General features: G+C 70.0%; 221 protein-coding genes, 7 tRNA genes, 1 other RNA gene and 3 pseudogenes (2 of these 232 cut by a window edge). 127 read left to right on the top strand and 105 right to left on the bottom strand.

The features are described from left to right. On the bottom strand, positions 1-551 hold the 5' end (the start) of the coding sequence (gene phoA, locus ABIE44_RS08855) for an alkaline phosphatase (RefSeq protein WP_209719321.1). The gene continues 898 nt to the left of window position 1, outside the view; only the first 551 of its 1,449 coding nucleotides appear in the window; the start codon lies at positions 549-551; its stop codon lies beyond the left edge, outside the window. A gap of 78 nt (positions 552-629) precedes the next feature. Next, positions 630-1,619, bottom strand: a complete 990-nt coding sequence (locus tag ABIE44_RS08850) for a GTP pyrophosphokinase (protein WP_354437945.1) — start codon at positions 1,617-1,619, stop codon at positions 630-632. A 49-nt stretch (positions 1,620-1,668) separates the two neighbouring features. On the opposite strand from ABIE44_RS08850, the gene ABIE44_RS08845 reads away from it, so the two are divergent. After that, positions 1,669-2,457 carry a maleylpyruvate isomerase family mycothiol-dependent enzyme gene (locus tag ABIE44_RS08845; RefSeq protein WP_209719324.1) on the top strand — a complete coding sequence of 263 codons (789 nt, stop codon included), beginning with the start codon at positions 1,669-1,671 and terminating at the stop codon, positions 2,455-2,457. Positions 2,458-2,460: 3 nt separating this feature from the next. Here ABIE44_RS08845 and ABIE44_RS08840 read toward each other — a convergent pair whose 3' ends face one another. Genes ABIE44_RS08840 through ABIE44_RS08820 form a run of 5 tightly spaced genes read right to left on the bottom strand, consistent with a single transcriptional unit; the run spans position 2,461 to position 7,111 of the window. Further along, positions 2,461-3,126 (bottom strand): response regulator, encoded by a 666-nt coding sequence (locus ABIE44_RS08840; RefSeq protein ID WP_209719327.1) that lies wholly within the window; start codon positions 3,124-3,126, stop codon positions 2,461-2,463. Continuing rightward, a complete protein-coding gene (locus tag ABIE44_RS08835) occupies positions 3,126-4,382 on the bottom strand; it encodes a sensor histidine kinase (protein ID WP_209719330.1) in 1,257 nt (418 codons plus the stop codon). The genes ABIE44_RS08840 and ABIE44_RS08835 overlap by 1 nt, the downstream gene beginning before the upstream one ends. A gap of 7 nt (positions 4,383-4,389) precedes the next feature. Then, positions 4,390-5,337, bottom strand: a complete 948-nt coding sequence (locus ABIE44_RS08830) for a D-alanine--D-alanine ligase family protein (RefSeq protein ID WP_209719335.1) — start codon at positions 5,335-5,337, stop codon at positions 4,390-4,392. Beyond that, positions 5,334-6,482, bottom strand: a complete 1,149-nt coding sequence (gene alr, locus ABIE44_RS08825) for an alanine racemase (RefSeq protein WP_354437944.1) — start codon at positions 6,480-6,482, stop codon at positions 5,334-5,336. The genes ABIE44_RS08830 and alr overlap by 4 nt, the downstream gene beginning before the upstream one ends. Next, positions 6,479-7,111 (bottom strand): M15 family metallopeptidase, encoded by a 633-nt coding sequence (locus tag ABIE44_RS08820; RefSeq protein ID WP_209719339.1) that lies wholly within the window; start codon positions 7,109-7,111, stop codon positions 6,479-6,481. Before ABIE44_RS08820 ends, alr begins: the two co-directional genes overlap by 4 nt. Positions 7,112-7,207: 96 nt before the next feature. Here ABIE44_RS08820 and ABIE44_RS08815 point away from each other — a divergent pair, with 96 nt between their 5' ends. The 4 genes from ABIE44_RS08815 to ABIE44_RS08800 all read left to right on the top strand — a co-directional run bounded on the left by ABIE44_RS08815 (position 7,208) and on the right by ABIE44_RS08800 (position 12,166). Further along, positions 7,208-8,146 carry an oxidoreductase gene (locus tag ABIE44_RS08815; protein ID WP_209719341.1) on the top strand — a complete coding sequence of 313 codons (939 nt, stop codon included), beginning with the start codon at positions 7,208-7,210 and terminating at the stop codon, positions 8,144-8,146. A gap of 69 nt (positions 8,147-8,215) precedes the next feature. Continuing rightward, positions 8,216-10,933, top strand: coding sequence for a DEAD/DEAH box helicase (locus ABIE44_RS08810; protein WP_209719344.1), 2,718 nt, complete (start codon positions 8,216-8,218; stop codon positions 10,931-10,933). After that, entirely contained in the window at positions 10,926-11,627 is a 702-nt protein-coding gene (locus ABIE44_RS08805; RefSeq protein ID WP_209719347.1) for an SWIM zinc finger family protein, read from the top strand. Before ABIE44_RS08810 ends, ABIE44_RS08805 begins: the two co-directional genes overlap by 8 nt. A 62-nt stretch (positions 11,628-11,689) precedes the next feature. Then, on the top strand, positions 11,690-12,166 hold the full coding sequence (locus tag ABIE44_RS08800) for an SHOCT domain-containing protein (protein ID WP_209719350.1): 477 nt from the start codon (positions 11,690-11,692) through the stop codon (positions 12,164-12,166). A gap of 148 nt (positions 12,167-12,314) precedes the next feature. On the opposite strand, the gene ABIE44_RS08795 is transcribed toward ABIE44_RS08800, so the two are convergent. Together ABIE44_RS08795 and ABIE44_RS08790 are read right to left on the bottom strand one after the other, a co-directional pair. After that, positions 12,315-15,110 (bottom strand): carboxypeptidase regulatory-like domain-containing protein, encoded by a 2,796-nt coding sequence (locus ABIE44_RS08795; RefSeq protein WP_209719353.1) that lies wholly within the window; start codon positions 15,108-15,110, stop codon positions 12,315-12,317. A gap of 163 nt (positions 15,111-15,273) precedes the next feature. Then, positions 15,274-15,822 carry an SACE_7040 family transcriptional regulator gene (locus tag ABIE44_RS08790; protein ID WP_209719357.1) on the bottom strand — a complete coding sequence of 183 codons (549 nt, stop codon included), beginning with the start codon at positions 15,820-15,822 and terminating at the stop codon, positions 15,274-15,276. A gap of 123 nt (positions 15,823-15,945) precedes the next feature. Here ABIE44_RS08790 and ABIE44_RS08785 point away from each other — a divergent pair, with 123 nt between their 5' ends. The 3 genes from ABIE44_RS08785 to ABIE44_RS08775 are packed head-to-tail and all read left to right on the top strand — an operon-like array spanning position 15,946 to position 20,419. Next, positions 15,946-17,517: a carboxyl transferase domain-containing protein gene (locus ABIE44_RS08785; protein WP_502912726.1), complete on the top strand. Its 1,572-nt coding sequence runs from the start codon at positions 15,946-15,948 to the stop codon at positions 17,515-17,517. Positions 17,518-17,522: 5 nt separating this feature from the next. Further along, a complete protein-coding gene (locus tag ABIE44_RS08780) occupies positions 17,523-19,523 on the top strand; it encodes an ATP-binding protein (protein WP_209719360.1) in 2,001 nt (666 codons plus the stop codon). Then, complete coding sequence (locus ABIE44_RS08775; RefSeq protein WP_209719363.1) at positions 19,520-20,419, top strand: hydroxymethylglutaryl-CoA lyase; 900 nt, start codon at positions 19,520-19,522, stop codon at positions 20,417-20,419. Before ABIE44_RS08780 ends, ABIE44_RS08775 begins: the two co-directional genes overlap by 4 nt. A gap of 19 nt (positions 20,420-20,438) precedes the next feature. Here the strand turns inward: ABIE44_RS08775 and ABIE44_RS08770 are convergent, their stop codons facing one another. Beyond that, positions 20,439-21,140, bottom strand: coding sequence for an EcsC family protein (locus tag ABIE44_RS08770; protein WP_209719366.1), 702 nt, complete (start codon positions 21,138-21,140; stop codon positions 20,439-20,441). A gap of 29 nt (positions 21,141-21,169) precedes the next feature. Here ABIE44_RS08770 and aat point away from each other — a divergent pair, with 29 nt between their 5' ends. Next, entirely contained in the window at positions 21,170-21,841 is a 672-nt protein-coding gene (gene aat, locus ABIE44_RS08765; protein ID WP_209719369.1) for a leucyl/phenylalanyl-tRNA--protein transferase, read from the top strand. Here the strand turns inward: aat and ABIE44_RS08760 are convergent. Further along, entirely contained in the window at positions 21,828-22,565 is a 738-nt protein-coding gene (locus ABIE44_RS08760) for a hypothetical protein (protein ID WP_209719372.1), read from the bottom strand. The genes aat and ABIE44_RS08760 overlap by 14 nt on opposite strands. A 7-nt stretch (positions 22,566-22,572) precedes the next feature. Continuing rightward, the gene (locus ABIE44_RS08755; RefSeq protein ID WP_209719374.1) at positions 22,573-22,941 is read right to left on the bottom strand and encodes a hypothetical protein; all 369 of its coding nucleotides are present in this window, start codon (positions 22,939-22,941) and stop codon (positions 22,573-22,575) included. 46 nt (positions 22,942-22,987) lie between these two features. Between ABIE44_RS08755 and ABIE44_RS08750 the strand changes: the two genes are divergently transcribed. Next, the gene (locus tag ABIE44_RS08750) at positions 22,988-23,449 is read left to right on the top strand and encodes a MarR family winged helix-turn-helix transcriptional regulator (protein ID WP_209719377.1); all 462 of its coding nucleotides are present in this window, start codon (positions 22,988-22,990) and stop codon (positions 23,447-23,449) included. Position 23,450: 1 nt separating this feature from the next. Here the strand turns inward: ABIE44_RS08750 and ABIE44_RS08745 are convergent, their stop codons facing one another. Genes ABIE44_RS08745 through ABIE44_RS08730 form a run of 4 tightly spaced genes read right to left on the bottom strand, consistent with a single transcriptional unit; the run spans position 23,451 to position 27,060 of the window. Next, positions 23,451-24,476: an NADP-dependent oxidoreductase gene (locus ABIE44_RS08745; RefSeq protein WP_209719380.1), complete on the bottom strand. Its 1,026-nt coding sequence runs from the start codon at positions 24,474-24,476 to the stop codon at positions 23,451-23,453. Continuing rightward, the gene (locus ABIE44_RS08740) at positions 24,476-24,808 is read right to left on the bottom strand and encodes a rhodanese-like domain-containing protein (protein WP_209719383.1); all 333 of its coding nucleotides are present in this window, start codon (positions 24,806-24,808) and stop codon (positions 24,476-24,478) included. Before ABIE44_RS08740 ends, ABIE44_RS08745 begins: the two co-directional genes overlap by 1 nt. Positions 24,809-24,829: 21 nt before the next feature. Continuing rightward, on the bottom strand, positions 24,830-25,696 hold the full coding sequence (locus tag ABIE44_RS08735) for an Fpg/Nei family DNA glycosylase (protein ID WP_209719386.1): 867 nt from the start codon (positions 25,694-25,696) through the stop codon (positions 24,830-24,832). A gap of 41 nt (positions 25,697-25,737) precedes the next feature. Continuing rightward, positions 25,738-27,060: a hypothetical protein gene (locus ABIE44_RS08730; RefSeq protein ID WP_209719389.1), complete on the bottom strand. Its 1,323-nt coding sequence runs from the start codon at positions 27,058-27,060 to the stop codon at positions 25,738-25,740. Between the two features lie 400 nt (positions 27,061-27,460). Here ABIE44_RS08730 and ABIE44_RS08725 point away from each other — a divergent pair, with 400 nt between their 5' ends. Genes ABIE44_RS08725 through ABIE44_RS08710 form a run of 4 tightly spaced genes read left to right on the top strand, consistent with a single transcriptional unit; the run spans position 27,461 to position 30,194 of the window. Beyond that, positions 27,461-28,675 (top strand): ATP-binding protein, encoded by a 1,215-nt coding sequence (locus ABIE44_RS08725; RefSeq protein WP_209719393.1) that lies wholly within the window; start codon positions 27,461-27,463, stop codon positions 28,673-28,675. Between the two features lie 45 nt (positions 28,676-28,720). Further along, entirely contained in the window at positions 28,721-29,278 is a 558-nt protein-coding gene (locus tag ABIE44_RS08720) for a hypothetical protein (RefSeq protein WP_209719396.1), read from the top strand. A gap of 13 nt (positions 29,279-29,291) precedes the next feature. After that, positions 29,292-29,576, top strand: coding sequence for a transcriptional regulator (locus ABIE44_RS08715; RefSeq protein ID WP_209719399.1), 285 nt, complete (start codon positions 29,292-29,294; stop codon positions 29,574-29,576). A 36-nt stretch (positions 29,577-29,612) separates the two neighbouring features. Beyond that, a complete protein-coding gene (locus tag ABIE44_RS08710) occupies positions 29,613-30,194 on the top strand; it encodes a 1-acyl-sn-glycerol-3-phosphate acyltransferase (RefSeq protein ID WP_209719403.1) in 582 nt (193 codons plus the stop codon). 45 nt (positions 30,195-30,239) lie between these two features. Here ABIE44_RS08710 and ABIE44_RS08705 read toward each other — a convergent pair whose 3' ends face one another. After that, on the bottom strand, positions 30,240-31,730 hold the full coding sequence (locus tag ABIE44_RS08705; protein WP_209719406.1) for an SDR family NAD(P)-dependent oxidoreductase: 1,491 nt from the start codon (positions 31,728-31,730) through the stop codon (positions 30,240-30,242). Positions 31,731-31,766: 36 nt separating this feature from the next. On the opposite strand from ABIE44_RS08705, the gene ABIE44_RS08700 reads away from it, so the two are divergent. The 3 genes from ABIE44_RS08700 (at position 31,767) to ABIE44_RS08690 (ending at position 34,054) form a co-directional block, all read left to right on the top strand. Continuing rightward, positions 31,767-32,552 (top strand): glycerophosphodiester phosphodiesterase family protein, encoded by a 786-nt coding sequence (locus ABIE44_RS08700; protein ID WP_209719409.1) that lies wholly within the window; start codon positions 31,767-31,769, stop codon positions 32,550-32,552. 84 nt (positions 32,553-32,636) lie between these two features. Further along, positions 32,637-33,086 (top strand): ATP-binding protein, encoded by a 450-nt coding sequence (locus tag ABIE44_RS08695; protein ID WP_209719412.1) that lies wholly within the window; start codon positions 32,637-32,639, stop codon positions 33,084-33,086. A 20-nt stretch (positions 33,087-33,106) separates the two neighbouring features. Continuing rightward, positions 33,107-34,054, top strand: coding sequence for a DUF5926 family protein (locus tag ABIE44_RS08690; RefSeq protein WP_209719415.1), 948 nt, complete (start codon positions 33,107-33,109; stop codon positions 34,052-34,054). A gap of 140 nt (positions 34,055-34,194) precedes the next feature. On the opposite strand, the gene ABIE44_RS08685 is transcribed toward ABIE44_RS08690, so the two are convergent. The 3 genes from ABIE44_RS08685 to ABIE44_RS08675 form a co-directional block, all read right to left on the bottom strand. Continuing rightward, positions 34,195-35,397 (bottom strand): arginine deiminase, encoded by a 1,203-nt coding sequence (locus tag ABIE44_RS08685; protein WP_209719418.1) that lies wholly within the window; start codon positions 35,395-35,397, stop codon positions 34,195-34,197. Between the two features lie 65 nt (positions 35,398-35,462). Beyond that, positions 35,463-36,074: a TMEM165/GDT1 family protein gene (locus ABIE44_RS08680; protein WP_209719421.1), complete on the bottom strand. Its 612-nt coding sequence runs from the start codon at positions 36,072-36,074 to the stop codon at positions 35,463-35,465. Positions 36,075-36,096: 22 nt separating this feature from the next. Further along, positions 36,097-36,957 (bottom strand): prephenate dehydratase, encoded by an 861-nt coding sequence (locus ABIE44_RS08675; protein WP_209719424.1) that lies wholly within the window; start codon positions 36,955-36,957, stop codon positions 36,097-36,099. A gap of 64 nt (positions 36,958-37,021) precedes the next feature. Between ABIE44_RS08675 and ABIE44_RS08670 the strand changes: the two genes are divergently transcribed. After that, positions 37,022-37,423, top strand: coding sequence for a DUF4446 family protein (locus ABIE44_RS08670; protein ID WP_354437943.1), 402 nt, complete (start codon positions 37,022-37,024; stop codon positions 37,421-37,423). Positions 37,424-37,436: 13 nt separating this feature from the next. Here the strand turns inward: ABIE44_RS08670 and ABIE44_RS08665 are convergent, their stop codons facing one another. The 4 genes from ABIE44_RS08665 to ABIE44_RS08650 are packed head-to-tail and all read right to left on the bottom strand — an operon-like array spanning position 37,437 to position 42,476. Further along, a complete protein-coding gene (locus tag ABIE44_RS08665; protein ID WP_209719432.1) occupies positions 37,437-37,907 on the bottom strand; it encodes a nitroreductase family deazaflavin-dependent oxidoreductase in 471 nt (156 codons plus the stop codon). 10 nt (positions 37,908-37,917) lie between these two features. Beyond that, on the bottom strand, positions 37,918-39,504 hold the full coding sequence (locus tag ABIE44_RS08660; RefSeq protein WP_354437942.1) for a bifunctional phosphatase PAP2/diacylglycerol kinase family protein: 1,587 nt from the start codon (positions 39,502-39,504) through the stop codon (positions 37,918-37,920). A 9-nt stretch (positions 39,505-39,513) separates the two neighbouring features. Then, a complete protein-coding gene (locus ABIE44_RS08655; RefSeq protein ID WP_209719435.1) occupies positions 39,514-40,188 on the bottom strand; it encodes a phosphatase PAP2 family protein in 675 nt (224 codons plus the stop codon). A 2-nt stretch (positions 40,189-40,190) separates the two neighbouring features. Next, positions 40,191-42,476, bottom strand: coding sequence for an FdhF/YdeP family oxidoreductase (locus ABIE44_RS08650; protein ID WP_209719438.1), 2,286 nt, complete (start codon positions 42,474-42,476; stop codon positions 40,191-40,193). Between the two features lie 46 nt (positions 42,477-42,522). On the opposite strand from ABIE44_RS08650, the gene serS reads away from it, so the two are divergent. Genes serS through ABIE44_RS08635 form a run of 3 tightly spaced genes read left to right on the top strand, consistent with a single transcriptional unit; the run spans position 42,523 to position 45,160 of the window. Next, the gene (gene serS, locus ABIE44_RS08645; protein ID WP_209719441.1) at positions 42,523-43,827 is read left to right on the top strand and encodes a serine--tRNA ligase; all 1,305 of its coding nucleotides are present in this window, start codon (positions 42,523-42,525) and stop codon (positions 43,825-43,827) included. An 8-nt stretch (positions 43,828-43,835) separates the two neighbouring features. Beyond that, positions 43,836-44,669: an HAD family hydrolase gene (locus tag ABIE44_RS08640; protein ID WP_209719444.1), complete on the top strand. Its 834-nt coding sequence runs from the start codon at positions 43,836-43,838 to the stop codon at positions 44,667-44,669. Further along, positions 44,657-45,160, top strand: a complete 504-nt coding sequence (locus ABIE44_RS08635) for a GNAT family N-acetyltransferase (protein WP_354437941.1) — start codon at positions 44,657-44,659, stop codon at positions 45,158-45,160. The genes ABIE44_RS08640 and ABIE44_RS08635 overlap by 13 nt, the downstream gene beginning before the upstream one ends. Positions 45,161-45,214: 54 nt before the next feature. Here ABIE44_RS08635 and ABIE44_RS08630 read toward each other — a convergent pair whose 3' ends face one another. Beyond that, positions 45,215-45,790 carry a TIGR03086 family metal-binding protein gene (locus tag ABIE44_RS08630; protein WP_209719447.1) on the bottom strand — a complete coding sequence of 192 codons (576 nt, stop codon included), beginning with the start codon at positions 45,788-45,790 and terminating at the stop codon, positions 45,215-45,217. Between the two features lie 60 nt (positions 45,791-45,850). On the opposite strand from ABIE44_RS08630, the gene ABIE44_RS08625 reads away from it, so the two are divergent. From ABIE44_RS08625 to ABIE44_RS08615, 3 genes are read left to right on the top strand one after another with little or no spacing between them, the layout of a single operon-like run. Continuing rightward, positions 45,851-46,678 carry an HAD family hydrolase gene (locus ABIE44_RS08625; protein WP_209719451.1) on the top strand — a complete coding sequence of 276 codons (828 nt, stop codon included), beginning with the start codon at positions 45,851-45,853 and terminating at the stop codon, positions 46,676-46,678. 10 nt (positions 46,679-46,688) lie between these two features. Next, positions 46,689-46,964, top strand: a complete 276-nt coding sequence (locus tag ABIE44_RS08620) for a 4a-hydroxytetrahydrobiopterin dehydratase (protein WP_209719454.1) — start codon at positions 46,689-46,691, stop codon at positions 46,962-46,964. Next, on the top strand, positions 46,964-47,515 hold the full coding sequence (locus ABIE44_RS08615) for a hypothetical protein (protein WP_209719457.1): 552 nt from the start codon (positions 46,964-46,966) through the stop codon (positions 47,513-47,515). The genes ABIE44_RS08620 and ABIE44_RS08615 overlap by 1 nt, the downstream gene beginning before the upstream one ends. Before the next feature lie 2 nt (positions 47,516-47,517). Here ABIE44_RS08615 and ABIE44_RS08610 read toward each other — a convergent pair whose 3' ends face one another. After that, positions 47,518-48,078: a bacterial proteasome activator family protein gene (locus ABIE44_RS08610; RefSeq protein WP_354437940.1), complete on the bottom strand. Its 561-nt coding sequence runs from the start codon at positions 48,076-48,078 to the stop codon at positions 47,518-47,520. A 62-nt stretch (positions 48,079-48,140) separates the two neighbouring features. On the opposite strand from ABIE44_RS08610, the gene ABIE44_RS08605 reads away from it, so the two are divergent. Then, positions 48,141-48,677, top strand: a complete 537-nt coding sequence (locus ABIE44_RS08605) for a hypothetical protein (protein ID WP_209719460.1) — start codon at positions 48,141-48,143, stop codon at positions 48,675-48,677. On the opposite strand, the gene ABIE44_RS08600 is transcribed toward ABIE44_RS08605, so the two are convergent. Genes ABIE44_RS08600 through mobA form a run of 3 tightly spaced genes read right to left on the bottom strand, consistent with a single transcriptional unit; the run spans position 48,674 to position 50,642 of the window. Then, positions 48,674-49,651: an NAD(P)H-quinone oxidoreductase gene (locus tag ABIE44_RS08600; protein WP_209719463.1), complete on the bottom strand. Its 978-nt coding sequence runs from the start codon at positions 49,649-49,651 to the stop codon at positions 48,674-48,676. The two genes, ABIE44_RS08605 and ABIE44_RS08600, sit on opposite strands and share 4 nt — an antisense overlap. A 28-nt stretch (positions 49,652-49,679) precedes the next feature. Beyond that, on the bottom strand, positions 49,680-50,009 hold the full coding sequence (locus tag ABIE44_RS08595; protein ID WP_209719466.1) for a DUF6457 domain-containing protein: 330 nt from the start codon (positions 50,007-50,009) through the stop codon (positions 49,680-49,682). 45 nt (positions 50,010-50,054) lie between these two features. Then, positions 50,055-50,642 (bottom strand): molybdenum cofactor guanylyltransferase, encoded by a 588-nt coding sequence (gene mobA / locus ABIE44_RS08590; RefSeq protein ID WP_209719469.1) that lies wholly within the window; start codon positions 50,640-50,642, stop codon positions 50,055-50,057. 26 nt (positions 50,643-50,668) lie between these two features. Between mobA and ABIE44_RS08585 the strand changes: the two genes are divergently transcribed. The 6 genes from ABIE44_RS08585 to ABIE44_RS08560 all read left to right on the top strand — a co-directional run bounded on the left by ABIE44_RS08585 (position 50,669) and on the right by ABIE44_RS08560 (position 56,734). Next, on the top strand, positions 50,669-51,442 hold the full coding sequence (locus ABIE44_RS08585; protein WP_354437939.1) for a carbon-nitrogen hydrolase family protein: 774 nt from the start codon (positions 50,669-50,671) through the stop codon (positions 51,440-51,442). A 56-nt stretch (positions 51,443-51,498) separates the two neighbouring features. Next, the gene (locus tag ABIE44_RS08580; RefSeq protein ID WP_209719472.1) at positions 51,499-53,646 is read left to right on the top strand and encodes a hypothetical protein; all 2,148 of its coding nucleotides are present in this window, start codon (positions 51,499-51,501) and stop codon (positions 53,644-53,646) included. Between the two features lie 39 nt (positions 53,647-53,685). Continuing rightward, positions 53,686-53,910: a biotin/lipoyl-binding carrier protein gene (locus ABIE44_RS08575; protein WP_209719475.1), complete on the top strand. Its 225-nt coding sequence runs from the start codon at positions 53,686-53,688 to the stop codon at positions 53,908-53,910. A 92-nt stretch (positions 53,911-54,002) separates the two neighbouring features. Further along, the gene (locus tag ABIE44_RS08570; protein ID WP_209719478.1) at positions 54,003-54,851 is read left to right on the top strand and encodes an SCO6745 family protein; all 849 of its coding nucleotides are present in this window, start codon (positions 54,003-54,005) and stop codon (positions 54,849-54,851) included. Between the two features lie 33 nt (positions 54,852-54,884). Continuing rightward, positions 54,885-54,972, top strand: a tRNA-Ser gene (locus tag ABIE44_RS08565). Between the two features lie 199 nt (positions 54,973-55,171). After that, positions 55,172-56,734: an ATP-binding cassette domain-containing protein gene (locus ABIE44_RS08560; protein WP_209719482.1), complete on the top strand. Its 1,563-nt coding sequence runs from the start codon at positions 55,172-55,174 to the stop codon at positions 56,732-56,734. Positions 56,735-56,737: 3 nt separating this feature from the next. Here the strand turns inward: ABIE44_RS08560 and ABIE44_RS08555 are convergent, their stop codons facing one another. Continuing rightward, the gene (locus ABIE44_RS08555) at positions 56,738-57,094 is read right to left on the bottom strand and encodes a hypothetical protein (RefSeq protein WP_209719485.1); all 357 of its coding nucleotides are present in this window, start codon (positions 57,092-57,094) and stop codon (positions 56,738-56,740) included. Between the two features lie 148 nt (positions 57,095-57,242). Here ABIE44_RS08555 and ABIE44_RS08550 point away from each other — a divergent pair, with 148 nt between their 5' ends. From ABIE44_RS08550 to ABIE44_RS08540, 3 genes are all read left to right on the top strand, one after another. Further along, positions 57,243-57,704: a hypothetical protein gene (locus ABIE44_RS08550; RefSeq protein WP_209719488.1), complete on the top strand. Its 462-nt coding sequence runs from the start codon at positions 57,243-57,245 to the stop codon at positions 57,702-57,704. Between the two features lie 65 nt (positions 57,705-57,769). Further along, positions 57,770-57,860 (top strand) — tRNA-Ser (locus tag ABIE44_RS08545). 234 nt (positions 57,861-58,094) lie between these two features. Beyond that, complete coding sequence (locus tag ABIE44_RS08540; protein ID WP_209719493.1) at positions 58,095-58,304, top strand: hypothetical protein; 210 nt, start codon at positions 58,095-58,097, stop codon at positions 58,302-58,304. Positions 58,305-58,427: 123 nt separating this feature from the next. Here the strand turns inward: ABIE44_RS08540 and ABIE44_RS08535 are convergent, their stop codons facing one another. The 3 genes and pseudogenes from ABIE44_RS08535 to ABIE44_RS19625 all read right to left on the bottom strand — a co-directional run. Next, positions 58,428-59,441 (bottom strand): TrmB family transcriptional regulator, encoded by a 1,014-nt coding sequence (locus ABIE44_RS08535; RefSeq protein WP_209719496.1) that lies wholly within the window; start codon positions 59,439-59,441, stop codon positions 58,428-58,430. Positions 59,442-59,516: 75 nt separating this feature from the next. Next, a complete protein-coding gene (locus tag ABIE44_RS08530; RefSeq protein WP_502912725.1) occupies positions 59,517-60,857 on the bottom strand; it encodes a phosphoenolpyruvate carboxykinase (GTP) in 1,341 nt (446 codons plus the stop codon). Between the two features lie 64 nt (positions 60,858-60,921). Beyond that, a pseudogene (locus tag ABIE44_RS19625) lies at positions 60,922-61,338 on the bottom strand (phosphoenolpyruvate carboxykinase (GTP)); the annotation flags it as partial. A gap of 270 nt (positions 61,339-61,608) precedes the next feature. Here ABIE44_RS19625 and ABIE44_RS08525 point away from each other — a divergent pair. The 4 genes from ABIE44_RS08525 (at position 61,609) to ABIE44_RS08510 (ending at position 65,644) form a co-directional block, all read left to right on the top strand. Beyond that, positions 61,609-61,681 (top strand) — tRNA-Arg (locus tag ABIE44_RS08525). Between the two features lie 160 nt (positions 61,682-61,841). After that, positions 61,842-64,289, top strand: a complete 2,448-nt coding sequence (locus ABIE44_RS08520; RefSeq protein WP_209719503.1) for an excinuclease ABC subunit UvrA — start codon at positions 61,842-61,844, stop codon at positions 64,287-64,289. A gap of 63 nt (positions 64,290-64,352) precedes the next feature. Further along, positions 64,353-65,015: a TetR/AcrR family transcriptional regulator gene (locus tag ABIE44_RS08515; RefSeq protein ID WP_209719506.1), complete on the top strand. Its 663-nt coding sequence runs from the start codon at positions 64,353-64,355 to the stop codon at positions 65,013-65,015. Positions 65,016-65,131: 116 nt separating this feature from the next. Beyond that, the gene (locus tag ABIE44_RS08510; protein WP_209719509.1) at positions 65,132-65,644 is read left to right on the top strand and encodes a hypothetical protein; all 513 of its coding nucleotides are present in this window, start codon (positions 65,132-65,134) and stop codon (positions 65,642-65,644) included. Here the strand turns inward: ABIE44_RS08510 and ABIE44_RS08505 are convergent. Next, entirely contained in the window at positions 65,631-66,506 is an 876-nt protein-coding gene (locus tag ABIE44_RS08505) for a bile acid:sodium symporter family protein (protein WP_209719512.1), read from the bottom strand. The two genes, ABIE44_RS08510 and ABIE44_RS08505, sit on opposite strands and share 14 nt — an antisense overlap. Before the next feature lie 135 nt (positions 66,507-66,641). On the opposite strand from ABIE44_RS08505, the gene ABIE44_RS08500 reads away from it, so the two are divergent. The 6 genes from ABIE44_RS08500 (at position 66,642) to ABIE44_RS08475 (ending at position 69,252) form a co-directional block, all read left to right on the top strand. Further along, entirely contained in the window at positions 66,642-66,764 is a 123-nt protein-coding gene (locus tag ABIE44_RS08500) for a hypothetical protein (RefSeq protein ID WP_354437938.1), read from the top strand. Between the two features lie 127 nt (positions 66,765-66,891). Continuing rightward, positions 66,892-66,964: transfer RNA gene (locus ABIE44_RS08495), tRNA-Pro, on the top strand. Positions 66,965-67,022: 58 nt separating this feature from the next. After that, positions 67,023-67,343: a WhiB family transcriptional regulator gene (locus tag ABIE44_RS08490; protein ID WP_209719514.1), complete on the top strand. Its 321-nt coding sequence runs from the start codon at positions 67,023-67,025 to the stop codon at positions 67,341-67,343. A gap of 51 nt (positions 67,344-67,394) precedes the next feature. Beyond that, positions 67,395-67,466: transfer RNA gene (locus ABIE44_RS08485), tRNA-Arg, on the top strand. Positions 67,467-67,518: 52 nt separating this feature from the next. Next, on the top strand, positions 67,519-68,745 hold the full coding sequence (locus ABIE44_RS08480; RefSeq protein WP_354437937.1) for an RtcB family protein: 1,227 nt from the start codon (positions 67,519-67,521) through the stop codon (positions 68,743-68,745). A 54-nt stretch (positions 68,746-68,799) separates the two neighbouring features. Beyond that, on the top strand, positions 68,800-69,252 hold the full coding sequence (locus ABIE44_RS08475) for an HNH endonuclease (protein WP_209719517.1): 453 nt from the start codon (positions 68,800-68,802) through the stop codon (positions 69,250-69,252). Between the two features lie 62 nt (positions 69,253-69,314). Here the strand turns inward: ABIE44_RS08475 and ABIE44_RS08470 are convergent, their stop codons facing one another. The 3 genes from ABIE44_RS08470 to ABIE44_RS08460 form a co-directional block, all read right to left on the bottom strand. Then, positions 69,315-70,136, bottom strand: coding sequence for a hypothetical protein (locus ABIE44_RS08470; RefSeq protein ID WP_209719520.1), 822 nt, complete (start codon positions 70,134-70,136; stop codon positions 69,315-69,317). A 101-nt stretch (positions 70,137-70,237) separates the two neighbouring features. Continuing rightward, the gene (locus ABIE44_RS08465; RefSeq protein ID WP_209719522.1) at positions 70,238-71,059 is read right to left on the bottom strand and encodes a hypothetical protein; all 822 of its coding nucleotides are present in this window, start codon (positions 71,057-71,059) and stop codon (positions 70,238-70,240) included. 10 nt (positions 71,060-71,069) lie between these two features. Continuing rightward, positions 71,070-71,882: a hypothetical protein gene (locus tag ABIE44_RS08460; RefSeq protein ID WP_209719525.1), complete on the bottom strand. Its 813-nt coding sequence runs from the start codon at positions 71,880-71,882 to the stop codon at positions 71,070-71,072. A gap of 161 nt (positions 71,883-72,043) precedes the next feature. Between ABIE44_RS08460 and ABIE44_RS08455 the strand changes: the two genes are divergently transcribed. Then, a complete protein-coding gene (locus tag ABIE44_RS08455) occupies positions 72,044-74,407 on the top strand; it encodes a beta-glucosidase family protein (RefSeq protein ID WP_209719528.1) in 2,364 nt (787 codons plus the stop codon). Positions 74,408-74,431: 24 nt separating this feature from the next. After that, a complete protein-coding gene (locus ABIE44_RS08450) occupies positions 74,432-74,839 on the top strand; it encodes a hypothetical protein (RefSeq protein ID WP_354437936.1) in 408 nt (135 codons plus the stop codon). 3 nt (positions 74,840-74,842) lie between these two features. Here the strand turns inward: ABIE44_RS08450 and ABIE44_RS08445 are convergent, their stop codons facing one another. After that, the gene (locus tag ABIE44_RS08445; protein WP_209719530.1) at positions 74,843-75,397 is read right to left on the bottom strand and encodes a hypothetical protein; all 555 of its coding nucleotides are present in this window, start codon (positions 75,395-75,397) and stop codon (positions 74,843-74,845) included. A gap of 154 nt (positions 75,398-75,551) precedes the next feature. Beyond that, positions 75,552-76,217: a hypothetical protein gene (locus ABIE44_RS08440; protein ID WP_209719533.1), complete on the bottom strand. Its 666-nt coding sequence runs from the start codon at positions 76,215-76,217 to the stop codon at positions 75,552-75,554. Between the two features lie 147 nt (positions 76,218-76,364). Here ABIE44_RS08440 and ABIE44_RS08435 point away from each other — a divergent pair, with 147 nt between their 5' ends. The 4 genes from ABIE44_RS08435 to ABIE44_RS08420 all read left to right on the top strand — a co-directional run bounded on the left by ABIE44_RS08435 (position 76,365) and on the right by ABIE44_RS08420 (position 80,919). Next, a complete protein-coding gene (locus ABIE44_RS08435) occupies positions 76,365-77,426 on the top strand; it encodes a tetratricopeptide repeat protein (protein ID WP_209719534.1) in 1,062 nt (353 codons plus the stop codon). Positions 77,427-77,820: 394 nt separating this feature from the next. After that, positions 77,821-78,501, top strand: coding sequence for an AfsR/SARP family transcriptional regulator (locus ABIE44_RS08430; RefSeq protein WP_354437935.1), 681 nt, complete (start codon positions 77,821-77,823; stop codon positions 78,499-78,501). Positions 78,502-78,538: 37 nt separating this feature from the next. Then, complete coding sequence (locus tag ABIE44_RS08425; RefSeq protein ID WP_209719540.1) at positions 78,539-80,305, top strand: N-acyl-D-amino-acid deacylase family protein; 1,767 nt, start codon at positions 78,539-78,541, stop codon at positions 80,303-80,305. Continuing rightward, positions 80,302-80,919 carry a TetR/AcrR family transcriptional regulator gene (locus ABIE44_RS08420; protein WP_209719543.1) on the top strand — a complete coding sequence of 206 codons (618 nt, stop codon included), beginning with the start codon at positions 80,302-80,304 and terminating at the stop codon, positions 80,917-80,919. The genes ABIE44_RS08425 and ABIE44_RS08420 overlap by 4 nt, the downstream gene beginning before the upstream one ends. 141 nt (positions 80,920-81,060) lie before the next feature. Here ABIE44_RS08420 and ABIE44_RS08415 read toward each other — a convergent pair whose 3' ends face one another. The 5 genes from ABIE44_RS08415 to ABIE44_RS08395 form a co-directional block, all read right to left on the bottom strand. Continuing rightward, a complete protein-coding gene (locus ABIE44_RS08415; protein ID WP_209719545.1) occupies positions 81,061-81,477 on the bottom strand; it encodes a hypothetical protein in 417 nt (138 codons plus the stop codon). Between the two features lie 137 nt (positions 81,478-81,614). Further along, on the bottom strand, positions 81,615-83,810 hold the full coding sequence (locus ABIE44_RS08410; RefSeq protein WP_209719546.1) for an Ig-like domain-containing protein: 2,196 nt from the start codon (positions 83,808-83,810) through the stop codon (positions 81,615-81,617). 38 nt (positions 83,811-83,848) lie between these two features. Continuing rightward, positions 83,849-84,382 (bottom strand): hypothetical protein, encoded by a 534-nt coding sequence (locus tag ABIE44_RS08405; RefSeq protein WP_209719550.1) that lies wholly within the window; start codon positions 84,380-84,382, stop codon positions 83,849-83,851. Between the two features lie 47 nt (positions 84,383-84,429). Continuing rightward, positions 84,430-84,744 (bottom strand): AzlD domain-containing protein, encoded by a 315-nt coding sequence (locus tag ABIE44_RS08400; RefSeq protein WP_209719554.1) that lies wholly within the window; start codon positions 84,742-84,744, stop codon positions 84,430-84,432. Further along, positions 84,741-85,448, bottom strand: coding sequence for an AzlC family ABC transporter permease (locus tag ABIE44_RS08395; protein WP_209719556.1), 708 nt, complete (start codon positions 85,446-85,448; stop codon positions 84,741-84,743). Before ABIE44_RS08395 ends, ABIE44_RS08400 begins: the two co-directional genes overlap by 4 nt. A gap of 93 nt (positions 85,449-85,541) precedes the next feature. On the opposite strand from ABIE44_RS08395, the gene ABIE44_RS08390 reads away from it, so the two are divergent. Beyond that, positions 85,542-87,146: an alpha/beta hydrolase gene (locus ABIE44_RS08390; protein ID WP_209719559.1), complete on the top strand. Its 1,605-nt coding sequence runs from the start codon at positions 85,542-85,544 to the stop codon at positions 87,144-87,146. 55 nt (positions 87,147-87,201) lie between these two features. On the opposite strand, the gene ABIE44_RS08385 is transcribed toward ABIE44_RS08390, so the two are convergent. The 5 genes from ABIE44_RS08385 to ABIE44_RS08365 form a co-directional block, all read right to left on the bottom strand. Then, the gene (locus tag ABIE44_RS08385; RefSeq protein ID WP_209719562.1) at positions 87,202-89,040 is read right to left on the bottom strand and encodes a phosphoenolpyruvate carboxykinase (GTP); all 1,839 of its coding nucleotides are present in this window, start codon (positions 89,038-89,040) and stop codon (positions 87,202-87,204) included. Between the two features lie 108 nt (positions 89,041-89,148). Next, on the bottom strand, positions 89,149-89,499 hold the full coding sequence (locus ABIE44_RS08380) for an MmcQ/YjbR family DNA-binding protein (RefSeq protein ID WP_209719565.1): 351 nt from the start codon (positions 89,497-89,499) through the stop codon (positions 89,149-89,151). A gap of 36 nt (positions 89,500-89,535) precedes the next feature. Next, the gene (locus ABIE44_RS08375) at positions 89,536-89,922 is read right to left on the bottom strand and encodes a type II toxin-antitoxin system VapC family toxin (RefSeq protein ID WP_209719568.1); all 387 of its coding nucleotides are present in this window, start codon (positions 89,920-89,922) and stop codon (positions 89,536-89,538) included. Next, positions 89,919-90,164 (bottom strand): type II toxin-antitoxin system Phd/YefM family antitoxin, encoded by a 246-nt coding sequence (locus tag ABIE44_RS08370; protein ID WP_209719570.1) that lies wholly within the window; start codon positions 90,162-90,164, stop codon positions 89,919-89,921. The genes ABIE44_RS08375 and ABIE44_RS08370 overlap by 4 nt, the downstream gene beginning before the upstream one ends. Before the next feature lie 70 nt (positions 90,165-90,234). Next, positions 90,235-91,482, bottom strand: coding sequence for a cytochrome P450 (locus tag ABIE44_RS08365; RefSeq protein WP_209719574.1), 1,248 nt, complete (start codon positions 91,480-91,482; stop codon positions 90,235-90,237). Between the two features lie 86 nt (positions 91,483-91,568). Here ABIE44_RS08365 and ABIE44_RS08360 point away from each other — a divergent pair, with 86 nt between their 5' ends. After that, on the top strand, positions 91,569-92,174 hold the full coding sequence (locus ABIE44_RS08360) for a TetR/AcrR family transcriptional regulator (RefSeq protein ID WP_209719577.1): 606 nt from the start codon (positions 91,569-91,571) through the stop codon (positions 92,172-92,174). Between the two features lie 3 nt (positions 92,175-92,177). Here ABIE44_RS08360 and ABIE44_RS08355 read toward each other — a convergent pair whose 3' ends face one another. Together ABIE44_RS08355 and ABIE44_RS08350 are read right to left on the bottom strand one after the other, a co-directional pair. Continuing rightward, the gene (locus ABIE44_RS08355) at positions 92,178-93,023 is read right to left on the bottom strand and encodes an SCO6745 family protein (RefSeq protein WP_209719580.1); all 846 of its coding nucleotides are present in this window, start codon (positions 93,021-93,023) and stop codon (positions 92,178-92,180) included. Continuing rightward, complete coding sequence (locus tag ABIE44_RS08350) at positions 93,020-93,802, bottom strand: carboxymuconolactone decarboxylase family protein (protein WP_209719584.1); 783 nt, start codon at positions 93,800-93,802, stop codon at positions 93,020-93,022. The genes ABIE44_RS08355 and ABIE44_RS08350 overlap by 4 nt, the downstream gene beginning before the upstream one ends. 49 nt (positions 93,803-93,851) lie before the next feature. Between ABIE44_RS08350 and ABIE44_RS08345 the strand changes: the two genes are divergently transcribed. Then, positions 93,852-94,076, top strand: a complete 225-nt coding sequence (locus tag ABIE44_RS08345) for a hypothetical protein (protein ID WP_209719588.1) — start codon at positions 93,852-93,854, stop codon at positions 94,074-94,076. A gap of 117 nt (positions 94,077-94,193) precedes the next feature. Then, positions 94,194-98,780 (top strand): lamin tail domain-containing protein, encoded by a 4,587-nt coding sequence (locus ABIE44_RS08340; protein ID WP_209719591.1) that lies wholly within the window; start codon positions 94,194-94,196, stop codon positions 98,778-98,780. Between the two features lie 70 nt (positions 98,781-98,850). Here the strand turns inward: ABIE44_RS08340 and ABIE44_RS08335 are convergent, their stop codons facing one another. From ABIE44_RS08335 to ABIE44_RS08325, 3 genes are all read right to left on the bottom strand, one after another. Next, positions 98,851-100,317: a phosphoinositide-specific phospholipase C-related protein gene (locus ABIE44_RS08335; protein WP_209719594.1), complete on the bottom strand. Its 1,467-nt coding sequence runs from the start codon at positions 100,315-100,317 to the stop codon at positions 98,851-98,853. A gap of 70 nt (positions 100,318-100,387) precedes the next feature. Further along, a complete protein-coding gene (locus ABIE44_RS08330) occupies positions 100,388-100,714 on the bottom strand; it encodes a DUF3817 domain-containing protein (RefSeq protein WP_209719598.1) in 327 nt (108 codons plus the stop codon). Between the two features lie 236 nt (positions 100,715-100,950). Beyond that, positions 100,951-102,258, bottom strand: coding sequence for a PucR family transcriptional regulator (locus ABIE44_RS08325; protein ID WP_354437934.1), 1,308 nt, complete (start codon positions 102,256-102,258; stop codon positions 100,951-100,953). 119 nt (positions 102,259-102,377) lie between these two features. On the opposite strand from ABIE44_RS08325, the gene ABIE44_RS08320 reads away from it, so the two are divergent. Both ABIE44_RS08320 and ABIE44_RS08315 read left to right on the top strand, forming a co-directional pair. Continuing rightward, positions 102,378-104,225 (top strand): DUF3556 domain-containing protein, encoded by a 1,848-nt coding sequence (locus ABIE44_RS08320; protein ID WP_209719601.1) that lies wholly within the window; start codon positions 102,378-102,380, stop codon positions 104,223-104,225. 25 nt (positions 104,226-104,250) lie between these two features. Next, positions 104,251-105,675: a phytoene desaturase family protein gene (locus ABIE44_RS08315; RefSeq protein WP_209719604.1), complete on the top strand. Its 1,425-nt coding sequence runs from the start codon at positions 104,251-104,253 to the stop codon at positions 105,673-105,675. Between the two features lie 51 nt (positions 105,676-105,726). Here the strand turns inward: ABIE44_RS08315 and ABIE44_RS08310 are convergent, their stop codons facing one another. From ABIE44_RS08310 to ABIE44_RS08295, 4 genes are all read right to left on the bottom strand, one after another. Further along, entirely contained in the window at positions 105,727-106,254 is a 528-nt protein-coding gene (locus ABIE44_RS08310) for a gamma carbonic anhydrase family protein (RefSeq protein ID WP_209719607.1), read from the bottom strand. A gap of 10 nt (positions 106,255-106,264) precedes the next feature. Next, on the bottom strand, positions 106,265-107,725 hold the full coding sequence (locus ABIE44_RS08305; RefSeq protein ID WP_209719609.1) for an adenylate/guanylate cyclase domain-containing protein: 1,461 nt from the start codon (positions 107,723-107,725) through the stop codon (positions 106,265-106,267). Between the two features lie 14 nt (positions 107,726-107,739). Continuing rightward, positions 107,740-108,168 carry a Crp/Fnr family transcriptional regulator gene (locus tag ABIE44_RS08300; protein ID WP_209719612.1) on the bottom strand — a complete coding sequence of 143 codons (429 nt, stop codon included), beginning with the start codon at positions 108,166-108,168 and terminating at the stop codon, positions 107,740-107,742. A 202-nt stretch (positions 108,169-108,370) separates the two neighbouring features. After that, positions 108,371-108,958 carry a hypothetical protein gene (locus ABIE44_RS08295; RefSeq protein WP_209719615.1) on the bottom strand — a complete coding sequence of 196 codons (588 nt, stop codon included), beginning with the start codon at positions 108,956-108,958 and terminating at the stop codon, positions 108,371-108,373. Positions 108,959-109,126: 168 nt separating this feature from the next. Here ABIE44_RS08295 and ABIE44_RS08290 point away from each other — a divergent pair, with 168 nt between their 5' ends. Continuing rightward, the gene (locus ABIE44_RS08290; protein ID WP_209719617.1) at positions 109,127-112,261 is read left to right on the top strand and encodes an AfsR/SARP family transcriptional regulator; all 3,135 of its coding nucleotides are present in this window, start codon (positions 109,127-109,129) and stop codon (positions 112,259-112,261) included. Here ABIE44_RS08290 and ABIE44_RS08285 read toward each other — a convergent pair. Both ABIE44_RS08285 and ABIE44_RS08280 read right to left on the bottom strand, forming a co-directional pair. Beyond that, positions 112,258-113,109, bottom strand: coding sequence for an ABC transporter permease (locus tag ABIE44_RS08285; protein ID WP_209719620.1), 852 nt, complete (start codon positions 113,107-113,109; stop codon positions 112,258-112,260). The genes ABIE44_RS08290 and ABIE44_RS08285 overlap by 4 nt on opposite strands. Beyond that, positions 113,106-114,134, bottom strand: a complete 1,029-nt coding sequence (locus tag ABIE44_RS08280) for an ATP-binding cassette domain-containing protein (RefSeq protein WP_209719623.1) — start codon at positions 114,132-114,134, stop codon at positions 113,106-113,108. Before ABIE44_RS08280 ends, ABIE44_RS08285 begins: the two co-directional genes overlap by 4 nt. A gap of 304 nt (positions 114,135-114,438) precedes the next feature. Here ABIE44_RS08280 and ABIE44_RS08275 point away from each other — a divergent pair, with 304 nt between their 5' ends. From ABIE44_RS08275 to ABIE44_RS08230, 10 genes are all read left to right on the top strand, one after another. After that, a complete protein-coding gene (locus tag ABIE44_RS08275; protein ID WP_209719625.1) occupies positions 114,439-116,196 on the top strand; it encodes an Ig-like domain-containing protein in 1,758 nt (585 codons plus the stop codon). A 190-nt stretch (positions 116,197-116,386) separates the two neighbouring features. Then, on the top strand, positions 116,387-117,289 hold the full coding sequence (locus ABIE44_RS08270) for a DUF4344 domain-containing metallopeptidase (protein ID WP_209719628.1): 903 nt from the start codon (positions 116,387-116,389) through the stop codon (positions 117,287-117,289). Between the two features lie 117 nt (positions 117,290-117,406). Then, positions 117,407-118,021 carry a TetR/AcrR family transcriptional regulator gene (locus ABIE44_RS08265; RefSeq protein WP_354437933.1) on the top strand — a complete coding sequence of 205 codons (615 nt, stop codon included), beginning with the start codon at positions 117,407-117,409 and terminating at the stop codon, positions 118,019-118,021. Next, positions 118,021-118,809 (top strand): TIGR03084 family metal-binding protein, encoded by a 789-nt coding sequence (locus ABIE44_RS08260; RefSeq protein WP_209719631.1) that lies wholly within the window; start codon positions 118,021-118,023, stop codon positions 118,807-118,809. The genes ABIE44_RS08265 and ABIE44_RS08260 overlap by 1 nt, the downstream gene beginning before the upstream one ends. Beyond that, positions 118,806-120,560, top strand: a complete 1,755-nt coding sequence (locus ABIE44_RS08255) for an acyclic terpene utilization AtuA family protein (RefSeq protein ID WP_209719634.1) — start codon at positions 118,806-118,808, stop codon at positions 120,558-120,560. Before ABIE44_RS08260 ends, ABIE44_RS08255 begins: the two co-directional genes overlap by 4 nt. A 106-nt stretch (positions 120,561-120,666) precedes the next feature. Continuing rightward, the gene (locus ABIE44_RS08250; RefSeq protein WP_209719637.1) at positions 120,667-121,809 is read left to right on the top strand and encodes an acyl-CoA dehydrogenase family protein; all 1,143 of its coding nucleotides are present in this window, start codon (positions 120,667-120,669) and stop codon (positions 121,807-121,809) included. Between the two features lie 59 nt (positions 121,810-121,868). Beyond that, entirely contained in the window at positions 121,869-123,446 is a 1,578-nt protein-coding gene (locus ABIE44_RS08245; protein WP_209723491.1) for an acyl-CoA carboxylase subunit beta, read from the top strand. Between the two features lie 8 nt (positions 123,447-123,454). Beyond that, a complete protein-coding gene (locus ABIE44_RS08240; RefSeq protein WP_209719640.1) occupies positions 123,455-125,440 on the top strand; it encodes an ATP-binding protein in 1,986 nt (661 codons plus the stop codon). Continuing rightward, positions 125,437-126,603, top strand: a complete 1,167-nt coding sequence (locus tag ABIE44_RS08235) for an acyl-CoA dehydrogenase family protein (protein WP_209719642.1) — start codon at positions 125,437-125,439, stop codon at positions 126,601-126,603. The genes ABIE44_RS08240 and ABIE44_RS08235 overlap by 4 nt, the downstream gene beginning before the upstream one ends. 92 nt (positions 126,604-126,695) lie before the next feature. Then, on the top strand, positions 126,696-127,448 hold the full coding sequence (locus tag ABIE44_RS08230; protein ID WP_209719645.1) for an enoyl-CoA hydratase family protein: 753 nt from the start codon (positions 126,696-126,698) through the stop codon (positions 127,446-127,448). A 3-nt stretch (positions 127,449-127,451) separates the two neighbouring features. On the opposite strand, the gene ABIE44_RS08225 is transcribed toward ABIE44_RS08230, so the two are convergent. The 4 genes from ABIE44_RS08225 to ABIE44_RS08210 all read right to left on the bottom strand — a co-directional run bounded on the left by ABIE44_RS08225 (position 127,452) and on the right by ABIE44_RS08210 (position 130,688). After that, a complete protein-coding gene (locus tag ABIE44_RS08225; protein WP_209719648.1) occupies positions 127,452-128,045 on the bottom strand; it encodes a hypothetical protein in 594 nt (197 codons plus the stop codon). A 7-nt stretch (positions 128,046-128,052) separates the two neighbouring features. Further along, positions 128,053-128,664, bottom strand: a complete 612-nt coding sequence (locus ABIE44_RS08220; RefSeq protein WP_209719651.1) for a hypothetical protein — start codon at positions 128,662-128,664, stop codon at positions 128,053-128,055. A gap of 38 nt (positions 128,665-128,702) precedes the next feature. After that, a complete protein-coding gene (locus ABIE44_RS08215; RefSeq protein ID WP_209719654.1) occupies positions 128,703-129,374 on the bottom strand; it encodes a hypothetical protein in 672 nt (223 codons plus the stop codon). Between the two features lie 75 nt (positions 129,375-129,449). Further along, a complete protein-coding gene (locus ABIE44_RS08210; RefSeq protein ID WP_209719656.1) occupies positions 129,450-130,688 on the bottom strand; it encodes a cytochrome P450 in 1,239 nt (412 codons plus the stop codon). Positions 130,689-130,741: 53 nt separating this feature from the next. On the opposite strand from ABIE44_RS08210, the gene ABIE44_RS08205 reads away from it, so the two are divergent. Together ABIE44_RS08205 and ABIE44_RS08200 are read left to right on the top strand one after the other, a co-directional pair. Then, entirely contained in the window at positions 130,742-131,341 is a 600-nt protein-coding gene (locus ABIE44_RS08205; RefSeq protein ID WP_209719660.1) for a TetR/AcrR family transcriptional regulator, read from the top strand. A gap of 12 nt (positions 131,342-131,353) precedes the next feature. Further along, on the top strand, positions 131,354-132,415 hold the full coding sequence (locus tag ABIE44_RS08200; RefSeq protein ID WP_354437932.1) for a polysaccharide deacetylase family protein: 1,062 nt from the start codon (positions 131,354-131,356) through the stop codon (positions 132,413-132,415). Between the two features lie 60 nt (positions 132,416-132,475). On the opposite strand, the gene ABIE44_RS08195 is transcribed toward ABIE44_RS08200, so the two are convergent. The 5 genes from ABIE44_RS08195 to ABIE44_RS08175 form a co-directional block, all read right to left on the bottom strand. Then, positions 132,476-133,318, bottom strand: a complete 843-nt coding sequence (locus ABIE44_RS08195; protein WP_209719667.1) for an MOSC domain-containing protein — start codon at positions 133,316-133,318, stop codon at positions 132,476-132,478. After that, complete coding sequence (locus ABIE44_RS08190; RefSeq protein ID WP_354437931.1) at positions 133,315-134,502, bottom strand: pyridoxal phosphate-dependent aminotransferase; 1,188 nt, start codon at positions 134,500-134,502, stop codon at positions 133,315-133,317. The genes ABIE44_RS08195 and ABIE44_RS08190 overlap by 4 nt, the downstream gene beginning before the upstream one ends. Positions 134,503-134,544: 42 nt before the next feature. Further along, entirely contained in the window at positions 134,545-135,186 is a 642-nt protein-coding gene (locus tag ABIE44_RS08185) for an SCO family protein (protein WP_209719671.1), read from the bottom strand. Continuing rightward, the gene (locus ABIE44_RS08180) at positions 135,183-135,737 is read right to left on the bottom strand and encodes a TlpA family protein disulfide reductase (RefSeq protein WP_209719674.1); all 555 of its coding nucleotides are present in this window, start codon (positions 135,735-135,737) and stop codon (positions 135,183-135,185) included. Before ABIE44_RS08180 ends, ABIE44_RS08185 begins: the two co-directional genes overlap by 4 nt. Before the next feature lie 68 nt (positions 135,738-135,805). Then, on the bottom strand, positions 135,806-137,263 hold the full coding sequence (locus ABIE44_RS08175; RefSeq protein ID WP_209719677.1) for an FAD-binding protein: 1,458 nt from the start codon (positions 137,261-137,263) through the stop codon (positions 135,806-135,808). Positions 137,264-137,376: 113 nt separating this feature from the next. Here ABIE44_RS08175 and ABIE44_RS08170 point away from each other — a divergent pair, with 113 nt between their 5' ends. Next, positions 137,377-138,864: a potassium/proton antiporter gene (locus ABIE44_RS08170; RefSeq protein WP_209719680.1), complete on the top strand. Its 1,488-nt coding sequence runs from the start codon at positions 137,377-137,379 to the stop codon at positions 138,862-138,864. Positions 138,865-138,930: 66 nt separating this feature from the next. Here ABIE44_RS08170 and ABIE44_RS08165 read toward each other — a convergent pair whose 3' ends face one another. The 4 genes from ABIE44_RS08165 to ABIE44_RS08150 all read right to left on the bottom strand — a co-directional run bounded on the left by ABIE44_RS08165 (position 138,931) and on the right by ABIE44_RS08150 (position 144,049). Next, positions 138,931-140,859: a hypothetical protein gene (locus ABIE44_RS08165; protein ID WP_209719683.1), complete on the bottom strand. Its 1,929-nt coding sequence runs from the start codon at positions 140,857-140,859 to the stop codon at positions 138,931-138,933. Positions 140,860-140,955: 96 nt separating this feature from the next. Then, complete coding sequence (locus ABIE44_RS08160) at positions 140,956-141,945, bottom strand: oxidoreductase (RefSeq protein WP_209719687.1); 990 nt, start codon at positions 141,943-141,945, stop codon at positions 140,956-140,958. Continuing rightward, positions 141,945-142,781 carry an oxidoreductase gene (locus tag ABIE44_RS08155; protein ID WP_209719691.1) on the bottom strand — a complete coding sequence of 279 codons (837 nt, stop codon included), beginning with the start codon at positions 142,779-142,781 and terminating at the stop codon, positions 141,945-141,947. The genes ABIE44_RS08160 and ABIE44_RS08155 overlap by 1 nt, the downstream gene beginning before the upstream one ends. Next, positions 142,778-144,049 (bottom strand): hypothetical protein, encoded by a 1,272-nt coding sequence (locus ABIE44_RS08150; RefSeq protein ID WP_209719693.1) that lies wholly within the window; start codon positions 144,047-144,049, stop codon positions 142,778-142,780. The genes ABIE44_RS08155 and ABIE44_RS08150 overlap by 4 nt, the downstream gene beginning before the upstream one ends. A 63-nt stretch (positions 144,050-144,112) precedes the next feature. On the opposite strand from ABIE44_RS08150, the gene ABIE44_RS08145 reads away from it, so the two are divergent. Beyond that, entirely contained in the window at positions 144,113-144,664 is a 552-nt protein-coding gene (locus tag ABIE44_RS08145; RefSeq protein WP_209719695.1) for a TetR/AcrR family transcriptional regulator, read from the top strand. 27 nt (positions 144,665-144,691) lie between these two features. On the opposite strand, the gene ABIE44_RS08140 is transcribed toward ABIE44_RS08145, so the two are convergent. Next, positions 144,692-145,870 (bottom strand): sulfotransferase family protein, encoded by a 1,179-nt coding sequence (locus ABIE44_RS08140; protein WP_209719697.1) that lies wholly within the window; start codon positions 145,868-145,870, stop codon positions 144,692-144,694. A 23-nt stretch (positions 145,871-145,893) separates the two neighbouring features. On the opposite strand from ABIE44_RS08140, the gene ABIE44_RS08135 reads away from it, so the two are divergent. Continuing rightward, positions 145,894-146,337 (top strand): nuclear transport factor 2 family protein, encoded by a 444-nt coding sequence (locus ABIE44_RS08135; protein WP_209719699.1) that lies wholly within the window; start codon positions 145,894-145,896, stop codon positions 146,335-146,337. A gap of 4 nt (positions 146,338-146,341) precedes the next feature. Here the strand turns inward: ABIE44_RS08135 and ABIE44_RS08130 are convergent, their stop codons facing one another. After that, positions 146,342-146,881: a LytR C-terminal domain-containing protein gene (locus tag ABIE44_RS08130; protein ID WP_209719701.1), complete on the bottom strand. Its 540-nt coding sequence runs from the start codon at positions 146,879-146,881 to the stop codon at positions 146,342-146,344. Next, positions 146,878-147,174 carry a type II toxin-antitoxin system VapB family antitoxin gene (locus ABIE44_RS08125; protein WP_209719704.1) on the bottom strand — a complete coding sequence of 99 codons (297 nt, stop codon included), beginning with the start codon at positions 147,172-147,174 and terminating at the stop codon, positions 146,878-146,880. The genes ABIE44_RS08130 and ABIE44_RS08125 overlap by 4 nt, the downstream gene beginning before the upstream one ends. 159 nt (positions 147,175-147,333) lie before the next feature. Here ABIE44_RS08125 and ABIE44_RS08120 point away from each other — a divergent pair, with 159 nt between their 5' ends. Together ABIE44_RS08120 and ABIE44_RS08115 are read left to right on the top strand one after the other, a co-directional pair. After that, on the top strand, positions 147,334-148,920 hold the full coding sequence (locus ABIE44_RS08120; RefSeq protein WP_209719706.1) for a helicase HerA-like domain-containing protein: 1,587 nt from the start codon (positions 147,334-147,336) through the stop codon (positions 148,918-148,920). Positions 148,921-148,995: 75 nt separating this feature from the next. Beyond that, positions 148,996-149,889 carry an alpha/beta fold hydrolase gene (locus tag ABIE44_RS08115; RefSeq protein WP_209719709.1) on the top strand — a complete coding sequence of 298 codons (894 nt, stop codon included), beginning with the start codon at positions 148,996-148,998 and terminating at the stop codon, positions 149,887-149,889. 84 nt (positions 149,890-149,973) lie between these two features. On the opposite strand, the gene ABIE44_RS08110 is transcribed toward ABIE44_RS08115, so the two are convergent. Further along, complete coding sequence (locus ABIE44_RS08110; RefSeq protein WP_209719711.1) at positions 149,974-150,267, bottom strand: hypothetical protein; 294 nt, start codon at positions 150,265-150,267, stop codon at positions 149,974-149,976. 482 nt (positions 150,268-150,749) lie between these two features. On the opposite strand from ABIE44_RS08110, the gene ABIE44_RS08105 reads away from it, so the two are divergent. After that, positions 150,750-151,067: a GIY-YIG nuclease family protein gene (locus ABIE44_RS08105; protein WP_209719712.1), complete on the top strand. Its 318-nt coding sequence runs from the start codon at positions 150,750-150,752 to the stop codon at positions 151,065-151,067. Positions 151,068-151,282: 215 nt separating this feature from the next. Here the strand turns inward: ABIE44_RS08105 and ABIE44_RS08100 are convergent, their stop codons facing one another. Next, positions 151,283-152,014 carry an SDR family oxidoreductase gene (locus tag ABIE44_RS08100; protein ID WP_209719714.1) on the bottom strand — a complete coding sequence of 244 codons (732 nt, stop codon included), beginning with the start codon at positions 152,012-152,014 and terminating at the stop codon, positions 151,283-151,285. A 95-nt stretch (positions 152,015-152,109) separates the two neighbouring features. On the opposite strand from ABIE44_RS08100, the gene ABIE44_RS08095 reads away from it, so the two are divergent. Further along, entirely contained in the window at positions 152,110-152,580 is a 471-nt protein-coding gene (locus ABIE44_RS08095; RefSeq protein WP_354438378.1) for an RrF2 family transcriptional regulator, read from the top strand. Between the two features lie 13 nt (positions 152,581-152,593). Here the strand turns inward: ABIE44_RS08095 and ABIE44_RS08090 are convergent, their stop codons facing one another. Next, complete coding sequence (locus tag ABIE44_RS08090) at positions 152,594-153,184, bottom strand: hypothetical protein (RefSeq protein WP_209719718.1); 591 nt, start codon at positions 153,182-153,184, stop codon at positions 152,594-152,596. A gap of 213 nt (positions 153,185-153,397) precedes the next feature. On the opposite strand from ABIE44_RS08090, the gene ABIE44_RS08085 reads away from it, so the two are divergent. From ABIE44_RS08085 to ABIE44_RS08045, 9 genes are read left to right on the top strand one after another with little or no spacing between them, the layout of a single operon-like run. Next, entirely contained in the window at positions 153,398-154,186 is a 789-nt protein-coding gene (locus ABIE44_RS08085; RefSeq protein ID WP_209719720.1) for an MlaE family ABC transporter permease, read from the top strand. Further along, a complete protein-coding gene (locus ABIE44_RS08080) occupies positions 154,186-155,043 on the top strand; it encodes an MlaE family ABC transporter permease (protein ID WP_209719722.1) in 858 nt (285 codons plus the stop codon). The genes ABIE44_RS08085 and ABIE44_RS08080 overlap by 1 nt, the downstream gene beginning before the upstream one ends. After that, positions 155,043-156,350 carry an MCE family protein gene (locus tag ABIE44_RS08075; RefSeq protein ID WP_209719725.1) on the top strand — a complete coding sequence of 436 codons (1,308 nt, stop codon included), beginning with the start codon at positions 155,043-155,045 and terminating at the stop codon, positions 156,348-156,350. Before ABIE44_RS08080 ends, ABIE44_RS08075 begins: the two co-directional genes overlap by 1 nt. Then, positions 156,347-157,456: an MCE family protein gene (locus tag ABIE44_RS08070; RefSeq protein WP_209719727.1), complete on the top strand. Its 1,110-nt coding sequence runs from the start codon at positions 156,347-156,349 to the stop codon at positions 157,454-157,456. The genes ABIE44_RS08075 and ABIE44_RS08070 overlap by 4 nt, the downstream gene beginning before the upstream one ends. Continuing rightward, positions 157,453-158,544, top strand: coding sequence for an MCE family protein (locus ABIE44_RS08065; RefSeq protein WP_209719730.1), 1,092 nt, complete (start codon positions 157,453-157,455; stop codon positions 158,542-158,544). Before ABIE44_RS08070 ends, ABIE44_RS08065 begins: the two co-directional genes overlap by 4 nt. Next, on the top strand, positions 158,541-159,764 hold the full coding sequence (locus ABIE44_RS08060; RefSeq protein WP_209719733.1) for an MCE family protein: 1,224 nt from the start codon (positions 158,541-158,543) through the stop codon (positions 159,762-159,764). Before ABIE44_RS08065 ends, ABIE44_RS08060 begins: the two co-directional genes overlap by 4 nt. Beyond that, positions 159,761-160,915, top strand: a complete 1,155-nt coding sequence (locus tag ABIE44_RS08055; RefSeq protein ID WP_209719736.1) for an MCE family protein — start codon at positions 159,761-159,763, stop codon at positions 160,913-160,915. Before ABIE44_RS08060 ends, ABIE44_RS08055 begins: the two co-directional genes overlap by 4 nt. Further along, positions 160,912-162,132, top strand: a complete 1,221-nt coding sequence (locus ABIE44_RS08050; protein ID WP_209719740.1) for an MCE family protein — start codon at positions 160,912-160,914, stop codon at positions 162,130-162,132. The genes ABIE44_RS08055 and ABIE44_RS08050 overlap by 4 nt, the downstream gene beginning before the upstream one ends. Continuing rightward, on the top strand, positions 162,129-163,028 hold the full coding sequence (locus ABIE44_RS08045) for an Rv1363c family protein (protein ID WP_209719743.1): 900 nt from the start codon (positions 162,129-162,131) through the stop codon (positions 163,026-163,028). The genes ABIE44_RS08050 and ABIE44_RS08045 overlap by 4 nt, the downstream gene beginning before the upstream one ends. On the opposite strand, the gene ABIE44_RS08040 is transcribed toward ABIE44_RS08045, so the two are convergent. Next, positions 163,029-164,729: an alpha/beta fold hydrolase gene (locus tag ABIE44_RS08040; protein ID WP_209719746.1), complete on the bottom strand. Its 1,701-nt coding sequence runs from the start codon at positions 164,727-164,729 to the stop codon at positions 163,029-163,031. Positions 164,730-164,735: 6 nt separating this feature from the next. Here ABIE44_RS08040 and thpR point away from each other — a divergent pair, with 6 nt between their 5' ends. Further along, positions 164,736-165,389, top strand: a complete 654-nt coding sequence (gene thpR / locus ABIE44_RS08035; protein ID WP_354437930.1) for an RNA 2',3'-cyclic phosphodiesterase — start codon at positions 164,736-164,738, stop codon at positions 165,387-165,389. A gap of 150 nt (positions 165,390-165,539) precedes the next feature. Here the strand turns inward: thpR and ABIE44_RS08030 are convergent. Then, a tRNA-Ser gene (locus tag ABIE44_RS08030) sits at positions 165,540-165,624 on the bottom strand. 60 nt (positions 165,625-165,684) lie between these two features. Here ABIE44_RS08030 and ffs point away from each other — a divergent pair. The 7 genes from ffs to ABIE44_RS07995 all read left to right on the top strand — a co-directional run bounded on the left by ffs (position 165,685) and on the right by ABIE44_RS07995 (position 171,548). Continuing rightward, an RNA gene (gene ffs / locus ABIE44_RS08025) (signal recognition particle sRNA small type) lies at positions 165,685-165,775 on the top strand. A gap of 23 nt (positions 165,776-165,798) precedes the next feature. Next, positions 165,799-166,761 carry a glycoside hydrolase family 25 domain-containing protein gene (locus ABIE44_RS08020; protein ID WP_209719749.1) on the top strand — a complete coding sequence of 321 codons (963 nt, stop codon included), beginning with the start codon at positions 165,799-165,801 and terminating at the stop codon, positions 166,759-166,761. A gap of 104 nt (positions 166,762-166,865) precedes the next feature. Next, positions 166,866-167,711 (top strand): esterase/lipase family protein, encoded by an 846-nt coding sequence (locus tag ABIE44_RS08015; RefSeq protein ID WP_209719752.1) that lies wholly within the window; start codon positions 166,866-166,868, stop codon positions 167,709-167,711. An 88-nt stretch (positions 167,712-167,799) separates the two neighbouring features. After that, positions 167,800-169,947, top strand: a complete 2,148-nt coding sequence (locus ABIE44_RS08010) for a DNA polymerase III subunit gamma and tau (protein WP_209719755.1) — start codon at positions 167,800-167,802, stop codon at positions 169,945-169,947. A 9-nt stretch (positions 169,948-169,956) separates the two neighbouring features. Further along, positions 169,957-170,340, top strand: coding sequence for a YbaB/EbfC family nucleoid-associated protein (locus ABIE44_RS08005; RefSeq protein WP_209719758.1), 384 nt, complete (start codon positions 169,957-169,959; stop codon positions 170,338-170,340). 1 nt (position 170,341) lies between these two features. Then, positions 170,342-170,941, top strand: a complete 600-nt coding sequence (recR, locus tag ABIE44_RS08000) for a recombination mediator RecR (RefSeq protein ID WP_209719761.1) — start codon at positions 170,342-170,344, stop codon at positions 170,939-170,941. A gap of 34 nt (positions 170,942-170,975) precedes the next feature. Then, a complete protein-coding gene (locus ABIE44_RS07995) occupies positions 170,976-171,548 on the top strand; it encodes a DUF5063 domain-containing protein (protein ID WP_209719764.1) in 573 nt (190 codons plus the stop codon). Here ABIE44_RS07995 and ppnP read toward each other — a convergent pair. Next, the gene (ppnP, locus tag ABIE44_RS07990; protein ID WP_209719767.1) at positions 171,539-171,850 is read right to left on the bottom strand and encodes a pyrimidine/purine nucleoside phosphorylase; all 312 of its coding nucleotides are present in this window, start codon (positions 171,848-171,850) and stop codon (positions 171,539-171,541) included. The two genes, ABIE44_RS07995 and ppnP, sit on opposite strands and share 10 nt — an antisense overlap. 127 nt (positions 171,851-171,977) lie before the next feature. Here ppnP and ABIE44_RS07985 point away from each other — a divergent pair, with 127 nt between their 5' ends. Continuing rightward, entirely contained in the window at positions 171,978-173,255 is a 1,278-nt protein-coding gene (locus ABIE44_RS07985; protein ID WP_209719770.1) for an aspartate kinase, read from the top strand. Beyond that, positions 173,252-174,301: an aspartate-semialdehyde dehydrogenase gene (locus tag ABIE44_RS07980; protein WP_354437929.1), complete on the top strand. Its 1,050-nt coding sequence runs from the start codon at positions 173,252-173,254 to the stop codon at positions 174,299-174,301. The genes ABIE44_RS07985 and ABIE44_RS07980 overlap by 4 nt, the downstream gene beginning before the upstream one ends. A gap of 37 nt (positions 174,302-174,338) precedes the next feature. On the opposite strand, the gene ABIE44_RS07975 is transcribed toward ABIE44_RS07980, so the two are convergent. The 4 genes from ABIE44_RS07975 to ABIE44_RS07960 all read right to left on the bottom strand — a co-directional run bounded on the left by ABIE44_RS07975 (position 174,339) and on the right by ABIE44_RS07960 (position 177,071). Continuing rightward, complete coding sequence (locus ABIE44_RS07975) at positions 174,339-175,361, bottom strand: hypothetical protein (RefSeq protein ID WP_354437928.1); 1,023 nt, start codon at positions 175,359-175,361, stop codon at positions 174,339-174,341. Then, positions 175,352-175,501, bottom strand: a complete 150-nt coding sequence (locus ABIE44_RS07970) for a hypothetical protein (protein ID WP_354437927.1) — start codon at positions 175,499-175,501, stop codon at positions 175,352-175,354. The genes ABIE44_RS07975 and ABIE44_RS07970 overlap by 10 nt, the downstream gene beginning before the upstream one ends. A gap of 481 nt (positions 175,502-175,982) precedes the next feature. Next, a tRNA-Pro gene (locus ABIE44_RS07965) sits at positions 175,983-176,059 on the bottom strand. Positions 176,060-176,108: 49 nt separating this feature from the next. Then, positions 176,109-177,071 (bottom strand): metallophosphoesterase, encoded by a 963-nt coding sequence (locus ABIE44_RS07960; protein ID WP_209719776.1) that lies wholly within the window; start codon positions 177,069-177,071, stop codon positions 176,109-176,111. 106 nt (positions 177,072-177,177) lie between these two features. On the opposite strand from ABIE44_RS07960, the gene ABIE44_RS07955 reads away from it, so the two are divergent. Beyond that, complete coding sequence (locus tag ABIE44_RS07955) at positions 177,178-177,636, top strand: GatB/YqeY domain-containing protein (protein WP_209719779.1); 459 nt, start codon at positions 177,178-177,180, stop codon at positions 177,634-177,636. Between the two features lie 4 nt (positions 177,637-177,640). Here ABIE44_RS07955 and ABIE44_RS07950 read toward each other — a convergent pair whose 3' ends face one another. Continuing rightward, the gene (locus ABIE44_RS07950; protein WP_209719783.1) at positions 177,641-180,010 is read right to left on the bottom strand and encodes a transglycosylase domain-containing protein; all 2,370 of its coding nucleotides are present in this window, start codon (positions 180,008-180,010) and stop codon (positions 177,641-177,643) included. Between the two features lie 225 nt (positions 180,011-180,235). Here ABIE44_RS07950 and ABIE44_RS07945 point away from each other — a divergent pair, with 225 nt between their 5' ends. Then, positions 180,236-180,535, top strand: a complete 300-nt coding sequence (locus tag ABIE44_RS07945) for a WhiB family transcriptional regulator (protein WP_209723503.1) — start codon at positions 180,236-180,238, stop codon at positions 180,533-180,535. A 42-nt stretch (positions 180,536-180,577) separates the two neighbouring features. Here ABIE44_RS07945 and bagB read toward each other — a convergent pair whose 3' ends face one another. From bagB to ABIE44_RS07925, 4 genes are read right to left on the bottom strand one after another with little or no spacing between them, the layout of a single operon-like run. Further along, entirely contained in the window at positions 180,578-181,747 is a 1,170-nt protein-coding gene (bagB, locus tag ABIE44_RS07940) for an ArsA family ATPase (protein WP_209723505.1), read from the bottom strand. A gap of 38 nt (positions 181,748-181,785) precedes the next feature. Continuing rightward, positions 181,786-182,775 (bottom strand): ATPase BagA, encoded by a 990-nt coding sequence (gene bagA, locus ABIE44_RS07935; RefSeq protein WP_209719786.1) that lies wholly within the window; start codon positions 182,773-182,775, stop codon positions 181,786-181,788. A 39-nt stretch (positions 182,776-182,814) separates the two neighbouring features. Further along, a complete protein-coding gene (locus ABIE44_RS07930; RefSeq protein WP_209719789.1) occupies positions 182,815-184,806 on the bottom strand; it encodes an acetoacetate--CoA ligase in 1,992 nt (663 codons plus the stop codon). Beyond that, positions 184,803-185,537 carry an alpha/beta hydrolase gene (locus ABIE44_RS07925; protein ID WP_209719792.1) on the bottom strand — a complete coding sequence of 245 codons (735 nt, stop codon included), beginning with the start codon at positions 185,535-185,537 and terminating at the stop codon, positions 184,803-184,805. Before ABIE44_RS07925 ends, ABIE44_RS07930 begins: the two co-directional genes overlap by 4 nt. A 94-nt stretch (positions 185,538-185,631) precedes the next feature. Here ABIE44_RS07925 and sp36 point away from each other — a divergent pair, with 94 nt between their 5' ends. The 5 genes from sp36 to ABIE44_RS07900 all read left to right on the top strand — a co-directional run bounded on the left by sp36 (position 185,632) and on the right by ABIE44_RS07900 (position 192,616). Continuing rightward, positions 185,632-185,787, top strand: coding sequence for a Sp36 family protein (gene sp36, locus ABIE44_RS07920; protein ID WP_209719795.1), 156 nt, complete (start codon positions 185,632-185,634; stop codon positions 185,785-185,787). After that, positions 185,787-186,254 (top strand): RidA family protein, encoded by a 468-nt coding sequence (locus tag ABIE44_RS07915; RefSeq protein WP_209719798.1) that lies wholly within the window; start codon positions 185,787-185,789, stop codon positions 186,252-186,254. Before sp36 ends, ABIE44_RS07915 begins: the two co-directional genes overlap by 1 nt. A 1-nt stretch (position 186,255) precedes the next feature. Next, a complete protein-coding gene (locus ABIE44_RS07910) occupies positions 186,256-187,134 on the top strand; it encodes an NUDIX hydrolase (protein ID WP_209719800.1) in 879 nt (292 codons plus the stop codon). A gap of 4 nt (positions 187,135-187,138) precedes the next feature. After that, positions 187,139-187,960 (top strand): MBL fold metallo-hydrolase, encoded by an 822-nt coding sequence (locus tag ABIE44_RS07905; protein ID WP_354437926.1) that lies wholly within the window; start codon positions 187,139-187,141, stop codon positions 187,958-187,960. A 153-nt stretch (positions 187,961-188,113) separates the two neighbouring features. Beyond that, positions 188,114-192,616: a beta strand repeat-containing protein gene (locus ABIE44_RS07900; RefSeq protein ID WP_209719803.1), complete on the top strand. Its 4,503-nt coding sequence runs from the start codon at positions 188,114-188,116 to the stop codon at positions 192,614-192,616. 69 nt (positions 192,617-192,685) lie between these two features. Here ABIE44_RS07900 and ABIE44_RS07895 read toward each other — a convergent pair whose 3' ends face one another. Next, positions 192,686-193,363, bottom strand: coding sequence for a Crp/Fnr family transcriptional regulator (locus ABIE44_RS07895; protein ID WP_502912724.1), 678 nt, complete (start codon positions 193,361-193,363; stop codon positions 192,686-192,688). A gap of 168 nt (positions 193,364-193,531) precedes the next feature. Here ABIE44_RS07895 and nth point away from each other — a divergent pair, with 168 nt between their 5' ends. Genes nth through ABIE44_RS07880 form a run of 3 tightly spaced genes read left to right on the top strand, consistent with a single transcriptional unit; the run spans position 193,532 to position 196,110 of the window. After that, on the top strand, positions 193,532-194,215 hold the full coding sequence (gene nth, locus ABIE44_RS07890; protein WP_209723511.1) for an endonuclease III: 684 nt from the start codon (positions 193,532-193,534) through the stop codon (positions 194,213-194,215). 24 nt (positions 194,216-194,239) lie between these two features. Further along, complete coding sequence (locus ABIE44_RS07885; RefSeq protein WP_209719809.1) at positions 194,240-194,899, top strand: NUDIX hydrolase; 660 nt, start codon at positions 194,240-194,242, stop codon at positions 194,897-194,899. Between the two features lie 38 nt (positions 194,900-194,937). Further along, positions 194,938-196,110: a MarP family serine protease gene (locus tag ABIE44_RS07880; RefSeq protein WP_209719812.1), complete on the top strand. Its 1,173-nt coding sequence runs from the start codon at positions 194,938-194,940 to the stop codon at positions 196,108-196,110. A 9-nt stretch (positions 196,111-196,119) separates the two neighbouring features. Here ABIE44_RS07880 and ABIE44_RS07875 read toward each other — a convergent pair whose 3' ends face one another. The 3 genes from ABIE44_RS07875 to nhaA all read right to left on the bottom strand — a co-directional run bounded on the left by ABIE44_RS07875 (position 196,120) and on the right by nhaA (position 198,113). After that, positions 196,120-196,428, bottom strand: coding sequence for a hypothetical protein (locus tag ABIE44_RS07875; protein ID WP_209719815.1), 309 nt, complete (start codon positions 196,426-196,428; stop codon positions 196,120-196,122). 107 nt (positions 196,429-196,535) lie between these two features. Further along, positions 196,536-196,934, bottom strand: coding sequence for a phage holin family protein (locus ABIE44_RS07870; protein ID WP_209719818.1), 399 nt, complete (start codon positions 196,932-196,934; stop codon positions 196,536-196,538). Positions 196,935-196,985: 51 nt separating this feature from the next. Next, the gene (nhaA, locus tag ABIE44_RS07865) at positions 196,986-198,113 is read right to left on the bottom strand and encodes a Na+/H+ antiporter NhaA (RefSeq protein ID WP_354437925.1); all 1,128 of its coding nucleotides are present in this window, start codon (positions 198,111-198,113) and stop codon (positions 196,986-196,988) included. Positions 198,114-198,446: 333 nt separating this feature from the next. Here nhaA and ABIE44_RS07860 point away from each other — a divergent pair, with 333 nt between their 5' ends. Continuing rightward, a complete protein-coding gene (locus tag ABIE44_RS07860) occupies positions 198,447-199,457 on the top strand; it encodes a TerC family protein (RefSeq protein ID WP_209719821.1) in 1,011 nt (336 codons plus the stop codon). A 101-nt stretch (positions 199,458-199,558) separates the two neighbouring features. Further along, positions 199,559-200,203 carry an MmpS family transport accessory protein gene (locus ABIE44_RS07855; RefSeq protein WP_209719823.1) on the top strand — a complete coding sequence of 215 codons (645 nt, stop codon included), beginning with the start codon at positions 199,559-199,561 and terminating at the stop codon, positions 200,201-200,203. A 116-nt stretch (positions 200,204-200,319) separates the two neighbouring features. On the opposite strand, the gene ABIE44_RS07850 is transcribed toward ABIE44_RS07855, so the two are convergent. Further along, positions 200,320-200,661, bottom strand: a complete 342-nt coding sequence (locus ABIE44_RS07850) for a hypothetical protein (RefSeq protein WP_354437924.1) — start codon at positions 200,659-200,661, stop codon at positions 200,320-200,322. Between the two features lie 227 nt (positions 200,662-200,888). Between ABIE44_RS07850 and ABIE44_RS07845 the strand changes: the two genes are divergently transcribed. Next, complete coding sequence (locus ABIE44_RS07845) at positions 200,889-201,407, top strand: hypothetical protein (protein WP_354437923.1); 519 nt, start codon at positions 200,889-200,891, stop codon at positions 201,405-201,407. Positions 201,408-201,484: 77 nt separating this feature from the next. After that, positions 201,485-201,820, top strand: a complete 336-nt coding sequence (locus ABIE44_RS07840) for a hypothetical protein (protein ID WP_209719829.1) — start codon at positions 201,485-201,487, stop codon at positions 201,818-201,820. Between the two features lie 9 nt (positions 201,821-201,829). Here the strand turns inward: ABIE44_RS07840 and acs are convergent, their stop codons facing one another. The 4 genes from acs to ABIE44_RS07820 form a co-directional block, all read right to left on the bottom strand. Continuing rightward, on the bottom strand, positions 201,830-203,809 hold the full coding sequence (gene acs, locus ABIE44_RS07835; RefSeq protein ID WP_209719832.1) for an acetate--CoA ligase: 1,980 nt from the start codon (positions 203,807-203,809) through the stop codon (positions 201,830-201,832). A 263-nt stretch (positions 203,810-204,072) separates the two neighbouring features. Continuing rightward, positions 204,073-205,707: a monocarboxylic acid transporter gene (locus ABIE44_RS07830; protein ID WP_209719835.1), complete on the bottom strand. Its 1,635-nt coding sequence runs from the start codon at positions 205,705-205,707 to the stop codon at positions 204,073-204,075. A 1-nt stretch (position 205,708) separates the two neighbouring features. Then, positions 205,709-206,059: a DUF485 domain-containing protein gene (locus ABIE44_RS07825; protein WP_209719837.1), complete on the bottom strand. Its 351-nt coding sequence runs from the start codon at positions 206,057-206,059 to the stop codon at positions 205,709-205,711. 113 nt (positions 206,060-206,172) lie between these two features. After that, positions 206,173-207,111 (bottom strand): class I SAM-dependent methyltransferase, encoded by a 939-nt coding sequence (locus ABIE44_RS07820; protein WP_209719841.1) that lies wholly within the window; start codon positions 207,109-207,111, stop codon positions 206,173-206,175. Positions 207,112-207,145: 34 nt separating this feature from the next. Between ABIE44_RS07820 and ABIE44_RS07815 the strand changes: the two genes are divergently transcribed. From ABIE44_RS07815 to ABIE44_RS07790, 6 genes and pseudogenes are all read left to right on the top strand, one after another. After that, positions 207,146-207,889, top strand: a complete 744-nt coding sequence (locus tag ABIE44_RS07815) for a Fic family protein (RefSeq protein ID WP_354437922.1) — start codon at positions 207,146-207,148, stop codon at positions 207,887-207,889. 461 nt (positions 207,890-208,350) lie between these two features. After that, the gene (locus tag ABIE44_RS07810; protein ID WP_209719844.1) at positions 208,351-209,514 is read left to right on the top strand and encodes a sensor histidine kinase; all 1,164 of its coding nucleotides are present in this window, start codon (positions 208,351-208,353) and stop codon (positions 209,512-209,514) included. After that, positions 209,511-209,795 (top strand): annotated as a pseudogene (locus ABIE44_RS07805) (response regulator); the annotation flags it as partial. The gene ABIE44_RS07810 and the pseudogene ABIE44_RS07805, both read left to right, overlap by 4 nt. A 223-nt stretch (positions 209,796-210,018) precedes the next feature. Continuing rightward, positions 210,019-210,159 carry a response regulator transcription factor gene (locus ABIE44_RS07800; protein WP_354438376.1) on the top strand — a complete coding sequence of 47 codons (141 nt, stop codon included), beginning with the start codon at positions 210,019-210,021 and terminating at the stop codon, positions 210,157-210,159. Positions 210,160-210,539: 380 nt separating this feature from the next. Further along, the gene (locus tag ABIE44_RS07795; RefSeq protein WP_209719850.1) at positions 210,540-211,295 is read left to right on the top strand and encodes an ABC transporter ATP-binding protein; all 756 of its coding nucleotides are present in this window, start codon (positions 210,540-210,542) and stop codon (positions 211,293-211,295) included. Next, a complete protein-coding gene (locus tag ABIE44_RS07790) occupies positions 211,292-212,680 on the top strand; it encodes an ABC transporter permease (RefSeq protein ID WP_209719853.1) in 1,389 nt (462 codons plus the stop codon). The genes ABIE44_RS07795 and ABIE44_RS07790 overlap by 4 nt, the downstream gene beginning before the upstream one ends. Positions 212,681-212,731: 51 nt before the next feature. Here ABIE44_RS07790 and ABIE44_RS07785 read toward each other — a convergent pair whose 3' ends face one another. Together ABIE44_RS07785 and ABIE44_RS07780 are read right to left on the bottom strand one after the other, a co-directional pair. Then, entirely contained in the window at positions 212,732-213,181 is a 450-nt protein-coding gene (locus tag ABIE44_RS07785; protein ID WP_209719856.1) for a YdeI/OmpD-associated family protein, read from the bottom strand. After that, positions 213,178-214,005: an HAD family hydrolase gene (locus tag ABIE44_RS07780; protein WP_209719859.1), complete on the bottom strand. Its 828-nt coding sequence runs from the start codon at positions 214,003-214,005 to the stop codon at positions 213,178-213,180. Before ABIE44_RS07780 ends, ABIE44_RS07785 begins: the two co-directional genes overlap by 4 nt. Before the next feature lie 133 nt (positions 214,006-214,138). Between ABIE44_RS07780 and ssd the strand changes: the two genes are divergently transcribed. From ssd to ABIE44_RS07730, 10 genes are all read left to right on the top strand, one after another. Beyond that, entirely contained in the window at positions 214,139-215,194 is a 1,056-nt protein-coding gene (ssd, locus tag ABIE44_RS07775; RefSeq protein ID WP_209719863.1) for a septum site-determining protein Ssd, read from the top strand. Continuing rightward, entirely contained in the window at positions 215,191-216,345 is a 1,155-nt protein-coding gene (locus ABIE44_RS07770) for a TadA family conjugal transfer-associated ATPase (RefSeq protein ID WP_209719865.1), read from the top strand. Before ssd ends, ABIE44_RS07770 begins: the two co-directional genes overlap by 4 nt. After that, positions 216,342-217,097 carry a type II secretion system F family protein gene (locus ABIE44_RS07765; RefSeq protein ID WP_209719868.1) on the top strand — a complete coding sequence of 252 codons (756 nt, stop codon included), beginning with the start codon at positions 216,342-216,344 and terminating at the stop codon, positions 217,095-217,097. Before ABIE44_RS07770 ends, ABIE44_RS07765 begins: the two co-directional genes overlap by 4 nt. Next, positions 217,094-217,810 (top strand): type II secretion system F family protein, encoded by a 717-nt coding sequence (locus tag ABIE44_RS07760; protein WP_209719871.1) that lies wholly within the window; start codon positions 217,094-217,096, stop codon positions 217,808-217,810. Before ABIE44_RS07765 ends, ABIE44_RS07760 begins: the two co-directional genes overlap by 4 nt. A gap of 144 nt (positions 217,811-217,954) precedes the next feature. Beyond that, complete coding sequence (locus tag ABIE44_RS07755; RefSeq protein ID WP_209719873.1) at positions 217,955-218,146, top strand: DUF4244 domain-containing protein; 192 nt, start codon at positions 217,955-217,957, stop codon at positions 218,144-218,146. 59 nt (positions 218,147-218,205) lie between these two features. After that, positions 218,206-218,565, top strand: a complete 360-nt coding sequence (locus tag ABIE44_RS07750; protein ID WP_209719876.1) for a TadE family type IV pilus minor pilin — start codon at positions 218,206-218,208, stop codon at positions 218,563-218,565. Beyond that, positions 218,562-218,915: an Rv3654c family TadE-like protein gene (locus ABIE44_RS07745; protein ID WP_209719879.1), complete on the top strand. Its 354-nt coding sequence runs from the start codon at positions 218,562-218,564 to the stop codon at positions 218,913-218,915. Before ABIE44_RS07750 ends, ABIE44_RS07745 begins: the two co-directional genes overlap by 4 nt. A gap of 38 nt (positions 218,916-218,953) precedes the next feature. Beyond that, on the top strand, positions 218,954-219,871 hold the full coding sequence (locus tag ABIE44_RS07740) for an NAD(P)H-binding protein (RefSeq protein ID WP_354437921.1): 918 nt from the start codon (positions 218,954-218,956) through the stop codon (positions 219,869-219,871). Next, positions 219,868-220,608 (top strand): CPBP family intramembrane glutamic endopeptidase, encoded by a 741-nt coding sequence (locus tag ABIE44_RS07735; protein WP_209719881.1) that lies wholly within the window; start codon positions 219,868-219,870, stop codon positions 220,606-220,608. The genes ABIE44_RS07740 and ABIE44_RS07735 overlap by 4 nt, the downstream gene beginning before the upstream one ends. Next, entirely contained in the window at positions 220,605-221,555 is a 951-nt protein-coding gene (locus ABIE44_RS07730) for an SDR family NAD(P)-dependent oxidoreductase (protein ID WP_209719884.1), read from the top strand. Before ABIE44_RS07735 ends, ABIE44_RS07730 begins: the two co-directional genes overlap by 4 nt. A 27-nt stretch (positions 221,556-221,582) precedes the next feature. Here ABIE44_RS07730 and ABIE44_RS07725 read toward each other — a convergent pair whose 3' ends face one another. Further along, positions 221,583-222,740 (bottom strand): PP2C family protein-serine/threonine phosphatase, encoded by a 1,158-nt coding sequence (locus ABIE44_RS07725; RefSeq protein WP_209719887.1) that lies wholly within the window; start codon positions 222,738-222,740, stop codon positions 221,583-221,585. A gap of 293 nt (positions 222,741-223,033) precedes the next feature. On the opposite strand from ABIE44_RS07725, the gene ABIE44_RS07720 reads away from it, so the two are divergent. Further along, complete coding sequence (locus ABIE44_RS07720; RefSeq protein ID WP_354437920.1) at positions 223,034-223,168, top strand: hypothetical protein; 135 nt, start codon at positions 223,034-223,036, stop codon at positions 223,166-223,168. A gap of 3 nt (positions 223,169-223,171) precedes the next feature. Here the strand turns inward: ABIE44_RS07720 and ABIE44_RS07715 are convergent, their stop codons facing one another. Together ABIE44_RS07715 and ABIE44_RS07710 are read right to left on the bottom strand one after the other, a co-directional pair. Continuing rightward, positions 223,172-223,675, bottom strand: a complete 504-nt coding sequence (locus ABIE44_RS07715) for a DinB family protein (protein ID WP_354437919.1) — start codon at positions 223,673-223,675, stop codon at positions 223,172-223,174. Between the two features lie 194 nt (positions 223,676-223,869). Next, a pseudogene (locus ABIE44_RS07710) lies at positions 223,870-224,199 on the bottom strand (pyridoxamine 5'-phosphate oxidase family protein); the annotation flags it as partial. Positions 224,200-224,258: 59 nt separating this feature from the next. Between ABIE44_RS07710 and ABIE44_RS07705 the strand changes: the two are divergent. Then, positions 224,259-225,049, top strand: partial view of a methylenetetrahydrofolate reductase gene (locus tag ABIE44_RS07705; protein WP_209719895.1) — the 5' portion only. Its footprint extends 130 nt past the window's final position; 791 of the gene's 921 nt are visible here — the first part of the coding sequence; the start codon lies at positions 224,259-224,261; the stop codon falls past the right edge of the window.

Here is a 225,049-nt window from a genome sequence, read left to right as displayed (position 1 = left end):
GTGGCGTCCTGGATCTCGGAGGTGGTGATGTTGCCGGTGGCCTTGCCCTTCTTCTTCGCCAGCTCCAGCAGGTTCTGGTGCGCGACGCCGAAGCGGTCGACGCCGACGGCGTTGTCGTAGGTCTTCACGCCGGTGGCCCAGGCGGTGCCGGTCGCGGCGGAGTCGGGGACGTAGTCGGCCTTCCCAGTGGCCTTGTTGACGCTGTAGTGCGTCATCTGACCGGTCATCGGGAGGGCGTCGATGCCGGGGAAGGCGCCGCCCGCGCCACGGAGGTAGTTGCGGGCCACGGTGATCTCGGAGTCACCCATGCCGTCGCCGATGAACAGGATGACGTTCTTGGCCTTGCCGTACTGGATCGCGCGGTCGATGGTTCGCGTCTGGTCGCCGGCCTCGCGGCGGGCACCGCCGACCTGGTCGATCTGGCCCTGCGCGTGCCGGTCGAGGACCGGCCGGAGGAAGGTGGCGTCGGCGGCGGCGGTACCGCCCACGATCGCGGCGACGAGCGCTGCACCCAGGGAGGTGCGGAGCGCTGCGGTGCGGAGCTTGGACATCGGGGTCCCTTCGAGAGTGGTCGTGCGTACCCACGAAGGCAATCGGGCCCAGGGGACCTCAGGGTTGCGGTCCGGTGATCATTCGGTGACGGGTTCGGTCTCCGCGCGCAGCTTCTCCAGGCGCGTCCGGAGCAGCTCGACCCGGTGGCCGTTCCCGTGCAGGTCGACGTACTGCTGACCGAAGACGGCGAGCAGGGCGTCGTCGAGGCGGCGTACGGCGCCGGGCGGGTACTTGTAGGCGAGCCGCTCGTTGATGACGCTGCTGTCGACCGAGGTGAGCAGGCCGGCCAGCTCCTCGAGCGAGGTGATGCCGAGCTCGAGCAGGAGTCCGGAGATCCAGGCGTAGTGGTCGGTGCGCGACCAGCCTGCGTCGGCGTACTGACCGGAGAGGAAGGCGGCCAGGTCCTGCGCGGAGAGGCGCGGGTCGCCCGGGTCCTCGCCGTCGCGGTGCTTCGGCGTCGCGGCCTGCAGTCGGTCGCGGATCTCGGAGAACTCGCGGTCGGCGAGCTCGAGCAGTCCGGCCGCCAGCGTGAAGCGCCGGTCGAGGTCGGGGACGTACTCCTGCGGGATGGTGCCCTTGTAGCGGATGTCGTGCTCGAACTCCGCCCACGCGTGCTGCAGCACCGTGCGGATCTGCACCGACGCCGGACGGATCTTCGCCGGCCCCGCGGTCGGCTTGAGGTCGACGAGCACGTGCCGGCTGGCGTAGCCGAAGCTGCCCTTGCTCGCGGTCTCCAGAGCCATGTCCCGGTCGTCGAGCACGACCATCTGGTCCGCCAGCAGGTCGGCGACGGCGGCGACGTCGGCGAGCACGTAGGTGATCACCCGGACGCCGACCTGGTCGGTGATCGCCGACGGGTCGGTGCGGTTGGCCTTCGAGGCGAACGACGCGACGCTCTTGGTGCGGCCGGTGACGGACAGGTAGTTGATGCCGGCGTCGTCGAGGAGCTGGGTGATCAGGTGCACGTAGAAGTCGGTGACCTCGGGCAGCTGCGGCTGCAGCTCGGCGTACGCCTGGACAGCGCTGTGGACGGGTCCGGCCGGCTCGGGCTGCTCGATGTCGGTCACCCGGACATCATGGCGCGTCCGGAGCGGAGGTTGTGAGTACCGTGGAGGGATGACCTCCCTCGCAGCGCGCACGATCGATGCCCTCCGTCACGAGAACGACGTCCTCACCGCTCTCGCCGCGACCTTCACCGACGCCCAGCTGACCGGCCCCTCGGGCGCGTCGGAGTGGACCGTCGCCCAGGTGCTCTCCCACCTCGGCAGCGGGTCGGAGATCTCGCTGGCCGGCTTCCAGGCGGCGCTCGGTGAGCGCGACGTCCCGGGCGACGACTTCAACCCGAGCGTCTGGGCTCGGTGGGACGCGATGTCCCCGACCGAGCAGCGCGACGGGTTCCTCGAGCACAACCGGATCCTGACCGAGGCGCTGGAGTCGCTGACCCCGGAGCAGCACGAGTCGGTGGAGGTGCCGATCGGCTTCCTGCCGGCACCGCTGAGCATCGCCGGCGCAGCGGGTCTGCGGCTGAACGAGGTGGCCCACCACAGCTGGGACGTCCGCGTCGCGGTCGACCCCGAGGCCGGTCTCCTCGACAGCAGTGCCGCCGTGCTTCCCGAGCACCTGCGCGGCGGCCTCGGCTTCCTGCTCGGCTTCATCGGCAAGGCCGACGTCCTCGACGAGCGCGTGGTCCTGGCCGTCGACGGTGCCGACTACAGCCTGGTGATCGACGACTCCGTCAGCCTCGGGGCAGCCGGTGACGCGGCGACGGCCACGTTCGCCGGGTCCCCCGAAGCGGCGCAGCGGCTGATCACCGGGCGGCTCGGAGCGGCGTACACGCCGGAGAGCGTGACGGTGACCGGCAACGTCACACTCGACCAGCTGCGCCAGGTCTTCCCGGGTTTCTGAGGACTAGCCCACGAGCCCGTGCTCGTGGGCGAACACGACGATCTGTACCCGGTCGCGCAGGGCGAGCTTGCGCAGGATCGCGCCGACGTGGGTCTTCACCGTGGACTCGCTGGCGAACACCAGACCCGCGATCTCGGCGTTGGACAGACCGCGCGCGACGGCCTCGAAGACCTCGCGCTCCTTCTCGGTGAGCTCCAGGTACGCCGACGGGGTCGGGGTCGCCTCGATGAACTGCTGGTCGAGCAGCGTGGTCAGGTCGGTGGGCGCGAGGACGGCGTTGCCGGCGTGCACGGTCCGGATCGCGTCGCGCAGCATCACCGGGGTGGTGTCCTTGAGCAGGAAGCCGCTGGCGCCGTGCCGGATCGCGGTCGCGGCGCGGTCGTCGAGGTTGAAGGTGGTCAGTACCAGAACCCGCAGCGGCTTGGTCCGCTTCGCCGCCCGGTCGGGGGCGAACAGCTGCCGGGTCGCCTCGACACCGTCCATCTCGGGCATCCGGATGTCCATCAGCACGACGTCGGGGTCGAGCGCGTCGACCTGGGCGATCGCCTCGAGACCGTCCCCGGCCTGGCCGACGACCTCCATGCCCTCCTGGGCGTTGACGATCACCGCCACGCCCTCGCGGAAGAGGTCCTGGTCGTCGACGAGCAAGACCTTGATGTTCTCGCTCATCACGTCACGACCGTACGCATCGGGACCCAGGCAGTCGCGCTGAAGGTCGGCCGGTCGAAGGGGCCGAGCTCGAGGCGCCCGCCGGCGGACTCCAGGCGGCGGCGCATGCCGACCAGTCCGTGGCCACCCTCAGTGGGCGGCCCGGGGATGTCGGTGCTGTTGACCACCTGGATCCGCAGCCACTCGCGCCACTCCAGCTCGACCTCGAGCGGGCTCGTCCGGCTGCCGTGCCGGATCGCGTTGGTGAGCATCTCCTGCAGCACCCGGTAGGCGACGGTGGCGAGCTCGGGCGGCAGCGGCCTCGGCGTCCCGACCTCGGTGAACCGGACCTCGTGGCCGCTGGAGCGCACTCCCTCGACCAGCTCGCGCAGGTCGCCCGGACCGGTGAGCGGCTCGTTGGTCGAGGTGAGCACCTGACGGACGTCCTGCAACGAACCGCGCGCGGAGCTGGCGATGTTCGCCATGGAGCGCCGCAGCTCGGAGGTGTCGGCCTCGTCGAGGTACTGCGCCGACTCGGCCTGGGCCAGGATCACGGCGAGGGAGTGGCCGACGACGTCGTGCACGTCGCGGGCGAGCTGGGTCTGCTCCTCGCGCAGACGCGCGATCTCCTTGGCCTGCTCAGACTCGCGCAGCGCTCGGGCAGCCTCGCGTTCGGCCACCTGCTGCGAGGCCTCGGAGGCAGCCGCGCGGCTGCTGAACCGCACGGTCAGGCCGATCAGCCACGGCACCGCGAGCACCACCATGCCGAGCACGGCGGCGCCGAGCTGCCAGGAGTCGGTGACCCGTTGGACGGTGTCCATCAGGCGCCGGAACTGGGCGGCGTCGACGACCGGTCCGAGGATGTTCGTGTTCACCGCGATCACGGCGATGGCGCCCGCCACCGGGATCGACAGACCGCTGAGGATGACGGTCGCGGTGTGGCCCCAGCGGGCGGCGCCGAACGCGACGGCCGCCACGGTGAGCTGGACGTACATCACCGGGATCGACGCGGACAGCTCGTAGCCGCAGACCGCCCAGACGATGGCCAGCCCCAGCGATGGCGCCCGTCGACTCAGCCCGACGGCGAGCGCGGTCGCGAGCGCGACCCAGACCAGCGCGACCCGGGACGGCTGGAAGTCGACGGCCGAGTACGGCACGTAGTCGGTGCTGAGTGCCTCGCTGAGCCCGAAGCCGAGGACGACGAGACCCACGAGAACGTCGGGGACCCACTCGCGCCAGTCGATCGGCGCCCGGTCCCTGGTGGGGGCCGTCGTCATGCAGCCATCATCCCTCAAGAACGTCCTGGACCAGGAGGTCCAGCAGGTCTCCGTACGACGTGCCGCCGGCGGCGAACATCTTCGGCACCTGCGACTGCTCGGTGAAGCCGGGGAAGGTGTTGACCTCGTTGAGCACCGGGCCGTTGCTGGTCAGGAAGAAGTCGACGCGTGCGACACCCGCGCAGCCGAGCGCGTCGTACACCGCGAGCGCGGCGTGCTCGAGCGCCTTGAGGTCGGCCTCGTCGAGGGCTGCCGGGACCTGGAAGACGGCGCTGCCGTCGTACTTGGTGGCGAAGTCGAAGAGTCCGTCGGTGACGATCTCCAGTGCGGGCGCGACGATCCGGGTGCCGTCGGAGCGGCCGAGGACGGCCAGGTCGATCTCGCGACCGACGACGAGGTCCTCGACCAGCACGCGCTCGTCCAGCGCGAGCGCGGCGCGGAGCGCAGCCTCGAGCCGGTCGGGCTCGGTGACCAGGGCAACGCCGTGGCTGGAGCCTGCTGCGATCGGCTTGACGACGACCGGGTGCGTCCAGCGGTAGGAGCGTGCGGTCGCCGCGGTGAGCATGACGCCCGGTGCCGTCGCGACGCCGACCGCCTCGGCGACGAGCTTGGTCGCCCACTTGTCCATCGCGAGTGCCCCGGCGCGGACGCCAGAGCCGACGTACGGGACGCCGGCGAGGTCGAGCAGTCCGGCGAGGGTGCCGTCCTCAGCCTTCGGGCCGTGCAGGACGGGGAGCACGACGTCGCAGGTCGTGAGCAGGTGGACTGCTCCGGCGATGCCGAGGAGATCCCCGCGTCCGTCGCGCCACCCGCCGTCAGGGTCGATCGTCAGCCGGACGACGTCGTAGCGCGTGGGGTCGAGCGCGGCTGCCACCGACGTTGCGGACGCGAGGGAGACGTCGTGCTCGCAGTTCTGACCGCCGCCGAGCACGGCGACGCGGATCGCGCTGCTCATGCAGTCCTCCGCACCAGCCGGCCGCCGAGACCGGTGACGATCTCGTGCGGGAGGAGGCCCGACCAGCCTGCCCAGTCGGCCACGGTCGGGCCCCCGCTGCCGCGCGGACCGATGACCGTGACCTCGTCCCCGACGTCGGCTCCCGAGCTGCCGAGGTCGACGACGGTCATGTCCATCGAGATCCGTCCTGCCACCGGGGCGTGGACGCCGCGGACTCGCATCCACGCCTCGCCGGACGCGAGACGGGGCAACCCGTCGGCGTACCCGAGCGGCACCAGGCCGAGGCGGGTGGCGGCTGGAGCGGTCCAGCTGTGGCCGTAGCCGACGGGAGTCCCGGCGAGCACCGAGCGGACCTCGACCAGCGGCGCCGTCACGGTGAGCGCGCCGCGGAGCTCGGTCGTCCCGGTCGGGTCGATGCCGACCAGGCCGGCGCCGACGCGGCTCATCGTGTGGTGGCTCAGCGGGTCCAGCAGGGTCGCCGAGGTGGCGGCGAGGTGACGCTGGGCCGGACGCAGCCCGGCCGCCCGGGCAGTCATCAGACCCCAGGCGAACCGGGTGCGACCGGTGCTGTTGGACGGGTGCGCCGGGTCGTCGGCGCAGCCGAGGTGGCCCATCATCCCGACGACCTGGACCTGGCCGAGCAGCTCGGCGCGACGGGCTGCGCGGCACAGGGCCGCCCACTCGCTGGGGGAGGCCCCGTCGCGGGCCATGCCGGCGTCGAGGTGCAGGTGCACCCGTGCACGCCCGCCGATCTGCGCCGCGGCGTGCGCCAGCGCGTCGAGGTGATCACGGGACGGGACCGCGACGTCGAGGTCCGCACCGATCGCCGCGGCCCAGTCGGCGTCGACGGGGTTGAGCCAGGAGAGCACCGGGGCACTCAGGCCCGCGGCGCGGAGGGCGAGGCCCTCGGCGATCGCCGTGACACCGAGCTGGGAGGCACCGTGCGCCAGGGCGGTGCGCGCGACGTCGGCGGCGCCGTGCCCGAAGCCGTCCGCCTTGACCACCGCCATCAGCTCGCCCGGGGTCCGTCGCGCGAACGTCTGGGTGTTCGCGGCGATCGCGTCGAGGTCGACCACCAGCTGCGGGCCGGTCAACCGGGGACGGGTCCCCTGCACGCTGCGCAGCACCGTGACCGCCGGGCTCACGCCGCCTCCTCGGTCCGCGGGCGCAGCCGCACCGGGCCGTACAGCGCGGTGGGGGCGCCGGTCATCAGCGCCCAGTAGCGATCGCCGAAGGACCAGTGCCACCACTCGGTCGGGTAGTTCACGAATCCTGCCGCGCCCAGCACCTCGGCGAGCAGGGTGCGGTTGGCCCGGGCTTCGGCGCCGACCTCGGCATCGAAGTAGCACCGGCCGCCGGACTGCTCCGGCGTCGCGTCGATCGGTGTGCCGAGGTCCAGCTCCTCGCCGCAGGCGTCGACGAGGGTCAGGTCGACCGCGGCGCCGGCGACGTGCGGCGCGACACCCAACGGCGCGACGAACCGGCTGGTGAGGCGATCCAGCTCGTCGCCCGAGATGCCGGGTCGCTCGGCGCACACCTCGGCGGAGTAACGCGCGATGATCGCGAGCTGGTCCTCGACCCGACGGTGTCCCTCGACCACCCGCAGACTGACGCCGGCGGGCAGCAGCGCGTTCGCGTCGGCGAGCCGGGTAGCGAGGCCCGCGCGGACCAGCGACTGCGGCCGACCGAAGAAGGCGTCGAGGGTGACCAGCGGTTCGCGGCACTCCAGGACAGGCACGGCGGCGACGGCGGGGTCGGACAGGAGGATCGTCATGGTTCAACCCTCGGTCGTTCCCCCGGTGCGGTGCCTCCACCTGAAGTACCGTCCTGCTGTCCTCAAGGACGAAGCCCTTCGACCTCGGAGCCCACCGTGCCCTCTCGGAACCGCCGTACCGACACCCCGTGGATCCCGGGCGACCTCACCGACAAGGTCGTGCTCGTCACCGGGGCCAACGGCGGTATCGGGTACTGGACCGCGTTGGCGCTGGCCCGCGCCGGCGCTCGGGTGCTGATGGCGTGCCGGTCGCTGCCCAAGGCCGATCAGGCGTACGCCGACATCAAGGCCCAGGTGCCCGACGCGCAGCTCGAGATCATCCCGCTCGACCTGGCCGACCTGGCATCGGTCCGCAAGGCTGCCGACGACGTCCTGGCCCGCACCGACCGGCTCGACGTCCTGGTCAACAACGCCGGCGTCGCCCTGGTGGCGAACGCGCGGACCACCGACGGCTTCGAGTCGCACCTCGGCGCCAACTTCCTGGGTCACTTCGCGCTCACCGGTCACCTGATCGATCTTCTGGTCGCGACGCCGGGAAGCCGGGTCGTGCACGTCGGCAGCCTCGCTCACCGGACGGGTCGGCTGCGCTACGAGAACCTCGCCTTCGAGCCCGGGCGTCGCTACCACCCCTGGACGGCGTACGCGCAGAGCAAGCTGGCGAACACGACCTTCATGCTCGAGCTCGAACGGCGCCTGCGCCTGGCGGGTGCTCCGACCATCAGCGTCGGCGGGCACCCGGGCGCCTCGTTCACCGGGATCGCCGACCGGATGTGGATCATCCGGGTGCCTGGCATCAGGCCGATCGCCGCGTGGCTGGAGGGCAAGGCCCTCAACGTGCCGGAGCTGGGTGCCGACGCGTCGGTGCGCGCCGCCACGGAGCCGGGCATCCTCGGCGGCACCTACTACGGGCCGTCGGGTTTCGGCGAGGTCAACGGTGCTGCCGGCCCGGCGAAGATCAGCCCGCGGGCGTACGTCGACGGAGCCCGACTCTGGGAGGCCGCGTCACGGTTGACCGGGGTGCACTTCCTCGACTGACCGGGAACGGAGTGTCCGACCCCGGCGTTAGATTGCAGTCCCCTTCCCAGAACACCCGGAGGCTGCTGCGTGAGTTTCGTCCCGCTCGAAGGTCAGGCCACCTTGCACCTGGCCGATCCGCCGCGGGACAGCGAGATCGAGTTCAGCGGGCCGCGCCGGGTAATCCGGTTGCCGATGAAGGGCGCGATCCCGGTACTCACCCGGGCGCTGCGGGTCCAGGACGCGCACGCCTCGGTCTCGCTGCTCGGTGCCGCCACGATGCTGGCGATGAAGTTCGTCGCCGCCGGTCAGCTGCGCCGGTCGGACACCGGTGAGGCCTGGGAGGTCGGACCGTTGCCGCCCGTCGACGAGGACCGCGTGCGCGAGCTGGCCGCGGCGCGGGCGCACGGCGACCTCGACGCCGCGGCGGCCGAGACGGTCGTGCGCGGACTGCTCGACGCGGTCGCCGACACCATGACCCGGCAGCCGGCGCGCTCGGTGACCGGGGGGATCGCACCGCGGACGGCGCCGTCACAGACGCTGGAGGATCGGCTCGCCCGCGCGACCGCTGAGCACACTTCGGACGCACACCTGCCCGCCGAGGTCTACCTCAGCCTGCGCGTCGAGGCTCCCGAGGAGCAGCTCGAGGCCGGCACCCTCAGCATCGTCCCGCAGGTGCACGAGCTCGACGTCGCCACGCACGTCGTCGACGCTGCGGAGCTCTGGCTGGCACCACCCGGTGAGGCCGGGGGCCACGGGTTCTCACGCAAGGCCAAGGTCAGCGCCGGCGTCGCCCTGCGGCGGGCCGCGCTCGCCTGGCCCGCCCTGGACCGGCTGCTGCGCCGCCAGGTGCCGGACCGGCTGGTGCTGCAGCCGGAGGAGCTCACCGACCTTCTCGACGTCGGGCTGGAGGCACTCGCCGGCATCGGCGTCGAGGTCTACTGGCCGCGCGGTCTGCGGCAGGAGCTGACTCCGCAGGCCCGCATCGACGTCAGGTCCTCCGACGGTGGTGGCGCGATCCGTGAGGAAGCGCTGATGACCGGCCTCTTCGGGTCCGAGGCGCTCTTCGGCTTCGACTGGCGTCTCGCGCTCGGCAAGGACCCGCTCACCGACGACGAGATGGCAGCGCTCGCCGCCGCCTCGACGCCGATGATCAAGCTGCGCAACAACTGGGTGGTCGTCGACCCGAGCGTGGCCCGCAAGGCGCGGGCGGCGTTGAAGAAGGGCGCGAAGCCCATCGCCCCGGTGGTCGCGCTGCGGGCGGCGCTGACCGGCGAGATCGACTTCGACTCGGCCACCGTCGAGGTGCACCCCGGCGCGACTCTGGAGAAGGTCCGCGAGCGCGTCGTCGGGGCCGCCACCCGTGCGCCGTACGACGACCCGGTCGGGCTGGACGCGACCCTGCGCGACTACCAGCGGCAGGGGTTCACCTGGCTGGCCGAGCTCACTCACGCCGGCCTGGGTGCTTGCCTGGCCGACGACATGGGGCTCGGCAAGACGATCACGCTGATCGCTCTGCACCTGCACCGGCGCCAGACCGGGCAGGCGAAAGGCCCGACGCTGGTCGTGTGCCCGGCGTCGTTGATGGGCAACTGGCAGCGTGAGGTCGAGCGGTTCGCGCCCGGCGTACGGACCCGTCGGTTCCACGGGTCCGCTCGTGACCTCGCTGACCTCGGTGACGGTTTCGTCTTCACCACCTACGGAACGATGCGTCGCGACCACGAGGCGCTCGCCGCGGTCGGTTGGGACCTGGTCGTCGCCGACGAGGCGCAGCACATCAAGAACGCCACCTCCTCGACCGCGCGCAACCTGCGGCTCATCGACTCGGCCTGCCGGGTGGCCCTGACCGGGACGCCGGTGGAGAACAACCTGACCGAGCTGTGGGCGATCCTCGACTGGACGACGCCCGGTCTGCTGGGCTCGCGCAACGCCTTTCGGAAGGTGTGGGCGGCACCGATCGAGAGCGGGGTCGACCCTCTGGTGGCACGGCAGTTCGCGCTGCTCGTCGAGCCGTTCCTGCTGCGCCGCCGCAAGTCCGATCCCGGCATCGCGCCGGAGCTGCCGCCGAAGACCGAGACCGACCAGGTCGTCGGACTGACCAGCGAGCAGGTCGTCCTCTACGAGGCGTTGGTCCGCGAGGCGATGGACCGGATCGAGAACGCACCCGAGGAGGCGCGCCGCGGCCTGGTGCTCGCGCTGCTCACCGGGCTCAAGCAGATCTGCAACCACCCGGCTCACTACCTGCGGCAACCGAACGGACGGATCAAGGGACGCTCGGAGAAGATCGACCTGCTCGACGAGCTGCTCGGCACGATCCTCGCCGAGGACGGGTCGGTCCTGCTCTTCACCCAGTACGTCGCCATGGCCGAGCTGCTGGAGAAGCACCTCGCCGCTGCCGGGGTGCCGACGCTGTTCCTGCACGGCGGGACGCCGGTGAAGCAGCGCGAGGCGATGGTCGACGCGTTCCAGGCCGGCGAGGCTCCCGTCTTCCTGCTCTCGCTGAAGGCCGGCGGCACCGGGTTGAACCTGACCCGGGCCGACCACGTGATCCACGTCGACCGCTGGTGGAACCCGGCGGTCGAGGACCAGGCCACCGACCGCGCGTACCGGATCGGGCAGACCCGTCCGGTGCAGGTGCACCGGCTGATCACCGAGGGCACCATCGAGCAGAAGATCGACGAGCTGCTCACCCGCAAGCGCGGACTGGCCGAGTCGGTGCTCGGCAACGGCGAGGTCGCCCTGACCGAGCTCTCCAACGCCGAGCTGCGCGACCTGGTCACCCTGCGGCGGAGGGTGAACGATGCCTGAGGCCGGCAACGACCCGATGGTCTTCCCCCGCGCCGGTCGGCAGCGCGGGCCGTCCGCGCGGAGCACCACCTGGTGGGGCAAGGCCTGGGTGCGCAGCTTCGAGGAGACGGTCGTCGAGCCGAACGACCTGATCACCGCGCGTGCGTTGTCGCGCTCGGGCCGCCTCGGCGCCGTCATGATCATCTCCGGGATGGCCTCGGCCGTCGTCGACCCGGGTACGTCCACCGCGATGATCGCCCAGGTCCGGGTACGCCGTCTCGAGGAACCGCAGTGGCAGCGCTTCGCCGCCGAGCTCGCCCGCGAGGCCGGGCACCTCGCTGCGCTCGAGACCGGTGACCTGCCCGTCGACCTGGTCGAGCACCTCGACGAGTCCGGTGTCGAGGTGATGCCGGGTCCGGGTGACTTCGACTCCGCCTGCGAGTGCGACGCCTGGATCCAACCCTGCGTGCACGTGCTCGCGCTGCTCTACCAGCTGGCGTGGAGCATCGATCGCGACCCGTACGCGCTGCTCCTCCTCCGCGGCCGCACCCGCGACCAGGTGCAGGACCCCGGCGCTGCGCTGCCCGTCGAGGCCGATGACGCCGCCGCGCGGGCAGCGACGATCCTGGCGCTGGCCGAGGACGCACCGGGTGGGCACGGGCTGGCGGACACCGCGGTGGCGGCGTACGACGACGAGGTCAGCCGGCTGCTCTAGTCCTGGGCCGGAGTTCTCCGGAGTTGGCTCTCCGCGGGCGGATCTGGTGGTTGACTCCAGTCATGTCACGTCTCGGGTTTCTGCGCTTCGGCGTCGTCGCGGTCCTCTGCACGGTCACGCTGTCCGTGGCCGGTCCGGCGTCCGCCGACCAGTACTCCGATCTGGAGAGCGCTTCGGACGGCGGAGTTCCGGGCGGGTTCGTCGCCTTCTTCGTGATCGTCGCGTTGTTCGCCGTCGGAGCCACGATCTGGAAGGTCGTCGTCGCTCGCGACCTCGCCCGGCAGTCGGGCATGGACCCGGACGTCGCCACCGGCATGACCCTGCTCGACGACAACGGCCTGAGCGCGACGTACCTCGCCTCCAGCCTGCGTACCAACCGCCCGTACGAGGATCCGAACCTGGAGCGGCGCACGCCGCCCGAAGCGCCGAAGGGCACCGCGACGGAGCGTCTCGAGGAGCTCAAGCGCCTTCTCGACGCCGGACTCATCACGCTGGTCGAGTACGACACGCGACGTACGAAGATCATCGACTCGCTCTGAGCGCGAGACATCTGAGCCCTCTCGGCGTCCGTGCGCGAGACATCTGGGCCCTCTCGGCGTCCGTGGGTGGGACATCTGGGCCCTCTCGGCGGAAACGACCGCGGGGCCGGCCGGCTGCTCGCCGACCGACCCCGCTGATGGATCGTGACTACTTGACCTTGCCGGCCTTGATGGTCTTCACCACCGTGGTGTAGCCAGCTCGTGCCAGGGTGATCCTGACGCTGATCTTCTTGCCCTTGTCAGCCTTCTTCACCTTGTACGCCGACTTGGTCGCGCCGGAGATCGGGCTGCCGTTGCGGAGCCACCGGTACGAGACCTTGGCACCCGGGGTGCAGCTCGGCGGGGTCGCCCGGAGCTTCTTCCCGACCTTGGTCTTGCCGGAGACCGAGCCGCCCTTGACGGCGAGGGTCCCGGCCTTGACCAGCGCGGTGGGCGCGGTGGTCTTGCTCCGGTTCAGCGCACCGGGCTTCGACGCCGTCACCTTGACCCGCAGCTGTGCTCCGAGGTCACCCGCACCGGCGGTGTACTTCTGCTTGGTCGCGCCCGAGATCGGCGAGCCGTTGCGGAGCCACTGGTAGGTGTACGCGAGGTCCGGACCGCTCGGGGTCCAGGTGCCGTTGCCGGCGGTGAGCACCTGCCCGACCTTCGCGGTGCCGGTGATCTTCGGCAGGGTGACGTTCTCGAGCTCGACGAACGCCTGGTCCGCGATCGGCTCGGTGGCCGCGGAGGTGACGGACTTGCTCGCGAGACCTTCGGCGCTCGCGGTGACCCGCACGGTGACCTTCAAGCCCGCCATGCTGGGACTGGGGGTGAAGGTCGGCTCGTTCCCGCCCACGGCGTACGGACCGACCCGCCAGACGTAGGACAGGTCGACGTCCGCAGGGTCCCAGGTCCCCGGGTTCGCGATCAGCTCGTTGCCCACGATCGGCGCCCCGGTGATGGTCGGAACGGTGAGGTTCTGCACCGTCCCGGCGGGGGTGCCGAACCTGAGGTCCACCGGCATCGCCGTGCTGCCGGACGCACCGACGGCCACGGTCCGGAGGTTCTTCTGCGTGTTGGACAAGGTCCCGCTGACGTCCGAGTAGTAGCCGGAGTCCGGGACGCTGCCGTCGCCGGGGTTCGCCACGCCGGCGCACTTCCAGGCGTTGTCGATCGCTTCCTCCTCGGTGTCCCCGTTGTACGCGTCGGCGTGCACGGCGACGTCGAAGTCGCCGGAGGAGAGGCCCTCGACCGAGAAGGTTCCGTCGGCCTTGGTGAAGGCGTAGCGCGACGTGAGGTGGTCGTCGGTCGTGTAGACCTGGACGAGACAGCCGGGAGCGGCTCCACCGTCCGCGTGCAGGACCTTGCCGGTCAGCACCGCGCCCTGGGTCATCGTCGCGTTGACGTTGGTCCGGACCTGACCCTTGGCGAGCGTGACGGTGGTCGCGGCAGCCAGCCCGGCGCTCTCGCTCACGCCGTTGTAGTACTGGCCGGCCAGCGGGCTGATGGCACCCTCGCGCGCGAACTGCACCTTGTAGCTGCCGGCGGGAAGTCCGCCGATCTCGTAGTAGTCGCCGTCGCTGTAGGTCCCGGCGACGACCTTGCCGGTGCTCGCGTTGACGGCATCGACGCGGATTCCTTCGTCCTCGTCGACGTCGACGCCTGCCGGCACGTCGATCGTGCCCGCCACCGTCGCGCCCTGGAGGAGCTGGATGTTCTTGCCGCCGATCGTGTCCTCGTAGCTGTTGACCTTGATGTCCGTAGCAGCGTCCAGGCTCGGGACGTTGCCGTAGAAGGTCGGCGAGTCGACGTAGTCCTCGTCCTCGCTGTAGCCGGTCGCCTGGATGCGATAGGTGCCCGGGGGGAGCGCCACGGAGTAGACGCCGTCGTCGACCTCGCCGTAGGCGTCGGAGTACTCGAACCTGGTCCCCACCTTCTGGAAGATCGTCAGGTCGCCGTAGGGCACCTTGGCCCCGGTGTGGTCGCGCACGGTTCCGGTCACCACGCTGAGCTGGGTGACGACCAGGTTCACGTTCGCCGTGGTGTTGGGCACCGTGACGGTGGCGTTGACCGAGGCACGCGAGTAGCGGTCGGTGTCGCTGGTGGAGACCTTGTAGGTCCCGGTGGGCAGACCGTTGACGGTGTAGTTGCCGTTCGCGTTGGTCTGCCCGTAGCCGACGGTGCCGTCCTCGTTGGAGACCCGGATGCCGAGGCCCCGTGCCGGGGTGCCGTTGCGGTCCTTGACCGTGCCGCTGATCGCGCCGCCGACATCGAGCTGGAAGTTGATGTTGTTCTTGGTCTCGCCGACTGCGACCACGACCGGCGTCGCGGCCGACAGGGTGTGCACCCCGTCGTAGTACTCGGGCTGGTAGCCGTCGAGGTAGACCGCGATCGCGTAGGAACCGGCCGGCAGTCGGCTGAAGGAGTAGTTGCCGTTGACGTCGGTCTCGTCCTCGTCGACCCCGTACCAGGAGCCGGCGTACGGCATGAGCACCTCGACGGTCGCTCCGGCTGCCACCCCACCCGCGGCCTTCGTCGCCTTGCCGGTGATCCCGGACGCCTTGACCATCGTCACGTTGGCGGTGGTCGTCGCACCGCCGGTGACCGTGATGGTGCCCGCGCTCGCGAAGCTCGTGGTGCTGGGGTAGTAGGTGCCGACGTTGGGCCCGGTCCCCTCGACGTAGATCTTGTAGCCGCCGGCGGGCAGGCCGCTGAAGGTGAAGTGCCCCGTGCCGTCCGTCTCGGCCTCGTCGTAATAGTCGTCTCCGCCGGCAGCGTCGACGATCTCCACGAGAGCGCCCTCGAGCGGCGTCCCGACCGAGTTGGTCACCTGACCGGAGACCGTGCCGGTGGTGGCGGCCCGAGCGGCCGGCGCGGCGAGCGTGAGCATCGCGAGCGCGAGGAGAAGCGTGGAGAGGACGGAGGTGAGAACACGACGAGGTTCCCGAGAAGAAGCGAGACGCACAGCGGACTCCTAGAAAGCGGCGGTCCGGAATCGTGACACCGGCCGGTGCTGCGCGCGCCGGAACACCGAGATCCTGAACTCCGAAACTAGACCAGTGCTTCTCGGAACCTCCCCACAACCGGACAGGACGGGCGTACCAGTCCTCGTCAGCGGTGGGAGGGGATCAGCCGAGCAGCGCCCGCAGCGCCATCCCCGCCAGGATCTCCTGCATGGCGTCGTCGGAGACGAGCGCACTGTGCGGCGTGGAGTTGATCAGCCCGAAAGCAGCGTGGACGGTCGCGCGTGCCGGCGCGGCGGCGAGCTCGGGTCGCAACGACCGCAGCACCTTGACCCAGACCTCGACGTACTTGCGCTGGGTGTCGCGTACCTTCTCGCGGGCCTCGAGCGGCAGGGCCGACCAGTCCCGGTCCTGCACGACGATCAGGGCCTTGTGATGGAGGGCGAAGTCGACGTGCCACGCGATCAACGACTCCAGGGCCGCCTTGTCGTCGCCGGCGTCGCGGACGCGCTGGCGTCCCTCGCGGAGAAGCTCCTCGCTGATCGAGACCAGCATCTCGGAGAGGATCGCCTGCTTGCCGCGGAAGTGCTTGTAGAGCGCAGGGCCCGAGAAGCCGCAGGCAGCGCCGAGATCGGCGATCGAGACACCGTGGAAACCGTGCTCGGCGAAGAGTCCGGCCGCGGTCTCGAGGATCTGCTCACGGCGGGTGGTCACGGGAGGATTCTAAACGGTTAACGACCGTTCACCGACCCACGGTCCGCAGCTGGTCGAGCGGCCGTCGGCGAACTTCGACGAACGACTTGAGTTAATGATCGTTAACCTGGCACGCTGGGCCCCGTGACTTCCTCGATGCGAGATCTCGTGACCGAGCTGCGCGAGCGGCTGGCTGTCGTGCGGCAGGGCGGCTCGGAAGCTGCTCGTCGCAAGCACACCGACCGCGGCAAGCTGCTCGCCCGTGACCGCGTCGACGTGCTCCTCGATCCGGGTTCGCCGTTCCTCGAGCTGAGCCCGCTGGCGGCCTACGGGATGTACGGCCGCGAGGGCGACGACAACGCCGTCCCGAGCGCCAGCATCGTCACGGGCATCGGTCGGGTCGCCGGCAGACCGGTCATGGTGGTCGCGAACGACGCCACCGTGAAGGGCGGCACCTACTACCCGATCACGGTCAAGAAGCACCTGCGTGCCCAGGAGGTCGCGCGCGCCAACAAGCTTCCGTGCATCTACCTGGTGGACTCCGGCGGCGCGTTCCTCCCGATGCAGGACGACGTGTTCCCAGACAAGGAGCACTTCGGCCGGATCTTCTTCAACCAGGCCAACATGTCCGGCGAGGGCATCCCGCAGATCGCTGCGGTGATGGGTTCCTGCACGGCAGGCGGTGCCTACGTGCCGGCGATGGCCGACGAGAGCGTGATCGTCCGCGACCAGGGCACGATCTTCCTCGGCGGTCCGCCGCTGGTGAAGGCCGCGACCGGGGAGGTCGTCACGGCCGAGGAGCTCGGCGGCGGCGAGGTGCACGCCAAGCGCAGCGGCGTCGTGGACCACCTGGCCGAGGACGACGCGCACGCGCTGGCGATCATCCGCTCGATCGTGGACACGCTGCCGGAGCCCGAGCAGGTCGCGGCAGGCGAGGCCGACTTCGACGAGCCGGCGCTGGACCCCGAAGGTCTGTACGACGTCGTGCCCACCGACACCCGCACGCCGTACGACGTCCGCGAGGTGATCTCCCGGATCGTCGACGGATCCCGCTTCCACGAGTTCAAGGCCCTGTACGGCGAGACCCTGGTCTGCGGCTTCGCCCGCATCTGGGGTCACAAGGTCGGCATCGTGGCGAACAACGGCATCTTGTTCTCCGAGTCCGCCCTCAAGGGGGCGCACTTCATCGAGCTCTGCAACCAGCGCGGCGTACCGCTGGTCTTCCTGCAGAACATCAACGGCTTCATGGTCGGCCGCGAGTACGAGAACAACGGCATCGCCCGCGACGGCGCGAAGCTGGTCACCGCGGTCGCCTGCTCGGTGGTCCCGAAGTTCACGGTCGTCATCGGCGGCTCGTTCGGCGCCGGCAACTACGGCATGTGCGGGCGGGCCTACGATCCGCGGTTCCTCTGGATGTGGCCGAACGCGCGCATCTCGGTGATGGGTGGTGAGCAGGCCGCGGGCGTGCTCTCGACGGTCAAGCGTGATGGCATCGAGGCCGCTGGGGAGAGCTGGTCGGCTGAGGACGAGGAGGCGTTCAAGGCGCCGATCCGAGACCAGTACGAGCGGCAGGGCTCGCCTTACTACGCGACCGCGCGGCTCTGGGACGACGGGGTCATCGACCCGGTCGACACCCGACGGGTGCTCGGGATGGGGCTGGCCGTCGCCGCCCGGGTCCCGACGCCGAAGCCCAGCTACGGAATCTTCCGGATGTGATGACGATGACTGGACGTCCCTTCGGCACCCTGCTCGTCGCCAACCGCGGCGAGATCGCGATCCGCGTCATGCGCACCGCCCGCGCGATGGGCCTGCGCACCGTCGCCGTCTACTCCGAGGCCGATCGCCAGGCGCCGCACGTCGCGTACGCCGACGCCGCGGTCCTCATCGGTCCCACCGTCGCGACCGAGTCCTACCTGTCGGTCCCGGCGATCCTCCAGGCGGCCGCGGACACCGGTGCCGAGGCGATCCACCCGGGCTACGGCTTCCTCTCCGAGAGGGCCGAGTTCGCCCGGGCGGTCGTCGACGCCGGTCTCGTGTTCGTCGGTCCGTCGGGTGACGTGATGGAGCGGATGGGCCGCAAGGACCACGCCCGGGAGATCGCGATCGCGTCCGGGGTCCCGGTGGTCCCCGAGTTCGTCCCGGGTGCCTCCGACGTCTCGTTCCCGGTGCTGGTCAAGGCTGCTGCCGGTGGTGGCGGGAAGGGCATGCGGATCGTCCACGACGCGGCCGACCTGGACGCGGCGATCGCCGCCGCGAAGCGGGAGGCCGCCAGTGCCTTCGGCGACGACACCATCCTCATCGAGAAGTACGTCGCGCGCGGTCGGCACATCGAGGTGCAGGTGATGGGTGACGACCACGGCAACGTGCTGCACTTCTACGAGCGCGACTGCTCCACCCAACGGCGGCACCAGAAGGTCCTTGAGGAGGCGCCGGCGCCGACGATCAGTGCCGCCATGCGCACCCTGCTGACCGAGTCCTCGGTCGCGCTGTCGAAGCACGTCGGCTACGTGAACGCCGGCACGGTGGAGTTCCTCGTCGACGACGTTGCGGACGAGGCGTACTTCCTGGAGATGAACACCCGCCTCCAGGTCGAGCACCCCGTCACCGAGGCCATCACCGGCCTCGACCTCGTCGAGCTCCAGCTCAAGGTCGCCATGGGGGAACGGCTCCCGCTGACCCAGGACGACGTGACCGTCACCGGCCACGCCATCGAGGCCAGGGTGTACGCCGAGGATGCGTTCAACGGCTTCCTCCCGCAGGCGGGCACGGCCGAGCTCGTGCGCTGGTCGCCGCGCGCCCGCAACGACGTGGCGCTCGTGTCGGGCCAGGTCGTCAGCAGCTCCTACGACCCGATGCTCGGCAAGGTGATCGCGCACGGACCCGACCGCGCAGCGGCCCGACGCCAGCTGGTCGGCGCGCTCGACGGCACGACGATCCTCGGCCTGACGACCAACGTCGGCTTCGTCCGGGCGCTGGCAGCGAGCCCCGCGTTCCGGGACTGCGAGATCGACACCGCATGGCTCGACCGCAACCCGGACGAGATCACCCCGTCCGGCGCGAGGGTCGCCGCGGTGTTCGCGGTCTGGGCGATCGCCGACCACGAGATCGGCCTGCGGCCCGGGCACCCGTTCGGCACCGCGGACGGCTGGCGGCTCTCCGGTCCGGCGGCCCCGGCCACGATCGGGTTGGTCGTCGACGGCGAGGAGACCCGGTGGACGGCGTCGTGGAAGCGGGTCGTCGGCCCGTACGGCGACGTCCCCACCCGTCTGGTCTCGCGGGAGGACGGCTTCCTCACCCTCGAGATCGAGGGGCGGATCCGGGAGGCTGCGGTCCGGGTGCGTCCGCGCGAGGTGGACGTGGTCTTCCTCGGCAACACCTTCACCTTCCTGCGGCCCGACCCGTTCGCACCCGGTGCGGGGTCGGGGCCCGGTGACGGGTCGGTTCTCTCCCCGATGCCGGGCACCGTGCTCGCGGTGGACGTGGCGGTCGGGGACACCGTCGTCGCCGGGCAGCGGCTCGGCGTGGTCGAGGCGATGAAGATGGAGCTGGCGTTGACGGCGCCCTTCGACGGAGCCGTCACCGCGGTCGGCGCGAGCGTCGGCGGTCAGGTCCAGCTCAAGCAGGAGATCTTCACGGTCGCGGTCGTCGAGCCTGAGTCCTCAATCGTCGAGCCTGCACCCGCGGTCGTCGAGCCTGCCGAGACGTCAGGAGACGCGCAGTGACCGACGACCAGACCAGGGACGTCACGATCTACGAGGTCGGCGCGCGCGACGGCCTCCAGAACGAGAAGGGCATCGTGCCGGTCGAGGCGAAGGCCGAGTTCATCGGCCGCCTGCTCGCGGCCGGCCTTCCGGTCGTCGAGGCCACCTCGTTCGTGCACCCGCGGTGGGTCCCCCAGCTCGCCGACGCCGGTGACCTGATGGAGCTCCTCGGAGAGGACGGTCGGCACCTGCCGGTGCTCGTGCCGAACGAGCGCGGACTCGACCGGGCACTCGAGCTGGGGCTGGAGCACATCGCGATCTTCGGCAGCGCCACCGAGACGTTCGCGCAGAAGAACCTCAACCGCAGTCTCGACGAGCAGTTCGCGATGTTCGAGCCGACGGTCACCCGTGCCCGCGCGGCGGGCATGGACGTTCGCGCGTACGTGTCGATGTGCTTCGGAGACCCGTGGGAGGGAGCCGTCCCGGTCGACCAGGTCGTCGGCGTCGGCAAGCGGCTCTTCGACCTCGGCGCGAGCGAGCTCTCCCTGGGCGACACCATCGGCGTCGGCACGGCCGGCCAGGTCGGCACGCTGCTGGACGTCTTCAACGCCGCCGGTCTGCCCGACGACGTGCTCGCGGTGCACTTCCACGACACCTACGGCCAGGCACTTGCGAACGCGTACGCGGCGTACCAGCACGGCATCCGGACCTTCGACGCCAGCGCCGGCGGCCTCGGTGGCTGCCCGTACGCCGAGTCGGCGACCGGGAACCTCGCGACCGAGGACCTCGTCTGGATGTTCCGCGGACTCGGGGTGGAGACGGGGGTCGACCTGGATGCTCTTGTTGCGACGAGCACCTGGATGGCGGGCGTTCTCGGGAAGCCGAGCGTGTCCCGCGTGGTGACGGCGCTGAGCTGAGCAGGAGCGGCTGAGCGGGCTACTTCCGCTTCTTGCGCTTGCCGCCGGGGCTGCGCGGCAGGAACTCGCGGTCGACGTACCGACCGATCTTCCAGGTGACGTACGCGTCGGTGCCGGCACCGACCACTCCGCCGACGACCGGCACCCGGCGTCCGACGGTGGTGGCGAGGCGCTTGCCCGCGGCGCGGGTGATCAGCTCGGCGGCGACCTCGTTGGCGAGCAGCGCGTTGAGCGAGGAGTCGAACACCTGCGCGCTGGCCAGCTCCATCGGCGTGCCGGGCAGGGTGCGGTCCTTGACCAGCTTGGTGATCCGGTCCTCACCGAGCAGACAGGTCAGGATCGCTGCTCGGGTGCGCGGGTCGGCGAGGTCGTAGCCGCGCAGGTGCACGATGCCGGCGACCATCCGGCACTGGATGAGCGCCAGGCCGGTGATGTTCGTGGGGACGGTGAACGCCATCGTCACCAGGCCGCCGATGTTGGTGACGAAGCCCTGGAGCCCGGCGTACCGGACGTGGTTCTCGATGACGTCGTGGGTGCCACGTTCGAGGTCGCCGTCGTTCTCAGCCAGCTGCTTGTCCGCCGCCGAGGCTGCGCTGGGCAGCGGACCGACGCCGACGATGGCCTTGTCCAGGGCCTGGTGCACGAAGGCGGCCGACAGGTTCGGCGCGAGCTGGGGGATCTTCGGGGCCAGGACGGCCCCGATCTTCTTGGCGGTGCTCATGGGTTCCAGCCTAGGGGGATCATGTCTGCATGCCGATCGACCCCGGACCCACCCACTGGCAGCTGCCGGTGCCCGGCCCGCGTGCCGGCGACCTGATCGCCATCGGCGGCGACCTGGCCCCTTCGACCGTGCTGGCGGCGTACCGGGGCGGGCTCTTTCCGATGCCGGTCGAGGCGGGTTCGGAGATCGGCTGGTGGTCGCCCGAGTGGCGCGGAGTGCTGCCGTTGGACGGGCTCGTCGTGTCCCGGTCGCTGCGCAAGTCGCGGAAGAAGTACACGGTCACTTCCAACCAGGCGTTCGCCGACGTCCTCGCCGGCTGCGCCGACCCGGGCCGCGACGGGGTCTGGATCGACGAGCAGATCACGGCGGCGTACCTGCAGCTGCACGCGATGGGCTGGGCGCACTCGGTGGAGACCTGGCTCGACGGCGAGCTCGTCGGCGGGCTCTACGGGCTGGCGATCAACGGCCTCTTCGCCGGGGAGTCGATGTTCTCCCGTGCCACCGACGCGTCCAAGGTCGCGCTGGTGCACCTCGTCGAGCTGCTCACCGACGAGCACGCCGGGGTGCGGGTGCTCGACACCCAGTGGCAGACCGACCACCTCGCGACGCTGGGCGTGGAGGAGATTCCGCGCGCGGAGTACTTCGAGCGTCTGAACTCCGCCCTCGCACTGCCGCTGCCGGCAGCGTTCAGAACGCCCTGACCAGATCGAGCGCCAGGACGCCGAGGGCGACCAGGACGTAGGCAGTGGTGGCAGAGCGGACCAAGGTCAGGCGTCGAGCGGGTTCGGTGCCGAGACGCTCGAGGATCCAGTCGATCGCCGGAAGCACCAGGACCCCGTGGAGCGTGACACCGTGGAAGTCCTTCACGAACCCCGTGACCCGGTACACCACGTCGGCGGTGTTGGCGTCGGCGCGGGCGATCGACCCGCGCGCGATCATCGCTGCTCCTGACAGCAGCCCCACGATCAGGAGCGCGAAGCCTGCGCGGTAGGCGGCCTCCGTGCTCGGGCCGCCCGTCGTTCGCCCCCGTACCGCAGCGACGGCGAAGATCCCGAGCACGAGGATCAGGACACCGCCGCCTACGGCCAGCGACATCGCGACCGCCGTGTTGAGCGGCGTCGATGTGTTCAGGTGGGACGGTTGGTGGCGCCAGGCCTGCAGCGTGATTCCGCCGACCTCGACGACGCAGTCGATCGCGAACACCCACAGGAGCGTCGAGCGCCCCGGCACGTCCAGCCGCCGGGCGAGCCAGACGACGGCGGCCAGCGTGACACCGAAGGACAGGCCGAAGGTGAACGGCTTGCGCCAGGAGACCGGTCCGCCCCACGGTCGGTCGTCGAGAGCGAAGACACCGAGGTGGACAAGTCCGGAGACGACGAGCAGTCCGGCGATGCCGAGCAACAGGCGGTTGCTCCGTTCCGTCATGGTCGGTTCAGTCCCGAGCCGGGCTGCGCAGTCCGAGGGTGGCGCCCAGGGCGGCCGCCGCACCGACGCCGATCAGCTGGACCACCTGACCGACCGCGATCGTGGTGCCGTGGTCGCCGACGAGGTTCTCGAAGCCCTCGCCGTTGATGCCCGAGACCACGAAGCCGACGAGGACGAAGACGCCGAGGACGCAGCCGAGCCACGCGGTCCAACGACGACGCACCGCGCTCACGACGACGGCCCCGACGGTGAGGATCACCAGGCCGGGGGGAACGACGATCGGGAACTCGACGCCACCAGCCCACAGGAGGGAGATCCCCAGGGCGCCGAACGCCAGCGCAGCCGTCAGAAGGGCTCGATGGGCATATTCGTTCATAGTGTGAACTATTACATGACTGACGCGTCGTGCCAAACTGTGCGTCGTGTCCCGACCGTCCAGCCTCGCCCTGCTGCTGTCCCAGCTGGGCAGTCACGTGGCAGGTGAGTTCGCCCGCCGGCTGGAGCCTCTCGGTCTCACGCCCGCCCACGTGGGAGTGTTGAGGACGCTCGCCGTCCGGCCCGGGATCAACCAGCAGGAGCTCGCCGAGGTGATCGGAGCCGTGCCCAGCCGGGTGGTGAAGCTCCTGGACGAGCTCGGCGCTCGCGGACTGGTGGAGCGGCGGCGGAGCGAGATCGACCGTCGCCACCACGAGCTGCACCTGTCGCCCGCTGCGAGGTCGAAGCTCGACGCCGTGATGGCGACGGTGGTCGAGCACGACCGCGCGATCGGCGCGGGTCTCACCGCTGAGGAGAAGCGGGAGCTGGTCGCCCTGCTGGGCAAGCTTGCCGAGGCCCGCGGCCTGGGCGGACTGGCGCACCCGGGTTTCCGGGGGAGTGAGACCTGACTCAGGGCTCGGAGATCTTCACCATCATCTTGCCGGTGTTGGTCCCGGTGAAGATGCCGTTGAGAGCGTCGACGCACGACTCGAGCCCGTCGTACACGGTCTCGCGGTGCACCAGCTTCCCCTCCAGGTCCCAGCGACGCAGCGCGGCGAACGCCTCGTCGAAGTGCTCCCACTCGTTGAGCGCGTTGAAGCCCTGCATCGTCGCGGTCTTCGCCAGCAGGTTGACGTAGTTCGACGGGCCAGGGTGCTCGCCGGTGAGGTAGCTGGAGATCACGCCGCACAGGACCACGCGGGCGTTGTGCGCCAGCCGGCCGAGCACAGCATCGAGGATCTCGCCCCCGACGTTGTCGAAGTAGACGTCGACGCCAGCCGGGCAGTGCTCCTTGAGTGCTGCGTCCAAGCCCTGCCCGCCCTGGGCGGCTCGGTAGTCGATGCACGCGTCGAAGCCGAAGTCCTCGACGACCGCTCGGCACTTCTCCGGTCCGCCGGCGATGCCGACGACCCGGGCGCCGGCGATCTTCGCAATCTGGCCCGCGACCGATCCGGTCGCGCCGGCGGCGGCCGAGACCACGACCGTCTGGCCGGCCTGCGGCTTGCCGACGCCGTGCATGCCGAAGTACGCCGTGGCGCCGGTCGGACCGTAGAGCGAGAGCACGGCCTGGTGGTCGGCGACGTACTCCGGGTCCACCGGCGTACAGAAGAGGTCGTCGCGCACGATCGTGTACTCGCTGAAACCGGCGAGCATGGTGACCACGTCACCGACGGCGTACGCGTCGCAGCGCGACTCCTCGACGACGCCGATCCCGGCGGCGCGCACGACCTCCCCGATCTGCACCGGCGGGAGGTAACCGGGCTGGTCGTCGAGCCAGGTGCGCGCGGCGGCGTCCACCCCGACGTAGGTGATCCGCACGAGGGCCTCCCCGTCGGCCGGCTCCGGCACGGGGACGCTGACCAGCTCGGTGTCGTCGGGGACGACAAGACCCTCGGGACGGCGTCGCAGGACGATCTGTCGCTGGGTCCGGGGCACTAGAAGACCGTCGGCTCGCCGGCGTCGGCGACCATCGGGCGGCCGGCTGCCTGCCACTCGAGCATGCCACCGTCGATGTTGACCGCGTCGTAGCCGTTCTGCACCAGGTAGCCGACGACCTGCCCCGAACGCCCGCCGACCTTGCAGACCACCAGGACCTGGCCGTCCTGCGGGATCTCGGCGATCCGCTCGGGGATCTCGTTCATCGGGATGTGCACGGCGTCGGGAGCGTGGCCGTGGGCCCACTCGACCGGCTCGCGCACGTCGATCAGGGTGACGCCTGCGGGGAGGTCGGCGGGGACCTGGTCGATCGTGATCGTGGGGATGCTCATGGGGCAAACCTACGTCAGCGGCTACTTGAGCAGCTTCGACATCCGTCGGTCGGCCAGCGGCTTGCCGCCGGTCTGGCAGGTGGCGCAGTACTGCAGGCTCCGGTCGGCGAAGGAGACTTCCCGCACCACGTCGCCGCAGACGGGGCACTTCTCACCAGTGCGACCGTGCACCCGCATGTTCGACTTCTTCTCGCCCTTGAGCTCGCTGGCCGCCAGTCCGTCGGCCCGGGCCAGCGCGGCCCCGAGCTCGGCCTTGATCGTGGCGTGCAGGAGCTCGAGCTCCTCGGGCGTCAGGCTGTTGGCCGGCTTGAACGGCGACATCTTCGCGGCGTGCAGGATCTCGTCGGAGTAGGCGTTCCCGATGCCGGCGATGTTGGACTGGTAGCGCAGCACGCCCTTGATCTGGGCACGGCCGGCGTCGGCGAGGACCTGGCCGAGCACGTCGACGGTGAAGTCGTCGGACAGGGCGTCCGGGCCGAGCCGCGCGATGCCCTCGACCTCGGCGGGGTCGCGGACGACGTACAGGGCCAGGCTCTTGCGGGTGCCGGCCTCGGTGATGTCCAGGCCGCTGTCGTTGTCCAGCACGATCCGAGCGGCCAGCGGGGACTTGCTGTTCGGCTTGGCCGGGAGCTTGGGCACCTCGTCCTTCCAGCGCACCCACCCGGCCAGCGCGAGGTGCAGCACCAGGTAGGTACCGCCCACGTCGAAGACCAGGAACTTGCCCTGGCGGGTCACGCTCTCGACCATCGCTCCCGCGAGTGCGCTCACGGGCGGGTCGTAGGTCTTGAGGCAGCTGAAGTTGGCGATGTCGACACGGACGATCGCTCGGTCCTTCAGGCGCTGGCTCAGGTCCCGTGCCAGCGCCTCGACCTCGGGCAGCTCGGGCATGAACCGAGCCTAGCGAGTGCTCCGGCCTGCGCGTGGTCCCCTCAGCAGAAGCCGAGGATGTGCTCCAGCGCGCTGCAGTGCTTCGTAGGCGTCGGGGAGGGGCTCGGCGGCGGCTCCGAGGCCGGCGGTTCCTCGGACGGTGCCGGATCCGACGGCTCCGGGTCGGGGGCGGGATCGACCGTCGGCTTCGCGGACGGCTTGGGCGTCGGTTTGGCGGCCTTGGTCTTCTCCACCTCGGCGGTGGGCTCCTCGGTCGGCGACGCGATCTCGAGCGGCCCGGCGACCGAGACCCCGTCGGTCGGGACGGTCTCGCTCGGTCCGACGGGCGCGCCGAGGGAGTCCCCGGACGTCGCAGGGGCGGGCGACGTCGTAGCGGCCTGCGGACCGGCCTGGGCCGATGCCGGCGAGGTGGTGTCCGGGTTCTTCGTCAGCAGCAGTCCGACGACGATCGTGACGCCGAGGGCCAGCGCACCGACGGCGAGGAGGCGGTGCCGGGCGTCGCGCGCGACCTCGACCAGGCCGGGACGCTCGACGATCAGCGGCTCCGGCGGGGGCTCGAGCACGGCGGCCTCGGCGGGCTGCAGGATCACCGAGTCGAGGGCAGGCAGCGGCGCCTCCGCCACGGCGGGCGCGACGGGTTCGACCACCAGCTCGACCGGCGGCTCGACGAAGAGCGGAGCCGGGGTGTCGACGTGGTGCAGCACGTCGGGTGCCACCAGCGAGTCCAGGGCCACGTTGCTGAACGCGAGCTCGTGGAACGCCTCGGTGCACCAGGCACAGCTGCTCAGGTGCACCCAGTTCTCCCGGGCGAACCCGTCGCTGGTGACACCCATGGTGTTCCGCATGATCGCGATGTGCGCGGCACGGCAGTCCGGGGTCGGCGAGACGTCGAGGTGGTTGGTGAGGAAGGTCGTCTGCAGGACGGTCAGCGCGTGGGTGACCTCCGCGTCGTCGGTTTCCGGGCCGCCCGCGAGGGAACGACGCAGGGCCGCGCGGTCCTCGTCGGTCAGGTCGGCGAACGACGAGGTCATCCGGACGGACTCGAAGAGCTCGGGGTGCTCGGAGTCGGCGTGCATCAGCATCGGGGGGTGGTCGTCCTCGCCGAGCTCGCGCACCGCCGAGCTGACGAACGAGGCGACGTCCTCGCGCGGACCGCGACCGATCGCGATCAGCGAGACGGTCCCGACGAGCGCCTCGGCGGCCAGGCCGGGGACCTCCGGCGGATCGACGTACAGGCGCGCCGCGGAGAGGGCGGTCTGCCAGTACCGGACCCAGAGACGGGCCGCCGACTCGAGGTCACCGCGACCGATTCCGTCGGTGACTTCGGCGTCGCTCAGCGAGTCAGACGCGAGTTTGATGGCCATTCGTTGACATCTCCCGATAGGTGCAACGTGCTTGCGATCGTACGTGCGGGTCCGGGGGACCGCGAATCGACGTCCGCGATTCGGCGGCGAAACGGACATTTCGCACCTAGGCTCGCGCTATGTCTTCTCTCGTCTTTCTCGGAGCTGCGGCAGTCGCCTGGGGTTGTGCGTGCTTTGCCCTGGGCTACCGGATCGCGCAGCGTCGGACGACCTAGGCCATGGTGTTCGGTCCGGCGCGTCCGAGGGCGATGTCCCTGGACAACACCGTGGCGCGAACGGGAGCGGACGACGACCGGGTCTGGGAGCGGCCGGACTGGGCTTCGCGGTCGGGGAGTGACACGCGCTAGCCTTCGCTAGCCGAATCTAGGGTATCTGCTAGATAGCCGGATACTGTCCGATCATGGACCCGATCCGGAACCCGTACGCCCCCGGCGCCGGACAGCGCCCGCCCGAGCTGGCAGGTCGCGCGGAGCAGCTCGACGCCTTCGACATCGTGCTCGAGCGGATCGCCAAGGGCCGGCCCGAGCGCTCGCTGGTGCTGACCGGGCTGCGCGGCGTCGGCAAGACCGTGCTGCTCAACGCGCTCCGCTCCGCCGCCGTACGACGCGGCTGGGGCACCGGCAAGCTCGAGGCACGCCCGGACCAGAGCCTGCGACGCCCGCTCTCCAGCGCGCTGCACCAGGCCGTGCGCGAGCTCGGGCACCCTGAGGCCGACCAGGTCGCCGGGGTGCTCGGGGTGATCAAGGCCTTCGCCCAGCGCGACTCGGCTCCCGGGACCAAGCTGCGCGACCAGTGGAACCCGGGGATCGACGTGGCGGCGGCGAAGGGGCGGGCCGACTCCGGAGACATCGAGATCGACCTGGTCGAGCTGTTCACCGACGTCGGCGGGCTCGCTGCCGACGTCGGCAAGGGCATCGCCGTCTTCATCGACGAGATGCAGGACCTCGGCCCGGACGACGTCTCGGCGCTCTGTGCCGCGTGCCACGAGATCAGCCAGTCAGGGCTGCCGGTGATCGTGGTCGGCGCCGGGCTGCCGCACCTGCCGGCCGTGCTGTCGGCGAGCAAGTCGTACTCCGAGCGCTTGTTCCGGTTCCAGCGCATCGACCGGTTGGCGCGCGACGCCGCCGACGTGGCGCTGTCTGCTCCGGCGGTCGAGGAGGACGCGGCGTACGAGGAGGAGGCCCTGGCTGCGCTGTACGTCGCGACCGGCGGCTATCCCTACTTCATCCAGGCCTACGGCAAGGCGGTCTGGGACGTCGCGCCGACCTCGCCGGTGACCGCTGCCGACGTGGCCGTCGCGGCACCCGAGGCCGAGGCCGAGCTCGCGGTGGGTTTCTTCGGAAGCCGTTACGACAGGGCGACGCCGGGGGAGCGGGAGTACCTGCGCGCGATGGCCGACGCGGCACTCGCGCTGGACGAGCTCGACACCGCTTGGGACGGGATGGGTGAGTCCGTGAGCACGGCCGAGGTGGCGGCCGTGCTCGGCAAGAAGCCGCAGTCGCTCTCGCCGGCTCGGGATGCCCTCATGAAGAAGGGGTTGATCTACTCCGGCGAGCGCGGACGGATCGCGTTCACCGTGCCGCACTTCGGGAAGTACCTGCGCGAGCGCGGCTGAGTCCATACTTGCCAAAGTGGAAAGTGGAGGTCCATACTTTCCATTATGGAAACTTCGAGGCCCACGCCGGCTGAGGCGGCCGCCGCTCTGCGCGACGCCGAGGTCTCGCGCGACAAGCTGGTCGGCGACCTGGTGCTGCCGCCGCTGTTCCACCTCTCGATCGGCGCCGCGATCGTCGCCCAGATCGTCACCGGCGCGATCGGGATCGCTCGGCAGGATGGTCCCGGGATGCAGGTCGTCGTGCTCGGCGTGGCTGTGTTCTACGGCGTCGGGGCACTGCAGCTCGTCGCCTTCCGCCGTCTCAACGGCGTCTGGCTCGGCGGCCTGGTCAGCCGGGTCGTCTTCGGTACGGCGTCGCTCGCCTCGACCGTGTACGCGCTCACCTTCGGAGCTGCCGTGTGGGCCGCCTTCGAGGACCTCTGGTGGGCGGTGGGGATCTGCGCGCTGCTCGGCGGCGTCGGCTACGTCGTGAGCGGCGTGCGGTGGATGCGCACCTACCGCGCCGACCCTGTCCGGCACGGCCGCGGCGAGACGATGCTGATGCTCGGCCTGACAGCCGTCTCGGTCGTCGTCCTCGGAGTCCTCCTGGTGGTCCAGAGCTGATGGGGGAGAGCTGATGGGGGAGCTGGACCGCACCCTGCAGGCTCCCGCGCGGCTCAGGCTGATGACGATGCTCGCGACCGTCTCGGAGGTGGAGTTCGTGACGCTGCGCGACGGCCTCGACGTCTCGGACTCGGTGCTCTCCAAGCACGTCGCCGCCCTCGCCGAGGTCGGCTACGCGCGCAGCCGCAAGGGAACGCTCGCCGGCCGTCGTACGACGTGGGTCGCGATCACCGGGAAGGGTCGGAAAGCGCTGACGGCGCACGTCGCCGAGCTGCGGGCGATCATCGGAGACCTGTAGGCGAACCGGGTGCCCGGCCGACCGCTACCCTTCGGCATGGCCCAGACGATGAAGGTGCGCCGAGCGATCGCTCGCAGCGTCCTGCAGGTGACCCGTTGGAACCTCGTCGGCGAGGCTCCGCCGGAGGCAGGCATCCTCGTCGGCGCCCCGCACACGTCGCGCTGGGACTGGGTCGTCACGATGTTGATGACGTGGAGCCACGGCAGCCAGCCGAGCATCCTCATCAAGCACACCTACTTCACCGGGCCGATGGGTTCGATCCTGCGGCGCACCGGCGGCATCCCGTTGGACCGGGAGAACCCGGGCGCGACGATCCGGGCGCTGCTCAAGGAGGCCGACGGCCACCCGAACTTCCTGCTCGCGATCGCGCCCGAGGGCATCCGTGGCAAGGGCGAGTACTGGAAGGCCGGCTTCTACCGGATCGCCCAGCAGACCGGACTGCCGATCACGCTGGGGTTCGTCGACGGCCCGAGCAGGAGTGTCGGCATCGGCCCGACCTTCCACCCGACCGACGACATCGTGGCCGACATGGACCTCGTGCGAGCCTTCTACGCCGACAAGGTCGGCATCGTCCCGGAGAACGGGACCGTGCCGCGGCTGCGCGAGGAATCCGCATAAGTCGTGTGCCCAGCGCGTCACCGGTGACGCGCTCAGGCACACGGGTCACCAGGCGGCGGGCTTGTAGTCCTTCAGGAAGCAGCCGTACACGTCCTCGCCGGCCTCGCCGAGCACGATCGGGTCGTAGACCCGCGCCGCGCCGTCGACCAGGTCGAGCGGCGCGTGCCAGCCCTCCGCGGCGATCCGGAGCTTCTCGTGGTGCGGGCGCTCGTCGGTGATCCACCCGGTGTCGACGGCGGTCATCAGGATCTTGTCGGTCTCGAACAGCTCGCCCGACGAGGTCCGGGTCATCATGTTGAGCGCGGCCTTGGCCATGTTCGTGTGCGGGTGCCCGGCGCCCTTGTAGCGACGGCCGCCGAACTGACCCTCCATCGCCGAGACGTTGACGATGTACGCACGGCGCGCGCCGTTCTGCACGGCGGCCCGCATCGCCGGGCGCAGCCGCGAGTTGATGAGGAACGGCGCGATCGAGTTGCAGAACTGGACCTCGAGCAGCTCCAGCGGGTCGACCTCGTCGAGCACCTGGGTCCAGGAGTTGTTGTCCTGGATGTCGGGGATGAGGCCACCCGCGTCGATCGCCGTCCCGGCGAGGTGCGCGTCCAGGGAGGCTCCTCCCGCCTTGAGCGCGAGAGCGGTCAGCGACGCCGCGGTGTGGGCCGCGAGCGCGTGCTCGCTCGACTCGCCCTCGTGGTGGGCGACGGCGGTCTCGGCGAGCGCTCCCGCGATCGCGGCCGGGTGCGCCTCGGAGATCCGGTCGAAGGTCACCATCTCGGGAAGCGCGTCCAGCTCGGGGAGCGGCGCGACCTCGCCTTCGATCAGGTGCGAGTAGGACCCGGGCAGGCGCCGTACGGTCTGGCAGGCGTTGTTGATGATGATGTCGAGCGGGCCGTCGGCGGCGACGTCGTCGGTCAGCGCGACCACCTGGGTCGGGTCCCGCAGGTCGATGCCGACGATCTTCAGGCGGTGCAGCCAGTCGGCGGAGTCCTCCATGGCGGCGAACCGGCGTACGGCGTCCTTGGGGAACCGGGTGGTGATGGTCGTGTGCGCGCCGTCGCGCAGCAGCCGTAGCGCGATGTACATCCCGATCTTCGCGCGACCACCGGTGAGCAGCGCGCGCTTGCCGGTGAGGTCGGTGCGCTGGTCGCGCTTGGCGTGGCTCATCGCGGCGCAGGTCGGGCACAGCCAGTGGTAGAACGCGTCGACCAGGGTGAAGTCCTGCTTGCAGATGTAGCAGCCGCGCGCGGTGATCAGCTCGCCCGCGAAGGCGCCCGGGGCCGTCGAGACCAGCGGGATGCCGGCGGTCTCGTCGTCGATCCGCATCGGCGACCCGGTCGCGGTCTTCTCGATGATGTCCTGGTCGTGCTTGATGCGGACCTGCCGGATCTCGGCCCGCCGGGCCTTCTTCAGCATCTTGTACATGTACGACGCCGCCCGCTTCACCGTGCGGACGTCGGGGTGGTCGGGGTCGAGCTTCTGCAGGTCGCTCAGGACGCGAAGAGTCGTCGCCAGGTCGTCCGGGTCGATCGCGTCGGTCACCGACGAATCGTATGCCGGTGCGCGACAATGGCTCGCATGGGAGGTAGGCCGCAGGTGGTCGCGCACCGGGGGGCGAGCGCGGACAACGCCGAGCACACCCTCGGGGCGTACGTCGCCGCGCTCGACCAAGGTGCCGAGGCGCTGGAGTGCGACGTGCGGCTCACCGCGGACGGCCATCTCGTCTGCGTGCACGACCGCGACCTGAAGCGCACCGCCCACCAGAAGCGGGTCGTGTCCTCGATGGAGCTCTCCGAGCTCGAGCAGCTCGACTTCGCGTCCTGGAAGCACCCCTGGGCCGACCTCGACGACGAGGCGCCTGACCTGGACCCGGAGTTCGGGAAGGTCCTGACGATGCGCCGGCTGCTCGAGACGGTGGCGGCGTACCGGCGGCCCGTCGAGCTCGCGATCGAGACCAAGCACCCGACCCGGTACGCCGGGCTCGTGGAGCGCCGCCTGGTCGAGCTGCTCGACGAGTTCGGGTGGGCCGGCCAGGACTCGCCGGCGCGGATCATGAGCTTCTCGTGGATCGCCCTGCGCCGCGTTCGCCGGCTGGCCCCCGACCTGCGCCTGGTCTTCCTCATGGACGGCCCGTCCGACTGGGTCCGGGTGCGGCCGTTCGCCGATCACGACTGGATCGCGGGACCGGGGATCAAGCTGCTGCGCAAGCACCCCGAGCTCATCGAGCGGATGCGGGCCTCGGGAGCCGAGGTGCACGTGTGGACCGTGAACAAGCAGGCGGACATCGACCTGTGCCTCGAGCTCGGCGTTTCTGCCGTGATCACGGACAAACCGGGCGAGACGTTGCGGTACCTGGATCGTTGAAACCGGGTTTCAGCGGTTCCGATGCGGGGAACTGTCGGGGAAGTCGCCTGGCACTCAGGCGAAGTACCTGACGAAGGAAATCGTTTGTCCTGCTCCCTTGCAGCGCCCCTGCAGGGACCCGTTTCACTCAGCCTGCCGTTCACCTCCCAGAGCGCGGGCGAGGTGCGACGCGCCCTGGTCAGCTGGCTCCGCCACCACGGCTCGCCCGAATCGGTGATCGACGATGCCCGCCTCGTCGCGACCGAGCTGGTCGCGAACGCGATCCGGCACGCCGATCCGCTGCGCAACGCGACCTTGCTGGTGCGCTGGCGGCAGGAGGGCGGCGACCTGGTCCTCACCGTGGCCGACGGCGGCGGTGCGACCGCGCCCACGCTGCGCGTCGTGACCAACGAGTCGGAGTCGGGTCGTGGGCTCGCGATCGTCGAGGCGCTGGCCGTGCGGTGGCACGTCGAGCGCAGCAACCAGGTGCACGCCGTGCACGTGCACCTGCGGATGGACGGCTCAGGACAACCCTCCCTGGACGACGCGCTCTGACCTCTCGCTAACCTCGACCCATGGGTAAGAGTTCTCGCAAGAAGGCACGTTCCGCAGCAGCCTCCGCCGAGGGCGCCGCCCCGGGTGCGGTCGGCCCCCGGCAACCGTGCCCCTGTGGCTCGGGCCGCCAGTACAAGTCCTGCCACGGCAACCCGTCCGGTCCGCCGCCGGTCTTCAGCGCGCGGCCGTTCGCCGGTCTCGCCGGCGAGAGCGACCTGATCGCGCTGCGCGAGTTCGTGCCCGCCGCGACCGCGCCCCTGAAGGTCAAGGGCAGCGACCGCTCCGTCACCCTCTGCTCGTTGCTCCCCGGTGCGGTTCCCGCGCTGGTCCGCGACAACGGCTCGATCTTCCTGGGCCTCCAGGTTCAGCACGCGTACGGCGACCCGAGCCGCGACCTCGCAGCGGTGCTCAACGCCGCGCTCGAGGCGGAGCCCGGCACCATGGTCGGCCTGACCGAGAATCCCGGTGAGGGTCCGACGCTGCAGGACCTGGTCGAGGGCGACCTGGTCGTCACCGTGCACGACGGCTTCGACTACTGGCTCGACGGACTCGACGACGCGGACGGCAGCATGGCCGCGGTGCTGGAGCAGGCGAACGCCGCGGTGGCGCCCACGGTCCGCCTCGACGGGGTCGACTCGGCGTACTGGACGGCTCTCGGGGAGCGGGAGTACCTGCGCTGGGTGCGGCCCGAGGACGAGGACGTCCTGCTCGACGCGCTGGCCCGGCTGCACGCCGCCGGCGAGGACCACCTGGTCGAGGGCGGCAAGCTGATCGGCATGTTCCGGGCGCACGGCGTGCTCGTCCCGGTGTGGGACCTGCCGCAGGGCACCGGGGCCGAGGCCCTCGTCGGCCCGGTGGCGGACTTCGCCGCCAAGATCAGCGCGACGCTCGCGGACGCCCGTCCGCTGGAGACCGCGGAGCGCTCCGCGCGGGCCGGACTGACCAGCCGTCAGCTCACCATCCGCTGAACTGGTACAGCCGAGTTTCGCAATCCTTGGCACAATTCGATGACGTGTTCTAGAGTCTGATTTGCCCGGTCGGTGTTGCATCCCCCGTCAACATCGGCCGGGTCTTTCAATTCCCGCGTCGGTCGCGTGTCGATCGGACCTCAGTCGCGCAGCACCGGGCAGCTCATGCACCGCGGGCCGCCCCGCCCCGAGCCCAGCTCGGACCCCGCGATCGCGATGACCTCGATGCCCGCCGCCTCGAGCCGGGTGTTGGTCTCGAGGTTGCGCTCGTAGGCGACCGCCACCCGGGGCGCGAGGGCCAGGGTGTTGTTGCCGTCGTCCCACTGCTCTCGCTCGGCCGTCACCGCGTCCAGGCCGGTGTCGATCCGGTGCAGCACGTCGATGTCCATCGCCCGGGCCGCGGCCTCGAGGAAGGGTGCCGCAGCAGCGACCTCGAGGTCCTCCCCGTCGCCGGTGACGGCGTACGCCTGCAGCCGGTCGGCGACGTTGGGGTACATCACGATCTTGTCGACGTCGACCATCGTCGCCACGGTGTCCAGGTGCATGGTCGCCCGCTCCTGCGCGATCGGTACGGCGAGCAGCGTGTGCGCCAAGCCGCGGTCGAAGGCCTGCCGGGCCAGTCGCTCGGCGCCGGCGGGGGTGGTGCGCTCGCCGACCCCGACCGCGATCACGCCGGGGGAGAGCAGCAGCACGTCCCCACCCTCGACGTACTCGTGGTGCGGTCCGTGGATCCGCGGTGCGCCCGCGAAGCGCGGGTGCCGGGAGTAGATCAGGTCGGTCAGCCCGCTCTCCCGCTCGCGCGCGGGCATCTTCAGCGAGGTGATCGCGACCTGGTCGCCGATCCACACGCTCGAGTCGCGGGTGAAGAGCAGGTTGGGCAGCGGGTCGATGAGGAAGTCGTCGTCGGCGAGGAGCGACGTCACCAGACCGAAGCCGCCGCGGACCTCGTCGTTGCGCAGGCCGGCCGTCAGGACGAGGGTCAGCGCCTCCGGGCTCAGGTCGGTGAGGACCGAGCGCAGGTAGGTGCGCAGGGTGTCGCCGAGGTGCAGGGACCCCAGGACGTCGGTGATCGCGTCCTCGCGGGCTCCGGGGTCCGCCGCGAGCGCCTCGGTGAGCAGCTCGGTCAGGTAGAGGACCTCGACGCCGCGGTCGGTCAGGGCTGCGGCGAAGGCGTCGTGCTCGTCCTGGGCCCGGCTGACCCAGGGGATGCCGTCGAAGAGGAGCTTGTCGTTGTTGCGCGGGGTCAGTCTCTTCAGCTCGGGTCCGGGTCGGTGCAGCATCACCGTGCGGAGCCGACCGACCTCGCTGCTGGCTCCCCAGGAACGACCACTGTGAAGGGACATGCCAGGAGCCTAGTTGCAGCGGTGGCTGTCGACCCCGACGACGAGCACGGGCCGGGGTGCCGTCGTCAGGAGAACGCGATCTCGTAGATCGTCAGCGCCTCGAGGATCAGGCAGATACCGCCGCCGAGGTAGTAGACCAGCGAGAGCCGGATCCGCTGCAGCAGGAAGCGCCCCGCGAGCACCGCGAGGCCGGAGACCGCCAGCAGGGCGAGCCACGCCCCGAGGAAGACGCTCACCGGTTCGTCGTACTTGCTGACCAGGCTGATCGTGAGCAGCTGGGACAGGTCGCCCCACTCGGCCGCGAACAGGACGATGAACGAGGCGCCGATCGCAGCCAGACCGGTCTTGGCGGCACGGGCGTCGGCCTTGGCGGCGAACTCGTCCTCGGTCCCGGCCTCCTCGGCATCGGCCTTCGGTGCCTCCCGGAACAGCAGGATCGCGCCGGCGAGGAAGATCACGGCGGCGACGACCTTGACCGCCGTGTCGGGCAGGAACGTGATGACCCGACCGACGCTCACCGCGATCAGCGTCTGGATCAGGAAGGCGAGACCGACGCCGATCCAGACGAAGCGGCCGGGGTAGCGCGTGGAGAGCACCAGCGCCGCGATGAACGTCTTGTCGGGGAGCTCGACCACGAAGATCGCTGCGAAGCTGAGGGCGACGACGGCGATGTCCATGGGGCCAATCTACGGACCGGTGCTACCTGCTCCGGAAGTCGGATGCCGGGTAGACGCCGAGCACCTTGACCTCGGTGGTGAAGAAGGCGAGCTCCTCCAGCGCGTTCTTCAGCGCGGGGTCGCCCGGGTGGCCGTCCACCTCGGCGAGGAACTGCGTCGCGCCGGTGAACTGCCCGTCGACCATGTAGCTCTCGAGCTTGGTCATGTTCACGCCGTTGGTGGCGAAGCCCCCGAGCGCCTTGTAGAGCGCGGCCGGCAGGTTGCGCACGTTGAAGATGAAGCTGGTGACGACCGGACCGTTGCCCCGGGGCGCCTCGACGTAGTCGGGAGACAGCACGACGAAGCGGGTGGTGTTGTCGTCCTCGTCCTCCACGTCGTTCGCGAGGATCTCCAGACCGTAGATCTCCGCAGCCAGCGGGGGCGCGATCGCGGCTTGCGTCGGATCGTTCGCCTCGGCGACCTCGCGCGCAGCGCCGGCCGTGTCGCCGGAGATGATCGGGTTCAGCCCGTGCTCGCGGATCACCCGCCGGCACTGACCGAGCGCGTGCACGTGGCTGTGCACCGTCTTGATCGTCTCCAGGCTCGCACCGGGGACGACCATGAGGGAGAACTGCACGCGCAGGAAGTGCTCGCCGATGATGTGCAGGCTCGAGGACGGCAGGAAGTGGTGGATGTCGGCGACCCGGCCGGCGATCGAGTTGTCGATCGGAATCATCGCGAGCTCGGCGTCGCCGCCCTCGACCGCCGCGAAGACGTCCTCGAACGACGCGCACGGGACGGGCTCCCAGTCGGGGTAGTGCTGCTTGCACACCAGGTGGGAGTTGGCGCCGGGTTCGCCCTGGTAGGCGATGCGGCGCTGTGGGGTCGCAGGCTGTTCGGTCACAGGGCGATGCTCCCACGGCACGCCGCCGGGGGAGGACCGGGTTTCGCGCCTAGGGTTGGTCAGCGTGAGCCTCACTGTCTCGGTCCTCGCGCTCCTCGTCGCGCTGGCGGCACTCGGTCTGGAGCTGGCGCCGCGCGTGCGACGCTCGCGCCGCGACCCGGGCGACGTCTCGGACCTGCCCGAGGACGCGCTCGGCCTGCGGCACGAGGTGGCCGCGCTGCGCGCGGAGGCGGCGACGGCGCTGAAGAACCTCGCGGTCGTCCGGTACGACGCGTTCGAGGACACGGGCGGCAAGCTCTCCTGGTCGCTGGCGCTGCTCGACGACCGCGGCGACGGTACCGTGCTGACCTCGATCCACGGACGTACCGAGGCACGCACCTACGCGAAGACGATCACCGGCTGGGTCTGCGAGCAGCCGCTCTCCCCCGAGGAGTCCGACGCCGTCGAGCGCGCCCGGGGTCGGTAGTCCCAGGTGGGGACTATCTCGGTTCGAGCAGGAAGACCGGGATGGTCCGGTCCACGCGCTCGGCGTACTTGGCGTAGTTGGGCCAGGTGCGCAGCATCGCCGTCCACGCGGCGTCGCGCTCGGCTCCGGCGAGCTCACGGGGGACCGCGGTGTGGGTGGCCCCGTCGATGCCGACCTCGACGGTCTGCGCGGCGCGCACGTTGAGGACCCAGACGGGTTCCTTCGGACCACCGAAGTTGGAGCCGGCGATCAGGTGACCGCCCTGGTACGGGACGCACAGCACCGGCGTGGAGCGGGCGACACCGGACTTCCGGCCGACCACGGTGAGCATCAGGCTGGTGAGCCCGGCGATCCGGACGAAGGTCCAGCGACCGCGGGTGATCCGGGCGAGGAGCTTGTCCATCGCGGTGATCTGCTTGAGGAACCGCGGCACCCAGGAGAGCCCGCCGATCCAGATCGCCACCGGCGTGAGCACGTTTGCCATGGGCGTGAGACTAACGGGGGACGCGGACGAGCAGACGGCCGTGGTCGCACTCCGCGCGCAGCTCGCGACCGGGCTCGATCAGGTCGCCGTCGAGCTGTCGCGGCGCCGCGGCGGAGGCCCGTACGACGACCGTGTGGCCGGTCATCCGGGTGAGGCTGGCGTCGGTGCGCTTGTTCTTCGTCAGGATCCTCGCGGCGAGCGGCAGCCAGGACAGGAACCGCCGGGGGTAGAGCAGCACCACGTCGAGCTGGCCGTCGTCGATCTCGGCATCGGGGATGAGCGGCATGCCCGCCTGCAGGCTGCCGACGTTGCCGATCACGATCGTGCGGGCGCGGTGCTTGGTGAACTCGCCGCCGTCGATGGAGATCTCCACCTTGATGGCCGGGAACATCAGCGCCTTCAGACCGGACCAGGCGTAGGCCAACCAGCCGACCTTCTTCTTGAAGTCCTCGTTGACGCCCTCCATGATCGCGGCGTCGAAGCCCATCCCGGCCATCACCAGGAAGGTCGCGTCCTCCATCTCGTCGCCGGAGACCCGCACCATGTCGATGGCGCGGTCCTGGCCGTTGAGGCCGACGTCGACCGCGGCCCGCAGGTACAGCGGGATCGAGAGGTTGCGGGCGAGCAGGTTCCCGGTGCCGGCCGGAATGATTCCGACCGGGATGCCCGTGCCTGCAAGCTCCTCGCAGACCGCGCGGATGGTGCCGTCGCCGCCGATCGCGATGACCAGGTCGGCGCCGGACACGGCCGCCTCGTGGGCCATCGAGTAGCCGGTGTCCTCCGCGGTGGTGTGCCACCACGCGACCTCGGCCCAGCCGGACTCGGTCGCCATCCGCTCGACCATCGCCCGGAAGCCGGCCGGGTCGTCGACCTTGATCGGGTTGAGGATCGCGGCGACCTTGCGACGACTCGGCGGGACGGTCTCCGGCAGCGGGTCGGCCTTGAGGGCGGTGGACCGCGGCTGCGGGTCGAAGAGCAGCAGGGCCAGCAGCACGGTGGCGGCCCCGAGCAGGTAACCCCCGACGACGTCGGAGAAGTTGTGCACGCCCAGGAAGATCCGGTCGATCCCGATGAGCAGCTCGACGGAGAGCGCGAGCACGTAGGTCAGGCGGCGCAGGCCCCGGCGACGCACGAGCATCCGGGCGAGCACGATGGCGATGCCGGCCGCGGCAGCGATCGAGCTGGAGTGGCCCGAGGGGAAGGAGGAGCTGGTCAGCACGTCGATCGGGTCGTCGAGGAACGGTCGGTCCCGGTCGATCACGACCTTGCAGAGCGTGGTGATCAGCGAGGTCGACGTCATCACGATCACGACCCAGATCGCGGCCCGCCGGTGGTTCTTCGCGAACAGCGCGACGGCGACGACGACCGTGAGCCCGAACATCGGCCAGAACGCGGTCGCGTGCCCGATCCCGAGGAAGAGGTGACGGGCCCACTCGTGGTCCCGGGTGAACTCGTAGGGGTCCTGGCCCAGGGTGCGGTCGAGGTCGAGGATCCCCTGGGCGTCCTGGCCGACGAGCGACATCAGCAGCACGTAAGCGGCCGAGCTGACCAGCGCCAGGAGCTGCGCCTTCTGCCGCTGCTGAGGGGAATCGATCACGTCCGGATGCTACCGGGCGGGCCCTGTCGCAGGATCGGCGTCACCGGCTCCGTCAGGGTCCCCGAGCGCGAGCAGACCGCTCATCACGACCACCGCTCCGAAGAGGTAACCGGCGATGATGTCGGAGAAGTTGTGCACGCCCAGGAAGATCCGGTCGGCGCCGACCAGCAGCGCCAGCGCCAGGGCTGCCGCGATGATCAGCCTCCGTCGCCGCACCTCGCGGACCAACGTCACCGCCATCACGATGGCGACACCGGCCGCCGCCGCCGCGCTGGTGGCGTGGCTGGAGGGGAACGAGTAGCTGTGCAGGATCTCGACGGGCTCGCGCCAGTGCGGGCGCTGCCGCTCGACCACGTCCTTGAGCCCCCGGGTGAGGGGATCGGTCACTACCAGGGTCACCATGGCCCACGCGGCGGGTCGGTAGAGGTGGCGCGACATCAACCACCCGGCGCCGGCGGCGCCGTACAGGACGATCCACGGGGGTGCGGTCGCCTCTCCGATCCACTTCCAGACGGTCAGGGTGCTGCGGTTGTCCTCGGTGAGGTCCTGGGGCTCCCGGCCGATGGCGTGGTCGATCTTGTCCATCGCGTCGGAACCGAGGACGGCCAGGACCGTGAGCGCGACCAGGACCGTCGTGCACCCCACGATCCACCAGGCCAGGCGTCGTCTGCTCGCCTCGGTCACGATCACTGTGCTGCCCCCGTCCGGCCGGCGCGCTGCTCGATCCTGACTACGATGCTCTTCGACGCCGGGGTGTTGGAGACCTTAGCGACCGCGTCGAGCGGCACGAGCACGTTCGTCTCCGGGAAGTACGCCGCGGCGCACCCGCGGGCGGTCGCGTACGCGACGACGCGGAACTCCTCGGCCCGCCGCTCGCCGTCGCTCCACACGCTCACCAGGTCGACGAGGTCACCGTCGGTGATGCCCAGGGCGGCCAGGTCGTCGGGGTTCACGAACACCACCCGGCGCCCGGCCCTGATGCCGCGGTAGCGGTCGTCGAGCCCGTAGATGGTGGTGTTGAACTGGTCGTGGCTGCGCACGGTCTGCAGCAGCAGGTGACCCTCGGGGACCACCAGCGGGTCGAGCTCGTTCACGGTGAACCGGGCCCGGCCCGTCTCGGTCGGGAACTCGCGCCGGTCCCGGGGCGGGTGCGGCAGCGCGAAGCCGCCCGGCTGGTGCACCCGCTCGTTGAAGTCCTCGAAGTCGGGGACCACCCGCGCGATCCGGTCCCGGATCCGGTCGTAGTCGGCGCAGAGCGCTGCCCAGTCCTCGGCCTCGTCGGGGAACAGGTGGGCCGCCAGGCCGCTCACGATGGCGACCTCCGAGCGCAGGTCCTCGCCCGCCGGGTCGAGGCGGCCACGGGAGACGTGCACCATCCCCATCGAGTCCTCGACGCTGACGACCTGGGGGCCGGAGGCCTGCTCGTCGCGCTCGGTCCGTCCGAGGCACGGCAGGATCAGTGCCTCGGTCCCGCAGATCGCGTGCGACCGGTTGAGCTTGGTGCTGACCTGGACGGTCAGGTCCAGTCCTGACATGGCGGCCGCGGTGGCCTCGGAGTCCGGGGTCGCCGCGACGAAGTTGCCGCCGAGTCCGAAGAACGCCCGGACGTCGCCGGACCGCATCGCGCGGATGGTGTCGACCGCGTCCAGGCCGTGCTCGCGCTGCGGCTCGAAACCGAACTCCGCACCGAGGGCGGCGAGGAAGTCCTCCGGTGCCTTCTCCCAGATGCCCATCGTCCGGTCGCCCTGCACGTTGGAGTGGCCGCGGACCGGGCACAGGCCGGCCCCGGGCTTGCCGATGTTGCCGCGCAGCAGCATCAGGTTGGTGATCTCCTGGATGGTCGCGACAGCGTCGCGGTGCTGGGTCAACCCCATCGCCCAGCAGACGACCACCTGGTCCGAGCTGCGGTAGCGCTCGGCGAGCGACTCGATCTGGGCGCGCTCGAGACCGGTGGCGGCGAGCACGGTGTCCCAGTCGAGGTCCTCGAGGTGGGTGAGGTACTCCTCGTACTCCGAGCAGTACGTCGTCACGAAGTCGGTGTCGACCGCACCGGCGTCGACGGTGAGCCTGGCGAGGGCGGCGAACAGGGCCTGGTCGCCGGAGAGCCGGATCTGCAGCAGCTCGTCGGCCAGCTCGGTGCCCTTGACCAGACCGACCGGCGACTGGGGGTTCCGGAAGCGCCTCAGGCCCGCCTCGTCGAGCGGGTTGATCGTGATGATGTGGGCACCGTTCTTCTTCGCCTTCTCCAGCGCACTGAGCATCCGCGGGTGGTTGGTGCCCGGGTTCTGACCGACCACGAGGATCAGGTCGGCGGCGTGGACGTCCTCCAGCGAGACCGAGCCCTTGCCGATCCCGATGGAGTGCGCGAGGGCAGCGCCGCTGGACTCGTGGCACATGTTCGAGCAGTCCGGCAGGTTGTTCGTCCCGAAGCGGCGGACCATCAGCTGGTAGAGGAACGCCGCCTCGTTGGAGGTGCGGCCCGAGGTGTAGAACGACGCGGCGTCGGGGCTGGGCAGTGCGCGGAGGCGCTCGGCGATCAGGGCGAACGCGTCGTCCCAGGAGATGGGCCGGTAGTGGTCGGCGCCGGGTGCGCGGTGGACGGGCTCGACGATCCGTCCCTGCTGGCCGAGCCAGTAGTCCGACCGCTCGGCGAGGTCGCTGATCGGGTGCTCGGCGAAGAAGGCCGGCGTCACCCGTCGCAGGGTCGCCTCCTCGGCAACCGCTTTCGCGCCGTTCTCGCAGAACTCGGCCGGGCTGCGGTGCTCGGGGTCCGGCCAGGCGCAGCCGGGGCAGTCGAAGCCGTGCTTCTGGTTGATCCGAGCCAGGGTCAGGGCCGTACGACGCACGCCCATCTGGTCGTTCGACATCTGCAGCGCCTTGGTGACGGCGGTCAACCCGGCTGCCCCGTGCTTGCGCGCCCCGACCTCGAGGTCGCTGTCGTCCGGGTCGTCCCGAGGTGGGCGTCGCGTCATCCAGTCATTGTGCTCGATGACCGGAGCGACCGATATCCTCACTCGTGTGATCGATCCCCGCGTGCTCCGAGAGAACCCCGACCTGATTCGTGCCGCCCAGGCGAAGCGTGGTCTCTCCGACGACGTGGTCGACGTGGCGCTGTCGGCGGACGACGCGCGCCGCGCCGCGATCGCGACCTTCGAGGCGCTGCGGGCCGAGCAGAAGGCGCTGAGCAAGCAGATCCCGCAGGTCCAGGGCGACGAGAAGGCAGCACTGCTGGAGAAGACCAAGGCGCTCTCGGCCGAGGTCAAGGCCGCCGAGGCGGCGCAGGGAGAGGCCGAGACGGCCTGGCAGGACGCCATGCTGGCGATCCCGAACCCGGCCGCCGAAGAGGCGCCGGCCGGCGGCGAGGAGGACTTCGTGGTCCTCGAGACCATCGGCGCTCCACGTGATTTCGTGGCCGAGGGTTTCGAGCCCCGCGACCACATCGAGCTCGGCAAGATGCTCGGCGCGATCGACCTCGACCGCGGCGCCAAGGTCTCCGGATCGCGCTTCTACTTCCTCACCGGCGTGGGCGCCGAGCTCGAGTTCGCCCTGATCAACCTCGCGATGGAGCAGGCCCGCGAAGCAGGCTTCACCCAGGTGATCGCGCCGTCGCTGGTCAAGCCCGAGGCGATGGCCGGCACCGGCTTCCTGGGGCAGGCGGCGGACGACGTCTACCGGATCGAGGGCCAGGACATGTACCTGGTCGGCACCTCCGAGGTGCCGATGGCGGCGTACCACTCCGACGAGATCCTCGACGGCGCTGCACTGCCGCTGCGGTACGCCGCGTTCAGCCCGTGCTTCCGCAAGGAGGCCGGGTCGCACGGCAAGGACACCAAGGGCATCATCCGGGTGCACTGGTTCGACAAGGTCGAGATGTTCGTCTACACGACGACGGAGGACTCGTACGCCGAGCACCAGCGCCTCCTGCAGTGGGAGAAGGACTTCCTCGACAAGCTCGAGCTGGCCTACCGGGTCATCGACGTCGCTGCGGGCGACCTCGGCCTCTCGGCGCAGCGCAAGTTCGACTGCGAAGCGTGGATCCCGACGCAGGGGAAGTACCGCGAGCTGACCTCGACCTCGAACTGCACCGAGTTCCAGACCCGGCGGCTCAACACCCGCGGCCGGTTCGAGGAGGGCACGGCTCCGATCTCGACGCTCAACGGCACGCTCTGCGCGATGACGCGGACGATCGTCGCGATCCTGGAGACCCACCAGCAGGCGGACGGTTCGGTGCGGGTCCCGAAGGCACTGCAGAAGTGGCTCGGACGCGAGGTCCTCGAGCCGGTGAACCCGGCTGGTCGAGACGTCGCGGCCGGTCGAGCGTAGTCGAGACCATGACCTGGAAGCCCAAGCTGGTCGCCCTCGACATCGACGGCACCCTGCTGATCCCGGACTTCGAGAACGGGTTCAGCTCCGAGGTCGTCACCGAGGCGGTGACCGACGCCGTCCTGGCTGCCGCCCGTGCGGGCGCGCACGTGGTGCTCGCCTCGGGCCGGGCGCCGCTGAGCATGGCGGGCGTCGCCGATCGCCTGGGTCTGACGGCGCTCGTCGCCGACCTGACCGGCCAGCGTCTGCACGTCGTCGCGTCCAACGGCTCGGTCGTCTTCCGGCACGCACCGATGCAGGTGGTCCACGAGATCCGCTTCGACGCGAGCGACGCCGTCCGCACGGTGCTCGAGCACGTGCCCGCCGCGGCGGTCGCCGTCGAGGAGCACGGCGTCGGCTACCGGGTGAACCGGCTGTTCCCCGAGGGGGAGCTCGACGGCGAGATGATCATCTGCGACCTCGAAGAGATGATCTCCACCGACGTCAGTCGCGTGATCATCCGCGACCCGGACTCGACGTCCGAGGACTTCGTGAACCTGGCCAAGCAGCTCGGCCTGCACGGCACCAACTACTTCATCGGCTGGACCGCCTGGCTCGACCTCGCGCCGGAAGGCGTCAGCAAGGCCAGCGGCCTGGAGTGGGTGTGCCGCGACCTCGGTGTCGATGCGGCCGACGTGCTGGCCATCGGCGACGGGCGCAACGACATCGAGATGCTGGGTTGGGCCGGCCGCGGGGTGGCGATGGGCCAGGGTCCGCAGGTCGTGCACGACGCCGCTGACCACGTGACGGCGACCGTCCAGGAGGACGGCGCCGCTCTGGAGCTGCGGCGTTGGTTCCCCTGATCGACCCGGTCCTCCGCACGGTGCGCCTGCGCCTGGAGCTGATCACGCCCGACGAGGCGCGCGCGATGCTCGCCGGGGGGCGCGGGCCCAACTTCCACCCGGCCTACCCGCGCAAGGACGACCTGGACGCGTGCTCCCTGGTCCCGGCGGAGGGGTCGCCCTGGGGCCCTCGGCACGTCGTCCGGGCCTTCGACTCGCTCGTGGTCGGCTCGATCGGCTTCTTCGGACCGCCGGCTCTGGCCGACGACGGTGTCGCGGAGGTCGAGATCGGCTACGGCCTGGTGACCGATGCTCGCGGGCACGGCGCTGCGACCGAGGCGGTGCGCGGACTGCTCGAGCAGACCGACGCTCTCGGCATCCGGGTGCGTGCCAGCGTCGAGCCGGCCAACCGCGCGAGCGTCCGGGTGCTCGCGAAGTGCGGGTTCACCTCGCTGCGCGGGTCGGACGACGAGGGGAACCTCGTGATGGTCCGACCGCTGCCCGCAGGCTGACCGCGGCGCCGGCGCAACCTGCGCCGGCGCAACCTGCGCCAGCGCGGCCGCCCCTCAGCCAGCCGGGGAACGGAACCCCGGGTCGCGCCCGATGAACCCCATCAGCCGGTCCATCGCGGAGGCGTCGTCGGGCACCGGCACCTTCGGCCCGTACTGACCCGAGGCGCGCAGCATCTCGTCCATCGGCTCCATGCCGGCGAGCATCTCGGCACAGCGCTCCTCGTCGAGCGCCACGCCCTGGCCGGTGGCCCGCGCGAGGTCCCAGGTGTGCATGAAGACGTCGGCGGTGTAGAACCGCGAGACGGCCTGGTCCAGCGGGACGTCGCCGAGGTGCGGGTTGCTCAGCACCTTGTCCGACGTCGCCGGGTCGTCGAGCAGGGCCTGGACGGCGTCCGCGTGCGCGGTCCACGCGCGCACCGGATCCTCGTCCACGGCGGGGACCGGGGGCAGGGTGATGCCGGCGCCCGACTCGAGGAAGGCGGGGAACCACTCGACCAGGTGCCGGACCACGTCGCGCGCGTTCCAGCCGTCGACGGCAGCGGGGTCGTCCCACGTCGTGGGGGCGGCGGAGCGGACCAGCTCGGTGAACTGCCCGGCCACGGCGCGGTGCTCTGCTGAGGGATCGGTCATGGCACGTATTCAACCGAATGGTTTAGTAAGCGTCAAGGGGTCGACGGTTAGGCTCGCGAGGTGTCCTCCGCTCCTCGCCCCGGGCCGGTCCGGCTCGTTGCCACTGATCTGGACGGCACCCTGCTGCGCAGCGACGGCACGGTCTCCCCACGGACGGCGGAGGCGTTGATCGCCGTCGAGGAGGCCGGCGTCGACGTGGTGTTCGTGACCGGTCGCCCGCTGCGCTGGGCCGAGGAGGTCTTCTCCTACGTGGGTCGTCACGGGTTCGCGATCGTCTCCAACGGCGCCCTGGTCTGGGACGTCGCCCGCTCGGCCGTCCAGCGCACCCGGGCGATCGAGCCGGCGGTCGCGCTCGAGGTCGCCGAGCGGCTGCGCGCCGCCGTACCGGACTCGCACTTCGCGGTCGAGACCCTCGCCGGCATCGCCCTGGAGCACGGCTTCATGGAGCGCTACCCGCTCCCGCCGGGGAGCGTCCGCGGCACCGCGGCGGAGATCCTCACCGGGCCGGCCTTCAAGCTGCTGGCCCGGCACGAGTCGCTCGACCCGCAGGAGTACTGGGATCGCGCGGTCGAGGCCGTCGGCGACCTCGTCGAGGTGACCTGGTCCTCGACGACGACCCTGCTCGAGATCAGTGCGTACGACGTCACGAAGGCCTCGACGCTGGAGCTGTTCTGCGCGGAGCGCGGGATCACCGCGGCCGAGGTGGTCGCTCTCGGCGACATGCCGAACGACCTGCCGATGCTGTCCTGGGCAGGCACGTCGTACGCGATGGCCAACGCGCACCCGAGTGTCCGCGCTGTCGCTACCCATCTCGCAGCGAGCAACGACGAGGACGGTGTGGCCCAGGTCATGGAGGGCCTCCTCGACACGTCTCCGGCACCGGGTTGAGGATGGACGGATGGTGCTCTCTCCCGCTGAAGTCGACCAGGCCCTGACGACCGTCCCGGAGTGGACCCGTGAGGGCGAGGAGATCGTGCGCACCGTCGAGGCTCCGTCGTTCCTCGAGGGCCTCGACCTGGTCGCGGCGGTAGGACGCCACGCCGAGGAAGCCGATCACCACCCCGACATCGACATCCGGTGGCGCACGCTCACCTTCCGGCTCATCACCCACTCCGCCGGCGGGCTGACCGAGCAGGACTTCGAGCTCGCCCGCACGATCGACGGCCTGCTCTGATGAAGCGGATCCTGCTCGCCCTCGGCCTGGTCTGCGGCCTGCTGCTGCTCACCCCGACGGCCGCGTTCGCGTGCAGCTGTGCGGCGCTGTCCGCGGTGGAGAAGGCCGAGGGCGCCGACACCGTGATGGACGCGACCATCGCCTGGAAGGCGAGCAACGGCATCGAGACGACGTACGGCGTGGACGTGCGGGAGGTCTACAAGGGGAAGGCAGCAGAGTTCGAGAAGCTCCGCACCTCGGCGAGCAGTGCGTCCTGCGGCCTGGAGAACCTGGCGGAGAAGCAGCGCTACCTGTTGTTCGCGAACGGCGAGCACCCGGGCCAGATGCGGGTCGGGCTGTGCAGCGGCTCCGAGCCGTACGACGCCACCACGGCGGCCGAGGTGGCTGACGCGACCGGGGAGCCGACGGGCCCGTTCGTCACGCCGCCGAGCAAGCCCGGGCCGACCGACGACGACCAGATCGCCGGCACCTCGGTGTGGACCGTGCTGGGCACCGGCGCGGTGCTGGCGCTCGTGCTGGGCGGCCTGATGTACCTGCGCCAGAAGACCTGAGGCTAGAGGTACATCCCGCCCGAGCTGTTCTGCGCGGCTGCGTCCGGTTGGTCGGACGCGCCGCCCGCTGGCGGCATCGCGCCCGGCGGCAGGGCCCGCTGCATCTGCTCGAGCTGGGCGCGCGCGGCCATCTGCTGGGCGTAGATCGCGGTCTGGATCCCGTGGAACAGGCCCTCGAGCCAACCGACCAGCTGAGCCTGGGCGATCCGCAGCTCGGACTCCGACGGCGTGGTACCGCCGAACGGCTCGATGAGTCGGTCGAGCTCGCTTCCGAGCTCGGGAGCCAGGCCCTGCTTGAGCTCGGAGATGGCGGTGGAGAGGACGCCGGCCAGACGGTCGCGCCCGGCGTCGTCGACCGGCGCCGCCTTCACCTCGTCGAGCAGCATCCGGATCATGCTTCCGATCCGCATCACCTTCGCGGGCTCCTCGACCAGGTCGGTGACCTGCTCGCCGTCCTCGTGCCCGTCCCCGCTGCCGTCGGCAGCAGGAACGCCCTCCGGGTCGATGATCATCACGCGGGGGTCCTGCGCGTCGGACGGGTTCTCGGGCTGCTGGCTCGACATGACGACGAGCCTAGCCCTCCCATCCAGACCTCCGTCCGGCGGACAACTGGTTGAATACCGGCATGACTTCGCGGACCCGGCTGGGTGCCCTCGCTGCTGTTCTGACCGCCGCTCTCGTCCTCTCGGGCTGTGGTGGGGACGACGACTCCGAGAAGCCCAAGGCGTCGGACGAGGGCACCACGAAGGTCGTCCTGCCGGACGCGAGCGGTGAGGTCACCGCCAAGGTCGACGGTGACGGCGACGGCATCAAGATCACCAACGAGGACGGCGAGACCGTCGTCGGCAAGGGTCTGCCGGACGGCTTCCCGAAGGACGAGATCCCGATCGTCGACGGGGACGTCGTCGGTGGCACCAAGGGCAACGCCGCCGGTCCGTACTCCTACACGGTGCTGCTCCAGCTCGACAGCGGGTCACCGGCCTCGGTGATGGCCGACATCACCAGGTCGCTGAAGGCGAAGGGGTTCGCCGCGACGCCGGGGATGAGCGTCGACCAGATGAGCACCGCGATCTTCCGGAGTTCGAAGTACGAGGTCGGCGTCAACGTCGTCCGCGCCGACAGCAAGATCTCGGTGACGTACGTCGTGAAGCGTGCCGCCTAGCGCTCCGCGTTGAGCAGCACGATCTTCCCGGTGTGGCTGCCGGAGTCCATCAGCCGGTGTGCCTCGGCGACCTCGGCGAGCGGGAAGGTCGCATCGACCATCGCCCTGATCGAGCCGTCCTCGACCAAGGGCCAGACGTACTCCTCGACGCCGCGGCAGATCGCCGACTTCTCCTCGCTCGGGCGCGCGCGCAACGACGTCGCGATCACCGCTCCCCGCTTGCGCAGCAGCGCGGAGATGTCGAGCTCGCCCTTGACGCCACCCTGCATGCCGATGATGACCAGGCGCCCCTCGGTGGCGAGCGCGCGGACGTTGCCGTCCAGGTACTTCGCCCCCATGTTGTCGAGGATGACGTCGGCTCCGCCGGCCTCGGTGAGGATCTGCACGTAGTCCTCGTCGTGGTAGTTGATCGCTCGGTCGGCGCCGAGGGAGAGGCAGAGCTCCTGCTTCTCGGCGGTGCCGGCGGTGGTGAGCACCCGCGCACCGAGCGCCTTGGCGAGCTGGATCGCGAACGTGCCGATCCCTCCGGCGCCGCCGTGGACCAGGAAGGTCTCGTCCTGCTGCAGGTTGGCGATCATGAAGACGTTCGACCAGACGGTGGCGGCGACCTCCGGCAGCGCCGCGGCCTGGGTCAGGGTGAGCCCTGTCGGCACGCGCATCAGCTGCCCGACCGGGACGGCGACCTGCTCGGCGTACCCGCCGGCGGAGAGCAGTGCGCACGCCTCGTCCCCGACGGACCAGTCGGTCACACCCTCGCCGACCGAGCGCACCCGACCGGCGCACTCCATGCCGAGCACGTCGCTGGCGCCGGGCGGGGGTGGGTAGAAGCCTTGCCGCTGCAGCAGGTCGGCGCGGTTCAGCGACGCGGCGACGATGTCGAGCACGACCTCGCCGGGACCTGCGACCGGGTCGGGGAGATCGGTGAGGACCAGGGCCTCGGGGCCGCCGGGCTCGGGGGCGATGACTGCGAACATGAGTCGAGGCTAGCGAGCCGCCGTCAGCTCACGCGCCAGCGGATTCGTACTCGTCGTCGATCTCCGCGCTGTCGTCGATCTCGACGTCCACGTCGTCGTCCTCGTGCGCGATCGAGTCCGAGGACTTGTCCCAGCGCAGGGCGAGGTCGGTCGCGGCAGCGGCGAGCTGCTCGAGCTTGTCCGGGTCGCCGTTCGAGCGCGCCGCGGCGTACCCGAGCAGGAAGGTGGTGATCGGTGCCGCAGGGCGCTCGACGTTGTGCGCGGCGTCCTTGGCCACGTCGAGGATGAGCGCCTCGTCGAGATCGATCTCGACGTCCAGCGCGTCACAGAGCTCGTCGATCCAGTCGTGCAGGTTCACCTGACAACGATCACCCAGGCCGGGGATCGGCGCAAGAGCAACGGCTCAGTCTCCGAAGGCCTCGCGCAGCGCCAGCAGGTCGTCCCAGGTGTCCACGTCGCGGGACTCCGGTCCGAAGGCTGGGACGTGCTCGAGCCGCAGCGTGCCCACCAAGCGGCGCATGGCCAGCCCGTGCTCCTCCTCGTACGACGGCCGCACCCGCTGGAGTGCCTCGAAGGAGTACACCGCGCACAGGTACTGCAGCCTGCGGCCTGCGTCGATCAGCGCGGCCCCGTCGAACCGCTCGTCGGAGGTCACCGCCTCCACCAGTCGTCGGATCGTGCTGCTGGTGACCAGCGGCATGTCGACCGCGAGCACCACCAGCAGCTCGGGGCGCCGGGCGAAGCATGCCATGCCGGCCAGAACGCCGGCAGCCGGTCCACCGCCCGCGGGGTCCTCGCGGGTGAACGTGACCGGACGCGTCGTCGGCACCGGCTCGCCGACCACGACCACCTCGTCCACGTCGAGCAGCGCGCCGATGGCGTGCTCGAGCATGGTCAGACCACCGAGCTCGATGGAGGCCTTGTCGGCGCCGCTGAGGCGCACGGCGCTGCCGCCGGTCAGGATGACCGCGCCGGTCCTCGGACTCTCCATGAGCGGCAGTCTGGCACTCTTGCGGGGTGGGTGCAGTCCTGGACGTCGAGCTGTGGCAGCACGCGTCTGCCCTCGACGCGGCGGAGAACCGGGCGGCCCTCGACCTGATCACCGAGCAGACCCGGGCCGACCTGGTCGTGCTCCCCGAAGCGTTCGCGCGGGACTTCGGGGACCCCGGCAGCTCGCTGGCCCCGTACGCCGAGCCGCTGGACGGCCCGTTCGTGGGGGCCCTTCGTGCCGCGTCGCAGCGCAGCGGAGCCGCGGTCGTCGGCGGCATGTTCGAGACCAGCGATGATCCGGATCGCCCGTTCAACACCCTCGTCCTGGCCCAGGGGGACCAGCTGACGACGTACCGGAAGATCCATCTCTACGACTCCTTCGGCCAGCGCGAGTCCGACGTCGTGATGCCCGGCCCGCTGGACCCGGTGGTCGCCGACGTCGCCGGAGCGCGGGTGGGGCTGCTCACCTGCTACGACCTGAGGTTCCCCGAGCTCGCCCGCGCACTGTCGGCGCAGGGAGTCGACGTCCTCGTCCTCCCGGCCGCCTGGGTCGCCGGCGAGCGCAAGGTCGAGCACTGGCGGACGCTGCTGCGAGCCCGTGCGATCGAGAACCTGTGCTGGGTGGTGGCCGCGGCTCAGCCCGGCCCGCGCTACTGCGGGCACTCCCTCGTGATCGCCCCGACCGGCGACGTCGTGGCCGAGGGCGGCGAGGGGGAGGAGTGGATCACCGCGACCCTCGAGCTCGACCAGGTCGCCGACACCCGGCGGCAGAACCCGTCGTTGCAGAACCGGCGGCTCTGAAGGGTTGATATTCTCGGTAGTCGATCTCGTGAGCACTCCAGACGAAGGTGGCAGACGTGTCTGGTCCTGACGGCACCCCGGAGAGTCCTCCGGAGCCCGCTCCTGGACGACGCCGCGCCGATGTGTCCCGGCCGGCCGCCAGGCCTGCGAACCGACCGCCGTCGACGAACTTCCCGCTGATCCCGGCGAGTGGCCGCCCCGCTGCCCGGCCGGCAGGGGGTGCCCGTCGTGCCGACGTACGGCGCCCGGACCCGCTGACCGACCCGCTCACCGTCGCCCGGACCGCGCAGGTCTCGGCCCCGGCTCCCGCTGCCGAGTCGGCGACCGGCACCCCGACGACGCGTCCGGCCGGACGTCGGATCGCGGCTCCCGCCGACCGTCGACCCGACGTCCCGCACGACGACCCGCTGGAGGCCACCGGGTCGCACGCGCGCATCACCGAGCCGATCGCGGATCCTCCTGAGGTTCCGGTCGTCATCCCGGCGAAGACGGCGAAGCGCGGGCTCTTCCGCCCGGCCCGACCGAAGCCGACGCGCAAGGCGGTGCCCACCGCTCCCGCTGCGAAGGCAGCCCCCGCCGCGGCACCGCCTGCTGCGGCGCCCGCACCCGCGCCGGTCGCGAAACCGGTGACCACCCCGGTCAAGCCTGCTCCGGCGACCAAGCCGGCTGCCCGGCCCGTCGCCCAGCCGGTCGCCCAGCCCGAGCCCGTCGCCCCTCCGAAACCGGCTCCGGTAGCCAAGCCGGTCGCCCCTCCGCAACCGGCTCCGGTGGCCAAGCCCGTCGCCACGCGCGTGACCAAGCCCGTGGCCAAACCGGCGGCCAAGCCCGTCGCCCAGCCGGTCGCCCAGCCGGTCGCCCAGCCTGAACCGATCACCCCGCCGAAGCCGGCTCCGGTCGCCCAGCCCGTGAGCCCGCCGGTTCCCGGCGCTCCGAAACCCGCGCCCGCGCCGGCGACGCCCGCGCCGGCACCGAGCAAGCTGCGCCGGCGTACCGAACCGCGACCGAAGGTCGACCGACCGGCGGCCCGGTCCGCGGCCCGTGCTGCTCGTGCCGCGACCGCTGCGCCGGCTGCGCGCCAGGCCGTGCGCGAGGCCACCGAGGCCGCCGCGGCGGCCGCCGCCGCGCCGGTCCCGAGCGCGCTCAACCCCGCTGCAGCGCGCACCGGTGAGCCCGGTCCCGCCGCTGTCCGACGACTCGAGCTGCGCGAACGCGTCGGCTCGGCCCGCAGCACCTCGCTCACCGAGAACGAGTCCTGGATCCTTGCGCTGCTCGTCGGTGCCGCTGCCGTAGCGGCCGCCCGCCTGGTGCCGGACCTCCCCGAGGTCATCCGGTACGTCGGCGGCGGTCTGGTCTCCTGCGCCCTGGCGTGGGGTCTCGCCGTGCGCACCGGTGGTCGTCCGGTCTGGGCGACGACGTTGACCGCCGTGCTCGCGGTCGGAGCCTTCGGCACCCAGTGGTCGGCCCTGCTCTCAGGTGCTGCGATCGGCACCGGTGTGCTCGCCGCGACCCTCGCCTTCATGACCACGGTCCCCGCCGCGACGTTCGGCATCGCCATCCGCGAGGTGCTGATCGCGACCGCCATCTCGTGGGTGGGTGCACTCGGTGTCCTCGGCTACGCGGACAACAAGGACCAGGACGTCGACCGCTTCGGGTACGTCGTCTTCGCGTTCTCGCTGATCGCCGCGTTCGCGCTGGTCTACCGGCTCGGCGCCGGTCTGCACGGACTCGGCCGCCGCGGCTACGCCATTGCCGGGGGAGCGGTTTTCCTGCTCTTCGTCGCGATGGCCTACACCGAAGCGATCTCCCAGTGGGGCTCCCGCGACCTGGTCGACAGCCTGGACGACCTGCGCGCGACCCTGCGCGAGAACCTCGGGGCCGTGGCGCACCCGATCATGGCCCTGCTCGGCTACCCCGCGCTGGCCTGGGGCGTCTTCATGCGCGCTCGGCGCCGCCAGGGCTGGTGGGTGTGCGCCTTCGGTGTCGCCGCCACCGCGCCGACCGCGACGCGGTTGATCGCCACCGACCTCGGCGTCGCCAGCGTCGTCCTCGGCGCGGTGTACAGCCTGGTGATCGGCCTGGTCATCGGCTACCTGGTGATCCGGATCGAGCAGTCGTTCACCGGCTCGCACGGGCGTCGGGCCCGGCGGGACGAGGAGGCCGTGGCGCACCGGCCGGAGCCGCGTCGCACCCGGCCGCTGCACTGAACGCGCGAGTAACCAGCGCTCCCGGCTAGGGTCCGGATCATGGTCGAGACCTCAGAGATCCTCGCGGAGATGGTGGCCAGCGTGCTGTCCGTCGCGGTTGCCCCCGGGGACCGGGTCGAGGCCGGCGGCACCCTGATGCTGCTGGAGTCGATGAAGATGGAGATCCCGGTGCTCGTCGAGGTCCCGGGGGTCGTCCGCGAAGTCCGGGTCGTCGCCGGTGACCTGATCCAGGAGGGCGACGTGCTCGCGGTTCTCGAGCGCTGAGCACAACGGGTGTCGTATCCGGCTGCTCCTGTTCGTAGCAGTGGTGAGAGGCAGCCGACCCGGGTGCCGCACCGACCGCAGGGGATGGACCGATGACGCAGCCCGTGGCACGCCGCATGTTCGAGCTGACCGAGCCGATCTCGCTCGTGAACTTCTTCTCACCCGAGCCGAACGACGCGATGGCCGAGCTCGGTTTCGCGAACTACTGGGACGGCTACTTCGCCGGTCGTTCCGCCCCGCTGGGACGCGTTCCGGCGGAGGTCGTGCACGCCGCCTTCTACAACTTCGCTCCGGGCGAGGTCGCGCGTCACCTGCCCAAGGTCTGGGAGACGACGACCCCGGAGGACGCGCACGCCGCCCGCGAGCGCGGGTGCGTCGCAGCACTGCGCGCGATCCTCGGCGACCTCGCCGCGACGCCCGGACTCGCCCGTGCCGCGGAGCTGCTGACCCAGGCGTCGGTCAGTGCCCCGACCGACGGTCGGATCATGTACGCCGGCCTCCGCGCGCTCCCGGTGCCCACCGATCCGGTGACCCGGTTGTGGCACGCAGCCAACATGGTGCGCGAGCACCGCGGAGACGGACACATCGCAGCGCTCGTCTCCGAGCGCATCGGGGGTCTCGAGGCACACGTGCTCTGCGCGCTGGACAACGACATCTACCCGGCCGAGTCGTTCGGACGGATCCACCACCTGCCGAAGACGCTGCTCGCCGACGTCATGGGCGGCCTGCGCGAACGCGGCCTGGTCGACACCGACGGGCGGTTCACGTCGGCCGGACGTGCGACCAAGGACAGGATCGAAGCGCTCACCGACGAGCTCGCCGAGGCGCCGTACGACGCCCTGACGGCAGCCGGGCGCGACGAGCTGATCACCGTGCTCGAGCCGGTCGCAGCAAGGCTCCAGGTCGTGGGGTCGGACTCGGACGCGGCGCGCAGCAACTAGACTCACTCACCTGAGGGCGGTTCGCCGTCCCAGGGAGGGGTGCCGGAGCGGCCTATCGGAATCGCCTTGAAAGCGATCGTGGGGAAACCCACCGGGGGTTCAAATCCCTCCCCCTCTGCCAGTGCCGGATGTTTGCCCGATAACCAGTTGGCTCGCGCGCGCAACCGGGGGACAATGGAACCCGAGCCTCGCGCACTCCGCGCACGTGTCAGGGGCTGTACCGAGGAGCACAGGATGACGGGCAACCAGGAGATCACTCCAGCGTCCTCGCGCTGACCCCTTGGTGGTCGGCGCATCCGCCGAACCCTTCGGAGTCTCCTGTGCCTACCTCTGCTTCAAGCTCTGTCGCCCTGCGCGACGTCTCCTTCACCTGGCCTGACGGTGCTGTCGTCCTCGACGGCGTCACGGGTGCGTTCGGTCCTGCGCGGACCGGACTGATCGGCGCCAACGGCGCCGGCAAGTCGACCTTGCTCCGCCTGGTTGCGGGTCTGCTGACCCCGACGTCCGGGAGCATCGCGACGGCGGGGAGCGTCGCGTACCTGCCGCAGCACGTGACCACGACCCCGGACACGCGGATCGCCGACCTGCTCGGGGTCGGGCCTGCGGTCGACGCGCTCCGCGCGATCGAGGACGGGTCGACCGACCAGCACCACTTCGACGCGGTCGGCGACGACTGGGACGTCGAGGAGCGGGCGGTCGCCGAGCTCGCCGGCCTCGGTCTGCCGACCGGCCTCGACCGAACGGTCCCGACGTTGTCCGGCGGGGAGACGATGCTCGTCGCCCTGACCGGCATCCGGTTGCAGCGGGCCGGCGTCGCCCTCCTCGACGAACCGACGAACAACCTCGACGAACCCACGCGGGAACGTCTCTACTCACTGGTCGACTCCTGGTCAGGTGCGCTGGTCGTGGTCAGCCACGACCGGCTGCTGCTCGACCGGACCGACGCGACCGTCGAGCTGCGCGAGCACACCCTGACCACCTTCGGTGGTCCGTTCAGCCAGTACGCCGCGCACCTCGCCCACGAGCAGGAGGTCGCCCAGCAGGTGCTCGCCACCGCCAAGCAGGACCTCAGGAAGCAGCAGCGCGAGCGCATCGAGGCGGAGGTGAAGATCTCTCGCAGCGAGCGGAAGGGTTACAAGGACCGGGAGAACCGCAAGTTCATGGGGGTCGTCTTCAACGAGCGCCGCAACAGTGCGGAGAAGTCCCAGGCCGGACGACGCGGTATCCACGACGACCGGATCGCCCGGGCGCGCGCCGCCGTCGACGCCGCCGGTCGGGCCGTCCGCGACGACGACCAGCTCAAGGTCGTCCTGCCGGATCCCGGCGTACCGGCTCGTCGGCGGATCGTCGCGGTGCGGTCGACCGACGGTCGTGACCACGTGCTGCACGGTCCTGAGCGGGTCGGGCTCACGGGCCCCAACGGAGCCGGCAAGACCACGCTGCTGCAGCAGACGCTCCCGCTCGCCGAGGTCCCGGTCGCATTTCTGCCCCAGGCGATCGTCCTCGACGACGACGCCTCGGTGTGGGAGACCGTGCGGGCCGTCGCACCCGAGACCGATCCCGGCGAGCTGCGCAACCGGCTCGCGCGACTGCTGCTGCGCGGCGAGATGCTCGACCGTCCGAACGGCTCGTTGTCCGGCGGTGAACGTCTGCGCGTCGCCCTCGCAAGCCTCGTGCTGGCGGCCCCGGCACCACAGCTGCTCGTGCTCGACGAGCCGACCAACAACCTCGACCTCGACGGCGTCGGCCAGCTGGTCGGTGCGCTGGCGGCGTACCGGGGTGCGCTGCTGGTCGTCAGCCACGACCGGACGTTCCTCGAGGAGCTGGAGCTCGACGTCGAGCTGCAGCTGGAGCCGGGCGGTGTGCTCACCCGGGTGCGGTGAGGTCTACTCGCTGCCGCCGATCTCCATGGAGACGGAGTCGTAGACCAGGTCGTGCATCTTCTGCCGGTAGTGCTCCACGTCGTGCAGGAGCCGTCTGACCTCCGAGGCCACCCGGTCGGTGTCGAGCCGGTCGAGCAGTCCGGTGCCGAGAGCGGTGATGCGGGCGAGCAGCTGCTGCCGCTCGCGGTCCGACCCGCTGCTGCGGGCTGCTAGCCAGCCGTCCCACGAGGCGAACCGTTCGTCGCTCAGGGCCTCGCGGACGGCGGCGAGCTGGTTGCGCGTCATCAGTCGCCAGTTCGAGGCCGTGCGGCTGCTTCCGAGGGTGTGCTGCAGGTCCGAGATTGCTGACTCAAGCGTCATGAGCCACCACCTCCACGAGGTTCGCCGTGCACAGTGGGACCTAGAGTGTGACCCACGCCACACCCGTAGACAAGACCCCGGGGACGAAAGGGGACCTCTGGCCCGGGCCGATTCGCCGTACGCCGGGCCGAACCGATGTAATCGGGGGGTGACTCCGAACGACCGCCGCGACTACGGCCTGGCGCCCCAGCTGCGGGCGCGACTGATGGGCGCGTTCCTCGTCGCCCTCGGGGTGCTCCTGCTGCTGGTCACGATCGTCGTGGTCGCCTTCGATCTCCCCGGTGACGTCCTCAGCGGACTGGTCATCCTCGCGGTCGTCGGCGTCTTCACCCTGGGCTTCCTGCTCGGCCGCCGCTGGTACGTCGTGCGGATCGACGACATCGGCTACCAGGTGCGGTTCGTCCGCGGCGCCGGCGAGAAGAACGCGAAGTGGTCCTCGGTCGAGGACCTGGCCACCTCCGAGCTGCACGGCACGCGGTGCGTGGTGATCCGGCTCCGCGACGGACGCTCGACGACGATCCCGGTGACCCTGATCGAGGGCGACCCGGAAGCGTTCGTGTCCGAGCTGATGCGACGCCTGAACGGGCAGCACGGCAACAGCAAGCGCTGACCGCCGGCCCAGGACCCGATTTCCCGAGGTCGGCTCGGAGTGGGTAACCTTTCCCTCGCTGTCTTGGAGGCGTCGCCTAGTCCGGTCTATGGCGCCCGCCTGCTAAGCGGGTTTGGGGCTACAACCCCATCGAGGGTTCAAATCCCTCCGCCTCCGCCGAGAAAGCACGCAGAGCCCCACCTGGTTATCGCCGGGTGGGGCTCTTCGCGTCGGGGCACGTGCAGCGGCCACCGGGCGACCGGTACGTCCCGATTGCATGAACCTGCAGAAAGGTGAACTGCATGTTCATGAGGTAACTGGTCTACTTCCGGGTCGCGCGATGCCTTCACGACAATGGAGTCATCCGGTGGCATCCCCTGAGCAACCGGGACAACTGAAGGACAGAAACACATGAACAAGAAGTTCTTGGCCCGTGTTGCAGCCACGATCCTCGCAACAGGTCTGGCCACGACGGGCGTGATCGCCGGGAGCTTGGGCCCGGCGAACGCTGCTCGTGACGGTCAGCGCTACCACTGGAAGGCACCGACGTCCCCGATCACCGTGGACGACAGCGGCACCGGAAGCGGCGGCGTCCTGCGGACGGACACCGGCTGGGGCTGAGCCGACAGGCACAACTGAAGACCAGAGACGAAGACGAGGACCACCCCCCAGGTGCTCGTCGGGCCCCCTCGGGTGGGCCGTCTCATGACAGGAGCGGAGAGGACCCCCAACTCTCCGCTCTTGTCATGTCTGCTTCGTGGGCTTGTCCCGCATCTTCTCGCGCAGCTCCTGCTGCCCGATCGCGTAGCCGAGCTGGAAGCGCGTCTCGACGTTGTACTCGGCCTTGAGCGAGGCGACGTAGCCGGCGTACGTGCGGGTGCTGACGCCGACGCGCTTGGAGCTGGCGTTGTCGCTGTGGCCCTCGACGAGCATCCGGATCGTCATGTTGTGCACGTCCTCGGCGATCTCGCGCTCGGTCGTGCTCTCGCGGTCGGTGAAGACGTGCGCCCGCTCCCAGGACCGCTCGAAGATGTCGGCGAGGTAGTTGACCAGGTTCGGGTCGTGGATCACGATCGCGACGTCGGAGCCGTCCATGCCCGGGATCATCGCGAGTCGACGGTCGACGACGATCATCCGGTTGAAGAACTCGTCCAGCGTGCGCACCTCGGCGCCCAGCTTGGTGACCTCCTCGACGTACTCGCGGGTGGCGATGCTGCGCCGCGCCGAGTGCTGGTAGAGCGTCCGCATCTTCACCCCGCGACCGAGCGTCCGCTTGTCGCGCTCGAGGGCGACGTCGAGCACCGCGGCGGACCTCGCGCCGTCGGGCTGGGCGGTGAGCAGCTCGGACTCGGCGTCTCCGAGAGCGGCGACGATGAAGCGGTTGATGTTCGGCAGCCCGCGGATCTCCACGATCGGCAGGTCGCTGGGTGCCGTACGCCGGAACGCCAGCCCGAGCTCGGCGAAGGTGGTCGCCCACCCCGTCGACTCGGCGAGGAGCTCGGCGGCGCGCTGCCCCATCGGGGCGACGACGCGTGACTGCACGATGGCCGGGTCGACGGGCAGGTAGGTGTCGGTGGCCGGGTCGATGGCGACGAGCCCGAGGTCGAGCAGGAACGCGAACGAGGCGTGGTCGACGCCGCCGGGGACGATGTGCTCGTCGTCGTGCGCGATCGAGCCCTTGAGGACGATCTTCTGGTACAGGTCGCCCGCATCGTTCTGCAACAGCTCGCGCTGCTCTGCAGTGAATTCGGGCGTCATAGGTCCAATATTGCAGAAAAGTGCAACGGGCCCGCACCCCCGTGGGTGCGGGCCCGCAAGCGGTCTAGCGGCGGGTCAGAGACCCAAGCGGGCCTTCAGGCCGTCGAGTTCGGTCCAGAGCACGGACGGCAGGTCGTCGCCGAACTTCTCGAACCACTCCTGGATCTGCGGGATCTCGGCCTTCCACTCCTCGACGTCGACCGCGAGGGCAGCCTCGAGCTGCTCCTCGGTCATGTCGAGACCGTCGAGGTCGAAGGTGCCCGGCGCCGGCACGTGGCCGATCGGGGTCTCGACCGCGGCGGCCTGGCCGTCGATGCGCTCGATGATCCACTTCAGGACGCGGCTGTTCTCGCCGAACCCGGGCCACATGAAGTTGCCGTCGGAGTCGAGGCGGAACCAGTTCACGTAGAAGATCTTCGGCATCTTGGACGCGTCGTTGTCCTTGCCCATGTTGATCCAGTGGCTGAAGTAGTCGCCGGCGTTGTAGCCGATGAACGGGATCATCGCCATCGGGTCACGACGCACGACGCCGACCGCACCGACCGCGGCAGCGGTGGTCTCCGACGACAGGGTCGCGCCGAGGAAGGTGCCGTGGGTCCAGTCGCGGGCCTCGGAGACCAGCGGGATCGTCGTCTTGCGACGGCCGCCGAACAGGATCGCGTCGATCGGGACACCGCGCGGGTCGTCGTACTCGGCCGCGAGCATGTCGCACTGCTTGATCGGGGTGCAGTAGCGGCTGTTCGGGTGGCTGGAGAGCTCGGTCGACTCCGGCGTCCACGGCTCGCCCTTCCAGGAGGTCGCCTTGGCCGGCGGGTTCTCCAGGCCCTCCCACCAGACGTCGCCGTCCTCGGTGAGCGCGACGTTGGTGAAGACCGAGTTGCCCTTGTTGATGGTCTTCATCGCGTTCGGGTTGGTGTGCTCGTTGGTGCCCGGCGCGACGCCGAAGAAGCCGAACTCCGGGTTGACCGCCCACAGGCGGCCGTCGTCACCGATGCGCATCCAGGCGATGTCGTCGCCGATGGCCTCGACCTTCCAGCCCGGGACGGTCGGCTCGAGCATCGCCAGGTTGGTCTTGCCGCAGGCCGACGGGAACGCCGCCGCGATGTACTTCACGACGCCCTGCGGCGAGGTGAGCTTGAGGATGAGCATGTGCTCGGCCATCCAACCCTCGTCGCGCGCCATGACGCTCGCGATGCGCAGGGCGTAGCACTTCTTGCCGAGCAGCGCGTTGCCGCCGTAGCCCGAGCCGAAGCTCCAGATCATCCGCTCCTCGGGGAACTGGACGATGTACTTGGTGTCGTTGCACGGCCAGGCGACGTCGGCCTGGCCCTCGGCGAGCGGGTGGCCCACGGAGTGCAGCGCCGGCACGTACGGCGCGTTGGACTCCTCGAGCTTGCGCAGCACCTCGGTGCCCATCCGCGGCCATGACCTTCATGCTCGCGACGACGTAGGCGGAGTCGGTGATCTCGATGCCGAACATCGGCTTCTCAGCCTCGAGGTGACCCATGACGAACGGGATCACGTACATCGTGCGGCCCTTCATGCAGCCGGCGTACAGCCCGCGCATGATCTCCTTCATCGCGTTCGGGTCCATCCAGTTGTTGGTCGGCCCGCAGTCCTTCTCGTCGACCGAGCAGATGAACGTCTTGTCCTCGACACGCGCCACGTCGGTGGGGTTGGAGGCCGCGTAGTAGCTGTTCGGCTTCTTGTTCTCGTCGAGCTTGATGAAGGTGCCGGTGCCGACCAGGAAGTTGGTGAGCTCGGTCCACTCCTCGTCGGAGCCGGTGCACCAGTGGATGGCGTCGGGCTGGGTGAGCTCCGCGATCTCGGAGACCCAGGCGAGGATGTCTTCGCGCGTGGTGGGCGCGGTCGTGCTGGTGGGAGCGGTGGCAGTCATGCCGGTGTTCCTTTCGATCGCGATCAGGACTCACGGGGACGTGGCCGGACCGGCCGCCGAGCGCATCGACGGATCTTGAAAGTGGATGGTCCGATCCCCGCGACGCTGCAGCGATCGATCTGAAGAATTTAGACCGGGTTCTGGTGGGTACCTATTGGATCGATCAAGTCCCGCCCAGGCCTGCCGCAGAGGTGACGGCGGCCACCCGATTTCGAACAGGGATCGACCTCCGCTAGAGTATGCGGGTCCTCGTGCGGAGCACCGGGACGAGCGGCTGTAGCTCAACGGATAGAGCATCTGACTACGGATCAGAAGGTTTGGGGTTCGAATCCCTACAGCCGCGCAGAGAGCCTGAATGTGGAAGACCCCCGAAACGCTTCACCTCGGGGGTCTTTCACATTCACGGCGAACAAGCGGCTGCCGACGAGCGAAGCGAGGAGCACAGCCGCGCAGCGAGACCACATGAGAGAACCACCGACACGCCTCACCTCGCGGGCGCTCGCGTGCGGACCCCGCCGCCGGGGTACGGCGTACTCGTGCAGCCGACGTCGCAGGATGACCAGCTCGCGGGATTCGTCCGGGTCCGCGGGGCGAGCGAGAACAACCTGCGCAACGTGGATGTGGACGTCCCTCGAGGCGCTCTGGTGGTCTTCACCGGCGTCTCCGGTTCGGGCAAGTCGTCGTTGGCCTTCGGGACGTTGTACGCCGAGGCGCAGCGTCGCTACTTCGAGTCGGTCGCGCCGTACGCGCGGCGCTTGCTCCAACAGGTCGGCGCCCCGCACGTCGAGGAGATCACCGGCCTTCCCCCTGCTGTCGCGCTGCAGCAGCGGCGAGGAGCGCCGACCAGCCGATCCTCGGTGGGCACGATCACCACGTTGTCCAACCTGCTGCGGATGCTCTACTCGCGGGCCGGGACCTACCCCCGGGGAGCGCCGAGGCTGGAGGCGGAGGACTTCTCGCCGAACACGCCTGCGGGTGCCTGCCCGACGTGTCACGGTCTCGGCACGATCCACGACGTCGTCGAGTACCTGCTCGTCCCCGACGACTCCCTGAGCATCCGGGAAGGTGCGATCGCCGCCTGGCCCGGCGCGTGGCAGGGGGCGAACCTGCGCAGCATCGTCGCGGGACTGGGGATCGACGTCGACCGACCCTTCGCCAAGCTGCGCAAGAAGGACCGCGACTGGCTGCTCTTCACCGATGAACAACCTTCGGTCCTCGTCCAGCCCGAACGGGACCGCGTCGACCACGGCTACTACGGCAAGTTCTGGAGCGCGCGCAAGCACGTCCTGCACACGCTGGCCGAATCAACCAGCGAGCGGATGCGCGAGCGTGCCCTCCGGTTCACCCGCAGCCTGCCGTGCCCGTCCTGCGGGGGGAGCGGGGTGAAACCGGAAGCGCTCGCCGTCCGCTTCGCTGGGCGCAGCATCGCCGAGGTCAACGCGATGCCGCTGGGTCAGGTCGTCGACCTGCTCCGCCCGGTGGCCACCCTGGACCACCCGTCTGCAGCGGTCCCGACGGCGGGCTCCGGGGAGGACAGCGAGGTGGCCGTCCGGATCTGCGCCGATCTCGTCGCGCGCATCGCGGTGCTGCTGGAGCTGGGGCTGGGTTACCTGAGCCTGGGACGCAGCTCGACCACGTTGTCGCCGGGCGAGATGCAACGGCTGCGGATCGCGACCCAGCTCCGGTCCGGTCTCTTCGGTGTCGTCTACGTGCTCGACGAGCCGTCAGCAGGGCTGCACCCCGCCGACGCCGAACCGCTGCTGCGGGTCCTGGATCGGCTGAAGGAAGGCGGGAACTCCTTGTTCGTGGTCGAGCACGACCTCGACGTCGTACGCCGGGCGGACTGGGTGGTGGATGTCGGCCCGGGCGCGGGGCAGGCGGGTGGCCGGGTGCTGTACTCCGGTCCGGTGCCCGGGCTCGAAGCAGTGCAGGGCTCGGCCACCGGTGCTCACCTGTTCGGCCGGGTCGAGCGCGGTGGAAGTGCCCGACGAGAGCCCGCGGACTGGTTCCGGTTGGAGGATGTCTCCCGCAACAACCTGGTCGACCTCAGCGTGGCGGTGCCCCTCGGCGTGCTGACCGCCGTCACCGGTGTCTCGGGGTCGGGCAAGTCGTCGTTGCTCGCTGAGCTGACCGAGGCCGAGCCGGACGGATCCTTCGACCGCTTGGTCGTCGTCGACCAGAAGCCGATCGGGAGGACGCCGCGGTCGAACCTGGCGACGTACACGGGCTTGTTCGACGCGGTCCGGAAGGCCTTCGCCGCGACGCCCGCTGCTCGCCGTCGCCGGTACGACGCCGGGCGGTTCTCCTTCAACCTCCCGGACGGACGGTGCGAGACCTGTCAGGGGGAGGGGTTCGTCGCGGTCGAGCTGTTGTTCCTGCCGGGGACCTACTCCGCCTGCCCGACGTGTGCAGGCTCCCGCTACGAGGCGAGCACGCTCGCCGTCACCTACGAGGGCAAGAACATCGCCGAGGTTCTCGGTCTCACCGTCGACGAGGCAGCCGAGTTCCTCGCCGACCTCCCCTCCGCCGCCCGGAGTCTGCAGACCCTGCGTGAGGTAGGGCTGGGGTATCTCCGGCTGGGCCAGCCGGCCACCGAGCTGAGCGGCGGGGAGGCCCAGCGCATCAAGCTGGCCACCGAGCTGCAACGAGCCAGGCGCGGGCACACTTTGTACCTGCTCGACGAGCCGACGACCGGGCTCCACCCCGCGGACGTCGCGCTCCTGGTCCGCCAGCTGCACCGGCTGGTCGATGCCGGGAGCACCGTCGTCGTGGTCGAGCACGACCTCGACACCATCGCCACGGCTGACTGGGTCATCGACCTCGGTCCCTCGGGAGGAGACGACGGTGGCCGGATCGTCGCCGAGGGAACGCCGGCCGACGTCGCCCGATCGCGGGACAGTGCGACGGGCAGCTACCTTCGCGGCCGCTTGCGTGACCGCGGCGCTGCCTAGTCCTTCTTCGCCAGGAGACCGAGCGGTGCGCCCAGGGTGTCGAGCACGCGTCATACTTCGCACGTGAGCACGGCACCCTCAGCGGACGGCGTCCAACCTGCGGAGACGCTGCTCGCGCGCGCACTCGTGGGCCCTGCTGGGATCGACGAGAACGAGGAGATCACCGGCCGGATCCTCGCCGGAGCGCGCGACTTGTTCGTGCGCGAAGGGATCCACCGCGCCACGATGGAGGACGTCGCCCGGGCCTCCGGCTTCTCCCGCATCACCGTCTACCGGCGGTTCGCGACGAAGGACCTGCTCGTCGAAGCGGTCGTCCTGTGGGAGTTCCGGCGCTACTTCGCGCAGTTCCTCACCGACATCCGTTCTGCGAAGACGGTCGAGGACCGCATCGTCGTCGGCTTCGTCAGCGCGCTGCGCACGATGCGCGGCAACTCCTTGATCGGCGGGTTGCTGGCCGCCGACCCCGGCTCGGTCCTTCCGTCGGTGGTCGGCGAGCACGGACGCACCCTTGCCACCGTCCGCGCGTTCCTGGCCGGGCAGCTGCGGCGCGAGCAGAAGGCCGGCACCATCTCGACCGGCATCGACGTGGACATGGTGGCCGAGCTGATGACCAGGGTCTCGACGTCGTTCCTCGTGACGCCGAGCGAGCTGGTGGACCTCGAGGACGACAAGCGGCTCGCGGCGATCGCGCGTCAGTTCCTGGTCCCGATGGTCAAGCCCGCGTAGCCCGAGCACGCCCTCACGTCCGGCGACTTCCTGCCGATCAGAAGGAATCAGACCGCACGGACGCGGTCGGCTGTCGTGCACCCGCGGCAGCGCGAGATCAGGGACGAGGAACGAGCATGAACACATTCGGACGTGGGGTGGCTGCGAGCACGCTCGCCGTCGCCGTCAGCCTCTCGGTCGCACCGACCGGAGCGGTGGCCGCCAGCAAGGGCGAGAACGGGACGGCGGTCGCCAGCCTCGCCGCCGGGCCGACCCAGAAGCTCAAGAAGTGCACCGCGGGGAACCGGGTCGTGACCGTGGCGCCGACCGCCGCCAAGAAGGTGGGCGGCCAGCGCTACGTGGTCGGAGCAAGCACCCGGATCAAGCTCTGCACGACCAAGAAGAACGTCACCACCGTCTACTCGTGGACGCAGACGGCCAAGGTCGTGGCCACCGGGCGGGCGAAGGTCACGGTGTCCTCGGGCAGCACCAAGAAGACCGTGTCGGGTGGCGTCACCACCCTGACGACGCCGCTGACCGCCAAGGCCAAGTGGCTGTTCATCAGCGTGAAGGTCACCGGCACGCTGCTGACCAAGATCGACAAGGTCGGCAAGGTGACCTCGCAGATCGTCAACGTCAAGAAGGTGTAGCCGGCGCCGCTCGGCGGTTGCGGGTGATGGCGAACCCGAACGCGGTGGCGAACACGTACATCAGCACCGAGTACACCGCGCTCGGGATCGCCACCTCGGTGTTGTCGAGCACGCTGAGCGCGATCGTCAGCGCCACGGTCGTGTTGTGGATGCCGACCTCCATCGCGCACGCGATCGCCTGCTTGTCGTCGAGCTGGAACAGGCGCGCGCCGGCGTACCCGAGGGTGAGGCTGGCCAGGCAGAAGATGCTGGTGACCGCGCCGACCTGCTCGACGTAGTCGGCCAGGTTCTCCCGCTCACCGAGCAGCGCGCCGACGGAGACCGCGACCAGGGTGGTGATCGAGAAGATCCGCACCGGGCGGTCGGCGCTGCCGGCGAACTCGGGGGAGCGGCGGCGTACGAGCATGCCGATGCCGACGGGGACCAGCACGATCGCGATCACCTGGAGCACCTTGCCGACCTGGAGCCCGAGCTCGCCCTCGGCCTCGAAGTGGTTGATCGCGAGGTTCGTGATCACCGGGATGCTCACGGCCGCCAGCACGGAGTTGATCGCGGTGAGCGAGACGTTGAGCGCGACGTCGCCGCGGAACAGGTGGCTGAACAGGTTCGCCGTCGTCCCGCCCGGCGAGGCCGCAAGAAGCATCACGCCCACGGCGAGCAGCGGGTCGAGGTCGAACGCCTTGACGAGCCCGAACGCGATCAGCGGCAGGATCAGCACCTGCAGTCCGAGGGCGATCACGACGGCCCGGGGCGACTTCGCTACCCGGCGGAAGTCGTCGACGGTGAGGGACAGTCCGAGGCCGAACATGATGATCGCCAGCGCGATCGGCAGGCCGACGGTGATCAGCGCGGAGTCGTTCATAGGGCAGTCAAACATCTGAGCTCGCAGAAACCCGTTAGGTCCGCAGCGCTCCGTCCTCCTACCCTTGCCTGCGTCGGTCACCGAGGCCGGCGCCACCACCGAGAAGGAATCGCAGTGAATACCAGGAGCACCTCCGTGATCACGAACCGCTTTGCGGTCCGTGCGCTGGGTGATGCCTGGATGCGATCCCTCGGAGGCTACGAGCCCTGCAAGGTCGAGGGTCAGCAGCTGCCGACCTCGCTGGAGCCGCCGATGTAGGTGCCGAGAAGCACCGGAAACGTCCGGGCCGCTCCAGCGGAGGCAGAAGTCAGCGTGTGCCCACACGCGGACTCCGACCTCGCGGAGCGGCTCTTCTGCTTTTCGGAGCTCCGCAGACCACCAGTGACGGGTTGTGGGGAAGCGGCCATCCCTCCTGCTTCGGGCGCAGGCAACCGCGGGTTCGAGTCCCGCCAACCCGACTTTGCTCCACCGCGGAGCACGGCACGTGCCACCGACCGACGAAGGAGGTGACGGCACATGAAGATGATGAAGACGAAGGACGACCTGCTCGACACCAAGGGCGTGACGGTCGCGTTCACGTTCCCGACCCCGGACTTCGGTCCGGCCGCGTGGAGCTGCGCCGACCACGACGACCCGGACGTGTTCGCCCCGACCGACCAGGTCGCGCTCGAGCAGGCACTGGCGGTCTGCGGCTCGTGCGCCGTCCGGGACCTCTGCCTCGAGCTCGGTGTGAACCGGGACGAGTGGGGTGTCTGGGGTGGCGTCCTGCTGGAGAACGGCAAGCCGCTGGAGAAGGTCCGGCAGCCGGGTCGGCCCCGGAAGGTCTCGGCTGCCTAGTTCCCGGTAGGGGGCCCACCGCCGTCGGAGCGGTGGGCCCCGGCGTACGACGCCCCCTTGGTCCAGCGGACACGACACCGGCCTACGAAGCCGGGGACCCAGGTTCGACTCCTGGAGGGGGCACGCACCACACGACAACTGACAAGCAAGCAACCGCCGAAGGAGGCGAACAGCGATGAGCACGAACAACCACGGCTTCCCGGTGGCTCTGCCGGGCGCAGGCGCCGAGACCCTGATGTGGGCACATCCGCACGAGGTCGAGCACCAGGCGCTGGAGCAGCTGCGCAACATCTCGCGGCTGCCGTGGGTCCACGGGCTGCGGGTGATGCCGGACGTCCACCTCGGCAAGGGTGCGACCGTCGGTTCGGTCGTCGCCATGCGCGACGCCGTCTCACCGGCCGCAGTCGGCGTCGACATCGGTTGCGGTATGCAGGCGGTGCGCACCAGCCTCACCGTCGAGGACCTCCCCGAGGACCTCCGCTCGCTGCGGCTGGCGACCGAGCGCGCCGTACCGGTGGGCTTCCGGTCGCACGACAGTGCGCCGGACGTGCGGCGCCTCGGCGTCAACCACGGCCGGTACGACGGTTGGACGGCGTTCTGGACCGGCTTCGGTGACCTGCACCCCGGCGTCCAGGACCGGGAGAGCAAGGCGATGAAGCAGATGGGTTCGCTGGGTGGTGGCAACCACTTCCTCGAGCTCACGTCCGACGAGGACGGTCAGGTGTGGCTGATGCTGCACTCGGGTTCGCGCAACATCGGCAAGGAGATCGCGGAGCGCCACATCCACGGCGCGAAGGGCCTCGAGCACAACCTCGACCTCCCGGACCGCGACCTCGCGGTGTTCCTCGCCGGTACGCCGGAGATGGACGCCTACCTGCGTGACCTGCACTGGGCGCAGGAGTACGCCGCGCGGAACCGTGCCGTGATGATGGCGCTGTTCTGCGAGGTGGTCTCCACCGCGTTCGCGAAGGCCGGCCTGGAGGTGTCCTACGGCGAGCAGATCTCGGCTCACCACAACTACGTGGCCACCGAGACGCTGTCGGACGGCACCGAGCTGATCGTCACCCGCAAGGGGGCGATCCGCGCCGGTGACGGCGAGCTCGGTCTGATCCCAGGCTCGATGGGCACCGGCTCGTACGTCGTGAAGGGCCTCGGCAACGAGGCGTCGTATTGGTCGGCATCGCACGGTGCCGGTCGGAAGATGTCGCGCAACAAGGCCAAGCGGACCTTCACCGTCGAGGACCTCGCTGCCCAGACCGAGGGCGTCGAGTGCCGCAAGGACGCCGGCGTCGTGGACGAGATCCCCGGCGCCTACAAGGACCTCGGTGCCGTCATCGAGGCCCAGACGGACCTCGTCGAGGTCGTCGCGAAGCTCACCACGCTGATGTGCGTGAAGGGCTGAACCACGCGCACCAGAGCGCACACTAGGAAGAGAGAGGAGATGGCGGTGGTGTCCATGGCAACGGCTAGTGGCTCGGTGGTGCTGCTGAACGCCTCCTACGAGCCGCTGGGTCGGGTCTCCTTCCAGCACGCGGTGCGGATGCTCTTCCGCCAGGTAGCGACCGTCGAGGAGGGTCACGCCGATCGGATGATCGGCCCGCACCAGTGGCCGCGTGTCATCAAGCTGGTCCGGTACGTCGCTGCTACGTGGCTGTACCGGCCAGCGGGTTACACCCGCGGCGGCGTGCTGCGCCGTGACCGCGGCCGGTGCGGTTACTGCGGGGGCTGGGGCAAGACCGTGGACCACATCCTCCCGGTCAGCCGGGGTGGACCCTGCTCGTGGCTGAACACGGTCGCGGCGTGCGAGCGCTGCAACCACCGCAAGGCGGACCGGACTCCCGAGGAGGCCGGGATGCGGCTGCGGGTGGTGCCGTTCGTGCCCACGCGCGCGCAGCTGGTGGCGCACTGAGGAAGCAGAAGCCCCCGGTCGGAGTGGTGGTCTCCGGCCGGGGGCCTCGGTGCGTTCGGTGATCAGATGAAGTCGATGCCGACCCAGCTCGGGAGGCGCTCGGCGTTGCAGTAGACCTTCGGGTCACCCAGCGCCGCGTAGTACGGGCTGGCGTTGAGCGTCTCCAGGGCGACGGTCAGACGCCTCACCCCGGCGATGGACTGGGTGACCGTCTTCGGCTGGAACAGCGGCACCTCGTACTCCTTCTGCACCGACGGGCTGTTCGCCTTTTCGGTGATGAGCACCAACGCGTACTCGTCAGCCGGCTGCGGGCCGTTGAACACGTTGTAGTCAGCACGGGTCGTGAACGTCGTGCACAGTCCGGCCGTCTTGTACTGCAGGTAGCTCGACCCCTGCGTGAAACGGAACGAGTGCGGGTAGTTCACACCACTGATCGTCTCGGCCAGTCCTGCCTGGTAGTCGTTGCCACCGTGGGCCGGGGGCTCGTGGTCGAGGTAGAGCCACTTGTAGACCGGCAGGGCCTTGGTGGCGCTGACACCGGCCTTGCGCGCGGACGACTTGGCCTTGATCGCGCGGAACGAGGTGGTGCCGCCCTGCGGGGTCTCCACGACGGCCTTGTACTTGCCCGACTTCTTGGTGACGACGGTGGCCACGTTCGTCCAGGCGCCGCCGATGTACTGGCGCTGGATCTTGACCTTCTTGCCGCCGGCGCCGGGCCCGGAGACCTTGCCGGAGATCACGATGAACCGTCCGGCTTGGGAGGTCGCGACGTTGGACTTGATGGAGACCTTGAACGACTTCTTCGCCGTGGCGGCGTCCGCCAGGGTCGCGAAGCCGAGGACGAGAGCGAGCGTCGTGAGAACGACGAGGAGTGTCTTGCGCATGCGGGCACCACCGAGACTCAGAGGGAATGCGGAGCCTTCACTGTAGGGCCCGATCCTCCCGATCGGGCCCTACAGCGCACGAAGAGATGTGCGGGTTGCGTCTAGATGAAGTCGCCCTCGACCCAGCTCGGCAGGTGCTCCGCGTTGCAGTAGACCTTTGGGTCACCCAGGACCGCGTAGTACGGGGCGGCGTTGAGCGACTCGAGGTTCACACCGAGTGTCCGTACCCCGACCAGCGACTGGCTCGCGGTGACCGGCGTGAAGAGGCTCACCACCACCGACTTCTGGATCGCCGGGCCGCTGCTCTTCTGGGCGATCGTCTTCAACGTGTAGGTGTCCACCGGCTGCGGTCCGCTGAACACATTGTAGTCGGCGCGGGTCGTGAACGTGGTGCAGAGCCCGCTCAGCTTGAAGGCCAGGTAGCTGTTGCCCGCACTGAACCGGTAGGAGTGCGCATAGGTCTTGCCGTCGATCTGCTGCACGAGCCCGGCCTGGTAGTCGCTGCTGAAGCTGTTCACGGGCTCGTGGTCGAGGTAGAGCCACTTGTAGACCGGCAGGGCCTTGGTGGCGCTGACGCCGGCCTTGCGGGCCGAGGACTTGGCCTTGATCACGCGGAACGAGGTGGTGCCGCCCTGCGGGGTCTCCACGACGGCTTTGTACTTGCCGGACTTCTTGGTGACGACGGTGGCCACGTTCGTCCAGGCGCCGCCGATGTACTGGCGCTGGATCTTGACCTTCTTGCCGCCGGCGCCGGGCCCGGAGACCTTGCCGGAGATCACGATGAACCGTCCGGCTTGGGAGGTCGCGACGTTGGACTTGATGGAGACCTTGAACGACTTCTTCGCCGTGGCGGCGTCCGCCAGGGTCGCGAAGCCGAGGACGAGAGCGAGGGTCGTGAGTGCTACCAGGAGTGTCTTGCGCATGGTCATCTCCTCAGAAGTCGCCGTTGCGGAAGGTGGGAAGGGTCGAGGCGTTGCAGTAGACCTTCGGGTCGCCGAGCGCGGCGAAGTACGAGCCGCCGCCGGCGATGCTGGTCACCTCGATCGTCAGGTACTTGGTGCCCGCGAGTGACGAGGTGAAGGTCACCGCGTTCCCGGTGCTCACCGAGGTCGACGTGGAGATCGACGGCGCGGGGTTGGTCTGGATGCGGGTCAGCTCGAGGTTCGCGTCATCGGCCACCGGGGGCTGGCCGGTGGTCTTGTAGCCGAACCGGGTGGCGAACTCGGTGCAGAGGCCGGAGGGTCGGTAGGCCATACCGCCGCCCTGGCTGAACGAGAAGGCGTGCTCGTACAGCGTGCCGCCGACCTGCTCCTGGACCGGGAAGGTGTTGTTGAGCTGGCCGGGCTGGGTGGCCAGGTCGAGCCACTGGTACACCGGCAGGGCCTTGGTGGCGCTGACACCGGCCTTGCGCGCGGACGACTTGGCCTTGAGTGCGCGGAACGACGTGGTGCCACCACGAGGCGTCTCGACGACGGCCTTGTACTTGCCGGACTTCTTGGTGGTGACGGTGGCAACGGTGATCCAGGCTCCGCCGATGTACTGGCGCTGCACCTTGACCTTCTTGCCGCCGGCGCCGGGCCCGGAGACCTTGCCGGAGATCACGATGAACCGGCCGGCCTGGGAGACCGCGACGTTGGACTTGATGGAGACCTTGAAGGATTTCTTCGCCGTCGCGGCGTCCGCCAGGGTGCCGAACCCGAGGACGAGTGCGAGTGTGGTCAGGACGACCACGAGGGACTTGCGCATGCGTGCACCACCGAGATGTGAGGGGACGTGTCTCGGCCACCCTAGGACGCCTCCACCCCGGACGCGCTGCAAATCGATCCTCGACGGGACCTTCGATCCGCCCTAGCCTGCAGGCACCCCGTTGCTCGTCACTGCGTGTTCTCACCCTTCCTGGAGCTCCCGTGCGACTGTCCCGTCTTGCCGGTCTGGCGTGTGCCGGCCTCGTCGTCCCGCTGCTCGCTACCGCGCAGCTCGCTGGTTCGAGCCGGGCTGCCGAGCCGCCCGCTCCGCCTGTCGCCCCGTGCACGTCGTCGTCGGCGCACCCGTGGTGCGACACCTCGCTGTCCCCGGACGCGCGTGCGCTGCTGTTCCAGAAGGCGATGACGCTGGACGAGGAGATCGCGCTGCTCGGCGGGCAGGGAGCCGCGAACAACGGTGCGACCGGCGGTCACACGGGCGTCTCGGTCGCGGTGCCGCGGCTCGGGCTCCCGGAGGTGTACTTCACCGACGGGCCGGTCGGCGTACGACAGGGCAAGGCGACAGCGATGCCGGTGCCGATCGCCCTGGCCGCTACCTGGGACGCCGCGTCGGCGTACGAGTACGGGCGCACCATCGGGGAGGAGGCGCGCGCCAAGGGCAACGACGTCGTCCTCGGTCCGACGGTCAACCTGGCACGCACCCCGCAGAACGGTCGCGGCTACGAGGCCTACGGCGAGGAAACCCAGCTCATCGCCCAGACCGGGGTCGCGTGGATCAAGGGTGCTCAGAGCACGGGTGTGATCGCCGACGTGAAGCACTTCGCGCTGAACAACCAGGAGGGCCAGTTTGGCGTCCCGCCGCTGTTCGCCCTCAACGGGAGCCGGCACATCGTCAACGCCGAGGTCGACGACCGCACGCTGCACGAGCTCTACCTGCCGCACTTCGAGGCAGCGGTGAAGCAGGGCGACGTCGGCACGGTGATGTGCTCCTACAACCGGATCAACGGCGAGTGGGCCTGCCAGAACGCGAAGATGCTGCAGACGATCCTCGAGGAGCAGTGGGGTTTCAAGGGCTTCGTCGTCGCTGACTACGGCGCCTCCAAGGACACCGTGCGCAACCTCAACAACGGACTCGACTTCGTCCCCGCCCAGGGCAGCATCGACCAGGCCTACTCGCCGGTCGCCATCGGCTACGCGGTCGCCAGCGGCAGGGTCAAGCGTTCGGTCGTCGACGGTCACGTGCGTCGGATCCTCCGCACGCTGTTCGCCTTCGGGTACTTCGACCGGTTGCCGTTCCTCAACGACGACACGCAGATCGACAACGACGCCGACCGCGCCACCGCGCAGCGCATCGAGGAGCGTGCGATCACGCTGCTCAAGAACAACGGGATCCTGCCGCTGAAGCCGAGCGTGAAGAAGATCGCGGTGATCGGTCCGTACGCGAAGACGTTCATCACCGGCGGCGGTTCCGGTGGCGTCTCCCCGACCCGGGTCGTCACCGCCCTCGAGGCGATCACTGCTCGTGCCGGCTCCGACGTCACCGTCACCTACACCGACGGCGCCAGTCAGACGAAGGCCGCCGCGATGGCGGCAGCGGCCGACGTCGCGATCGTGATCACCGGCGACGTTCAGACCGAGGGCCAGGACAAGAGCTGCATCGGGCTGAGCTGCACCAGCGACTTCCTCAACAGCAACTCGGTGCTGATCGGTCGCGGCAAGCTGTGCCTGCTGGCACCGTGCCCTCTCAACGGCATCAACCAGGACGCGATGGTCGGCCGGATCGCGAGCGCTCAGCCGAACACCGTCGCGGTCCTGGAGACCGGTGGCCCGGTGCTGACGCCGTGGCGCGACAAGGTCGCCGGCCTGGTGCAGGCCTGGTACCCGGGGCAGGAGGGCGGCTCGGCGATCGCCCGCGTGCTGTTCGGTGACGTCGACCCCGGCGGACGGCTGCCGGTGACGTTCCCGGCGAACGCCGACCAGGGCTCCACGGCCCACGATCCCGACCGCTACCCGGGTGCCGACCACAGTGAAGGCCTCCTGGTCGGCTACCGCTGGTACGACGCGAAGGGACAGTCGCCGGCGTACGAGTTCGGGGCGGGCCTGTCGTACACGACGTTCTCCTACGGGCCGGTCCAGGTGCAGGCCGGTGGGGTCGCCGGCGCCGCGTCGACCGCCACGGTCGAGATCACGAACACCGGCTCGCGCGCCGGGTACGCCGTTCCGCAGGTCTACCTCAGCAAGCCGTCCTCGGCGGCCTTCCCGCAACCGGTGCGGCAGCTGGTCTCGAGCAAGTCCGTGTCGATCGAGCCGGGGCGCACGGTGCGGGTCTCGTTCCCGCTCAGTGACCGGTCCTTCGCCAGCTGGGACACGAGCCTCGGGACGGCGGGTGGCTGGCGCACGCTTCCAGGTTGCTACACCGTGACCGTCGGCAAGTCCTCGCGCGAGCTGCTCACCAGCAGGACCGTGGCGCGCGGGGCGACCTGTCCCGACGCCTCGGTCTCGCTGGGCAGCGGAACCGACTTCTTCCTGCCGCTGGCACCGCCTGCCACGGTGGTTTCGGTGGACTGAGGGTCACTGGGTCAGACTGGGCAGGTGAACTTCTCCGAGGCCGAGCTGACCGCTGCGATCACCGGGACCGCCAAGGCGGCCCTGGCGTCGAAGTCGAAGGACATCCGCAAGGGCCGGGTCGACGTCGAGCAGGCGTGGGCCGACCTCGGCGGGTTCGGTCGCTACCAGCTGATCGAGCCGATCGGTTCGGAGATCCTGCCGTTCCTGCTGGCGCTGCCTGACATCGAGCGCGTCGTGGGCGAACGCCCGGGCTACACGGGTGCCCAGATCCGCGAGACCGTCGAGGCGTTGACCGACGACGAAGGCGGCAAGCTCCGGCGCAAGGCGCTGGTGCTGGCGCGGGTTGCGCTCGTCACCACCGCGCTGGCGCACGTTCCGCCGTGGCCGGACCCGGACAAGCTGAACGTTCCCGACTCGCTCGGTGACCTCTGAACCTCAGGTCCAGGAGTCGAAGCTCCACCACCCCAGACCCCAGCCGATCGCGCCGAGGCCGAGGTAGATGCTGATCCAGTAGACCCGCACGCCTGCCTGCCCCGGTCGGTCCGTGCTTCGCGAGCGCAGCGCCCCGAGGGTCAACGGCACGGCGGGCGCGGCAATCAACCAGAACACCACGCCGCAGACGATCCAGGAGACCGACTTCGGGTCGGCGAAGCCGTACTCCAAGAAGTTCCAGCCCAGCGTCCCGAAGAGCACGGCCCACATCGGGAACACCGGCAGCGGCGTCTCGCTGATGGTGGCGGCGAAGGTGGCGCCGATGACGAACAGCAGCATGACCGGGATGCCCACGGCCATCAGCCCGGCACCGTCGGGGCACGGTTGGGCGCTGACGTAGGGACCACCGTCGGCACAGCTGCCGCCGACGTCCATCACGACGCGCTGGCCGTAGTAGGTCCAGGCCAGGCCGATCCCGGCGACGAGAGCACTCGAGGCCTGGAAGACCACGACGAGCGGGCGCCGCCCGGAGAGAAGGGTCTGCACCTCGTCGGTCATGGCGAGAAGTCTGCCCTAACCTCCGATCGCCGACCGGGCGCGGATGTCCCAGCAGAACGCGCCGACCGGGCGCGTATGTCCCGTCGCTGATCGTCAGCGAGACATCTGCGCCCGGTCGGCGGTCAGTGATGGGACATCTGTGCCCCCTCACGGATCAGCTCTGGGGCGCGCCCTTGAGCGTCAGGGCGTTGATCGGGACCGCGGTGATCCGCAGCGGCTGGGCCTGGGTGAACTCCCAGGTCGACGTGCCCGAGGAGACCGAGCAGCTCAGGTGCACGTCCGCGGTCGCCACCAGGGTCATCACCGCGTTGCCGGTGACCGCCGTACCGATGGTCTGACCCGGGGCGCCCTGCTCGCCGGCGTACAGGCTGTCGCGCTGGAGGTAGCAGTCCAGGTTGCCCGCGCCGGTGTACGTCGAGGGCCGCAGGAAGACCTCGTAGCTGAAGAGGTAGCTGCCCTTCGGCAGGTTCTTGATCGTGTACGTGTGCGTGGCCGAGGCGCTCGAGGAGCCGGCGTAGGCCCACACCAGGGCGCGGGTGCCGAGGGCGCTGGAGTCGATGCCGTCGATCTTGTCGGCGTTCAGGTTGGTGACCTTGCCGCTGCCGTTCACGGCCAGCGGGGCGTCGGAGACCTTCTTGGTCTTCAGCGACAGGGCCGGGCCCGGCGCGGTGCGGCTCAGCGTGCTGACCTTGCTGGTCTTGTTGGTCTTGCCGAGCAGGAAGCCCTTGCCCGTGGCGGCCATCGCGGCGGTGTTCGCGGCGAGGACCAGGATGGTCACGGCACCGATGACGGTGAGGACCGAGGTGATCTTGGAACGCATGCTCTCTCCCATGGTTGGTGGTGCTGGTGATGAAGGTCGGGTGGCGGCGGGACGGCCCCGAGATGCCCGTCCCATCGCTGGTCCCCAGCCTGGGAGAACGGTCTTAAATTCATCTTTCGGACGATCTGGGCGCCCTACGATGGGTGCGTGACGTTGCCGGCACTCGGACCAGGCGAGGCTCTGCCCCCTGACGTCGCCCCGTCCCCGCACCAGGTCGCGGACGCGCTGCTGGTCGAGGTGCTCGGCGCCCCCGATCCGCTCGTCGCAGCCGAGGAACGCGCGAGCGAGCTCACCAGCCTGTTGCTGCGCGACCAGTGGATGACCCTGCTGGACGGCATCGGTCCGACCCTGCCGGCGTGGATCGCGTGGCGGGCGGCGTACGGGCTGCACCACCTCGGTCACCTGCGCGACGCGGCCGCGGTGGCCGATCGCGCGGAGACCGGAGGCGACCCCGCCGACCTCGCGCGTCTGGCAGCCACGCGGGCGTCGATCGCGTGGAACCGGGGTGACCGTGACGGTGCGCAGACCTTCGTCACGACCGCTGGTGCGCTCGACATCGCCGCCGGCGGCGCCGCTCAGGGAGTCGTCGACGTCGCTCGCGCGCTGCTCGCGGCGGCAGAGGGCGACCGCGACGGGAACCTGCGGTACTACGAGCGCGCCCGTTCCTGGGCCGAGCGGTCCGACGACGACCTCACCCTCGAGCGGGTGCTCAACAACCTGTCCTCCCGCGCGCTGGAGTCCGGAGATCCCGAGGCCGCGGTCGAGTTCGCGGTGGCCGGGCAGCAGGTCAACCTGCGCACGGGCCACCAGTCCGGGTTGGCCCTGCTGCGGCACAACCTCGCCGAGGCGCTGATGACGCTGGGTCGTCTCGACGAGGCGCTGGCCGAGGCGCACCAGGCCCGCACCTTCTACGCGCTCGCCGGCTCGCCCAACGCCGGGAGCACCTGGCAGCTCGTTGCCGAGATCCAGTCGACGCTCGGTCTGGCCACGCAGGCAGCGGCATCGTTCCGGCACGCGATCGGGGCGGCCGAGCTCGAGGGGGACGCCCAGACACTCGTGCCCGCCCTCGCCGGCCTCGCCCTGGTCACCGCGCCGTCCGACCCGGCCGGTGCCACCGAGCTCGTCGCCCGGGTGGAACGCGAGCCGATCGCCGTCCGCGGAGCGGGTGCGCTGACGGCCGCCAGCTGGGTGCACCTGTGCACCGGCTAGCCGGCGCGTGCCCGCGAGCAGGCCGGCCTCGCGGTGCAGGAGGCGGGTCGCGTGGGTGACCTGACCCGGATGGCCGAGGCGCTGGAGATCCTCTGCCTCCTCGACGAGAGCTCGCCGGAGGACCCGCGGCTGCGCGAGGCCGGTCAGCTGCGTCGAAAGATCGGCGACCCGATCCGGATCGCGGTGCACCGTCTCGTCCGCGCCCATCTCGGACGCGACCCGCTCGAACGACGGCTGGCTGCCGCCGAGCTCCGCGCGCACGGCATCGTCGCGGACGCCGGTCAGATCGCCGGTCAGCTGCACGCGATCAACGAGGGGGCGACCTCCGCGCCGATCCGGGTGCACTCGCTCGGCGCGTTCGTCGTCCTGCGCCAGGGCGAGCCGCTCGCGCCCGGTGCCTGGCCCTCGCGCAAGGCGCACGAGGCGCTGCGCCTTCATCGCCGCGCACGGGTCCACCGGTATCAGCCGGGCCCGCCTCGCCGAGCTGCTCTGGCCGGAGACCAGGGACGTCAGCAACCGGCTCTCGGTGGCCCTGTCGCACCTGCGGGCCACCCTCGACCCGGACAAGGCCTACGGCAGCGACCACTTCCTGCGCACCGAGAGCGGGCGGCTGGTGCTCGCCGCCGACTGGGTCGAGCACGACGTCGACGACTTCCGGCGCGCTGCCGGCTCCGCGCTCGGCCGGTACGCCGACGGGCCCGTCGCTGCTGCCGAGGAGAGTCAGGCCGTGGCCGCGCTCGAGGCGGCCGCGTCGCTCTACACCGGAGAGTTCGCGGACGGCGAGGAGGCCGACTGGGTCCTCGAGATCCGTGAGGAGCTGGACGCGCTGGCACGCCGGGTCGTCCGGGCGCTGGCTTTGCTGCACCTGCGCCGCGGTGCCGCGGACGCGGCCGTCCCGTGGCTGACCCGTCTGCTGAGCGCCGACCCGTACGACGAGCCGGACCACCTCGCGCTCATCGAGGCGCTCCGCGTGGCCGGCCGATACGGCGAGGCGCGGATCGCGCACCGCCGGTACGCCGAGCGGATGGCCCAGCTCGGGGTGCCCGCACAGCCGTGGGAAGCGCTCACCGCCTGAGCCTTGACTTAGAGACCGATCGGTTGCAATCTAAGGCATGACCTTCTCTGGCTCCAGCTACGACGTGATCATCAAGGGCGGCCGCGTCTTCGACGGCAGCACCGGACCCTCCGTCATCGCGAACGTCGGCATCCGCGACGGGAAGGTCGTCGAGATCTCGGCCAGCCCGCTCGACGAGACCGGCTGCGCGCGGGTGATCGACGCGACCGGCAAGTGGGTCACCCCCGGCATGGTCGACATCCACACGCACTACGACGTCGAGATCCTCGACGGACCTGCCCTGGCCGAGTCGGTGCGGCACGGCATGACGACGATCTTTCTCGGGTCCTGCTCTCTCTCGACCGTGCACGTCGAGCCGTCGGTGGCGGGAGACATCTTCGGTCGGGTCGAGGCGATCCCGCGTCGTCACGTCATCGAGGCAGTCGAGACGCACGGTCCGTGGGCCTCGGCCGGCGAGTACGCCGACTACATCGACTCGCTGGCGCTCGGGCCGAACATCGCCGCCTTCCTCGGGCACTCCGACATCCGGGCATCCGAGATGGGCCTGGATCGCGCGACCACCAAGGGCGTCGTCCCGACCGAGTCCGAGCTGCGGGGCATGGAGGCCAAGCTCAGCGAGGCCCTCGACGCCGGCTTCATCGGCATGTCAGCCCAGGAGTTGCTGTTCGACAAGCTCGACGGAGAGGTGTGCCGGTCGCGGACGCTCCCGTCGACGTACGCGAAGGGGCGTGAGCGTCGCCGCCTCTACAAGATCCTGCGCAAGCGTGACCGGGTGCTCCAGGCAGGGCCGGACATCGGCAACCCGATGAGCTTCGTCGGCCTGTTCTCCGCCTCGACCGGACTGCGGCGTAAGAAGCTCAAGCTCAGCCTGCTCTCGGCAGCCGACCTCAAGGCGAACAAGTTCGCCATCAAGATCATGGGTCCGACGTCCCGCGCGGTGAAGAAGCTCGGCGGCGACCTGAAGTGGCAGCACCTGCCGGTCCCGTTCGAGGTGTACGCCGACGGCATCGACCTGGTCATCTTCGAGGAGTTCGGGACCGGCGCGGCGGCTCTCCACCTCGCCGACGCGGTCGAGCGGATGCGCCTGCTCCAGGACGAGGAGTACCGCCGCAAGTTCCGCAAGGACTACGAGAACAAGTTCGGCTTGCGCGTCTGGCACCGCGACTTCTTCGACGCCGACATCACCGAGTGCCCCGACGACTCGGTCATCGGCAAGACGTTCGGCCAGGTCGGTCAGGAGCGCGGTGGGCTGCACCCGGTCGACGCCTTCCTCGACCTCGTCGTCGAGCACGGCACCAAGCTGCGCTGGCGCACCACGATCTCCAACCACCGGCCCGAGGTGCTCAACAAGCTCAGCGTGCTCGACGGCGTGCAGATGGGCTTCTCCGATGCGGGTGCGCACCTGCGCAACATGGCGTTCTACAACTTCGGGCTCCGGTTCCTCCGGCGCGCGCACGACGCCGAGAAGGCGGGCCGCGGCTTCATGACGATGGAGCACGCGGTGCACCGCCTCACCGGCGAGCTCGCCGACTGGTACGACCTGGACGCGGGTCACCTGCGCGTCGGTGACCGTGCCGACGTCGTGGTGATCGACCCCGCGGGCCTGGACGACGAGCTCGACAGCTACCACGAGAACCCGGTGCCGGCGTTCGACAACCTGCCCCGGATGGTCAACCGCAACGACCGCGCGGTGACCGCCGTGCTCGTCGGCGGCGAGTTCGTCCACGGCGAGGGTGTCGCGTCCGACAAGCTCGGGTCGGTGCGGACGGGCCGGTTCCTGCGCGCAGGCCAGAAAGCCTCGTGACCGAGGCAGGCTCGACGACCGGACGACGTACCCAGGCAGAACGCACGGCGGCCACCAAGGCCGCGCTCGTCGACGCGACCATCGAGACGATCGCGGACCTCGGGTACCACCGCGCCTCGCTCGGCGAGATCTGCACCCGTGCCGGTGTCTCCAAGGGCGGGCTGTTCCGGCACTTCGACTCGCGGCTCGACCTGGTCGTCGCCGCAGCCGAGGAGGTCGGTCGTCGGCACCTCGACGGGGTCCGGGAGCTCGGAGACGTGCCGATCGCCGACCTGCTGACCTTCGCCCGGAGCCGGGCTCGGGCCCGGATCAACGCCGTTTGGTTCGAGCTGCTGATCGCCGCACGCACCGACACGGCGCTGCGGGAGCAGCTGACGCCGGTGGCGCTCCATCTCTACGACCGGATCGAGGAGATCGCGGTCGCGGCGACGCCGTGGGCCGAGATGGAGCCCGACGTGACCCGGCTGGCGGTGACCTCGGTGGTGCACATGTTCGACGGCGAGGCGGTCATCCGTGCGGTGCTGCCCAGGCCCGACCTCGAGGAGGCGCGCCTGGCCGGGGTCGTCGAGCTCTTCGAGGCCGTCGCTCAGGACGGCAGCGGCCGGCCCCGTTGATTCGCGAGAGGTCCCAGATGTCTCGCCCCCGTACGTCGAGAGGGCTGGGGTGCACGCGTCACGAGACCCAGTTGGGACATCTGAGCCCGCTCGGCGTACCTAGGCGGGACATCTGAGCCCGCTCGGCGTACATGGGCGGGACTAGTTGCCCAGGGCGGCGGCGGGTGCCAGGGCGCTGGACCGGTTGGTCCAGGTCCACACGATCCAGCCGGCGGCCGTGGCCGGCACGGTGGTGAGCAGCAGGTAGACGACGGGGTCGGGTGTCGGCAGGGTCGAGGCGGTGCCGGTGGCGATCGCGGCGAGCAGGACCGCGCCGGCCCAGACCGAGCCGCCGACCGTCGTACGGATCAGGGCGCCGCGCAGGGTCCGGTGCTGGGTGGCCGCCGGTAGCCCGGCCACCGCGGCCAGACCCGCGGTGGCCAGGTAGAGCCACAGGGCGGCGGTCAAGGTCAGTCCGCTGACGACCCCGGCCAGGGCTGCGCACCCGAAGCCCTCCCAGAGCTGCCGGGGCAACGAGAAGTCCGTGAAGTGCCGGCGCGGCATCTCCCTGGTCGTCATCGTGGTCCTTCGGCAGTCGAGGTGTGTCCGCACCCCATCGGCGGGAGGGGCGCCCTCCTGAGACGAACCAGTCCGGAGTCCATGACGCGAGACGCCGGAACCCCCGACCGGAAAGCTGGTCGGGGGTTCCGGTGCGGTCAGATCTGAACCCGGAGGTCGCCGAGCTTCGCGGCGAAGTCCAGGACCCTGTCCTTGCCGGTGCCGCCGCGGAAGACGTCGGATCCTGCTCCGCCACGCAACCTGTCCTTCCCGGACCCACCCGTGAGCACGTCCCGGCCGGCGCCGCCGCTGAGTCGGTCCTTACCGCCGCGTCCGATCAGCAGGTCGGGCCCTGCGGTGCCGATCAGCTTGTTCGCCCGGGCGTTGCCGGTGCGGACGACGATCGTCAGCACCGTCTTCTTGCCGCCGTCGCTCGCGGTGACCTTCACCAGTGCCGAACCCTTGCCGCGGGGTGCCGCGGTGATGGTCAGGAGGCGCGCACCGTTCGTGGCGGTGGCCAGCTTCAGGCCCGACACGGGCACCAGCCGGGTGTTGGAGCTGGTGACCGCGAGCTTCACCGACGTCGGGGTCTCCTTGTCGGTGACGGTCAGCGGGAAGGTTCCGGAGCGACCGTCGGCGCCCGCGGCGAGTCCCGGTCCGTTGCCGATCTTGACGACCGGTGCCGTGTTCGGCGACGGTTGCGGGTTCCCCGGAGTACCGGGGTCCGGAGTACCGGGGTCCGGAGTACCGGGGTCGGGGGTGCCGGGGTCCGGAGTTCCGGGGTCGGTCGGCTTCGGCTCCTCGACGGTGAGCCGCACCGAACCGGGCAGGGAGTGGTGACCCTCGGCGTCGACGACCTCGTAGCTGAAGCTCTGCTGGCCGGTGTAACCGACCGGGGGGACGTAGACGAACCCGCCGTCGGGCTGGAGGGCGAATTCTCCCTGGGCCGGCTTCGTGACCAGCTTCGCGGTCAGCGGGCCACCTTGCGGGTCGGTGTCGTTGGCGAGGACGCCGGGAGCAGGAACCTGGAGCGCCCAGTTCACCGTGGTGGTCCACTCGTCGTGGTGCGCGGTCGGCGACACCGCCGGTGCCACGTTCACCCGGACGACGGCAGTCGCGGACGGACGCCCGTCGGCGGAGACCGCCCGGTAGGTCCACGAGTCCTGGCCGGTGAACCCGGCATCGGGGAAGTAGAAGAACGAGCCGTCGTCGTTCGCCGAGATGAACCCGTGCGACGGGTTCGACGCCGTCACGTAGTGGATCTTCTGCCCGAGCGGGTCGTGGTCGTTGGCGAGGAGCTTGCCGGTGACCTGTCCGAGGCCAGCGTCGGTGCTGAAGGTGTCGTCGCCGGCAACCGGGCGGGTGAAGCCGCCGATCTGCGAGGACCCGACGATGGTCACGTCCCGGGCCTCGTCCGAGCCGACCGTGGTGAGCACGGCCTGGCCGCCGGAGTCCGGGTCGACCCGGACGAGCGCCGCGGTGCCCTGGGCGCCCTCGACCTCGAGGGCGACGAGCCGCCCGTCCGCCTCCAGCGCCATGCCGAAGTTCTGGGTGGTCAGGTTGCCCGCCTGTGCTGCCGTGCTGACGGCGTTCGTGCCGGGCGCGATCGCCGCGATCCGGGTTCCCTGGGTGCCCGCGGCCCGCACGTGCACCAGGATCCGGCCCTTGCGGTCGATGACCAGCCCGCCGACCCGGCCGCCGAGGTCGGCAATCTTGCTGACGTTCCCGTTCGTCTGGTTGATACGCCAGACGCTCTCGTCGGCGGACACCACGTAGTCACCGTGCCAGTCGACGGCCAGCCCTGCGGTGCCGCGCAGGATGGTGCTGGACGACAGGTAGGTCAGCTTGCCGGTGCTCGGGTTGAACGTCGCGAGCTTGGACTCGTGCTCGAACATCACCACCATCGCGAGGTTGCCGTCGGAGCGCAGCACGATCTCGTCGAAGGCTCGTCCGTAGATGTCGTCGATGTGGTCCAGCAGTACGGTCTGCTTCCCGGTGAGGTGGTCCACCCGGACGATCCGGCCAGCGTCGTTGCCGACGATCAGGTCGCCGTCGGGTTCGGCGATCACCTCGTCGGCGGCGTACCCGATGCCGAACGACGCGGCGCGCGAGCGCTCCGCCGTGGTGCGGTCGATCCGGTCGATCCCGGAGCCACCGTCGAAGACGTGGCCGTAGGTGCTGACCAGGATGTCACCGGTCGTGACGATCGGTGCTGCGGCGTGCGCCGTCGGCGCAGCGAGGGTGCCGGCGGCCAGGAGGCTTCCGGCGACGGCGGCCGCTGCGCTGCGGCCGACGGGGTTGCGGCCCACGGGGTTGCGGGTGGAGCGGTGGGTCCTGCGGATGCGGAGATGCATGTCTTCTTCCTCAGTGTGTGTGGGGTGGTCAGGTGTGCTCAGGCGAGATCTGTTGCGATCGCCGCTGCGACCGCCTTGGCCTCGGGGTCGATCTCGTCGGCTGACAGCGCCAGGGTCGAGACCGCGAAGACGGTGCCGCCGGCCTCGGCAACAACCTCGTTCTGGCCGACGTCGACCGGGCTGAAGGCACGGTTGCCGACGCCGGGGACGTCCTCGGTGCCGCCACGGTTGGTGGCGTAGCCGGACTTGATGCCGTCGAACTCCGCCGCCGAGCCGTACGCGAAGACCGCGATGGTGCGGACGTTCGCGCCCGACACCTCGTAGGTGCAGTCCCGGGCGTTGCCGGGAACGCCCTCGGCCACGCTGCCACCGGTGATGGCCTGGATGGTCGCTGCGGTGGTGATCGAGCACGGATCGGAGGTGGTGCTGGTCGTGCTGCTGCTCGAGCTGGCCGCGGGCTGGTCGGCGGCCGGGTCGGTCGCCTTCTCCGGGCTGTTCGAACCGCAGGCGGACAGGGCGACCAGGGCGATCGTCGCCAGGCCCGAGGCGAGCAGGGTGCTGGTGGTGTTCATGGTGCTTCCTTCTGTGGGTGGGTGGGGTCGTGCACAAGAGGGCGTCGTCACAGGACGACGAGATCGAGGAGAACGGCGACTGCTGTCCCGACGGCGATGGCGAGCGGCAGGCTGCCGGTGCGTCGTACGGCGAGGAACAAGGCGAGGGCGGTGGCGAGGACGACCAGCGTCGAGACCGTGGTCCCTCCGCGGGTCGCCGCGTCGGCCTCAACCGCGACCAGCGCCGCCATGGAGGCCGGGGCCAGGTGGGACAGCGAGGCCCGGACGCGTGCGGGCAACCGGTCGGCCGGGACCGCCAGGATGAAGAGCACCCGGAAGGTCCAGCACACGGCGCCGAGCGCCAGCATGGCGATGATCGTCATCGGCTTGCCCTCTCCTCGACGAGGACCGCGGTGGCGACACCGGCCAGGGTGCCGCCGAGGATGCCGACCTCGGGGACGAGGTGGGCCACCGCGACGGCGACCAGAGCGGCCGTCGCCGCAGCGGAGATCGCCGGCACGTTCACCAGCCGGGGCACGAGCATGGCCAGGAACATCGCCATCGGCACCAGGGTCGCCAGGTGGGGGAGCGTCGGAAGAGCAGGACCGACCAGGACCCCGGCCGCGACAGACGCCGACCAGACACCCAGCAGGGTCCACCCGAGCCAGGCCCAGTAGCGACGGAACTCCTCCGCGCTCAGGTCCTCGCGTCCGACAGCGGACAGGTAGGTCTGGTCGAGGATGAACGTCGGCCCGATCAGGCGGAACCAACGCGGCTGGTCGCGGAAGAGCGGCTGCAGCGCAGCGCCGTACAGCATGATCCGGGCGTTGACGACCGCTCCGCTGATCACCGCGGTGACCAGGCCGGCGCCGAGGTGCAGAGCCGTCATCGTGGTCAGCTGGGCGCTGCCGCCGTACACGGCGACCGAGCCGAGCAGCGTAGCCAGCGCTCCGGTCCCCAGCGTGCTCGAGGCGACGCCGAGCATGATCCCGAACGGGACGATCCCGGGAGCCACGGCGACGATGTCGCGCACTGCGGCACGTCGGAGGTCCGTGGTCGGGACGTGGATCTCGGTCTGTGTGGTCATGTCTCCACCCTGGGCTGGACCGGCGCGACGTACTTGACGACGAGGTGGCGGAGATGTGGGGACTTCGTGGAGACGCTCTGCAAAACTGTCGCCGTGGTCCTTCGGCTGGCAGACGACATCGAGATCGACGAGGCGCTCTTCGAGGTACGCCGCGCCGGTCAGCCGGTCCCCCTCGAACCGCAGGCGTTCGACGTCCTGCTCCACCTGGTGCGTCACCGCGACCGGATCGTGCCCAAGGAAGAGCTGATGGACTCGATCTGGGGCGGCCGGTTCGTCAGCGAGACGACCGTGACGAGTCGGATCAAGCAGGTCCGCAAGGCGCTGGGCGACGACGGGCAGGCCCAGCGCTGCATCCGGACGCTGCACGGTCGGGGGTACCGGTTCGTGGCTGAGGTCGTCGAGAGCACCGAGAGCGCCGACAGCGTCGAGCGCGTCGTTCCGACCGGAGCGGCGCCGGTCGCCGGGCCGTCACCGGTGGAGCAGAGCCCGATCCGCTACACCACCAGCGACGGGCTGCACATCGCCTACCAGGTCACCGGCAGCGGGCCGATCGACATCGTCCTGATCTCCGGCTTCGTCTCCCACCTCGAGGTGGACTGGGACGACCCGCGGCACGCCTACTTCCTCGAGCGGCTCGGAGCGATGGGTCGGCTGATCCGCTTCGACAAGCGCGGCACCGGGATGTCCGACCGGCCGCCGGGTGTGCCGGACCTGGAGACCCGGATGCACGACGTGCTCGCGGTCATGGATGCGGTCGGGTCGCAGAAGGCGGTCATCTGCGGGTACTCCGAAGGCGGCCCGATGGCCATGCTCATGGCGGCCATGCATCCCGAGCGGGTCTCGGGTCTCGTCCTGTACGGCACCTACGCACGACGGGTCTGGGCCGAGGACTACCCCTACGCCCAGACAGCCGAGGCGCGGGCAGCGTGGACCGAGGAGCTGGTGACCAACCTCGACTGGGAGGCCGACCTGCGGTACCGCTGCCCGTCGGGCGACGACGCGATGGCGGAGTGGTGGGCGCGGCGGATGCGCGCCTCCGCGACGCCGGGAACGGTCCGGCAGCTGATGGACATGAACGCCCTGGTCGACGTGCGCGGGATCCTGCCGAGCCTGCGGGTACCGACGCTGGTGCTGCACCGACGCGGTGATGCGATGTTCACCTGGGAGGAAGGCCAGTACATCGCCGACCGGATCCCGGGTGCACGGCTCGAGCTCCTCGACGGTGAGGACCACTTCGTCTCCGGTGACCCGAAGCAGATCGTGGACGCGATCGAACCGTTCATCACGCCGACGACGGTGCCCGACCAGCCGGTCGCCCTCGCAGCGGTCGTGGTCAGCCGGGGTGCCGGAGCCGAGGAGCTGACGAGCGCCTTGGTCGCGGGCGGCGGTCGCCGTCGCCTGACGACGTCGGGGGAGACCGCGGTTCTGTTCGACGGGCCCGCGACCGGGGTGCGGGCCGGGATCAACGCGCTGACGACCGGTCACACCGCAGGCATCGGTCTGGCGATCGCCGAGGTGCCCGTCGGAGACCTTCCGGTCTCCGGGGACGGCGTGGATGCCGCCGTGGACCTTGCCGGGCGTGCGCCCGTCGGCGCGATGCTCGTCAGCCACATGGCGTCGCTGCTGCTCATGGGTTCGGGGATCCAGGCGACCCCCTTCGAGACCTCCGACGACGCCTTCCTGGTCTCCCCGGCCTGACCCCTACCAAGCACGAACCCCCGGTCAGCGCCGCTGACCGGGGGTTCGTCGAGTCTCAGGCCTCGTTCTCGAGGGCGGCCGTCACGCGACGGTGCGCCTCCCAGATCGCCTCGGGCAGCCGCTCGAAGGAGCTGAGGTGCTCCTCGCGGTAGCCCATCTCCTGCTTCCAGCGGTCGACGTCGATCGTCAGGATCGCCTCGAGGTCGGCGTCGCTGATGTCGACCCCCTCGAGGTTGAGCTCCTCGGCGGTCGGGATGATGCCGACGGCCGTCTCGCGACCCTTCACCTCACCGTTCTTGAGCTGCAGCAGCCAGAGCAGCGGGCGCAGGTTGTCGCGGTACCCGGGCCAGCGGAAGTGGCCGTCCTCCGGGTCCTTCTGGAACCAGTTGACGTGGGCGAAGATCGGCTGCTCCTTGGCGGCACCGACGACGTTCAGGTAGTGCTGCGCGTAGTCGCCCTCGCCGTAGGCCATGAAGGGGCGGTTCGACATCGGGTCGTAGCGGAGCACGCCTTCCTTGCCCTCGGCCGCGGCGGTCGCCTCGGCGCCCAGGGTCAGGCCGTCGTAGACGCCCTCGGCCAGGTCGTGGATCGCGCGGATCAGCGGCTCGCGGTCACGGGTACGACCACCGAAGATGATCGCGTCGATCGGGACGCCGGACGCGGCGTCGTAGTCCTTGGCGATGTTCGGGACGTTGTCCAGCGTGGTGGTGAACCGGCTGTTCGGGTGCGCCCACGGCGAGGTGTCGCCCGGTTCGCGGTCGGCGATCGGTGCGCCGAGCCAGTCCAGCCAGCCGTCGACGTCGGCCGGCGGCTCCGGAGTGCGGCCCTCCCACCAGACCTCACCCGAGGTCGGGTTGTAGGCGATGTTGGTGAAGATCGCACCGGTCCCCGGGGCGATCGACTCCAGCGCGGTCGGGTTGGTGCCCTCGTTGGTGTCCTTGGCGACACCGAAGACGCCGTACTCCGGGTTCATGCCGTAGAGCTTGCCGCTCTCCTCGTCGACCCACAGCCACGCGATGTCGTCGCCGTAGAAGGAGACGTGGTACCGGTCGCCGAGGGCGTCGGGGGCCAGCATCATCGCGAGGTTGGTCTTGCCCGAGGCGCTCGGGAAGCCACCGCAGATGTGGTAGTCCTTGCCGGTCTCCTTGTCGTGGATCCCGATGAGCATGTACTGCTCGGCGAGGAACTTGCCGGAGACCCAGCCGTCGTACGCCGCCTGGCGCAGACCGTGCGCGATCTTGCCGAGAAGGGCGTTGCCGCCGTAGCTCGAGCCGTAGTGCAGGATCGTCCGCTCGTCGGCGACGGTGACGAAGTAGCGCGAGTCCTCCGGGGTGCCCTGGCCGAGGTTCTCCAGGTCGCCGGTGACGTGCACGGCGCGGACGAACTGGTTCGGGTCCTCGAGGTCGTTGATGTACTGGACGCCGACGCGGGCCATCCGGATCATGTGCAGCACGACGGTGCGGCAGTCGGTCAGCTCGACGCCGGTCGCCCACGGGGCGAGCGCGTTGCCGACCGGGGACATCAGGTACGGGATCACGTACATCGTCTTGCCGGCCGAGGCGCCGCGCATGTTGTTCTTCTGCAGCTCGGTCATCTCGGCGGCGTCGCGCCAGTTGTTGTACTCGCCCTTGTCGGTCGGCCGGCTGGTCGCGACGACGGTGCGCTCCTCGGAGCGGGCGGTGTCCTTATGGTAGCTGCGGGAGTAGTACAGGCCCTCACCGGCGGGCTCCAGCTCGCCGGCCTCCAGGCACTCGGCGATGAGTCGGGCGTCGTCCGCCGGAGATACGACCTCGATGTTCGCTGCTCCGGTCAGCTCGGCCCAGTACGCGACGTACTCGCGGACCTTGGGGTTGCTGACGCCTGCGGCGTCGAGGGCGGTGTTGACGTCAACCATGGGTGCTCGTTCCTTGTGTGGTCTGGTCGGGCTGGGTCGAGGCTACAGGCTCCTCCGGGGCAGGTTGCAGGTGTCCATCGAACGGTTTGTGACGGTTCCCACGCCCGGTCAGGTCGGGAGCTGGTCCGCCCGGGCCTCGACCAGTGCCGCGGGTGCTGTCAGCCGCCATGCCTCGAAGGTCAATTCGGCCAATTCGTCGCGCTCGATGCGCTCGAGGTGGATCACGACCCAGCCGTAGGCGCCCGAGGTGTACTGCACCTCGAAGACGTCAGGACGCTCGGCGACGAGGGAGAGCTGCTCGACGATCGTCTGCTTCAGCCCCGCCGTGTTGGTGGCCGGCCACAGGTACCCGAACGCCTGGCCGCCGACGTCGAGCCGGATCCAGCTGGCCGACGGCCGCTGCCCCGTCTCGGGCAGCTGCTCGACGAGCTCGGCGACGTCCTCGATCTGGCAGGGCACGCGGTGATCATGGCAGGGACGGGGGACATCCGTGGTTCAGGAAGGAGCGCGAACCGCGAGCCCGAGGGCGCCCGCTGCCGTGGTCATCTGCCTGTCGTACGTCACGACGCAGTCCGCACCGATCCTGATGGCAGCTGCAAGGTGCAGCGCGTCGAGTGATCGAAGGATGCCCGGAAGGAGGCCGGCCTCCCGGAAGAGCGAGGGTGGAGTCTCGTAGACGTCCATCCCGTCCAAGAAGTCGGAAACTGCCTGCTGGGTCAGGTTCGCGTGCCGGGCCACCGAGCGGCGGAGCTCGGTCTCCAGCAGCGTGCACGCAACCAGGTCAGGAGCTTCGTCGTCGAGGTGCCGAGCGAGCGCGGCGGACTCGGCCTCTTGCGCCAGGAGCTTGAGAGCTGCCGACGAGTCCAGGTACCAACGGCTCATCGGTCGCCGCGGAGGAAGTCGATCGTCGCACTCGTGGGTTCCGAAGGTTGCACCCGTTTGGTGTCGGAGAACCGTGTGCGCTTCTTCGCCGGACGGTCGATCTTCAGGTCCGGATCTGAGATCGGGACGATGCGAGCCACGGGAACGCCTCGTCTGGTCACGATGTAGGTCTCGCCGGCTTCGACGCCCCGCATGATCTCGGCGTTGTCGTTGCGGAGCTCGCGCTGGCTGATCTCCTTCACGGACACAACTGTAGCGACTTGTAGCACAAAGCCTAGGCTCGCTCGCTACGCGGGCACGCTCACTCACTCGCTACGCGTAGCGGACCGGCATCTCCTTGATCCCGTTCAGCCACCCCGACCGCAGCCGCTTCTCCGGGCCCGTGCGGGTGATGTTCGGAGCCAGGTCGGCGATGGCGTTGAAGATGAACTTGATCTCGGTCCGGGCCAGGTTGGCGCCGATGCAGTAGTGCGCGCCGTGACCGCCGAAGGCCAGGTGCGGGTTGTGCTCGCGCTTGATGTCGAAGACGTGCGGGTCGGTGAAGACGTCCTCGTCGTAGTTGGCGCTGGCGTAGAACAGCCCGACCCGCTGGCCGGCCTTGATCTGCTGGCCGCCGACCTCGGCGTCCTCCAGGGCGGTGCGCTGGAACGACGTCACCGGGGTCGACCAGCGGATCACCTCGTCGACCATCGTCTCGGGACGTTCCTCGACCCAGAGGTCCCACTGCTCGGGGTGGTCGAAGAACGCCTTCATGCCGTGCGTCGTCGCGTTCCGCGTGGTCTCGTTGCCGGCCACGGCCAGCGCGATGACGAAGAAGCCGAACTCGTCGTCGGTCAGGCCACGACCGTCGACGTCGGCGTTGACCAGCTTGGTGACGATGTCGTCGCGCGGGTTCGCCTTGCGGTCGGCCGACAGCCCCATCGAGTACATGAGCACCTCGGCGGCCGCAGCGGCCGGATCGTTGTCCTCACGCGCCAGGTCCTCGTCCTCGGCGCCGGTCATCTGGTTGGTCCAGTCGAAGATCTTGATGCGGTCCTCGGCCGGGATGCCGAGCATGTCGCCGATGACCTCGAGGGGGTACTGCGAGGCGATCTGCTCGACGAAGTCGCCGCTGCCGGCCGCCACCGCGTCGGCGACGATCCGGCGCGCGACCTCCTCGAGGCCCTCCTCGAGGGCTCCGATCGCGCGCGGGGTGAAGCCGCGGCTGATGATCGAGCGCAGCTGGGTGTGCTCGGGGGCGTCCTGGTTGATGATGACGACCTGGGTCATCTCGATCGACTCGCGGGTCGAGGTCTCGGGGTTGCGGATGATCACGCCGTTCTCGCGACTGGAGAACACCTTGTTGTTCTTGGAGACGGCCAGCACGTCGGCGTGCTTGGTCACCGCCCAGTAGCCGTTGCCCGAGGCCTCGGACATCCCGGCGCGCGCATTCTCCGGCTGCTCGACCCAGAAGACCGGCTGTGCCGAGCGCAGCGCGGCGAACTCGTCGTACGGGACGCCGGCGAGGTTGGTGTCCGGGTCGGTGAAGTCGAAGCCGTGAGGCAGGATCTCGGTCGTCATGCTCGGACCATACAGATTCATACATGTGTATGTACAGAGTTCGAAAAGTGTATGATCTCGGCTGTGCTCGATCTCCGGTCAGTCTCGTGAGGACACACGGTTGGAGAGGTCAACCTCCGAGCGACGCCGACGAGGCCCGCGCCCGGATCCTCACCGCCACGCGCACCCGCCTCAGCGAGGCCGGGACGACGAGCACCTCCGAGGTCGCCGAGCTGATCGGCGTGACCCGGCAGACCGTGTACCGGTACTTCCCGACCACGGGGGACCTGCTCAACGCCGCCGCTGCCGACGCGGTGATCGGGCTTGAGGCGCAGCTGATCAAGCACGTCGTCGAGCACCTCGCGCGGACGGGTGGCGACGCCGCCGACGCGGCCGTCGAGATCGTGGCCTACGTCTACGAGCACCTGCGCGACGACCCGGCCCTCAACCGGCTGATGGCGCCGGGGCGGATCAGCAGCACGGTGGCCGGCCTGACCACGCCGTCGGCGATCGCGCTCGGCCGCGACTGGCTGGCGCACTTCCCGGTCGACTGGGAGGCGGTCGGTCTGGTCGGTGAGGCGCAGGCCGAGTTCGTGGAGCACCTGCTGCGCACGCTGCAGTCCTTCGTCGTCGACCCGGGGGAGCCGGCACGGTCGGGCGCCGAGCTGCGGGCGTACCTGCAGCGCTGGTTGGCGCCGGCGCTGCGTCGCTGACCGCTACTCCGGGATCGGCACGCCCATCGGGTTCAGGTGCGGCAGCGCACCTGCGTCCGCGATCGCGCGGGCCAGTCCGCCCAGCACGCTGCGGAACAGCGGCAGGTCCTCGGGCGAAGTCCGGGCCGAGAGCCGGTCGGTGTCGCCCTCGACCTGGTCGCGCAGCGCCTCGCCGGAGGGGGTCAGGCCCTGAGGCTCCACGAGGCCCCGGTCGGTCAGCCGCTGCACGGCTGCGTCCCACTCCTCGTCGGTCCAGCCACGGTTCGGCTGCAGCAGCTCGCGGGTGAGCGGACCGCGCACGCAGTGGGTCACGCTCGTCTCCAGGCCGCTCAGGCCGGCGTACGTGGCGGCGAGGACGTGCCCGTCGCCGCGGTGCTCGCGCAGGGCGGTGGTCGCCCACCACAACCGCGCCGGCAGGTCCTCGGGCACGGGCACCCCGCGCCACGCGGCGCCCAGGGTGCGGCCGTCGTACGCGGCAGCCTCGGCGGCCGTGACCAGGGCGTCGGTCACCCGCCGTACGTCGTCGGTGCTGCCGGCCTCGATCAGCGGGGCCAGCGTGCGGCGCACGGCCTCGAGGCGGACCTCGATAGCCTGCTCCGGGGTCACCCGACCCCACACCTTGGGAATCGCCTTCGCCACCATCCGAGGCGCGAAGCCGAAGAAGGCGGCTGTCACGACCTCCGGCCCGACGGCCCCCATCGGTGCGGCCCTGCCGGCGAAGTAGCCGTTCCAGAAGCCGTGCAGGCCGACCTCGCCGAGGCAGCCGAAGACCGACGGGTCGAAGTAGACGATGGCGTGCACCGGCTCGTAGAGCGACCAGAGCTCGCGCTCCGGACTCATCGCGGTCATGCCTGAGCCGCTTCCTGGCCCACCACGGCCAGGTTGCCGTCGGCGTCGGTGGTGAACAGCTCCACGCCCTCGGTCACGGTCGCGGCGTCGGCGCCCAGCGACACCGCGATCTTGTTCGCCGCGTTGCGCATCACGTCGAGCACGACCTCGACGACCTGGAGGTCGGTCAGGTGCTCGCGCGCGGCGGCGATCACGTCACCGGGCACGTCGTACGGCGTCCAGATCAGCGCGTCGGTCAGGCCGAGCGCCGCCTTCACCGGTTCGGGGAGCGCGCTGTCCTGCCAGTCGTCGACAGCGGCGAAGAGGGCGTCGTCCGCCCCTGCGGCGATCGCGTCCTGGCTGCGCCGCGACTTGCAGACGGCGCAGTCGTGCAGCCGGGCGCCGCGGAGGCGGACCAGCTCGGTGGTGGTCGCGTCGAGGGAGTGCAACCGGGCGACGACGACCATGAACTCTTCGAGGAGCGCCCAGCTGTCCCCGTCGTACGGGTCGACCTGCGGCCAGCTGTTCTCACCGAGCACTGCGTCCAGGACCGCGCGCACCCGCGGCACGAAGTCGGCGGCGTAGATCTGTTGCACGACCGCGAACGCCTGGTCGCCGGTAGCGGCGAAGAACGCGGCCCGCTGCTCCGCGTCGATCGACGCGACGTCGAGGGTGAACTGGTCGGCGAACTCGGCGACGGCGAGCTCGTTCCGGTCCGGTGCGGGCAGGGCGGCCACCTGGGCGAAGACGCTCGCGACGTCCGGAACGAGGACGTCGAGCAGGGAGGAGGTTCCGGTCACCCGCCTAGCGAACCACGAACCTCTGTCACCGACCTGACACACTCATCAGGTGTTCAAGTCGTTCAGCACCGTTCCGATCGGCGTCTGGGCAGGCGCGGTCGTCGTCCTGCTCGCCGCCTGGCTCAAGGACGGCTGGGGCTTCATCCTCGGTGCGCTCATCATCGGCTTCACGATGTTCACCACCGCGTACGCCGAGAAGCAGCGTCAGGCCGAGGCGGCCGAGCCCGAGGACGACGGCTGGGGCGTCCCTCCGGAGGAGCCCCCGGCCCGCTGAGGCCGAAAGTCTGCGTGCCGAACACCTGACCTTCCGCAGCGGTTCACCGGGCGTTCGCCTGGCGCTGTGAGGTTCGGGCTGCCCTGCTCCACATCTGGATACCCGAGGTCGCTCTCCATGCACATCGCTGAGATGAACACGTTCCGAACCCGTTCCGTCATTCCGGCCGTCATCGGACTGTTCGCCCTCGTGCTGGCGGGCCTCGTCCTGGTCGCCCCAGCGTTCGCCGCCGACTCCGACGTCAAGATCAACGAGTTCTCCTCGAACAACCCCGACTTCGTCGAGCTGATCAACACCGGCTCCGGGTCGGTCGACATCTCCGGCTGGGTCCTGAAGGACAACAGCGAGAGCAACCCCTACACGGTCCCGGCCGGCACGACGCTGGCGGCGGGCGAGATCCGCGGGTTCTCGGGCGAGGGGGTCGAGTTCGCGTTCGGTCTGGGCAACGGTGACTCGGTCCGCCTCTTCACGCCGGGCAGTGCGACGCTGATCGACAGCGTCGTGTACGCCGCGCACCCCGCCGCCGGGAAGAGCTGGGGCCGCTGCCCCGACGGCACCGGCTCGATCGTCCTGACCCAGGCGGCCACCAAGGGCTCGGCCAACTCCTGCGGCGTCCCGGACTCTGCGGTGAAGATCAACGAGTTCTCCTCGAACAACCCCGACTTCGTCGAGCTGTACAACACCGGCTCCGGTCCGGTCGACCTCAGCGGTTGGCAGCTCAAGGACAACAGCGAGAACAACATCTACACGTTCCCGGCCGGCAGCAGCATCGCCGCGGGTGAGTTCAAGGGCCTCAGCGGCGAGAGCGTGGAGTTCGCGTTCGGCCTCGGCAACGGCGACTCGGTCCGGCTCTACAGCGACGCCGACCTGGTCACCCCGCTCGACTCCTACTCGTACCCCGCGCACCCTGCCGCCGGGAAGAGCTACGCGCGCTGCCCCAACGGCACCGGCTCGTTCGTGATCAGCGCCGCTGCGACCAAGGGTGCGTCGAACTCCTGCCCGTTGCCCGCCGGCGCCGAGAACATCAAGGTCAACGAGGTGCAGTCCGACCCGGCCGACCTGGTCGAGCTGACGAACGTCGGGGAGACCACCGTCGACCTCGGTGGCTACGTCCTCAAGGACAACGACGACACCCACCTGTTCACGATCCCGACCGGCACCTCGCTGGCCGCGCACGGCTACGTCACCTTCGACGTCAACGTCTCCTTCGGCCTCGGCAAGGGCGACTCGGTCCGTCTGTACACCCCGGACCTGGCCAACCTGCTCGACTCCACGACGTACCCGCCCGACACGCACGCCGCCAACTGGGGCCGCTGCCCCGACGGCACGGGAACCTTCGGCACGATGACCAGCACGCTGGGTGCCGGGAACGCATGCGCCCCGGCCGGCCCGCCGGACGTGGTCATCAACGAGGTCGAGTCCAACGGCGACCAGGTCGCCGACTGGGTCGAGCTCAAGAACCGGGGCGCCTCGCCGTTCAACATCTCCGGCTGGAAGATCGTCGACGGTGACCCCGCGCACGCCGCGACGCCGGTCGTCGTCCCGGCCGCGACCACCATCCCCGCAGGCGGTTACTACGCGATCTACACCGAGATCAACCAGACCCCCGGCTTCGGCCTCGGGGTCGGCGACTCGGTCACCCTCTACCTCGCCGACGGCACCACCCAGGTCGACACCACCACCTGGGGCGCGCACTCGCCGACCACCTGGGGGCGCTGCCCCGACGGCACCGGCACCTTCGGTGACACCACCACCTCGACCCGCGGTCTGGCGAACGCCTGCAGCCCGGTCCGGATCAACGAGGTCGAATCCGACGGCGGCAGCCCGGCCGACTGGGTCGAGCTGGTGAACATCAGCAACGCCCCCGTCGACGTGTCCGGATTCGTGCTGAAGGACAACGACGACGCGCACTCCTACGCGATCCCCGCGAGCACGTCGATCGCCGCGAAGGGCTACCTCGTCCTCAACCAGGCCGACCTCGGCTTCGAGCTCGACAACGCCGACTCGGTGCGGCTGTTCGCCGCCGACGGCAGCACGCTGATCGAGACCTACACCTGGGCCTCGCACGCCGCCCAGTCCTACGGCCGCTGCAAGGACGGCGTCGGGAACTTCGCCGACACCAAGGCCACCACCAAGGGTGCGGCGAACTCCTGCCCCGGCCTGGAGACGACTCCCTGGCCCGGTGGCCAGACCGTCACCACCGCGGACAAGACCGAGACGTTCCTCCAGGACCTCTCCGGCCTGGTCTTCGACCCGACCGACCCCAACACCCTGTGGGCCGCGCAGAACAAGAAGGGCACGCTGTTCAAGCTGACCCGCGACGCCGACAACAACTTCGTGCCGGTCTCCGGTTGGCCGAAGGACCCGAAGTACCCGAGCGGCACCGGCGCCCCGGACACCGAGGGCATCACCCTCGGACCGGACGGGTTCGTCTACCTAGCCTCCGAGCGCAACAACGACGCCAGCGGCGTCAGCCGGATGTCGGTGCTGCGCTACGACCCGGCCGCGACCGGGACGACGATCAGCGCCACCAACGAGTGGGACCTGACCAGCAAGATCCCGGCAGCCGGCGCGAACCTCGGCCTCGAGGGCATCACCTGGGTCCCGGACTCCTACCTCGTCGGCAACGGCTTCGTGGATCCGACCACCGGATCGGCGTACACCCCGTCGACCTACCCGAACCACGGCACCGGCCTGTACGCCGTCGCGGTGGAGGCCACCGGCGCGGTGCACCTGTTCGCGCTGAACAACGACGGCACCAGCTCGACCCTGGTCGCGACGATCGCCAGCGGCTTCCCGGCCCTGGCCGACGTCGACTTCGACCCGGAGCTCCAGCGGATCCGCGCGGTCACCGACGACACCGTCGACGGCAAGACCTCCCTGCTGAAGATCGACGCTGCCGGAGCCTTCGTCGTCGACGCCGCGTTCGACCGCCCGGTCGGGATGCCGAACCTCAACAACGAGGGCCTCGCCGTCGCTGCGCAGAGCACCTGCGTCGCCGGCAAGAAGGAGGTCCTCTGGTCCGACGACGGTGACACCGACGGGCACTCGCTGCGTCGCGGGACGATCAGCTGCATGGTCCTCGAGCTCACCGCTCCGGTCCCGACCGTGTCCGGTACGCCGGCCGTCGGCCAGACGCTGACCGCGACGCCCGGCACCTGGGGCCCGGCCCCGGTCGCGCTGACCTACCAGTGGTTCGCCGGTGCGGACCCGATCGACGGAGCCACGTCCTCGACCCTGGTGCTGGGTCCGGCGCAGCTGACCAAGACGATCACCGTCAAGGTGACCGGGACCAAGACCGGCTACCCGACCACGACCAAGACGTCGGAGGCCACCGCCGCGGTCGCGGCGGGTGCGCTGACCGCGCCGGTCCCGACCATCGGCGGCACCGCCAAGGTCGGCGAGACGCTGACAGCCACCGTCGGCAGCTGGGGTCCCGACCCGGTCGCGCTGACCTACCAGTGGTTCGCCGGCGCGGACCCGATCAGCGGCGCCACCGGCACCACGCTGGCGCTGGGAGCGGCCCACGCGGCCAAGGTCATCACGATCGCCGTCACCGGGACCAAGACCGGGTACGCGACGACGACGAAGACCTCGACCGGCACCGCCGCGGTCGTCAACGGCACGCTGACCGGACCGGTCCCGACCATCAGCGGCACCGTCAAGGTGGGCGGGACGCTGACCGCGACGGCCGGCACCTGGGGTCCCGACCCGGTCGCGCTGACCTACCAGTGGTTCGCCGGCTCGACGCCGATCGCCGGCGCGAACGGGACGACCCTGGTGGTCCCGGCCAGCCAGGTCGACTCGAACATCACCGTGGTCGTCACCGGCACCAAGGCCGGCTACACCACGCTGGCGAAGACGTCCGCCCCGACGGCCCCGGTGGGCCCAGGGACGCTCTCGGCGTCGACCCCGACGATCTCCGGTACGCCGGCGCTCGGTGCGACCCTGACCGCCACCCCGGGCACCTGGGGGCCGGACCCGGTCAAGCTGAACTACCAGTGGCTGAGCAACGGCGGCCTGATCGCCGGCGCGACGACCAGCACGCTGGTCCTGGCCCCGGCCCAGGTGGGCACCGAGATCACGGTCGTGGTCGCGGGCACCAAGCTCGGCTACACCTCGGCGTCGCGGGTCTCGGCCGCCACGGCGACCGTCACCGCGGGCTCGCTGACGGCTCCGACCCCGACGGTCACCGGCACGGCCAAGGTCGGCGTCAAGCTGACCGCAGTCCCGGGCACCTGGGGGCCGGCGTCGGTGGCGCTCACGTTCCAGTGGTTCGCCAACGGCATCGCGATACCCGGTGCCACCGCCTCGACCTTCACGCCGACCGGTGCGCACGCCGGCCGCTCGGTGACGGTGAAGGTGACCGGCACGAAGACCGGTTACACCACCCGGACGGTCGCGTCGGCCGGCAAGACCGTGGCAGTGGGGACGCTGACCACCGGCAAGCCCAAGATCACCGGCACGGTGAAGGTCGGCAAGACGCTGACGGCGACCGCGGGGACCTGGGGGCCCGCGCCGGTCACGCTCAAGTACCAGTGGAAGATCGGCGGCAAGTCCGTGTCCGGTGCCACCGGCAAGACCTTCAAGGTGCCGGCCTCCGCCAAGGGCAAGAAGATCGCGGTCACGGTGACCGGTACCAAGACCGGCTACAAGACGGTCGCGGTCACCTCGGCCTCGACGAAGAAGGCCGCCGGTCGCTGATCCCTGAAGACGTCGTCGGTCGGCCTCCCGTGATCCGGGAGGCCGACCGATCTCGTTCTGCGGGAGGACGCTAGGTGATCGAGTAGTTCACCCACGCGCCGGTCGCGGCGGCGACCGCGTGCAGCCGCGAGTTCGAGTCGCCCACGCGGGGGAGGTCGAACGTCGAGCCGATCCCCGTGCACGCCGCGGCGGCATCAGCAGCGAGCACGGGCGCGGTCAGCGTCCAGGTGCTGCCGGACAGGCAGGCTGCTGGGTGCAGGTCGGTGCACGGTGCAGCGGCCCACCGGCCGTCGGGCCGCTGCAGGGTGCAGCTGCCTGCGCCCGCGCGTGGCTCGTCCGGAGCCCAGCTCCACAGCGTCGACTGGATCCGCCCGTCCTCGGGCAGCAGCTGGTCGAAGCCGTAGAGGTTCACGCCGCAGCTGGTCATCGCTGCGACCTTCTCCGGTGTCAACGCCTCCGGGTCGGCCGGCTTGCGCGACGGGTTCAGCAGCGTGGAGACCAGGGTGGTGTCCTCGAAGTAGCGCACCATCTGGCTGTCGTAGGTGCTCTGCCCGTAGGTGCCGTCGCACGCCGGGAACGCCTGGTACGCCGAGGTCTTGCCGCCCTCGACGTGCACGCCGTTCCAGTCGAAGACCGAGCCGGACCAGCCGGGTGCGCACTTGCCGACGAGCACGACGCGTGCGCCCGAGGCGCGCACCGCGTCCCGGGTGGTGTCCAGCGACAACGGGACGCAGCCGTTCGCCGCCTTCTGCGTCGGGTCGGGCTTGTAGATGAGGGACGTGCCGTCGGGTCGCTTGAGCACCTTGCCCAGGGTGTCGACCGCCGAGGCGTAGGCCTTCGCGTCGCCGAGGTTGTCCTCCAGGTAGAGCAGGATCACCTCGTTGCTGTTGGCAGGTGTGTTCAGCCAGCTCGCGACCTCCGGGAGCACCCCGGTGAACGGCTTCTCCCAGGTGCAGCCGAGGTGGCCGACCTCGGCGCCCTGGCCGTGGCAGACCGTGACGGTCTTCGGTCCGAGGAGCCCGAGGATGCCGGGGATGTAGTGCAGGTCGAGCTCGATCGAGCGGACGTCGATGTCGAGCTGCTGCGTCAAGGTCAGCTGCTGGTTGGAGTCGGCGTGCGAGAGCGTCAGGCCGTTGGCCAGCGAGTTGAACGAGTTGTGGGTGCCGATCCACTGCGCGTCGCGGAACGGCAGCGGGTCACCGAGTGCGGACTGGAACTCGGCTGTCTGGTGGACCCACGAGGTCTGGTAGGCGTCGCGCGCAGCCTGGGTCACCTTGTGGGCCAGCGGTAGCAGGCACAGCGCATCCGGTACGCCGACCCGGCGGCACTCGGTGGCCAGGGCGTCGAACGTCTTGCCGAGCGCGACGCACGGGATCGCGTAGGGGCTGATCGAGTCGCACGGCTCGGTCGGGGACGGGGTCGCGGCGGGCGGGGCGGCCCAAGAAGCGGCATTGCCTGTCGTCGGGGTGAGGGCGAGCAGGCTGCCGGTCAGGAGCAGGGCAGCGGCCAGCGCACGGAAGAACCTGGGAGGGGTCATCGGGCCACCTTGGCAGCGCGGAGTGACCCAGGCCACACGTTCGGACAAAAAAGTGCGGCGCGGAGGTACGTCAGGTGGTGGCGTTCTCGCGCTCGCCGAGGAGTCCGGCGCGGTCGGCCAGGACCTCGAACAACGCGGTCGCGAACGGCGGGATGCTGGCGACCAGGGCGAGTGCCCCGACGCGGAACGACCAGCCGAAGACCCGCCAGGCGGTGAGCGTGATCAGCACGTAGGCCAGGAAGATCCCGCCGTGGATCGGTCCGAAGATCTTCACACCGACCTCGGTCGTCTCCGGCACGTACTTGACGTACATCCCGATCAGCAGGCCCAACCAGGAACAGGCCTCGGCGAAGGCGATGACGCGGAACCAGGTTCTGACACGGGAGGGCTCGTTCACGGCGTCACCGTACCCAGTCGGTGGTTGAGCCTTCGGTCGGTGGTTGAGCCTGTCGAAACCTCAGTCGGTCTTGAGCCTGTCGCTGATCGCCCCCGCCGCCACCGCGATGATCGGGATCCACAACGGCACCAGCATGAACATCATGATCGGGGCGAAGGCCTTGATGAGCTCTCCCACGGGCGTTCCTCTCGTCGGTGGCGGACGCCTCCAGCCTGCGCCGCCCCGACGTACGTGGGTCAGGTCGGTGGCGCACCAATTCCGGCGACGGGACTGTGCGCGGGGACCAATGCCGCGGTGCCGAGCCAGCGGCACGCGATCAGCGCGAGCTCGAGCTCGAGGCGGTCCTCGTCCAGCCCCCGACCGCGGGCCTCGACCGCGCGGTCGACCCGGTACTTCACCGTGTTCTTGTGCAGGTGCACCAGCTGTGCGGTGGCCGCGAAGCTGTTCCGGGTCGAGAGGAAGACGCGCACCGTCTCGCGCAGCCGCTCGGCGCTCTCGGAGTCCTCGGCCAGGTCGCCGAGGGCATCGGCGACCAGGCGGCGGGTGCCGTCGAGGTCGCCGGCGAGCAGCGCCGCCGCACGGACCGAGGGATCGCCGTACGACGTGACGGGTTGGGCCTGCTCCTGCGCCACCATCGCCACCGACTGGGCGCGCAGCGCGTCCAGGTGGGTACGCCGGAACCCGTCCGGCCCCGACGCGGGCGTACCCACCGCGATCAGGACGCCGTCGTCCTCGGCGACGTCGAGGTCCTCGGGACTCGGCACTTCGTTGCGCGCACCGAGCGGGATCCACCCCCACGCCATCGCGCGGTCCTGGGCGGCGAACAGTGGCTGCGCGCTGCTCCCGACGGCGCGGGCGAGGCGACCGAGCAGCCGCTCGAGGTCGCGCAGCTCACCGCCGGGCGCGACGTCGTGGGGGCGCCAGAGCACGACGCCGAGGTGGTGCTGGCGGAGCCGGTAGCCCAGCGCGGTCTCTGCCTGGGCGACGTCGGCGACGCCCGAGTCGAGGAGGTCGGTCAGAACGACCGCGCGCACCGTGTTGCGGTTGGCCAACCAGCGCTCGCGCTCGGCCTCGTAGACCACGAGCACCTGCTCGGAGACCGCGTCGATGTAGCGAAAGGTGATCGCGGTGAACGCCTGGCCGGCGGTGTAGGCGACCATCGGGTCGGACTCCTCGTCGGCGATCCGGGCGAGGCTCCAGGCGAGTGCGTTCTCCTGGCCGAGGCGGTATGCACGCAGCAGAGCGCTGGAGGAGATGCCGCGCTGGGCGAGGCGCCGCGCGTACTCGACCGCGGCCGGTGGTGCCTGGATCTCGGACGCCGGAAGGTCGTAGCGGACGACCAGCGAGATGGTCTCGAGGTTGCCCTCGATGCTGGCACGCAGCAGGTCGAGGATGACGTGATCGCCCTGGAGCTCGGTGATCGAAGCGGACAGCACGCCGAACAGGTCGTGGGTCAGGCCGGTCAGGTTCTGCGACATCCGCTCTGCCGTCGCGCTCACGCGCTCGGTCGTACGGCGGTTGAAGTCGTCCTCGGTCAGCGGCACGCTTCATGCTCCCAGACCAAAGGAAGGTGCGGAACTGTCCCGCACGGACGCATTTTCCGAACGAATCTTGTGCCATCAGCACAGTGTCCGCGGAGATCTCGGGGCCCTAGCCTCACTCCATGGGATTCATCAACCCGAGCGACCCGCCGGTCGAGCCGGCCGTCTTCCTCAAGCTCCCGCTGACCGAGCGGATCCGGATCCTGGCGGTGAACTGGGTCGACGACGGCTTCGGCACCCCGCGCGTGCTGAACATCGTGTACGTGCTGAAGATGCTCGGTCTCTACTTCGCGGTCGGGCTCGCGATCACGTCGTGGACGACCACCGGCGTCGCGTTCACCGATCCGAGCACCTGGTTCGACAACATCGTCGTCTACCAGAAGCTGGCGGTCTGGCTGATGCTGCTCGAGGTGCTCGGCCTCGGTGGCGCTTTCGGCCCGCTGTGCGGGCACTTCGCGCCGATGCTCGGCAACGTCCGCTTCTGGGTCCGACCAGGCACCCTGCGGATGGCCCCGTGGGGGACGCGGGTCCCGGGCACCGGCGGCGACGAGCGGACCGTCGGAGACGTGGTCCTGTACCTCGTCGTGCTGGCCAGCCTCGTCTACCCGCTGGTGATCCCGGCCGAGGTCGTGCCGCACGTGCCGGTCGGTACCGGGCCGCAGGAGCTGGTGCCGGCGTACGCGTTCATCCCGATCCTGGTCGCGATGCCGCTGATGGGTCTGCGCGACAAGGTCATCTTCCTGGCCGCACGGTCCGAGCAGTACCTGCCGATCATGCTGTTCTCCGCGACGCTCGGGGCGATCGCCCTGCAGAGCGACGCCTCGAACGGAGACTTCGTCGACCTGGTCGTCGCGTTCAAGATCATCATCTGCGTCGTCTGGATCGGGGCCGGGACCTCGAAGCTGGGCCTGCACTTCTCCAACGTCGTCCCGGCGATGGTCTCCAACCAGCCGGGGCAGCCGCGTTTCGCCAAGCGCGCGCACTACCGGAACTTCCCCGAGGACCTGCGGCCCAGCAAGCTGGCGTTCTTCATGGCCCACGTCGGCGGCACCACGATCGAGATCCTGATCCCTCTGGTGCTGCTGCTGACCACCAGCAACACGGTCGCGATGCTCGGTGCGATCGCGATGCTGCTCTTCCACATCTTCATCACCTCGACGTTCCCGCTCGCCGTGCCGCTGGAGTGGAACGTGTACTTCGGCTACATCGCGATCGTGCTGTGGGGAGGGTTCGGCGACGGCTTCGACGCGTCGGTCTACAACATCTGGGAGTTCGACAAGCCGCTGCTGCTGATCCCCGTGTTCGCACTCCTCCTCTTCGGCCCGGTGCTCGGCAACCTGCGCCCCGACCTGGTCTCGTTCCTGCCCTCGATGCGCCAGTACGCCGGCAACTGGGCCTCGGCGATCTGGTTGATGAAGCCGGGCATCGAGGACCGGCTCAACGAGCTGCCCCTGGTGGAGAACCAGATCGACCAGCTGCAGCGGATGGCGCCGATGCCGTACGAGAAGGACGACGCGGAGATGACCCTGCAGAAGGTCAACTCCTGGCGGTCGCTGCACAGCCAGGGGCGCGGCCTGTACTCGGCGGCGCGGGTTCACCTCGACGACATCGACACCCGGACCATCCGCGACGGCGAGTTCGTCTGCAACGTGATCCTCGGCTGGAACTTCGGCGACGGTCACCTGCACGACGAGCGGATGATCGCCGCGGTGCAGAAGCGGCTGAACCTGGAACCCGGTGACCTGGTCGTCGCCTACTGCGAGTCGCAGCGCACGCCGTGGCTGAACCCGCCGCAGGAGTACCGCGTCATCGACGCGGCCCTGGGCATCGTCGAGCGTGGCACCTGGAACGTCTCGGACTGCGTGGCCGAGCAGCCCTGGCTGCCGAACGGGCCGATCCCGTTGACGACTACCTGGACCGCCCCCGGGTACGTTCGGCAGCAGACGCTGACGAGCGGCGCGACGACCTGATGCGCAACGGCAAGGTGGAGACCTGATGAGCAGGGCAGTGGTGGTCGGCAGCGGCCCGAATGGTCTGGCCGGAGCCGTCCGGCTCGCGCAAGCGGGCCTGGAGGTCACGGTGCTGGAGGCGGCCTCGGTCGCCGGCGGTGGCACCCGGACCACCGAGCGGATCGTGCCCGGTCTGCTGCACGACGACTGCTCGGCGTTCCACCCGACCGGCGTCGCCTCGCCGTACCTCTCGACACTGGGGCTGGCCGAGCACGGGTTGCGCTGGCTGTGGCCCGAGGTCGAGTTCGCGCACCCGCTCGACGACGGTCGCGCCGGCATCGTCACGCGGACGATGAGCGACACGGACCGGACGATCGGCGCGGACGCCCGGTCGTGGCACCGGGTCTTCGGTCCGCTCGCTCGCACCTTTCCGAAGATCGCCGTCGACGCCATGGGACCCGCGGTGCACCTGCCCAAGCACCCGATCGCGTTCGGTCGGTTCGGTCCGCAGGCGCTGATGCCGGGGACGCTGACGGTGAAGCACTGGAAGGGCGACCCGGCGCGCGCGCTCTACATGGGCGTCGCGGCACACGCGTTCGGTCGGCTCGACACCCCGCTGAGCGGTTCCATCGGGCTGATGCTGACGGCAGCGGCGCACCACGCCGGGTGGCCTGTCGCCGAAGGTGGCAGCCAGTCCATCGCGAACGCGCTGATCAGCAAGCTCGAGTCCCTGGGCGGCAGCGTCCGCACCGACGTCCGGGTGGCCTCGCGGGCCCAGCTGGCCGAGGAGGTCGGTTTCGAGCCTGACGTCGTGCTGCTCGACCTCGCACCCGCCGGCGTCCTCGACCTGTACGGCGACGTGCTGCCCGGGCGCATCAAGCGCGCCTTCACCAAGTACGAGTACGGGCCCGCGGTGCACAAGGTCGACTACGCGATCGAGGGCGACGTGCCCTGGACCAACGAGGACTGTCGCCGGGCCGGGACCCTGCACATCGGCGGCACCGCCGAGGAGATCGTGTCCGTCGAGGCGGCGACCGCACGGGGTGAGATGCCCGAGCGCCCGTTCGCCCTGGTCGGGCAGCAGTACCTCGCCGACCCGTCCCGCTCGGCAGGGTCGGTGAATCCGCTCTGGGCCTACGCGCACGTCCCGGCCGGCTACACCGGTGATGCCACCGAGGCGCTGACCGCACAGATCGAGCGGTTCGCCCCGGGCTTCCGCGAGCGCATCGTGGGGACCTACGTACGGTCGGCCACCGACATGGCGTCGTACAACGCGAACTACATCGGCGGCGACATCGGCGCCGGCGCGAACACCGCACGCCAGATCGTCTTCCGCCCCCGCCCCGCGCTCAACCCGTACACGATCGGGGTGAAGGGCGTGTACCTCTGCTCCTCCGCCGCTCCGCCCGGAGGGGGAGTACACGGCATGGGCGGCTTCCACGCCGCGGAGACCGCACTCCGCAAGCTGTAGTTGTGTGCCTGAGCGCGCGCTGTAGCGCGCGCTCAGGCACACGACCTGCGGTCACACGGGCTCAATCCCGGCAGCGTGCCGCTGGGCCAGCTCCTGGTAGTACGGCGGGTTGCCGTGCAGCCAGAACTGCGGCATCGATCCGTCCTCGATCGGCTTCTTCACCACCGCGGGGGAGCCGGCCGCCAGGACGCCGTCGGGGACCTGGGTGCCCGGGGTCAGCAGCGAGCCGGCGGCGATCAGCGACCCCGCGCCGATGACGACGTCGTCGAGCATCGTGCTGCCGTTGCCGAGCAGCGAGCCCTCACCGAGCAACGAGCCGTGCACGACGCAGCTGTGGGCGACGGTCGCGTTGGCGCCGATCTCGACGGTGGTGTGCGGGGCGCCGTGCACGACGGAGTTGTCCTGGATGTTGGCGCCCTCGCGCACGATGATCGTGCAGATGTCCGCGCGCAGGACGGCGCCGTACCAGACGCTCGCGCCCTTCTCGATCGTCACGTCGCCGATCAAGGTCGCGGTCGGGGCGACGAACGCCTCGGGGTGCACGGTGGGGCTCTTGCCCTCGAACGAGTAGAGGTTCACGCAGGGAACGCTACTGGGGTGTGTTCGGTCCGGACGTCTCGGCAGGCTCGACGACCGGGGCGGGCTCGCCCTCGACCGTTTCCTCGTCCGGTCCCGGCTCCCGCTGCGTCGGTACGCCGCTCGCCGTTCCTGGTGTCGTCAGCACCGGCTTGGGGATGCGGGTGTCCTCGATCGTCACCTCGACCGGCTCGGGGATCCCGTTGAAGGTCATCAGCTCGCGGGTCCAGCCGAGTGTCTCCTCGAGCGCCCGTGCCGTGCCCGGCCCCATCAGGATCTGACCGTCCTGAGCCCGGCTGCACAGACGCGCCGAGAGGTTCACGGTGGTGCCGATGGCGGCGTACTCGAGCTGCTGCTCGGTGCCGATCGCACCGACCGCGCACTCGCCCGACGAGATCCCGATGCCGACGCCGAGCGGTGTCTCCGGTGTCGCCCACTTGTCGGTGACGGTACGGACCCGCTCGATCATGTGCCGCGCCAGGCGCAGGCCGACCCGGGTGTGGTCGGGCCTCGGGTACGGCGCTCCCACCAGGATCAGCGCGCCGTCGCCGGCGAAGTCCTTGACGGTCGCGCCGTACTCCTTGGCCGCGTCGATCACCACGGCGTAGTACTCCTGGAGAACCTGGACCATGAACTCGGCGCCGTGCGCCTGGGTGAAGCTGGTGAACCCGCGCAGGTCGATGCTCACCGCGGTGAGGCTGTAGATCTCCGTGCGGATGTCGGTGTGCAGGCCGGAGAGGTGCGCGGTCTCGGCGATGTCGGGGGAGACGAACCGTGCCATGTTGCTGCGCTCGTCGAAGAGCGCGTCCTGCTGGCTCTCGATGATGAGGTGGTCGACGTAGGTCTGCCGGGTGATCCACTCGATCGCCAGGTTCAGCACCATGCCCGACAGCAGTGCCGTGATCGGGATGAACAGGCCGACCGCGAGCTGCTCCTCGGTGATCTTGTCGTCGGCGTAGTGCTGGATGGTCGCGGCCGCCGCCAGGGCGACGTACGGGCTCACCGAGAGCAGAGCCGTGCGCGGTAGCAACCGGAACATCGTCAGTCCGAAGAACGCGGCCATCGTGACGCAGGCGCCGGTCAGTGCCAGGTCGTCGGTCTGGTAGGTCAGGGCGACCGCGAGGATGCCGCCGACCAGGTTCGCGAGAGAGCTCCAGATCCCGGTCAGGTGGCTGCGGTCCTCGCTGCGCGAGACCACGACACCGAGGAGCAGGAGCCCGATCATCGCGGGGATCAGCGTCATCCCGAGGACGCGGTACTGGCCGTAGCCCAGCGCGCCGAAGGTCACCGCGACGAACGCGCAGAACGCGGCGCCCGCGGCGCCGTACATGGCGACCTGGGCGAACGCACGGACGTGGTCGCCGCGCCAGGACCGGTAGTCCTGCTCGACGGCGTCATCGACGAAGCGCAGCCCCCGCCGGCTCTCCGGTGAGGTGAGCTCCGATACGACCGGCCAACCGTCAGGCCTGGTCATCCCCCGTGGGCCTGTCAGTCACCCTGATCGCGCTGAAGCCGCTCTTCGGTGGCGCCGGTGAGGGCCTCCTTGAAGTGCGGGATCTTCGCGTTCAGGTCCGCCACGGTCTCGGCGGTGAAGTGCAGCGCCTCGAGCGGGGTCTCGGTGACGACGGTCGCCGAGCGGAGCTTGTGGTTGACCAGCGCCATCTCGCCGACCAGGTCGCCGGCGCCGACGCGCGCGACCTCCTCGCCGGAGCGGCGTACGGAGACCTCACCCGCGAGGATCAGGTACGCCTTGTCGGCCGGGGTGTTCTCGGACATCATCGCCCAGCCCTCGGGGACGGTCAGGTAGGTCGCCGCGTCGACGACCATCCGGATCTCGTCGTCGCTGAAATCCTTGAACCTGTCCAGCGCCGCGAGCTGCTGGATGCGCGCGTTCTCGCCTGACTCTTTGCCGAACATCCTCAGGACTCCTCTCGTGGCGACCGAGGTCGCGCAGGGCTGCTCCCTACCGGCTGATTCTCTGGGTTGGGAGCACGCTTGTCCATCACCCCTCCACGAACGCGCCGCGCGGTCGTTCGGCGCCGTTGGTCGGCCCCGTGAGGAGGTGGCGACGCAGCAGTCTCGGAGGTTGGTGCTCGTGCTCGGCGCAGGCACCGGGGCACTAGATGCCGTTGTTGAAGATGCCCTTGCCCTCGCCGCCGTACAGCGCGATACCGAGGGCGACCACGAGCAGGATCAACCACAGCCGCTCGAGGATGATGCGTGTCGTCCGGCTCGCGATCAGCTCACGGGCCCGCGCCGGTTCGACCGACAGGCTCAGCGCCAGCACGGAGACGCCCGCGATGAACGCCATCAGTCCCGTGGAGAACATGCCCCAGAGCCAGCCGAAGCTGAGCGGGATACCGACCAGTGCTGCGGTGCCGAAGTGCTCGTCGGCGCCGGCGATGCGGGCGGGCAGCACGAACAGACTGAGGCTGATCCAGAACGGCAGCAGGATCGACCAGACCCTCCGGGTCTGCTTGCTGAACCGCTTGCGCTCCAGCCACAGCAGCACGGTCAACGCGTACGGCGGGCCGCCGACGAACCAGCCGAAGAACAACCAGCCGACCTTGGTGGTGGGGGTGTCCTGCAGGACCAGGCCGACGTCCTCGCTGAACTCGAGGCCGGCGACGAGGGAGATCGCTGCGAAGACAGCGAGGGCGATGACGAACCGCTGCCGGTCGGACCGGTCGGTCCGGGAACTCCCCATGGGGGAAATCTACTGTCCGGCGGGCGATCTGCCCGAATCGCGCGTTTGGGCGCGGCGTTTCCTACGTCCCCGCCTCCCTGGACTGCACCTGTTTTCCTCGCTTCGCTCGTCAACGTGGCTTCGCCCACTCGGCCACGAGCAAGCTCGGGCGCTCGCTAGGCTCGCCACGTGCCCCTCGCCCTGACTCTGCTCGACTCGGTGCGCTGGAACGGGGAGCCGGTGGTCGGCGAGCGTCCCCAGGCACTCCTGGCCGCGCTGGCGTCCGCGGGCAGGGTCGTCCGGTCCGAGCTGCTGGTCGAGGGGATCTGGGGTGACGACGTCCCGGCCAACCCGGGTAAGGCACTGCAGGTGCTGGTCTCGCGCACCCGGACGGCGTGCTCGCCGGACGCAGTCGTGCGTGACGGCGACGGCTACCGCCTCGGCATCCCGGCGGACGAGGTCGACAGCAGCCTGCTTGCTTCGCTGGCCGCGAGTGCCCGCACCACCTTCGAGCGCGACCCGGCGACTGCCGCTGCCCGCGCCGCCGAGGCGCTTGAGCTCGGAGCAGGGTTGGTGGCTGCCGGCGATGCGATCGGCCCCCTGGCCGACGTACGGCGCGACGCGGCCGACGACCTGCGCACCGCGGCAGTCGCCTGGGCTCGAGCGTCCAGCCGGCTGGGTGACCACGCCGACGCCCTGCCGCGGTTGGAGGCGGCCGCGCAGCAGAGTCCCGACGACGAGGGCCTGCTGGTCGACCTGCTGCGCAGCGAGGCCGCGGTCCGCGGCACCGGCGCTGCGCTCGAGCGGTTCGAGCTGCACCGCACCGACCTGCGCGACCGGCTCGGTGCCGACCCCGGTGCAGAGCTGCAGCGGATGCACGCCGAGCTCCTCGCCGCGGACAGCCCCGTGCGGGAGGGCGTGCACTACGAGGCCACGACGCTGCTCGGTCGCGAGCAGGACATCCGCCGTCTGCACGCTCTGCTCGGCACCACCCGTGTCGTGTCGATCCTCGGTCCGGGTGGTCTCGGCAAGACCCGTCTCGCCCACGTCCTCGGACGCGAGGCCAGCCAGCCGGTGGTGCACTTCGTCGAGCTCGTCGCGGTGACCTCGCCCGACGACCTGATCGGTGAGGTCGGCTCCGCGCTGGGCGTGCGTGACTCCGTGAGCGGCCGACGTGCGCTGACGCCGGAGCAGCGTGCCGACGTTCGGGCCCGGATCGCGCAGCACCTCGACCAGTCGCCGAGCCTCCTCATCCTCGACAACTGCGAGCACATCGTGGCCGCGGTCGCGGACCTGGTGGCCTACCTGGTCGCCACCACCCGGACGCTGCGGGTGCTGACGACGACCCGGTCGCCGCTCGCCATCTCGGCCGAGACCGTCTACCCGCTGGGCGAGCTGGACCTCGACGACGGTGTCGAGCTGTTCCGGCAGCGCGCGGTGGCGGCTCGTCCGGACGTCCAGATCGACGGCGTTGTGCGCGAGATCGTCGAGCGCCTGGACGGTCTTCCCCTGGCCATCGAGCTGGCCGCCGCCAAGGTGCGGGTCATGTCGACGGCCGACATCGCACGTCGGCTGGAGAACCGGTTCGCCCTGCTGCGCGGTGGGGACCGCAGCGCTCCCGACCGGCACCAGACGCTCCTCGCCGTCATCGACTGGTCGTGGAACCTGCTCAGCGAGGACGAGCGGCACGCCCTGCGCTGGCTGTCCCTCTTCCACGACGGCTTCACCCTCGACGCCGCCGAGACCGTCCTCGGACCGATCGCGCTGGACGCCGTCCAGAACCTCGCCGACCAGTCGCTGGTGACCGTGGTCGAGGCCCCGAGCGGGATCCGCTGCCGGATGCTCGAGACGGTCCGGGAGTTCGGTCGGATGCAGCTCGTGGAGTCCGGGGACGAGGACGCGGCGCAGTCGGCGCACCGCGGCTGGGCCGTCGAGTACGCCGTCCGGCACGCGGCCGGCCTGATGGGTCCCGGTCAGTTCGCGGCCGTCGACGCCTTCCGGGCCGAGGACAACAACCTCGCCGACGTGCTCCGGCAGGCCGTCGCCGCCCAGGACCCCTCGACCCTGGTGTCGATCCTCGCGGGCCTCGGCGGCTACTGGATGATCCTCGGCGACCACGCGCGGGTCTTCACGCTCACCGACGCGGTGGCGGAGACGGTGCGTGGCTGGACCCCGCCCGACGACGTCGCGGACTCCGCGCGGTCCGCACTCGCGGTCACGGTGAACAACGGGATGATCGGCAACACCCGCCACATCGAGGAGCTGCGCGAGCACCTGCGCCGTCTCGGCCCGGGTGACGGGGATCCACGCATCCAGGCGATGGTCACCTTGATGAAGGACTTCGACCCCAGCGATGCCCTCGGCTTCGTGGCCAACCTGGACGTGCTCGTCACGAGTTCCGACCGGCACCTCGCGGTCGGTGCGCTGCAGTGGCAGAGCCACGCGCTGGAGAACATCGGGGACCCGGAGGCCGCGATGGCCTCCGCCCAGCGGGCGATCGCGATGACCACGGCAGAGGACGGGCCGTGGACCCGTGCGATCCTGCACACGCAGCTCGCCCAGCTGACGATGCAGCTCGGGCACCACGAGGACGCGGTCGAGCACGCCAAGGCGGCGCTGCCCGTGCTCGAGCGGCTCGGGGCCCGCGACGACTCGCTGCAGCTGCGCTCGCTGGTGGTGCTCTCGCAGATCCTCGAAGGACGCCTCGACCAGGCGGCTCTGGAGATCACCCACCTCGACAAGGCCGAGGAGACCGAGGGCGTCTTTGGCGGCGGACTGGTGATCGACCTCGCCACCGCAGAGCTCGCTCTGGCGTGCGGAGACACCGAGGAAGGGCTCGCGCTCTACCGCGAGGCGGTGCTCAAGGTGCGTACCCTCGAGTTCCCCGGCATGGCCACGACGGGACTCGAGCCGTGGGTGCTCTTCGCGGAGGCGGCGGCGCTGACCGCCTACGCGTACGACGACAACGACGACGGGTTCGCCCGCGAGCTGTTCGCGAACAACCTCGGCCGACTCGCGCTGGTGCTCGACCCGGAGTACCCCTACCTCGACTTCCCGGTCTGCGGGCTGGGCCTCTTCGCGCTCGGCGCATGGGCGCTGCAGCACGACGCGCTCCCAGTCGAGGACGCCGTCCGGCTGCTGGTGCTGGCGGACCGGTTCGCCTACAACCGGAGCATCCCGACGATGTCGTGGGCCCGCATCGCTGCCGAGGCGGAGACCCGTGCCCCAGGGTTGCTGGAGCAGACCCAGGCGGAGTACGGCGTACGACGAGGCCCGGACCTCCTGGAGGAGACCCGGGCCTACGTCGGCTCGTTGAACCGTTAGAGGTGCTTCTTGTAGCTCCGCACCGAGAGCGGGGCGAAGATCGCGATGACCACCAATCCGGCCAGGATCGTCCACCCGACCTCGCCGGTCACCGCGCCGTCGTTGGCGAGGTCGCGTGCCGCGGTGACCAGGTGCGAGACCGGGTTGATCTTCACGAACGATGCGAGCCCGTCGGGAAGCGTGTCCACCGGGACGAACGCGTTGGACAGGAACGTCAGCGGGAACAGGATCATCATCGAGAAGCCCTGCACCGCCTGCGCGCTCTTGGCGATGGTGCCGATCCAGGTGAAGGCCCAGGCCATGCACCAGCCGGTGAAGATCGCCATCAGGATCGCGCCGGTCACCCCGAGCACGCCGCCGCCGGGCCGGTAGCCCATCACGGCGATGCCCATCGCGAAGGTCAGCGTCGCGGCGATCGTGTAGCGCAGCAGGTCGGCCACCATCGGTCCGGCGAGCGGGGCGATCCGTGCGATCGGCAAGGACTTGAACCGGTCGAAGACGCCCTTGTCCATGTCCTCACGGAGCTGGACGCCGGTCGCCATGCAGGTGGTCAGCACGGTCTGGGCGAGGATGCCCGGGATCATGATCGGCAGGTAGCTCTTCACGTCGCCGCTGATCGCGCCCCCGAAGATGTAGGCGAACATCGCGGTGAACAGGATCGGCTGGATCGTGACGTCGAAGAACTGCTCCGGGTTGCGACGCATCTTCTTGGTCGCCCGCCAGGCCATCGACAGGGTCTGGCTGACGGTCTGGCCGAAGGTGTTGCGCGGGTCGGTCCGCGCCACGATCTCGACGGTGTCGAGGACGACGGCCGATCGTCGGGTGTTGTCTGGTGTCGCGATGGTCATCGGGCTGCCTCCAGCTCCAGGTCGGTGGTGGGATCGGTCGGGGCGTCCTCGCCGGTGTCGTGGCCGGTGAGGGCGAGGAAGACCTCGTCGAGGGTCGGCTTGTCGACGGTGACGGCGCTGATGCTGACTCCGGCCTGCCGCAGGGCGATCAGCACGTCGCCCGCGCGGTCGGCCTCGGCGAGGGCGACGTTCATCCGACCGGACTCCGGGGTGAGCACCGGCTCCTCGCCGACGACCACCCGGACGATGTCGATCGCCAGGTTCTGGTCCGAGCCCTCGGCGAGCTGCAGCTGCAGGGTCGAGTCGCCGACCGAGGTCTTCAGCTCGTCGGGAGTGCCCTCGGCGACCTTGACGCCGCGGTCGATGACGGCGATCCGGTCGGCGAGCTGGTCGGCCTCGTCGAGGTACTGCGTGGTCAGCAGGATCGTGCTGCCGTCCGCAACCAGGCCGCGGATGGTGTCCCACATCTGACCCCGGGTGCGCGGGTCGAGGCCGGTGGTCGGCTCGTCGAGGAAGATCAGCGGCGGACGGGTGATCAGGCTGGCCGCCAGGTCCAGGCGGCGGCGCATGCCCCCGGAGAACTGGGAGATCGGCTTGTCGGCCGCCTCCTCCAGGGCGAACTGGCCGAGCAGGCGGCTCGCGGTCGCTTTGGCCTCCTTGCTGGAGACGCCCTGGAGCCGGGCGAACAGCCAGAGGTTCTCGTTGGCGGTGAGGTTCTCGTCGACCGAGGCGTACTGCCCGGTGACGCCGAGCAGCTGGCGAATCCGGTGCGGCTCCTTGCGGACGTCGACACCGAAGATCGAGGCTTCGCCGCCGTCGATCGTCAGCAGGGTCGCCAGCATCTTCAGCATGGTGGTCTTGCCGGCGCCGTTGGGGCCGAGCACTCCGAAGATCTCGCCCTGGCGGACCTCGAGGTCGATGCCGCCGACGGCGGTGAACGGGTCGCTGGCGGGGCCGAAGGTCTTCACCAGGCCGGTGGCCCGGACTGCGTGCGTAGGTGTGGGGGTGAGTGGGGGGGTGGGCATCGTGATGCTCCTTCCTGGCCGGCTCGGGAGTGGGCCGGTCGGGACGAACCCTCCGCCGCCGCGGTTTCACGACGGCTTCACGGCGGTTTCAAGGCTCGGGCGTCAACCGGTTCGGAGGAGTTGGCAGCCGGATCGAGAGGGATGTCCGGTTCGTCCGAGCTCCGTTCGGCGTGCGGTCTAGCCCTGTTCAGCCACCTGTCGCGGGTTGTGCCTATTTTCGACAGCGAACATTCCGAAATTCGGGTTCGGCCAGCTCCTTCTCCCAGGGGTCGTCCGGTCGTTCGTCACGAGAGGTTCCATTTCCATGTCTTCATCTCCCCTCAGTGCGCGCCACCGTGCACTCAAGAGCTATCGGTTGCCGGTCGGGGTTGCCGTCGCTGCGGTAGTCACTGCCGGCCTGGTGTCCGGTCTCGGTCCCGCCGAGGCCGCCAACAAGGTCGTCACGGCCAACCTGGTCGACCAGTCCGACACCCGGGCCACCGGCCACAACGTCTTCGAGAACGGCAAGGTCCGCGTCTACACCGAGGGCGCGACCGCGACCGACAAGGCTGCTGGCTACTTCGACGTCAACCGCACGCTCTCCGCGGTTGCTGCGGTCGAGCCCACCATGTCGTGGACCGCCAACATCGGAGTGAACACCCTGCGCCCCGGCCTGCAGCTCAAGGTCGACTTCAACGGCGACGGCAGCATCGACGGCATCCTCGTCGGCGAGCCGACCTACGCCAACGGTGACCCGCTGTACGGCAACGTCTGGTGGGCCTCGAACAGCTCGGCTGCCTTCGTGAAGGCAGGCGCGCCCTCGCACTCCGGCGGCTACGGCTCCGATAACAACGGCACGCTGGCCCAGTGGAAGACCGCTTTCCCAGCCGCCAAGGTCGTCCAGGGTGGTTGGTCGCTCGGTTCGGGCGTCAAGGGTGACGGGTTCATCAACAACTTCGTCATCGCCGGCGACACGTACACGTTCGCCCCGGCCCCGGCCCAGACGACCAAGGTGCTGACCGCGGCCGATGTCGACACCTCGGAGACCCGGTCCCAGGGGACGAACACGTTCCTGCCCGAGGGTGGTGTGGAGATCAAGACGGTCCTTGCTCCGACCTCGAGCCAGGCCAAGTCTGCGGGCTACTTCAGCACCAACGCCCTGCCGCTGAGCGCGGCCGGTGAGCCGTCGCTCAACTACACCAACTACGAGGGCGCGCTCCTGCCTTCGACGCAGCTCGTCGTCGACTTCGACAACGACGGGCTGCCCGACGGCACGCTCGTCGGTGAGCCGAAGTACGCGAACGGCAACGTCCTGTACGGCAACGACTGGTGGCTGACCAACGGGTCGTCCGCGATCGTCAAGGCTGATGCTCCGCAGCACGGTGGTGGCTTCGGGTCCGAGAACCACGGCACCCTCGCCGAGTGGCGCGGCGTGTTCCCGCAGGCCAAGATCCTGTTCGGTGGCTGGTCCCTCGGATCGGGCGTTCAGGGCCACGGCGTGATCAACTCGATCACCATCGGGTCGACGAAGTACACCTTCATCGGCATCCCGCCGAACGCGGCTCCGACCGCGGCACCGGTCGCGGCGTCGACGCCGTTCGGTGCGGCCAAGACGGTCACGCTGGCGGGCTCGGACCCCGACGGTGACCCGCTGACCTACACGGTCGGTACGTCGGAGCAGGGCACGGTCTCCCTCAACGGGAACCAGGCCACCTTCACCCCGGCGTACGGCTTCAGCGGCACGGCGACCTTCGACTACACCGTGAAGGACGCAGGTCACCCGGCCGTCGGCAACACCGTGACCATCACGGTCGGTGCGCCGCCGGTCGACGCCGGCTTCGTCGTCAACGTGGACGTGTCCGGCACCACGGCCAAGCCTTTCGTCACGCTCTCGGGCAAGACGAACGCGCCCCTCCCGATCGCGGGCAGCATCACCGTCAGCGAGAAGGGGGTCCACCTCAAGGGGAGCGGCGTCATCGGACGCAACTTCTTCATCCAGGTCGGAACGCAGACCCGCGGCACCCACGTCTACGTGATCGCCTACGGAGGCAAGAGCGCGACGGTCGTCGTGAACCTGCCCTGATCGACCAGCACAGAGCTGCAGACGCGGACTCCGCGTGGACCTCGGTCCACGCGGAGTTCCGCGTTTCTCGGCGTCCCAGACGCCTTCTCCGGGACGGAGGTTGCACTGCTCGAGGATCACCGAGCGCGCGGTCTAGATGGTCGGTCGCTGGAACACGAAGACGCCATCGGGCTCCCCTAGGCTCCCGCCCATGCGATCCCTCCGTTCCCTTGCTCCCGCCGTCGCGGTCCTCGCGGCACTGACTCTTTCCAGCTGTGGTTCCTCCGACGACAAGGCCGACGCCAAGGCCGAGCCGACCCCCACCAGGACCGCCGAGGAGAAGCACACCATCGAGGTCACCTACGACGAGCCGCTCGAGGGTCCGGGTGAGGCCTACGTGGCCACCCTGGCCGCCGCCGAGGGCAAGACCGCCCAGGCCCTGGCCGAGGAGATCCTCAAGGCCGGTGAGGTCGACGGCATCGCCGAGGGCTTCGCGGACGCGTTCAAGCTCCCCGAGGACCTGAAGATCCACGTGAGCAACGAGGACGGCTCGCCGTACTACGACCCCACCACCAAGACGGTCACGATCTTCTACGACTTCGCGAACCTGACCGCGAACATCATCAAGCTCAGCCAGACCGGCTCGGACGGCAGCTCGATCGACGACACCGAGCTCGGCAAGCAGTGGGCCGCGGTCAACGACTTCATCCTGATCCACGAGATCGCGCACGCCTTCGTCGACGTTCTCGAGATCCCGGTCACGGGTCGCGAGGAGGACTCCGCGGACGGCATGGCGACTTGGTTCTTCACCGACTTCGTCGACAACGGTGCCGAGTACGCCTTCGCTGCGGCTCAGTTCTTCTCCGCCCTGCAGGACTACCAGGGTTCGCCGGACGCGACCCAGTTCGCCGACGAGCACTCGCTGAGCATCCAGCGCGCGGTCGACATCGCCTGCAAGGTGGCCGGCGCCAGCGACGAGAACATGCAGATCATGAACCAGATCGGGTTCGTGCCCGCCGCCCGCCTCCAGCGCTGCCCCGGGGAGTACGAGCAGATGCACAACGCCTGGACCAAGCTGCTCGAGCCGCACCGGCGCGACGCCGACGAGGGCTGAGCCGCCCTTCCCGCTCCGCCCGATCCCTGCCCGGCAGTGCCGGGTGGGGAGCGTGCTTGGACCCCAAACTAAAAGTCAGGCTTGACTGTTTGTTGCTGGGGGGCCCACGATGACCGGGTGACGACCACCCGGGTGACCCAGGAGGAGCGGACGCGTGCCATGCGGCTGCGCCTGCTCGAGGCCACCGTCGGCTGCCTGGCCGAGTACGGCTGGGCCGGAACCTCGACCACGCTCATCTCCCAGCGTGCAGGTGTCAGCCGCGGCGCCCAGCTGCACCACTTCCCGACCAAGAACGACCTGGTGGTGGCTGCTGTCGAGCACCTGGCCCTGGTACGCCGCGACGAGCTCGCCCAGGCGGCCGCGGCGCTTCCCACGGGCAGCCGGCGTACCCGGGCGGTCCTGGAGATGCTCGGGGAGCACTTCACCTCCGACGTCTTCGTCGCCGCGCTCGAGCTCTGGGTCGCGGCGCGCGCCGACGAGGCGCTGCTCTCAGCGCTCGGACCCTTCGAGCGCACCACGGGTCGCGAGACCCACAAGCTCACCGTCGAGATGCTCGACGCCGACGAGTCCCAGCCCGGCGCGCGCGAGCTGGTGCAGGCGACCCTCGACCTCATCCGCGGCCTCGGCCTCGCCAACACGATCAGCAACGACCGCGCCCGTCGCACCAGGATCCTCGACCGCTGGGCCGTGGTGCTCGAGGACGAGCTGCCCCGCCGGACCAAGGAGAACTGATGAACGCTGTCCTCGAAGGAGTCCTGGCCGACCTGAGCGCCGAGGGCGACGCCCTGGAGAAGCTCGTCGCCCCGCTCGACGAGCAGGGCTGGCGCACCCCGACCCCGGCGGAGGGTTGGGACATCGCGACCACGATCGCGCACCTCGCCTGGACCGACGTCGCAGCGATCGCCGCGGGCACCGACAAGGAAGCCTGGGACGCGCTGGTGATGAAGGGGTTCGAGGATCCTCTCGGATTCGTCGACGCCGAGGCGTTCCGCGAGGCCGAGAAGCCCGGCGCCGAGATCTTCGCCTGGTGGAAGGACGGGCGTCCCGCGCTGGTCACCATGCTGCGCGAGTTCCCCGAGGGGCAGAAGCTGCCGTGGTTCGGACCGCCGATGAGTCCGGCCTCGATGGCGACCGCCAGGTTCATGGAGACCTGGGCTCACTCGCTCGACGTGTACGACGCCCTCGGTCTGCGCTACGAGCCGACCGACCGGATCCGTCACGTCGCCCACCTCGGTGTCCGGACCCGGAATTTCTCCTTCGGCGTGCACGAGCTCGAACCTCCGGCCGAGGAGTTCCGGATCGACCTGGTCGCGCCGTCCGGGGAGGTCTGGTCCTACGGCCCCGAGGACGCCGCGCAGACGCTGACCGGGTCGGCGTACGACTTCTGCCTGCTGGTCACCCAGCGCCGGCACCGCGACGACCTCGACCTGGTCGCGAACGGGGCGGACGTGGACCGGTGGCTGGACGTCGCGCAGGCGTTCGCCGGGCCGTCGGGGGCCGGACGCGAGGCCAGCGCATGAGCGTCGCACGAATCGGAAACTGCTCGGGCTTCTACGGCGACCGCCTCTCGGCGATGCGCGAGATGCTCGAGGGAGCCCCGGGTGAGTCGAGCCTGGACTACCTGACCGGCGACTACCTGGCCGAGCTGACGATGCTCATCCTCGGCAAGGACCAGATGAAGGACCCCTCGCTCGGGTACGCGCGGACCTTCGTCGCGCAGGTCGCCGACTGCCTCGGGCTCGCGCTCGAACGAGGGGTGAAGCTCGTCGCCAACGCCGGCGGCCTCAACCCGGCCGGTCTCGCTGCCAAGCTCACCGAGGTCACCGCAACCCTCGGACTCGAGGCGAAGATCGCGTACGTCGACGGTGACAACCTGGCCCCGCGGGCGGCCGAGCTCGGTCTCGGGGGAGCCCTCACCGCGAACGCCTACCTCGGCGCCTTCGGGATCGCCCGAGCGCTCGAGGAGGGCGCCGACATCGTCGTGACCGGCCGGGTCACCGACGCCTCGGTCGTCGTCGGGCCCGCGATCGCGCACCACGGCTGGACCCGGACGTCGTACGACGAGCTCGCCGGTGCCGTGGTGGCCGGCCACGTCATCGAGTGCGGCACCCAGGCGACCGGTGGCAACTTCTCCGGCTTCCTCTCCCTCCCGCACGACGCCACGCCGCTGGGCTTCCCGCTCGCCGAGGTCGCCGCCGACGGGTCGTTCGTCGTCACCAAGCACGCGGGCACCGGGGGCGTCGTCTCCGTCGACACCGTCACCGCGCAGCTCGTCTACGAGATCCAGTCCACCCTGTACCTCGGCCCGGACGTGACCACCGACCTGGCGACCATCAGCCTCGAGGACGACGGCCCTGACCGGGTCCGCGTCTCCGGCGTCCGCGGCACGCCGCCGCCCGAGCAGCTCAAGGTGTGCGTGAACGAGCTCGGTGGTTTCCGCAACCAGATGGAGTTCGTGCTCACCGGCCTCGACATCGATGCGAAGGCGGACTGGCTGCGCACCCAGCTGGACGCCCGGCTCGCGGCGCAGGGTCAGCAGGGAGGGGCGCCGGCGAGCGTCACCTGGTCGATGGGGGCCCGCCCGCAGGCCGACGCCGACACCGAGGAGGGCGCGTCCTGCCTCCTGCGGGTGACCGTGAAGGACCCGTCGGCGGACGCCGTCGGCAAGCCGTTCACCGCAGCCGCCGTCGAGCTCGCGCTGGCGTCGTACCCGGGCTTCACGCTGACGGCGCCGCCGGGACGCGGCTCGCCGTACGGGATCTACCGGCCGGCGTACGTCGACCGCAGCGCGGTCACCGAGACCGTGCACCTGTGGGACGACCGGACGATCGAGATCGACGGACCCACCGAGCTGGCCACCGTGACGCCGGGTGCAGACGCCGGCGCTCCGGTCGAGCCGCGCCTGCCCGGGTCGGACTCGCCGACCTCGGTGCACCCGCTCGGCACCTTCGTGCACGCCCGCTCCGGCGACAAGGGCGGCGACGCGAACGTCGGACTCTGGGTCGGCGGTCCGCGCGACGAGAAGCGTGCAGCGCGGATCGGCTGGCTCCTGCACCTGATCACGCCCGACGCGATTCGCACCCTTCTCCCCGAGGCCGCCGAGCTCGCGGTCGAGGTGTACCCGCTGCCGAACCTCGGCGGCGTGAACGTGCTCATCCGCGGCCTGCTCGGCGACGGCGTCGCCGCGAGCACCCGCTTCGACCCCCAGGCGAAGGCCGTCGGCGAGTGGCTGCGGAGCCGTCACGTGAACATCCCCGAGGAGCTGCTGTGAGCTACAGGGGGCGGTTTCCCGGGGGAACACGGGAAACCGCCTCATCGACCCGAAACATCGGGTTGTTCTGCAAGGAATGGGTTGGAAGCCCGGAGAGGACCACGGCATGACCCTCTACACCGAGGACCGCCTCGCGCTGCAGGCGAGCACGCGCACCTTCGTCGAACGTGAGATCAGCCCGCACCTGCAGGAGTGGGAGGACACCCAAGAGATCCCGCGCTCCCTGCACCAGGTCGCCGCGAAGGCGGGGCTGCTCGGACTCGGCTTTCCCGAGGAGGCCGGCGGCGACGGCGGCGACCTCGCGGACGCGACCGCGATGCAGGAGGCGTTCTTCGCCGCGGGTGCCTCCTCGGGTCTGATGGCCGGTCTCTTCACGCACGGCATCGCCCTGCCGCACATCGTGGCCAACGGCAGCGCCGACCTGATCGACCGCTACGTCCGCCCGACGTTGACCGGCGACCTGATCGGGTCGCTGGCGGTGACCGAGCCGAACGGCGGGTCCGACGTCGCGGGCATCACGACCACCGCTGTGCGGGACGGGGACCACTACGTCATCAACGGCGCGAAGACCTTCATCACCTCCGGCGTGCGCGCTGACTTCGTGACGACCGCGGTCCGCACCGGCGGCCCTGGCCACGCCGGCATCTCGCTGATCGTCGTGGACAAGGACACGCCTGGGTTCACCGTTGACCGCAAGCTCGCGAAGATGGGCTGGCACTGCTCGGACACCGCGGAGCTGGCGTACGTCGACGTACGGGTTCCCGCGACCAACCTGGTCGGTGAGGAGAACCAGGGGTTCTACTACATCGCCGAGCAGTTCGTGGTCGAGCGGATCGGCCTCGCGGTGCACGGCTACGGCATCGCCGGTCGGGCTCTCGAGCTCACCGCGCAGTACTGCCGCGACCGGCAGACGTTCGGCAAGCCGCTGATCGCCAACCAGGTCGTCCGGCACAAGCTCCTCGAGATGCGCCGCCTGGTCGAGATCTCGCGCAGCTACACGCACGAGGTGATCGCCCGCCACGTCAACGGGGAGAACGTCATCGCCGAGGCCTGCCTGGCCAAGCAGACGGCGGTCGAGGCGTGCGAGGCGGTCGTCGACTCGGCCGTCCAGCTGCACGGCGGCGCCGGCTACATGCACGGCACCGAGGTCGAGCGGCACTACCGGGACTCCCGGATCCTGCCGATCGGTGGTGGCGCCACCGAAGTCCTCTCCGACCTGGCCGCACGACTGATGGGGTACGCATCGTGACCGAAGAAGCAACGGTGGTCGAGCCTGCCGAGGAGGCGACCGGGAGTCGGCGCGAGTCCATGCTCGCGAAGATCGAGTCCCTCGACGCTGAGCACGCCAAGGCGGTCGCCGGCGGCGGCGAGAAGGCCATTGCCCGGCACCGCAAGCGCGGCAAGCTGCTTCCGCGCGAGCGGATCGAGCTGCTCATCGACCCGGGCTCGGCCTTCCTCGAGCTCTCCCCGCTCGCCGGCTGGGGCTCCGACTTCGCCGTCGGTGCGAGCGTGGTCACCGGTATCGGCGTGGTCGAGGGCGTCGAGGTCATGATCACGGCCAACGACCCGACCGTGAAGGGTGGCGCCTCGAACCCGTGGACGGTGAAGAAGATCTTCCGGGCCTCGCAGATCGCGGAGGAGAACGGCCTGCCGACCGTGTCGCTGGTCGAGTCCGGCGGTGCGGACCTGCCCACCCAGAAGGAGATCTTCATCCCGGGCGGCAAGCTCTTCCGCGACATCACCCGCGCGAGCGCCCGGAAGGAACCGACGATCGCGCTGGTCTTCGGCAACTCCACGGCCGGCGGCGCCTACGTCCCCGGCATGAGCGACTACACCGTGATGGTGAAGGAGCAGGCGAAGGTCTTCCTCGGCGGACCACCCCTGGTGAAGATGGCCACCGGTGAGGAGTCCGACGACGAGTCGCTCGGCGGTGCGGAGATGCACGCGCGCACGTCCGGCCTCGCGGACTACCTGGCCGTCGACGAGCACGACGCGATCCGGATCGGTCGGCGGATCGTGGCCCGGCTGAAGAAGGTGGAGAAGGGCGTCTCGGCAAGCTCGACGACCAGGGGCGGCTCGACGACCGGGTACGCCGAGCCCGAGCAGGACCCCGACGGCCTCCTCGACCTGATCCCGACCGATCTCAAGGAACCCTTCGACCCGCGGGACGTCATCGCGCGCATCGCCGACGGGCGCTCCGAGAGCAACGGCGCGGTCTTCGACGAGTTCAAGCCGCTGTACGGCGGCTCCCTGGTCACCGGCTGGGCGAAGATCCACGGCAACCCCGTCGGCATCCTCGCTAACGCCCAGGGCGTGCTGTTCTCCGAGGAGGCGCAGAAGGCGACCCAGTTCATCCAGCTGGCGAACCAGTCGGACACGCCCCTGTTGTTCCTGCACAACACCACCGGCTACATGGTCGGCAAGGAGTACGAGCAGGGCGGCATCATCAAGCACGGCGCCCAGATGATCAACGCGGTCTCCAACTCGAAGGTCCCGCACATCTCGGTGATCATGGCCGCCTCGTACGGCGCCGGGAACTACGGGATGAACGGTCGCGCCTTCGACCCGCGCTTCCTCTTCACCTGGCCGAGCTCGAAGTCCGCAGTGATGGGGCCGGCCCAGCTCGCCGGCGTCCTGGAGATCGTCGCCGAGCAGTCGGCGATCTCGAAGGGCGAGGAGTTCGACCGCGAGGGCTTCGCCGCGATCAAGGCCGTCGTCGAGGCGCAGATCGAGGAGCAGAGTGCGCCGTACTTCCTGTCCGGGATGCTCTACGACGACGGCGTCATCGACCCGCGGGACACCCGCACCGTCCTGGGCATCTGCCTGTCCGTGATCAACAACAAGCCCATCGAGGGCACGGACCGCTTCGGCGTCTTCCGGATGTGAGTGGAGACATGACGACCATCACCAGAATTCTCGTCGCGAACCGGGGTGAGATCGCCCGACGCGTCTTCACCACCGCCCGTCGCCTCGGCGTCGGCACCGTCGCGGTCTACTCCGACGCGGACGCCGGGCTGCCGTTCGTCGGCGAGGCGGACCTCGCCGTACGGCTGCCGGGCAGCACGCCGGCCGAGACGTACCTGCGCGGCGACCTCGTCATCGAGGCCGCGAAGAAGGCCGGAGCCGACGCGATCCACCCCGGGTACGGCTTCCTGTCCGAGAACGCCGGGTTCGCGCGCGACGTCATCGCCGCCGGCCTGACCTGGATCGGGCCGACCCCGGAGTCGATCGACGCGATGGGTTCGAAGATCGCGGCGAAGGAGCTGATGGCCGCGGCCGGCGTCCCGGTGTTCGGCCAGATCGACCCGGCGGACGCGACCGAGGCGGACCTGCCCCTGCTGGTGAAGGCCTCGGCGGGTGGCGGCGGCCGCGGTATGCGGATCGTGCGCGACCTGGCCGCTCTGGCCGGCGAGGTGAAGCTCGCTTCCGACGAGGCCGCGAGCGCCTTCGGCGACGCCACCGTCTTCTGCGAGCCGTACCTGGAGAACGGGCGCCACGTCGAGGTGCAGGTGGTCGGCGACACCCACGGCAACGTGTTGGTCCTCGGCGAGCGTGACTGCTCGCTGCAGCGGCGCCACCAGAAGGTCGTGGAGGAGGCGCCGGCGTTCGGACTCAGTGACGAGACCCGCGCGACCCTGCACGAGGGCGCGCGGCTCGCGGCCGGGGCGATCGGGTACGTCGGCGCCGGGACCGTCGAGTTCATGGTTTCGACAGGCTCAACCACCGGGGACGGCTCAACCGCCGGAGGCGCCAAGGTCTCGTTCCTGGAGATGAACACCCGTCTCCAGGTCGAGCACCCGGTCACCGAGGCCGTCTTCGGCATCGACCTGGTCGAGGCGCAGATCCGGGTCGCCGAGGGCGGCACGGTGCCGAACGCTCCGACGCACCCGCGCGGCCACGCCGTCGAGGTGCGCCTGTACGCCGAGGACCCGGCGGCGGACTACCAGCCGCAGAGCGGTGTCCTGGACACCTTCGAGATCGACTGCGAGGGGGAGTTCCACCAGCTGCTCACCTACGGCAGCCGGCTCGACAGCGGCTTCGTCTCCGGGAGCGAGGTCAGCACGCACTACGACGCGATGCTCGCCAAGGTGATCGTCTGGGGCCCCACCCGCGCGGCGGCCTTCCGCACCCTCGCGGGCATCCTGGAGCGTGCGCGGATCCACGGCCTGGTCACCAACCGGGACCTGCTGGTGCGGTTGCTGCGCGACGACGACGTGCTCGCCGGCGACGTGAGCACCGACTTCCTCGGCTCCTTCGACCTGGCCGGGACCACCCCGGACACGACGAGCGCTGCGCAGGCAGCAGCGATCGCCCTCGCCGAGCGTGACCGCTCCGCCCGCGTGGTCCAGCAGGGGATCCCGGTCGCCTGGCGCAACGTCGTCTCGCAGCCGCAGCAGACCTCGCTGGCGCCGACCACCGGGGGAGACGACGTCGTCGTCACCTGGTACGGCGGCCGCGACGGTTACGAGCTGACCGACGGCACTGCGGTTCTCGCGGCCGGCACCGACGAGGTCGTGCTCGAGGTCGGCGGCGTGCGGGTCGTGCACGCGGTCTGCATCGCCGGTGACAGCGTGCACGTCGACTCGGGGCTCGGCTCCGCGTCGTACAAGGTGGTGCCTCGCTTCGTCGACCCGGCGGAACAGGTCAGCGCCGGGTCGCTGCTGGCGCCGATGCCCGGCACCGTGATCGCGGTCCCGGTGGAGACGGGCGCGAGCGTCGAGGCGGGGCAGACGCTGCTCGTCCTCGAGGCGATGAAGATGCAGCACTCGATCAGTGCCCCGGGCGACGGTGTCGTGGAGATCGCCGTGACCGTGGGCCAGCAGGTTTCTGCGGGCGACGTGCTCGCTGTGGTTTCGTCCGATGAAGGAGAAGAAGCATGACCAGCACGATGTTCACCGAGCCCGACGAGCGGGTCGCCCTGCGCGAGGCTGTCGCCAAGCTCGCGACCAGCTACGGCCACAGCTACGTCGCGGAGAAGACCCGCACCGACGGCAAGCTGACCGAGCTGTGGCAGGACATGGGCAAGCACGGCTTCCTCGGCGTGAACATCCCCGAGGAGTACGGCGGGGGCGGTGGCGGCATGTCCGACCTCGCGGCCGTCCTCGAGGAGCTGGCCGCGGCCGGTGCCCCGCTGCTGATGATGGTGGTCAGCCCGGCGATCTGCGGCACGATCATCAGCCGCTGCGGCACCGAGGCGCAGAAGCAGGAGTACCTGCCGAAGATCGCCGACGGGTCGATGATCATGGCCTTCGCGATCACCGAGCCGGACGCCGGGTCCAACAGCCACCAGATCACCACGACGTCGACCAAGGACGGAGACGAGTGGGTGATCACCGGCCAGAAGACCTACATCTCCGGTGTCGACGAGGCCGACGCGATCCTGGTCGTGACCCGGACCGCGGACGCCAAGACGGGCAAGCTCAAGCCCGCGCTGATGATCGTCCCCACCGACGCGAAGGGCCTCGAGCGCCAGGTCATCCCGATGGACTTCCACGCACCGGAGAAGCAGTTCACGCTGTTCTTCGACAACGTCCGGGTACCGGCCACCTCCCTCGTGGGCGACGAGGACGGCGGCTTGTGGCAGCTGTTCGCGGGCCTGAACCCGGAGCGGATCATGGGTGCGGCGTTCTCCAACGGCATGGCCCGGTTCGCGCTGGCCAAGGCGGTCGAGTACGCGAAGACCCGCAAGGTCTGGAAGGACGTCATCGGCACCCACCAGGGCATCGCGCACCCGCTGGCGAAGTCGAAGATCGAGCTGGAGCAGTCGCGCCTGCTCCAGCAGAAGGCCGCCGCCCTGTACGACGCCGGGGACGACATGGCTGCCGGCGAGTACGCGAACATGGCCAAGTACTCCGGGGGCGAGGTCGCCTGCAACACCCTCGACGTCGCGGTGCACACCCACGGCGGCAACGGCCTGGCCCAGGAGTACGGTCTCGGCAACATGCTGCTGGCCGCCCGCCTCGGCCGGATCGCTCCAGTGAGCCGCGAGATGATCCTCAACTTCGTGGCCATGCACAGCCTCGGCCTGCCCAAGTCGTACTGACGGACGATGCGCCCGACCCACCCGGTCATCGAGCCTGTCGAGATGTGGTCACCATTTCTCGACAAGCTCGACGACCGATCGAAGGAGAACCGATGACTGAGCACGACGAGCTGGTCCACTACGCCGCCGAGAACGGTGTCGCGACGATCACGCTGGACTCGCCGCACAACCGGAACGCACTCTCGAGGCAGCTGGTCAACGAGCTGTTCGAGCGGCTCGAGGTCGCCGGCGACGACGACGAGGTCCGGGTGGTCGTGCTGCGCTCGGCGGACCGGGTGTTCTGCTCGGGGGCGGACCTCTCCGAGGCGGCCGCCGGGTCGATGACCGAAGGGGCGGGCGCGCTCGTCGAGCTGCAACGTGTGATCCTCAACCACCCGAAGCCGATCGTCACCCGTCTGGCCGGTCCGGTCCGCGCCGGCGGTTTGGGCATCGTGGCTTCCAGCGACCTGGTGATCTGTGCGGACGACGTCACCTTCGCGCTGACCGAGTCACGACTCGCGCTGGCGCCCGCAGTCATCTCGCTGACGCTGATCCCGCGGCTCAGCCCACGCGCGGCGTACGACGTGTTCCTGTCGGGGCGCACCTTCGACGCAACCGAGGCAGCATCGATGGGCCTGGTGACCCGCAGCGTGCCGGCCGCCGACCTGGACGCGGCCGTCGCCCAGGCGTGCGACGACCTCGGCAAGGCGCACCCGCAAGGGCTGCGCGAGACCAAGAAGGTGCTCTCCCGCGAGGTCCTCGACTACCTCGAGGAGAACGCCGAGGACATGATCGCGCTCAGTGCGCGGCTGTTCGGTTCGGACGAGGCGCGCGAGGCGATGCTCGCGTTCCTCTCCAAGAAGTAGTCCTCAGCGGTGGACCCGAGGTCCTCGCGGTGGGCCGGCGTTGTACGGGCCGCCCCGCTGCGGGGCCTTGTCGTAGAACCGGTGCCCGCCGCTCTCGATCATCGTCTCGGCCCCGACCCGGACGAACGCGGGGCGAAGCAGGCACGTCCGGGGAACGACCACGGTGACGGTGTCGGCCCGGTAGTCGATCCGGTGGGAGAACCGGCACGAGAACTCGTTGTCCTCGTCGCCCAGCTCGTAGATCAGCCGGCTTCCCTTCCAGCTCTCGCGGTCGGCCTGGAGGAAGACGTCCACTGTTCGTCGGGGCGTTCGCAGCTGGAACCAGTGCGTGTGCGACCCCTCCTTCCGCAGCGCCCGGAACTTCAGCGTGGCGGTGATCTTCCGCGGACCGTGGGTCACCCGCAGCGAGGTGATGTCGCCGAGACGGCGTGACGGGATCGCAGTCGATCGGCCGCCGAAGTCTCCCTGGTCGTCCCTCGACACGTAGCGGACGTCGTGCCGCGCGTCGCTGCGGACCTTGGAGTCGGCCGACGCCGGTGCGGCGACCAGCACGGTGGCGCCTACGACGACGGCGGTGATCAGGCGGAAGGCGCTCACGTCCACCTCACCGGTAGAGCTTCGGTCCGAGCGCGAGCACGCTCCCCGGCTTCCGCGCGGACAGGCCGTCGTCGGCGTACCGGGTGTCCCCGCTCATGCTGGTCGTGCCGGCACCGGCGCGAATCCAGCCGGGCCGGCCGATGCAGCTGCGCGGCACCACGATCAGCGCGGTGTTCGCCCGGTAGTCCAGGTCCCACTTCAGGGCGCACCGCTTGCTGGCTCCGCGGGCGTCGACCAGCTCGCCGACGCCGCGCCAGGCCCCGGGGCCGGCGTACAGGTCGACCTCGTAGGCCTTCTTCTTCGAGGTGGTCAGCTGGACGACGTGCAGGTGCTGGGTCCCGGACCTGGCCAGCTCGACGTACCGGAGGCGGACGCGTACCTGGGTCGCGGTGTGCTTGACGCGGACCGTCCGGATGTCGCCGTTGCGCTGCTTGGTGGCCTTGCCGCCGGGGACCTGGAGTGAACCGGCGACGGTCGTCGTGAAGTAGACGTCACCTGCCTTGTCGTACGTCGTCGCACCGCTCGGCTTCTTCGTGGACGTGGCCGCACCAGCCGTTCCGCCGGTCAGTGCGAGCGCAGCGACGAGGGCGAGCAGGACCACTGCACGGGAGGACTTCATGTGCCCGAGCCTAGGCGAGCAGGCCCACCTGATCGAGCTCAGTCCAAGGCGCTCGGGGTGTAGGCGCGGGCTCCGAGCGGCGCCTTGTCGCCGATCTTGCCCCCGCTGCTGTACGCGTCGTCGAAGTAGTTGACCTCGGAGCTGTTCGCGCCCGCGAACCTCGTGGAGACCCGGGGGCCCGCCTCGATCCACCTCGGGTTGCCGAGGCACCTGCGCGGGATCACGACCAGCACGTTGTCGTACTTGTAGCTGATGGTGGCCTTCAGGCCCGAGCACTTCCGGGGGTTGCCGAACTTGCCGAGCAGGACCGGCTTGTCCCCGCGCCAGTACGCGACCCGGTCGATGGGCGTCCGCTTGCCGGGGTAGGCGGCGAAGACCACCGACCGGTCGACCTTGGCTCCGTGGAAGCGGATGCTGTAGCCGTGCAGGTAGCCGACCTTGTCCAGCTCGGCGAAGCGCAGGCGCAGGCGGATCGTCTTGCTCTTGTGGGTGAGCCGGGAGCCGGTGATGTCGCCCTGAGTCTGGTTCGGTGCCGGGTACTGGGGCAGGGGCTCGGGGACGTGGGTGGAGTAGCGCTGGACGTCGGAGGCCGGGTCGACGGTCGCGACGGTGGAGCTCGGCGGCTCCGGGGTGAGCGCCTGCGCGGGCGCCAGGGTGACACCCAGCCCGGCGGTGAGCGCCGCAGCGACGGTGAGCGTGCGAATCTTCATGAACCGAACCTCCAGTACGTCCCCCTAACACTGTGACCGTAGGCGAACCGGAACGCCGGAGTCTATGAACCGGCGTTACAAACTGGTGACCGGAATAGACAGCCACCCCCGCACGAACGCCGACTGGTGCCGTGTGCCCGCAGCGGCATCCACGGCGACCTGTGGGTGGCGCGCGAGCAGCTCCTCGAGCGCCACCCGGGCCTGAAGTCGGGCCAGGTGGGTGCCGATGCAGAAGTGCGGACCGCTGCTGAAGGCGAGGTGCCGGGTGATCTCGCGGCGGACGTCGAGCGCGTCGGCGGTCTCGCCGAACTCGCGCGGGTCCCGGTTGCCGGCGGCGTACAGCATCATCACCTTCTCGCCGGCCGGGATCGTGGTGCCGTCGATCGTGACCTCCGCCGTGGTGGTGCGCGCCAGGCCCTGGACCGAGGACTCCAGGCGGAGGAACTCGATGAGGGATCCGGAGATCAGGCTCGGGTCCTCCAGCAGCAGCCGGCGCTGCTCGGGGGCGTCACCCAGGAGCGTCACCGCGTGGGTGATCAGGCTCGCGGTGGTGTCGCTGCCCCCGGCGACCACGACGAAGCAGAAGCCGAGGATGTCCCAGTCGGAGAGCCGGTGGGTCCCGTTCTCGTCGGTCACTTCCGCCGCGACCAGGGCGCCGAGCAGGTCGTCAGTCGGGTTCTGACGACGGTGGGCGATCGCGGCGGTGAAGTACTCCATCATCTCGGCCATGGCGGTGAGCGCCCCGGCCCCGGTCGCCGAGCCGTTCGGGTCGAGGGAGAAGCCGTCGTTCTGCAGCTGGGTCAGCGCGTTCACCCAGGGCGCGAACTTCTCCTGGTCGCCGAGCGGGATGCCGAACAGCTCGGCCAGCACGTACGTCGGGATGGTCGAGGAGAAGTGCTCGTGCAGGTCGACGCCCATGCCGTCGCGCCACCGTCGTCCCATGTCGTCGAGCCGCGCCCGGACGAAATCGCGGATCCGGTCCTCCAGGACGGTGACCCGCTTGGGCGTGAAGCCTCGACCGATCAGGCTGCGCAGCTGTGTCTGCACGGGCGGGTCGAGCATCACCATCGTCGGAGGGATGCCGAGCTGACCGATCTCATCGGGGAAGAAGGTGAGGCCCTGCGCGGAGGAGAACAGGTCCGGACGGCGCACGGCCTCCCAGATGTGCTCGAACCGGGACAGTGCCCAGAAGGCGGGCGCGCGGTCGTCCTTGGGGTGGTGGTGCACGGGGTCGTTCTCGCGCAGCCAGGCGAAGGCCGGGTACGGGTCGGCGAGGAAGTCGACGTCCAGCGGGTCGTAGGACAGCGCGCTCACGAGCACCTTCTAACGGAGATTGTTAATAAGACACCTCGTTAGTATGTGCAACTGTGGCCCGCGACGCAACCCAGACCCGAGCACTCCTGCTGCGTGCCGGCGAGCGGCGGTTCGCCCGCGACGGCGTGGCCGGCGCGAAGCTGAGCGACATCGTCCGCGACGCCGAGCAGCGCAACGACTCCGCGGTCGGCTACCACTTCGGTTCGCGCACCGGCCTGCTCGCCGCGATCGTCGCCAAGCACATGGAAGCGATGGAGGGTCGCCGCGAGGTGCCACCTGCCGGAGCCGACCTCCGCCAGGTGGTAGATGCCATCGTCGCCCCGACCGCCAGCCTGCTGGCCACCGAGGACGGTCGGGACTTCCTGCGGATCATGGAACAGGTCGCGGGCTGGTCCGGTGTCGGGGCCGGAGAGCCGAACGAGGTCCTGGTCGGCACCGTGATCGGCGACCAGCTCGCTCGCCTCGACAGCCTCCTCGCACCACGGCTGGGAACTCCTCTGGCCCGCGAGCGGGCCGCGCTGATGGTGACGTTCCTTACGGCAGCCCTCGCCGAACGCGCCCGATCCCGCGAGGCGGGGGCTCGTCAGCGCCTGGGGCACGAACGATTCGTGGAACACCTGGTGAATGTGCTCACGGGAGCCCTCGCGGCCTGAAATCCTGGGGGCATGCATCGCACCGCTCTCGGAGCGCTCACCGCGGCGCTGGCGTTGCTGACAGCTGCGCTCGGCGCTTCGGCGGTGAGCACCTCCACCGGACCCGCCGACGCCCGCGGCGTCGCCGACCTGGCGACCGTCGCGTTCCGGACGACACCGCTCGCGGTGAAGGTCCAGCAGGCGCCGAAGACCAAGGCTTGCCGTGCCGGCCTGGTGGCGCTCACCTTCGACGACGGCCCTTCCGCCTCGGTCACCCCGAGGCTCGTGCGGACGTTGCTGGCGCACGACGTGCCCGCGACCTTCTTCATGGTCGGCTCGCGGGTGAAGTCGTCGCCCGCGACGGCCCGCCTGGTGCAACGCTCCGGCTTCGTCATCGGCAACCACACCTGGGACCACCGCGAGCTGCCCGCGCTCTCGAACAGGACCGTGCGCGGCGAGCTGACCCGGACACGGCACACGATGAAGACCCACGGCATCACTCCGAGCAACCTGATGCGGCCGCCGTACGGCGCGATCAACAAGCGGGTGAGCAAGGACGTCAAGAAGGTCGGCCTGGTGCCGGTGCTCTGGACGGTCGACTCGCTGGACTGGTCGAGCGGAAGCTCCGGACAGATCGCGAACCGGGTGCTCCGCGCGCTCCGCCCGCACAAGAAGAACATCGTGCTGCAGCACGACGGCGTCACGAACTCGCCGAACTCGGTGAAGGCGGTCTCCAAGATCATCCGGGTCGCCAAGAAGCGCGGCTACTGCTTCAGCGAGATCGGCCCCGGCGGCGGTGTCGCGTACCCCTCACCGAAGCTGCGCGCCACCGTGCTCTCCGGCACCGAGGACGGAGCAACACCCGTCCGCGTCCGGCTCGACCTGGACCGACCGACCTCGCGTCCGGTCAGCGTCCGGGTGCGGACCGCAGACGGCAGCGCGAAGGCCGGGTCGGACTACACCCCGGTGCTCGTGACCGTGTCGTTCCCGCGTGGCGTCCGAACCGCGTGGTTCTCGATCCCGGTCGCCGACGACGCCGAGAGGACGAGGCGATCGAGGACGTCGTGCTGCGGTTCGACCAGGCCCGTGGTCTGAGGATCGTGCGCACCGACGTGAAGGCGTCGATCTTCAGCAACGACGCGTCGTAGCCCCGCCCTACGCGAAGGTGACGGGGTCGCCGACGGCGATCCGACCCGCGTTCAGCGGGATCAGGTGGACCGCGAACCAGGTCGCTCCGTCGTGCAGCCGGTGCTTCGCCAAGGTCCGGATCGGTTCCTTGGTCGAGGTGAGGTCGGTCGAGGAGATCGTCGTCATGACGCACCGGTCCACCCGCTTGGGGACCCGGAACGCGACCTCGCCGATCTGCACCCGGGTCCAGCCGTCCTCCGCGAACGGGTGGTCGCCGTCGATCACCACGTTCGGGCGGAACCTCTCGATCGGCAGCGGCGCGGGTGCTTCCTCGCCGCGCTCGAGGGCTCCGGCAGCGATCCAGTCGTTGAGCTGGTTCAGGGACGCGAGCGACGCCAGCGTCACCGGGCAGCTGTCCGTGTACGGCGCGTGGTCGGTCGCGACTGCCCACTCCCGCTCGAACCGCCGGCGCTCGGGGTCGTCGCACCAGACCAGGCGCAGGTCGGGGCGACCGGTGACGGCGCGCAGCCACTGGTGCGCCGACTCGTCGGCCGGCCGGCCCTGCAGGTCGTTGCTGAACATCCGCAGGTCGATGAGGGCGGAGTCCGGCTCGACGACGTCGATCGGCTCGTGCCCGCGCGAGCGCAGTCGCAACGGCGCCGGCAGGCCTGGCTCGGTCTCGGGGGTGTCGGCGACGACGTGGAAGAGGGTCCGCAGCTCGCGCGCACTGACCAACGTGCCGCCGTTGTCGACGACCATCCACCGGCGGTCCCCGGCCAGTCCCCAGGGCAGCACCTCGGCGGTGGTCAGCGGCCGGATCGCCGTGCTCTTGACCGGGTGCACGTTGATGCCGCGCAGGGTCAGCGTCATCGCAACCAACCCTCGAGCCGGTCCAGGCCGCGGGTGATCTCCTCGGCGCTCCCGGCGAAGGAGAGCCGGACGAACTCGTTGCCGCGCCGGGTGTCGAAGTCGATGCCGGGCGCGGTGGCGACACCGGTCTCGGCGAGCAGGCGCTGGCACCAGGAGTAGCTGTCGTCGGTGAGGTGGCTGATGTCGGCGTACACGTAGAACGCGCCGTCGGCAGGGGCGAGCCGGTCGACCCCGAGCCGCGGCAGACGTTCGAGGAGCAGGGCGCGGTTGGCGGCGTACCGGTTGACGTGGCCGTCGAGCTCGGCGTACGACTCCGGGGTGAACGCGGCGACGGCGGCGTACTGGGAGATCACCGGGGGGCAGATCGTGAAGTTGCCGGTGAGCACGTCGACCGGACGGCGCAGGTCCCCGGGGACGACCATCCAGCCGAGCCGCCAGCCGGTCATCGAGAAGTACTTCGAGAACGACCCGAAGATGACCCCGGTGCGCGAGGTCTGCCACGCCGACGACGTGCCGGCACCCCCGTAGGTGATGCCGTGGTAGATCTCGTCGGAGATCAGCCGTACGCCGTTCTGCTCGCACCACGCAGCGATCGCAGCCAGCTCCTCGGGCGCGATCATCGTGCCGGTCGGGTTCGCGGGAGAGGCGATCACCAGGCCGGCGACCGGACCCCCCGCAGACGACGCTGCTGCCTCGAGCAGCTCGACCGTCGGCTGGAACCGGGTCTCGGGGCCGCAGTCGATCTCGACGACCTCACACCCGAGCGCGGTCAGCACGTTGCGGTAGCAGGGGTACCCGGGCCGGGCCATCACGACGCGGTCACCCGGCTCGAACGCCGCCAGGAAGGCGAGGAGGAACCCGCCCGAGGACCCGGTGGTCACCACGATGTCCTCGGCGTCCACCTCGATGCCCGACGTACGCCGGTGGTGCTCGGCGATCGCCCGGCGCAGCTCCGGGATCCCGGTGGCGACGCTGTACCCGAGCAGGTCCTCGTCGAGCAGGCGCTTGGCTTCCTCGCGCACCGGACGCGGCGCACCCGTGGACGGCTGACCGGCGACGAAGTTCACCAGGTCGCCGTGGCTCGCGGCGCGGGTCTGGGCCGCGGCCAGCAGGTCCATCACGTGGAACGGCGGCACGTTCGCGCGGGCTGCCACCTGAAGGCGCTGCTGGGTCTGACCGGTCACAGTGACACGGTAGTGCCCGTCCGCCGTGCCCCCCTCGGGCTCCTACCCGTTCGGTCCCTCGAGCCGGTCGGGCTTCTTGGTGACCAGGAACTCGAAGTCGCTCGCGAACTGCGACGGGGACGTCTCGCCGTCCCACGCGATCAGCGCCCGGTGCTCGGCGTTGATCCCGATGACGTTGGCGCCGTGGCTGTTCGGGTCGTAGCCGCCGCCGGGGAGGGCCTCGCCCTTGTCGACGAAGACGCCGAGGGAGAGCGCCACCTTCGAGATGGTCCGGATGTCCCCGGTGAGTGCACGGAAGGACGGGTCGAAGCGGCTGACGTAGTCGGCGAGGACCTTGTCGGTGTCGCGCTTCGGGTCCGTGGTGACGAAGACAAGCTGCACCTGCTTGCGCTGCGCGTCGCTGAGCTTGGTCAGGCCGGCGGCGACCGACGACATCACCGCGGGGCAGATGTCCGGGCAGCGCGTGTAGCCGAAGAACACGAGCGTGAGGGGCTTCGTGCTGTCGTCGACCAAGGAGAAGGTGCCGCCGTCGGTCGTGGTCAGCTCGTCGGCCGCCACCGGACGGCTGGCGTCCAGGACGGTGCCGTGGATGTCGACGCCCTTCTCCTCGCCGCCGCAAGCGGAGAGGAGGGTCAGAGCCGTCACCGCAGCGGCAACGGCGACCAGGACACGCTTCGGGTTCACTTCTGCTCCAGGGCTTGCAGGACTTCGGAACGGGACTTGAGCTCACCGACGTGGACCGCGACGACCCTGCCGTCGCGCACCAGGACGGTCGAGGGGACGGCACTCAGCGGGACACGACCGTCGAGGGCGACGACCAGGTCGGCGCCGCTGTCGAGCCAATTGGGATAGGTGACGTCGGCGTCGGCCAGGGCTTCCTCGGCGTTGCCGGCGGAGCGGTCGCGGCTGAAGCCGACGACGTCGAGTGCACCGCTCGCGGCCACGGACTGCAGCAGCGGGAGCTCTGTCTTGCACGGCACGCACCAGCTGGCCCAGATGTTGACCAGGTACGGCTCGTCGCCGGTCGGCAGGGTCGCGCCGTCACCGAGCGGGTCGTCGGTCGGGAAGTCGACCGCGATCGGATCGACAGCGCTCCAGCCGCGGGTCACGGTCGGCGCCTTCTGCCCGGCCGAGCTGTCGCGGTAGCTGTCCTCGCCGCAGGCGGTGAGCACGAGCACGCCGCCGAGCAGGGCGAGCGCTGCCGCGGGGACGCGCGAGCGGGGAGGGCGGAACACCCGGAGATGGTAACGGCGCTTCCTGAAGCCGCTTCTCAGGTGCTCGGCCCCCTGGTCAGGCCTTCTGGTCAGCCCTTCTGGGCGGCGGCGTGCCGACCGGCGCGACGACCGAAGTACGACCCCTCGGCGAGCTGGGTGCCCGAGGCGTAGCTGGCCCCCGTCTGGGCGATGTTCGCGGCGCACGCTCCGGCGGCGTACAGGCCGGCGACGACGCTGCCGTCCTCGCGCTGGACCTGGCCGTCGACCGTGCAGCGCATCCCACCGAGCGTGAAGCCGGCGTACAGGGCGTTGCCCAGGGTCAGGTCGTAAGCGCCCCACGGACCCTGGTCCTGCGGTGCGATCCAGTCCGGGTGCTTGTGGAACTCCGGGTCCTCGCCGTTGTGCGCGTGCTTGTTGTAGCTGCCGAGCGTCTCGACGAGGTTCCCCTCGGGGATGCCGAGCGAGGACTCCATCTCCTCGACCGTCTCCCAGCCGTCGATGAACGGGCACAGCGGCATCGAGGGGTGCTCGATGTGCGCGGAGTCGACGATCAGGTACGCCTTCTGCTCCGGCTGGTGCATCACGTGGTACGACGTCCGGGAGTGGTAGCTGTCCTCGGTGACGAAGCGCTTGCCGTCCTTGTTCACCACGATGCCCTTGACCAGGACCGACGGCGGGTAGAACGGCGCGGTGATGAAGGGCTCGTCCATGAACTTCAGCTGTGCGCCGACCGACTTGCCCAGGCGCAGGCCGAGGCCGTCGTCGTAGGTGTTGCCGAGGACGAACAGCTTCTCGCCCAGGGCCGGGGTGTTCTCGGCGACCATGTCCGGGTTCATCACGAAGCCGCCGGCGGCGACCACGACGGCCTTGGCCCTCAGGTGGCCGGTCTCGGAGAACTTCTTCCAGGCGACGCCGACGACGGACCCGTCGGCGTCCTGGACGAGGTTGGTGGCGCCGACCTCGTACCGCACGTCGACGCCGGCTTCCTTGATGCGCTCGTTGAGCAGGTCCATCACCATCTGGGTGCCGCCGGTGTCACCGGGGACCGGGACCTTGTGGCCGCGCGGGGCCGGGACGGCAGCGTCGCGGTAGGGGTGGACCTTCTCGTTGCCGGTGAACATCAGACCCTCGGTGTTGGGCTGGATCACGGCCTTGCCGGAGAAGTAGCTGCGCTCGAACTGGAAGCCGAGCGCCTCGACCCAGTCGAAGTGCTCGACGCTGTCGTCGCAGAAGACGCGGATCTTGTCGTGCTCCGGGTCCTCGCTGACCGCGACCAGGTACTTGTACATCTCGTCTGCGGAGTCCTCGTGCCCGGTCGCCTGCTGCACCGCGGTGCCGCCGCCCAGGTAGAAGTGCCCGCCGGACATCGCGCTGGTGCCGCCGTACGTCGCGGACCGCTCGAGCAGGACGACGCGCGCGCCCGACCGGGCTGCCTCCAGCGCTGCGCAGGCGCCGGCGATGCCGAACCCGATGACGACGACGTCGGTCTCCTCGACGTCGGAGGGGATCGCGGAAGCGGGGAGGACATCAGGCAGGGCGGTCGTCATGGGAGAAGGGTAGGACGAAACTAGAACAAGTTCTACAGTTCGGCCGGCGTCGGACCGGAGACCGCCTCCGATAGACTGCTCTCCACAGCCCCCACCGCCAGGTGCCGCTCTTCATGACACTCGACGTCCACACGCTCAACCAGGGTCTCCTGGCGGGCACGGGCGTGCTGCTGGTCGCGATCCTGGCCGTGCGGGCCTCCACCGGAGCCGGCCTCCCCAGCCTTCTGCTCTACCTGCTCATCGGGGTCGGCATCGGCGAGGCCGGGCTGGGCGTCAGCTTCTCCGACGCCGAGCTGGCCAACGCGCTGGGCTTCGCGGCCCTGATCATCATCCTGGCCGAAGGTGGTCTCACCACGAACTGGGGCGAGATGCGCCCGGTGGTCAAGATGGGCCTGTCCCTGGCCACCGTCGGCGTCGCCGTCAGCGTCGGGATCGTCGCGCTGGCAGCGCACTTCGTCTTCGGGATGAGCTGGCAGATCTCGGTGCTGCTCGGTGCGCTCACCTCCCCGACGGACGCGGCAGCCGTGTTCTCGGTGCTGCGCCGGGTGCCGCTGCCGCGGCGCCTCAACTCCACGCTCGAGGCCGAGTCCGGCCTCAACGACGCGCCCACCGTCGTGCTGGTGACCTTGGTCAGCGCCTCGGGCCACCACGGCGCCGCCAGCTTCGTCGGCGAGGTCGCCTTCGAGCTCGTCGTCGGTGTGCTCGGCGGCCTCCTGGTCGGGTTCGGCGGCGCCTGGGCGATGCGCCGGGCGGCGCTGCCGTCCTCGGGTCTGTACCCGCTCGCTGTCCTCTCCCTCTCGGTCCTCGCGTATGCCGCCACGGCCACCGTGCACGGTTCCGGCTTCGCGGCCGTCTACGTCGCGGCGCTGATCCTCGGGAACTCCGAGCTGCCGCACCGTGCCGCCACCCGGTCGTTCGCGGAGGGGATGGCCTGGCTCGCCCAGATCGGGCTCTTCGTGATGCTCGGGCTGCTGGTCACGCCGAGCCTGATCACGTGGGAGGACGTGGGGCTGGCATTCGCCGCCGGCCTCGTGCTGACCCTGGTCGCGCGCCCGGTCTCGGTCTTCGTCTCGGCGCTGGTCCAGCCGATGCCCGTGCGCGAGCTCGGTTTCATCAGCTGGGCGGGTCTCCGCGGAGCGGTGCCGATCGTGCTCGCGACGATCCCGCTCTCGGCCGGGGTCGACGACGCCACCCAGCTGTTCAACATCGTCTTCGTCATGACCGTGATCTACACGTTGATCACGGCACCGACCCTGCCGCTGGTCGCCCGGGTGCTCAAGGTCGCGCGGCGCAGCGAGCCGCGCGACCTCGACGTCGAGGCCGCTCCCCTCGAACGGATCGCGGCGGACCTGCTGATGATCACCATCTCGCCGAAGTCCCTGATGCACGGCGTCGAGGTGGCCGAGCTGAGATTGCCCAAGGGCGCCTCGGTCTCGCTGATCGTCCGTGACGGCTCAACCCTGGTTCCTCAGCTGCGCACGGTCCTGCGTCGTGGCGACGAGCTGCTCGTCGTCACGCCCCGCAAGACGCGGGAGAAGACCGAGGCCCGGTTGCGGGCGGTCTCGCTCAAGGGCCGCCTGGCCCAGTGGCTCAACGAGTAGGACGCCGCACGCAAGAACGCCACGGCCCCGCCGACCTGGTGGTCGACGGGGCCGAGGAGCGTTGGATCAGCGGGTCGCGATCACGCCGTCGATCTTGACCGTCTTGCCGGACTTGCTGATCACCTTGATCACCAGGGTCCCGGTCTTGACCGAGCCGAGGTCCTTGACGTTGATGACCTGCTTCGAACCCTTGCCCTTGAGGCTGTAGGTGCCCAGCTTCTTGCCGCCGAACGAGACCTTGATCTTGCCGCCGTGAGCGGACTTCTTGACCACGATCGCGATCTTGCGCACCTTCAGGTCCTGCAGGATCAGCTTGGCGTTCTTCGTGGTGGCCTTGCTCAGCGTGCCCTGGTAGGCGGCGCCGGACTTGACCCGCTTGAACTTCTTGGCGTTGAACAGGTGCCGGTCGTCGTGCGCCACGGTCGTGCACTTCTCGGCGCTCCAGGCTCCCGTGTTGGCGTGGGAGTCCTTGGCCAGGCTGCTGAAGCAGTAGGTGTAGCCGGGCTTGCCGGTGAAGTCGAGGGACGTGGCAGCAGAGTTCGACGAGATGATCGTCGGGTTGCCCAGGTTGCTGTCCCACTTGGCCGACCGGACCCGGATGCTTCCGTTGCCCAGGTTCGAGAACCGGTCGCTGGCAGCGCGGCTGACCTTGAACGTCGTGCCGACCGAGCTGGCCGGCGCACTCACCGTCGAGGTCGGACCGGCGGTGTCCAGGATCTTCGCGGAGATGAACCCCTTGGCCGGGTCGGCGCTGTGGATGATGCCGGCGAAGAGGACGTTGCCCTGGTTGTCGGAACCGACACCGGTGCCGCCGTACACGTAGTTGGTGTCACCGGAGTCGTACGTCGTCATGTTCTGGATGACGCTCGAGCGGTAGGCAGCGCGCTGGTGCTCGTTGTCGTCGAAGCCGATGAAGGCAAACCCGGAGTCGCTGATCGTGGCGTGCGACGCCGACAGGCCGCTGAGGGCACCGGAGACGATCGCCGGGTTGGTCCAGTTGCCGGTGGTGGTCGCGCGCTGGGTGTAGCCGACGTAGTTGCCGCCGCCGATGCGGGTGTAGGAGACCAGGGCAGCGCCCTTGTCGTTCTGGTCGACGCTGAAGAACGCGGCCGTGTAGCCGGCGGGCGAGGCGTAGACGGCGCCGCCGAGGGTGGCGTCCGGCTTGGAGGTGCTGGTCATCGCCCGGAAGTCGGCGTCGACCTTCTTGCCGTAGACCACGGTGCCGAAACCGTCGTCGCCGAGGGCCACGTCGGACTCGGTCGTGTACTTGCCGACCAGCCCGACGGACTTGGTCGCCGACCAGGTCTGGTTGCTCGGGTCGAACCGGCGGGTGTTGATCACGTCGTCGGCGTTGTACTCCTCGTTGTACGCGATCAGCGCCTGGCCGGCGGTGTTCACCGCGATGCTCGGCTGGTGGGCGGAGGTGCCGGAGACGGACTTGGTGTCCGCCGTGCCGGCCTTGTCCAGGGTCGAGACGCGGACCTGGTCGAACCCGCCACCGTTGGAGATCTCGTAGGCGACGAAGAGCTTGCCCTTCCCGTCGACGGCTGCGTCGAGGGGGGCCTGCACGTCCGGGGAGCCTGCGGTGCTGATGAGCTGCGGGTCGGGGAAGTTGCCCTCCGCGTCCATGCGTGCGGCGGCGACGCGGATGTCGTCGAACTGGTCGGTCTGCATCCAGGCCACGACGGTCTCGCCCTTGTCGTTGGTGCTGACGGTCGGGTTCGAGACGACAGTGCCGGGAGCGGTCACGTAGTCGGTGTGCCAGGTGCCGGCAGGGCGGGAGGCCGCGACGACGCGGCCGTCACGGATCCAGGTGGCGACGGCGGTGCCGTTCTCCGCCATGGCGAAGTCGGCGTCGGTGGGGAGGTTGCCGACTCCGCTGACGTTGGTGCCGGAGACGAAGGTCGGGGTGGCGGAGGCCGAGGGCATCGTGAGCAGGGCGCCCGCGGTGAGCGAGGCGGCTACGAGCGAGCCGGTGAAGGTCTTGCGGAACATGGCTGGAGCCTTTCGAGAGATCGGTTGCGGTTGCGTTGCGTGGTGGTAGGAGCACCACGGGCGCGGAACCTTGCAACTTCTCGCGAAAGTTTTTTTCTACAGCGCGTCGACCCCGGTCTGCTCGGCCGACCAGGCCCAGAGCCGGGCTGCCTCGGCTGGGTCCTTGGCGTGCGGGAAGACGCCCAGGGCCTGACCGGTGACCCGGTTCTCGGGATCGGCGACTCCGGTGATGTCGCAGTCCTCCAGGTAGACGCCGCCCAGCCCCTCCAGCAGCGGCGAAGTCGCGGCGAAGACGGCGGTCGCGGCACCGGCCTCGGGTGACTTGAACTCCGGCATCAGCGGCTTGCCGTCGCTGCCGTAGGAGAGCAGGTTCTCGACGTCCTCGGCCTGGAGGTGCCGGCCCAGCGGAGTCAGGATGGCGCCCGGGTGCAGGGCGAACGCGCGGACGCCGTGCTCGGCACCGCGCCGGTCGAGCTCGACGGCGAACAGCACGTTCGCCGTCTTGGACTGCCCGTAGGCGAGCCACTTGTCGTAGCCGTCGCGGGCGAAGTCCAGGTCGTCCCAACGGATCCCGCCGAACTGGTGGCCGCCGGAGGAGACGCTGACGACGCGGGCGCCCCCTGCCCCGGTGTCGCGCAGCAGCGTCCAGAGCCGGTTGACGAGCGCGAAGTGGCCGAGGTGGTTGGTGGCCAGCTGCAGCTCCCAGCCGGGGCCGACGTGCTCCTGCGGGGTCGCCATGATCCCGGCGCTGCCGATGAGGATGTCGAGGTGCCCGCCCGCAGCGAGCACCTGGTCGGCGTACGCCGCGACGCTGGCCTGGTCGGAGAGGTCCATCACCCCGAGAGTCACCCGCGGGATCCCCGCCAACGCCTCGGCCGCTGTCTCCGGACGTCGCGCAGGAACCAGCACCTCGTCGATCCCGGCCGCGACCAGTGCTTTGACCATCTCGATGCCGATGCCCGAGTAGCCACCGGTGACCAGGGCGCGCTTGCCGCGCAGGTCGATGCCCTCGAGCACCTCGGCAGCGGTGGTGTGCAGGCCGAAGCCGGAGCCCAGCGGGACCTGCTCGGTGGCGGCGTAGGTCATCACGTGCCTGCCGGGAAGTTGACGTCCTTGGTGACGGCTTCCCACTCGTCGATGGACGCGGTCAGCTGCTCGATCTTCTCCCGCACGGCCTTGAGGACGTCGTGACCGAGCAGCAGGCGCAGCGGCGGCTGCTCGAGTCCGGCCACCATGACGACGGCCTCGGCGCACTTGCGCGGGTCCCCGGGCAGGTGGTCGGCGAACTGCTTGATCAGGTCCTTGCGGACGCCGACGTCCTCGGCGTACGCCTCGAGGGGGGCCGAGGACTCGTGCATCGACCGGCTGGCCCAGTCGGTGCGGAACGCGCCGGGCTCGATCGCGGTCACCTTGATCCCGAAGGCGGCGACCTCCTTGGAGAGCGCCTCGGTGAGTCCCTCGAGGGCGAACTTCGTCGAGGAGTAGAACGCGTTCGGCGGGTTCGCGACCAGTCCGGTCATCGAGGAGATGTTGATGATGTGGCCGCTGCCCTGCTCGCGCATCGTGGGCAGCACCTCCTGGATGGTGTCGACGACGCCGAAGTAGTTGGTGTCGAAGAGCGCCCGGATCTCGGCGTCCTCGCCCTCCTCCACGGCGGAGAGGTAGCCGTAGCCGGCGTTGTTCACCAGTACGTCGATGCCGCCGAACGCGCTGATGGTCGCAGCGACCGCGTTCGCGATCTGACCGCGGTCGGTGACGTCGAGAGCGACGGCGACGGCCTGTTCGCCGTACGAGTCGACGAGGTCCTGGACGGCCTCGACCTTGCGCGCGGTGACGACGACCTGGTGCCCGGCCTCGAGGGCGACGGTCGCGATCTCCCGCCCGATCCCGGTCGAGCACCCGGTGATCAGCCAGCGGCTCATGCCACGACTCCCTCGGGGAGGCGGTTCTTCGTGTAGCCGGTCTGACGTTCGGCGAGCTGGTCGGCCCGGCCGGCCTCGTCGATCCGGGCGATGTCGGGGAGCTCCTTGTCGAGGTCGTCGAGGTCGATGACGCGTCCGGTGGCGGCGAGGTCCTCGGTGGCGCCGCCCGGACCGAACTCCGCCATCCGCAGCGTCAGGAAGCCCTCGCGCAGGCCGGCCGAGTCGATCCAGTTGTGGACGCCGGGGTTCTCCGGGCCGATGACGTAGGTGTAGGTGCCGTCCCCGTTCGGTTTCGACTGAGCCTTGTTCAGCGAGCTCGTGCTGCCGTAGATGTCCAGCGTGGTGCCCCACAGGTTGCCGAGCGGGACGGTGAAGTACTCCGCGCCGCCGTCGCTGACGTCGACCACGAACGCCTGGCCGGGCTCGAGGTCGAAGCGCCCGGCGACGTAGACCTGGCCGACCATCGCCCCGTGCTGGTTGGAGTTCCACGCCAGCGAGAAGTGGTTCGCGGGTGACTTGGACATCCCGTAGGAGAGCTTGCCGGTGAAGTCGGCGAAGTGCGCCATCATCGCGGCGGTCTTCTCGGCCTGCTCGTCCAGGGTCAGGGCGGGGCGGTCACCGGTGGTCGAGCCTGTCGAGACCCGCTCGATGGTGATCTCGTTCGGCTGGTCCAGCGACCAGTCGAGGAGCACGTCGCGGATGTAGAACTCGTGCGCCTCGGGTGTGGACTGGATGTGGTTGGTGCGCCCGTTCTTCTCGCTGGCGTCGACGGTGATCTCGTAGGTGCCGTCGGGGGCGACCTCCATCCGGCGTCCGTCGACGACGTCGATGGTCCCCATGTGGGCGTTCCAGAGGGTGAAGTAGTTCTCCGTCATCCGGTGCTCGCCGACCCGGCCGCGGATGACGTACTTCTCCTCGCCCGAGATCGGGATGACCCGGTAGACCGAGTCCGGGTTGTCGATGCCCCAGCGGGTGCCGGGGATCCGGACGCCCTCGACCTCGTGCGCGAGCCGGGTGATCGTGGTGACCTTCGGTCGCAACGGGTCCTGGTTGCTGGACCACACAGCCGCCGAGAACATCACCTCCTCGTACGCCGCGTTGAAGCGCTCGCGCATCGCGTCGCTGGGCTTGGCGCGGGCCAGCCAGGTCTCGGCGACGTCGCGGTACGCGGCGCGCACGGTGGGGTGCTCGACCAGCTCGAGAGCCGCCAGCTCGTGCGCGTGCTGCTCGGCGGTGGCGACCGGGTGGTCGGGGAAGGCAGGAGACATGTCGGCGACGCTAGCAGCGATTCGACGAAAATGTCAGTACTGACAAAATGATAGCCTCGCGCGGTGACCAAGTCGGAGCGCACGCGAGCAGCACTGCGTGCCACCGCCCTGCGGCACTTCGTCGCCGACGGGTTCGAAGGAGCCAGCGTGCCAGCGATCGCGGCCGAGGCCGGGGTCACCGAGAGGACGTTCTACCGGCACTTCGCGACCAAGGACGAGGTGCTGTTCGCCGATCTGGTCGAAGGGCTCGCCTGGTTCAGGACGGCCGTGCGGAGCCGCCCGGTCGACGAGCCGCTGCACCGCTCGGTGCTCGAGTCGCTGAGCTCCGCGCCGACCGACCCGCGCCTGCTGGTCGAGATCGCCCGGTTGCGGCGTGAGCTGCTGAGCCCCGAGCGGATCGAGAGGGTCTTCCGCGACCGTCAGGCTGCCATGGCGACCGAGCTGCGCGCACTGCTCGTGGAGCGGGGCGTCGAGGACCTGGCTGCCGCCGTGCGGGCCGAGACGCTCGCGGGTGCCGTGTTCGCGGCGGTCGCGGTGTGGAGCGACGGCCCCGAGCCGCACGACCTGCGCACGCTGGGCGCGCTGACCGAGGAAGCCTTGAACCAGGTTGGTTGAGGTGTGGCCGCGCTGCGCGCGGGCACCTCAACCAGCCTGGGGACGGAAGCGCGCCTCGTACGCCGCGAACCGCTCCTTGATCTGTCCCTCGCTCAACCCGTACGTCTCGGCGCGGTAGTCGGGGCGGCCGGTCTCCCGCGGGCGCCGGACCAACCAGTCGCGCATCGACGCCTCGGCCTCCGCGCTGAGGTCCAGGCCGATGGCGTCGTACACGGTGCTGATCGACTCGATCGGCCTGGCGACCGCATCCTCGAAGGCGAGGTCGGTGGCCGGCTCGCTGCCGGACGCCGCCCATGCCGCCCGGGTCGCGAGGGCGCGGTCGTTGGTCCAGCCCATCCGCTCGATCCACTGGCTGCCGACCCGGTGCAGGTCCACGTGGTCGGAGTGCATCCCGTGCAGCACCGCGTTGAGGCTGGCGCCCGACGGGATCGTCTCGAGGGGATCCCGGTGCAGGTGCACCACGTGCAGGTCGGGGAACTGGGCGCGCAGCGTGTCCAGGTAGCCCAGGTGCACGGGGGTCTTCAGCACCCACCGGCCGACGGTCTCGCCGCGCTGCCGCTTCTGCCACTGCAGCAGCTGGAGCATCTCGTGCAGGTGCCCGTACGCCGGCGCGAAGTCGGCGTGATCGAGCCAACGCCGGTACGTCGGGAGGTTCGCCCCCGACTCGGGGACGTGCGAGAGGAACGCCGCGTCGAGGAAGACGATCTCCTCCTCGGCCTCCATCACGTACATGGGGTGGATCGCGAACAGGTCCGGCATGAACTGCTGGGTCTGCTCCTGCCGGGTCAGTGCGGAGGCGATCCGCGGGTCGGGGCCGGCGAAGTCGAAGTCCAGGCGCGGAGCCGGGGAGATCACCTCCCACCCGTGCGCGCAGGTGAACCGCGGGTCGGCCGCGATCAGGCGCTGGACCAGGGTCGTTCCGCTGCGCATCATCCCGACAACCACGACGGGCGCCTCGATGACCTCCTCGGCGATCTCCGGGTGCCGGCGCCGCCACTCGGTCGCGCGCAACCGCATCCGGAGGTGGTGCACGAGGCCGGCGCGGAGGATGTGCGCGCCCATCTCGGACAGGTCGGCCCCGAGGTAGTCCTCGGCCAGCACGGCCAGCGGCTCCTCGAACGCCCACGGCCCGAAGTCGTCGAGCGACTCCTTGGTCCGGGCAGTCTCGATCAGGGCAGTTGGCGAGAAGTCCGCGCGCAGGTCCACGCGCGAAACCTATGCTCCGGACCATGGACAGCGCCCGGAAGATCGAGAATCTGCTCTACACCTACGCCGAGCGGATCGACCGCGGGGACCTCGACGGCGTCGCCGAGCTCTTCACGCACGCGACGATCTTCGGCCAGGAGAACGGGCCGCCGGAGACCCAGTTCGTCGGCAAGGAGGGTGCGGCCAAGATGTACGGCATGTCGACCCGGCTCTACGAGGACGACGGCACGCCGAAGACCAAGCACATCACCACCAACGCGATCATCGAGGTCGACGACGAGGCCGGCACCGCGACCTGCCGGTCGTACTACTGCGTCGTCCAGGCCACGCCGGCTCTGCCGCTGCAGCCGATCATCGCCGGGAGGTACCACGACACGTTCCAGGTCATCGACGGGGAGTGGTGGTTCGCCACCCGCACGCTGTTCGTCGACCTCATGGGGGACCTGAGTCAGCACCTGAAGTGGTGACGGCTCAGACGCAGCTGTACTTCGGTTCCTTGAGCCGCGCCCGCTTCGGCGCCTTCGGGTCCAGGTTCTTGAACTTGTCGCCGATGATCACGTTGATCCCCGGGCCGAGGTCCTCGGCGTCCGCGACCACGACCTGGGTGTTCTTGCCGAGCGACTGCGCGACCAGGCCGGCGGCCACGGCGTCGGAGGCCTTGGCCCGCACCTCGGCCCGCCGTACGTCGGTCCGCTCGGGGGCGTCGCCGACCTCGCCGGCGCGGAAGCCGGCAGCCTCGAAGTTGTCGAGCGTGGCTCGTGCGCGGCCTGCCTTCTTGCCGGCGTTGTAGACGCTGACGACGACCTGGCTGCGCTTGAGGAACTTGGTCTCGACCAGCTCCTGGCCGGCCGCGCAGGTCAGGGTGCCGTCATCGGTCGACGAGCTCGTGTCGCCGTCATCCTCGATCGGCGCGGTGAGGGCGTTGACACCCCAGACCGCCATCACGATCACGATGACGACAGTGACCGCCAGCGAGACCGCGGAGACGGTCCCGCGCGGGGTCGAGGTCACCGCTTGGCCTCGTACACCCGGGCGTGCACGACGTGGCGCTGCTGCAGCGCCGCGCGCAGAGCCCGGTGCAGTCCGTCCTCGAGGTAGAGCTCGTCCTCCCACTGCACGACGTGGGCGAAGAGGTCGCCGAAGAAGGTGGAGTCCTCGTCCAGGAGGGCCGCGAGCTGGAGGGTGTCCTTCGTGGTGACCAGCTCGTCCAGGCGCACCGGGCGCGGCGGCAGTGCCGCCCAGTCCCGCGGCCCCAGGTCATGGGCCGGGTACGGGCGCCCGTCGCCGATGCGCTTGAAGATCACGGGTCGAGGCTACCGAGTGCCCGAGCCTGCTCGGTGCTGAGCGGCCGAGAACTCGTGGACGGACGGAGTGAGGATCACAGGGCCATCATAGGAAAGGTGCCGAGAATCCCGTCTCCCGGCGCGGCGCCGGGCTGGTCCGAACCGCTTAGAGTCCTGCCCATGGGAGACGAAGACATCCGTACGGCGGTCGCAGCGGGATACGCGTTCGAGGGCGCAGCGCTCGAGCTGGGAGCACTGATGCTGAGCGCGGAGGAGCTCACCGACGTGCACGTCCGGATCCCGCTGAGCATGCTGAACCGGCACGGACTGGTGGCCGGGGCGACGGGAACCGGCAAGACCAAGACGCTGCAGCTGATGGCCGAGCAGCTGAGCACCGCGGGTGTTCCGGTCTTCGCCGCCGACATCAAGGGCGACCTGTCCGGGCTCTCCACCTTCGGCGAGGGCGGGGAGAAGATCACCGCGCGGGCGGCCTCGGTCGGCCAGACCTGGAAGACGACCGCGTTCCCGGTCGAGTACTACGCCCTCGGCGGTGTCGGCACGGGCATCCCGCTGCGGGTCTCGATGAGCGCGTTCGGGCCGACCCTGCTGAGCAAGGTCCTCGGGCTCAACGACACCCAGGAGTCCTCGCTCGGCCTGATCTTCCACTACGCCGACAAGGCCGGACTGGCGCTCCTCGACCTCGCCGACCTGCGCGAGGTGGTCAAGTACCTGGTCTCCGACGAGGGCAAGCCTGAGCTGAAGGATCTCGGCGGGCTGTCGGCGGCGACGGCCGGGGTGATCCTGCGCGAGCTGATCGCGTTCTCCGACCAGGGTGCCGACGCGTTCTTCGGCGAGCCCGAGTTCGACAGCCGGAACCTGCTGCGCAACACGCCCTCGGGCAAGGGCCTGATTAACCTGGTCGAGCTGCCGAACCTCCAGGACCGGCCGGCGGTGTTCTCGACCTTCTTGATGTGGCTCCTCGCGGACCTCTTCCACGACCTGCCCGAGGTCGGGGACGTCGACAAGCCCAAGCTGGTCTTCTTCTTCGACGAGGCGCACCTGCTCTTCAAGGATGCCTCGAAGGACTTCCTGGCCGCGATCGCGCAGACCGTGCGGCTGATCCGTTCCAAGGGCGTCGGGGTCTTCTTCGTGACCCAGTCGCCGACCGATGTGCCCGACGACGTGCTCGCCCAGCTCGGCTCGCGGATCCAGCACCAGCTCCGTGCGCACACCCCGAACGACGCCAAGGCGCTCAAGGCGACGGTGAACACCTACCCGAACAGCGACTACGAGGACCTCGGCGAGGTGATCACCTCCCTAGGGATCGGCGAGGCCGTCGTCACCGTGATGAACGAGCGCGGTGCGCCGACGCCGGTCGCGTGGACCCGCCTGCGCGCGCCCGAGTCGCTGATGGGCCCGGCCGATCCGGCCGAGATGACCAAGGCCGTGCAGGCATCGGCGCTGTACGCGACCTACGCGACCCCCGTTGATCGCGAGTCCGCCCGCGAGCAGCTCGGGGCACGGCTCACCGCGGGGGCGGAGAAGGCGGCGGCCGAGACCGCGGGCACCCCCGTACCCGCACCGACCACGCCGGCCCCGGCGCCCGCGCCTGCGCCTGGGCCCCAGCGCGCCCCGTCGAAGCGTGCGCGGCAGGCGAAGGACAAGAGCGTGGTCACCGAGGTGGTGAACTCCACCACATTCCGGCAGGTTCTCCGGACCGCGGCCCGGGAGATCGTCCGCGGGGCCTTCGGCACAGGTCGTCGCTGAGCTCCCCCAGCCTGCAGGGGATCTGCGCGCCCACCCGCTATTGACAGACGTTCAATGAGCGACCACGGTGTGTACATGGCTCACCAGTCTGTAAACCACACCGTCACGTCCCTCGACGGCACCCGGATCGCGGTGTTCGAGTCCGGCAATCCCGAGGGCCCGGTTCTCGTCGCCGTGCACGGGTACCCCGACAACCACTCCGTGTGGGACGGCGTTGCCGCCGAGCTGGGCGACCGCTACCGCGTGATCACCTACGACGTGCGTGGAGCCGGCGCCTCCGACAAGCCGAAGGGCAAGGCGGCGTACAAGATCGACCGGTTGGTGGAGGACTTCGCCGCGGTGATCGACGACGTGAGCCCGGATGCGCCGGTGCACCTGCTGGCCCACGACTGGGGTTCGATCCAGTCCTGGGGCCCGGTGACCGACCCGCGGTTCGCGGACCGGATCGCGTCGTACACCTCGATCTCCGGTCCGCACCTGGACTACGTCGGCACCTGGATGCGCGACCGGAGCCACCCCGGTGCCTCGCTGCGCCAGGCGTTGTCGTCCTGGTACATCGCTGTCTTCCAGATCCCGTGGCTCCCCGAGCGCGTGGTCCGGCTGGCCGCGGTCGACCAGGGGATCGCGCGTGCCGAGCTGAAGGGCCGCGCCGAGACTGCACTGAAGAACCCGGTCGTCCGCAGCGAGGCCGACAAGGTCAACGGCATCCAGCTCTACCGGGCCAACATGCCGCAGCGACTTGCTCGTCCGCGGCCGGTGCACACCAGCATCCCGGTGCAGGTGCTCGCGCCGACGCGCGACAACTACGTCTCGACCCGGCTCGCCACCGAGGTGCCGGTGCCGTTCGTCGACGACCTCACCGTCGTCGAGGTCGACGGGAGCCACTGGGTCGTCAGCGAGCAGCCGGACGTGATCGGCGCGCTGGTGGACACCTTCGCCGGGCAGCACGCAGCGACCCGGGCTTCCTGAAAGCAGTTAGTCCCCACCTCAAAGCACCCCGGGAGGGAGATGTCTGGTGCTTTGCGGTGGGGACTAACTCAGGGAGGGATGAACTCAGAGAGCGACGTTGACCGGCACGCGGGAGCCGGTCTCGCGCAGCGCGCTGCGCAGGATGGTGTCGCGGTGACCGAGGTCGTCGGTCTCGAGCGCGGCGACGATCGCGAACTGGAGGTTCGCCGAGTCGGTGTGCGCGTTGAGCGCCGCACCGCGCCAGTCGGTGGTCGGGGCTGCTGAGTCGGGGACCGGGATGCCGCGTCCGACGACCGGAAGCACGGTCTGGCTCGCCTCCATCAGCACGACGGCGCACGCAGCGGAGATGAGTACCAGTCCCAGAGCGATGATCAGCATGGTGGCCTCCCAGTCTCGGTCCCTGCGACGGTCGCGGGGTTCTGACAGGGATAACGAGGCGCTCAGGTCGGGGTTACGGCATTTCGGATGAAATGTCCCGATCTTTCTGCCGGTACCCTCGCTCAACCTCGGTGCGGACCAGACGGGAGCGGAGATGGACCGGAGAACCACCGTAGCCACAGATGTCGCGTTTCACGGCGGACCCGAGAAAATAGTCGAGCTGGTCCAGTCTGCGGAGGCCCGCGGCGGGGTGCGCGGCCTGTTCGTCGCCGAGGCCGCCCACGACCCGTCTGGTCGAGCGTAGGTCCGTCTGGTCGAGCGTAGGTCCGGGTGGTCGAGCGTAGGTCTCGGGTGGTCGAGCGTAGGTCTCGGGTGGTCGAGCGTAGTCGAGACCAAACTGCCCAGGCTCATCCCTGACCTGCCCCTCCACAAGGGCGGGCAGGGGCCTCGATCTGCGGCGTACGACGCCGCAGGCTGCGGTGATGGCATGGACCTACATCCTTCAGTGCCTAGACGGCAGCTACTACGTCGGTAGCACCACGCTTCTCGAGGCTCGCGTCTACCAGCACCAAAGGGGGATGGGTGCGGAGTACACCCGCCGACGACTTCCCGTGGTCCTGGTGTGGGCCGAGGAGTTCGAGACGATCCCCGAAGCATTCGCGTTCGAGAAGAAGGTCCAGAACTGGTCGCGCGCCAAGCGAGAAGCATTGATCGAGGGTCGGTACGACGACCTCCCAGGCCTCGCCCGCGGGCGTAACGGCTGGATGAAGCGAGGGGTGCAAGAGGACCCGGGCGGCTGATTGGTCTCGACTACGCTCGACCACCCGGGCCTCACGGCTCGACCACCCGGGCCTCACGGCTCGACCACCCGGGCCTCACGGCTCGACCACCCGGGCCTGAGCTCGACCACCCGGGCCTGAGCTCGACCACCCGGGCCTGAGCTCGACCACCCGGGCCTGAGCTCGACCACCCGGGCCTGAGCTCGACCAGCCGGACGCTGGTCGCGCCGTAGAGATCACTCCTGCGCGTCCAGCCACTCGGACCAGGTCGGGCCGGCGATGACGGCGTCCGGGCCGGGCAGCATCGAGCCACCGGCCATCGACGGCGGGCCGGGGACGGCCACGACGTCGAGGTCCTGACCATTGCGACGGACGAGCTCGCGCACCTGGTCGACGAGCAGCTCCTGGCGCGGTCCGGCGAGGTTGGTGTCCTGCGCGGCCGGGTCGGTCGCGAGCTCGAGGAGCAGCCGGGCGATCTCGGCGGACGCGACGGGCTGCGTCGGGACATCGATGATTGAGACGGTGGCGCCGTCGGTGTTCCAGGCGAGCATCTGGCCGGCGAACTCGTGGAACTGCGTCGCCCGCAGCACGACCGTGCCGGGGGAGTGCTGCCGGTGCGCGTTCTCCTCGGCGGTCTTCGCGACGTAGTAGCCGTAGTCCGGTGACAGGTCGGTTCCGACGATCGAGAGCACGACCGTGCGACCGACGCCCGATGCGTGGGCTGCGGTCCCGAGGTTGCGGGCGACGGTGGTGAAGAACTCGCTGGCCTCGGTCTCGTCGAGGCTCGGGCTCTGGGTGACGTCGACGACGGCGTCGGCCCCGTCGAGGGCTTCCTCGAGGCCAGCGCCGTCGAGCAGGTCGAAGCCGGTCTCGCGAGCGATGCCGACGACCTCGTGACCCTGCTCGGCGGCGAGGGCGGCGAGCTGACGACCGATCAGGCCGGTCGAGCCGGCGATGGCGATGCGCATGGGGGTGCTCCTTCGCTAAACATGGATAGTTTCTATCCGCGATAGTAACCACGAATGCGGACAGTTGTCATCCGGGTATAATCGGAACCGTGAAAATGACCGAAGGCGTCGAGTGGGCGGTGCACTGCTGCGTCGTGCTGAGCCAGGCCGTCGAGCCGGTCTCGGCCGCCCAGCTCGCCGAGCTGCACGGGGTGTCGAAGACCTACCTCGCCAAGCACCTGCAGCAGCTGTCGCGTGCCGGGCTGGTCCGGTCGACGCGGGGACGGGTCGGTGGCTACGAGCTCACCCGCGCTGCGGCGAAGGTCAGCCTGCTCGACATCGTCGAGGCGGTCGACGGGCCCGAGCCGGCGTTCCGGTGCACCGAGATCCGGCAGCGCGGACCGCTCGCGACCCCGCCTGAGAAGTGCCTCAAGCCGTGCGGCGTGGCCCGGGCGATGGGCGCGGCCGAGCAGGCGTGGCGTCGCTCGCTCGCCTCGGTCTCGGTCGACGACCTGGCCGGCAGCGTGGTCCGGGACAACGGTGCGGGAACGTTCGACGCGCTCCGGGGTTGGCTCGCCCCGGGCTGACGGCGGACCCTGCTCAGGGGCTCTCGAACCAGGGGGCGCGAAGGTCGTGGAAGACCGCGCCGTCCATCACCGAGGACAGCGCGACCGCCACCTCTGGCGGGAACTCGCCCGCCTCGCCGGTGCGAGCGGTCGCCTCGTCGGTGAACGCCACCGTCTCGGTGAACGACCCGTCCTCGGCGATCGCGAACGTGCCGCCGATGATCTCGGGTCGCATCGCCCGCAGGGCGTCCCCGTTGCCCACCAGCAGGTCGACCGCAGCGCGGTCCCGGGCGACACCTTGGATGACCTGGACGAAGCCGGCGTCGTCGGAGCCGCCGTCGAGCAGCACGAGGACCTCGTCGTAGTCGCGGAACTCCGGCGGCGCGTCGAAGGTCGCCATCAGTCGTTCTGCCCAGGCGCCCTGCTCGGGGCGCTGAGAGTTGGCCGTCGCATCGGCGCGGGAGGCGAACCGGATCACGGCGAGGAACAGCCCGTCGTCGGTGAAGCCGAACGTCCCGCCGAGGTACCCGGTCGCGCCCGGACCGAGCTCGGTGAGCCACGAGTCGCCGACCGCGCGGAGCTCGTCGGGCCGGCTGCTGCGGCCCTGGATGACCTGGATGAACACGCTGCCTCCTGGGCTGTGGTCCGAGATCTGTGCCGAGACTAGGACGGCCATTGCGGTACGGGCGACGGCCAGATGTGCGGGTCCGGATCCGGAACTCGCCGGAAACAAATGCGCTGGTTTTGTATCTCCCAGGCCGTTCCTTCTGGCAGCGTGCGTCGTTAGGACCTCAACAGCACTCCTCACCACGGGGGCGACCATGCGCAAGGTGGCGCGATGAGCCAGGCGGTACCGGTTCGCGCCCTGCTGCGCCCGCTCATCCCGGTCGGGGACCTGTTCGCCTTCGCCCTCCAGGTGCTCCGGTCGGTCTTCCGCCGCCCCTTCGCGTGGGTCGAGTTCTTCGATCAGGCCTGGTTCGTCACCCGGGTCTCGCTCCTCCCGACGATGGCGATCACGATCCCGTTCGGGGCCGTCCTCTCGCTGCAGATCGGGTCGCTGTTCAACCAGCTCGGCGCGCGGTCCTTCACCGGCGCGGTCGCGGTCGTGGGCATCGTCCAGCAGGCGGCGCCGATCGCCACGGTGACGATCATCGCCGGAGCCGCGGGTACGGCGGTCGCCGCCGACCTGGGCGCCCGCAAGATCCGCGAGGAGCTCGACGCGCTCGAGGTGCTCGGCATCCCCGTCATCCCGCGACTGGTCGTCCCGCGCGTCCTCGCCGTCGCGGTGGTCGCCACCCTGCTCAACGGTGTCGCCACCGCGGTCGGCACGATCGGCGGCTACATCTTCAACGTCCTCGTCCAGGACGGCTCGCCCGGTGCGTACCTGCACGCCTTCACGGCGCTGGCGCAGCTGCCGGACCTCTGGGTGGGCGAGATCAAGGCCTTCGTCTTCGGCCTGGTGGCCGGGATCGTGGCCTGCCACCAGGGCATCAACGCCAAGGGCGGACCGAAGGGCGTCGGCAACGGCGTGAACCAGTCCGTGGTGATCTCGTTCGTGCTGCTGTTCGTGGTGAACACCGTCCTCACGCTGGTCTACTACCAGCTGGTCCCGCCGAAGGGACTGTGATGGCCGGTCTCGACAGGCTCGACCACGGGGGAGGACCGGTCTTCCGCGCGTGGAAGGCGACGTACGACGTCCTGGCCGACCTCGGCGACCAGGTTCAGTTCTACGGCAAGGCGCTCGGGGGCATCCCGCGCACGCTGGTGAAGTACCGCGCCGAGGTGTACCGACAGCTTGCCGAGGTCAGCCTCGGACGGGGTGCGCTCGTGCTGGTCGCGGGCACCCTCGGCATCCTCATCTTCGAGGTCCTCGCCGTCGGCTCGGTCGTCGGCCTGGTCGGCTACCAGGGCCTCAAGCAGGTTGGCATCCAGCCGTACGTCGGCTTCCTGTCGGCGTACTTCAACACGCGCGAGGTCGCCCCGCTGGTCGCGGCGAACGCGCTGGTCGCGACGGTCGGCGCCGGGTTCACCGCACAGCTCGGTGCGATGCGGATCAGCGAGGAGATCGACGCCGTCGAGGTGATGGCGATCCGGTCGATCCCCTACCTGGTGAGCACCCGGGTCATCGCCGCCCTGGTCGCGGTGATCCCGCTCTACTTCGTCGGCCTCATCGGTACCTACGCCGCCACCCAGGCGGTCTCGATCCACTACTACGGGCTGACCGGTGGCACCTACGACCACTACTTCAACCTGTTCCTTCCACCGATAGACGTCCTCTACTCGTTCGCCAAGGTGCTCGTCTTCTCGGTCATCCTCACGATGATCTGCTGCTACTACGGCTTCACGGCCAAGGGTGGACCGGCCGGCGTCGGCGTCGCGGTCGGCCGCGCGGTCCGCCTCTCCCTGGTGGTCATCGTGATCGCCGACTTCTTCCTCTCGCTGATGCTCTGGGGCTCGACGACGACCGTCCGGATCGCCGGCTGATGCGCGCCCACACCCGCCCCCTGCTGGGCGTTGCCGCGCTCGTCGTGATCGTCCTGCTGGTCTCCTTCAGCATCGGCGTCTTCCGCAAGGCGCTGCCCTGGCAGGACGCCGCCACCGTCACGATCACGACTGCGTCGCCCGGCCTGGAGCTGAACCCGCAGTCGGACGTCAAGCTGCAGGGCCGTCGGGTCGGCGAGGTCCGCAAGATCACCACCGCCGGCACGAGGGCCACCATCGAGCTCGCCCTCGACAAGGACGCGCTCGAGCTGATCCCGGTGAACGTCGACGCTGCGATCGTCCCGAAGACCCTCTTCGGGGAGAAGTTCGTCGACCTCCGCCCACCGGCCCGGCCGGCGACGGCCCGGCTGGCCGACGGGGGAGTGATCAAGCAGTCGACCACCTCGGTCGAGATCGGCGCGCTCTTCGGCCGCCTGGTCCCGGTGCTCGAGGCGCTCGAGCCCGAGAAGCTGTCGACGGTGATCGGTTCGTTGGCCGAGGCGCTGGACGGGCGGGGCGAGCAGCTCGGACGCACCCTGAACCAGCTGACCGCCTTCCTGCACGGGGTCGACCCGCGGTTGGACACCTTCACCCACGACCTGCGCCAGCTCGCGACGACCGCCGACGTCTACGCCGAGAGCACCCCTGACCTGATGCGGGTGCTGTCCGCCTCCTCGGGCATCAGCAGCGGACTCCTGGTGCCCCAGGAGAAGCAGTTCGCCGCTGCCCTCGCGTCGGCGATCGGTACCACCAAGCAGGCCGAGACCGTGCTCGCCGAGAACAGCCGGGAGCTGATCCGGTTGTCGGGCCGCTCGCGCGACGTCCTGGCCCTGCTCGACGAGTACTCCTCGGCGCTGCCGTGCTTCCTGCAGGCGCTGCACACCGGAGACATCCTGGTGAACCAGACGGCGGGCGCGCTCGGACCGTTCGCGAACCTGACCATCGACATGGTCACCCACCAGGCGCCGTACACGTATCCCGACGACCTGCCGAGCAACCCGAAGTCCGACGGCAACAACGCGAACCTCCCGGTCTCGGTGCCCTCCTGGGAGCCGCACTGCGCCGAGTTCGCCTCCTCGGTGCTCAAGCTGAAGAACGCGCTGCCCTACTCCCAGGAGCTGCCGTCGCCTGTCGGCGGTCGCCCGGGCGCCGCGAGCGCCCGCGCCGACGACCCTGCCGTCGTGGAGGCGCGGCGGGCGATGGCCCAGGCCCTGGCCGCCAGGCTCCTCGGGGAGAAGGTCGACGCTCCGGACTACGCCGGCGTGCTGATCGCACCGCTGCTCTCCGACGGGGAGGTGCCGGTCCCGTGAGCCACACCTCGAACTCTCGCGGCGGACCCTTCCGGGTGCCGGGGCAGCGGTCGCTGGCTCGGAACAAGATCCCGTCCTCGGTCTACAAGCTCGCCGTCTTCGCTGCCGTCACCATCTTCACGATCGGGGTGCTGGCCACGCTGATCGGCAACGTCTCCTTCGCCGGGTCGCGCACCTTCCACGCGTACTTCACCGACGCCACCGGCGTGAACAAGGGCGACCGCGTCCGGATCGCCGGGGTCGAGGTCGGCACCATCAAGGGACTCGAGCTCGTCGAGGTCGACGGGCGCAAGGTCGCCAAGGTCTCGTTCAGCGTCGAGGACGACGTGCCGCTGTACACCGACGCCGAGCTCGCCCTGCGCTACGAGAACATCGTGGGGCAGCGCTACCTGTCGATCACCGAGGACCCCTCGGGCCGCACGGCGCGCGCCGACAGCACCTTCGGGCTCGGTCAGACGACACCGGCGCTGAACCTCACCGAGCTGTTCAACGGGTTCCAGCCGCTCTTCCGGGCGCTGGACCCGAAGGAGGTCAACACCTTCTCCTTCCAGATCGTCAAGGCGCTCCAGGGCGAGTCCGGCACGCTGGCCGGCCTGATGACCGACACCGCCGAGCTGACCAACGGGCTGGCCGACCGCGACCAGGTCATCGGCGGGGTGATCTCGAACTTCAACCAGGTCCTCGCCGAGGTCGGCGCACGCGACACCAAGCTCACCGACCTGATCGTGCAGTTCCGCGACCTGATGTCCGGCCTGGCGAAGGACGGTGACGTGATCTCCGCGAGCCTGCCGTCGCTGGCCGACCTGCTCGACTCGACCTCGGGGATGGTCCAGGAGATCAGGGCGCCGCTGAAGGCCGACCTGCGCGGGCTCGATGCCGTCGCCGGTGCGCTCGACGACACCCGCGGCGAGCTGGTGGCGTCGCTGGCCCGGACGCCGGACAAGATGCGCGTCCTGGCGCGCACGGGCTCCTACGGCTCCTGGTTCAACTTCTACGTCTGCGGTCTCGAGGTGCGGCTCCAGCTGCTGCAGGGCACCGTCAACCTCGGGACCCCCGCCCTGGCCGCCAACGAACGCGACACCGTGTGCGGGGGTGGGATCGAGTGAGCGACGTCGTCTCCACCGAGGGGATCTCGGAGCAGCGCAAGGTCCGCATCGCCGTCATCGGCCTGGTCGGCATGCTCGTCGCGGTGCTCGTCACGATGAACCTCCAGCGACTTCCGTTCGTCGGCGGCGGCTCGACGTACCGGGCGGAGTTCGCGGACGCGAGCGGTCTCGTCGAGGGTGAGGAGGTCCGGGTCGCGGGCATCAAGGTCGGGCAGGTGACCGGCATCGAGCTCGGCCGCGGCAAGGTCGTCGTCAGCTTCCGGGTCAAGGGCGTCGACCTCGGTCGCCGCACGACCGCCTCGATCGAGGTCAAGACGCTCCTCGGCCAGCACTACCTCAGCCTCGACCCCCAGGGCGGCGGAGACCTCGGCACCATCCCGCTCGCGCGAACGACGACCCCGATCAACATCGTCCCGGCGTTCCAGCAGCTGAGCTCCCAGGTGCGCGACATCGACACCGCGCAGGTCGCCGACGCGTTTGACGCGCTCACCGAGACGCTGTCCAGCACCGCACCTCAGATGAAGGGCACCCTGCAGGGTCTGGCCCGGCTCTCCCGCACGATCACCAGCCGCGACGACCAGGTCGCCGAGCTGTTCGCCCGCGCGCAGGACGTCTCGAAGGTCGTCGCCGCCCGGGACGAGGAGATCGGTGACCTGCTCTCCGACACCGCGACCGTCCTCGGCATCCTGGACCAGCGCCGCGCCACGATCCGCCAGATCATCGAGGGGACCATGTCGCTCTCCCGGGAGCTCACGGGCCTGGTGAAGGACAACCGAGCGACCCTGAAGCCGGTGCTGGCCAAGCTCAACCGGGTGCTCACGGTGCTGCGTCAGAACGACAAGAACATCGACGAGATCATCAGGTACACCTCCATCTACGGACGCGAGTTCACCAACGTCGGTGGCAGCGGCCACTTCTTCGACGCGACCGTCAAGGCCCCGGCCGGAGCCGGCCTGTGCGCCACCCCGAACGGTGCCGCCGGCCCGCTGCTCTCGCTCCTGTCGCCGATCCTCACCCAGGTCAACGAGCAGGTGAACGGCACCTCGCAGCCGTGCCTGCCGCTCGGCCCGGCAGGAGGTACGCCGTGAGCACGCCACTGCTGTCGACCACGGTGATCCGCCGGGTCAGCATCGTCCTGACCCTCGCGATCGTCGCGCTGGTCGGGTACACGCTGATGAAGCCGGACGACGGCCCCCGGCACCTGACGGCGACCTTCGAGCGCACCACCAGCCTGTACGCCGGTGCCCGGGTCAAGGTGCTCGGCGTCAACGTCGGCAAGGTCGACTCGATCACGGTGAAGGGGACCGCGGTCGAGGTGAAGATCTCCTACGACTCCGACGTCGACCTTCCCGACGACGTGCACGCGCTGATCGTGCCGCCGTCGATCGTCGGTGACCGGTTCGTCCAGCTTGCGCCGGCGTACGAGGGCGGTGCCAGGTTGTCCGACGGGGCGCGGCTCGGCCTGGACCGCACCGGCGTCCCGCTCGAGCTCGACGACACCTACCGCAGCCTCGACCAGCTGGCCACCTCCCTCGGTCCGGACGGCGCGAACAAGGACGGTGCGCTGTCCCGTTTCGTCGACGCCGCCGCGTCGAACCTCGACGGCAACGGCCGCCAGTTCAACGACACCATCCGCCAGCTCTCCGGTGCGATCAGCGTGCTCGCCGGCAGCAGCGACGACATCAACGGCACGGTCGCCAACCTCGCGGACCTGTCCCAGACCTTTGCCGGCAAGGACGCCGAGGTGCGCCGGCTCGTCGAGTCGCTGTCGCGCGTCGGCACCGAGCTGGACCGCCAGCGCAGCGACCTCTCCGGTGCCGTCAAGGAGCTGCGGACGGCGCTGACGGTCGTCGCCGACTTCACCGCGGAGAACCGCGGCGCGCTGAAGGAGACCGTCGGCAGCCTGGAGAGCGTGTCGGGCAACCTGGCCTCGCACGCCGACGAGCTGGGCCGGTTGACCTCGCTGGCCCCGGTGGGCCTGACCAGCTTGCTGAACATCTTCGTGCCGAAGAACTTCGACCTCGCCCACCCCGAGCGCACGCCGATCGACGGTCGCGCCGGGAACCAGGCGCTTCGTGCCCCGTTGTTCGAGGACCTCGAGGTGCAGCTCTCCTCCACGCTCAGCGCGGTCTGCCAGCAGGGCAACCCGACCCAGCAGGCCCAGCTTGCCGCGTTCTGCGGGGCGCTCGGTTCTGCGGGAGGCAGCATCGGCGCCCTGCTGACGACGCTGCTGGCCAAGGGCGGACCGAGCCTGCCGACGGACCCGAGCGCGCGCACGCTCTCCGCGATGATGGGGGCGGCCCGATGAAGAAGCTCCTCGCGGCCGTCCTCGCCACGGCGGCGCTGACCGGATGCGGCTACCGCGGCGCCAGCAGCCTGCCGCTGCCCGGCGGCGTCGGCGGCGAGACCTACGAGCTCACCGTCACGTTCGCCGACGCCACCAACCTGGTGGCGCGGGAGACGTGCCGCACCAACGACACCGTCGTCGGCGACGTGAAGTCGGTGAAGCTCGACAAGAACCTCCAGGCCACCGTCGTCTGCAAGATCAAGAAGTCGGTGTCGATCCCGGCCAACGCGGTCGCGACCCTGCGCGAGACCAGTCTGCTCGGCGAGCGCTTCGTGTCCTTCGACGTGCCGCCGGGTCAGGAGCCCGAGGGACGGATGGCTGCGGGTTCGGTCGTCCCCGCTTCCGCGACCCGCGCCGACCCCGACGTCGAGCTCGTCTTCGGTGCCCTGTCCCAGGTGCTCAACGGCGGCAACCTCGGTTCGCTGCAGACGATCACGCGCGAGCTCGGCCAGGCGCTGGAGACGGGGGACCTGCGGCGCACCATCGACCAGCTCGGCGACACCGTCGGGCACCTCAACGACCGGCGCGAGGACATCACCTCCGCGCTCGAGGCGCTCGACCGGTTGAGCGGCGCGCTGGCCCGGCAGCGCCAGGTGATCGGGTCGGCGCTCGACACCGTCCCCGCCGGCCTCGAGGTGCTCGACCGGCAGCGTCCCGCGCTGGTGAAGCTGCTGGAGAACGTCGACAGCCTCTCCGACGTCGTGGTCCCGCTGATCGCGAGGAGCAAGGCGGACACGGTCGCCGACCTCAAGCACCTCACGCCCGTCCTGGACGGTCTCGCCGAGCAGGGCGACGAGCTCGCGGTGACCGTCGAGCGGATCGTGAGCTTCCCGTTCCCGAGCAACGGCCTGTCCGCGATCAAGGGTGACTACGGCGGCATGTACGCGACCTTCACCCTCGACATCGACTCGCTCAACTCCCTGATCGCCAGCTACGCGCCGAAGTCCGCCGGGGCCAAGGCGCCGGCCGCGAAGGTGAACGACGAGCCGGCACCGCTCACCGGACTCGGCGGGTTGCTCAGCGGTCTGGGGCTGGGACCTGCGCTCGGTCCGAACGGCGGCGCCGGCTCGGGGCTGAACTCGCTCCTCGGTCTCCTCGGAGGTGGCTCGTGATCTCCCGTCTGACCAAGATCCAGCTCGTCGTGTTCGCGCTCGTCACGGTGCTCGCGGTCTCGTACGGCGCGGTGAACCTGCTCGGTGTCGGCAAGGTCTTCTCGCCGCCGTACGAGATCGAGGCGCAGTTCGCGAGCTCGGGCGGCATCTACGCGCGCGCCGACGTCGACCTGCTCGGCACCCGGGTGGGCAGCGTGAAGGAGATCAAGCCAGGGCCCGGGTCCGGGACGACCGTCGTCATCGCGATCGACAAGGGCGTCGAGATCCCGGCCGACGTGACCGCCCTCATCGGCAGCAAGTCGGCGATCGGCGAGCAGTACATCGAGCTCGAGCCGCGTTCCAGCGGCGCGCCGTACCTCGCCGACGGGGACGTCATCGGCATCGCCGACACCTCCACCCCGGTCGCGGTCGAGGACCTGCTCGCGCACACCGAGGCGCTGGCCGGTTCGATCGACCCGAAGAAGCTCACGACCGCACTGACGGAGGCCAGTGACGCCTTCGGTGGACGCGGGGCCGACCTCGGTCGGCTGATCGACGCCTCCGACCGCGCCACCAGGGCCTCGCTCGACGGGCTCTCGGACCTCAACCGGCTGATCGACTCGGCGAAGGTCGCCCTCGACACCCAGGTCGACCTGGCGCCGGCCACCCGGACGGCCCTGCGCACCGCCGGGTCGGTGCTCGGCACCCTGGAGAACCTGAACCCGGTCTTCGCCGACGTCTTCGTCTCCGGGGTCAAGGCCGGCACCGAGGTGACCGGGTTGCTCAAGGACCTGCGCCCGGCGCTGCCCGGGCTGCTCGGCAACCTGGTCACCCTGACCGAGGTCGCTGCCGAGCGGTTGCCGGCGCTGCGCAAGACGCTCGCGATCTTCCCGTGGGTGCTGGAGGTCAACGCCACCTCCTTCCGCTACTGCGACGAGCTGGACGCCAAGACCGGCAAACCGATCCAGTCGACCTGCCGGTACGACGCCCAGGGGCGACCGGTCTACAGCGCCCACCTGGCTGTCCAGCTGCCGGAAACTCCGGGCACTCCCGCCTACGCCTCGTGCACCAAGGGGTATGAAGGCACCGTGAAGCACTTGCCGGACGGCACCCCGCTCAAGGGAGGGCCGAAGCAGAGCCAGGACAGCGAGCCGAACCCGAAGGCCGCGTGCACCGCTTCGCCCACCGATCCCGGCCAGCCCAACATCCGCGGCTCCCAGAACGTCCCCAACCCGTGACCGGTAGACGTTCGGTCATCGCCGTCGCCACGGTGCTGATGCTGGTGGCGGTCGTCGTGGGCGCCCTCGTCGTGCTCGGACGCAGCGAGTCCGAGAAGGACCCGTCAGGAGCCAACGAGGCGGCGGCCCTGGTGGCGGCCCGGCGTACGGCGATCGCCTTCTTCACCCTGGATCCGGAGAACGTCGCGAAGCAGGTCGACGCGGTGCTCGACCTGGCCAGCGGCAAGTTCGAGCGCGAGTACTCCGCCCAGCGCGCGGTCGTGATCAAGAACGTGCAGGACCGCAAGCGTGCGGTGTCCTCCCAGGTCCCCACCGACGGTCTGGCGATCGCCTCCTTCGACCCCGCCAAGGCCGTCGTGCTGGTTGCGATCAACGTGACCACCAAGGAGAGCACCCGCGTGCCCGCCGAGAACGAGTACCGGCTGCGGCTCACCCTGAACAGGACCGGGTCGCGCTGGACGACCTCGACGCTCGACCAGCTGGCCGGCGTCCCCGGTCCCGGCGAGTTCGAGCCCGGCACGCTGCGGGGCGGAGGCACCGCGATCGTCGCGGCCTCCGCCGAGGCACTGTCCTCGATGCTGAGCTACGACTACAAGAAGCTCGACGAGGATCTCGAGTCGACGCTTCCGCTGCTCACCAGGTCGTTCTCGGCCGACTTCGCCCGGACCTTCGACGCGACCGTGCGGCCGTTGGCGACCGAGAAGAAGTCGGTCACGGCGGCGTACGTGCGTGCAGCGGGACTGGTCGTGCGCAACGGCGACAAGGCGCGGACGCTCGTCTTCGTCGACCAGGTCCTGAACCCGGACGACTCCGCCGACGTCACCGAGTCGCGGTTGTTCGTGGACCTGCGCCGGGTCAAGGGGACGTGGCTGGTCGACGGGTTGAACCGGGCCTGATCACGAGCAGGTCGTCGGGGCTTCCTTGCCGTCGAACCGGTCCGAGGTCCACAGCACCAGGTCGTTGATCATCGGGGAGTCCGCAGCGACGATGTTCACGTGCTCCCGGTCGGGGTACTCCTTGTACTCCAGGGGACCGTTGCCGGCCTTCGCGCACCGTTCGGCCACGTACGCCGCCTGCGTCTGGGGAACGACCACCGGGTCCAGGGCGCCCTGAGCAATCAGCACGGGGGCCTTGATCGTGCCGTCGGGAACGTTGTCCTCGAGCCTGCTGCCGAGCGGGCCGGTGACCGGGTCGCGCTGGTAGAACGGTTGGGAGAAGTCGAACGCCTTCGACGCGGCGACCATCTGCTGACCGTCGGTGGCGCAGAGCTCGGCGATCTTCCGCACCGGCGCTCGTGCAGCTGGTTTGACGTAGTCGTCGAAGCCCACGTCCGGGTAGGTGTCGGAGTAGGCGCTGATGACGTAGGTCAGCAGCACGAGAGAGGCGGCGGGGAACTTGACGAACCGGGCCAGGAGATCCGGGAGGTCGGTGGCAGGCGCGATGCCTGCGACGCCGACGAGGTCGACACCCGGCGCATAGGTCGGGGCGATCATGCCGGCCCACAGGACAGCGTGGCCTCCCTGCGAGTGCCCCCAGGCGACCGTCTTGCGGCTGAGCTCGAGACCGGTGATCTGGCGTGCCGCGCGAACGCCGTCGAGCACCGCCCGAGCCTCCCCTTGACCCACCAGGTAGGGGCTCGGCTCGTCTGCTTCCAGGCCGGTGTAGTCCGGAGCGACGATCGCCCAGCCCTCGTCCAGCGCGTCGGCGAGCGCCGGGATCGCGCTGGAGGTGACCGCTGCTGTGCTGCGGGACGGTGCGCACGAGGGTGCGATGCCGGTGGTTCCGTGCGCCCAGGCGATCACCGGCCGCGGGGGTCCGCCGTCCGCCTCCTTCGCGACGACCAGGCCGCTGGCGATCGTCGGCCGGCCGTCCTCGCGCGTGGTCGTGTAGGTGATCCGCCAGGCGCGGACACCTCCCGAGCCGCCGCCGGCGTACGGCGATGCCGTGACGAGGTTGCCGGGCTTGTCGGAGACCGGCAGCCGCTGGGTCTGGCCGGTGCTGGTGTCCCGGTCGTGCAGCACCGCGCTGGCGCCACCGAACGCGGCGGCGACCACCAGCGCGACGACCGAGGCCACGGTGGTCGTCGTGCGCCTCAGGTCGCCGGGCTCGAACGGCTGCGCCTCGTCGAAGGTGCCGCGGTAGCCGATCCATCCGACGGTGACTCCGGCCCAGAGTGCCCGCGCGCCCACGACCACGGCGACCAGGAGCACCGTCTTGTCCGGCCAGCCGATCAGCGCCGCACCCATCAGCGCGCCGACGAGCCCGAAGCCCCGTCCGCCGGGGCGACCGTCGGCCAGGCCGGCAACACCGTCCAGGATCAGCGCGATGCCGGCGAGCAGGGCGACCCGGTCGACGGTGGACCCGGTCGCTTCGACCGACGCACCTGCGACGACCAGGGCTCCGCCGGCGAACCAGGTTGCCGGGACCCGCGGCGCCGGACGCGCCAGCACCGTGCCGGCGGCGAGCGCGACCAGGGCGGCCGCGACGAGGTGGCCGAGGGTGTCGACGGAGCTGAACGGGCGCGCGGCGAGCACCGCGCCGAGCCCGGAGACGAGAGCGCCGAGAATCAGAAGGAGGGATCTGACCATCGCTGTCATGGGTCCATGGTCCCCGATCGGTGGCTGGACGGCCTGGTGGGTCCCGCGATCGCGCTCGTACAAATCGGTGGGCCGACCGGCCTCTGGGGCGTAGCGTCCTGGTCGATGCGCATGTTCGTGGCGGTCGCCCCGCCGATGGGAATCACCGAGGACCTCGACACCTTCCTCGACGTACGACGCGACGCAGCCGAGCTGCGCTGGACCCGCCCGGAGACCTGGCACGTGACGCTGGCCTTCCTGCCCGACGTACCGGACCGGTCGTTGGACGGTCTGGTCGACGCCCTGGCCGAGGTCGCCGGACGTCGTCGGACGCTGGTCGCGTCGGTCGGCGGAGCGGGAGCGTTCCCGGACGTGGCGGGTGCCCGGGTGCTGTGGGCCGGCGTCCGCACCGACGACGACGAGGAGCTGGGCCGGCTGGCGGCCGGCTGCCGGACCGCCGCAGCGACGCACGGGGTGGAGACACTGCGGGAGCGCTTCACCCCGCACCTGACACTGGCCCGCAGCAGGCACCCGTTCGAGGCGACCCGGTGGCTGCGGGTGCTCGACACCTACCGCTCCGAGGATTTCCCGGTCGACCGGTTCACGCTGTTCTCCTCCCACCTGGGCGAGGGTCCCGGCGGGCGGCCCCGGTACGACGTGGAGGCCGAGTTCCTGCTCTGAGTATCCGGGCACCTGGGCACCTGCAATTGTCGCGGTCGGGACTGAGGGGAGCCCCACAGGCCCCGCGCGTGACAATGGCAGGGGCGGGGGCGGTCGCGCCCGCGCGGAAAAGCACGAACGGCGCCGCATCGCTGCGGCGCCGTCCACCGGCGGAGGTACGGGGATTCGAACCCCGGAGGGCGTTAACCCAACTCGCTTTCCAAGCGAGCGCCATAGGCCACTAGGCGATACCTCCGTCGGAGAGGTTACCGTCCCTGATTCGTCGTAGTGAAATCGCCTCATCTAGACTCGCTCCAACCCCCCATGCGGCGGTATCTCACTGAACTCCCCCAGGGCCGGAAGGCAGCAAGGGCAGGTGGGCTCTTCCGGGTGCATGGGGGGCCTTCGCGTTCCCGCCTAGGATCGGGCCATGTCTCGGTCGTTCGCGGTGTCCCTGGTCGCCCTCGCGGCTCTAGGGGCGCTTGCCGGCTGCGGCGGCAGCGCGGTGGAGAAGCCCACCACCGGAACGCCGAGCCTCGCCGCGACCCCGTCCGCCGCGGCCACCGACGGGGACGGCGAGCTGGTCCCCACCAACCTCCCGACCAACGTTCCCGACACGATCCCGGACCTCACGAACACCCCGAAGGTCCCCGACGTCCCGCGCCGCCCCGACGAGGTGTTCGGCGCCGACATCAGCTGGCCGCAGTGCCCGAAGGGCCTCGGCATCCCGGAGAAGCGGACCCTCGGTGCTCCGATGCCGACCAAGGCAGCGGATTTCGTGATCATCGGCCTGACCAACGGCCCGTCGTTCTACCCGAACCCGTGCCTGGCCGGCCAGAAGAAGTGGGTGGCCGACCGCCACCTGATGGCGGCGGCGTACTCGGTGGTCAGCTACCCGCGACCGGCCGAGCTCAAGACGTACGGCGCTCGCGGACCGTTCTCGACCAAGAACCTCGCCGGCAGGCTGGCGAACGTCGGCTACGCGGCGGCGCTGTTCAACCTCGACACGTTGAAGCGGTCCGGGCTCAAGACGCCGATCATCTGGATCGACGTCGAGCCGGTCCCGAAGTTCGAGTGGAGCAGCGACCTGAAGGCCAACGCGGCGGTCGTCCAGGGGATGGCCCGCGGGTACACCGACGCCGGCTTCGAGATCGGGTACTACTCGACCCCTGCCCTGTGGCGCCGGGTCGTCGGGGGCTTCCGGATGGGGTCGGTCGAGTGGCGGGCGGCGGGTCAGACGTCCAAGGCCGAGGCGTTGAGCCGGTGCGGACCCGACTGGTCGATCCAGGGTGGGCGCGCGCTGTTCGGCCAGTGGGTCGAGGACGGTCGCGACCGGAACGTCACCTGCCCGGGTGTGGCGGCGACGCTGGGCCGCTGGTTCCACCAGTACTAGCTCGTCGGCGACGACCGAGGACATGCCGAATTTCGCGGGTGGGCCTCGTGCACCTGGGCTATTTTGCTGCGAACTCGAGTAGCCGTGGGGGCTCAATGCGCAGCATGTTCTCGAAGGTCGTCTCACTCGCCTTGCTGGTGGGTCTGACCGCTCTTGCTCCGGGTCGGCTCGCCGCCGCTGCTCCCGCGGCGCCGTCCTCGGGCCTGAACGACTGGTCCTGCCGGCCCTCCTCGACGCATCCCCGACCCGTCGTCCTGCTGCACGGACTGAGCAGCAGCTCCCAGCAGTGGCTCCTGCACGGTACGACGGTCGCGAAGGCCGGGTACTGCGCCTTCTCCCTGGACTACGGAGCGAACAGCACCGGTGCCAACGGCAACGCGCCGGTGGCCCGGTCCGGGGAGGAGATCGGTCGCTTCATCGACCGCGTCCTGAGCGAGACGGACGCGAGCAAGGTCGACCTCGTGGGCCACTCCCTCGGAGGGTTCATGGCGCTCTGGGTCCCCAAGGTCGCCGGTTACGGCGACCGGGTCGGGACCGTCGTCTCGCTGACGCCGCCGACGCACGGGACCACCCTGTTCGGCGCCCTCGCCCTCGCCGAGCGGGCCGGACTCCGACCCGTCCTGACCGGGCTGCTCGGGCTGGGCGGTTGCTTCGCGTGCGCCGACCTCCTTGCCGGGTCCGCAGCGACCGACAGGCTGACGCAGGGCCCCATCGCGCAGCCCGGGATCCGGTACGTCGTGATCGCCACCCGGTACGACGCGATCGTGACTCCCGCCTCGCAAGGATTCATCCGCGAGCCCGGCGTGGAGAACTACTACGTGCAGGACAAGTGCCCGGCGGACCCCGTCGGCCACTTCGGGATCGGGTTCGACACCGGCGTGGGGTCGATGATCCTGCACGGGTTGGATCCGGCCGTCCCGGTGAAGTGCGGCTTCGGTCCGCCCGTCTAGCCTCGACGGCTCCCGGCTGTCGTCCACCCTTCGGGAGTTCTCAGGCACGACTGTGCCCGTTGTCGGCCGTGCCGACTAGGGTTCACGTGTGGAGCACAACCTCGCCTTGTACAGGCGCTACCGGCCTGAGTCCTTCGCCGAGGTCATCGGCCAGGACCACGTCACCGACCCTCTGCGGTCCGCGCTCGCCAACAACCGGGTGAACCACGCCTACCTGTTCTCCGGCCCCCGCGGCTGCGGCAAGACCACCAGCGCGCGCATCCTCGCGCGGGCGCTCAACTGCGAGAAGGCGCCGATCTCCGACCCCTGCGGCGAGTGCCAGTCCTGCCGCGACCTGGCCCGCGGCGGCCCGGGGTCGCTCGACGTGATCGAGATCGACGCGGCCAGCCACGGTGGTGTCGACGACGCGCGCGACCTGCGCGAGCGGGCGTTCTTCGCCCCGGTCTCGAGCCGCTACAAGGTCTACATCATCGACGAGGCGCACATGGTGACCACGCAGGGCTTCAACGCCCTGCTCAAGCTGGTCGAGGAGCCGCCCGAGCACCTCAAGTTCATCTTCGCCACCACCGAGCCCGAGAAGGTCATCCCGACCATCCGCTCGCGCACCCACCACTACCCGTTCCGCCTGATCCCGCCGCGCGTGCTCTCCGATTACCTGGCCGAGATCTGCAGCCGCGAGGGCGTGCCGATCGAGCCGGCGGCGCTGCCGCTCGTCGTCCGCGCCGGCGCGGGCTCGGCCCGTGACTCGCTCTCGGTGCTCGACCAGCTGCTCGGGGGCGCCGGTCCCGCGGGTCTGACGTACGACGTGGCCGCCGGTCTGCTCGGCTACACCCCCGACGCGCTGCTCGACCAGGTCGTCGACGCGTTCTCCGCGGGAGACGGTCGCACCGTCTTCTCCGTGGTCGACAAGGTGATCGAGATCGGGCAGGACCCGCGCCGGTTCACCGAGGACCTGCTGCGACGACTGCGCGACCTCGTGATCGTCGCCGCCGTCCCTGACGCCCCGACCACCGGGCTCCTCGACGTCCCCGACGACCAGGCCGAGCGTCTGGTCGCGCAGGCCGCACGGTTCGGTCGCGCGGACCTGGTGCGGGCCGCGGACTGCGTGGCAGCGGGGTTGACCGAGATGCGGGGGGCGACGACGCCGCGGCTGCTGCTCGAGCTGATCTGTGCCCGAGTGCTGCTGCCGGGGGCTGACCACTCGACGGACGGGCTGACGGCTCGGTTGGACCGGATGGAGAAGCGGTTGGAGATCGGGGGAGTGGTCTCGACACCGGCTCCCGCGGCGGCACCTGCTGCCCCGGCTCCTGTCCCCGCGGCGCCCGCTGCTGAGCCTGCGCCGGTGGCTGAGAGGCCGGTGGCGCCGGCGCCTCCGGTGAGCCAACCACCCTCTCCGGTCGTTCACTTCGACGAGCTCAGTACGGCGCCTCCCTCCGAGGGGGCCAGTCCCATCCACGGCTCGGAGGCGGCGTCGACGTCGGCACCCGAGCTCGCTGCCGAGGCTGCGGTTCCTGCCCCGCCCGCCCCTGCTGCCCCCGCCGCACCGCCTGCTCCCGCCGCTTCGGCTGCGCCTGCTGCTTCATCGGGTGGGTTGGGTCTGGCTGATGCGCGGCGGTTGTGGCCGGACCTGTTGGACAAGGTCAAGGAGATGCGGCGGTTCACCTGGATCCTGCTGAGCCAGAACGCTCAGGTGATCGGGTTGGACGGCGGGATCCTGACCGTGGGGTTCAAGAACGCGGGGGCCAAGGACTCGTTCGTCGGCGGCGGCAGTGAAGAGATCCTCCGGCAGGCGGCGATCGACGTGATCGGGGCCGACTGGCGGGTGGAGGCGATCGTGGATCCCTCGGCGGACCCGGACGCCGGCGGACCCGTGGTGACGCGGGCGGCGACCGAGCCGACGGCAGAGGTGCCGCGGCTCGTGCCGGTGGCCGATGTTCCTGCGGAGCCGCCTGCTCCCGAGGCGGGTTCACGACCGCCGGCGTGGATCGAGGAGGCCGCTGCCCCGCAGGCGCCGACGCGGCCGGTGGCTGCTGCTCCGCAGCCCGAGACGATCGCGGCGGTGCGCAGCAACATCTCGCCGACCCGCACCGGCGAGCAGCCGGACAAGCCGGTGGACACCCGCGACGACGACGTCAGCGCGGACGACGAGAACATCGACGAGGTCGGGAACGACAGCACCGAGCTGCTCATCAACGGGCTCGGGGCGACCGTCATCGACGAGATCCCCCACGACTGAGGACACGACATGACTGAGAACCCGTTCGGCAACCTGGACCTCGGCGCCATGCTCGAGCAGGCCCAGCAGATGCAGGCGCAGCTGATGGCCGCCCAGGCGGACCTCGCCGCGACCACCTTCACGGGCACCGCCGGCGGCGTCACCGTCAACGTCACCGGGACGGGCGACCTCACCGGGGTCGTCATCGCGCCGGGGGCGTTCGACGCCTCGGACGCCGAGTCGTTGACGGACCTGGGGGACCTGGTGGTCGCCGCGTTCCGCGACGCCAAGGCGAAGACCGAGGCCGCTGCTGCCGAGGCGATGGGTCCCCTGGCCGGAGGCCTCGGTGGCCTGGGAGGCGAGCTCGGCGGTCCCACCCCGGGCCCGCTCGGTTTCGGACCGGCGGGGAGCTGAGTTGTACGAGGGTGTCCTCCAGGACCTGATCGACGAGCTCGGGCAGCTGCCCGGGGTCGGTCCGAAGGGTGCCCAGCGGATCGCGTTCCACCTGCTCGCCGCGGACCCCGTCGACGTACGTCGCCTCGCGGACACGCTGATCGAGGTCAAGGCCAAGGCCCGGTTCTGCTCGATCTGCGGCAACGTCGCGGAGGAGGAGCAGTGCCGGATCTGCCGTGACCCGCGCCGCGACCTCAGCCTGATCTGCGTCGTCGAGGAGTCCAAGGACGTCGTCGCGATCGAGCGCACCCGCGAGTTCCGCGGCCGCTACCACGTGCTGGGCGGGGCGATCTCGCCGCTGGAGGGCATCGGTCCCGAGCAGCTGCGCATCCGTGAGCTGATGCAGCGCCTCGAGGACGGCGTCGTCACCGAGATCATCCTCGCGACCGACCCGAACATCGAGGGCGACGCCACGGCGGCGTACCTGACGCGGATGCTGCGGTCGATGGAGCTGACGGTCACGAGGCTCGCGAGCGGGCTGCCCGTCGGCGGCGACCTCGAGTACGCCGACGAGGTCACCCTGGGGCGGGCTTTTGCAGGACGGCGGAGCGCCGGAGAATGAAGCTGCACGAGGGATCCAGGAGAGGGAGCGCACGATGACGGCACACGAGTTCGAGGACTTCGGCCAGCAGATCGCCGACGCGTCCGAGGCGTTCCTGCTCGGCCTGCAGGCGGTCTCCCGTGAGGAAGGCGCCGGCTCGGCGGTGCCGATCTTGCTGCTCGAAGTGAGCCAGCTGCTGCTGGCCGGGGCGCGCCTGGGTGCGCAGCAGGACTTCCAGCCGACCACCGAGTACCAGCCCGACGTCGGCCCGGACGCCGACCTCGACGCGATGCGGCTGCGTCTGGCGGTCACGCTGGGCGGTCTGGACACCTACAGCCACAACTTCGAGCCGTACGACCCCGAGAGCGTCACCTCGAACCTGTCCGACGACCTCACCTCGATCGCGACGGACGTCGCCAACGGCCTGCGGCACTTCCGGGCGGGCAACATCGAGGAAGCCCTGTGGTGGTGGCAGTACTCCTACCTGGCGTCCTGGGGTTCGCTGGCGATCGGAGTCCTCTCAGCGCTGCACTCGGTCGTCGCGCACGACCGGCTGGACCTCGAGGTCGTCGACGAGTCCGACCAGCTCGAGGCGGCCGACGCAGTGCTCGACGGCGTTCAGCCGTAGCTGCAGATGTAGTCCAGCTGCTCGTCGGTCTCGATGTCGAAGGACGAGTCCCCCGGGACGTCGAACGACGAACCGGCGGCGTAGGTGACCCACTCCTCGGTGCCGGCGAACCGGACCCGGCAGGTCCCTGCGGTGATCTCCATCGTCTCCGGCGCCGCGGTTCCGAAGGTGAGCGAGGCCGGCAGGATCACGCCGACCGACTTGCGGCTGCCGTCGGCCAGCAGCACCGTGTGGCTGACGCACTTGCCGTCGAAGTAGACGTTCGACTGGGCCAGGACGGTGACGTTCTCGAGCTGGGTCATGGCTCAAGCCTAGAGACGCGTAGCCGGGCACCGAGCCCCGGCTCGGTAGAATCTCTGTGGCCACCAGGCCGCGCGGCGCGGGAGAATCGCTCCCGGAGCCGGCCAGCAGATTTCGAGGAGAGCAGTCGTGGGCATTGTCGTGCAGAAGTACGGCGGTTCCTCGGTTGCCGACGCCGAGGGCGTCAAGCGGGTCGCCCGCCGGATCGTCGAGACCAAGAAGGCCGGCCACCAGGTGGTCGTCGTGGTCTCCGCCATGGGCGACACCACCGACGAGCTGATCGACCTCGCCAACGAGGTCTCGCCGCTTCCCCCCGCCCGCGAGCTCGACATGCTGCTCACCGCGGGTGAGCGGATCTCGATGGCCGTCCTGGCGATGGCGATCCAGAACCTCGGGCACGAGGCCCGGTCCTTCACCGGGTCCCAGGCCGGCGTCATCACCGACGCCGAGCACGGCCGCGCCAAGATCATCGACGTCACCCCGGGCCGGATCGAGACGGCGATCGCCGAAGGTGCGATCTGCATCGTCGCCGGTTTCCAGGGCGTCTCGCAGACCACCAAGGACATCACCACGCTGGGCCGCGGCGGCTCCGACACCACGGCCGTCGCGCTCGCTGTCGCGCTGAAGGCGGACGTCTGCGAGATCTACTCCGACGTCGACGGCATCTTCACCGCCGACCCGCGGATCGAGCCCCGTGCGCGCAAGGTCCCGCGGATCTCCTACGAGGAGACCCTCGAGATGGCCGCGCAAGGCGCGAAGATCCTGCACCTGCGCTGCGTCGAGTACGCGCGCCGCTACGACATGCCCATCCACGTCCGCTCCTCCTTCAGTGACAAGGAGGGCACCTGGGTCGTGAAGGCTCAGGACGTCGTTCAGGAGAACACCATGGAAGCTGCCATCATCACCGGCGTCGCGCACGACCGCAGCCAGGCGAAGATCACGATCGTCGGCGTCCCGGACAAGCCGGGCGAGGCGGCAGCGATCTTCCGTGCGGTCGCCGACTCCCAGATCAACATCGACATGATCGTGCAGAACGTGTCGGCTGCGGCCACGAGCCTGACCGACATCTCCTTCACGCTGCCGCGCGGTGAGGGCCAGACCGCGATCACTGCGCTGGACCGGCTCAAGGACTCGGTCGGCTTCGACAGCCTCCAGTACGACGACAGCGTCGGCAAGGTGTCGATCGTCGGCGCTGGCATGAGCTCCTCGCCGGGCATCTCGGCGCGCTTCTTCGAGGCTCTCTCGGACGCCGGCGTGAACATCGAGATGATCTCCACCTCGGAGATCCGCGTCTCGGTCGTCGTGGCCGAGACTCAGGTCCAGGACGCGGTCAACGCCGCGCACGCCGCCTTCGACCTCGATTCCGACGAGGTCGAGGCCGTGGTCTACGGAGGTACCGGACGATGAGCCGTCCCGTGAACATCGGCATCGTCGGCGCGACCGGACAGGTCGGCGTCGCGATGCGCAGCATCCTGCTCGAGCGGAACTTCCCGGTCGGGGACGTCCGCTTCTTCGCCTCCTCGCGCTCGGCCGGCACCGTGCTGCCGTTCGGGGACCGGGAGATCACCGTCGAGGACGCGATGACGGCCGACCCGACGGGTCTCGACATCGCGCTGTTCTCCGCCGGCGCCACCACCTCGCGGGCGCTGTGCCAGAAGTTCGCAGACGCCGGTGTCATCGTCGTCGACAACTCCTCGGCCTTCCGTAAGGACCCGGACATCCCGCTCGTCGTCTCCGAGGTGAACCCCGAGGCGATGGACGCCGTGATCGCCGCAGGGCGGGGGATCATCGCGAACCCGAACTGCACCACGATGGCCGCTATGCCGGTCCTCAAGCCGCTGCACGACGAGGCCGGCCTGGTCCGGCTGATCGCGTCGACCTACCAGGCCGTCTCCGGCTCCGGTGTCGCCGGCGTCGAGGAGCTCGCCGGTCAGGTCGAGGCCGCGGGGGAGAAGTCCCGCGAGCTCGCGTACGACGGCTCCGCGGTCGCCTTCCCCGAGCCCGGGGTCTACAAGAAGAACATCGCGTACAACGTGCTGCCCTTCGCAGGGAACCTGGTCGAGGACGGTCTCAACGAGACCGACGAGGAGCAGAAGCTGCGCAACGAGTCCCGCAAGATCCTGGGCATCCCGGAGCTGCTGGTCTCCGGCATCTGCGTGCGCGTCCCGGTCTTCACCGGTCACTCGCTGGCGATCAACGCCGAGTTCGCGCGTCCGATGACCCCGCAGCGGGCCGCCGAGCTGCTCGCCGACGCCCCGGGCGTCGAGCTCTCCGACATCCCCAACCCGCTCCAAGCGGCCGGGCAGGACCCGTCGTACGTCGGGCGTCTGCGCACCGACCCGGGCGTACCGGACGACCGCGGGTTGGCGCTGTTCATCAGCAACGACAACCTGCGCAAGGGTGCTGCTCTCAACACGGTGCAGATCGCGGAGATCATCGCCGCCCGGCTCTGACGGCCGGTCAGGGCGGCGGACTGCGCGCGCCCGGGACCTAGGAGTCCGCAGGTTCCTCGATGAACCGCACGGTCACCCACCACGACAGCAGGAACGTCACGGCGGTCAGGCCGGGGATGACCAGCACCATCACGGGCGAGACCATGTTGTCGTCACCCATGAAGGTCAGCATCACGACCATCGCGACCAGGCTGACGCCGAGGAAGCTGGTGCTGAACGGGTCGGAGACCCCGAACGCACGCAGCAGGCTGGCCCCGACGACGATCTCGATCGCGAGCACGACGACCAGGGCGAGCAGGCCGAAGCCGTCGTTGCAGTTGTTGTCGCCGCGCAGTGCCTCGCACCCGGCGACCTCACCCCAGGTCAGGCCGACGCACAGCAGGCCGGACAGGAGTCCGGTGAGGATCGCCGCAACGGCAGGGTTCATCGAGGGCAGCTTCTCGACCAGCAGGTCGGCCGGGCCCTTGCTCTCGCCCTGGCCGCGTTCGCGGGCCCGCTGAGCGGCCTTCTCGGCCTTGGACTGCTGGCTGGCCTCCCGGCGGGCCTGAGCGTGCGCCCGGCGCGACGTGGGGACGGTGGCGACTCCCTCGGCAGCACGGGCCAGGACCGGGTCCTGGATCGCGGTCGGGGTCTCCAGCGCGATGCTCGCAGCGGCGGGGAGCTCGACGACGGGCTCGTCGACCCCGTCGTCGGTGTCAGCCTGGTCGTCGGCTTCCGTCGCGGCGTCGACCGGCTCGGGCTCGGGGTCAGGCTCCGGTGCTGGCGTCTCGGCAGGCTCGACGACCGGGGCCTCAGCCGCCTCGGCAGGCTCGACGACCGGGGCCTCAGCCGTCTCGACCGGGGGCCGAGGCGTCTCGGCAGGCTCGACGACCGGGGCCTCAGCCTTCTCGGCAGGCTCGACGACCGGGGCCCCAGCCGTCTCGGCAGGCTCGACGACTGGGGTCTCAGCCTTCTCGACCGGGGGCCGAGGTGCCTCGGCAGGCTCGACGACCGGGACCAGTGGTGCCTCGACCACCGGCGCCGCCGGGGGGTCAACCGGCTTCGCGGGCGTCACGACCACGGGTGGAACCACCGGCGCCGGACTGGCAGGACGAGCCGCGGGGCGGGCAGCAGGGCGAGCGGCCGGACGCGCAGCGGGTGCGCCGGCAGCACGCGCCGCACGGGACGGCGCAGCGGGCGCTGCAGGGCGCGCAGGAGCACGCGCCGGAGGTCGGGGAGGCGCGGGCTCGTCGGGCGCCTCAGCGGCCGGCTCAGTGGCTGGCTCAGTTGCGGGTGCCTCGGCGGGCTCGGGAGCCGGTTCTTCGGCTACCTCGGTGGGCTCGGTGGGCTCCAGAGCCGCTGCGTCGGCGTCATCGCCCTTCGAGGAACGCTTCTTCCGCCGACCGAACCCCAGCGAGATGCTCGGCAGCTCGAGGTTCGGTTCGTTGCCGGTTCCGTCCGACTCTTTGGGCATGTCCGGATTCTGCCACTCCTGAGCATCGTGGCAAGGCAAGTCGCCAGGATGCCTGGCTGGTGGACGCGGTCCGGTCGCTCGGCGGCTGACGGACGGCGCTCGTACGGGCTTGGTCGCTGGTGTCGTTCCCGGCTCTGGCACGACGTACAGACGCTCGCGACCCTCGTTCGTCACGCGCCGGGAAACGGAAAGCGGGCCCGGTGAGATTCACCGGGCCCGCTGACCTACTGGTCGGGCTGACAGGATTTGAACCTGCGGCCTCGTCGTCCCGAACGACGCGCGCTACCAAACTGCGCCACAGCCCGCTGCAGCCTGGGAAGTCTAACGGGACTCCTGCGCGGGGGTGAAATCGGGTCAGGACGTGGCCGGTTCCAGCGTGATCAGACTGGCCTCCGGGCGGCAGCAGAACCGGATCTGCGCGTACGGCGAGGTACCGGCTCCCGCGGAGACGTGCAGCCAGGACGAGCCAGCCTGACCCGCCACGGAATCGGCAGGGTGCCGGTGCAGGCCCTTGGCCCGGGCCGGCTCGAGGTCGCAGTTGGTCACGAGGGCGCCCTTGACCGGCAGGCAGAGCTGCCCGCCGTGGGTGTGCCCGGCCAGCGTCAGCTCGTAGCCGTCGGCGGCGTACTGGTCCAGGACCCGCAGGTACGGCGCGTGCGTCACCCCGATGCGCAGGGCCGCGTCCTGCGGCGCCGGTCCGGCCACCGCGGCGAGGTCGTCGTACTCCAGGTGCGGGTCGTCGACACCGGCGAAGGCGAGCTCGCTGCCGTTGATCTCCAGCCGTCCCGACGAGTTCGTCAGGTCCAGCCACCCTTCGGAGAGCTCGGCCTTGAGCTCCTTCCAGGGCAGCTGAGGGGTGCTGGTGTTGCGCTCCCCGTCGTCGGGCAGCAGGTACCACAGCGGGTTGCGCAGCTTGGGCGCGAAGTAGTCGTTGGAGCCCAGCACGAAGACGCCGGGAACGTCGCGCAGGGGTCCGAGGGCGTCCAGCAGCGGTGGGACCGAGTCCATGTGCGCGAGGTTGTCGCCGGTGTTCACCACCAGGTCGGGCTTCAGGTCTGCCAGCGAGGCGATCCAGCGGCGTTTGAAGCCCTGCTTCGGTGTCAGGTGCAGGTCGCTCATGTGCAGCACCCGGATAGGGCGGCTCCCGGCGGGCAGGCACGGGATGGAGAGCTTGCGGACCGTGAAGTTCCGGACCTCGATGCCGGCGGCGTACCCGACTCCGGCGAGGCCGACGAGCGCCCCGAGGCCGACCGCGCGTCCAACCGTGCGCCCGACCGTGCGGGCCGGCCGCGATCGGGTCGCCGGGAGAGAACTCATGTGACAAGGCTGCCACAATGGGGTGCATGAGCGAGCGCAGCGAGCGAGTCAGCCAGCACCGTGCCCCCCGTGCCTCGTCGGCGCCCGGAGCGAAGCGAGGACGTCGATGAGTACCTTGAAGGACCAACTGCGCGCCGACCTGACCGCCGCCATCAAGGCGCGCGACGAGGTGACCTCGTCGACCTTGCGGATGGTGCTGACGGCGATCACCAACGCCGAGGTCTCCGGCAAGGAAGCGCGCGAGCTCTCCGACGACGACGTGCTCACCGTGCTCGGCAGCGAGGGCAAGAAGCGTCGCGAGGCCGCGGAGGCGTTCGATGCCGCCGACCGCAAGGAGCAGGCCGACAAGGAGCGCGCCGAGGCCGCCGTGATCAGCGCCTACCTTCCCGAGCAGCTCAGTGCCGAGGAGATCTCCGTCCTGGTCAGCGACGCCATCGCGCAGACCGGTGCGGCCGAGCTCGGCCCGCGCGGGATCGGTGCCGTGATGGGCGTCGTCTCGCCGCAGGTCAAGGGTCGTGCCGACGGCGGTGCCGTCGCTGCTGAGGTACGCCGCCAGCTGGGCTGAGCGGTCAGCCGCCCGGCGGGAAGAAGGTCGGGAACCCGGTCGGGAACCCGCCGGGGTTGTTGCCGTTCCCGTTGCCGTTGCCGTTGCCGTTGCCGTTGTTGGCGAGGGGCCCGCTCGACCGGTAGAGGATCACCCGTGAGCCCTGCTTCACCGTGGCACCGGTGCCCGGCCGGGACAGCGCGATGAGACCGGCAGGGATGTTCGAGGTGATGTTGCCGCCGAGGCTGACCCGGAAGCCGGCGCGCTGCAGCGTGCGGGCCGCCTGCTGGACGGTCATCCCGACGACGTCGGGCACGCGGACGTTCACCTCCTTGAGGACCTCGAGCTTGAACCGTCCGGTGGGCTGGACGAAGTTCGTGTTCGGGAGGTCGTCCTGGATGGCGCGCATCGCCTGGGACCACATCGGACCGGCGGTCGTGGAACCGAACGCGCTCGCGACGTACTGGCCACCGACGGTCTGGTTGTTGAGGGTGATCGGCTGGCCCTCCTGGTTGGCGCCGGCGACCATCGCAGCCGTCGAGATCGCCGGGGTGTAGCCGTTGAACCAGACCGCCTTGTTGTTCTGGATGGTGCCGGTCTTGCCGGCCGACGGCTTGTTCAGTGCGAGCTTGGAGCCGAAGCCGCCGGGCTCCAGCACCCCGCGCAGGATGTCGTTGACGGTGTCGGCGGTGCCCTCGGCCATCACCTGCTTGCAGACCTTCGGGTAGTCCTTGAAGACCTTGCCGTCGGCGTTGACGATCCGGTTGACCGGCCGGTTCTCGCAGAACGTGCCCCGGGCCGCGAACGTCGCGTACGCACCGGCCATCTCCAGCGGGCTGACGTCCGCGATGCCCAGCACGAAGCTCGGCACCCGCTCCTTGGCGGGGTTGGTCAGGTCGACGCCCATCGAGCGCGCGAGGGCGTACGGCTTGCAGAGGCCGGTCTTCTTCTCCAGCTGCGCGAAGAAGGTGTTCACCGACTCCCGGGTGCCGGTGTACATGTTCTTGCGGCCGCTGGTCGTGGAGTTGCTGACGTTCCAGGGCGCGAAGTTCGCGTACGGCCCGCTGCAGTCCTTGAACTGGTTCTGCGGGATCCGCATCGAGCGGACCGAGTTGAACGTGGTGTTCGGCGGCAACCCCTGCTCGAGGGCCGCGGCGAGCACGAACACCTTGAAGGTCGAGCCTGCCTGGAAACCGTTGGAGTCGCCGTACTTGGAGTCGACGACGTAGTTGAGGAAGGTCTGGCCCTTCTTCTTCGACCGGCCCATCGGCCGCGACTGGCTGATGGCCTCGACCGCGCCGGTCCCCGGCTGCACCATCGCGAGCGCGCCGATCGCGGAGTCGGTCGCCTTCACGCGTGCCTTCGTGGCCGCGTCGGCAGCCTTCTGGAACTTCATGTTCAGCGTCGTCTTGATGGTCAGGCCGCCGGAGTTCAGCAGTCGCGCCCGGTCCTCCACCGTCGTGCCGAGCGAGGGGTCGGCGAGCAGGTAGCGGCGCACGTAGTCGCAGAAGAAGGCGGCCTTGGAGCCGAGGCAGCCGTTGCGGGTCGGGGTGACCTTGAGCCCGAGCGGTTGGGAGATCACCTGGTCGGCCTGGGCCTGGGTGATGATGTCGAGCTCGGCCATCCGGCGGAGCACGGTGTCACGACGCTGGGTGGCCTTGTCCGGGAAGGACGTCGGGTCGTAGCCGACCGGGTTCTTCACCAGACCCGCGAGGACCGCGGCCTGCGCCAGGGTCAGCTTGCTCGCCTCGGTGTCGAAGTAGTGCCGGGCGGCCGACCGGACGCCGTACGCGCCGTCGCCGAAGTAGGCGATGTTCAGGTACCGCTCGAGGATCCAGTCCTTGGAGTACTTCTGCTCCACGCCGATGGCGTAGCGCAGCTCCTTGATCTTGCGCTGGTAGGTGTCGTCCGTGGCGGCGTCGCGCTCTTCCTTGGTCGTGGCCTGGTTGAGCAGTGTCATCTTGACCATCTGCTGGGTGATCGACGACCCGCCCTGGGTGATGCCGTCGTTGGCCTGGTTGGTCACGAACGCACGCAGCGTGCCCTTGAGGTCGATCGCACCGTGCTCGTAGAACCGGTAGTCCTCGATGGCGACGATGGCCTGCTGCATGATCGGCGCGACCTTGTCGAGGGAGACGTTCACGCGGTTCTGGTCGTAGAAGGTGGCGATGGTCTTGCCCTCGGAGTCCAGCACGCGGGTGCGCTGGGCGAGCGGCGCCGCCTCCAGGTCCTCGGGCAGGTCCTTCACGGACTTCGACAGCGACTTGGCCCCGACGCCGATCGCGCCGGCGAACGGGATCACCAGGCCGGCGACCAGCAGACCCATCAACGCGGACAACGCCACCATCACCGTGAGGTGGGAGGAGACGTCGCGGAAGGTCAGCTTGCTCGCCATGGCGGTCAGTCTAGGCGGTGCCGGCACAGCCGCCCGATACGTCAGATCTGCGTCGTAACCTCCGGTTCGGCGCGGCGTTATGACTAGCGTCACTAGTCCTTTTGGGCCAGGGCGATTCGGTACGTTCGGGCCTGTTCCGAGGATGACCGAGAACCTAACGTTCCGATATGTGGGGGGACCGTCCCGTTTCGGGCGGAACCACAAGCTTTTCTCATGGGGGTTTCAATGTCTTGGAATGAAGAGTGGGCTGCTGCCGCAACCTGTCAGCAATCGCGGCCCGATGAGTTGTTCGTCCGGGGGGCCGAGCAGCACAAGGCCAAGGTCGTCTGCGCGGCCTGTCCGGTCCGGGCCGAGTGCCTGGCCGAAGCTCTCGACAACCGCATCGAGTGGGGTGTCTGGGGTGGCATGACCGAGCGCGAGCGTCGTGCCGTGCTGCGGAAGCGTCCGAACGTCACGTCGTGGCGCGCGCTGCTCTCCGCGGCGAAGGACGCTCACCTCGAGTCTGTCGAGACCGTTTCCGCCTGATCACCGCGGACGGGTCGGTCCCGGGTTCTCCCGGAGCTCGGCCTAGGCAGGTCCTGGCGTGCCCAGCAGCGAGCCGATCCGACGGAGACCGTCGAGGTCGTGCACGTCGCTGGACAGGGCCGGCAGCACGACGGTGCGCACCCGCGGGTGAGCCGTCGCGAAACGGGTGCGCAACCGGGCCTCGCGCTCCACGATGACCTTGCGATCGGAGTAGAGCCGGAGCAGGCCTGCCGCCATCCGGGTGGTGTCGTCGTCCTCGGTCGCGCCCGCCATCTCGCGCAGCTTCTCGTGCGCGGCCATGGCACCGGCGGCCGTCAGGTTGCCCTCGGGCTCGGTGCTCGCCCGGTTCACCACCAGGCCGGCGAGCGGCATCTTCTCGGCGCTGAGTCGCTCGACGAAGTACGCCGCCTCACGCAGCGCGTCCGGCTCGGGCGCTGCCACCACCAGGAACGCGGTGCCCGGCGCCTGCAGCAGCTCGAAGGTGCGCTGCGCGCGCTGGCGGAAGCCGCCGAAGAGCGTGTCGAACGCTGAGACGAACGCCTGCATGTCGGTGAGCACCTGCCCGCCGATGATCGTCGTCACTGCCTTGGTGACCAGGCCGAATCCGGCCGTCATCAGCTTCGCCGGACCCTTGGCCGGCGCGAGCAGCAGCTTCATGAACTTGCCGTCGAGGAAGCTCGAGAGCCGCTCGGGTGCGTCCAGGAAGTCCAGGGCGCTGCGCGAGGGCGGGGTGTCCACGACGATCAGGTCCCAACGTCCCGAGGCACGCGCGTCCTTGTCGAGCTGGCCGAGCTTCTCCATCGCCATGTACTCCTGCGTGCCCGCGAACGAGCTGGAGACCGCGATGTAGAACGGGTTGTTGAGGATCTGCTGCGCCTTCTCCGGGCTGGCCTGGTTCTCGACCACCTCGTCGAAGGTGCGCTTCATGTCGAGCATCATCGCGTCGAGCGACCCGCTGCCCTGGACGCCGGGGACCGGACGCGGGGTGTTGTCCAGCGCCTCGATGCCCATCGACTGCGCGAGCCGGCGGGCCGGGTCGATGGTCAGGACGACGACCTTGCGCCCCTGCTCCGCCGCTCGGAGCGCGACTGCCGCAGCCGTGGTCGTCTTGCCGACACCGCCTGCCCCGCAGCACACGATGATCCGCTGGTTGCGGTCGGCGAGCAGCGCGTCGACGTCCAGCTCGGGCACGGGTCCTCGGGTCGAGGTCATCGGCGCGACCCGGGCGGTGGACCGTCCTGCTGCCGGGCTCATGCGAGACCCTGCGCGATCAGCGCGGCGGCGAGCTCGTAGAGCCCCCCGATGTCGGCGCCGCCGGCCAGCTTCGGCAGCTCGTACGTCGGAACGCCGATCTTCTCGACGAGCGCGCGCTGGGAGTCCTCGAGCCGACGCCGCTCCGCGTGGTCGCGGCCCTCCCGGATCAGGGCGGGGACCAGGCTCATCGGCGCCTTGAGCCCCGCGGCGGTGAGCACCTTGCCGAGGGCTTTGGTGTCGACCTCGTCGGCGAGCAGGTCCTCGCGGGCCCGGGCGTCGAGGTCCTGGGGCCTGACCAGGTTCACGATGACGCCGCCGACCGGCATCCCTGCGCCGCGCAGCTCGACGACACCGTCGGCGGTCTCCTGCACCGGCATCTCCTCGAGGACGGTGACCAGGTGCACGGCCGTACGGCTCGACTTGAGCAGCGTGGTGACGGTGTCGGCCTGCGCCTTGATGGGGCCGACCTTCGCCAGGCCGGCGAGCTCGTTGTTCACGTTGAGGAACTGCGAGATGCGTCCGGTGGGCGGAGCGTCGAGGACGATCGCGTCGTAGTTGCGGGCGTTCTTGTTGCGGCTGTTGCGCTGCGCCGCCTCGTAGACCTTGCCGGTCAGCAGCACGTCGCGGACGCCGGGCGCGATCGTGGTCGCGAAGTCGATCACGCCGAAGCGGTCCAGTGCCTTGCCCGCACGACCGAGCCGGTAGTACATCGCGAGGTACTCCAGCAGTGCCGACTCCGCGTCGATCGCCAGCGCGTAGACGTTGCCGTGGCCGGCCTCGCTCGCCTTGGCCAGCAGCCGCTCCTCGTAGGGCAGCGGTGGCACGTCGAACATCTGCGCGATGCCCTGACGCCCCTCGACCTCGCAGAGCAGCACCTGCTTCCCCTGCGCGGCGTGCGCGAGAGCCAGGCTGGCGGCGACCGTCGACTTCCCGGTGCCTCCCTTTCCGGTGACGATGTGCAGCTGCACATCCGGGAAGTCAGACATGGCCGAAGCCTAGCGATCGGGGGGTGACCGCAGCACTGCTCACGCGAGGAGTGTGCGCAGCGCCACGAGCTCGTCCAGTCCCTCGGGCGCGGTGAGGGCGCCCCGGGCGACGGCGACCTCGACCGGAGTGCCCTGCAGGATCTTCTTGGCGGGGACCTCGATCCGCTTGCCCGAGAGCGTGCGCGGCAAGGCGTCGACCTGGTGCAGCACGTCGGGCACGTGCCGCGGCGAGAGCGAGGACCGCAGCGCGGTGACGAGCTTGCGGCGCAGGTGCTCGTCGAGCGTCTGGTCGGCCGCGAGCCGGACCAGCAGCACGAGGGTGCCGGCGCCGCCCTCGGTGTCCTCGAGGTGCACGACCAGGCTGTCGACGACCTCGGGCAGCGACTCGACGACCGAGTAGAACTCCGAGGTGCCGAGCCGGACACCGCCGCGGTTCAGGGTGGCGTCGCTGCGGCCGGTGATCGTGCACGTGCCGCGGTCGGTGATCGTGATCCAGTCGCCGTGGCGCCACACGCCCGGGAAGTCCTCGAAGTACGCCGCGGAGTAGCGCGACCCGTCGATGTCGCCCCAGAAACCGAGCGGCATCGAGGGCATCGGCCGCTCGATCACCAGCTCGCCGAGGACGCCGACGTGGGAACGACCCTGGTCGTCGTACGCCGCGACGGCGACGCCGAGGCAGCGGCACGCGATCTCGCCGGCGTAGACCGGGACGGTCGGCGCCGATCCGACGAAGCCGGAGCAGACGTCGGTCCCTCCCGACAGCGACCCGAGCTGCGCGGTCGCGCTGACGGCCTCGTAGACCCAGGTGAAGCCTTCGGCCGGCAGCGGAGCACCGGTCGAGCCGATGCCCCGGACCGCGGACAGGTCGGCGATCTCGCGCGGCACGATCCCTTCCTTGCGGCACTGCAGCAGGAACGGTGCGCTGGTGCCGAAGTAGGTGACGCCGAGGTCGGCGGCCATCCGCCAGAGCATCCCGACGTCGGGTCTGCCCTCGACGGCCGGTGCCGGGTTGCCGTCGTACAGGACGATCGTGGCACCGACCCCCAGGGCGGAGACCAGGTAGTTCCACATCATCCAGCCGGTGGTGGAGAACCAGAAGAAGGTGTCCTCGGGGCCGAGGTCGGTCTGCAGCCCGAGGGCCTTGAGGTGCTCCACCGTGATCCCGCCGTGGCCGTGCACGATCGGCTTCGGCAGGCCGGTCGTGCCGGAGGAGAACAGCACGTAGAGCGGGTGGTCGAACGGGAGCCGGACGAAGTCGAGGGGGCCCTCGGTGGCGGTGAACTCGTCCCACCCGATCGTGTCCGCAGGCACGGAGCCGGGGTCGAGGTAGTCGACCCACACGGTGGTCTCGATGCTGGGGATCGCCGCGCGGATGGCAGCGACCTCGTCCGCCCGCTCGATCCGCTTGCCGCCGTACGCGTAGCCGTCGACGGTGACCAGCACCCTCGGCTCGATCTGCTTCCAGCGGTCCGTGACGCTCTGGGTGCCGAACTCGGGAGCGCACGAGCTGAAGGTCGCCCCGAGGCTGGCGGTGGCGAGCAGGACGGCGAGCGTCTCCGGGATGTTCGGGGCGTACGCCGCCACCCGGTCGCCCGTGCCGACGCCGGCACGGACCAGTCCCGCGCGCACCCGTCCCACCAGTGCGCGCAGCTCGGCGGCGGTGAGCGAGACCTCGTCCCGGGTCTCGCTGCGACTGACGACCACGACGTCGTCCGCCCCGCGGCCGGGCAGCCGCAGCATCGCCTCGGCGTAGTTCAGGCGTACCTCGGGGAACCAGGTCGCGCCGGGCATCGCGTCGTCGGCCAGCGCCACACCGGGGCCGTCGGCGGGTACGTCGGCCGGCGGGTCGAACCAGCCCCACACCGCGAGCCAGAAGGCGTCCAGGTCGGTGACCGACCACGACCAGAGATCGTCGTACCCGGTGGTGACGGGACCGCCGGCCGCGGCGAGCCGGTCCTGGAACCTCGCCAGCCGCGAGGGGCGTGCGGGGTCCGGGCGCCAGAGGATCGGGGGAGTCGTGTCGCTGGTCATCGCGGGTCAGTCTGCCCGTCGGCGACGGCCGAGGCGAGGGTCTTCCAGACCGGGTCGCGCGGATCCAGGAACTCGAAGTGTCCGACGCCGGGCAGCTCGACGAGCTCGACCCACGCGTGCCTGGTAGCGAAGGACCGGCCGAGCTCGATCGGCACCAGGTGGTCGCGGTCGCCGTGCAGGATCACGACGGTCCCCGGGGGTTGGCCGGCGTGCAGGGTCTGCGGGTCGGCCGCGGTCAGCGGCGTGCCGTCGAGCAGCTCGTCGACCGCTCCGTCGCCCAGGCCGAGCGTCTGGGCGAGGGCCAGGTCGCAGACGGGGGCCAGCGCGACCGTGCGGTCCGGCGGGCGGATGAGCTCTTGCGCAGCCAGCCAGAGCACCAGGTGCCCGCCGGCCGAGTGCCCCATCGTGACGGTGCGGCTGTGCTCGAGCCCGAGCCCGGAGAGCAGGTCCGGCAGCTGCGCGTACGCGTCGAGGACATCGGTCGCCGTCGTCGGCCAGCCGCCCTCGCCGCGCAGGCGCCGGTACTCCGGCGTCGCGACCAGGTAGCCGAGGTCCGCCAGCGCGCGCGCCTGGTCGCGGGTGTGCGTCCGGTCCCACTCCTCCATCCAGAAGCCGCCGTGCACGAGGACCAGCAGGGTTCCGTTCGGGTCGGCCGGCACGTGCAGGTCGATGATCCCGTCGCGGTGGTCGGAGTACCGGACGACGGCGTCGGGGAGGCGGTCCTGGCTCACCCGCCCAACCTAGAGGGTGTCGCGCGGGCCCGAGCCTGCTGCGCGCCGGCCCGGGCCCGCGCGACACCCTCAGGAGGTGACTAGAGTCGGACCCATGAACCAGTGGGAGTACCAGGTGGCGCCGATTCCGCTCCACAACGAGACCTTGATGCTGAACAACTTCGGTCTGGACGGCTGGGAGCTCGTCCACATCGAGCGCAACGAGCAGGGCGGGCTGATCGCGTTCCTGAAGCGCCCGAAGGCCAGCTGATGAGCGCCGCCACCCCGGAGGAGCGGCTCGCCGAGCTGGGCCTGAGCATCCCTGCCGTTGCCAAGCCGGTGGCGGCCTACATCCCCGCGGTGCGCAGCGGGATCCACGTCTTCACCTCCGGCCAACTCCCGATGCAGGACGGTCAGCTGATGGCGACCGGCAAGGTCGGCGGCGAGGTCAGCCTCGAGGAGGCCGTCGCGTGCGCGCAGCAGTGCGCGCTGAACGCCCTGGCGGCCGTGAACGCCGAGCTCGGGTCGCTGACCGCGATCAAGCGCGTGGTCAAGGTCGTCGTGTTCGTCGCCTCCACCTCCGACTTCACCGGCCAGCCGCAGGTCGCCAACGGCGCCTCCGAGCTGTTCGGCAACGTCTTCGGCGACGCCGGTCAGCACGTCCGGTCCGCGGTCGGCGTACCGGTGCTCCCGCTCGACTCCCCGGTCGAGGTCGAGCTGATCGTCGAGATCGACTGACATGGCCGGTCTCGTCCAGCTGCCGCAGGCGTTCGCCGACGCTGCCGCCGAGTTCGCCGATGGGTCCAAAGAGCCGGTCGAGCCGCGCGACGCGGCGACCGTGGTGCTGCTGCGCCCGGGCAGCGCGGGCCCCGAGCTGTACCTGCTGCGCCGTCAGGTCTCGATGGAGTTCGCCGGCGGCATGTGCGTCTTCCCGGGCGGCGGCGTCGACCAGCGGGACTTCGACCACGCGGTCGCCTGGGCCGGACCGTCGCCGGCCGAGTGGGCCGAGCTGCTCGGCACCGACGAGGCCCAGGCCCGCGCCCTGGTCTGCGCCGCCGTGCGCGAGACCTTCGAGGAGTCCGGCGTGCTGCTGGCAGGTGAGTCCGCGGACTCCGTGGTCGCCGACACGACCGGTGCCGACTGGGAGGCCGACCGGATCGCTCTGGAGAAGCACGAGCTCGCGCTGACCGACTTCCTCGACCGCCGGGGTCTGGTGCTGCGCACCGACCTGCTCGGCGCCTGGTCCGGCTGGCTCACGCCGATCTTCGAGCCCAAGCGCTACCGGACCTGGTTCTTCGTCGCCGAGCTGCCCGAGGGCCAGCGCACCCGTGACGTCTCCACCGAGTCCGACCAGGTCGTGTGGGTGCCGGCGATCAAGGCCGTCGAGCAGGCCGAGGAGCGGGAGATCCTGATGCTGCCGCCGACGTACATCACCTCGCTGGACATCGCCGAGTACGCCGACCCCGAGGCCGTGATCGCGGAGTCGCGGAACCGCCGCGTCGAGATGTTCTGCCCCGCGGTCGAGCCGGAGGGGGAGGGCTTCACGCTCACCCGTCCGCCGCACGCGGACGCCCTGCTGGAGAAGCGCTCGAAGAACGCGACCTGGGGTCAGGGGTAGTCCCTTGAACGCCTGGGTGGGTGGCTCGTTCGGCGAGCGGGCGCAGTGCGTGCTCGCCGACAACGCGAACATCATGACGCTGGACGGCACGAACACCTGGGTGCTGCGCGAGCCCGGAGCGAAGCGCGCCGTCGTCGTCGACCCCGGCCCACCCGATGCCCCGCACCTGGCGGCCATCGAGGCCGCGGCGGGTCTCGGTGACGGTGGCAGCATCGGGACGGTCCTGCTGACCCACCACCACTACGACCACTCCGAGTCGGCCAAGGAGTTCGCGGAGCGGTGGGGCTGCGGCGTACGGGCACTGGACCCGGAGTACCGGCTCGGGTCCGAAGGGCTCGGTGACGGTGACGTCGTCGAGGTCGGTGGCCTCGAGGTCCGCGTCATCGGTACGCCGGGACACACCGCGGACTCGCTGTCCTTCCTCGTGCCCGCCGAAGGTGCCGTTCTCACCGGGGACACCGTGCTCGGCCGCGGCACCACGGTGGTCGCCCACCCCGACGGACAGCTCGGCGCCTACCTCGACTCGCTCGACCGGTTGCACCAGCTGGCGGCGCGCCACGAGCTCGCGTCGATCTGGCCCGGGCACGGTCCGGTCATCGAGGACGCGCTCGGCGCGCTCGACTACTACATCTCGCACCGGCAGCAGCGCCTCGAGCAGGTCCGTGCCGCGCTCGACACTCTCGCCGGTCAGCCGCACCCCGAGGGGATCGCGGAGGACGACCTGCCACGCCAGGTCGTCGAGATCGTCTACTCCGACGTCGACCCGGTGCTCTGGGGAGCAGCCGAGCTCTCGGTGCGGGCCCAGCTCGCCTACCTCCGCGCCTGAAAGTTACGGCCAGATCGCAGAGTGGAGTTTGTGGGCTAGTCCGGATTTCCGAAACATCCAGAACCCGTAAGTGAACCCTCCGGGACCGGATTACGGTTCCCGACAAGCTGGGCCACATCCTCCCTGACCACGGCCCGGACCTAGGGGTTTCTCATGTCTGCTCACCGTCGTACCGTTCCGGCCCGCACCAAGCTGCGCCGCACAGCCACCGCCGCCGTCCTGGCGGTCACCGCCGGGATCGGGTCGCTCGTCGCGGCCGGTCCTGCCAACGCGGCGGGCCCGTGGTTCGTCGCCGCCAGCGGCGGGAACAACGCCAACTCCTGCCTGGTCGCGGCGTCCCCGTGCGCCACCATCGCCGGAGTGCTCGCCAAGGGTGGCTTCGTCGACGGGGACACGATCAACCTCGCGGCCGGTACGTACACCGAGCGGCCCGCGTTCGCCGCGAAGACGGCGAACCTGGTCGGCGCGGGATCCCCTGCAACGACCTTCAACGGTTCGGCCGCGGCGTCCGTGTTCACCGTGAACATCACGGCCGCGAAGACCTTGAAGCTCTCGAACATGAGGATCACGAACGGTCGGGCCGCCAACGGCGGCGGCATCGCGATCACGAGCGGGCAGGTCCAGACGACGAACGTCGACATCATCGGGAACGCCGCGACCAACGCCGGTGGCGGCGTGGTCAACCTCTCCGCGAACGGGTCGCTGACCATGACGGGCGGCTCGCTGGCGAGCAACACCGCGGCGGTGTTCGGCGGTGGCGTCTACTCAGGTGCGGGAACGATCTCGCTCGCCGGCACCTCGGTCGCGCAGAACAGCGCCCAGGGCGGCGGTGGCATCTACGCGCAGGCGGGCGCGGTCAACCTCAGCAACGCGACGGTCAGCTCGAACAGCGCGACCGGTGCCGGCCTCGGTGGCGGCATCGCGAGTGCCGCCGCGGTGAACGTCTCGGGCGGTTCCTTCACGTCCAACAGCAGCGTGGTCGACGGAGGTGCGATCTACAACAACTCCGGATCGGTCACCACCAACGGCACGACCTTCACCGGTAACACCGCCGTCAGGCAGGGAGGCGCGATCATCCAGATCGCCGGTACGACGACGCTGACCGGCTCGACCATCTCGGGGAGCTCCGCAGGTCTGGGTGGAGCGATCGCGAACGGTGGGATCAACGGCAGTGCACTGTCGAACGGTGGCACCGTCACGATCGACGGCGGCACCCTCTCCGGCAACACGGCCAACGGCGGGACCTCGACCAACCTGGGCAACGGCGGCGCGATCTACAACGGCGGAGCCGTGGTCGTGAAGAACGGAGCGACCTTCAGCGGGAACAAGGTCGTCGCCAACACCAACGCGACGCCCGGCATCACCGGGTACGGCGGTGCGATCGCTTCGTTCGCGCTGACGTCCACCGCAGCTCCCTCCCTGACGTTCACGAACGCGACGATCAACGGTGACAACGCGGGGACGCCCGTCGCCGGCGGGAACGCAGTCGTCGGTGGTGCGATCGCGGCGGCCGGCAACATCGGGGCAGGCGGCGCGGCGACCACGATCGCGGCCACGGGGCTCACGCTCTCGAAGAACGTCGCCCTCGGCGGTGGCGGCATCTACTCCACCGGACCGGTCAGCCTGACCGACAGCACGGTCACGCAGAACAAGGCGACGCACGCGAGCGCAGGCCTCGGTGGCGGCATCTACGCGACCCCGCAGGCCGGGACCACGCCGACCTTGACGCTCGACAACACCAAGGTCACCGGCAACGACGGTGTCGCCGGCGGTGGCGGCATCGTCACCACGATCAACACCGTCGTGAAGAACGGCTCCAAGGTGAACGCCAACACCGGCGCGATCGGCGCAGGCATCTACACCGCAGCGCCGCTGAGCGTGACGGGCTCCGAGGTCAACGACAACGACGCCGGGAACAGCGGCGGCGGTATCTACACCGGCGCGGCCGCCACGATCACGGACTCGCAGCTGAACGGCAACACCGCCGTGTTCCTCGGTGGTGCGTTCTCGACCACCGCGGCCGCAGGAAGCCTGACGATGACCGGCGGCACGATGTCGGACAACGTCGCCTTCGCCGCTGGCGGTGCCTTCATCGGCAACAGCCTGAACGCCTCGTTCGACGACACCGACCTGATCGGCAACACCTCCACCGGGGGGAACTTCGGTGGCGGCGCGATCTTCTCGGCCGGTCAGCTGACGATCAACAAGGCGCAGATCAGCGGCAACAAGGCGGACGGCTCGTCGGGCAACGGTGGCGCGATCTTCAGCGGCACCGACGACGAGAACGTGACCACGTCGCTCAAGATCACCAACAGCACGCTCAGCGACAACGAGGCATTCGCGGGCGCGGCGATCCTCACCGGCTCGAACAAGGCCAGCTCGACGAACAAGACGTCGATCAGCAACAGCACGATCGACGGCAACGCCGCGTCGGGTCCGTTCGGCGTGCTGTCGTTCTCGAACCCGACCAGCATCGTGGCGAGCACGATCACGGACAACACCGCTGTGCCGGTCGACCCCTTCGACGCGTACGGCGGCATCGTCGCCAAGAGTGCCGGCCTGGTCTCGGTCAGCGGCTCGATCCTGTCGGGCAACAACGGGCACCAGTGCAACGTCGCCGTCGCCGACGGTGGCTCCAACCTGAACAGCCCGACGGCCTCGGAGTGCGCGTTCAGCACCGCCGGTTCCAAGGGCAACGTGTTCGCCGCGCCGCAGTTGGGCGCCCTCGCGAACAACGGTGGACCGACCACCACCCGCCTGCCCGGGGCGACCAGCCCGGCACTGAACAAGATCACGACGTCCGCGGCCACGGGCGTGAACGACGCGATCACCGGCAGCGCGATCACGCTGTGCACGGGTTCGGACCAGCGTGGCACCAGCCGTCCGCAGGGCGCCAAGTGCGACATCGGCGCGGTCGAGGCCGAGCAGGTCGTCCCGGTCATCTCCGGTCCGTCGTCGGCGACGTACGCCGTGGGTGTCGCGGGCGCTCCGCAGAGCTTCACCACCACCGGATCCCCGCAGCCGACGCTGTCGGCGACGGGCCTGCCGAACGGCGTGACGTTCACCGACAACGGCGACGGCACCGGAACCCTCGCGGGGACCCCGGGTGCGGGCACCGGCGGCGTGCACGAGGTCACCGTGAAGGCGACCAACGAGGCCGGCACGGACACCAAGACGTTCACGTTGACCATCAACCAGGCGCCGGCGCTCGCCGGTCCGTCCGCGGCGACGTACGTGGTCGGTCAGTCCGGCGGCCCCACGGTCTTCACCACGACCGGCCACCCGACGTCGGTGCTCAGCTCGCTGGGCCTGCTGCCGGGCGGAGTCACCTTCACCGACAACGGTGACGGCACCGGCGCCTACGCCGGCACTCCGTCGGCTGGTTCCGGTGGTGTCTACGGGCTGACGGTCAAGGCCGCGAACGGCACGGCGCCCGACGCGACCAAGCCGTTCACCCTGACCGTCAACGAAGCCCCCTCGCTCACCGGCCCGGGCTCGGCGACCTTCAAGGTCGGCACGTCCAGCCAGAGCAACGAGTTCGTCGGCTCCGGCTTCCCGGTCCCGTCGCTGTCGGCCCTCGGTCTCCCGGCCGGTCTCAGCCTGGCCAGCACGGGTGCGGGCAAGGCGAAGATCACCGGCAGTGCTGCGAACGGCACCGGCGGGCTCTACCCGGGCGTGGTCGTGAAGGCGACCAACGGAGTCGGCTCCGACGCGACCAAGTCGGTCGACGTGACGGTCAACGAGGCTCCTGAGCTCGTCGGCCCGAGCGAGGCCCGCTTCGTCACCGGAACCGCGGGCTCGATCGGCTTCAGCAGCGACGGGTACCCGACCGCGACGATCACGAAGACCGGCTCCCTGCCGGCCGGGCTGACGTTCACCGACAACGGCAACGGCAGCGCCACGATCTCCGGTACCGCTCCGGCGAGCGCGGTCGGGGAGTACCCGATCACGATCAAGGCGAGCAACGGCCAGAGCCCGGACGCGACGATCAACCTGGTCCTCGAGGTGGTCCCGCCGCTCTCGATCTCCACGACGTCGCTGCCGAACGCGGCCTACAAGACGGCGTACTCGGCTCAGGTCACCGCGTCCGGCGGTCAGCCGGCGTACTCCTTCGAGATCGTCGGAGGTGCCCTCCCGGCCGGTCTGAGCATGAACCAGTTCGGCACGATCACCGGCTCCGCGACTGCGGCGAGCGGCACGTTCACCTTCACGGTGAAGGCGACCGACTCGCTCGACCCGGCGCAGACGGCGACCAAGCAGCTCTCGATCACCCTGGTGAAGGGCAGCACCACGCTCGACCTGACAGCGATCCTGGCGGGCATCCAGCCCAACGGCGATCTCTCGATCAACGCGGGCCTGGTCGAGGCCGACATCCGAGGGGGCTTCCCGCTGCAGCCGGTCGCCGGCCTGTCGGTGAAGTTCACCTCGAACGGCAAGACGGTGTGCACCGGAGTCTCCGATGCGGCCGGTCACGCCCAGTGCTCGCAGAACGTCCTGGACGCCATCCTCACGCCGGTGCGCAACCAGCTGACGGCGACCTTCGCCGGCAACGCGCTCTGGAACGGGGCGACCGCGTCGGCCGGCACGCTGCAACCGGGATCGAGCGGGAGCGGCGGTGGGTGCAACCTGCTGGCGGCACTCCTCGGAGGTTGCTAGGCACGCACGACGAAGGGGCCCGTCCGGTTCGCCGGACGGGCCCCTTCTGCGTCGTGGGTCAGCTGGTGCTCAGCGCGCGCGGCGCTTCATCCGCTCGACGTCCATGATCACGACCGAGCGCGGCTCGAGCCGCAGCCAGCCGCGCGAGGCGAAGTCGGCCAGGGCCTTGTTCACGGTCTCGCGAGAGGCGCCGACGAGCTGGGCCAGCTCCTCCTGGGTCAGGTCGTGGTGCACGTGGACGCCGTCGTCGGCGGTTCGGCCGAAGCGGTCGGCGAGGTCGAGGAGTGCCTTGGCGACACGCCCGGGGACGTCGGAGAACACCAGGTCGGCGTTGACGTCGTTGGCCTTGCGCAGGCGGCTGGCGATCTGGGCCAGCATGCCGAGGGCGACGGTCGGGCGGCCCTCGAGCCAGCGGATCAGGTCGTCGTGGCTCAGCGTGAGCAGGTTGGTCTCGGTGACCGCGGTGACGGTGGCCGATCGCGGACCCGGGTCGAAGAGCGAGAGCTCACCGAACATCTGGCCGGGACCGAGGATGGCGAGAAGGTTCTCGCGCCCGTCGGAGGACGTCCGCCCGAGCTTCACCTTGCCGTCGGTGACGAGGTAGAGCTTGTCGCCGGAGTCGCCTTCGTGGAAGAGCACCTCTCCACGGCGGAGCCGGGCCTCGGTCATCGAGGCGCGCAGTGCGGCGGCTGCGTCGTCGTCCAGAGCACCGAAGAGCGGTGCCTGGCGGAGTACGTCGTTGTCCACGGACATTCCTTCCCAATCGAGGGCACCTTCACGAGGCCCACCCCCCAGTGTTGCAGGTCACAGTCTGTCCCATGACGCCCGGTCACGCCACGTAACACCCTCAGCGTTTGTGTCGGTTTCCCTGCGTAGGCTGAGCGCGTGGCCCGCACCGAGATCGAGACCCCCGACATGACCCTCGTACGCCGGGCCCGCAAGATCGACCGCGTCCTGGCAGACACCTACCCCGACGCCCGGTGCGAGCTGGACTTCGAGAACGCCTTCGAGCTGCTCGTCGTCACCGTGCTCAGCGCGCAGACCACCGACCGGCGGGTCAACGCGGTCCGCCCGACGCTGTTCGCGGCGTACCCGGACCCGAAGTCGATGGCCGCCGCCCCGCGCGAGGACCTCGAGCGCATCGTCGGTCCGCTCGGGTTCTTCCGCGCCAAGACCGAGTCCCTGCTCAAGCTCTCCGCCGCGCTCGTCGAGCGGTACGACGGGCAGGTCCCTGGGAGACTCGAGGACCTGGTCACCCTGCCCGGCGTGGGACGCAAGACGGCCAACGTCGTCCTCGGCAACGCGTTCGGGATCCCCGGCATCACCGTGGACACCCACTTCGGCCGACTGATCCGTCGCTTCGGGTGGACCCAGGAGACGGACCCGGTCAAGGCGGAGCACGCCGTCGGCGCGCTCTTCCCCAAGAAGGACTGGACGATGCTGTCGCACCACGTCATCTGGCACGGGCGCCGGGTCTGCCACGCCAAGAAGCCGGCGTGCGGAGCCTGCACGGTCGCGAAGTGGTGCCCGTCGTACGGCGAGGGTCCGACCGACCCCGAAGCCGCGGCCAAGCTGGTCAAGACGCAGGGTCCGGCGTGAGGGGCCCGGCGTGAGGGGCCCGGCATGACCGGGCCGCTGCCGGACTGGATGGTGCCGATCCGCGACGGCGCCCTGACGATCACCGGTGAGGACATCACCAAGTGGCTCGTGCCCGAGGACTCCGACGCCCGTCCCGGTGCGGTGCTGATGCTGTTCGGCGAGAGCGAGCACGGCCCGGACCTGCTGCTGACCGAGCGGGCGCACACGATGCGCTCGCACCCGGGCCAGGTCTCCTTCCCCGGCGGTTCGGTGGACCCGACCGACTTCGACGTCGTCACCGCGGCGCTCCGGGAAGCCGAGGAGGAGGTCGGTGTCGACCCGGACAGCGTCGACGTGCTGACCACGCTGCCCGAGCTGTGGCTGCCGCCGAGCAACTTCGCGATCACCCCGGTGCTCGCGTGGTGGCGCGCGCCGCACCCTGTCGGTGTCGTCGACCCGGCGGAGGTGCACGCGGTCTTCCGGACGCCGCTGGCCGAGCTGCTCGACCCGGCGAACAGGGTGACTGTCACCCACCCGAACGGGTACTCCAGTCCCGGGTTCATGATCGGTGAGGACAAGGACGTCCTGCTGTGGGGTTTCACGGCCGGTCTGATCACCAAGCTGTTCGACTACGTCGGACTGACCCGGGAGTGGGACACGTCCGTCACGCGGGAGCTTCCCGCGTACATGTTGCGCGGTGAGTAAGGATTGACCCCGACACGACCCGCTGACCAAAGGTTGCGATGAACCTCCTCGACTGGCTCCTGGTGCTGGTGACCTTTGCGTACGCCCTCTCGGGCTACTGGCAGGGCTTCATCACCGGCGCCTTCGCCACGGCAGGTCTGGTCGCTGGCGGTCTGCTCGGCATCTGGCTCGCGCCGCACCTGCTCGGCAACGTCGAGCCCGCCCTGTGGGTCTCGCTCGCCGCCCTCTTCGTCGTGCTCGTCTGCGCGTCCTTCGGCCAGGCCATCGCCCAGTACGGCGGCGCGAAGGTCCGCGCCAAGATCACCTGGCAGCCGATCCGCGCGGTCGATGCCGTCGGCGGTGCAGTGCTTTCGGTCGTCGCCGTCCTCACCGTCACCTGGATGCTCGGCGTCGCGGTCAGCGGTTCCCAGATCCCGGGCGTCGGCCCGATGGTCCGCGAGTCCCGCGTGCTCACCGAGGTCAACGACGTGATGCCCGGCCAGGCGCAGGGTCTCCTGCGCGGCTTCGACCGCGTCGTCGGCTCGAGCTTCTTCCCGCGCTACCTGGAGCCCTTCGCCCCGGAGCGGATCGTCGCGGTCGACCCGCCGGACACCGGTGACCTGCGCAACAAGAACGTCCAGCAGGCCCGCCTCAGCGTCTACAAGATCCGCGGCAACAGCAGCTGCGGCGACGGCATCGAGGGGACCGGTTTCCTGTACGCCCCGCGCCGCATGATGACCAACGCCCACGTCGTCGCAGGTGTCACGAACCCGGTGGTCAAGGCCGGCACCAAGGAGCTCAAGGCCAAGGTCATCTACTACGACGCCGACATCGACGTCGCGATCCTCGACGTCGACCTCGACGGCCCGGTGGTGGCGTTCGACAACACCGGCAAGGCCAAGGACGCCGCGGTCGTCCTCGGCTTCCCGAACGACGGCCCGTTCAACGCCCAGCCCGCCCGCATCCGCGCCGAGCAGCGACTCCGCTCCCCGGACATCTACGGTCGCGGTTCGGTCACCCGCGAGGTCTTCTCGGTGCGCGGTCTCGTCCGGCCGGGTAACTCCGGCGGCCCGCTGGTCTCGCTGCAGGGCAAGGTCTTCGGCGTGGTGTTCGCCGCCTCGGTCAGCGACAAGCAGACCGGCTACGTGCTGACCGCCGACCAGGTCTCGGGTGCGGTGAAGGCGGCCGCGCGGTCGAACGGGGACCGGGTGTCGAGCGGGAACTGCACCTGATTGAGGCGTTCAGGAGACGTAGGTCAGCGCACTCCAGATACCGAAAGAGAGCCAGCCGACGAACAGGCCGGTTGCAGTCCCGAGGGTCGTGGGGGCGGTGCGCTCCTCCGGCAGGCAGGTGCGCCTCGCGATGAACCAGCTCGCGCTCAGCGAGACCGCGGACGCAATAGGCCAGACGATCCACCAGGGTCCCGGTTCGTGGTTGTACTGCTCGGGGGCGAGCCTGAGCCACACGTGCGTTGCCACGGAGGACGCGATGATGCCCAGGAGGCTGGCGAGCCAGAGCCGTTCACGACTGGCGCGGTCGTCGTCCTCCATGCACCGAGTATGCAGAAGTGACCGCCGCTTCGTCCGTTGTCACCAGGCAGGTCGAACGGACCGCTCGACAGTCCTAGCGTGACCACCGGCGGGTCGGAGCCTTCAGATCACTGGTGGCCGGACAGTGCCCGGGGGATCTCCTGCGCCTGCGCGATGGTGTGCTCGGGCGCCTTCACCTTGCGGATCTTCAGGTAGCCGAGGAACGCGAGCAGCCCGGCGAGCGCCACGTAGCCGCCGAAGACGATCAGGAAGCCCCAGGCGATGTCGAGGCCGGCCATCGCGATGAAGAACGCGATCGCGAACGAGACCATGATGATCGACAGGAGGCCGATGAAACCGGCGAGCGCGAAGAGGGCGATCGCCATGCCGCCGGCGTTGACGCTGACCTTGAGCTCGGCCTTCGCCAGCTCGATGACGTGCCGCAGCAGCGTCCCGAAGTCGTCGAACGCATCGACGACCAGCTTGCCGATCGTCGGCTCGTCCTGAACGGGCTGCTGCTGTGCCATCTGAGGTCTCCTTGGCTGCGTCCTGCTCCTGCTACCCCAGAACCCTAGCGCTCACGCCCGGCTGTGGTGGCGGCTGCGTCGTCCGAGCAGTGCAGCCCCGATCAGCGCCGCGGCCACGGAGGCCACCAGGACGGCCGTCTTGGCCGCCTCGGCGCGCTCGTCGGAGAACGACAGGTCGGCGACCAGCAGGGAGACGGTGAAGCCCACCCCGCCGAGGCAGGCCAGACCGACCAGGTCCCGCCAGGCCAGGCCCGGGGGGAGGTCAGGTCCGGGGGTGAGGCTCGCGGCGATCCAGGTGCCGATCAGGATCCCGAGCGGCTTGCCGAGCACCAGGGCGAGGACGACGCCGACCACCACCGGGTCCTGCGCCAGGTCGCCGACGCCCGACAACGACACCCCGGCGCTCATCAGCGCGAAGAACGGAACGGCGAGCCAGGCGCTGACCGGTGAGAGCCGGTGCTCGAGGGTCTCGGCAGGGGAGCGGGCCTCATCCGGGTCGGGGCGTACCCGGGTCAGCAGACCCAGGGCCACTCCGGCCACGGTGGCGTGCACGCCGCTGTCGTAGAGCAACGCCCAGGCGAGCACGGCGACCGGGAGCAGGAGGACAGGGTGCGTGATCCGCAGCCGCTGCGCCACCGCGTACGCCGCGCAGGCGAGCGCCGACCCGAGCAGCGGCAGCAGCGCCACGCTGTCGCTGTAGACCAGCGCGATGATCACGATGACGATCAGGTCGTCCACGACCGCGAGCGTCAGCAGGAACGTCCGCAGCGAGGGGGGTAGCGCCGACCCGACGACCGCGAGCACGGCCAGGGCGAAGGCGATGTCGGTCGCAGCCGGGACCGCCCAGCCGCGCAGGTTGTCGGTGCCGGCGTTCACCACGACGTACAGGATCGCCGGGACGGCGACCCCGAAGGCGGCTGCGACGACCGGTACCGCGGCTGCCGACGGGCGCCGCAGCGAGCCGAGCACGAACTCACGCTTGAGCTCCAGGCCGGCGACGAAGAAGAAGAGCGCGAGGGCCCCGTCCGCCGCCCAGTGCTCGATGCTGAGCGGCCCGAGGTGGTGGTGGCGCAGGGCGTCGTAGCCGGCGCCGTCGACGTTCGCCCAGAGCACGGCGGCGGCCGCGGCGAGCAGGGCGATCAGGCCGCCCAGCGTCTCGGACCGCAGGACGCCGTCCACGAAGGTCGCGTCGTCGGGCGGCGGGGGTGCTGGGCTGGGATTCGCGGCGATGACAGGTCCTCCGGCATCCGGGGTTGGGGCAGTTGTTGCCGACCAGACTTCCCGGCGCACCTGGGGGAGATTCTAGCCAAGCGTTGCCCCGAGTTGGTCGGGCGTGGAGAGTGGTGGGAGACTGGCACCAGTTGGAGGGGAGTATTCCTTCGCGGCGGTCTCGTCATCACGGTCAATGTCTTCGGGCGGCGACCCGGGGCCGTCGGTCCACCCGGCGACGGGAGGGCGGAAGAGACCTCCGGACTTTGCCCTGTTGTCGCATGTCCGGAGGAACGAACTCAGATGCACGTAACCCCCCTGGTCTGGTGGCTCACCATCGGTGTCACCCTCGCCATCCTCATCTTCGACGTCTTCGTCATCGGACGTCGCCCGCACGAGCCCAGCCGTCGTGAGGTCGGCATCGCGCTCGGCGTCTACATCGGTCTGGCCGTCGCGTTCGGCATCGGGGTCTGGACGATCTCCGGGCACCAGTACGGCACCGAGTTCTTCGCCGGCTGGCTGACCGAGTACTCCCTCTCGGTCGACAACCTCTTCATCTTCCTCATCATCATGACGAAGTTCGGGGTGCCGAGGGCCTACCAGCAGACAGCCCTGCTCGTGGGCATCGTGCTGGCGCTGATCATGCGGGGCATCTTCATCGCCGTCGGTGCCGCGGCGATCAACAACTTCAGCTGGGTCTTCTACCTCTTCGGCCTGTTCCTCATCTACACCGCGGTCAAGCTCGCGAAGGAGGGCGCCGAGGACGAGGACGAGTACGAGGAGCCCGGTTTCGTGAGGTGGGTCGGCAAGCACCTGCCGGCGACTTCGGAGTGGCACGGCACCAAGGTGCTCGCGAAGATCGACGGCAAGACCTTGATCACGCCGATGTTCATCGTGATCCTCGCGCTGGGCATGACGGACCTCCTGTTCGCGCTGGACTCCATCCCGGCCATCTTCGGCCTCACCCAGGAACCGTTCCTGGTGCTGACCGCGAACATCTTCGCGCTGATGGGTCTGCGGCAGCTCTACTTCCTCATCGGCGACCTGCTCGAGCGACTGATCTACCTGTCCTACGGTCTCTCGGTGCTGCTCGGCTTCATCGGCGTGAAGCTGATCCTGCACGCGATGCACGAGAACGAGCTGCCCTTCATCAACGACGGCAAGCACATCGACTGGGCCCCGGACATCCCGACGCTGGTCTCGCTGGGCACGATCATCGGCATCCTGGCGATCACCACGGTCGCGAGCCTGATCGGGTCGGCCCGGATGTCGGCCCAGGAGCGCGACGAGGCGACAGGTCCGCGGGGCCACTGAGCCCCGGTCCGGCGTGACGCACCTGCGGCGGATCCGGTTTCGGTACCGGTCTGTGACCTGGGACTCGGAAAAGATCGGACATATCGACCTAACCTTGTTCCATGTCACTCGTTGATACCGGCATGGAATGGATCCGTCGCAGGCCCCGTGTCGCAGCTGCTGCTGGTGTTGTCGCCGTACTGGGCGTCCTGATGCTCGTCCTGGTGCTGTCGAGCTCGAAGGACGACGAGAGCGCAGCGCCCGGGCTCGGAGACCTCTCCACGATCGCGCCCACGACCGACCCGACGCTCGACGAGCTGCCGACGCCGACCCCGTCGTCCTCGGCCACCCCGTCGGCCGACGAGATCCAGAAGGCTGCGCAGGACCAGTTCGACAAGCTCGGGCAGGGCTTCAGCAGTGGCGGCCTGAGCTCGGGCCAGCTCAACATGCCCGGCCTGCAGGGTGGCTCGGTCTACCAGTACCTGCCGAAGCACAAGGTGACGATGAAGGTGACCTCGTCCGCACCAATCGGCACCATCGGGTACGTCGTCCCGACGAGCCTCAAGCAGTCCTCCGGCATCGTCAAGAACGTCGGCGGTTCCTGGAGCCTGACGACCACCGCGTACGGCGACCCGGACTACGCGCAGCTCTTCATGCAGGCCGACGCCCGCGGGCACATCATCACGTGCACGATCACGGTCGACGGCAAGGTCACCGAGAAGCGCAGCACCGAGGGGCCCTACGCACGCCTGATCTGCCAGGGCTGATCAGCGCCGCCGTACGCGGCACCTACCGGCGTTGTCGTCGCTTGACGTCCGCTCCGCACGAGGACGATGGTCTGGACAAGCGATGACGTGACCCTTCCCGGCGCGGTTCGCCGCTCCTAGGGTGCCGCCATGCGCGTGCTGCGGTTCATCTGGAGCGGGGTCCTGGCGTTCGACAGGATCGGGTCGCGCATCCCGCAGCTGGTGCAGATCTGGCTGATCGAGCTGTTCTTCGTGATGCCCACGACGTTCTTCGTCGGCGAGGTCATCGACATCAAGGGGTGCTGCGGGGTCGAAAGCACCGGGGAACCGATCGACGGAGAGCTCTGGGGATCGCTCGCGGTGGGCCTGGTCTTCGGGTTCTTCGTGGTGCGCTCGATCTTCCGTCCGCGGGTGGTCGACGGGGAGTGGGCGCCGGCGACGCGCGTCCCGGCCGGACCGATCGACGTCATGGTGCTCAACAACAAGTGGAAGGTCAGCTACAAGTACCTGACCAGCCACCCGTCGTACATCTTGCTCGGTCTGCTGACGTTCCCGATCCCGCTGGTGATGGTCTGGATGACCGAGAACCAGGGCGACGACACCTTCTACTGGAGGGCGACCGGCTGGGCCGGGCTCAGCCTGCTCGGCCTGGTCGTGGTGCTCCGGTTGATCTCCCTGGTACGTCGTCCGGGCCGGTCGCGACGAGGTGCAGCACGCGGCCGACGCGATGGGCTTCTCCGTACGACGAATGGGCTGGGAGATCGCCTGGAAGCCGATCGTGATGCTGATGGTGATGATCTACGGCATCGGCGCCGGGAGCGTCGGCTACCTGTGGTGGCAGGAGCTGCGCACCATCGACAACCTGCCGATCGCCGCGATGTCCTCGAAGAGCGGCACGTTCGTCAAGGTCGACGGGACCGTGATGAACGAGCCGGTCTACTGGCCGATCGGGGGCGAGGGCCGCGGGCACAACAACTACTCCGGCGCCGGCGTCGCCGTACGGATGGATGACGGCAGCCAGGTCCTCCTGCTCGCCGAGTCCCTCTCGGTGCCCGACTTCAAGGGTGACCTGGACGGCCTGAGGGTCGGTGACCGGGTGCACGCGCACGGCGAGGTGCTCAAGGAGGTCACCGGCAAGCAGGTGGAGTACTACGGCTGGGACGCCGGCGACCTTCCCCCGGCGCCGGACGACGGGTGGATCCTGGTCCGCCACAGCTATCCCTAGTTTCGCGTAACCTCGGCGTGTACTCGACGGCGACGACTGTCGCCGACTCGCGCTGTCTCGTGGGGAGATGACTTCGTATGCGTTGGACCTGGGCCCTGGCAGGGATCTTTCTGGTCGCGGTGGGCGCCGTGCTCATGGCGCCGGCGTTCGGCACCTCCACCATCACCGACACCCGGGCGACGGCGGACTTCGGGTTCCCGCTGACGTGGGTCGAACAGGACATGAGCGAGCTCGAGCCGCCGGGTCCGATGGAAACCGGTCCGCGTTCGCCGTGGGAGTACCCGACCGACGTGGACTACGCCGCGCTCGGCCTGAACGTCCTCATCGCCGCCGCCGTCGGCGGGGTGCTCACCGGGTCCTTCGTCGTCTGGAACCGTCGTCGCTCGCCCACGCGCGACTGGCCCCAGGACTGACCCTCGGGCTCAGTCCTCGGTCGAGGTGGCCATCCCCTTGCCGATGAGGTCCATCACGGTGGAGTCGGCCAGGGTCGTGACGTCGCCGACCTCGCGGTTCTCGGCGACGTCACGCAGCAGGCGACGCATGATCTTGCCCGAGCGCGTCTTGGGCAGCTCCGGCACGATCATGATCTGACGCGGCTTCGCGATGGCGCCGATCTCCTTCGCGACGTGCTTGCGCAGCTCCTCGACGATGTCCTCGCCGCCGTCGCCGGCGGACTCCCTGAGGATCACGAACGCGCACACCGCCTGGCCGGTCATCTCGTCGGTGGCACCGACGACCGCGGCCTCGGCGACCTTGGGGTGCGAGACGAGCGCGGACTCGATCTCGGTGGTGGAGAGCCGGTGGCCGCTGACGTTCATGACGTCGTCGACCCGGCCGAGCACCCAGACGTCGCCGTCGGTGTCCTTCTTCGCGCCGTCGCCGGCGAAGTACGTGCCGGGCCAACGCGACCAGTAGGTGTCCTTGAACCGCTCGTCGTCGCCCCACAGGGTGCGCAGCATCGAGGGCCACGGTTCGCGGATGACGAGGTAGCCGCCGGAGCCGTCGGGCACGGACTCGCCCTCGTCGTTGACCACGTCGGCGACGATGCCGGGGATCGCGCGCATCGCCGAGCCGGGCTTCGCCGCGGTGACGCCGGGCAGCGGCGAGATCATGATGGCGCCGGTCTCGGTCTGCCACCAGGTGTCCACGACCGGGGTCCTCCCCCCGCCGATGGTCTCGCGGTACCAGACGTAGGCCTCGGGGTTGATCGGCTCGCCGACCGACCCGAGGAGCCGCAGCGAGGACATGTCGAACTTCGCGGGGATCTCGTCGCCCCACTTCATGAAGGTCCGGATCGCGGTCGGGGCGGTGTAGAAGATCGTCACCTTGTACTTCTCGACGATCTCCCACCAGCGGCCCTTGTGCGGTGCGTCCGGGACGCCTTCGTACATCACGGAGGTCGCCTGGTTCGCCAGGGGCCCGTAGACCATGTAGCTGTGGCCGGTGACCCAGCCGACATCAGCGGTGCACCAGTAGACGTCGGTCTCCGGCTTGAGGTCGAAGATCCCCCAGTGCGTGTACGCCGCCCCGGTCAGGTAGCCGCCGGTGGTGTGCAGGATGCCCTTGGGCTTGCCGGTCGAGCCCGAGGTGTACATGACGTAGAGCGGGTGCTCGGAGTCGAAGAACTCGCAGGCGTGCTCGGTCGACGCCTTCTCCACCGACTCGTGCCACCACACGTCGACGGACTCGTCCCACGCGACGTCCTGGCCGGTGCGCTTCACGACCAGCACCTTCTCCACCAGGTCCGTCTTCGTGCGCGCCTCGTCGACGGCCGGCTTGAGGGCCGAGGGGGCACCGCGGCGGTAGCCACCGTCGGAGGTGATGACGACCTTCGCCTGGCAGTCCTCGATCCGCGATGCGAGCGCGTCGGCGGAGAAGCCGCCGAACACGACCGTGTGCGGGGCGCCGATGCGCGCGCAGGCGAGCATCGCCACGACGGTCTCGGGGATCATCGGCATGTAGATCGCGACCCGGTCGCCGGTCCTCACGCCGAGCTCGGTCAGCGCGTTCGCGGCCTGGCAGACCTCGTCCTTGAGCTGGGCGTAGGTGATGTCCCGCGCGTCGTTCTCCGGCTCACCGACCCAGTGGAACGCGACCTTGTCGCCGGCGCCGGCCTCGACGTGCCGGTCCACGCAGTTGTACGCCGCGTTGAGCTTGCCGCCCACGAACCACTTCGCGAACGGCGGGTTGCTCCAGTCCAGCGCCTTCTCCCAGCGGGTCTCCCAGGTCAGCCGGTCGGCCTGCTTCTCCCACCAACCCACGTGGTCCGCGGCAGCCTCGTCGTACGAGGCGGCGGTCAGGTTCGCGTTCGCCGCGAAGTCTGCGGGCGGCTCGAAGCGCCGGTCCTCGGTGCCGAGGTTGGCCAGGGTCCCGGACTCGTTCGATGCAGTGTTGTCGCTCAACGCATTCGCTCCTGTGGGTGAGGTGCCGATCACGGCCAGCCTAGGCCCGCCCGCTGATCGGCACGAGAGCCGTGGGTCCGAACTTCGCAACCAGCCCGTTGCATCCGCGTTGCACGCGCCCGGGTGGCCGACGTACGGCGTGAGAGGCTGGCGTGGTGGAGGTGCTCGCAACCGTCGGGGGACTCGTCCTGAGCGTGGTCATCGGCTTCGGACTGGTCGTGTACATGCGTCGGAATCCCCTCAACCGGGACTAGCACCCGGGACTAGTGCTGGACGGCGCCCTCCGCTCCGGCCCCGGTCAGCGCCCGCACCTCGAGCTCGGGGTACTTCGCCTCGGCGCTCGGTTCGCGCTGGGAGATGGAGCCGAGGTAGCCGAGCAGGAAACCGAGCGGGATCGAGACGATGCCGGGGTTCTCCAGCGGGAACCACGAGATGTCGATGTCGGTCGGCAGCAGCGAGAGGTTCTTGCCGGTCGCCGGGTCGACGCCCTTGCCGGACATGACCGGGCTGAAGACGACGAGGCCGACCGAGGAGATCAGGCCGCCGTAGATGCTCCACAACGCGCCGCGGGTGTTGAAGCGCTTCCAGAACATGTTGTAGATGATCGCGGGCAGGTTCGCCGAGGCGGCGACCGCGAAGGCGAGGGCCACCAGGAACGCGACGTTCAGCTTCTGCGCCGGGATCGCGAGCAGGATCGCCACCAGGCCGATGGCGCCGGCTGCGATGCGGGCGACCTTGATCTCCTCCTTCTCGGTGGCCTCGCCGTTGCGCATCACCGAGTTGTAGATGTCGTGCGCGACGCTCGTCGAGGACGCGAGCACCAGGCCGGCGACGACCGCGAGGATGGTCGCGAACGCCACCGCAGCGATCACCGCGAGCATGATCGCGCCCCCGGTCGAGCCGTCGCCGCCGCCGACGTTCTCGGCGAGCAGCGGGCTGGCCAGGTTGCCGCCCGAGGTAGCGACCTCGCCGGCCTTGTCGCCCTTCAGCAGTGCGGCCGCGCCGAAGCCGAGCACGAGGGTGAACAGGTAGAAGACACCGATCAGGCCGATCGCCCAGAGCACCGACTTCCGGGCGTCGCGCGAGGTCGGCACGGTGTAGAAGCGGATGAGGATGTGCGGGAGGCCGGCCGTGCCGAGGACCAGCGCGATGCCGAGCGAGATGAAGTCCAGCTTGCTCGTCGTGGTGGCGCCGTACTTCAGACCGGGCTCGAGGAACGCCTGCCCCTTGCCGGTGTTCGACGCCGCGGTGCCGAGCAGGTCGGAGATGTTGAAGTCGAAGTGCGCGAGCACCAGCACGACGATGATCGCCGACCCAGCCATCAGCAGGACGGCCTTCACGATCTGCACCCAGGTGGTGCCCTTCATGCCGCCGACGGTCACGTAGAAGACCATGAGGATGCCGACGGCGAAGATGGTGATGTTCTTGGCGGTGTCGCCGTCGACGCCGAGCAGCAGCGAGACCAGCGCGCCCGCGCCGACCATCTGCGCGAGCAGGTAGAAGATCGACACGACCACCGTCGAGGTGGCCGCGGCCTGGCGTACCGGACGCTGCTTCATCCGGTAGGCGAGCTGGTCGGCCATCGTGTAGCGCCCGGAGTTCCGGAGCACCTCGGCGACCAGCAGCAGGGCGACCAGCCAGGCCACCAGGAAGCCGATCGAGTAGAGGAAGCCGTCGTAGCCCGACAGTGCGATCGCCCCGGAGATGCCGAGGAAGGACGCGGCCGACATGTAGTCGCCACCGATGGCGAGCCCGTTCTGCAACCCGGAGAAGCTGCGGCCGCCGGCGTAGAAGTCGGCGGCGCTGCTGGTGTTGCGGCTCGCGCGGAAGGTGATGAAGACGGTCAGTGCCACGACCGCGAGGAAGAGCCCGGTGGTCAGTACCTGGTCGCCGTCCATCTCACGCCTCCCGCTGGTACTGCTCGTCGAGCGTCCGCGCCAACGGGTCGAGCTTGGCGGCGCTGTAGCGCGCGTAGAGCCAGGCCAGGACGAACGTCGTCAGGAATTGCAGCAGACCGAAGACCAGGGCGACGTTGATGTTGCCGACGACCTTCTGGCTCATGAAGTCGTGGGCCCACATCGACATCACGATGTAGAGCGCGTACCAGCTGATGAAGGCGACCGTCGCGGGGAACGCGAAGCCGCGGTACCGGTGCCGCAGCTCGGCGAACTCCGCGGTGGCGTGCAGCCGGTCGTAGACGCCGAAGGATTCGCTGGGTGGGGTGGGGCCGGCCGGGTGAGTCGAGGCCATCGCAGGCACCTTCCGTACGGCGGTGACCCCGAGACGGTCACCGGCACTGAGAGGTGCCTACCCCGCCCGTTCGGGCACGAACCGTACCGGCGGTACGCCGCCCGGTCGGCAGCTCAGCGGAAGTCGATCAGGACGGTGCCGGTGTCCTCGGGGCCCGAGGCGTTCGGCTGCGACGGCGGGAGCGTGGCCTGGCCGGGCCGCGGGATCGCCTGGGTGGCGTCCGGGTCGTAGCTGTCGCCCGCCACGTTGTCGGAGTCCATCAGCGCGAGCGCCTGGTCCTCGATCCGCTGCATCACCACCGGCGGGGGCGGCTGGTTGATCACCGTCGTGCGGTAGCACCGGGTCAGGTAGGGCAGCTTCATCCCGTCGGGGCCGCGACCGTAGTCGTCGTACAGGGCGCCGACGCGCTCGAGCACGTCCTCGCGCTCGTGCTCGGGGAGCACGGCCACGTACGAGCGGGAGCGGACAAGGTCGAAGAGCTCGGGGCGGCGCAGGTCCTGCCAGAAGCGGTACTCGCGCTCGGCGACGTCGTCGAAGTACTCGCAGTCGCGCAGCGGGTCGACCAGGTCGGTCCGGTTGTCGGCGTTGCCGATGATGCGACCGAGCTTGCGCACCCACGGGATGCCCTCGTCGCGCGCGTTCCAGACCAGCGAGAACGTGCCGCCGGGTCGCAGCACCCGCGCGATCTCGGCGAGCGCCGGGCCGTGGTCGAACCAGTGGAACGCCTGAGCGGAGATGACGACGTCGACCGAGCGGGACGCGACCGGGATGCTCTCGGCGGTGCCGACCAGCGCCTGGGCGCCGGGGGCGCGCTGGGCGAGCAGGCCGAGCATCTCGGGCAGCGGGTCGGTCGCGATCACCTGGTGGCCGGCGGCGACGAGGAGCTCGGTGAGCTTGCCGGTGCCTGCTCCCAGCTCGAGGATGCGACGAGGCTCGTTGCCCGGTCCGACCAGCCAGCTGACGGCCTCGTCCGGGTACGACGGGCGGGCTGCGTCGTAGGCCTCGGCGACAGCGCCGAAGGAGCGGGCATGGGAGTGCTTCTGATCGCTCATCGTGCTCCCGAACGTACCCGATAGCCTTGCCCGTGTGGCTGATCCCGTGCGTGTCCCGACCGACGACCCGCTTGCCTGGTTGACGAAGCTCGAAGGCGTTCCGTCCGCGCTCGCCGCGGCGCGCGACGGTGTCGACGCGATGCTGCGCGACCGCGGCATGCGGCAGACCTACCCCGAGCAGACGGGCGAGTCGCTGCTGCGCGGCGCGCACGCCTCGGCCGTCCTCGAGGGGTCGACCTCCACGATCGAGCAGGTCCGCGACGGCGAGGGTGACGAGATCGCGCGGGCAGCGCTGCGGGTCAGCACCGGGATGCTCGCGTTGGTGCCGACGATCGGGACGGCCCCGCTGCAGGCGTTCGCCCGGCTGCACGCGTTGGCCGGCAAGGGCGACGTCGACGAGGAGTCGCTGGGGCGCCCGGTGAACGCGGCCGGCGCCGAGCGGCTGGCAGGGCTCGGCGAGACGATGCTCGCCACCAACCAGCCGGCCATCCTCGTCGCAGCACTGGTGCACGCCGAGCTGGTCACCGTTGCGCCGTTCGGCTCCTACAACGGGCTGGTCGCCCGGGCGGCCGAGCGCCTGGTCCTGGTCGCGCGCGGCGTCGACCCGGCGTCGGTCGTCGTACCGGAGGCGGGGCACCTGGCGCTGCGGGCGCAGTACGAGTCGAACCTGCGCGCGTACCGCGATGGCGGGCGTCAGGGCCTGCACGCGTGGATCCTCTACGTGACCGAGGCGGTCACCAGGGCGGTCGAGTTCTCGCCGTTGCGGGACCCGCGCTGAGTCTGGGTGTCTGGCACTTCATCTCGACCAGCTCGATGACCGGGACGGAGCTCGATGTCCGGGGACGGAGCTCGATGTCCGGGGACAGATGAGCGGCACCGGGGACGAGTCCTCGATGCCGCTCGAAACACACGGTTCTGGCTACCAAGCGTGCACGGTCTAATTGTTGCCCCGGGAGCGTCCCGGTCGGTCAACGCCCTCTACGAAGGGAGATCGCCGCGTGGGTACCGTCGTCGTGTGTTGGTTTGAAGTTGTGCTGTTCCCTGTGTACGCCGGACCTCGGGTGACATTCAAGGGTTGACTTTCGCGGCGTTCGGGAAGTGGACCGAGGTCCGCCGCTTGCCGAGCGGGTTGTGTGCCCCACGACGCGCTATAGCGCGCCCTCAGGCACACGACTCGGGGCGGTGAGATAGGTCGCTCGGCAGATGGCTCGACGAACCCTGCTCCGGATAATGGCGAGCATGAGCTCCGAGACTGCGCCCGCCTCACCGGGCGACGTGTGGCAGGAAGCCACCCGGCTGACCCGGCTCAAGGTGCTCTTCGACGTTGCTGCCGCCTCGCTGTTCCTGCTCATCGCCGGGCTGCTGCAGGCGCGCACCTCCAGCGCGATGGTGTGGGCGACCGTCGCGCTCGCGGTCGGGTTCGCCCTGCGCCGTGTCTCGGTCGCTCTGATGCTGCTCGCCGCGCTGGTCGCGACGGTGGTCCAGCTGGTCAGCGGGGACGTCGCGGTGATCGGCAACATCGCCTTCGCGCCGTTGGCGTTCGTGCTCGGCGAGCACCCCTCGCGCACGGTCCGCCGGGTCGGGTTCGTCGCGGTCACGCTCGCGATCGCCGGTGCCGGCCTCTGGTCGGCCTTCGTCGGGACCAACCAGCTCGAGCGGTCCGGGTACGCCGGCGTCGGGATGACCGCGATCACCGCCGTCGTCGTCGGGGGTGGGTACGCCGCCGGGTTCGTCCGGTGGCAGGGCCGCCGTGCCGTCCAGGCGCAGGTCGAGGTCGCGTTCGCCGCCGCCGAACGGCACCGGGTCGAGGTCCTCTACCGCCAGGAGCAGGAGCGCAACCGGATCGCCGCTGACATGCACGACCTGGTCGCCCACTCCTGGGCGATCGTCGCGGCGCAGGCCGACGGCGCGCGCTACGTCCTGCGTGACGATCCGGCGCGTGCCGAGGAGGCACTGAACCTGATCGGCGAGACCGCACGCTCGGCGATGAACGACGTCCGAGGGTTGCTCGCCGAGCTGCGCGACGGTGCTCCGACGACGCCGGTCGAGGCGCCGGTGATCGACAGCGTGATCGCGCGGATGCGTGCGACGGGCCTGGTCATCGAGCACGCGCGTCACGGAGCACCTGCTGCCGGCGCGGCCGCAGAGGCAGCCGGTTTCGTTCTCACCGAGTCGCTGACCAATGCGCTCAAGCACGGCGACCGGACCCACCCGGTCGAGGTCGTCGAGGACTGGCGCGACGGGTGCGTGATCCGGGTCGCGAACACCGTCCCGCCGGGTGCGGCGGTTTCCGGAAGCGGCCACGGTCTGCGCGGCATGACTGAGCGGGTGGCCTCGGTCTCGGCCAGCAGCCAGGGTCGGCACTGGCTCGTCGAGGTGCGGATCCCGGCAGGGGCGCGATGACCGTTCGAGTGCTGCTCGTCGACGACGAGGCGATGTTCCGCGCCGGCATCGCGATGGTGGTCGGCTCGCAGGAGGACCTCGAGGTCGTCGGTGAGGCGGGCGACGGCGCGGCCGCGCTGGAGCAGGTCGTCGCGCTGCGACCCGACGTCGTCGTGATGGACGTGCAGATGCCTGGCGTCGACGGGGTTGCCGCCACCGCGGCGATGGTCGAGAAGCTCGGCGAGGACTGCCCGCGCATCCTGATCCTGACGACCTTCGACCTCGACGAGGCGGCCGCGTCCGCCATCGAGGCCGGCGCGAGCGGCTTCCTGCTGAAGTCCTCCGAGCCCGACTTCCTGCTCGCCCTCCCTCCGCGCGGTCGCCTCGGGCAACCAGGTCGTCGCCGCCGGAGCCACCCGGCAGCTGTGGGAGCGGTTCCGTGCCCGCCCGACCCGCACGCCCGGCCCCGAGTACGACGACCTCACCGAACGCGAGCGCGAGATCTTGCGCCGCGCGGCAGAAGGGTTGTCGAACGCCGAGATTGCCGAGGCCGAGTTCCTCGCGGTCGGCACGGTGAAGGTGCACGTCTCGCGGATCCTCATGAAGCTGGGTCTGCGGGACCGGGTGCAGCTGGTCGTGTACGCGTACGAGCACGGCCTGACGTAGCCGCTCATCGAGCGTCCCGGGTGTCGAGCTTGCCGAGACGCGGTGCCCCCGGGTGTCGAGCCTGCCGAGACGCGGTGCCCCCGGGTCGTCGAGCTTGCCGAGACGCGGTGCCCCCGGGTCGTCGAGCTTGCCGAGACGCGGTGCCCGGGTCGTCGAGCTTGCCGAGACGCGGTGCCCCCGGGTCGTCGAGCTTGCCGAGACGCGGTGCCCGGGTCGTCGAGCTTGCCGAGACGCAGTGCCCCCGGGTGTCGAGCTTGCCGAGACGCGGTGCCCCCGGGTGTCGAGCCTGCCGAGACGCGGCGACCTACTTCTCGAGAGGTACGTCAACTCCTGTCTCGCGCCTGATTTCCCCGCCCCACGCCGTCCCTAGCGTGGAAACCATGAACACGAACCTCCCGCCCGTCCTCTCCTTTCGGGCCGCCACCAAGTCCTACGGATCGACCACCTCGCCGGTCCTCGCTCTCGACCAGGTCACCGTGGACATCCACGCCGGCCAGCTCACCGCCGTCATGGGGCCGTCGGGCTCAGGCAAGTCCACGCTGATGAACCTCGCGGCCGGCCTGGACGACCCGACGTCCGGCGAGGTCTGGCTGGCCGAGCACCCGCTGCACCGGCTCGATGACGAGCACCGCACGATCCTGCGACGTACCCACGTGGGCTTCGTCTTCCAGGCGTTCAACCTGGTGCCGACCCTGACGGCGTACGAGAACGTGCTGCTGCCGTTCGACCTCGCCGGCCGCAAGCTGCGTCCCGAGGACGTCGCCTGGATCGACCGGCTCCTGTCCGAGCTCGGGATCGCCGAGCGCCGCGACCACCGTCCCGCGGAGCTGTCCGGCGGCCAGCAGCAGCGGGTCGCGATCGCGCGCGCACTCGCCTCGCGCCCGAGCGTCGTGATCGCCGACGAGCCGACCGGCAACCTCGACACCCGGTCCTCGCGCGAGGTGCTCGACCTGCTGCGCACCGCCGTCGACGACTACCGCCAGACGATCGTGATGGTCAGCCACGACCCGGTCGCGGCGTCGCGCGCCGATCGGATCCTGCTCATCGCCGACGGCCGGATCGTCGGCGACCACGGACGCTGCACCGCCGAGCAGATCTCCTCGTTGCTCATCAACCTCGAGGTCGGTGCCGCGTGAGGGCGTCGTTGATCCTCGGGTCGGTGCGCCAGCTCGGGACGATAGCCCTGGTGGCGGGCCTGTGCGGTGCCTACGCGGCGTTGCTGATCATGTGCAGCGCGTACTTCTCGGTGAACAGCGACGCGTCCGGCGGGGGGCTCGGCGCCATCCTGGCGGTGGTCTCGACGGTGTTCATCCTGCTCGCGATCTACGTCTCCGCGGTGGTGATCGTGAACTGCGTCGACACCGTCCTGGCCGGGTTGCTCCCGCGGATCGCTTTGCTGAGGTTGCTGGGCGCCTCGGCCACATCCCTGCGCTCGGCCGTCGTACGACGCACGACGGTCGTCGCGCTCGGAGGAGCCGTCCTGGGCACCACCGTCGGCGTTGCCATCGCCACGGTGCTCCGGTTGATCCTCGTGGCGCGCGGCGATTTGAAAGACCTGGACTACCCGGTCCTCAGTACGTGGCTGGTGCTTCCGCTTGCCGCCGTCGTGGTGATGACGTTCTTGGCCGCCCGCCTCGGTGCTCGTGGGGTCCTCAAGGTCTCGCCCGCTGCGGGCATGGTCGGCGCCGCCGCGCCGGCTCCGGAAGCACAGCCGCGCACGGTCCGCGCGCGGCTCGCACTGACGATCATCGGCGCGGGTGCGGTGCTCCTGCTGCTGGCCGGCTGGTCGGGGGAGTCCGGCACGACCCCGATCGGGTTCCTGGTCGCGTTCCTCGGTGCGGCTACCGCCGGCACGGGTCTGCTGTCCGGCGCCCGCTTGGTGATCCCTGCTGCCGTCGGCGCGCTCGGTCGCCTGCTGGGCAACCGGACCGAGGCGCGCATCGCCCGGCGCAATGCCGTGACCAATCCACTGCGGACCACCCGCGCGACGATGGGCTTGGTCATCGGAGTAACCCTGGTGACCACGACGGCCTCGGGTACCGACGCCCTACGCCGCAACGTGCTGGCTCAACCCGGCACGGCGGCGCAGCGGCACGAGGCCGTCACCATCTTGTCCACGGTCACCGCTGTCATGGTCGCGGTGATCCTGATGTCTGCCGTGATTGCGGCGGTCGGGTTCGTGAGCACCATGTCCTTGGCGGTCATCGAGCGCAGTCGCGAGATCGGCGTGCTCCGCGCGCTCGGCTTCACCGGCTCGCAGGTTCGTTCCATGGTGGTGCGCGAAGCCGTCGCGCTCGCCTGCTCCGCGATCGCGCTCGGCGTCGGCCTGGGACTCGCGTTCGGATCGCTCGGTGCGCAATCGATCACCGGCTCGCGCCACGACGGATTCATCTGGGGTACGCCGTGGGTCGTGCTCGGCACGATCGTCGTCGCGGCTGCAGCACTCGTGGTGGTCTCGTCGTTGGCGCCGGCGCGGCGGGCGGTGCGGATCGCTCCAGCGGATGCGTTGCGTGCCCGATGAGTCGAGTTGTGTGCCTCAGCGCGCGCTAGAGCGCGCCCTCAGGCACACGACTCATCCGGTGAGCGCCTCGATGACCTTCGCGACACGTCGAGCCCGGGTGTCCTCCGCCTTGGCCGTCTCGACCTGGCGGGCATGCTCCTTCTGCTTGGAGTAGCTGAGCTTCTCCCAAGCCGCGGTCGCCGCTTTGTCGCCCTTCAGTGCCGCAGCGAGGGCCTCGGGCACTTCAACAGTTCGGGGTGCGTCGTCGAGGGTCAGCGTCACCTCGACCTCGTCACCGGCCGCACGTCCGGTCGCCTTGCGGGTCTCGGCGTTGAACGAGAGCAGGAACCTTCCGCCCATCGAGGAGATCGTGTTGGCGTAGGTGTAGTCGCCGTCGATGGTCACAGTCACCGGCACCCGCTTGCCGTGGTCGAACGCGGCGACGACCTCGTCGGGGACGACGATGGCCACGTTGTTGCCGCCCATGGATGCCAGGACGGTTCGGAAGGTCTGGACGCTCATGCCGAGTGTGCTCGCTTCGCCTTGCGCGCGTTCACCCACACCGCAGCGCCGATCCCCGCCGCGCCCGCGATCGCGAGCGCAGCCAGTGTCGGCTTGGCCGGCGGCAGCTTCACCCGGCTGCCCAGGGCGACGGGACGCTCGAACACCAGCACCGGCCACCCCTTCTCCTTGGCGACCTTGCGCAGCTCCTTGTCCGGGTTCACCGCGAACGGGTGGCCGACGGCCTCGAGCATCGTGACGTCGGTGACCGAGTCGCTGTAGGCGTACGAGCCGTCCAGGTCGTACCCGCGCTTGCGAGCCAGGTCGCGCACCGCCTTGGCCTTGTTCTCGGCGTAGGCGTAGAAGCGGATCTTGCCGGTGTACTTGCCTTCCGGCGAGACCTCCATCCGGGTGGCGACCACGTGGTCCGCCCCGAGCATCGCGCCGATCGGCTCGACCATCTCCGCCCCGGAGGTGGAGACGATGATGACGTCGCGCCCGGCAGCGTGGTGCTCCTCGATGAGGCTCACGGCCTCGTCGTACACGAGCGGGTCGACGATGTTGTGCAAGGTGTCGGCGACGATGTCGGTGACGGTCTGCACGTCCCAGCCGGTGCAGAGCTGCGACATCATCTGCCGCATCTTCTCCATCTGGTCGTGGTCAGCCCCGCCGACCATGTAGACGAACTGCGCGTACGCCGAGCGCAGCACGGCCCCGCGTGAGATCAGTCCGCCAGCCTGGAACTCCCGCGAGAACGCGAAGGTGCTCGACTTGGCGATGATGGTCTTGTCGAGGTCGAAGAAGGCAGCCGTGGGCCGAGCGCTGCTCGATCCGGTCGGGCCCATGCTTTGAGTCTAGGGATGCACGCACTCGCCCGTGGCGCATTGGTGCCTTCCACAGGCTGGAGAGAGCAGGGCCTCTCCACAGTCGAACGTCCACGGCGAGCTCGGGGAATGCGCTGCAGACGACGGTCACACGATGCAGCTCCCCTTCAGAGGCCCCCTGGTGGTCACCGATGACGAGTCCCTGACGGCGTACCTGACCAGGGCGGCAGCTGCCGCTGGCGTCGTCCCCGAATTCGTGCGGGACACGCGGGACGCGTTGACCAGCTGGTCGTCCGCACCGCTGGTGCTGGTGGGCGTCGATCAGCTCGACCCGCTCGCGGAGCTCGCGCCGCTGCGTCGAGCCGCCGTACACGTCGTCGGCCTCGGTGACTTGCGCGACGAGGTCTTCCGCACGGCGCTCGTGTGCGGGGCTTCGACGGTGCTGGAGCTGCCCCTGGCGGAGCGACAGCTGGCCGATCTGCTCAGCGACGCGGTTGCCGGCGAGAGTGAACCGGGAGTGATGGTCGGCGTCGTCGGAGGCTCAGGTGGAGTCGGGTCCACCACGTTCGCGGCGGCGCTCGCCGTCTCGTGCGCGTCAGGGTCGGACACGATGCTCGTCGACCTCGATCCCTACGGAGGCGGAGTCGACCGGGTAATCGGGGTGGAGGCCACTGACGGGATCCGCTGGGAGCAGCTCGCCGAGGCGGCAGGGAGGTTCAGTGCCCGCTCGCTGCGCGACGCGCTGCCCCGACGAGGCTCGCTCTCGGTTCTCTGCTGGTCCGCGGACCGGGCCGCCTCGCTGTCCGCGCAGACCGTTCGATCCGCACTCTCGGCGGGTCGTCGCGGTCATCAGGTCGTGGTGATCGACCTGCCTCGGGCGCCGGATCCGATCGGTGACGAGGTGCTCGCTCGGTGCGACCACGTCGTCCTGGTCAGCTCGATGACCGTGCCGGGCCTGGCCGCGGCCGCCCTGGTCGCGCGCCGCCTCCCGGCGGACCGGACCGGAGTAGTGATCCGGGGTCGTGGCGGGATCCAGGACGTGGCGGTCGAGCACCTCCTGGGGCTTCCGGTCTGGCACAGGATGCCCGACCAGCGCAGGCTCGACGAGTCGGTGAGTCTGGGACTCGGGCCGTTGCGCGCAGGTCGCGGCCCGTTGGCGAAGGCGGCTAGGCAGGTCTCCGGGGTGCTCGCTCTGGAGGCGGCGTCGTGAACGGAGGTGTTCCTCCGGACAGCCTCAGTGCCGTGCGGGACGAGCTCGCGCGGACCGGCTCAGAGGTCACTCCGCACCAGGTCGCTCGAGCGCTGCGGCAGCGAGGGAGGCCGGTCGGGGATGCGGAAGTGCTGGCGGTGCACGACGCACTGAGGCGCGACGTCCTGGGGGCAGGGCCTCTCGAAGACCTGCTCGCCCTGCCCGGTGTCACTGACGTGCTGGTCAACGGTGCGGAGGAGGTGTGGATCGACCGCGGTCAGGGCCTCGAGCTCACCTCGGTCAGGTTTGACGACGAGGACGCCGTACGTCGGCTCGCCCAAAGGCTCGCCACCGTCGGCGGCCGCAGGTTGGACACGGCATCGCCGTACGTCGACCTCCGACTGCCGGACGGCACCCGCTTCCACGCGGTCCTCCATCCGATCGCGCGGCCCGGAACGATGATCTCCTTGCGGGTCCCGAGCCGGCGCACGCTCGACCTCGCGGCGATCGAAGCATCCGGCGCGATCAGCTCTGACGGGGCCGCCTTGCTCCGGCAGGTCGTGGCTCGTCGTCTCGCTTTCCTGGTGACCGGTGGAACCGGCACGGGCAAGACGACGCTGCTCGGCGCTCTGCTCTCGCTCGTCGATCCGGCGCACCGCATCGTGCTGGTCGAGGATGCCAGCGAGCTGCGGCCCCAACATCCCCACGTGGTCGCGCTCGAGTCACGACCGGCGAACGTGGAAGGAGCGGGCGAGGTGCCTCTGAGGACCTTGGTCAGGCAAGCACTGCGGATGCGTCCGGATCGGCTGGTCGTCGGCGAGGTCCGCGGTGCGGAGGTCGTGGACCTGATGGCGGCGATGAACACCGGGCACGAGGGCGGCTGCGGGACGCTGCACGCGAACTCGGCCGGCGATGTGCCTGCCCGCATCGAGAGCCTTGCCATGGCCGCCGGCCTTGGTAGGGAGGCAGCGGCCAGCCAGCTCGCTTCGGCCGTGGACGCCGTCATCCACCTCGACCGTGGCCCCGCCGGCCAGCGCGCGGTGCGGGAGATCGGCGTCGTCGTTCGGACCGGAGCGACGGCGGAGGTGCTCACCGCCGTCCGGTTCGGGTCTGAGCAAGGCACGGAGTGCGGTCCGGGGTTTGCTCGGCTGGAAATGTTGCTCGCCCGGTGACAGCCGTCATCGCCGCGTTGGCCGCGTCGTTCGTCGTCGGGCTCTGGGGTGCCTCGCGGCCCGCCTCGAGAGCGACGCCGGCTCCTTGGGTACTCGTTCCACTGGCGCTCTTCGTCATGGTCCTGGCAGCGGGGCCCTCGCTGCCTCCACCCTTGGTGGTGATCGCGGCGCTGACGGCGTCTGTCATCGTCGGTCGGCTGCGGCGCTCGCGGATGCGCGTCGCCGCGGCACGCAGAACGGGTCACGCACTTGCCGCGTGCGAAGGCATGGCTGCGGATCTTCGATCCGGGCTGCCTCCGACCACGGCGCTCGACGCTGCAGCCGACGATTGGGCGGAGTTCCGCCCGGTTGCCGATGCTGCTCGGCTCGGCGGAGACGTCCCCGCCGCAGTTCGCAGGCTCGCTGCTCAGCCGGGAGCGGGGGAGCTGCGCACCGTAGCGGCCGCCTGGGTGGTCGCTCACCGTTCGGGCGCGAGTCTGGCCGACGCGGTTTCGCTCGCAAGCCGTTCGATGCGGGAGGCTGAGGCGATGTCGCAGCTCGTGGAGACAGAGCTCGCGTCGGCACGGGCGACAGCGAGGATGCTCGCGCTGCTACCTCTAGGTGTGCTTGTGCTCGCCCGAGGAACGGGCGGCGACCCGTTCGCCTTCCTCCTCGGCACGGCTCCAGGACTGATCTGCTTGTCGTGCGGATTGCTGCTCACCTGGGCGGGTCTGGTGTGGCTCGACCGCATCGCCGAAGGGGTTCGAGGATGATCGCCGCCGTCACAGCCGCAGTCGTCCTGGTGTTGCTCGTCGGCTATCGCGCCGCGCCGACGCTGAAGGCGGTCGAGGTAGATGCAGAGCCGGTGATGGAGGAGCACGCGTCGCTGCTCCGCATCTGGCGTCTCCCGCTCGGAGTGCTGGTCGGGTGTGCAGCGTGGGCGTTCCTCGGTGGGTTCGTCGGGGCGGTCGGCGGGGTCGCCGTCGCCGTCGTGGCGTGGAAGATCCTGGGCGCGGTGGAGAGTCCGGACGCAAAGAAGCGACGCGTCGAGCTGGAACGCGACCTGCCCGTGGCAGTTCACCTGCTCGGAGCCGCGCTGGCCTCCGGATCCTCCTCGACCACCGCAGTGCTGGACGTCGCTGAGGCGCTTCCCGGCGCTATCGCGGATGAGCTCCGCCGGACGTATCACCGTCTCCTGCTCGGCGTCGATCCGGTCACCGTCTGGCGAACCGTCGACGGCGCGCTGCAGCCGCTGGGAAGGACGTTGGTGAGGGCACACGAGTCGGGTGCCTCGGTTCGCGGTGCTGTCGAGCGCTTGTCGGAGGACCTGCGTGCGGGGAGTCAGCAGCGTGCCGAAGCGATCGCGCGCACGGTGGAGGTTCGCGCGTCGGCGCCCCTGGGTGCTTGCTTCCTGCCGGCCTTCGTGGTGCTCGGCATCGTCCCGATGACTGTCGGGATCTTCTCCACCCTCGATCTCTTCGGCTGACCAGCACATCCACAGCGCTACCGATCCAGGTGTTCTCCACCTCTGTCGGAACATCGATCGCACGCTCCGACGAAGGCGAGGAATCTCATCTCTGCAAGGAGATTGCCGCCATCGGGGCGGCAGCGCTTCGACAAGGGAGACGAGATGCGCAAGGCAGAGCGGCGGAAGCTGCAGATGATCCGGGACGAGGCCGGTGCCACCACCGCCGAGTACGCGGTGTGCACCGGAGCGGGGGTCGGCTTCGCCGGGATCCTGTTCAAGGTTCTGACCAGTGATGTCGGTCAGAAGCTGATCACCACGGTCCTCGACAAGATCACGGGGATCCTCCCCTTCTGAGCCGGTCGCTGGTGGGAGGGCAGGGGCCTGCTCTCCCACCAGGTCCGAGGAGAGGTTGCATGATGAGGGGACGAAAGAATCAGGACGGTGCCGTCGCTGCCGAGACCGCAGTGGTGCTGCCTGTGCTGGTCCTGGTCGCCGCGGCGCTCGCATGGCTGGTCGCTGCTGGCGTGAACCAGGTCCGCACGGTTGACGCGGCACGAGAAACCGCCCGCGCACTGGCTCGGGACGAGGATCCCGCCACCGCCGAGGTTTATGGCCGCAAGGTCGCTCCGGAGGGAGCGGTCTTCGCCATCCGCCACGACGGGGGGCACATCGAGGTGGAGGTGGTTGCCCGCATCCCTGGCCCGGCACGTCTGTTCGGCGGGTTGCCCGGCTTCACGGCCAGGAGTACAGCGGTTGCGCAGGCCGAACCGTGAACCGCCGGCGCTCCCAGGACGGCGTGGCCACGACTCTTGCCCTCGTCGTGGTCGGCGTGCTGGTCTTCGTCGCTGCACTGGCCTGTGGCGCGACCGCAGTGGTGGTCGGCCACCGCCGCGCCCAGGCCGCCGCCGATCTCGGCGCGCTGGCCGCAGCGGAGGTTCTGCAGTCGGGTGGAGACGGCTGCGCCGCGGCGGGATCGATCGTGGTCGCCAATGCGGCTGAGCTCGTCGGCTGCTCGTCCGACAACGGCTCGACGCTCGTCTCGGTCGTGATCCGTCTTCCCCGCCTGCTCGGTCAACGGGAGCTGCACGCTCGGGCTCGTGCCGGCCCGTCGGGGTCGAGGTGATCGATTGCCACGACCGGAAATCGGGTAAGGAACCTCGCGTGAGTGGGGAAATCGACAAGAAAACAAGGTCCACGGTTCTCGTCGCCGGCGGCACCGGGTTCGTGGGGCGGCGCCTGGCGGCTGCCCTCGACGAAGCCGGGCACGACGTACGGGTGATGACGCGGAAGCCGGACGGCTACAACGGCCCGGGCACCGCGGTCTACGGCGACGTCGGCGAGCCGGAGTCTCTGAAGGAGGCAATGGCGGGCGCAGACGCGGCGTACTACCTGGTGCACTCGTTGGAGTCGGAGAATTTCGAGGAGATAGACGCCAAGGCGGCCGCCGCGTTCGGTGACCGGGCAGCGCAGGAGCGCGTCGGCCAGATCATCTACCTCGGTGGGCTCGGGGATGACGACGACGACCTGTCGGCGCACCTGCGCAGCCGTCGTCAGGTCGAGAAGCTGCTCGCCCAGAGCGGTGCGCCGGTCACGGTGCTGCGCGCGGGCATCATCGTCGGGCACGGCGGCATCTCCTGGGAGATCACCCGCCAGCTCGTCGAGCACCTGCCGGCGATGGTGACGCCCAAGTGGGTGAACACCAAGACCCAGCCGATCGCCGTCGACGACGTGGTCCGCTACCTGGTCGGGGTCCTGGGCAACGCCGAGGCGCGTGGGCGGGTCTTCGAGATCGGTGGGCCCGACGTGCTGAAGTACCGCGACATGCTCACCCGGGTCGCCGAAGCCCAGGGCCAGCACCTGCCGATCGTGCCCGTCCCGCTGCTCACTCCCGGCCTGTCCTCGCGGTGGCTCTCGCTGGTCACCGACGTCGACACCGAGACCGGACGCAACCTGGTCGACTCGATGGCCAACGAGGTGATCGTCCGCGACGACAGCATCCGTGAGGTGGTGCCGTTCGAGCTGACCGGCTACGACGACGCCGTCCGGCACGCCCTCGAAGAACGGCGCGCGGTCCGGTGACCCGCGCGAGGAGGCTGCGCCCGGTCCGTGACCTGTTCCGGAAGGCAGCCGAGAAGAACGAGACGCGCCCCGTCGTCGTACGCCGCCGCAAGGTCGTCGCCGGCACCTCGGTTCTCGGCGCCTCACTGCTCGGTGCAGGGCTGTCGACCGAGCCGGGGTCGCGTGCCTTCTACGGCACCACCGGCGCGGTCGCGGGCATCTGGACCGTGGGCGGATTCGCCTCCGGTCCGCTGCACCGGGGGTGGACGCCCGGTCCGGACAACAAGCTCCGACGTCCGTTGCTGACGCCGCTCGCCCTGGGTGTCGGCGCGTTCGGTGCCTTCTACGGCGCAGCCCTGGTCGCGAGGCGTATACCCGTGCTGGACCGTGCCATCTCCGGCGTCCTCGACTACGCCGACGAGGGCGACGACAAGCTCGTGCTCGCCACCACGCTGGCCAACGGCATCGGGGAGGAGATCTTCTTCCGCGGTGCCCTGTACGCCGCGCTGCCGGAGAAGCCGGTGCTCGCCTCGACGGCGATCTACACGCTGTCGACCACGACCACCCGCAATCCGGCGCTCGTGCTCGCGGCCGGCGTGATGGGCACGTTGTTCGGGTTGCAGCGTCGTGCCTCGGGGGGTCTGCAGGCGCCGGTGATCACGCACCTCACCTGGTCCACACTGATGCTGCGGTTCTTGCCACCGCTGTTCCGCAAGCCCCTGCCCGAGCACGAGCTCCCCGAGGAGAAGTCACGATGACCGAGTCGACGCTCGACCGGATCCTGGACCGCAGCCTGCTCGGTGGGTACTCGGCGATCGGCTACGGCCTGCGTCGGCGGCACTGGCGCGAGAACGACCCGGCCCCGGGATCGATGGACGGCAAGCGCGTGATCGTGACCGGCGCGAACTCGGGTCTCGGCAAGGCTGCTGCGCTCGGACTCGCGCGCCTCGGCGCGACCGTGTACCTGCTGGTCCGCAACGAGGAGCGCGGCAGGGCTGCGGTCGATGACATCGCCCGTCAGATCGCCGGCGCTCGGCTGGAGCTCGAGATCTGCGACGTCTCCGACCTCGCCGACGTACGCCGCTGGGCAAGCGGTTTCGTCGAGACCGGCCAGCAGGTCGACGTGCTGATCCACAACGCCGGCTCGCTGCCCGAGGAGCGCACTGAGTCGCCCGAGGGTCACGAGCTGACGGTGGCGACGCACGTGCTCGGTCCGGTGCTGATGACCGAGCTGCTGCGTCCGGTCCTCTCCGGCGCCCGCGTCGTCCTGGTCTCCTCGGGAGGCATGTACGCGCAGAAGCTGCCGGTCGACGACCCGGACTTCGAGGAGGGCACCTACCGCGGTGCCACGGCGTACGCGCGTTCCAAGCGGATCCAGGTCGCGCTGACCCCGGTGCTGCAGCAGCGGTGGCAGAACTACGGGATCAGCGTGCACGCGATGCACCCGGGCTGGGCCGACACCCCGGGCGTCGCCGACTCGCTGCCGGTGTTCCGTGCCCTCACCCGGCCGGTGCTGCGCGATGCCGAGCAGGGTGCCGACACGATCGTGTGGCTGGCCGCGACCCAGCCCGGCGTGGCCGGCGGCGGGTTCTGGCACGACCGGGTGCAGCGCCCGACCAGCTACCGGTCGGGGACCGAGGAGACGCCCGCCGAGGTCGAGCGGATGTGGACCTGGGTCGCGGAGGCCGCGGGCATCGAGCGCTGACGTCGGCGCTGGCTCGCGAGCCGTCGTTCAGATCCTCCGGAGGACCAGGAGGGCCACGTCGTCCTGGAGGGTGTCGTCGCCCAGCGCGCCGGCGATGATGTTCGCGCAGGCCGTCTCCGCGTCGATGCCGGAGGTGAAGGCTGCACGGATCCGGGTCATCCGGTACTCGTAGGGATTGGCGTGCCCGACGAACGTCGGCTTGACGTCGGTCAGTCCGTCGGTGTGCAGAGCGACGACCGTCCCGGGCTCCAGGTCGACGGTGTGGCTGTGGCGCTCGAAGTCGGGAAGGTGGCCGAGAAGCAGGTCGGTGGACAGGTCGCTGGGGTGTGCTGTCCCGTCCCCGGCCCGCGCGATGATCGGCGGCGGATGTCCGGCCAGGGAGATGACCAGCTTCTCGTACGGCGGCTCGGTGATCGCGAAGGCAACGGTGGCCAGGGCGTTGTTCTCGAAGTGGCACAGCTTCCTGTCCAGGAGGGTGAGCACCGTGGCCGGGTCGCTGTGCTCCAGGGCGTAGGCGCGCAGGGCACTGCGGAGCCTGCCCATGATCACGGCGGCGCGGAGGCCGTGCCCCTGGACGTCGCCCATCACCAGGCACACCCGCCCGTCGGGCAGGGTGAAGACGTCGTACCAGTCGCCTCCGAGGTCGCCGTCTGCGGGCAGGTACCGCACGGCGATGTCGAGCCCGTCGATCAACGGGGGAGCAGCGGGCAGCAGGCTGCGCTGCAGCGCGAGGGCCGCCGTGTGGTCGTCGGTGCCGACCTTCATGGAGAGTCGCTCGGCGATCTCGGCAGCGCTGCCCTTCAGCTGGTCGACGTCGGCGGCGGTGAACTCGTGATCAGCCTGCTTGCTGCCGACGTGGAGGACTCCGAGGAGGCGTACGCCGGACTCGACCGGGACGCCCAGCAGCGTCCGGACGCCCGAGTGCCGCAGGACCGGGTTGAGGACGGTGCTGGGCCGTACGTCGTCGAGCAGCACGGGTGCGCGTTCGCTGGCGATGCGCCCGGCGAAACCAGCGCCGACCCGCACGTGGGTCGCGCCGCGCCAGACCCGTCCGAGCCCGGCCGAGGCTGCCGGCTCGAGAACCTCGCCGGACTCGTCGAGCAGGAGCAGGCTGGCGGTGTCCGACCCGAGCTCGTCGCGGAGCTTCTCGAGGACGTCGTCGAACGAGGCCGTTGGGGAAGTCACCCGGGACCCACTCACCTGTGCGGACGGAACCCCGATTTCTTGAGGTCGTCCTAGATCCTGCCACGAGCGGATTTCTTCAAACCGCCCTGGTCGCGCGCCAAGCGGGAACGCGCCCCAGGACGGTCCGAGCTGTGGCGGGGACGTGGGGTTGACGTTGCCTGCGCGTTGCCCGCCGAGGCCTAGCGTTGTCAGCACGGTGAAGGTCATGCAGTACGCCATCGCTGAGAGTGTGTTCGTCAAGCAGCCGGCGGACGCACTCGTCCGAAGACGACCCTCCACCTAGGCGGCATCACATGACGGAGTCAGACCAAGCATCGACGTTCACCTCTCGCGCGCAGCGTCGCGCGGACTGCCTGTGGGCGGCGTTGCGCATCCGTCGGCAGCAGTCGACCGAGGAGCCCGGAGAGCCCCCGGCAGACGACCAGTAGCGGTCAGCCGGAGCGGGCCGCGAGGACCTGCTCACGCAGGATCTCTGCGTGACCCACGTGCTGCGCCAGCTCGCGCACGACGTGCAGCAGCACCCAGCGGAGGGTGACTTCCGCGATGCGCGGGTGGCCGGTCAGCACCGTCTCCAGCGGCATGCCGGCGACCGCCCGTGCCGAGGCGTCCGCCACCTCGCGGTGCCGGGCCTGGATGCCGGCGATCGTGTCCTCGGGATCGAGGTCGTAGGAGTCGTCGACCGTCGGGGGCAGGCCGAGGTCGGCGCGCGGCGTCCCGGTGAGGGTCTCGACGAACCAGACCTGCTCGACGTACGCCGCGTGCTTGACCAGGCCCAGCAGCGTGGTCTTCGAGGGCACCAGCTGCGCGCGGGCCTCGTCCTCGGTCAGGCCGTCCAGCGACTCGTTGAGGGCGCGCCGGTACGTCGTCAGGAAGGCGTCGAGCTGCTCGCGCTCCTCGGCGACGTGCACGGTGTAGGTCTCGGCGATGATGTCCACCCCGGCATCATCGCGCACGCCGCCCGGTGTGTCAGAGCTCGACGGTCTTGTTGGTCCCGGGGAACTTGTCCGGGTCGCCGGTCACCGCGGCGCGGACGGCGCCGACGAGCTGCTTGACCTTGCTGCTCGGGGAGTCCCAGTACTCCACCGACTCGACGTCGACCGAGATCAGGGTCAGGCCCCGCGGTCTCCACGCCGTCGGGGAACCAGACCTCGAGCGCGGGGGACCACAGCTGCTCGGCCTTGGCCCTGTCCTGGACCTGACGGGCGACGCCCGAAGCCGACGTCCAGGTGCTGTTGTCCTTGTCCGCGAAGGACACGTTCACCTGGGGGTTCTCGGCGATCTCCGCGATCTTGGCGGAGTCGTCGTAGCAGAAGAACCAGAGCACGCCGTCGAACTCCGCTGCCTGCAAGGCCATCGGGCGGCTGACGTGCTTCCCGTCGGCGGTCATCGTCGTGAACATGCTGATCCGCGCGTTGCTGACGAGCTGAGCCACCTGGGACGTCGATTCCGAAGTTGTCATGCTGGTCGGGTACCCCCTTCGCCGAGGTCCACGCCGACCCGCTCCAGTACGGTCGCGTGGTGGACATTGCCGCTCGCATCCGCTCCGGCCAGGGAGACTTCGTCCTGTTCGCGGTCACCCCGCCGCGCCGCTCGACGCCGGCGGAGCGTCTTCCGGAGATCGCCCGCGCGACCGTCGAACGTCTCGAGCACCTCGACCTCGACGGGCTGGTCCTCTACGACATCGACGACGAGAGCTCGCGCAACCCGGTCGAGCGTCCGTTCCCGTTCAGCCCGACGGTCGACCCTGCCTCGTACCGGACCGAGCACCTGGGGCAGTGGCGCACACCGGTGATCGTCTACCGCGCTGTCGGCAAGTACCAGCGGGAGGACCTGCAGGCGTGGATCGCCGAGCAGAACCCGCAGCGCACCCTGTCGGTGATGGTCGGCGCTGCCTCGAGCGGAGCGACGCCGTCGGTCACCCTCGGGGATGCGCAGGCGCTGAGCGCCGAGGTCAACCCGGACCTGCTGCTGGGCGGGGTCGCGATCCCCGAGCGGCACAGCCGCCGAGAGAACGAGCACCTGCGTCTGATCGCCAAGCAGGAAGCCGGCTGCCGGTTCTTCGTGACCCAGGTGGTCTACGACCTCAACGCAGCCAAGAACCTCGTCTCCGACTACCGCTACGAGTGCGCCGAGCGCGGGCTGACGCCGGTGCCGATCGTGTTCACATTCTCGGTGTGCGGGTCGATGAAGACGCTGGAGTTCCTGCGCTGGCTCGGGGTCGACGTACCGCGGTGGATCGAGAACGACCTGCGGCACACGACCGACCCGCTGGCTGCCTCGCTGGAGCAGGCGGCGGCGACGGCGATCGA

Origin of the sequence: Marmoricola sp. OAE513, from assembly GCF_040546585.1 — a bacterium.
Lineage (GTDB): Bacteria > Actinomycetota > Actinomycetes > Propionibacteriales > Nocardioidaceae > Marmoricola.
This window is presented reverse-complemented; position numbering and strand designations above follow the sequence as displayed.

Coding starts and splice junctions, on each gene's coding strand:
- ABIE44_RS07795 (WP_209719850.1), top strand. CDS start 210,540: ATGAACACGAACCTCCCGCCCGTCCTCTCCTTTCGGGCCGCCACCAAG.
- ABIE44_RS08640 (WP_209719444.1), top strand. CDS start 43,836: ATGACCTGGAAGCCCAAGCTGGTCGCCCTCGACATCGACGGCACCCTG.
- ABIE44_RS08300 (WP_209719612.1), bottom strand. CDS start 108,168: ATGTTCGGCAAAGAGTCAGGCGAGAACGCGCGCATCCAGCAGCTCGCG.
- ABIE44_RS08320 (WP_209719601.1), top strand. CDS start 102,378: ATGGGATTCATCAACCCGAGCGACCCGCCGGTCGAGCCGGCCGTCTTC.
- ABIE44_RS08410 (WP_209719546.1), bottom strand. CDS start 83,810: ATGCATCTCCGCATCCGCAGGACCCACCGCTCCACCCGCAACCCCGTG.
- ABIE44_RS08445 (WP_209719530.1), bottom strand. CDS start 75,397: ATGACCGACGAGGTGCAGACCCTTCTCTCCGGGCGGCGCCCGCTCGTC.
- ppnP (WP_209719767.1), bottom strand. CDS start 171,850: ATGACCCAGCTCGAGAACGTCACCGTCCTGGCCCAGTCGAACGTCTAC.
- ABIE44_RS08005 (WP_209719758.1), top strand. CDS start 169,957: ATGACTGAGAACCCGTTCGGCAACCTGGACCTCGGCGCCATGCTCGAG.
- bagA (WP_209719786.1), bottom strand. CDS start 182,775: ATGTCTGACTTCCCGGATGTGCAGCTGCACATCGTCACCGGAAAGGGA.
- ABIE44_RS08365 (WP_209719574.1), bottom strand. CDS start 91,482: ATGACGACCGAGATCCTGCCTCACGGCTTCGACTTCACCGACCCGGAC.
- ABIE44_RS08470 (WP_209719520.1), bottom strand. CDS start 70,136: ATGCGCAAGACACTCCTCGTCGTTCTCACGACGCTCGCTCTCGTCCTC.
- ABIE44_RS08425 (WP_209719540.1), top strand. CDS start 78,539: ATGACCTTCTCTGGCTCCAGCTACGACGTGATCATCAAGGGCGGCCGC.
- ABIE44_RS08700 (WP_209719409.1), top strand. CDS start 31,767: ATGGGAGGTAGGCCGCAGGTGGTCGCGCACCGGGGGGCGAGCGCGGAC.
- ABIE44_RS08355 (WP_209719580.1), bottom strand. CDS start 93,023: ATGACCGCGATGAGTCCGGAGCGCGAGCTCTGGTCGCTCTACGAGCCG.
- ABIE44_RS08400 (WP_209719554.1), bottom strand. CDS start 84,744: ATGACGATCATCGCCATGCTGGCGCTCGGCGCCGTGTGCTGGACCTTC.
- ABIE44_RS08120 (WP_209719706.1), top strand. CDS start 147,334: ATGGGAGACGAAGACATCCGTACGGCGGTCGCAGCGGGATACGCGTTC.
- ABIE44_RS08490 (WP_209719514.1), top strand. CDS start 67,023: ATGAAGATGATGAAGACGAAGGACGACCTGCTCGACACCAAGGGCGTG.
- ABIE44_RS08055 (WP_209719736.1), top strand. CDS start 159,761: ATGAAGAAGCTCCTCGCGGCCGTCCTCGCCACGGCGGCGCTGACCGGA.
- ABIE44_RS07810 (WP_209719844.1), top strand. CDS start 208,351: ATGAGCTCCGAGACTGCGCCCGCCTCACCGGGCGACGTGTGGCAGGAA.
- ABIE44_RS08295 (WP_209719615.1), bottom strand. CDS start 108,958: ATGGGGAGTTCCCGGACCGACCGGTCCGACCGGCAGCGGTTCGTCATC.
- ABIE44_RS07880 (WP_209719812.1), top strand. CDS start 194,938: ATGAACCTCCTCGACTGGCTCCTGGTGCTGGTGACCTTTGCGTACGCC.
- ABIE44_RS07780 (WP_209719859.1), bottom strand. CDS start 214,005: ATGGGCCCGACCGGATCGAGCAGCGCTCGGCCCACGGCTGCCTTCTTC.
- ABIE44_RS08250 (WP_209719637.1), top strand. CDS start 120,667: ATGACCCTCTACACCGAGGACCGCCTCGCGCTGCAGGCGAGCACGCGC.
- ABIE44_RS08820 (WP_209719339.1), bottom strand. CDS start 7,111: ATGACGATCCTCCTGTCCGACCCCGCCGTCGCCGCCGTGCCTGTCCTG.
- ABIE44_RS08375 (WP_209719568.1), bottom strand. CDS start 89,922: ATGAGCCGTTGGTACCTGGACTCGTCGGCAGCTCTCAAGCTCCTGGCG.
- mobA (WP_209719469.1), bottom strand. CDS start 50,642: ATGGAGAGTCCGAGGACCGGCGCGGTCATCCTGACCGGCGGCAGCGCC.
- ABIE44_RS07980 (WP_354437929.1), top strand. CDS start 173,252: ATGAGCCGTCCCGTGAACATCGGCATCGTCGGCGCGACCGGACAGGTC.
- ABIE44_RS08475 (WP_209719517.1), top strand. CDS start 68,800: ATGGCAACGGCTAGTGGCTCGGTGGTGCTGCTGAACGCCTCCTACGAG.
- ABIE44_RS08275 (WP_209719625.1), top strand. CDS start 114,439: ATGTCTTCATCTCCCCTCAGTGCGCGCCACCGTGCACTCAAGAGCTAT.
- ABIE44_RS08115 (WP_209719709.1), top strand. CDS start 148,996: ATGGCTCACCAGTCTGTAAACCACACCGTCACGTCCCTCGACGGCACC.
- ABIE44_RS08715 (WP_209719399.1), top strand. CDS start 29,292: ATGGGGGAGCTGGACCGCACCCTGCAGGCTCCCGCGCGGCTCAGGCTG.
- ABIE44_RS07870 (WP_209719818.1), bottom strand. CDS start 196,934: ATGGCACAGCAGCAGCCCGTTCAGGACGAGCCGACGATCGGCAAGCTG.
- ABIE44_RS07995 (WP_209719764.1), top strand. CDS start 170,976: ATGACGGCACACGAGTTCGAGGACTTCGGCCAGCAGATCGCCGACGCG.
- ABIE44_RS08555 (WP_209719485.1), bottom strand. CDS start 57,094: ATGACGCTTGAGTCAGCAATCTCGGACCTGCAGCACACCCTCGGAAGC.
- ABIE44_RS07950 (WP_209719783.1), bottom strand. CDS start 180,010: ATGGCGAGCAAGCTGACCTTCCGCGACGTCTCCTCCCACCTCACGGTG.
- ABIE44_RS08685 (WP_209719418.1), bottom strand. CDS start 35,397: ATGTCCCTTCACAGTGGTCGTTCCTGGGGAGCCAGCAGCGAGGTCGGT.
- ABIE44_RS08240 (WP_209719640.1), top strand. CDS start 123,455: ATGACGACCATCACCAGAATTCTCGTCGCGAACCGGGGTGAGATCGCC.
- ABIE44_RS08100 (WP_209719714.1), bottom strand. CDS start 152,014: ATGCGCATCGCCATCGCCGGCTCGACCGGCCTGATCGGTCGTCAGCTC.
- ABIE44_RS08720 (WP_209719396.1), top strand. CDS start 28,721: ATGGAAACTTCGAGGCCCACGCCGGCTGAGGCGGCCGCCGCTCTGCGC.
- ABIE44_RS07750 (WP_209719876.1), top strand. CDS start 218,206: ATGATGAGGGGACGAAAGAATCAGGACGGTGCCGTCGCTGCCGAGACC.
- ABIE44_RS08805 (WP_209719347.1), top strand. CDS start 10,926: ATGCCTGAGGCCGGCAACGACCCGATGGTCTTCCCCCGCGCCGGTCGG.
- ABIE44_RS08155 (WP_209719691.1), bottom strand. CDS start 142,781: ATGAGCCGCTGGCTGATCACCGGGTGCTCGACCGGGATCGGGCGGGAG.
- ABIE44_RS08710 (WP_209719403.1), top strand. CDS start 29,613: ATGGCCCAGACGATGAAGGTGCGCCGAGCGATCGCTCGCAGCGTCCTG.
- ABIE44_RS07860 (WP_209719821.1), top strand. CDS start 198,447: ATGCACGTAACCCCCCTGGTCTGGTGGCTCACCATCGGTGTCACCCTC.
- ABIE44_RS07755 (WP_209719873.1), top strand. CDS start 217,955: ATGCGCAAGGCAGAGCGGCGGAAGCTGCAGATGATCCGGGACGAGGCC.
- ABIE44_RS08725 (WP_209719393.1), top strand. CDS start 27,461: ATGGACCCGATCCGGAACCCGTACGCCCCCGGCGCCGGACAGCGCCCG.
- ABIE44_RS08760 (WP_209719372.1), bottom strand. CDS start 22,565: ATGACGGAACGGAGCAACCGCCTGTTGCTCGGCATCGCCGGACTGCTC.
- ABIE44_RS08830 (WP_209719335.1), bottom strand. CDS start 5,337: ATGAGCAGCGCGATCCGCGTCGCCGTGCTCGGCGGCGGTCAGAACTGC.
- ABIE44_RS08610 (WP_354437940.1), bottom strand. CDS start 48,078: ATGTCGAGCCAGCAGCCCGAGAACCCGTCCGACGCGCAGGACCCCCGC.
- ABIE44_RS08285 (WP_209719620.1), bottom strand. CDS start 113,109: ATGACCATCGCGACACCAGACAACACCCGACGATCGGCCGTCGTCCTC.
- ABIE44_RS08195 (WP_209719667.1), bottom strand. CDS start 133,318: ATGACGCTGACCCTGCGCGGCATCAACGTGCACCCGGTCAAGAGCACG.
- ABIE44_RS08800 (WP_209719350.1), top strand. CDS start 11,690: ATGTCACGTCTCGGGTTTCTGCGCTTCGGCGTCGTCGCGGTCCTCTGC.
- ABIE44_RS08305 (WP_209719609.1), bottom strand. CDS start 107,725: ATGACCAGGCCTGACGGTTGGCCGGTCGTATCGGAGCTCACCTCACCG.
- ABIE44_RS08040 (WP_209719746.1), bottom strand. CDS start 164,729: ATGACAGCGATGGTCAGATCCCTCCTTCTGATTCTCGGCGCTCTCGTC.
- ABIE44_RS08735 (WP_209719386.1), bottom strand. CDS start 25,696: ATGCCCGAGCTGCCCGAGGTCGAGGCGCTGGCACGGGACCTGAGCCAG.
- ABIE44_RS08315 (WP_209719604.1), top strand. CDS start 104,251: ATGAGCAGGGCAGTGGTGGTCGGCAGCGGCCCGAATGGTCTGGCCGGA.
- ABIE44_RS08110 (WP_209719711.1), bottom strand. CDS start 150,267: ATGCTGATCATCGCTCTGGGACTGGTACTCATCTCCGCTGCGTGCGCC.
- ABIE44_RS08175 (WP_209719677.1), bottom strand. CDS start 137,263: ATGACGACCGCCCTGCCTGATGTCCTCCCCGCTTCCGCGATCCCCTCC.
- ABIE44_RS07955 (WP_209719779.1), top strand. CDS start 177,178: ATGAGTACCTTGAAGGACCAACTGCGCGCCGACCTGACCGCCGCCATC.
- ABIE44_RS08570 (WP_209719478.1), top strand. CDS start 54,003: ATGACGCAGCCCGTGGCACGCCGCATGTTCGAGCTGACCGAGCCGATC.
- ABIE44_RS08530 (WP_502912725.1), bottom strand. CDS start 60,857: ATGGGCACCGAGGTGCTGCGCAAGCTCGAGGAGTCCAACGCGCCGTAC.
- ABIE44_RS07785 (WP_209719856.1), bottom strand. CDS start 213,181: ATGAGCGTCCAGACCTTCCGAACCGTCCTGGCATCCATGGGCGGCAAC.
- ABIE44_RS07720 (WP_354437920.1), top strand. CDS start 223,034: ATGACGGAGTCAGACCAAGCATCGACGTTCACCTCTCGCGCGCAGCGT.
- ABIE44_RS08730 (WP_209719389.1), bottom strand. CDS start 27,060: ATGGCCATCAAACTCGCGTCTGACTCGCTGAGCGACGCCGAAGTCACC.
- ssd (WP_209719863.1), top strand. CDS start 214,139: ATGCAGCTCCCCTTCAGAGGCCCCCTGGTGGTCACCGATGACGAGTCC.
- ABIE44_RS07885 (WP_209719809.1), top strand. CDS start 194,240: ATGACCGGGCCGCTGCCGGACTGGATGGTGCCGATCCGCGACGGCGCC.
- ABIE44_RS08510 (WP_209719509.1), top strand. CDS start 65,132: ATGAACACATTCGGACGTGGGGTGGCTGCGAGCACGCTCGCCGTCGCC.
- ABIE44_RS08170 (WP_209719680.1), top strand. CDS start 137,377: ATGACACTCGACGTCCACACGCTCAACCAGGGTCTCCTGGCGGGCACG.
- thpR (WP_354437930.1), top strand. CDS start 164,736: ATGGTCCCCGATCGGTGGCTGGACGGCCTGGTGGGTCCCGCGATCGCG.
- ABIE44_RS08535 (WP_209719496.1), bottom strand. CDS start 59,441: ATGACGCCCGAATTCACTGCAGAGCAGCGCGAGCTGTTGCAGAACGAT.
- ABIE44_RS08650 (WP_209719438.1), bottom strand. CDS start 42,476: ATGACGCGACGCCCACCTCGGGACGACCCGGACGACAGCGACCTCGAG.
- ABIE44_RS07930 (WP_209719789.1), bottom strand. CDS start 184,806: ATGACCAGCGACACGACTCCCCCGATCCTCTGGCGCCCGGACCCCGCA.
- ABIE44_RS08665 (WP_209719432.1), bottom strand. CDS start 37,907: ATGGCAAACGTGCTCACGCCGGTGGCGATCTGGATCGGCGGGCTCTCC.
- ABIE44_RS08280 (WP_209719623.1), bottom strand. CDS start 114,134: ATGCCCACCCCCCCACTCACCCCCACACCTACGCACGCAGTCCGGGCC.
- ABIE44_RS08405 (WP_209719550.1), bottom strand. CDS start 84,382: ATGAACACCACCAGCACCCTGCTCGCCTCGGGCCTGGCGACGATCGCC.
- ABIE44_RS08235 (WP_209719642.1), top strand. CDS start 125,437: ATGACCAGCACGATGTTCACCGAGCCCGACGAGCGGGTCGCCCTGCGC.
- ABIE44_RS08415 (WP_209719545.1), bottom strand. CDS start 81,477: ATGACGACCAGGGAGATGCCGCGCCGGCACTTCACGGACTTCTCGTTG.
- ABIE44_RS08215 (WP_209719654.1), bottom strand. CDS start 129,374: ATGAAGATTCGCACGCTCACCGTCGCTGCGGCGCTCACCGCCGGGCTG.
- ABIE44_RS07945 (WP_209723503.1), top strand. CDS start 180,236: ATGTCTTGGAATGAAGAGTGGGCTGCTGCCGCAACCTGTCAGCAATCG.
- ABIE44_RS07855 (WP_209719823.1), top strand. CDS start 199,559: ATGTCACTCGTTGATACCGGCATGGAATGGATCCGTCGCAGGCCCCGT.
- ABIE44_RS08395 (WP_209719556.1), bottom strand. CDS start 85,448: ATGACCACACAGACCGAGATCCACGTCCCGACCACGGACCTCCGACGT.
- ABIE44_RS08245 (WP_209723491.1), top strand. CDS start 121,869: ATGCTCGCGAAGATCGAGTCCCTCGACGCTGAGCACGCCAAGGCGGTC.
- ABIE44_RS07825 (WP_209719837.1), bottom strand. CDS start 206,059: ATGGCCTCGACTCACCCGGCCGGCCCCACCCCACCCAGCGAATCCTTC.
- ABIE44_RS08020 (WP_209719749.1), top strand. CDS start 165,799: ATGTCTCGGTCGTTCGCGGTGTCCCTGGTCGCCCTCGCGGCTCTAGGG.
- ABIE44_RS08505 (WP_209719512.1), bottom strand. CDS start 66,506: ATGAACGACTCCGCGCTGATCACCGTCGGCCTGCCGATCGCGCTGGCG.
- ABIE44_RS08075 (WP_209719725.1), top strand. CDS start 155,043: ATGCGCGCCCACACCCGCCCCCTGCTGGGCGTTGCCGCGCTCGTCGTG.
- ABIE44_RS08615 (WP_209719457.1), top strand. CDS start 46,964: ATGAAGCGGATCCTGCTCGCCCTCGGCCTGGTCTGCGGCCTGCTGCTG.
- ABIE44_RS07910 (WP_209719800.1), top strand. CDS start 186,256: ATGGCCGGTCTCGTCCAGCTGCCGCAGGCGTTCGCCGACGCTGCCGCC.
- ABIE44_RS08845 (WP_209719324.1), top strand. CDS start 1,669: ATGACCTCCCTCGCAGCGCGCACGATCGATGCCCTCCGTCACGAGAAC.
- ABIE44_RS08740 (WP_209719383.1), bottom strand. CDS start 24,808: ATGAGCATCCCCACGATCACGATCGACCAGGTCCCCGCCGACCTCCCC.
- ABIE44_RS07960 (WP_209719776.1), bottom strand. CDS start 177,071: ATGAGTTCTCTCCCGGCGACCCGATCGCGGCCGGCCCGCACGGTCGGG.
- ABIE44_RS08335 (WP_209719594.1), bottom strand. CDS start 100,317: ATGACCCCTCCCAGGTTCTTCCGTGCGCTGGCCGCTGCCCTGCTCCTG.
- ABIE44_RS08770 (WP_209719366.1), bottom strand. CDS start 21,140: ATGAGCACCGCCAAGAAGATCGGGGCCGTCCTGGCCCCGAAGATCCCC.
- ABIE44_RS07840 (WP_209719829.1), top strand. CDS start 201,485: ATGCGTTGGACCTGGGCCCTGGCAGGGATCTTTCTGGTCGCGGTGGGC.
- ABIE44_RS08230 (WP_209719645.1), top strand. CDS start 126,696: ATGACTGAGCACGACGAGCTGGTCCACTACGCCGCCGAGAACGGTGTC.
- ABIE44_RS08575 (WP_209719475.1), top strand. CDS start 53,686: ATGGTCGAGACCTCAGAGATCCTCGCGGAGATGGTGGCCAGCGTGCTG.
- ABIE44_RS08340 (WP_209719591.1), top strand. CDS start 94,194: ATGCACATCGCTGAGATGAACACGTTCCGAACCCGTTCCGTCATTCCG.
- ABIE44_RS08600 (WP_209719463.1), bottom strand. CDS start 49,651: ATGTTCGCAGTCATCGCCCCCGAGCCCGGCGGCCCCGAGGCCCTGGTC.
- nth (WP_209723511.1), top strand. CDS start 193,532: ATGACCCTCGTACGCCGGGCCCGCAAGATCGACCGCGTCCTGGCAGAC.
- ABIE44_RS08270 (WP_209719628.1), top strand. CDS start 116,387: ATGCGATCCCTCCGTTCCCTTGCTCCCGCCGTCGCGGTCCTCGCGGCA.
- ABIE44_RS08105 (WP_209719712.1), top strand. CDS start 150,750: ATGGCATGGACCTACATCCTTCAGTGCCTAGACGGCAGCTACTACGTC.
- ABIE44_RS07900 (WP_209719803.1), top strand. CDS start 188,114: ATGTCTGCTCACCGTCGTACCGTTCCGGCCCGCACCAAGCTGCGCCGC.
- ABIE44_RS08200 (WP_354437932.1), top strand. CDS start 131,354: ATGCATCGCACCGCTCTCGGAGCGCTCACCGCGGCGCTGGCGTTGCTG.
- ABIE44_RS08260 (WP_209719631.1), top strand. CDS start 118,021: ATGAACGCTGTCCTCGAAGGAGTCCTGGCCGACCTGAGCGCCGAGGGC.
- bagB (WP_209723505.1), bottom strand. CDS start 181,747: ATGACCTCGACCCGAGGACCCGTGCCCGAGCTGGACGTCGACGCGCTG.
- ABIE44_RS08385 (WP_209719562.1), bottom strand. CDS start 89,040: ATGGTTGACGTCAACACCGCCCTCGACGCCGCAGGCGTCAGCAACCCC.
- ABIE44_RS08015 (WP_209719752.1), top strand. CDS start 166,866: ATGTTCTCGAAGGTCGTCTCACTCGCCTTGCTGGTGGGTCTGACCGCT.
- ABIE44_RS08630 (WP_209719447.1), bottom strand. CDS start 45,790: ATGACCGATCCCTCAGCAGAGCACCGCGCCGTGGCCGGGCAGTTCACC.
- ABIE44_RS07820 (WP_209719841.1), bottom strand. CDS start 207,111: ATGAGCGATCAGAAGCACTCCCATGCCCGCTCCTTCGGCGCTGTCGCC.
- ABIE44_RS08840 (WP_209719327.1), bottom strand. CDS start 3,126: ATGAGCGAGAACATCAAGGTCTTGCTCGTCGACGACCAGGACCTCTTC.
- ABIE44_RS08220 (WP_209719651.1), bottom strand. CDS start 128,664: ATGAAGTCCTCCCGTGCAGTGGTCCTGCTCGCCCTCGTCGCTGCGCTC.
- ABIE44_RS08690 (WP_209719415.1), top strand. CDS start 33,107: ATGGGTAAGAGTTCTCGCAAGAAGGCACGTTCCGCAGCAGCCTCCGCC.
- ABIE44_RS08150 (WP_209719693.1), bottom strand. CDS start 144,049: ATGTCTCCTGCCTTCCCCGACCACCCGGTCGCCACCGCCGAGCAGCAC.
- ABIE44_RS08165 (WP_209719683.1), bottom strand. CDS start 140,859: ATGTTCCGCAAGACCTTCACCGGCTCGCTCGTAGCCGCCTCGCTCACC.
- ABIE44_RS07730 (WP_209719884.1), top strand. CDS start 220,605: ATGACCGAGTCGACGCTCGACCGGATCCTGGACCGCAGCCTGCTCGGT.
- ABIE44_RS08680 (WP_209719421.1), bottom strand. CDS start 36,074: ATGGACATCGCCGTCGTCGCCCTCAGCTTCGCAGCGATCTTCGTGGTC.
- ABIE44_RS08605 (WP_209719460.1), top strand. CDS start 48,141: ATGACTTCGCGGACCCGGCTGGGTGCCCTCGCTGCTGTTCTGACCGCC.
- ABIE44_RS08160 (WP_209719687.1), bottom strand. CDS start 141,945: ATGACCTACGCCGCCACCGAGCAGGTCCCGCTGGGCTCCGGCTTCGGC.
- aat (WP_209719369.1), top strand. CDS start 21,170: ATGCCGATCGACCCCGGACCCACCCACTGGCAGCTGCCGGTGCCCGGC.
- ABIE44_RS08095 (WP_354438378.1), top strand. CDS start 152,110: ATGACCGAAGGCGTCGAGTGGGCGGTGCACTGCTGCGTCGTGCTGAGC.
- ABIE44_RS07830 (WP_209719835.1), bottom strand. CDS start 205,707: ATGGACGGCGACCAGGTACTGACCACCGGGCTCTTCCTCGCGGTCGTG.
- ABIE44_RS08460 (WP_209719525.1), bottom strand. CDS start 71,882: ATGCGCAAGTCCCTCGTGGTCGTCCTGACCACACTCGCACTCGTCCTC.
- ABIE44_RS07915 (WP_209719798.1), top strand. CDS start 185,787: ATGAGCGCCGCCACCCCGGAGGAGCGGCTCGCCGAGCTGGGCCTGAGC.
- ABIE44_RS08440 (WP_209719533.1), bottom strand. CDS start 76,217: ATGCGTTCCAAGATCACCTCGGTCCTCACCGTCATCGGTGCCGTGACC.
- ABIE44_RS07875 (WP_209719815.1), bottom strand. CDS start 196,428: ATGGAGGACGACGACCGCGCCAGTCGTGAACGGCTCTGGCTCGCCAGC.
- ABIE44_RS08780 (WP_209719360.1), top strand. CDS start 17,523: ATGACTGGACGTCCCTTCGGCACCCTGCTCGTCGCCAACCGCGGCGAG.
- ABIE44_RS08620 (WP_209719454.1), top strand. CDS start 46,689: ATGGTGCTCTCTCCCGCTGAAGTCGACCAGGCCCTGACGACCGTCCCG.
- ABIE44_RS08080 (WP_209719722.1), top strand. CDS start 154,186: ATGGCCGGTCTCGACAGGCTCGACCACGGGGGAGGACCGGTCTTCCGC.
- ABIE44_RS08755 (WP_209719374.1), bottom strand. CDS start 22,941: ATGAACGAATATGCCCATCGAGCCCTTCTGACGGCTGCGCTGGCGTTC.
- ABIE44_RS08085 (WP_209719720.1), top strand. CDS start 153,398: ATGAGCCAGGCGGTACCGGTTCGCGCCCTGCTGCGCCCGCTCATCCCG.
- ABIE44_RS08465 (WP_209719522.1), bottom strand. CDS start 71,059: ATGCGCAAGACACTCCTGGTAGCACTCACGACCCTCGCTCTCGTCCTC.
- sp36 (WP_209719795.1), top strand. CDS start 185,632: ATGAACCAGTGGGAGTACCAGGTGGCGCCGATTCCGCTCCACAACGAG.
- ABIE44_RS08540 (WP_209719493.1), top strand. CDS start 58,095: ATGAACAAGAAGTTCTTGGCCCGTGTTGCAGCCACGATCCTCGCAACA.
- ABIE44_RS08480 (WP_354437937.1), top strand. CDS start 67,519: ATGAGCACGAACAACCACGGCTTCCCGGTGGCTCTGCCGGGCGCAGGC.
- ABIE44_RS08135 (WP_209719699.1), top strand. CDS start 145,894: ATGGACAGCGCCCGGAAGATCGAGAATCTGCTCTACACCTACGCCGAG.
- ABIE44_RS07760 (WP_209719871.1), top strand. CDS start 217,094: ATGATCGCCGCCGTCACAGCCGCAGTCGTCCTGGTGTTGCTCGTCGGC.
- ABIE44_RS08255 (WP_209719634.1), top strand. CDS start 118,806: ATGAGCGTCGCACGAATCGGAAACTGCTCGGGCTTCTACGGCGACCGC.
- ABIE44_RS08835 (WP_209719330.1), bottom strand. CDS start 4,382: ATGACGACGGCCCCCACCAGGGACCGGGCGCCGATCGACTGGCGCGAG.